Source organism: Bdellovibrio sp., assembly GCF_047637665.1.
Taxonomy (GTDB): domain Bacteria; phylum Bdellovibrionota; class Bdellovibrionia; order Bdellovibrionales; family Bdellovibrionaceae; genus Bdellovibrio.
Genome location: NZ_JBLJBT010000019.1, coordinates 1 through 226,964, shown reverse-complemented (window position 1 = coordinate 226,964; position 226,964 = coordinate 1). Strand labels below are relative to the sequence as shown.

222 protein-coding genes (1 of these 222 running past the window's edge) are annotated in these 226,964 nt (G+C 46.8%); 131 read left to right on the top strand and 91 right to left on the bottom strand.

The annotated features are described in order from the left end of the window. The 6 genes from ACM64D_RS06540 to ACM64D_RS06515 all read right to left on the bottom strand — a co-directional run. On the bottom strand, window positions 1-481 hold the start of the coding sequence (locus tag ACM64D_RS06540) for a hypothetical protein (RefSeq protein ID WP_415062391.1). Its footprint begins 713 nt before the window's first position; only the first 481 of its 1,194 coding nucleotides appear in the window; its start codon is at window positions 479-481; the stop codon falls past the left edge of the window. Between the two features lie 94 nt (window positions 482-575). Beyond that, window positions 576-1,400: a PilZ domain-containing protein gene (locus ACM64D_RS06535; RefSeq protein ID WP_415062390.1), complete on the bottom strand. Its 825-nt coding sequence runs from the start codon at window positions 1,398-1,400 to the stop codon at window positions 576-578. Between the two features lie 49 nt (window positions 1,401-1,449). Further along, window positions 1,450-2,418: an ABC transporter ATP-binding protein gene (locus ACM64D_RS06530; protein ID WP_415062389.1), complete on the bottom strand. Its 969-nt coding sequence runs from the start codon at window positions 2,416-2,418 to the stop codon at window positions 1,450-1,452. A 2-nt stretch (window positions 2,419-2,420) separates the two neighbouring features. Further along, window positions 2,421-3,410 (bottom strand): ABC transporter ATP-binding protein, encoded by a 990-nt coding sequence (locus ACM64D_RS06525; RefSeq protein WP_415062388.1) that lies wholly within the window; start codon window positions 3,408-3,410, stop codon window positions 2,421-2,423. 102 nt (window positions 3,411-3,512) lie between these two features. After that, on the bottom strand, window positions 3,513-4,175 hold the full coding sequence (locus tag ACM64D_RS06520; protein WP_415062387.1) for an HAD family hydrolase: 663 nt from the start codon (window positions 4,173-4,175) through the stop codon (window positions 3,513-3,515). A 27-nt stretch (window positions 4,176-4,202) separates the two neighbouring features. Beyond that, complete coding sequence (locus ACM64D_RS06515) at window positions 4,203-4,706, bottom strand: OmpA family protein (protein ID WP_415062386.1); 504 nt, start codon at window positions 4,704-4,706, stop codon at window positions 4,203-4,205. Between the two features lie 111 nt (window positions 4,707-4,817). Here ACM64D_RS06515 and ACM64D_RS06510 point away from each other — a divergent pair, with 111 nt between their 5' ends. Then, the gene (locus tag ACM64D_RS06510) at window positions 4,818-5,477 is read left to right on the top strand and encodes an O-methyltransferase (protein ID WP_415062385.1); all 660 of its coding nucleotides are present in this window, start codon (window positions 4,818-4,820) and stop codon (window positions 5,475-5,477) included. Here the strand turns inward: ACM64D_RS06510 and ACM64D_RS06505 are convergent, their stop codons facing one another. The 10 genes from ACM64D_RS06505 to ACM64D_RS06460 all read right to left on the bottom strand — a co-directional run bounded on the left by ACM64D_RS06505 (window position 5,478) and on the right by ACM64D_RS06460 (window position 18,452). After that, a complete protein-coding gene (locus ACM64D_RS06505) occupies window positions 5,478-6,272 on the bottom strand; it encodes a hypothetical protein (protein ID WP_415062384.1) in 795 nt (264 codons plus the stop codon). Window positions 6,273-6,326: 54 nt separating this feature from the next. Continuing rightward, window positions 6,327-9,506: a DNA polymerase III subunit alpha gene (locus ACM64D_RS06500; RefSeq protein ID WP_415062383.1), complete on the bottom strand. Its 3,180-nt coding sequence runs from the start codon at window positions 9,504-9,506 to the stop codon at window positions 6,327-6,329. Continuing rightward, entirely contained in the window at window positions 9,490-10,812 is a 1,323-nt protein-coding gene (locus ACM64D_RS06495; RefSeq protein ID WP_415062382.1) for a hypothetical protein, read from the bottom strand. The genes ACM64D_RS06500 and ACM64D_RS06495 overlap by 17 nt, the downstream gene beginning before the upstream one ends. Beyond that, on the bottom strand, window positions 10,760-11,416 hold the full coding sequence (locus ACM64D_RS06490) for a recA protein (RefSeq protein ID WP_415062381.1): 657 nt from the start codon (window positions 11,414-11,416) through the stop codon (window positions 10,760-10,762). Before ACM64D_RS06490 ends, ACM64D_RS06495 begins: the two co-directional genes overlap by 53 nt. A 104-nt stretch (window positions 11,417-11,520) precedes the next feature. Further along, on the bottom strand, window positions 11,521-12,018 hold the full coding sequence (locus ACM64D_RS06485) for a methylated-DNA--[protein]-cysteine S-methyltransferase (RefSeq protein ID WP_415062380.1): 498 nt from the start codon (window positions 12,016-12,018) through the stop codon (window positions 11,521-11,523). Window positions 12,019-12,061: 43 nt separating this feature from the next. After that, window positions 12,062-12,481: a hypothetical protein gene (locus tag ACM64D_RS06480; RefSeq protein ID WP_415062379.1), complete on the bottom strand. Its 420-nt coding sequence runs from the start codon at window positions 12,479-12,481 to the stop codon at window positions 12,062-12,064. A gap of 88 nt (window positions 12,482-12,569) precedes the next feature. Next, window positions 12,570-13,571: a hypothetical protein gene (locus ACM64D_RS06475; protein WP_415062378.1), complete on the bottom strand. Its 1,002-nt coding sequence runs from the start codon at window positions 13,569-13,571 to the stop codon at window positions 12,570-12,572. A 73-nt stretch (window positions 13,572-13,644) separates the two neighbouring features. Then, a complete protein-coding gene (locus ACM64D_RS06470) occupies window positions 13,645-14,424 on the bottom strand; it encodes a hypothetical protein (protein WP_415062377.1) in 780 nt (259 codons plus the stop codon). 14 nt (window positions 14,425-14,438) lie between these two features. Then, complete coding sequence (locus tag ACM64D_RS06465) at window positions 14,439-17,384, bottom strand: pyruvate dehydrogenase (protein WP_415062376.1); 2,946 nt, start codon at window positions 17,382-17,384, stop codon at window positions 14,439-14,441. Window positions 17,385-17,501: 117 nt separating this feature from the next. Next, the gene (locus ACM64D_RS06460) at window positions 17,502-18,452 is read right to left on the bottom strand and encodes a TonB family protein (protein ID WP_415062375.1); all 951 of its coding nucleotides are present in this window, start codon (window positions 18,450-18,452) and stop codon (window positions 17,502-17,504) included. A 134-nt stretch (window positions 18,453-18,586) separates the two neighbouring features. Between ACM64D_RS06460 and ACM64D_RS06455 the strand changes: the two genes are divergently transcribed. From ACM64D_RS06455 to ACM64D_RS06445, 3 genes are all read left to right on the top strand, one after another. Next, a complete protein-coding gene (locus ACM64D_RS06455; RefSeq protein ID WP_415062374.1) occupies window positions 18,587-19,312 on the top strand; it encodes a Stp1/IreP family PP2C-type Ser/Thr phosphatase in 726 nt (241 codons plus the stop codon). Between the two features lie 20 nt (window positions 19,313-19,332). Then, window positions 19,333-20,337 (top strand): M23 family metallopeptidase, encoded by a 1,005-nt coding sequence (locus tag ACM64D_RS06450; protein ID WP_415062373.1) that lies wholly within the window; start codon window positions 19,333-19,335, stop codon window positions 20,335-20,337. A 221-nt stretch (window positions 20,338-20,558) separates the two neighbouring features. After that, window positions 20,559-22,175: a methyl-accepting chemotaxis protein gene (locus ACM64D_RS06445; protein ID WP_415062372.1), complete on the top strand. Its 1,617-nt coding sequence runs from the start codon at window positions 20,559-20,561 to the stop codon at window positions 22,173-22,175. Between the two features lie 82 nt (window positions 22,176-22,257). Here ACM64D_RS06445 and ACM64D_RS06440 read toward each other — a convergent pair whose 3' ends face one another. Further along, window positions 22,258-24,426 carry a hypothetical protein gene (locus tag ACM64D_RS06440; RefSeq protein ID WP_415062371.1) on the bottom strand — a complete coding sequence of 723 codons (2,169 nt, stop codon included), beginning with the start codon at window positions 24,424-24,426 and terminating at the stop codon, window positions 22,258-22,260. A gap of 340 nt (window positions 24,427-24,766) precedes the next feature. Here ACM64D_RS06440 and ACM64D_RS06435 point away from each other — a divergent pair, with 340 nt between their 5' ends. The 3 genes from ACM64D_RS06435 to ACM64D_RS06425 are packed head-to-tail and all read left to right on the top strand — an operon-like array spanning window position 24,767 to window position 27,353. Beyond that, complete coding sequence (locus ACM64D_RS06435; protein WP_415062370.1) at window positions 24,767-25,312, top strand: hypothetical protein; 546 nt, start codon at window positions 24,767-24,769, stop codon at window positions 25,310-25,312. A gap of 55 nt (window positions 25,313-25,367) precedes the next feature. Beyond that, window positions 25,368-26,549 carry an acetyl-CoA C-acetyltransferase gene (locus tag ACM64D_RS06430; RefSeq protein WP_415062369.1) on the top strand — a complete coding sequence of 394 codons (1,182 nt, stop codon included), beginning with the start codon at window positions 25,368-25,370 and terminating at the stop codon, window positions 26,547-26,549. 45 nt (window positions 26,550-26,594) lie between these two features. Continuing rightward, window positions 26,595-27,353: an SDR family oxidoreductase gene (locus ACM64D_RS06425; RefSeq protein ID WP_415062368.1), complete on the top strand. Its 759-nt coding sequence runs from the start codon at window positions 26,595-26,597 to the stop codon at window positions 27,351-27,353. An 8-nt stretch (window positions 27,354-27,361) separates the two neighbouring features. Here ACM64D_RS06425 and ACM64D_RS06420 read toward each other — a convergent pair whose 3' ends face one another. After that, entirely contained in the window at window positions 27,362-28,681 is a 1,320-nt protein-coding gene (locus ACM64D_RS06420; RefSeq protein WP_415062367.1) for an HD domain-containing protein, read from the bottom strand. Window positions 28,682-28,870: 189 nt separating this feature from the next. On the opposite strand from ACM64D_RS06420, the gene ACM64D_RS06415 reads away from it, so the two are divergent. Next, a complete protein-coding gene (locus ACM64D_RS06415; RefSeq protein WP_415062366.1) occupies window positions 28,871-29,509 on the top strand; it encodes a transposase in 639 nt (212 codons plus the stop codon). 15 nt (window positions 29,510-29,524) lie between these two features. Here the strand turns inward: ACM64D_RS06415 and ACM64D_RS06410 are convergent, their stop codons facing one another. Beyond that, window positions 29,525-30,283, bottom strand: coding sequence for a substrate-binding periplasmic protein (locus tag ACM64D_RS06410; RefSeq protein ID WP_415062365.1), 759 nt, complete (start codon window positions 30,281-30,283; stop codon window positions 29,525-29,527). A gap of 298 nt (window positions 30,284-30,581) precedes the next feature. On the opposite strand from ACM64D_RS06410, the gene ACM64D_RS06405 reads away from it, so the two are divergent. The 3 genes from ACM64D_RS06405 (at window position 30,582) to ACM64D_RS06395 (ending at window position 34,117) form a co-directional block, all read left to right on the top strand. Then, window positions 30,582-31,427, top strand: coding sequence for a flagellin (locus ACM64D_RS06405; RefSeq protein ID WP_415062364.1), 846 nt, complete (start codon window positions 30,582-30,584; stop codon window positions 31,425-31,427). A gap of 544 nt (window positions 31,428-31,971) precedes the next feature. Then, a complete protein-coding gene (locus ACM64D_RS06400; RefSeq protein WP_415062363.1) occupies window positions 31,972-32,805 on the top strand; it encodes a flagellin in 834 nt (277 codons plus the stop codon). A 151-nt stretch (window positions 32,806-32,956) separates the two neighbouring features. Continuing rightward, on the top strand, window positions 32,957-34,117 hold the full coding sequence (locus ACM64D_RS06395) for a hypothetical protein (protein ID WP_415062362.1): 1,161 nt from the start codon (window positions 32,957-32,959) through the stop codon (window positions 34,115-34,117). On the opposite strand, the gene ACM64D_RS06390 is transcribed toward ACM64D_RS06395, so the two are convergent. The 4 genes from ACM64D_RS06390 to ACM64D_RS06375 form a co-directional block, all read right to left on the bottom strand. Next, complete coding sequence (locus ACM64D_RS06390; protein ID WP_415062361.1) at window positions 34,082-34,852, bottom strand: LysR family transcriptional regulator; 771 nt, start codon at window positions 34,850-34,852, stop codon at window positions 34,082-34,084. The two genes, ACM64D_RS06395 and ACM64D_RS06390, sit on opposite strands and share 36 nt — an antisense overlap. Window positions 34,853-34,864: 12 nt before the next feature. Then, entirely contained in the window at window positions 34,865-36,352 is a 1,488-nt protein-coding gene (locus ACM64D_RS06385) for an ABC1 kinase family protein (RefSeq protein WP_415062438.1), read from the bottom strand. A 61-nt stretch (window positions 36,353-36,413) separates the two neighbouring features. Further along, on the bottom strand, window positions 36,414-38,948 hold the full coding sequence (gene rnr / locus ACM64D_RS06380; RefSeq protein WP_415062360.1) for a ribonuclease R: 2,535 nt from the start codon (window positions 38,946-38,948) through the stop codon (window positions 36,414-36,416). Between the two features lie 123 nt (window positions 38,949-39,071). Beyond that, window positions 39,072-40,127, bottom strand: coding sequence for an outer membrane beta-barrel protein (locus tag ACM64D_RS06375; RefSeq protein ID WP_415062359.1), 1,056 nt, complete (start codon window positions 40,125-40,127; stop codon window positions 39,072-39,074). Window positions 40,128-40,340: 213 nt separating this feature from the next. Between ACM64D_RS06375 and ACM64D_RS06370 the strand changes: the two genes are divergently transcribed. The 4 genes from ACM64D_RS06370 to ACM64D_RS06355 all read left to right on the top strand — a co-directional run bounded on the left by ACM64D_RS06370 (window position 40,341) and on the right by ACM64D_RS06355 (window position 42,357). Continuing rightward, window positions 40,341-40,472 (top strand): hypothetical protein, encoded by a 132-nt coding sequence (locus ACM64D_RS06370; RefSeq protein ID WP_415062358.1) that lies wholly within the window; start codon window positions 40,341-40,343, stop codon window positions 40,470-40,472. 196 nt (window positions 40,473-40,668) lie between these two features. Next, window positions 40,669-41,709, top strand: a complete 1,041-nt coding sequence (locus tag ACM64D_RS06365) for a hypothetical protein (RefSeq protein WP_415062357.1) — start codon at window positions 40,669-40,671, stop codon at window positions 41,707-41,709. Window positions 41,710-41,878: 169 nt separating this feature from the next. After that, complete coding sequence (locus ACM64D_RS06360) at window positions 41,879-42,163, top strand: DUF4258 domain-containing protein (RefSeq protein ID WP_415062356.1); 285 nt, start codon at window positions 41,879-41,881, stop codon at window positions 42,161-42,163. Beyond that, window positions 42,160-42,357: a DUF2283 domain-containing protein gene (locus ACM64D_RS06355; protein ID WP_415062355.1), complete on the top strand. Its 198-nt coding sequence runs from the start codon at window positions 42,160-42,162 to the stop codon at window positions 42,355-42,357. Before ACM64D_RS06360 ends, ACM64D_RS06355 begins: the two co-directional genes overlap by 4 nt. 168 nt (window positions 42,358-42,525) lie before the next feature. Here ACM64D_RS06355 and ACM64D_RS06350 read toward each other — a convergent pair whose 3' ends face one another. Next, window positions 42,526-42,822 carry a hypothetical protein gene (locus tag ACM64D_RS06350; protein WP_415062354.1) on the bottom strand — a complete coding sequence of 99 codons (297 nt, stop codon included), beginning with the start codon at window positions 42,820-42,822 and terminating at the stop codon, window positions 42,526-42,528. Window positions 42,823-43,104: 282 nt separating this feature from the next. On the opposite strand from ACM64D_RS06350, the gene ACM64D_RS06345 reads away from it, so the two are divergent. Continuing rightward, window positions 43,105-44,094 carry a hypothetical protein gene (locus tag ACM64D_RS06345; protein WP_415062353.1) on the top strand — a complete coding sequence of 330 codons (990 nt, stop codon included), beginning with the start codon at window positions 43,105-43,107 and terminating at the stop codon, window positions 44,092-44,094. Between the two features lie 105 nt (window positions 44,095-44,199). On the opposite strand, the gene ACM64D_RS06340 is transcribed toward ACM64D_RS06345, so the two are convergent. Next, window positions 44,200-44,379 (bottom strand): hypothetical protein, encoded by a 180-nt coding sequence (locus ACM64D_RS06340; protein WP_415062352.1) that lies wholly within the window; start codon window positions 44,377-44,379, stop codon window positions 44,200-44,202. Window positions 44,380-44,615: 236 nt separating this feature from the next. Here ACM64D_RS06340 and ACM64D_RS06335 point away from each other — a divergent pair, with 236 nt between their 5' ends. Then, window positions 44,616-45,419, top strand: a complete 804-nt coding sequence (locus ACM64D_RS06335) for an EamA family transporter (protein ID WP_415062437.1) — start codon at window positions 44,616-44,618, stop codon at window positions 45,417-45,419. 77 nt (window positions 45,420-45,496) lie between these two features. Here ACM64D_RS06335 and ACM64D_RS06330 read toward each other — a convergent pair whose 3' ends face one another. From ACM64D_RS06330 to ACM64D_RS06300, 7 genes are all read right to left on the bottom strand, one after another. After that, window positions 45,497-45,988 (bottom strand): hypothetical protein, encoded by a 492-nt coding sequence (locus tag ACM64D_RS06330; protein WP_415062351.1) that lies wholly within the window; start codon window positions 45,986-45,988, stop codon window positions 45,497-45,499. A 142-nt stretch (window positions 45,989-46,130) separates the two neighbouring features. Further along, on the bottom strand, window positions 46,131-46,877 hold the full coding sequence (locus ACM64D_RS06325; protein WP_415062350.1) for a substrate-binding periplasmic protein: 747 nt from the start codon (window positions 46,875-46,877) through the stop codon (window positions 46,131-46,133). Between the two features lie 101 nt (window positions 46,878-46,978). Next, window positions 46,979-48,049 carry a hypothetical protein gene (locus tag ACM64D_RS06320; RefSeq protein ID WP_415062349.1) on the bottom strand — a complete coding sequence of 357 codons (1,071 nt, stop codon included), beginning with the start codon at window positions 48,047-48,049 and terminating at the stop codon, window positions 46,979-46,981. 19 nt (window positions 48,050-48,068) lie between these two features. Continuing rightward, a complete protein-coding gene (locus tag ACM64D_RS06315; RefSeq protein WP_415062348.1) occupies window positions 48,069-48,947 on the bottom strand; it encodes an ABC transporter permease in 879 nt (292 codons plus the stop codon). Beyond that, complete coding sequence (locus ACM64D_RS06310; RefSeq protein ID WP_415062347.1) at window positions 48,948-49,979, bottom strand: ABC transporter permease; 1,032 nt, start codon at window positions 49,977-49,979, stop codon at window positions 48,948-48,950. Continuing rightward, on the bottom strand, window positions 49,976-51,451 hold the full coding sequence (locus tag ACM64D_RS06305; RefSeq protein ID WP_415062436.1) for an ABC transporter ATP-binding protein: 1,476 nt from the start codon (window positions 51,449-51,451) through the stop codon (window positions 49,976-49,978). Before ACM64D_RS06305 ends, ACM64D_RS06310 begins: the two co-directional genes overlap by 4 nt. A gap of 2 nt (window positions 51,452-51,453) precedes the next feature. Further along, entirely contained in the window at window positions 51,454-52,434 is a 981-nt protein-coding gene (locus tag ACM64D_RS06300) for a BMP family lipoprotein (protein ID WP_415062346.1), read from the bottom strand. A 263-nt stretch (window positions 52,435-52,697) separates the two neighbouring features. On the opposite strand from ACM64D_RS06300, the gene ACM64D_RS06295 reads away from it, so the two are divergent. Further along, window positions 52,698-53,414 carry a Crp/Fnr family transcriptional regulator gene (locus ACM64D_RS06295; protein WP_415062345.1) on the top strand — a complete coding sequence of 239 codons (717 nt, stop codon included), beginning with the start codon at window positions 52,698-52,700 and terminating at the stop codon, window positions 53,412-53,414. Between the two features lie 226 nt (window positions 53,415-53,640). Beyond that, window positions 53,641-55,182 (top strand): hypothetical protein, encoded by a 1,542-nt coding sequence (locus ACM64D_RS06290; protein ID WP_415062344.1) that lies wholly within the window; start codon window positions 53,641-53,643, stop codon window positions 55,180-55,182. Between the two features lie 54 nt (window positions 55,183-55,236). On the opposite strand, the gene ACM64D_RS06285 is transcribed toward ACM64D_RS06290, so the two are convergent. Together ACM64D_RS06285 and ACM64D_RS06280 are read right to left on the bottom strand one after the other, a co-directional pair. After that, window positions 55,237-56,817, bottom strand: a complete 1,581-nt coding sequence (locus tag ACM64D_RS06285; protein WP_415062343.1) for a S8 family serine peptidase — start codon at window positions 56,815-56,817, stop codon at window positions 55,237-55,239. Between the two features lie 91 nt (window positions 56,818-56,908). Continuing rightward, the gene (locus ACM64D_RS06280) at window positions 56,909-57,313 is read right to left on the bottom strand and encodes a hypothetical protein (protein WP_415062342.1); all 405 of its coding nucleotides are present in this window, start codon (window positions 57,311-57,313) and stop codon (window positions 56,909-56,911) included. A 119-nt stretch (window positions 57,314-57,432) separates the two neighbouring features. Here ACM64D_RS06280 and tsaA point away from each other — a divergent pair, with 119 nt between their 5' ends. The 4 genes from tsaA (at window position 57,433) to ACM64D_RS06260 (ending at window position 60,545) form a co-directional block, all read left to right on the top strand. Continuing rightward, window positions 57,433-58,143 carry a tRNA (N6-threonylcarbamoyladenosine(37)-N6)-methyltransferase TrmO gene (tsaA, locus tag ACM64D_RS06275; protein ID WP_415062341.1) on the top strand — a complete coding sequence of 237 codons (711 nt, stop codon included), beginning with the start codon at window positions 57,433-57,435 and terminating at the stop codon, window positions 58,141-58,143. Between the two features lie 63 nt (window positions 58,144-58,206). Next, window positions 58,207-59,190: an isopenicillin N synthase family dioxygenase gene (locus ACM64D_RS06270; RefSeq protein WP_415062340.1), complete on the top strand. Its 984-nt coding sequence runs from the start codon at window positions 58,207-58,209 to the stop codon at window positions 59,188-59,190. Between the two features lie 107 nt (window positions 59,191-59,297). Next, a complete protein-coding gene (locus tag ACM64D_RS06265) occupies window positions 59,298-59,768 on the top strand; it encodes a hypothetical protein (RefSeq protein WP_415062339.1) in 471 nt (156 codons plus the stop codon). 9 nt (window positions 59,769-59,777) lie between these two features. Further along, window positions 59,778-60,545, top strand: coding sequence for a hypothetical protein (locus tag ACM64D_RS06260; RefSeq protein ID WP_415062338.1), 768 nt, complete (start codon window positions 59,778-59,780; stop codon window positions 60,543-60,545). 14 nt (window positions 60,546-60,559) lie between these two features. Here the strand turns inward: ACM64D_RS06260 and ACM64D_RS06255 are convergent, their stop codons facing one another. From ACM64D_RS06255 to ACM64D_RS06235, 5 genes are all read right to left on the bottom strand, one after another. Continuing rightward, window positions 60,560-62,368, bottom strand: coding sequence for a MutS family DNA mismatch repair protein (locus ACM64D_RS06255; RefSeq protein WP_415062337.1), 1,809 nt, complete (start codon window positions 62,366-62,368; stop codon window positions 60,560-60,562). 67 nt (window positions 62,369-62,435) lie between these two features. Continuing rightward, window positions 62,436-65,114 (bottom strand): valine--tRNA ligase, encoded by a 2,679-nt coding sequence (locus tag ACM64D_RS06250; protein WP_415062336.1) that lies wholly within the window; start codon window positions 65,112-65,114, stop codon window positions 62,436-62,438. 327 nt (window positions 65,115-65,441) lie between these two features. After that, entirely contained in the window at window positions 65,442-66,482 is a 1,041-nt protein-coding gene (locus tag ACM64D_RS06245) for a porin (RefSeq protein ID WP_415062335.1), read from the bottom strand. Window positions 66,483-66,571: 89 nt separating this feature from the next. Then, complete coding sequence (locus tag ACM64D_RS06240; RefSeq protein WP_415062334.1) at window positions 66,572-66,919, bottom strand: rhodanese-like domain-containing protein; 348 nt, start codon at window positions 66,917-66,919, stop codon at window positions 66,572-66,574. Window positions 66,920-66,921: 2 nt separating this feature from the next. Continuing rightward, complete coding sequence (locus tag ACM64D_RS06235) at window positions 66,922-68,139, bottom strand: MFS transporter (RefSeq protein ID WP_415062333.1); 1,218 nt, start codon at window positions 68,137-68,139, stop codon at window positions 66,922-66,924. A gap of 29 nt (window positions 68,140-68,168) precedes the next feature. Here ACM64D_RS06235 and ACM64D_RS06230 point away from each other — a divergent pair, with 29 nt between their 5' ends. Then, window positions 68,169-69,314: a hypothetical protein gene (locus ACM64D_RS06230; RefSeq protein ID WP_415062332.1), complete on the top strand. Its 1,146-nt coding sequence runs from the start codon at window positions 68,169-68,171 to the stop codon at window positions 69,312-69,314. Window positions 69,315-69,327: 13 nt separating this feature from the next. Here the strand turns inward: ACM64D_RS06230 and ACM64D_RS06225 are convergent, their stop codons facing one another. The 6 genes from ACM64D_RS06225 to ACM64D_RS06200 all read right to left on the bottom strand — a co-directional run bounded on the left by ACM64D_RS06225 (window position 69,328) and on the right by ACM64D_RS06200 (window position 73,359). After that, window positions 69,328-69,612, bottom strand: a complete 285-nt coding sequence (locus tag ACM64D_RS06225) for a DUF167 domain-containing protein (protein WP_415062331.1) — start codon at window positions 69,610-69,612, stop codon at window positions 69,328-69,330. A 20-nt stretch (window positions 69,613-69,632) separates the two neighbouring features. After that, window positions 69,633-70,175 carry a DivIVA domain-containing protein gene (locus ACM64D_RS06220; RefSeq protein ID WP_415062330.1) on the bottom strand — a complete coding sequence of 181 codons (543 nt, stop codon included), beginning with the start codon at window positions 70,173-70,175 and terminating at the stop codon, window positions 69,633-69,635. A gap of 84 nt (window positions 70,176-70,259) precedes the next feature. After that, entirely contained in the window at window positions 70,260-71,087 is an 828-nt protein-coding gene (locus ACM64D_RS06215) for a pyrroline-5-carboxylate reductase family protein (RefSeq protein ID WP_415062329.1), read from the bottom strand. Between the two features lie 54 nt (window positions 71,088-71,141). After that, a complete protein-coding gene (locus ACM64D_RS06210; protein WP_415062328.1) occupies window positions 71,142-71,801 on the bottom strand; it encodes a YggS family pyridoxal phosphate-dependent enzyme in 660 nt (219 codons plus the stop codon). A gap of 7 nt (window positions 71,802-71,808) precedes the next feature. Continuing rightward, on the bottom strand, window positions 71,809-72,672 hold the full coding sequence (locus ACM64D_RS06205; RefSeq protein WP_415062327.1) for a polysaccharide deacetylase family protein: 864 nt from the start codon (window positions 72,670-72,672) through the stop codon (window positions 71,809-71,811). Between the two features lie 108 nt (window positions 72,673-72,780). Beyond that, window positions 72,781-73,359, bottom strand: coding sequence for a Maf family protein (locus ACM64D_RS06200; RefSeq protein WP_415062326.1), 579 nt, complete (start codon window positions 73,357-73,359; stop codon window positions 72,781-72,783). Window positions 73,360-73,387: 28 nt separating this feature from the next. Between ACM64D_RS06200 and ACM64D_RS06195 the strand changes: the two genes are divergently transcribed. From ACM64D_RS06195 to ACM64D_RS06170, 6 genes are read left to right on the top strand one after another with little or no spacing between them, the layout of a single operon-like run. Further along, window positions 73,388-74,293 (top strand): type II secretion system F family protein, encoded by a 906-nt coding sequence (locus ACM64D_RS06195; RefSeq protein ID WP_415062325.1) that lies wholly within the window; start codon window positions 73,388-73,390, stop codon window positions 74,291-74,293. A 3-nt stretch (window positions 74,294-74,296) separates the two neighbouring features. Then, window positions 74,297-74,647: a DUF192 domain-containing protein gene (locus ACM64D_RS06190; RefSeq protein WP_415062324.1), complete on the top strand. Its 351-nt coding sequence runs from the start codon at window positions 74,297-74,299 to the stop codon at window positions 74,645-74,647. After that, window positions 74,634-76,292, top strand: a complete 1,659-nt coding sequence (locus ACM64D_RS06185) for an FHA domain-containing protein (protein WP_415062323.1) — start codon at window positions 74,634-74,636, stop codon at window positions 76,290-76,292. The genes ACM64D_RS06190 and ACM64D_RS06185 overlap by 14 nt, the downstream gene beginning before the upstream one ends. Further along, window positions 76,292-77,440, top strand: coding sequence for an FHA domain-containing protein (locus ACM64D_RS06180; protein WP_415062322.1), 1,149 nt, complete (start codon window positions 76,292-76,294; stop codon window positions 77,438-77,440). The genes ACM64D_RS06185 and ACM64D_RS06180 overlap by 1 nt, the downstream gene beginning before the upstream one ends. Continuing rightward, on the top strand, window positions 77,440-79,470 hold the full coding sequence (locus tag ACM64D_RS06175; protein WP_415062321.1) for an FHA domain-containing protein: 2,031 nt from the start codon (window positions 77,440-77,442) through the stop codon (window positions 79,468-79,470). The genes ACM64D_RS06180 and ACM64D_RS06175 overlap by 1 nt, the downstream gene beginning before the upstream one ends. Window position 79,471: 1 nt before the next feature. Further along, a complete protein-coding gene (locus ACM64D_RS06170; protein ID WP_415062320.1) occupies window positions 79,472-80,161 on the top strand; it encodes a hypothetical protein in 690 nt (229 codons plus the stop codon). Here ACM64D_RS06170 and ACM64D_RS06165 read toward each other — a convergent pair. After that, a complete protein-coding gene (locus ACM64D_RS06165) occupies window positions 80,158-81,969 on the bottom strand; it encodes a sulfatase-like hydrolase/transferase (protein ID WP_415062319.1) in 1,812 nt (603 codons plus the stop codon). The genes ACM64D_RS06170 and ACM64D_RS06165 overlap by 4 nt on opposite strands. 77 nt (window positions 81,970-82,046) lie before the next feature. On the opposite strand from ACM64D_RS06165, the gene ACM64D_RS06160 reads away from it, so the two are divergent. Together ACM64D_RS06160 and ACM64D_RS06155 are read left to right on the top strand one after the other, a co-directional pair. Next, on the top strand, window positions 82,047-82,676 hold the full coding sequence (locus ACM64D_RS06160) for a MotA/TolQ/ExbB proton channel family protein (protein WP_415062318.1): 630 nt from the start codon (window positions 82,047-82,049) through the stop codon (window positions 82,674-82,676). 3 nt (window positions 82,677-82,679) lie between these two features. Next, window positions 82,680-83,087, top strand: a complete 408-nt coding sequence (locus tag ACM64D_RS06155; RefSeq protein WP_415062317.1) for an ExbD/TolR family protein — start codon at window positions 82,680-82,682, stop codon at window positions 83,085-83,087. Between the two features lie 30 nt (window positions 83,088-83,117). On the opposite strand, the gene ACM64D_RS06150 is transcribed toward ACM64D_RS06155, so the two are convergent. Continuing rightward, window positions 83,118-84,233 carry a hypothetical protein gene (locus ACM64D_RS06150; protein ID WP_415062316.1) on the bottom strand — a complete coding sequence of 372 codons (1,116 nt, stop codon included), beginning with the start codon at window positions 84,231-84,233 and terminating at the stop codon, window positions 83,118-83,120. A 139-nt stretch (window positions 84,234-84,372) separates the two neighbouring features. Here ACM64D_RS06150 and ACM64D_RS06145 point away from each other — a divergent pair, with 139 nt between their 5' ends. From ACM64D_RS06145 to ACM64D_RS06120, 6 genes are all read left to right on the top strand, one after another. Further along, window positions 84,373-84,876: a hypothetical protein gene (locus tag ACM64D_RS06145; protein WP_415062315.1), complete on the top strand. Its 504-nt coding sequence runs from the start codon at window positions 84,373-84,375 to the stop codon at window positions 84,874-84,876. 110 nt (window positions 84,877-84,986) lie between these two features. Then, window positions 84,987-85,670 carry a diacylglycerol/polyprenol kinase family protein gene (locus ACM64D_RS06140; protein ID WP_415062314.1) on the top strand — a complete coding sequence of 228 codons (684 nt, stop codon included), beginning with the start codon at window positions 84,987-84,989 and terminating at the stop codon, window positions 85,668-85,670. 84 nt (window positions 85,671-85,754) lie between these two features. Next, window positions 85,755-86,618, top strand: coding sequence for a CDP-diacylglycerol--serine O-phosphatidyltransferase (gene pssA, locus ACM64D_RS06135; RefSeq protein ID WP_415062313.1), 864 nt, complete (start codon window positions 85,755-85,757; stop codon window positions 86,616-86,618). Further along, window positions 86,602-87,612: an aspartate-semialdehyde dehydrogenase gene (locus tag ACM64D_RS06130; RefSeq protein WP_415062312.1), complete on the top strand. Its 1,011-nt coding sequence runs from the start codon at window positions 86,602-86,604 to the stop codon at window positions 87,610-87,612. The genes pssA and ACM64D_RS06130 overlap by 17 nt, the downstream gene beginning before the upstream one ends. 75 nt (window positions 87,613-87,687) lie before the next feature. Continuing rightward, the gene (locus tag ACM64D_RS06125) at window positions 87,688-89,058 is read left to right on the top strand and encodes a CFI-box-CTERM domain-containing protein (RefSeq protein ID WP_415062311.1); all 1,371 of its coding nucleotides are present in this window, start codon (window positions 87,688-87,690) and stop codon (window positions 89,056-89,058) included. Further along, window positions 89,055-90,110, top strand: a complete 1,056-nt coding sequence (locus tag ACM64D_RS06120; RefSeq protein ID WP_415062310.1) for a hypothetical protein — start codon at window positions 89,055-89,057, stop codon at window positions 90,108-90,110. The genes ACM64D_RS06125 and ACM64D_RS06120 overlap by 4 nt, the downstream gene beginning before the upstream one ends. On the opposite strand, the gene ACM64D_RS06115 is transcribed toward ACM64D_RS06120, so the two are convergent. Further along, on the bottom strand, window positions 90,107-90,367 hold the full coding sequence (locus ACM64D_RS06115) for a hypothetical protein (protein ID WP_415062309.1): 261 nt from the start codon (window positions 90,365-90,367) through the stop codon (window positions 90,107-90,109). The genes ACM64D_RS06120 and ACM64D_RS06115 overlap by 4 nt on opposite strands. Before the next feature lie 80 nt (window positions 90,368-90,447). Here ACM64D_RS06115 and truA point away from each other — a divergent pair, with 80 nt between their 5' ends. From truA to rpsI, 3 genes are all read left to right on the top strand, one after another. Further along, window positions 90,448-91,335 carry a tRNA pseudouridine(38-40) synthase TruA gene (truA, locus tag ACM64D_RS06110; protein ID WP_415062308.1) on the top strand — a complete coding sequence of 296 codons (888 nt, stop codon included), beginning with the start codon at window positions 90,448-90,450 and terminating at the stop codon, window positions 91,333-91,335. A 111-nt stretch (window positions 91,336-91,446) separates the two neighbouring features. Then, window positions 91,447-91,890, top strand: a complete 444-nt coding sequence (gene rplM / locus ACM64D_RS06105) for a 50S ribosomal protein L13 (protein WP_415062307.1) — start codon at window positions 91,447-91,449, stop codon at window positions 91,888-91,890. 13 nt (window positions 91,891-91,903) lie between these two features. Then, window positions 91,904-92,302 carry a 30S ribosomal protein S9 gene (rpsI, locus tag ACM64D_RS06100; RefSeq protein ID WP_374077435.1) on the top strand — a complete coding sequence of 133 codons (399 nt, stop codon included), beginning with the start codon at window positions 91,904-91,906 and terminating at the stop codon, window positions 92,300-92,302. A gap of 154 nt (window positions 92,303-92,456) precedes the next feature. Here the strand turns inward: rpsI and ACM64D_RS06095 are convergent, their stop codons facing one another. Further along, window positions 92,457-92,843 carry a hypothetical protein gene (locus ACM64D_RS06095; protein ID WP_415062306.1) on the bottom strand — a complete coding sequence of 129 codons (387 nt, stop codon included), beginning with the start codon at window positions 92,841-92,843 and terminating at the stop codon, window positions 92,457-92,459. A 226-nt stretch (window positions 92,844-93,069) separates the two neighbouring features. Between ACM64D_RS06095 and ACM64D_RS06090 the strand changes: the two genes are divergently transcribed. From ACM64D_RS06090 to ACM64D_RS06080, 3 genes are all read left to right on the top strand, one after another. Further along, a complete protein-coding gene (locus tag ACM64D_RS06090) occupies window positions 93,070-94,890 on the top strand; it encodes a hypothetical protein (protein WP_415062305.1) in 1,821 nt (606 codons plus the stop codon). An 8-nt stretch (window positions 94,891-94,898) separates the two neighbouring features. After that, on the top strand, window positions 94,899-97,202 hold the full coding sequence (locus ACM64D_RS06085; RefSeq protein WP_415062304.1) for an ATP-binding protein: 2,304 nt from the start codon (window positions 94,899-94,901) through the stop codon (window positions 97,200-97,202). Between the two features lie 102 nt (window positions 97,203-97,304). Further along, window positions 97,305-97,898: a hypothetical protein gene (locus ACM64D_RS06080; protein ID WP_415062303.1), complete on the top strand. Its 594-nt coding sequence runs from the start codon at window positions 97,305-97,307 to the stop codon at window positions 97,896-97,898. Between the two features lie 29 nt (window positions 97,899-97,927). Here ACM64D_RS06080 and alaS read toward each other — a convergent pair whose 3' ends face one another. The 3 genes from alaS to ACM64D_RS06065 are packed head-to-tail and all read right to left on the bottom strand — an operon-like array spanning window position 97,928 to window position 102,268. Next, entirely contained in the window at window positions 97,928-100,651 is a 2,724-nt protein-coding gene (gene alaS, locus ACM64D_RS06075) for an alanine--tRNA ligase (protein WP_415062302.1), read from the bottom strand. After that, window positions 100,638-101,102: a regulatory protein RecX gene (locus tag ACM64D_RS06070; protein ID WP_415062301.1), complete on the bottom strand. Its 465-nt coding sequence runs from the start codon at window positions 101,100-101,102 to the stop codon at window positions 100,638-100,640. The genes alaS and ACM64D_RS06070 overlap by 14 nt, the downstream gene beginning before the upstream one ends. Window positions 101,103-101,113: 11 nt before the next feature. Continuing rightward, window positions 101,114-102,268 carry a metallophosphoesterase gene (locus ACM64D_RS06065; RefSeq protein ID WP_415062300.1) on the bottom strand — a complete coding sequence of 385 codons (1,155 nt, stop codon included), beginning with the start codon at window positions 102,266-102,268 and terminating at the stop codon, window positions 101,114-101,116. 106 nt (window positions 102,269-102,374) lie between these two features. Between ACM64D_RS06065 and ACM64D_RS06060 the strand changes: the two genes are divergently transcribed. Then, a complete protein-coding gene (locus ACM64D_RS06060) occupies window positions 102,375-104,063 on the top strand; it encodes an AMP-binding protein (RefSeq protein WP_415062299.1) in 1,689 nt (562 codons plus the stop codon). On the opposite strand, the gene trpS is transcribed toward ACM64D_RS06060, so the two are convergent. After that, window positions 104,060-105,058 carry a tryptophan--tRNA ligase gene (gene trpS, locus ACM64D_RS06055; protein ID WP_415062298.1) on the bottom strand — a complete coding sequence of 333 codons (999 nt, stop codon included), beginning with the start codon at window positions 105,056-105,058 and terminating at the stop codon, window positions 104,060-104,062. The genes ACM64D_RS06060 and trpS overlap by 4 nt on opposite strands. A gap of 115 nt (window positions 105,059-105,173) precedes the next feature. On the opposite strand from trpS, the gene ACM64D_RS06050 reads away from it, so the two are divergent. The 3 genes from ACM64D_RS06050 to recA all read left to right on the top strand — a co-directional run bounded on the left by ACM64D_RS06050 (window position 105,174) and on the right by recA (window position 107,335). Next, complete coding sequence (locus ACM64D_RS06050) at window positions 105,174-105,653, top strand: phosphatidylglycerophosphatase A (RefSeq protein ID WP_415062297.1); 480 nt, start codon at window positions 105,174-105,176, stop codon at window positions 105,651-105,653. After that, window positions 105,654-106,139 (top strand): CinA family protein, encoded by a 486-nt coding sequence (locus tag ACM64D_RS06045; RefSeq protein WP_415062296.1) that lies wholly within the window; start codon window positions 105,654-105,656, stop codon window positions 106,137-106,139. A gap of 65 nt (window positions 106,140-106,204) precedes the next feature. Next, window positions 106,205-107,335: a recombinase RecA gene (gene recA / locus ACM64D_RS06040; RefSeq protein WP_415062295.1), complete on the top strand. Its 1,131-nt coding sequence runs from the start codon at window positions 106,205-106,207 to the stop codon at window positions 107,333-107,335. Between the two features lie 221 nt (window positions 107,336-107,556). On the opposite strand, the gene ACM64D_RS06035 is transcribed toward recA, so the two are convergent. Beyond that, on the bottom strand, window positions 107,557-108,102 hold the full coding sequence (locus ACM64D_RS06035; protein ID WP_415062294.1) for a fasciclin domain-containing protein: 546 nt from the start codon (window positions 108,100-108,102) through the stop codon (window positions 107,557-107,559). A gap of 21 nt (window positions 108,103-108,123) precedes the next feature. Then, window positions 108,124-108,579, bottom strand: coding sequence for a c-type cytochrome (locus ACM64D_RS06030; RefSeq protein ID WP_415062293.1), 456 nt, complete (start codon window positions 108,577-108,579; stop codon window positions 108,124-108,126). Window positions 108,580-108,696: 117 nt separating this feature from the next. Here ACM64D_RS06030 and nosZ point away from each other — a divergent pair, with 117 nt between their 5' ends. From nosZ to ACM64D_RS06000, 6 genes are read left to right on the top strand one after another with little or no spacing between them, the layout of a single operon-like run. After that, the gene (gene nosZ, locus ACM64D_RS06025) at window positions 108,697-110,664 is read left to right on the top strand and encodes a Sec-dependent nitrous-oxide reductase (protein ID WP_415062292.1); all 1,968 of its coding nucleotides are present in this window, start codon (window positions 108,697-108,699) and stop codon (window positions 110,662-110,664) included. Window positions 110,665-110,719: 55 nt separating this feature from the next. Then, window positions 110,720-111,289, top strand: coding sequence for a hypothetical protein (locus ACM64D_RS06020; RefSeq protein WP_415062291.1), 570 nt, complete (start codon window positions 110,720-110,722; stop codon window positions 111,287-111,289). 7 nt (window positions 111,290-111,296) lie between these two features. After that, entirely contained in the window at window positions 111,297-111,698 is a 402-nt protein-coding gene (locus tag ACM64D_RS06015) for a hypothetical protein (RefSeq protein WP_415062290.1), read from the top strand. Continuing rightward, complete coding sequence (nosD, locus tag ACM64D_RS06010; RefSeq protein WP_415062289.1) at window positions 111,695-112,945, top strand: nitrous oxide reductase family maturation protein NosD; 1,251 nt, start codon at window positions 111,695-111,697, stop codon at window positions 112,943-112,945. Before ACM64D_RS06015 ends, nosD begins: the two co-directional genes overlap by 4 nt. Next, complete coding sequence (locus ACM64D_RS06005; RefSeq protein ID WP_415062288.1) at window positions 112,942-113,658, top strand: ABC transporter ATP-binding protein; 717 nt, start codon at window positions 112,942-112,944, stop codon at window positions 113,656-113,658. Before nosD ends, ACM64D_RS06005 begins: the two co-directional genes overlap by 4 nt. Continuing rightward, window positions 113,645-114,421: an ABC transporter permease subunit gene (locus ACM64D_RS06000; RefSeq protein WP_415062287.1), complete on the top strand. Its 777-nt coding sequence runs from the start codon at window positions 113,645-113,647 to the stop codon at window positions 114,419-114,421. Before ACM64D_RS06005 ends, ACM64D_RS06000 begins: the two co-directional genes overlap by 14 nt. 10 nt (window positions 114,422-114,431) lie before the next feature. On the opposite strand, the gene ACM64D_RS05995 is transcribed toward ACM64D_RS06000, so the two are convergent. The 3 genes from ACM64D_RS05995 to ACM64D_RS05985 all read right to left on the bottom strand — a co-directional run bounded on the left by ACM64D_RS05995 (window position 114,432) and on the right by ACM64D_RS05985 (window position 116,862). After that, window positions 114,432-115,391 (bottom strand): hypothetical protein, encoded by a 960-nt coding sequence (locus ACM64D_RS05995; RefSeq protein ID WP_415062286.1) that lies wholly within the window; start codon window positions 115,389-115,391, stop codon window positions 114,432-114,434. A 6-nt stretch (window positions 115,392-115,397) separates the two neighbouring features. Next, on the bottom strand, window positions 115,398-116,201 hold the full coding sequence (locus ACM64D_RS05990; protein WP_415062285.1) for a hypothetical protein: 804 nt from the start codon (window positions 116,199-116,201) through the stop codon (window positions 115,398-115,400). Between the two features lie 169 nt (window positions 116,202-116,370). Next, a complete protein-coding gene (locus ACM64D_RS05985; protein ID WP_415062284.1) occupies window positions 116,371-116,862 on the bottom strand; it encodes a glutathione peroxidase in 492 nt (163 codons plus the stop codon). A 370-nt stretch (window positions 116,863-117,232) separates the two neighbouring features. Between ACM64D_RS05985 and ACM64D_RS05980 the strand changes: the two genes are divergently transcribed. The 3 genes from ACM64D_RS05980 (at window position 117,233) to ACM64D_RS05970 (ending at window position 122,053) form a co-directional block, all read left to right on the top strand. Further along, window positions 117,233-118,696: a hypothetical protein gene (locus tag ACM64D_RS05980; protein ID WP_415062283.1), complete on the top strand. Its 1,464-nt coding sequence runs from the start codon at window positions 117,233-117,235 to the stop codon at window positions 118,694-118,696. A gap of 95 nt (window positions 118,697-118,791) precedes the next feature. Beyond that, window positions 118,792-120,375 carry a hypothetical protein gene (locus ACM64D_RS05975; RefSeq protein WP_415062282.1) on the top strand — a complete coding sequence of 528 codons (1,584 nt, stop codon included), beginning with the start codon at window positions 118,792-118,794 and terminating at the stop codon, window positions 120,373-120,375. 67 nt (window positions 120,376-120,442) lie between these two features. Then, window positions 120,443-122,053 carry a hypothetical protein gene (locus ACM64D_RS05970; protein ID WP_415062281.1) on the top strand — a complete coding sequence of 537 codons (1,611 nt, stop codon included), beginning with the start codon at window positions 120,443-120,445 and terminating at the stop codon, window positions 122,051-122,053. Between the two features lie 2 nt (window positions 122,054-122,055). On the opposite strand, the gene ACM64D_RS05965 is transcribed toward ACM64D_RS05970, so the two are convergent. Together ACM64D_RS05965 and ACM64D_RS05960 are read right to left on the bottom strand one after the other, a co-directional pair. After that, window positions 122,056-123,243 carry an aspartate kinase gene (locus tag ACM64D_RS05965; protein WP_415062280.1) on the bottom strand — a complete coding sequence of 396 codons (1,188 nt, stop codon included), beginning with the start codon at window positions 123,241-123,243 and terminating at the stop codon, window positions 122,056-122,058. Further along, window positions 123,240-124,193: a lytic transglycosylase domain-containing protein gene (locus ACM64D_RS05960; protein WP_415062279.1), complete on the bottom strand. Its 954-nt coding sequence runs from the start codon at window positions 124,191-124,193 to the stop codon at window positions 123,240-123,242. The genes ACM64D_RS05965 and ACM64D_RS05960 overlap by 4 nt, the downstream gene beginning before the upstream one ends. Before the next feature lie 222 nt (window positions 124,194-124,415). Here ACM64D_RS05960 and flgF point away from each other — a divergent pair, with 222 nt between their 5' ends. Genes flgF through ACM64D_RS05935 form a run of 5 tightly spaced genes read left to right on the top strand, consistent with a single transcriptional unit; the run spans window position 124,416 to window position 128,752 of the window. Beyond that, on the top strand, window positions 124,416-125,231 hold the full coding sequence (gene flgF / locus ACM64D_RS05955; protein WP_415062278.1) for a flagellar basal-body rod protein FlgF: 816 nt from the start codon (window positions 124,416-124,418) through the stop codon (window positions 125,229-125,231). Between the two features lie 50 nt (window positions 125,232-125,281). Further along, window positions 125,282-126,067: a flagellar basal-body rod protein FlgG gene (gene flgG / locus ACM64D_RS05950; protein ID WP_415062277.1), complete on the top strand. Its 786-nt coding sequence runs from the start codon at window positions 125,282-125,284 to the stop codon at window positions 126,065-126,067. A gap of 3 nt (window positions 126,068-126,070) precedes the next feature. After that, window positions 126,071-127,000, top strand: coding sequence for a flagellar basal body P-ring formation chaperone FlgA (flgA, locus tag ACM64D_RS05945; RefSeq protein ID WP_415062276.1), 930 nt, complete (start codon window positions 126,071-126,073; stop codon window positions 126,998-127,000). Next, window positions 126,997-127,752 (top strand): flagellar basal body L-ring protein FlgH, encoded by a 756-nt coding sequence (locus ACM64D_RS05940; protein WP_415062275.1) that lies wholly within the window; start codon window positions 126,997-126,999, stop codon window positions 127,750-127,752. Before flgA ends, ACM64D_RS05940 begins: the two co-directional genes overlap by 4 nt. Continuing rightward, a complete protein-coding gene (locus tag ACM64D_RS05935) occupies window positions 127,745-128,752 on the top strand; it encodes a flagellar basal body P-ring protein FlgI (protein ID WP_415062274.1) in 1,008 nt (335 codons plus the stop codon). Before ACM64D_RS05940 ends, ACM64D_RS05935 begins: the two co-directional genes overlap by 8 nt. A 357-nt stretch (window positions 128,753-129,109) precedes the next feature. Here the strand turns inward: ACM64D_RS05935 and ACM64D_RS05930 are convergent, their stop codons facing one another. Then, on the bottom strand, window positions 129,110-129,280 hold the full coding sequence (locus tag ACM64D_RS05930; RefSeq protein ID WP_415062273.1) for a hypothetical protein: 171 nt from the start codon (window positions 129,278-129,280) through the stop codon (window positions 129,110-129,112). On the opposite strand from ACM64D_RS05930, the gene ACM64D_RS05925 reads away from it, so the two are divergent. The 7 genes from ACM64D_RS05925 (at window position 129,270) to fliW (ending at window position 134,634) form a co-directional block, all read left to right on the top strand. Beyond that, window positions 129,270-130,016: a rod-binding protein gene (locus ACM64D_RS05925; RefSeq protein WP_415062272.1), complete on the top strand. Its 747-nt coding sequence runs from the start codon at window positions 129,270-129,272 to the stop codon at window positions 130,014-130,016. The genes ACM64D_RS05930 and ACM64D_RS05925 overlap by 11 nt on opposite strands. A 79-nt stretch (window positions 130,017-130,095) precedes the next feature. Beyond that, a complete protein-coding gene (gene flgM / locus ACM64D_RS05920) occupies window positions 130,096-130,422 on the top strand; it encodes a flagellar biosynthesis anti-sigma factor FlgM (protein WP_415062271.1) in 327 nt (108 codons plus the stop codon). Between the two features lie 87 nt (window positions 130,423-130,509). After that, window positions 130,510-131,028, top strand: a complete 519-nt coding sequence (locus ACM64D_RS05915) for a flagellar protein FlgN (protein WP_415062270.1) — start codon at window positions 130,510-130,512, stop codon at window positions 131,026-131,028. Between the two features lie 74 nt (window positions 131,029-131,102). Further along, window positions 131,103-132,512: a flagellar hook-associated protein FlgK gene (gene flgK / locus ACM64D_RS05910; protein WP_415062269.1), complete on the top strand. Its 1,410-nt coding sequence runs from the start codon at window positions 131,103-131,105 to the stop codon at window positions 132,510-132,512. A gap of 42 nt (window positions 132,513-132,554) precedes the next feature. Then, a complete protein-coding gene (gene flgL, locus ACM64D_RS05905) occupies window positions 132,555-133,637 on the top strand; it encodes a flagellar hook-associated protein FlgL (protein WP_415062268.1) in 1,083 nt (360 codons plus the stop codon). A 60-nt stretch (window positions 133,638-133,697) separates the two neighbouring features. Further along, a complete protein-coding gene (csrA, locus tag ACM64D_RS05900; protein ID WP_415062267.1) occupies window positions 133,698-133,925 on the top strand; it encodes a carbon storage regulator CsrA in 228 nt (75 codons plus the stop codon). A gap of 181 nt (window positions 133,926-134,106) precedes the next feature. After that, window positions 134,107-134,634 (top strand): flagellar assembly protein FliW, encoded by a 528-nt coding sequence (gene fliW / locus ACM64D_RS05895; RefSeq protein WP_415062266.1) that lies wholly within the window; start codon window positions 134,107-134,109, stop codon window positions 134,632-134,634. Window positions 134,635-134,647: 13 nt separating this feature from the next. On the opposite strand, the gene ACM64D_RS05890 is transcribed toward fliW, so the two are convergent. Both ACM64D_RS05890 and ACM64D_RS05885 read right to left on the bottom strand, forming a co-directional pair. After that, window positions 134,648-135,739 (bottom strand): DUF3943 domain-containing protein, encoded by a 1,092-nt coding sequence (locus ACM64D_RS05890; RefSeq protein WP_415062265.1) that lies wholly within the window; start codon window positions 135,737-135,739, stop codon window positions 134,648-134,650. Window positions 135,740-135,886: 147 nt separating this feature from the next. Next, entirely contained in the window at window positions 135,887-137,110 is a 1,224-nt protein-coding gene (locus ACM64D_RS05885; protein ID WP_415062264.1) for a DNA recombination protein RmuC, read from the bottom strand. Window positions 137,111-137,217: 107 nt separating this feature from the next. On the opposite strand from ACM64D_RS05885, the gene menA reads away from it, so the two are divergent. Genes menA through ACM64D_RS05865 form a run of 4 tightly spaced genes read left to right on the top strand, consistent with a single transcriptional unit; the run spans window position 137,218 to window position 140,547 of the window. Further along, entirely contained in the window at window positions 137,218-138,105 is an 888-nt protein-coding gene (menA, locus tag ACM64D_RS05880; protein WP_415062263.1) for a 1,4-dihydroxy-2-naphthoate octaprenyltransferase, read from the top strand. Next, window positions 138,105-139,094, top strand: coding sequence for an o-succinylbenzoate synthase MenC (gene menC, locus ACM64D_RS05875; RefSeq protein WP_415062262.1), 990 nt, complete (start codon window positions 138,105-138,107; stop codon window positions 139,092-139,094). The genes menA and menC overlap by 1 nt, the downstream gene beginning before the upstream one ends. After that, window positions 139,070-140,230, top strand: a complete 1,161-nt coding sequence (locus ACM64D_RS05870; RefSeq protein ID WP_415062261.1) for an AMP-binding protein — start codon at window positions 139,070-139,072, stop codon at window positions 140,228-140,230. The genes menC and ACM64D_RS05870 overlap by 25 nt, the downstream gene beginning before the upstream one ends. Further along, a complete protein-coding gene (locus ACM64D_RS05865; protein ID WP_415062260.1) occupies window positions 140,227-140,547 on the top strand; it encodes a (2Fe-2S) ferredoxin domain-containing protein in 321 nt (106 codons plus the stop codon). The genes ACM64D_RS05870 and ACM64D_RS05865 overlap by 4 nt, the downstream gene beginning before the upstream one ends. Window positions 140,548-140,551: 4 nt before the next feature. On the opposite strand, the gene ACM64D_RS05860 is transcribed toward ACM64D_RS05865, so the two are convergent. The 3 genes from ACM64D_RS05860 to ACM64D_RS05850 form a co-directional block, all read right to left on the bottom strand. After that, window positions 140,552-142,462, bottom strand: coding sequence for a hypothetical protein (locus ACM64D_RS05860; protein ID WP_415062259.1), 1,911 nt, complete (start codon window positions 142,460-142,462; stop codon window positions 140,552-140,554). A gap of 106 nt (window positions 142,463-142,568) precedes the next feature. Continuing rightward, window positions 142,569-143,024: a YkgJ family cysteine cluster protein gene (locus ACM64D_RS05855; protein WP_415062258.1), complete on the bottom strand. Its 456-nt coding sequence runs from the start codon at window positions 143,022-143,024 to the stop codon at window positions 142,569-142,571. 8 nt (window positions 143,025-143,032) lie between these two features. Continuing rightward, window positions 143,033-143,461, bottom strand: coding sequence for an acyl-CoA thioesterase (locus tag ACM64D_RS05850; protein ID WP_415062257.1), 429 nt, complete (start codon window positions 143,459-143,461; stop codon window positions 143,033-143,035). A gap of 81 nt (window positions 143,462-143,542) precedes the next feature. Here ACM64D_RS05850 and ACM64D_RS05845 point away from each other — a divergent pair, with 81 nt between their 5' ends. From ACM64D_RS05845 to ACM64D_RS05820, 6 genes are all read left to right on the top strand, one after another. Further along, a complete protein-coding gene (locus ACM64D_RS05845) occupies window positions 143,543-144,499 on the top strand; it encodes a polyprenyl synthetase family protein (RefSeq protein WP_415062256.1) in 957 nt (318 codons plus the stop codon). After that, window positions 144,496-145,563, top strand: coding sequence for a prenyltransferase (locus tag ACM64D_RS05840; RefSeq protein ID WP_415062255.1), 1,068 nt, complete (start codon window positions 144,496-144,498; stop codon window positions 145,561-145,563). The genes ACM64D_RS05845 and ACM64D_RS05840 overlap by 4 nt, the downstream gene beginning before the upstream one ends. Further along, on the top strand, window positions 145,539-146,297 hold the full coding sequence (locus ACM64D_RS05835) for a class I SAM-dependent methyltransferase (RefSeq protein WP_415062254.1): 759 nt from the start codon (window positions 145,539-145,541) through the stop codon (window positions 146,295-146,297). Before ACM64D_RS05840 ends, ACM64D_RS05835 begins: the two co-directional genes overlap by 25 nt. Further along, entirely contained in the window at window positions 146,275-147,459 is a 1,185-nt protein-coding gene (locus ACM64D_RS05830) for a hypothetical protein (protein WP_415062253.1), read from the top strand. The genes ACM64D_RS05835 and ACM64D_RS05830 overlap by 23 nt, the downstream gene beginning before the upstream one ends. A gap of 57 nt (window positions 147,460-147,516) precedes the next feature. Continuing rightward, a complete protein-coding gene (locus ACM64D_RS05825; protein WP_415062252.1) occupies window positions 147,517-148,407 on the top strand; it encodes a PP2C family protein-serine/threonine phosphatase in 891 nt (296 codons plus the stop codon). Between the two features lie 77 nt (window positions 148,408-148,484). After that, a complete protein-coding gene (locus tag ACM64D_RS05820; RefSeq protein WP_415062251.1) occupies window positions 148,485-149,624 on the top strand; it encodes a citrate synthase in 1,140 nt (379 codons plus the stop codon). Window positions 149,625-149,686: 62 nt separating this feature from the next. Here ACM64D_RS05820 and ACM64D_RS05815 read toward each other — a convergent pair whose 3' ends face one another. Continuing rightward, window positions 149,687-149,998, bottom strand: a complete 312-nt coding sequence (locus ACM64D_RS05815) for a hypothetical protein (protein ID WP_415062250.1) — start codon at window positions 149,996-149,998, stop codon at window positions 149,687-149,689. A 232-nt stretch (window positions 149,999-150,230) separates the two neighbouring features. Here ACM64D_RS05815 and ACM64D_RS05810 point away from each other — a divergent pair, with 232 nt between their 5' ends. Next, window positions 150,231-151,754, top strand: a complete 1,524-nt coding sequence (locus ACM64D_RS05810) for a L,D-transpeptidase family protein (protein WP_415062249.1) — start codon at window positions 150,231-150,233, stop codon at window positions 151,752-151,754. Window positions 151,755-151,761: 7 nt separating this feature from the next. On the opposite strand, the gene ACM64D_RS05805 is transcribed toward ACM64D_RS05810, so the two are convergent. The 3 genes from ACM64D_RS05805 to ACM64D_RS05795 are packed head-to-tail and all read right to left on the bottom strand — an operon-like array spanning window position 151,762 to window position 155,598. Next, on the bottom strand, window positions 151,762-153,378 hold the full coding sequence (locus tag ACM64D_RS05805) for a hypothetical protein (RefSeq protein WP_415062248.1): 1,617 nt from the start codon (window positions 153,376-153,378) through the stop codon (window positions 151,762-151,764). 58 nt (window positions 153,379-153,436) lie between these two features. Continuing rightward, window positions 153,437-154,924, bottom strand: coding sequence for a histidine kinase dimerization/phospho-acceptor domain-containing protein (locus ACM64D_RS05800; protein WP_415062247.1), 1,488 nt, complete (start codon window positions 154,922-154,924; stop codon window positions 153,437-153,439). After that, on the bottom strand, window positions 154,921-155,598 hold the full coding sequence (locus ACM64D_RS05795) for a response regulator transcription factor (RefSeq protein ID WP_415062246.1): 678 nt from the start codon (window positions 155,596-155,598) through the stop codon (window positions 154,921-154,923). Before ACM64D_RS05795 ends, ACM64D_RS05800 begins: the two co-directional genes overlap by 4 nt. Window positions 155,599-155,735: 137 nt before the next feature. On the opposite strand from ACM64D_RS05795, the gene ACM64D_RS05790 reads away from it, so the two are divergent. From ACM64D_RS05790 to ACM64D_RS05765, 6 genes are all read left to right on the top strand, one after another. Beyond that, complete coding sequence (locus ACM64D_RS05790) at window positions 155,736-156,137, top strand: HIT family protein (protein WP_415062245.1); 402 nt, start codon at window positions 155,736-155,738, stop codon at window positions 156,135-156,137. A gap of 9 nt (window positions 156,138-156,146) precedes the next feature. Next, the gene (locus tag ACM64D_RS05785; RefSeq protein ID WP_415062244.1) at window positions 156,147-156,389 is read left to right on the top strand and encodes a DUF1653 domain-containing protein; all 243 of its coding nucleotides are present in this window, start codon (window positions 156,147-156,149) and stop codon (window positions 156,387-156,389) included. Between the two features lie 448 nt (window positions 156,390-156,837). Further along, window positions 156,838-158,574, top strand: a complete 1,737-nt coding sequence (locus ACM64D_RS05780) for a chemotaxis protein CheA (protein WP_415062243.1) — start codon at window positions 156,838-156,840, stop codon at window positions 158,572-158,574. After that, on the top strand, window positions 158,571-159,335 hold the full coding sequence (locus tag ACM64D_RS05775) for a chemotaxis protein CheW (protein ID WP_415062242.1): 765 nt from the start codon (window positions 158,571-158,573) through the stop codon (window positions 159,333-159,335). The genes ACM64D_RS05780 and ACM64D_RS05775 overlap by 4 nt, the downstream gene beginning before the upstream one ends. Beyond that, entirely contained in the window at window positions 159,332-160,891 is a 1,560-nt protein-coding gene (locus ACM64D_RS05770; RefSeq protein WP_415062241.1) for a chemotaxis protein CheB, read from the top strand. Before ACM64D_RS05775 ends, ACM64D_RS05770 begins: the two co-directional genes overlap by 4 nt. Before the next feature lie 9 nt (window positions 160,892-160,900). Further along, the gene (locus tag ACM64D_RS05765; protein ID WP_415062240.1) at window positions 160,901-162,289 is read left to right on the top strand and encodes an aldehyde dehydrogenase family protein; all 1,389 of its coding nucleotides are present in this window, start codon (window positions 160,901-160,903) and stop codon (window positions 162,287-162,289) included. A gap of 44 nt (window positions 162,290-162,333) precedes the next feature. Here the strand turns inward: ACM64D_RS05765 and ACM64D_RS05760 are convergent, their stop codons facing one another. Then, window positions 162,334-162,567: a hypothetical protein gene (locus ACM64D_RS05760; protein WP_415062239.1), complete on the bottom strand. Its 234-nt coding sequence runs from the start codon at window positions 162,565-162,567 to the stop codon at window positions 162,334-162,336. Window positions 162,568-162,723: 156 nt separating this feature from the next. Here ACM64D_RS05760 and ACM64D_RS05755 point away from each other — a divergent pair, with 156 nt between their 5' ends. Then, window positions 162,724-163,644: a hypothetical protein gene (locus tag ACM64D_RS05755; protein WP_415062238.1), complete on the top strand. Its 921-nt coding sequence runs from the start codon at window positions 162,724-162,726 to the stop codon at window positions 163,642-163,644. Here the strand turns inward: ACM64D_RS05755 and ACM64D_RS05750 are convergent. The 5 genes from ACM64D_RS05750 to ACM64D_RS05730 form a co-directional block, all read right to left on the bottom strand. After that, window positions 163,638-165,644: a response regulator gene (locus tag ACM64D_RS05750; protein ID WP_415062237.1), complete on the bottom strand. Its 2,007-nt coding sequence runs from the start codon at window positions 165,642-165,644 to the stop codon at window positions 163,638-163,640. The genes ACM64D_RS05755 and ACM64D_RS05750 overlap by 7 nt on opposite strands. Window positions 165,645-165,772: 128 nt before the next feature. Beyond that, entirely contained in the window at window positions 165,773-166,864 is a 1,092-nt protein-coding gene (locus ACM64D_RS05745; RefSeq protein WP_415062236.1) for a D-alanine--D-alanine ligase family protein, read from the bottom strand. A 28-nt stretch (window positions 166,865-166,892) separates the two neighbouring features. Further along, window positions 166,893-167,546, bottom strand: a complete 654-nt coding sequence (gene elbB, locus ACM64D_RS05740; RefSeq protein WP_415062235.1) for an isoprenoid biosynthesis glyoxalase ElbB — start codon at window positions 167,544-167,546, stop codon at window positions 166,893-166,895. A 56-nt stretch (window positions 167,547-167,602) separates the two neighbouring features. After that, window positions 167,603-168,463, bottom strand: coding sequence for a hypothetical protein (locus ACM64D_RS05735; RefSeq protein WP_415062234.1), 861 nt, complete (start codon window positions 168,461-168,463; stop codon window positions 167,603-167,605). Further along, the gene (locus ACM64D_RS05730; protein ID WP_415062233.1) at window positions 168,460-169,551 is read right to left on the bottom strand and encodes a GNAT family N-acetyltransferase; all 1,092 of its coding nucleotides are present in this window, start codon (window positions 169,549-169,551) and stop codon (window positions 168,460-168,462) included. Before ACM64D_RS05730 ends, ACM64D_RS05735 begins: the two co-directional genes overlap by 4 nt. A gap of 175 nt (window positions 169,552-169,726) precedes the next feature. On the opposite strand from ACM64D_RS05730, the gene ACM64D_RS05725 reads away from it, so the two are divergent. From ACM64D_RS05725 to ACM64D_RS05700, 6 genes are read left to right on the top strand one after another with little or no spacing between them, the layout of a single operon-like run. Continuing rightward, window positions 169,727-169,960 carry a ferredoxin gene (locus tag ACM64D_RS05725; protein WP_415062232.1) on the top strand — a complete coding sequence of 78 codons (234 nt, stop codon included), beginning with the start codon at window positions 169,727-169,729 and terminating at the stop codon, window positions 169,958-169,960. Then, window positions 169,950-170,636: an endonuclease III gene (gene nth / locus ACM64D_RS05720; protein WP_415062231.1), complete on the top strand. Its 687-nt coding sequence runs from the start codon at window positions 169,950-169,952 to the stop codon at window positions 170,634-170,636. Before ACM64D_RS05725 ends, nth begins: the two co-directional genes overlap by 11 nt. 14 nt (window positions 170,637-170,650) lie before the next feature. Beyond that, entirely contained in the window at window positions 170,651-171,133 is a 483-nt protein-coding gene (locus ACM64D_RS05715; protein WP_415062230.1) for a DoxX family membrane protein, read from the top strand. A 3-nt stretch (window positions 171,134-171,136) separates the two neighbouring features. Next, window positions 171,137-172,180 (top strand): thiamine ABC transporter substrate-binding protein, encoded by a 1,044-nt coding sequence (locus ACM64D_RS05710; protein WP_415062229.1) that lies wholly within the window; start codon window positions 171,137-171,139, stop codon window positions 172,178-172,180. Continuing rightward, window positions 172,177-173,640: an ABC transporter permease gene (locus tag ACM64D_RS05705; RefSeq protein WP_415062228.1), complete on the top strand. Its 1,464-nt coding sequence runs from the start codon at window positions 172,177-172,179 to the stop codon at window positions 173,638-173,640. The genes ACM64D_RS05710 and ACM64D_RS05705 overlap by 4 nt, the downstream gene beginning before the upstream one ends. Further along, window positions 173,612-174,247, top strand: a complete 636-nt coding sequence (locus ACM64D_RS05700; protein WP_415062227.1) for an ABC transporter ATP-binding protein — start codon at window positions 173,612-173,614, stop codon at window positions 174,245-174,247. Before ACM64D_RS05705 ends, ACM64D_RS05700 begins: the two co-directional genes overlap by 29 nt. Here the strand turns inward: ACM64D_RS05700 and ACM64D_RS05695 are convergent. Continuing rightward, a complete protein-coding gene (locus tag ACM64D_RS05695) occupies window positions 174,244-176,964 on the bottom strand; it encodes an ATP-binding protein (RefSeq protein WP_415062226.1) in 2,721 nt (906 codons plus the stop codon). The two genes, ACM64D_RS05700 and ACM64D_RS05695, sit on opposite strands and share 4 nt — an antisense overlap. Window positions 176,965-177,244: 280 nt before the next feature. Here ACM64D_RS05695 and ACM64D_RS05690 point away from each other — a divergent pair, with 280 nt between their 5' ends. From ACM64D_RS05690 to ACM64D_RS05680, 3 genes are all read left to right on the top strand, one after another. Continuing rightward, complete coding sequence (locus ACM64D_RS05690) at window positions 177,245-177,556, top strand: hypothetical protein (protein ID WP_415062225.1); 312 nt, start codon at window positions 177,245-177,247, stop codon at window positions 177,554-177,556. A 135-nt stretch (window positions 177,557-177,691) separates the two neighbouring features. Then, entirely contained in the window at window positions 177,692-178,399 is a 708-nt protein-coding gene (locus ACM64D_RS05685) for a murein transglycosylase (RefSeq protein WP_415062224.1), read from the top strand. Window positions 178,400-178,492: 93 nt separating this feature from the next. Beyond that, the gene (locus tag ACM64D_RS05680; protein ID WP_415062223.1) at window positions 178,493-179,533 is read left to right on the top strand and encodes an alpha/beta hydrolase; all 1,041 of its coding nucleotides are present in this window, start codon (window positions 178,493-178,495) and stop codon (window positions 179,531-179,533) included. Here ACM64D_RS05680 and ACM64D_RS05675 read toward each other — a convergent pair. Further along, window positions 179,514-180,767 (bottom strand): hypothetical protein, encoded by a 1,254-nt coding sequence (locus ACM64D_RS05675; RefSeq protein ID WP_415062222.1) that lies wholly within the window; start codon window positions 180,765-180,767, stop codon window positions 179,514-179,516. The two genes, ACM64D_RS05680 and ACM64D_RS05675, sit on opposite strands and share 20 nt — an antisense overlap. A 95-nt stretch (window positions 180,768-180,862) precedes the next feature. Beyond that, on the bottom strand, window positions 180,863-181,852 hold the full coding sequence (locus tag ACM64D_RS05670) for a hypothetical protein (RefSeq protein ID WP_415062221.1): 990 nt from the start codon (window positions 181,850-181,852) through the stop codon (window positions 180,863-180,865). A 198-nt stretch (window positions 181,853-182,050) separates the two neighbouring features. Here ACM64D_RS05670 and ACM64D_RS05665 point away from each other — a divergent pair, with 198 nt between their 5' ends. The 20 genes from ACM64D_RS05665 (at window position 182,051) to ACM64D_RS05570 (ending at window position 202,816) form a co-directional block, all read left to right on the top strand. Continuing rightward, the gene (locus ACM64D_RS05665) at window positions 182,051-182,428 is read left to right on the top strand and encodes a DUF488 domain-containing protein (protein WP_415062220.1); all 378 of its coding nucleotides are present in this window, start codon (window positions 182,051-182,053) and stop codon (window positions 182,426-182,428) included. A 12-nt stretch (window positions 182,429-182,440) separates the two neighbouring features. Beyond that, a complete protein-coding gene (locus ACM64D_RS05660) occupies window positions 182,441-183,076 on the top strand; it encodes a hypothetical protein (protein WP_415062219.1) in 636 nt (211 codons plus the stop codon). A 38-nt stretch (window positions 183,077-183,114) separates the two neighbouring features. Then, on the top strand, window positions 183,115-184,053 hold the full coding sequence (locus ACM64D_RS05655; protein ID WP_415062218.1) for an N-acetylmuramoyl-L-alanine amidase-like domain-containing protein: 939 nt from the start codon (window positions 183,115-183,117) through the stop codon (window positions 184,051-184,053). Between the two features lie 499 nt (window positions 184,054-184,552). Further along, the gene (locus tag ACM64D_RS05650; protein ID WP_415062217.1) at window positions 184,553-185,377 is read left to right on the top strand and encodes a flagellin; all 825 of its coding nucleotides are present in this window, start codon (window positions 184,553-184,555) and stop codon (window positions 185,375-185,377) included. Window positions 185,378-186,630: 1,253 nt separating this feature from the next. Next, the gene (locus ACM64D_RS05645; RefSeq protein WP_415062216.1) at window positions 186,631-187,464 is read left to right on the top strand and encodes a flagellin; all 834 of its coding nucleotides are present in this window, start codon (window positions 186,631-186,633) and stop codon (window positions 187,462-187,464) included. A gap of 211 nt (window positions 187,465-187,675) precedes the next feature. Then, window positions 187,676-188,050, top strand: a complete 375-nt coding sequence (locus ACM64D_RS05640; protein WP_415062215.1) for a hypothetical protein — start codon at window positions 187,676-187,678, stop codon at window positions 188,048-188,050. A 172-nt stretch (window positions 188,051-188,222) separates the two neighbouring features. Beyond that, on the top strand, window positions 188,223-189,590 hold the full coding sequence (fliD, locus tag ACM64D_RS05635; protein WP_415062214.1) for a flagellar filament capping protein FliD: 1,368 nt from the start codon (window positions 188,223-188,225) through the stop codon (window positions 189,588-189,590). 34 nt (window positions 189,591-189,624) lie between these two features. Then, window positions 189,625-190,026, top strand: coding sequence for a flagellar export chaperone FliS (fliS, locus tag ACM64D_RS05630; protein WP_415062213.1), 402 nt, complete (start codon window positions 189,625-189,627; stop codon window positions 190,024-190,026). A 17-nt stretch (window positions 190,027-190,043) separates the two neighbouring features. Continuing rightward, the gene (locus ACM64D_RS05625) at window positions 190,044-190,469 is read left to right on the top strand and encodes a hypothetical protein (RefSeq protein WP_415062212.1); all 426 of its coding nucleotides are present in this window, start codon (window positions 190,044-190,046) and stop codon (window positions 190,467-190,469) included. A 145-nt stretch (window positions 190,470-190,614) separates the two neighbouring features. Next, window positions 190,615-191,664 (top strand): tetratricopeptide repeat protein, encoded by a 1,050-nt coding sequence (locus ACM64D_RS05620; protein WP_415062211.1) that lies wholly within the window; start codon window positions 190,615-190,617, stop codon window positions 191,662-191,664. 7 nt (window positions 191,665-191,671) lie between these two features. Then, window positions 191,672-192,277 (top strand): hypothetical protein, encoded by a 606-nt coding sequence (locus tag ACM64D_RS05615; protein WP_415062210.1) that lies wholly within the window; start codon window positions 191,672-191,674, stop codon window positions 192,275-192,277. Next, the gene (locus tag ACM64D_RS05610; protein WP_415062209.1) at window positions 192,277-193,851 is read left to right on the top strand and encodes a glycosyltransferase family 9 protein; all 1,575 of its coding nucleotides are present in this window, start codon (window positions 192,277-192,279) and stop codon (window positions 193,849-193,851) included. Before ACM64D_RS05615 ends, ACM64D_RS05610 begins: the two co-directional genes overlap by 1 nt. 56 nt (window positions 193,852-193,907) lie before the next feature. After that, window positions 193,908-195,365, top strand: coding sequence for a glycosyltransferase family 9 protein (locus tag ACM64D_RS05605; protein ID WP_415062208.1), 1,458 nt, complete (start codon window positions 193,908-193,910; stop codon window positions 195,363-195,365). Then, window positions 195,352-196,035 (top strand): hypothetical protein, encoded by a 684-nt coding sequence (locus ACM64D_RS05600; RefSeq protein ID WP_415062207.1) that lies wholly within the window; start codon window positions 195,352-195,354, stop codon window positions 196,033-196,035. Before ACM64D_RS05605 ends, ACM64D_RS05600 begins: the two co-directional genes overlap by 14 nt. A 34-nt stretch (window positions 196,036-196,069) precedes the next feature. Further along, on the top strand, window positions 196,070-197,992 hold the full coding sequence (locus ACM64D_RS05595; RefSeq protein ID WP_415062206.1) for an ATP-binding protein: 1,923 nt from the start codon (window positions 196,070-196,072) through the stop codon (window positions 197,990-197,992). A 3-nt stretch (window positions 197,993-197,995) separates the two neighbouring features. Beyond that, complete coding sequence (locus ACM64D_RS05590) at window positions 197,996-198,349, top strand: response regulator (RefSeq protein ID WP_415062205.1); 354 nt, start codon at window positions 197,996-197,998, stop codon at window positions 198,347-198,349. Beyond that, entirely contained in the window at window positions 198,346-198,924 is a 579-nt protein-coding gene (gene rsmD, locus ACM64D_RS05585; RefSeq protein WP_415062204.1) for a 16S rRNA (guanine(966)-N(2))-methyltransferase RsmD, read from the top strand. Before ACM64D_RS05590 ends, rsmD begins: the two co-directional genes overlap by 4 nt. Continuing rightward, window positions 198,917-199,399 (top strand): pantetheine-phosphate adenylyltransferase, encoded by a 483-nt coding sequence (gene coaD, locus ACM64D_RS05580; RefSeq protein ID WP_415062203.1) that lies wholly within the window; start codon window positions 198,917-198,919, stop codon window positions 199,397-199,399. Before rsmD ends, coaD begins: the two co-directional genes overlap by 8 nt. Before the next feature lie 12 nt (window positions 199,400-199,411). Next, window positions 199,412-200,611 (top strand): pyridoxal phosphate-dependent aminotransferase, encoded by a 1,200-nt coding sequence (locus tag ACM64D_RS05575; RefSeq protein ID WP_415062202.1) that lies wholly within the window; start codon window positions 199,412-199,414, stop codon window positions 200,609-200,611. Window positions 200,612-200,803: 192 nt separating this feature from the next. After that, the gene (locus ACM64D_RS05570; RefSeq protein ID WP_415062201.1) at window positions 200,804-202,816 is read left to right on the top strand and encodes a hypothetical protein; all 2,013 of its coding nucleotides are present in this window, start codon (window positions 200,804-200,806) and stop codon (window positions 202,814-202,816) included. A gap of 247 nt (window positions 202,817-203,063) precedes the next feature. Here ACM64D_RS05570 and ACM64D_RS05565 read toward each other — a convergent pair whose 3' ends face one another. Next, window positions 203,064-203,336, bottom strand: coding sequence for a hypothetical protein (locus tag ACM64D_RS05565; RefSeq protein ID WP_415062200.1), 273 nt, complete (start codon window positions 203,334-203,336; stop codon window positions 203,064-203,066). Here ACM64D_RS05565 and ACM64D_RS05560 point away from each other — a divergent pair. After that, window positions 203,323-205,458, top strand: a complete 2,136-nt coding sequence (locus ACM64D_RS05560) for a heparinase II/III family protein (protein ID WP_415062199.1) — start codon at window positions 203,323-203,325, stop codon at window positions 205,456-205,458. The genes ACM64D_RS05565 and ACM64D_RS05560 overlap by 14 nt on opposite strands. A gap of 67 nt (window positions 205,459-205,525) precedes the next feature. On the opposite strand, the gene ACM64D_RS05555 is transcribed toward ACM64D_RS05560, so the two are convergent. After that, window positions 205,526-206,743, bottom strand: a complete 1,218-nt coding sequence (locus ACM64D_RS05555; protein ID WP_415062198.1) for a hypothetical protein — start codon at window positions 206,741-206,743, stop codon at window positions 205,526-205,528. A 164-nt stretch (window positions 206,744-206,907) separates the two neighbouring features. On the opposite strand from ACM64D_RS05555, the gene ACM64D_RS05550 reads away from it, so the two are divergent. Genes ACM64D_RS05550 through ACM64D_RS05535 form a run of 4 tightly spaced genes read left to right on the top strand, consistent with a single transcriptional unit; the run spans window position 206,908 to window position 209,366 of the window. Continuing rightward, complete coding sequence (locus tag ACM64D_RS05550; protein ID WP_415062197.1) at window positions 206,908-207,819, top strand: DUF2802 domain-containing protein; 912 nt, start codon at window positions 206,908-206,910, stop codon at window positions 207,817-207,819. 4 nt (window positions 207,820-207,823) lie between these two features. Beyond that, window positions 207,824-208,066, top strand: coding sequence for a hypothetical protein (locus tag ACM64D_RS05545; protein WP_415062196.1), 243 nt, complete (start codon window positions 207,824-207,826; stop codon window positions 208,064-208,066). After that, window positions 208,063-209,031 carry a TonB-dependent receptor gene (locus tag ACM64D_RS05540; protein ID WP_415062195.1) on the top strand — a complete coding sequence of 323 codons (969 nt, stop codon included), beginning with the start codon at window positions 208,063-208,065 and terminating at the stop codon, window positions 209,029-209,031. Before ACM64D_RS05545 ends, ACM64D_RS05540 begins: the two co-directional genes overlap by 4 nt. Continuing rightward, complete coding sequence (locus ACM64D_RS05535) at window positions 209,031-209,366, top strand: hypothetical protein (RefSeq protein WP_415062194.1); 336 nt, start codon at window positions 209,031-209,033, stop codon at window positions 209,364-209,366. The genes ACM64D_RS05540 and ACM64D_RS05535 overlap by 1 nt, the downstream gene beginning before the upstream one ends. Before the next feature lie 11 nt (window positions 209,367-209,377). Here ACM64D_RS05535 and ACM64D_RS05530 read toward each other — a convergent pair whose 3' ends face one another. Both ACM64D_RS05530 and ACM64D_RS05525 read right to left on the bottom strand, forming a co-directional pair. Next, window positions 209,378-209,890, bottom strand: a complete 513-nt coding sequence (locus ACM64D_RS05530) for a hypothetical protein (RefSeq protein ID WP_415062193.1) — start codon at window positions 209,888-209,890, stop codon at window positions 209,378-209,380. A gap of 212 nt (window positions 209,891-210,102) precedes the next feature. Beyond that, window positions 210,103-213,045: a hypothetical protein gene (locus ACM64D_RS05525; protein ID WP_415062192.1), complete on the bottom strand. Its 2,943-nt coding sequence runs from the start codon at window positions 213,043-213,045 to the stop codon at window positions 210,103-210,105. 124 nt (window positions 213,046-213,169) lie between these two features. On the opposite strand from ACM64D_RS05525, the gene pal reads away from it, so the two are divergent. Genes pal through smpB form a run of 6 tightly spaced genes read left to right on the top strand, consistent with a single transcriptional unit; the run spans window position 213,170 to window position 216,981 of the window. Continuing rightward, window positions 213,170-213,670 carry a peptidoglycan-associated lipoprotein Pal gene (gene pal / locus ACM64D_RS05520; protein ID WP_415062191.1) on the top strand — a complete coding sequence of 167 codons (501 nt, stop codon included), beginning with the start codon at window positions 213,170-213,172 and terminating at the stop codon, window positions 213,668-213,670. A gap of 16 nt (window positions 213,671-213,686) precedes the next feature. Further along, window positions 213,687-213,998, top strand: a complete 312-nt coding sequence (locus tag ACM64D_RS05515) for a DUF4398 domain-containing protein (protein ID WP_415062190.1) — start codon at window positions 213,687-213,689, stop codon at window positions 213,996-213,998. After that, on the top strand, window positions 213,995-214,666 hold the full coding sequence (locus tag ACM64D_RS05510; RefSeq protein ID WP_415062189.1) for a tetratricopeptide repeat protein: 672 nt from the start codon (window positions 213,995-213,997) through the stop codon (window positions 214,664-214,666). The genes ACM64D_RS05515 and ACM64D_RS05510 overlap by 4 nt, the downstream gene beginning before the upstream one ends. 7 nt (window positions 214,667-214,673) lie before the next feature. Then, window positions 214,674-215,708: a tRNA (adenosine(37)-N6)-threonylcarbamoyltransferase complex transferase subunit TsaD gene (gene tsaD, locus ACM64D_RS05505; protein WP_415062435.1), complete on the top strand. Its 1,035-nt coding sequence runs from the start codon at window positions 214,674-214,676 to the stop codon at window positions 215,706-215,708. Further along, on the top strand, window positions 215,705-216,532 hold the full coding sequence (gene rsmA, locus ACM64D_RS05500; RefSeq protein ID WP_415062188.1) for a 16S rRNA (adenine(1518)-N(6)/adenine(1519)-N(6))-dimethyltransferase RsmA: 828 nt from the start codon (window positions 215,705-215,707) through the stop codon (window positions 216,530-216,532). The genes tsaD and rsmA overlap by 4 nt, the downstream gene beginning before the upstream one ends. Continuing rightward, window positions 216,529-216,981 carry an SsrA-binding protein SmpB gene (smpB, locus tag ACM64D_RS05495; protein WP_415062187.1) on the top strand — a complete coding sequence of 151 codons (453 nt, stop codon included), beginning with the start codon at window positions 216,529-216,531 and terminating at the stop codon, window positions 216,979-216,981. Before rsmA ends, smpB begins: the two co-directional genes overlap by 4 nt. Here smpB and ACM64D_RS05490 read toward each other — a convergent pair. Further along, window positions 216,926-217,585, bottom strand: a complete 660-nt coding sequence (locus ACM64D_RS05490; protein ID WP_415062186.1) for a hypothetical protein — start codon at window positions 217,583-217,585, stop codon at window positions 216,926-216,928. The genes smpB and ACM64D_RS05490 overlap by 56 nt on opposite strands. Before the next feature lie 86 nt (window positions 217,586-217,671). Between ACM64D_RS05490 and ACM64D_RS05485 the strand changes: the two genes are divergently transcribed. Continuing rightward, on the top strand, window positions 217,672-218,469 hold the full coding sequence (locus ACM64D_RS05485; protein ID WP_415062185.1) for a hypothetical protein: 798 nt from the start codon (window positions 217,672-217,674) through the stop codon (window positions 218,467-218,469). A gap of 37 nt (window positions 218,470-218,506) precedes the next feature. Here ACM64D_RS05485 and ACM64D_RS05480 read toward each other — a convergent pair whose 3' ends face one another. From ACM64D_RS05480 to ACM64D_RS05470, 3 genes are read right to left on the bottom strand one after another with little or no spacing between them, the layout of a single operon-like run. Next, a complete protein-coding gene (locus ACM64D_RS05480) occupies window positions 218,507-219,190 on the bottom strand; it encodes a flagellar brake protein (protein WP_415062184.1) in 684 nt (227 codons plus the stop codon). Further along, on the bottom strand, window positions 219,166-220,065 hold the full coding sequence (locus ACM64D_RS05475; RefSeq protein ID WP_415062183.1) for an SAM-dependent methyltransferase: 900 nt from the start codon (window positions 220,063-220,065) through the stop codon (window positions 219,166-219,168). The genes ACM64D_RS05480 and ACM64D_RS05475 overlap by 25 nt, the downstream gene beginning before the upstream one ends. Beyond that, window positions 220,062-220,364, bottom strand: a complete 303-nt coding sequence (locus ACM64D_RS05470) for a hypothetical protein (protein WP_415062182.1) — start codon at window positions 220,362-220,364, stop codon at window positions 220,062-220,064. The genes ACM64D_RS05475 and ACM64D_RS05470 overlap by 4 nt, the downstream gene beginning before the upstream one ends. A gap of 199 nt (window positions 220,365-220,563) precedes the next feature. Between ACM64D_RS05470 and ACM64D_RS05465 the strand changes: the two genes are divergently transcribed. Beyond that, window positions 220,564-221,778, top strand: coding sequence for a hypothetical protein (locus tag ACM64D_RS05465; protein ID WP_415062181.1), 1,215 nt, complete (start codon window positions 220,564-220,566; stop codon window positions 221,776-221,778). Between the two features lie 30 nt (window positions 221,779-221,808). On the opposite strand, the gene ACM64D_RS05460 is transcribed toward ACM64D_RS05465, so the two are convergent. The 4 genes from ACM64D_RS05460 to map form a co-directional block, all read right to left on the bottom strand. After that, window positions 221,809-222,324, bottom strand: a complete 516-nt coding sequence (locus tag ACM64D_RS05460; RefSeq protein WP_415062180.1) for a MarR family winged helix-turn-helix transcriptional regulator — start codon at window positions 222,322-222,324, stop codon at window positions 221,809-221,811. 204 nt (window positions 222,325-222,528) lie between these two features. Next, complete coding sequence (locus tag ACM64D_RS05455) at window positions 222,529-223,611, bottom strand: glycoside hydrolase family 26 protein (RefSeq protein ID WP_415062179.1); 1,083 nt, start codon at window positions 223,609-223,611, stop codon at window positions 222,529-222,531. 87 nt (window positions 223,612-223,698) lie between these two features. After that, the gene (locus ACM64D_RS05450) at window positions 223,699-224,094 is read right to left on the bottom strand and encodes a hypothetical protein (RefSeq protein WP_415062178.1); all 396 of its coding nucleotides are present in this window, start codon (window positions 224,092-224,094) and stop codon (window positions 223,699-223,701) included. A 102-nt stretch (window positions 224,095-224,196) separates the two neighbouring features. Beyond that, window positions 224,197-224,955, bottom strand: a complete 759-nt coding sequence (gene map, locus ACM64D_RS05445; protein ID WP_415062177.1) for a type I methionyl aminopeptidase — start codon at window positions 224,953-224,955, stop codon at window positions 224,197-224,199. Between the two features lie 25 nt (window positions 224,956-224,980). Between map and ACM64D_RS05440 the strand changes: the two genes are divergently transcribed. Then, entirely contained in the window at window positions 224,981-225,829 is an 849-nt protein-coding gene (locus tag ACM64D_RS05440; RefSeq protein ID WP_415062176.1) for an NAD(P)H-hydrate dehydratase, read from the top strand. A 90-nt stretch (window positions 225,830-225,919) separates the two neighbouring features. Next, entirely contained in the window at window positions 225,920-226,876 is a 957-nt protein-coding gene (locus tag ACM64D_RS05435) for a hypothetical protein (RefSeq protein WP_415062175.1), read from the top strand. The last annotated feature ends 88 nt before the right edge of the window (window positions 226,877-226,964 follow it).

The window sequence follows — 226,964 nt, the reverse complement described above, 5'->3', positions numbered from 1 at the left end:
TTTGCATAGCTTGAGGAGTTGTCGCCAGAATTGTGGAGATGGCCGGATTGGTCCCAAAAACATTTCTGGTTCCGCCTTGCTTCGGAAGAACTTCAAGTCCTCCTTTGGTTCCATTACGTACGAAAACCAAGAGGTTGTGAGCATCCCATTCGACAAGAGACAGGGGTGAGTCCCCGGCTGCGGCTGGCGCCGCATAATAGTCTGCAATGATTCCTTCGCGACTGCCCGTTGTGGTGTTCACCTTGAATATCAGATTGGAAGCCGTGGTGGCATTGAAAGTTGTTATGCCTGATCCAGAGTAACACTGTCCACTAGCGACATAGAGTCGACGAGTGGGAGCCTCGGGCGTGGAAGGCGCCTCGGCTGGAGGATTACTTGAACTTCCTTCGCCGTCTTTCCCGGTCTCTTGAACGGGTGGCTGACAAGAAGTGAGAAATGCCATCATGGATATTAAGAAAACAAAGTACTTCACTGTACTCATAAGTTTATCTCCTCACGCGCTTCATAATAAGATATCGGCGAGGTGTTAAGGATTCTTAACTTAAATCTTGGAAATCTGGAGGGTGGAAAAACGTCTAGCCCGCACTTCGGCGAATTTGATCTTGATAGGCAACGTAAGCTTTTAACAAAGCATCCAGACGCAACGTCATCGCGACGTCTTGTTCGATAAACATCAAACGTCGAGGATCCGTCAGATCACCGACGATTTTAGCTCGGAACAGCAGACGAGATTTTGCAGGATCCGGCTCGAAAGGATTTACGATAATCAAGTCAAAGGGCTTGTTTAAAAAATCTTTCGGAATCTCATCTTCAAGCATGGTTCCGCTTAAGGAGATATTTCTAGAGTAGGTTCGGAACGAACGAATTTTTGAAACGAGAACCACTTCGATTTTGAAGTTGTGACGGGGATCGCGACGGCGATCGGCTCCGCTGGGCTCTTCCTTTTTCGTAAGAGGTTCACTTTTTTTCTTAAAGGCATCGGGTTTTACTTTTGAGATCTTTTTGAGATCCAATTCGTCGCCATTAAAGTCTTGAGAGTGATAGCCACCGATTTCTTCACGTCGACTGGGGATATCCCCTACGACCACTTGAGTGTAAGCGCTATCGACATTGTTGGTGGCGGGTGCGTTGTGAGTCGCTGTCAGCGTCTCAGTCGGAACTTCTTTTGAAACTTCTTTGGGTTTTGGAGGCTGAATGATCGCAAAATAGTTTTGATCTGAATCGAGAAATTCGCGAACGCAGATCCACTCTTCCCAGCCGGGTGTCCAAATAAAGTATTTTCCAGGGTTTTCTGCAGCCACAGAAAGCAGGGTGACTTGAGCTTGAACTACAGACATCGGTTTTGTCTGTGTCTTTGTCTCAGCATCATAAATTATCCAAACTTTACCCTGTGTTTTCATAGACTCCCCGGTACACTAGGGAGTCTATCGGACTAAACTGCCAACTTCTTTACACTCGGATACAAGCTGCGATGTGATCCTTTGATTTTTCTTCCAAAGGCGGGACGATGGTCTTGCAATCTTCGATAGCCATGGGGCATCGAGGATGGAAGTGACAACCTGAGGGAGGATTGATCGGAGACGGAACGTCGCCAGTCAAGATGATGCGCTCATCACGACGGCGAGGATCTGGAACCGGAATCGCTGACATCAGGGCTTTGGTATAGGGGTGTTTGGGATTGCGGTAAAGCTCTTCAGCTTCGGCCATTTCCACGATTTTACCCAAATACATCACCGCCACTTTTGTAGAAACGTGTTCGACCACCTTCAAGTCATGAGCGATGAAGATGTAGGTGAGTCCCAACTTCTGCTGTAGCTCCATCAAAAGATTGATGACCTGGGCTTGGATGGAAACGTCCAAGGCAGAGACGGGCTCATCACAGACGATCAACTCGGGATTCACGGCCAAAGAGCGGGCAATACCCACACGTTGACGTTGTCCCCCGGAGAACTCATGAGGATAACGATTCAGGTGTTCACGGCGCAGACCCACCAGATCCAACAATTCATGGATACGATCTTGGCGATCTTTGGCAGAGGCATAAAGATTATGAATGATCAGCGGTTCTTCCAGAATCGCGCCGATGGTCATACGCGGATTCAAAGAAGCAAAGGGATCTTGGAAGATGATTTGCATCTTTTTGCGCATTTCACGAAGCTCTTCACCCGCAATGTGGGTGATGTCTTTGCCGTTGTAGCTGATCTTTCCAGAGGTGGAATCATGAAGACGGATCAAGCAGCGACCCAAAGTGGATTTACCGCAACCGGATTCGCCCACAAGGCCCAGGGTCTCACCCTTGTTCAGTTCAAAAGAAATTCCTTGAACCGCTTTGACGCTGGCCACTTCACGACTGAAAAGGCCGCCGTAGATAGGGAAACTTTTTGTGAGATTTTCAACTTTCAAAAGAGGAGTGCTCATTCTTATTTTACCTCTTCAGACAAGGGGTGGTAACAAGCCACCTTATGGAGGCCACGAAGATTTTCAAGAGTCGGATAAGCCGCACGGCAATCATCTTGAGCGTAAGGACAACGATCGGCAAAGCGGCAACCTTTGGGAAGATTGTAAAGACTTGGTACCATGCCTTTGATTGTTCTTAAGTGTTCAAGCTTGTGACCTGTTTCGAAGTGAGGAATCGAATCCAGCAAACCTTTTGTGTAAGGATGCTTGGGGCGATAGAAAATGTCTTCGACTGTTCCAAACTCGACAATACGGCCGGCGTACATCACGGCGACTTCCTGGCACATCTCTGCCACAACACCGAGATCATGAGTGATCAGAATCATTCCAGCGTTGAAGTCTTTTTGTAACTTACGCATCAAATCCAAGATTTGAGCTTGAATGGTAACATCCAAAGCGGTGGTGGGCTCGTCGGCAATAAGCAGTTCGGGATTACAACTGATCGCCATCGCGATCATCACACGCTGTCTCATTCCACCAGAGAGTTGGTGAGGATATTCGTGAAAACGTTTTTCGGGGGCAGGAATACCCACGATACGAAGCATGTCGATAGCGCGTTCGCGAGCTTGTTGTTTATTCAGCTCTTTTTGGTGAAGCAAGATGGCTTCTTCGATTTGGTCCCCGATCGTGTAAACGGGGTTCAAAGAGGTCATGGGCTCTTGGAAGATCATCGCGATTTCGTTTCCGCGAATTTCTCTCATTTTATCATCGGAAAGTTCGAGAAGATTTTGCCCTTTGAAGAGGACTTTTCCGGATTCGATATTCCCCGGCTTTTGGATCAGGCGCATGACAGAAAGGGAGGTGACCGACTTTCCGCAGCCAGATTCACCAACGATTCCAAGTGTTTGCCCTTTTTTTACAGAAAAGCTGACGTCGTCAACGGCGAAAAAAGATCCGTCGTCGGTTTTAAAACGCGTCTTAAGATTTTGTACCTCTAAAAGAATATCACTCACCGGAGATGACCCCCATTTTGAAAGCTCTCATCTTATATAGTCCACGCCGCTCTGAGGCAAGCCCACAAAAGGTGCCTGGTGACTTTTTCTGGCGACCATGCGTCATGCCTTTTGCGAGAGCTTTTTGATCATAGCAGGAAGCTCCCGATAGTGTCCTAAAATTCCTTGAGGTTCATACTTTTGCAGGAGGTGGAGGGACGTGTAGCCGAACTCGATGGCGATGGAGGGGACTCCGGCACGCAAAGCTGAGAGAACATCTGGAATGCCATCGCCAATCATAAACGTATTGGTGGGGTTGTGGCCCGCGAGTTCCATCATGGTTTTTAGGGGGAGGGGGCTCGGCTTACGCTCTTCCAGGGTGTCGGCTCCAAAAACATTCACCCAGGGAAAACGATCCAGCTTCAGGTGTTTTAAGATGGCTTTGGCGGGGAGTTCATTTTTATTGGTAATAATAGCCATGGGACCTGAGTATTGGCCTAGAAAATCTTCAACGCCCGGAAAGATGCGAGTTTTGTTGAACATCTCTTCTTCGTAGATTTTTAGGAATTCCATTTCAAGTTCAATGATTTCTGCCGGGTCCAGATCATCTTCCATAAAAATGTCGGCGATGAGCTTTTTGAGGCCCTCGCCGATATGAGAAATAATGACGTCATCACTGAGAACTTTTTTTCCGTGATTTTGCAGGGTGCGGTTGACGGCCACAATAATATCCGGAGCAGAGTCAATCAGCGTGCCATCAAGATCAAAAACAAGAAGTGGATTCATAGATTCACTATCTTGCCGTCTTTCAAATTATTCGACAATCTCAAAATCAACACGACGATCACGGGCATGTTGAGACGCGGAGGCCGTCGTTTCAGAGGTAGCGGGTCCTTTGCCGATCGCCTCGATTTTCTCTTCGGGGACTCCCTTAGAAATTAAATAGTTTCGCACTCTTTCCGCGCGAGCGAGGGACAGGCGTTGGTTTCGTTCGCTGTCGCCGGTGGCGTCGGTCAGTCCTGCGATACGCACTTTTTCAAAAGAGTTCACTGATTTTCTCATTTCGAGTGCGATTTCATCTAAAGCCCGACGGGAGGAGGGGGAAAGATTGGAGCTCGCGGTGCTGAAGCGAATGTTTTGTGAAAGTGTTGAGAACTTCGTGCTTTTGCGAAGATCTTCTGAAGTGCCCGCCAACGCTGAAGAGGGCGCGCGAGTGCTTGAAGATCTCATGTATTCTCGGTCTTCTTTTTTTTGATCGGAAGCACAGGCTCCCAAGGTGAGGGTGAGGGCTAAGGCAGTTAGGAATTGGCACTTCATGGGACCTCCAAAATGATCTAAAGTTGTGTTCAAAATTATTCTTGGAATAAGGAGGGGCCGCAAATTAACTTCCTGTTAACTTCGCGATCTGTTTATGGGATGATGGAACCCATGCGTGAAACGGTGTTAACTAACAAAGACAATTATCTGGCGTCTCTTCTCAAAGACGAGACGGAGCTCAAACAGCAATCGCGAAAATACGCTGAAGAGTTGGGCTTGGCCCGCATCAGTATTTCGGCGGCGGAAGCCCAATTAATAAAAACTTTGGTGCGCACTCATGGAGCCAAAAGATTTGTTGAGATTGGAACTTTGACGGGGCTCTCTGCCCAGTACCTTTGGGAAGCCTTGCCAGAGGGAGGAGAACTGTGGACTTTGGAAAAGGATCCAAAACACGGTGAAATGGCGGCAAGAATCTTTGCGCAGTTAGATCAAAGCAAAAAGAAAATTCACCTTGTCATGGGGGATGCCCGAGAAGAGTTGGAAAAAATTTCTGCGGCGGGTCCCTTTGATGGTGTCTTTATCGACGGAAATAAAGCGGCCTATTTTGATTATCTGACCTGGGCTGAAAAAAATCTGCGCTCGGGTGGGCTGATTTTGGCGGACAATGTTTTTTTAAGTGGGGCGGTGTGGGGTGAAACCACACAACAGCGTTTTTCTGAAAAACAAATCAGAGTCATGCAAGATTTTAACAAACGTTTGGCGGACCCGGATCTTTTTGAAGGGGCGATAGTGCCGACTTTTGAAGGCCTTTATATCGCCATCAAAAAATAGTCAGTCTTTATAAGCTTCGATTTTCATTTCAATGGAATAGTCTTTAGAAGCTTCCTTGAGCGGAGCGAGCAGCCAGTTCCACTCTTTGATTTTTTGGAAGCCCTCAAAAGACACGGGGTACTGGCCTTGATAGATAACTTCGTTTTGTGGATTTCGATAGGTCACCTGACGATCGGCATAGACCAGCTTTCGACCTTGGCAATTCTTAAGATTTTTCAGGTGAATCTCGGCGAAAGTGGTGCAGATTTGATCTTTTTCCTCTAAAGACAGTTTGCGCTGAATTTTACGTTCAATGGACTCCATGGGAAGAAGAGCCAATTGCGACAAAAGATTTCCGGACACAACAAGGTCCGCTTCAAAGTGAAAGAGTTCTTGGGTTGAAAGGTCTTCAATAAGACGGTGCAAGTCCTCAAGTGATTGCAAGGAATCAAGTCTTTCCAGGCTTTGTGAAAGATCTTGAGTGATCAATTTCAGGCGGGAATTTTTTTTCGCCAACCAGTGATGTTTTAAAGGATGAATCACATCGACCAGGGTGATGTTTTCAAAATTATTCACTAACAGATGCAAGGGGATTTCATGCAGATGAGAACTTCCTAGAATAATCACCGATTTCTTTTGAGGAAGATCCTGAAGGCTTTCAAGAAAAAGATCCTGACAGTTTTTAAGATGCGGGAGCCATTGTCTTTTGCATCGTTCATAGCGAGCGCTCAAAGCGATGGACTGGTAAAGAAAACCATACTTTTTGGCGAGGGGAGTTGTCGGGGTTAATAAAAAGATCAAAGCTTCGCGAATCATTTCCGAAAATATAGGAGTTTTGAGGAGACAGTGCAACTTATTGTGCAAACAGAGTTACTGCAATGGCAGAACTCTTTCGGCGCGAATGTTGATCAGGCTACCGACCTTTTCCACCTGGCCGTGAATTTCCAAAAGTGAGCGACCATAAATCGTCATGCGGTCTTTTTGGTAGATTTCGGGGTGAATGACAATGTTCATAATACCAAACTCATCTTCCAGCGTAATAAAGCACATGCCTTTGGCTGTGGGCGGGCGCTGGGTGATGGAAACAAGGCCGGCTAGACGAACCTTGGTTTTGTTCTTCATTCGGCCAAGATCGCTGGAGCAAAAGTAAGGCACATAGCGTTTGGAAACAAGCTCTGTGTTTTTGGCCTTCAAGTAAGATCGCAAAACCGAGAGGGGGTGCGAGTCGACAGAAAAGCCCTTGGTGTCATATTCACGGCGCAAACGATCCCAGTTGGACTCAAAAGGGAGGGGTTCGCTGGCGTCATCTTCGTCGTCAAAACTAAACTGTTCTTTCGGATGTCCCCATAAAAAACTTTGTTGATCCAGGCTGAGGCTTTCAAGATGCCAAATAAGTTCACGCACGTTGGTGTTGAAACATTCAAAAGCTCCGGCTGCGGCAAGTTTGGTTAAAGCACTGCGCGGAAGTTCTGTGCGATGAATAAAATCCGCAATGTCTTTGAAAGGCCCCATTGTTTTTCGTGAATCTTCGATTCTTTTTAAAATATGTTCGGGAAATCCATATAGTGAACGCAGTCCCACACGCAGAGCCGGCCCTTCCAGATGGGGTTCCAGTGTGTAATCGTAATCGGACTTTTGCACGGACAGAGGTCGCACGTTCACACCATGGCGTTGGGCTTCCGCAATCAGCATTCGTGGCGAGTAAAACCCCATGGGCTGACTGTTTAAAAGAGCACAGGCAAAAACATCAGGATGATGGTGTTTGATAAAACAACTGGCATAAGTCAAAAGGGCAAAGCTGGCGGCATGGCTTTCGGGAAAACCATAATTCGCAAACCCTTCGATGGTTTTGTAGATTTGTTCACCGTATTCCTGTTTGATGCCGTGTCGGACAAAACCTTCCAGGATTCTGTTGCGAATAGCCGCCATGGTAGAGCGTTTACGCCAAGCTGACGACATAATACGACGAAGTTCATCGGCCTCACCCGGGGAAAATCCCGCAGCGACAATCACGATCTTCATGACTTGTTCCTGAAAAATAGGAACGCCATGGGTTTTTGCTAAAATGGGTTTCAGATCCTCATGGGCATAAGTGACTTTTTCCAGTCCCTGGCGACGTCTCAAGTAAGGATGCACCATGCCTCCTTGTAAGGGGCCAGGACGAACCAGGGCGACCTCAATCACCAAATCGTAAAAGTGACGAGGCAACATGCGAGGCAAAGTGTTCATCTGCGCTCGCGATTCAATTTGAAAAACGCCGACGGTGTCGGCCTTGCAAATCATGTCATAAGTCGGACCGTCATCGGCAGGGAGATTGGCTAGATTAAAACTTAACCCCTTGTGCTCGCGTAGAAGCTCAAAACATTTTCGCAGACAGGTGAGCATTCCCAGACTGAGAACATCAATCTTCATCAACTTCAAAGTCGCCACATCATCTTTATTCCACTGGATGACATAGCGTCCCTCCATTGTCGCTTTCTCCACGGGGACCATTTCAGTGATGGGATCTTGAGTGATAAGAAATCCTCCCGTGTGGATTCCTAGGTGACGAGGGAAGCCGCGAAGCTGTTGAGCTAAATTTAAAAACATCTGCCACTGTTCTGTACCCAGTCCAAAGCGCACAGACACGGCGGGATCCAGCAGACGAGTCATTCCGTCTCGGCCCATGAATTTGATCATTTCATTGACCTTGGCTAAAGGAACGCCAAAGACTTTGGCCGCTTCGCGAATCGCCATGCGTGAGCGATAACGAATGACCGTGCAGACCATGGCGGCATGCCGTTCATTGTATTTTTCATAGATGTGCTGAATGACTTCTTCACGGCGACTGTGTTCAAAGTCGATATCAATATCGGGAGGCTCGCGGCGTTCTCGAGAAATAAACCGTTCAAAGAGCAGATCAATCTTGGTGGGGTCCACGGAGGTCAGTCCGATACAAAAACAAACCACCGAGTTGGCGGCGGATCCCCGTCCTTGGAAAAGAATATTTCTGCTGCTGGCGAAATCGCAGATTTCCTTCAGAGTAAGAAAGTAATCTTCGTATTCAAGATCTTTGATGAGCTCTAACTCATAGGAGATCATCTTTTGGATTTTTTCTGGAATTCCGGCAGGGAACCTTTTGTGAGCTCCCTCCCAAGTCAGATCCTTGAGATGTTCCGAGGAAGTCTTGCCAAGGGGAAGTTGCGAGTGAGGATAGCGATAGCGAATCTCGTCCAAGGAAAACGTCACACGTTGTGCGATCTCCACAGTTTTTTCCACAAGATCCAGACGATCCTGCCAAAGATAAGAAATCTCTTCGAGGCTTTTAAGGTGGCGCTCTCCGTTTTGAATCAGCTTATTTTTGGCTTCCTGCAAGGTGGTGTGATGTAAGATGCAAGTGAGCACATCAAAAAGAGGTTTTCTTTCCGGCGAGTGCATGAATGGTCTTTGTGTGACAAAAAGACGAGCTTGATATTTTTCCTCCAATGCAAAAGCCTGCTGACAAAATCCATGGGATTCCCAGGTGAAATCCCGCCAAACCGGAAGATAGAGGCGATCTTCGAAAATATTCTCCAACTCTTGATAGCGTTGCTCACTCCACGGCGGTAAAGCTAAGCAAAGAAGACCCTGACTGTATTTTTCAATCTGCTCAAGACTGAGTTTAGAAAAACCTTTGGCCGCCTGTCTTTTTCCCAAAGTCAGAAGTTCACATAGGTGTGAATAACCCTGTTTGTTCAGAGGGATGAGTGTGACAGAAGTTTCATCTGTCAATGTGAGCTCAGAGCCAATTAAATAATGAAAACCCTCTTTGGCTTTCAGGGCGGCGGTAAAAAGAGATGGCGACTGGGCCGTCTGAAATCCGCGCACCACGCCATAAAAACCATTCAGATCACAAAGTGCGAGACCGTCATAACCATGGCGAATCGCCTCTTGCACCATTTCTTCAGGGTGCGAGGCTCCTTGCAAGAAAGAAAAATTACTTCGTCCCAAGAGCTCGACAAAGCCCTGCGCACGCACTGTCGGCAGGGAGCTTTTTTTAATCGGAGTCAGTGTTTTAGTCGAAGAACCCATGTAAATACACCTGTGAATTTATGCGATCTTTAAAAACCCACAGAAGCTGACCTTGAGGAGAGAGCGCAAAGTAATAATCTCGATTTTTTAAATCTTGGACACTGATCTGCCACCAGGAAGATTCAATTCTTTCGCTGGGTAATGACGAGATAAAACGAAGTTTTTGAACTTCGGAAGCATTGAGCGCCTGAGGCTTATCCAATAACAACGAAGGACGAGGACTGGCGGCAAGTCCTTTGGCATAAACGGATTTGATTTGTAGGGCCTCCTCCTGACGTTCGATCAAATCCTGAGCTTTGAAGTCCTCAGGCCAATCCGTGACAAAACGAAAACTTTGTTCAGGGAAATGGCTGGCCTCCATCTGCAAAAAACCCATCTCACACTGAGCTTGTTTGGCAAAACTGATCAGACGGCGCCAGCGATCTTCGCTGTTGTCTCGGGGCTCGAAGAAATCCAACTGCTGAACTTTTTCAGGAACATCGAAAAGAGAAATCTCAAACTCACGAATGGGGTTTTCTAAGGTAAGTTGTGACATCTTTTTTTCTAAAAGATCTTCAAACAACTCATGATCCCGAGTGGGGCTGACAGGTTCAATACTGAGAGGATATTTTTTATCTGAATATTCGCAGTGCAAAACCACTTCCAGCTTCTGGGCATAGCGGGACAAACCCGCCAGACGAACAAAAAGAATATCCAAATGGGGTTTCATTCGTGCCATCAACAAGGGCACGGAACCTAAGGGGTCGTCCAGGTAACCATAGCCCACAAGAGGGTCGCGAGGAATAAGAGGTGAAATGACCTGAGCGTCCTGAGAATGCAAACGATTCCAAAGTAAAACACCGAAGTCCCCCCATCTTTCTCGCAGTGAATTGAGACGAAAATTTAAGACATCTTCCAGGCCATGCACGCCCAGCGTATGGAAAAAGGAAATCATGTGCTCGACCGGTCTTTTTTGAGGCCAGGGCTGGAGTCCCTCAAGATCCTTGAGTGCATCCAGACCCAGTCCGCGAAAGGCTTCCTGTTCTTTTCCTCGAGGGGCAATGAAAGACGGACGCCATCTGGCCAACATTTGAGCGGCCGAAGGCGTGTCCGCAATCGCAGCACAAGCATCAGAGGAAAATTTCGCAGCAATCTGCAAAGCTTTTTCCAGGCAAGGCGTCTCGCCTCCGAAAAGATGCTGAGTGGATTCGATTTCGACAAAAACAAATTGCGGAAAACGAAACTGCACTCGAGGACTGAGAATCAAAAAAGCCTCAGCTGAGGAGCTTTCTTGTGGTGTTTTTAAATTGATGCATAAAGTTCGCATGGATCATACTCCCAGCAATATTAAAAGGTGTCGGGCGGTGAAGGGCTCTTTGGATTGTGATGAAGTCCCTTTGAAAATGAATCATCAAACTAAAAAGAGGATTGATGAAACGAGTGGCTTTTTGATTTACGAAAACCAAGGCCACCTTGTGAAGACGGCACAGGCGTTTAAGTTTTTGCAGTTGATGGTTTTTTAAAAAAACTTCTTTCAGATTGCAGCCAATGACTTCAAATAACGAACTGGTGATCAGTTCTTGTAAAAGCCAAAAAAGTTGCTCTTGTTCTTGAGGCTCTTTGACAACGAGAAGCTTCTTTAAATTGATTTTCTGAGATGCCAGGTGGGCCGGGAATAGTTGGGAGTCTCCATTGATCCAAGCCGCCCATTTGTTTTGGGCATGAACATTTTGAATGATTTTAATCCACAGTGAAGTGGCCCCGGTTCCGGGGAGACCTTGAAACAGGCTCAAGTCCCCTTGAGGAACTCCTTTCCATAAAAGAAAGTCGTCCACCACTCGAACTCCAGTTGGGAGGCCCGCAGGAGGTTGCAGGTGTTCGGCAGAGACAAAGGGAATGTCGGCAAATTCGGGAAGGGTCAGGGTACTCATAAAGCTCTCCACTTACACATAAATTACTATGTAAATTATGTGTAAGTCAAAGAGCTCTCTGCAAATATGGACTAAGGTTTTAGTTCTTCTAAAACCTTTAAAAATTAGCTATTTAAGGCGCCCTCTGCTGTCAGAAGATGTTTTTTTGTTTCGGGGCCCCAGTGGTATTTGAGTTTATTCGTATTTTTACCCACAACCCGGTGGCAAGGAATCCAATAGCTGACAGGGTTTTGAGCGACCGCCGAAGCCACGGCTCGGACGGCACTTGGCTTACGCAGTTTTTTAGCCAGTTCTGAATAGGTCCATGTTTTTCCCATGGGGATTTTCAGAAGTTCCAACCACACGCGCACTTGGAATTCGGTTCCTTGCAGTTTGATATTGTGTTTGGTTTGCCAGAAGTTCCCTTTGGTCCACTTCACGGGAGTGAAAGAGCCAACGTGGAAATGGTAATTTTTATGGAAGAACTCCGCAAGATCTCCTTCAACCAACTTTTTACCTAAGTTGTAGTTTCCGAGGAAAATAAGATCTTTTCCTTCAAAAGCAGCCAACCAGTCGCCAAATTCAGAAGGGACTTTGTAGATACGAAACTCAAGCTCACCCATAATTCACCTCTATTATGGGACAGCTCTACATCACAATTATCGTTCACACAACCTCTTCGACATAAAGAGGGGTGAAATAGCGAAGATCATAGCCGCCAGTTCTTTTAAAAGTGGCGATGACCTCCTTTTTTTCTAAGTCGTTGGGAGTGGGCACGCAAAGCAGAATGTGACCGTTTTTGATCTCTTGGTCCGCTTCCCTGAGAAAGTTCCACTCGGCCGAATCAGAAAATTTAATAAACTTTCGCATAAAATTTTCTAAAACCGTATGATGGGTCCCCTCAAGATCCACGGCACTCACCCCGTGAGCCCCTTCAAAAAGACTAAATTCCTCATCGTCATAGCCGTGCTCTTCAAGCTCGCGAATGGCTTTTTCTGCGTCTTCGCGGTTGCGAAAGAAGGCCACTGTGTAGTGATTGGGGTAAGGTAAAAATTCAGGATGAGGAAGTGTTTCCAGATTAACCATAGAGACCTCCGCGTCTGATATTTCAAGTATAGGGGAGCCATCTTTATTGTGAAAGGCGGGGCAGCCCTACATCGAGACACTTGCGAGTTTATTCAAACATTCCATCCATGGTGATGAACTGTTGATTGTTAGAAGTCATACGCAGAGACTGATAAAAACTTTGTTGGCATTGCCCCCGTAAAATCGCATCCACCCCACCGATCATCGCCGTGTAAACCTCATCGACATTGAGAACATCGCGAGAGGTGATCACTCCCATCTGTGGCGCGACAGCACGTACTTTCCGTAAAAAATGTTCGCGAGAAGCGCAGGACATGAGCCCTAAGATGGGAGTTTTTGAGGGCGAAGCGCTTAAGGCGGCGATCATTTTTTTAAGTCCCGGTCTTTGCACTTCATAGTAGCCATCGTAGTCCACTTTGTTTCGACCGTTCACGAAAATAGGCGGCGCAAAATCCGGGCCGCCGCCATTTCTGGAGTGACCAAAATAGAAGATGGCATCGGCATTTTGCAAACCTCGCGCAAAGTAGTCTTCCATATATTGAGTTCGTTGTTTTTGTTCGTTGCGATAGTCGCCCAAGTTGGCACTCAGATACTCGGTTTGTGAGGAGAACTGCACCTCCACGCGCGCGACATACTTATTGCCGTGAATGTTCACCTCGCGAGAAAAGCGATACATGTTTTGAGGGTCTTGTCTAAAACCGCAAAATCGTGCTTTGCCGTGACAGGGGGTGAGGAGCAGCTCTTTCAGCGAGGAAAAAGCTCCTAAGTCCATGGACGGACTGAAGCCAAAGTTTATGCCTTCCGCCCGCACCTCTCGGCCGGTGGTCCAATCGAAATAGCCAAGGGCCAAACGAATATCTATCACACCATCACGAAGGATCCCTTGATAGCGTTGGAGGCAGAGCTTTCGTTTCTCTTCTGGTAAGTTGGATAAAACGTCGGTGTTTTTTTCATCCAGCAAATCGAGGTAAGCTTGCCCCATCTGAGTAAAAGCCGATTCGTAGAGATAGTTGCCCCGTCCAGCCGCGGTTGTTGAAAGAGGAGGCAGAGTGAGGATCAAGCTTAGCAAACACAATATCCGTGGTTTCATAAGTCGAATACTCCCTTGGTATTTAAGGGTAGTCGGCAAGAACGCAGAGTCTAGTTACAGGGAAACAATGAAGCTATGATTTCTCACAGACAGGAGTGGCGACACTTTTTAAGAAGCGCTCAACGGACGGAGCATAATCGGCTTTGAAATCACGAAGGCCCGTCAGATGTCCCGCCTCGGGAAGTGATAACTTGGTCCAATCAAGTTGAGGATGAGGTTCGAAGACTTCATCAATATGCTTGGGTGGAATCAGAAGATCTTTCCAGCCGCGGATAGAGAGAATTCGAAATCCTTGCGGGAAGGTTTTAAGGTCTTTGTGAAGATCCTTATGAAGAAATGGACTCCAGGCAAAACTCACAAGGGGAGCCAGAACAACTCGCAAAGCAAAGGGCTTAATTTTATATTCGTGTGTCGCCAACTGATAGGCTGAAGGCACAAAGCGAGCCGTCGGGCCACTGTCACAAATCAAGGCCACAGTGTCAGAGCACGATCGTCGGGCCATCGCCTCAATCGCCGAAGCACTGGGGTTTGAGAAAGAGAATACAATTTTTTTACCGGGAACTTGATTGAGGAGAGCTTCAATTTGATCAGCGTAAATGTGTTTGGTGCCGAAGTAACCTTTGGCGCTGACGGGGGGATGAAGGGAAAGAAGGTCTTGCATGGCGCCGTTGAGCTGAAAAGCAAAAGCATCAAAGCCCAATTCATTCACAAGCTTGATGTGACGAAGAAGCTTCTTTTTGCTGCCTTCATAGAAGTGCACAAAAAAGATCAGCTCTTCGTATTTTTTGTTTTTCGCTAAAAAGAACTCCCCTTCAAAGGGGAGTTCTTGGCTAGCGAGATCCTTAGAATCCATTCAAATCCAACTCTTTAGTGTTTGTGCACAGGAGTTTTTGCAGGCCAAAGCTCTGTCCAGTGTCCCGCGCGGCCCTCGACTTGATGAGCTTCACCCAGAGCACTTTCAGAGACAATGACTTTCTCAAGAGCCGTTTCAGCCAACACTTTGCCGCAGGCTTCGACAATAGATTCAGCATCGATGCCGTGATAAGCATAGATTTCAGAAGGACGACCGCATTTTGAATGTTTGCGAACAGCCAACGATTCTTGGCGAACACCAATGACGGAGCCGATGTTGTCTAACAAACCAGCTTCACCGTCGGCGACACTCACCACTGGAATACGTTTTCCAGCAACCGTGATAAGGTCTCCGGTTGTCACTTCATCTGCTTTTCTCAAATAAAGGTTTGAGTTCACACCCAATCCATTTTTCAGATACTCATAGTCATTTTCATGCGCTTGAATTCCGATCAAGAGATCCGAAGATGTGACAACAATCACGTTTCCATAGATGCCACGAGCCAACAAGGCTTCAGACGCTTTGATCGCTTCCGCGACAAGAGCGCCCATGGCAAAGATATTCACAACGTTATCACCAGGCTCGTAACCCGCGTAACCACGGTAGTCGATCAGGTAGTAAGCGCCTTTAAGAACCTCTTCACGGATGGTGGCCATGATTTGTGTTTCTTCTTGGGTGTTGATCTCTTCTTCATTGAGGGCTCCCGCAATCGGGAACTCCGCGCGAGACAAAGCCCCCTCAAGACCCACTTTGAAGCGAGCTTGTTTTTTCAGGTAGTGAACCATGTCTTTTTGTTCCGCACCGCGGGTCACCAGTCTCAAAAGAGTTCCAGTTCTGCCGGCGTTGTCATTCAAGACGTGACGTTTGATCGTGTCACACAAGATCCAATCAAGCTCTTGGCAGAAGTACGGTTCCCAAGTGATTTGGTTTGGAATTTGGATGTCGGACTTCCAGCCGTGCTGGGCTCCTTCTGGAGATAAGGTCACGCCCGAAGGAGTTCCCACGCAAATGAAAGAGCTCTTCCAGTATAGATTGTAGAAGTATTGGTCCAAAGCCCGTTTGATGAAGAAGTCATACACCGTCATCAATGGAATCAAAGGAATGCCCAAAACATCGCGCATCTTTCCAAATGCACCCACACAAGACATCACGTTTCCTTCAGCAATTTCAAAGCGCAAGAAACGATCTGTGACGTCTTCGCCAGGAACAAGATCAGGAAGTTTGTGGTCTTTTACGCCCAATTCAGTTTCAAGGTCTTGAACAACAGGCGCTCCGAAAATCTTTCCGTCCATCGCGGGGTTTAGATTTGTCGAAGTACCCACGTCAGGCGCCATGGAAATGAAGAGCTCGCCAGGAAGTTTGAAAGGTTTTTCAAGAGCCGTAAGAGCTTTTTGTTTTTCACCCAACTTCGATTCATCCAGCGGCGTATTTGAAATACGAGTGAGCTTCGCTGTCAACTGACCGAGCATCCACTGAGTGTGAGGATAGCTGGTCATCTTCGTGTTGATTTCCAAAGATTGAGGGATGTCGCCGAACTCTGTCAGTTTCTTTAAGAAGTAGTCTTGATTCTTGGCTTTCAAGGCGTGTTGCGCCTTGATTTCAGAATATAGTTTTTCAGAGCGAGCCGCGAGGAACTTCGCCTCTACAGTGCCAGTCGCAAAACGTTCATAAAGTTTGTCGCCTTTGATGCCTTGTTTTGCTTTGAGCTCCATCACTTCTTCTTCTTGAGGTAAAGAAGAGTGATTGCCTGGTTGAGCTGCGGCTTTAAGTCCCCAGCCTTTCAAAGTGTGCGCAATGATGATGGTCGGTTTACGTTTAGACTGTTTGGATTTCAGCATGGCTTCAGCCAAAGCCACCATGTCGTGACCACCGAAATCGCGAATAGCTTCGTAAAGCTCTTGATCAGAAACGCTTTCCAGGAATTTCTTCATTCCCGGATGTTCTTTGGCGATTCCTTTTTTAAGAGCTTTCATGTCTTGAACAAGCAAAAGAGCTTGCAGTTCGTAGTCAGCCAAATCCTTTTCAAGGAAGTTCTTAAACGTATCGCCGTCCTTCTTTTTGAACAGGGCCTGACGTTTGGATCCGTGGCGAACCTGAATCACTTCCCAGCCGTTCGCAGCCATGGTGCGTTCAACGCGATCCGCATCCGTTCCATTCATGATTTCTTTGTTGGTGATACGTTGTCCATCCAAAGATTGGCGGTTGTAGTCCAAGATCCATGTCAAAGAACCGATCTCACGTTCTGCAAAATCAGGAACAGCTTCATACATAGAACCTTCACGGAATTCAGAGTCACCGCAGACCGCCCAGAAATGAGCGTCGGGAACTTCATAACCGTGTTCACGGGCATAACGATAAGCCAAAGCCAAGTAGCCAGCCTCTACAGGTGGAATACCGACAGTTCCTGACGGGAAGAAGTTGTAGCTATCAGGATCATAAGCAGAGTGATAGGATTGGAAAGTGTATTCGCTTCCATCCGTGAACTTACGCAGACCATGCATCGCTTGGTCCGCTTGCTCTTGTGTCAGCTTGGAAAGATCATTCTTCAAAAGCAGATCCAGCAGGTAGTTGTAAGAGTGATCCGTTGGAGAGGCGTGAGGTTTGTTGGCGATATGGTCGAAACCCGATTTCACCAAAAGATGCAAAGCTCCCATAATGTGAAGGGAACTGGCTGAGGCCGCAGGATGTCCTCCGATTTTAGGATCGCCCTTTTCTTTATCAGGGCGGTGGTTGGCTTGCCAGATCATCTGGGTGGCCAAGTAATGAGCACGTCTAGCGATAGAGTCTAGAACCTCAGGTTTTACGTTTTTTAGAGTAGAGTTATCCAACGGTTTCTCCTTGAGAATTTGTACTTTTCTAGCGTCTGGCAAACTAGCACTGTAGAGAGGAGGAGTCCATGGATTTAAGCCCCGCGGCAAGAGTTCTGGCTCTATTTCTAGCGGTGGGGTGATCTTGGTCATTCTCCTAAAACCTATGAAAATTGACAGGTTACCCCATCTCAATTCATTCGCAGACCGGTAGGGCGCGTTCTCGAGGAACTTTCATTTAAAGGAAGGACTGGGCTCGCGGAGGAACCCTTAGACTTCGAGGACAAAATCCCAGCGAATTTTAACGGTCCCATCTCCCTCGATGATCCCCTTGGGAGGGTTGGGGAAGGGAGCTGCGGCTCTAAAAGCCTCGATCGCGGCATCGTCTAAATCTCTCACGCCCGAGTCGCTGAGTACTTGCACACGAACCAGGGTGCCTCGATCGTTAAGAACGATCATCAGTTTGGTGATACGGTCTTGATTGGTGGCAGCGGGAGAACGACCTTCTTTAAAAAGCTTCGAAAGCTTTTCACGAACACGTCCTTCCCAGTGTTGAGACAACTGTTTACGAATACGGTTATAGTAAGAGTAGTATTTAAATTCGCGTGTATTTAGAACCGTCTCTAAACCCACTTCCACGTCTTTGATATAATCATTCGTTTGGCTTGTTTCGGCCCCCGTGCCGGTGTTTTGTTCGCCGTTACCTCGACCTTCGCCAAGACCGGATTTTTGCTCAGCCAACTTCTGTCTTTCAAGGGCTTCGCTGGCGTCGAAACTTTTAAAAAGATCTTTAGCGATCTGTTTTTTGGATTCTTCAGCAAGGGAGGCGGACTTCAGTTTTCCGTCTCCTTTCGGGCCCGTCTTCTGCGGAGCTGCTTTTTTTAGATTCTGAAAGTCTCCGCGTTGAGCGGCGACGGTCTGCTTTGTGACTTTTTGATTTTTTGCGCTCAAAAAGCGGGCATTGTCAGGGGCTTCTTCGTTTGCAGAAACTTCATTCTGTTCAACTACTTGATTGTTAGGAGCAAGAGCTTTCCTGCGCAAAGCCTCTTCGACTTTCGCCATCTTTTGAAAATCTTCCGGAGTCAGAAAGTTGATGCTTACGGTTTCAGTCTTCGGCGCAGAGGGTGTGAGACTCTCCACCAAGACCAGCGCACCAACCACAAAAAAGTGGACGGCTAGCGAAAGCAGCACATACATTCTGAAAGACGGTGACTTCATCATAAGACCTCACCCCTTTCTATCGGTAGTATGACACTTTAAATGAAGGCGATGGTGAGTCTGGTCCTCAGAATGCGACTCTAGTCTAGGACCGGACTTTGACTCTTTTGTCAGCTTTGGGTGAAAATGAAACATCTATGAAATTTGACTCGTGGTATTTAACAGACAGAGGGCTTCGACGTGATTCAAACCAGGACTCGTGCCTTATCAATAGAGAGCTCGGGCTCTTTATTGTGGCCGATGGGATGGGCGGACATTCTGGTGGCGAAGTGGCCTCTAGTATGGCTGTGGAGACGGTGGAAGAAATTATGCTTCAACCTGAGGCTCATCGCAAATCACCGCGAGAGTTGATCCTTGAGTGTTATGAGGAAGCCTCTCAACGTATTTTTGATAAAGCGGCAAATGAGCGTCCCGAATTAGCTGGAATGGGCACCACGATGGTGATGGCTTATGTTCGTGGCAAACATCTTTATGTAGGCAATGTCGGCGACTCTCGCTGTTATCTTTTCAAACGTCCTTATCTGTGGCAGATCACCGAAGATCATTCGTTGATCAATGAACAGTTGCGAGCCGGAGTGATGAGCGAAGAGCAGGTGCGCCAATTTGTGGGACGAAATGTCATCACACGCAGTGTGGGTTATGAACGAGATGTCTACCCTGACATCATAGAGAGAGAGATTTTCCCAGGGGAGATCTTTTTGATGTGCTCAGACGGTCTTTCGGGATTAGTCGAGGATTCAAGAATTTCTGAGATTTTGAACCAAAATACACCTGACAAAGCAGTGAAAGCTTGTGTAGAACAAGCCTTGGCGAATGGCGGAGACGACAACGTCACGGTCATGCTGCTGCATTTTCATGAATAGATCCCGAAGGAGTCTGAGAGTTGGATAAAAAGAAAGTCACGCTGTTTATGGTGAGCAATCAGACGGGGAAAACCCGTAAGATTGTGCTCTCGGCTGCTTGGCTTAAAGCCATCTCTTTTATTTCTGCGATTGTGATCATCATTTTTGCGGCTGGGCTTGTGGATTATTTTGGTTTGCTTTTGCAAGCGATGGAAAACAAGCGCCTTAAAGCTGAAAATGCCCAACTCATCAAGCAGTTCCAAGTGGTCGAAAGTAAAGTGAGTGCGCTTGAGAACTCTTTGGAGCGCGTAAAGACCTTCACGACTAAATTGAAGTTGATCACCAACGTGGATGCTGAAGACCGTATCACCAAGTTGACGATGGGGCCGAAGCCCGCGGCAGGCCAACAGGTAGAAGAGTATGAACCGATGGAGCAGCGTCAAGAGGGATCTGAACTGGCGGCTCAAGACCAGGTTTTTGCCAATACAAAACCTCTGAATGATCAGGTCGGCGAGTTGGCCAACGAAAATGCGGATAAAGATTACGCCTCTTTGGTCGTACGTATTGATAAGGCCGTGAAGGAAACCCAGTTAAAAGAGCAAAGTGTTATTGATTTGTGGGAGAGTCTGTCGGAAAGACAGAGTTTGCTGAACTCCACACCCAATATGAAACCCGCAAAAGGTTGGATCACCTCACGCTTTGGCTATCGTATTTCTCCGTTTACCGGGAAAACAACCTTGCACGCGGGTTTGGATATCGCGGCGGCGCCGGGATCTCCAGTTTATGCGCCCGCCGATGGGGTGATTGTTTTTGCCAGCTATGATGAGTCATACGGAAAGTTGATCACGATCGACTATGGTTACGGAGTGACCACTCGTTTTGGACATTTGTCTCAAGTCTATGTGCAGGCGGGACAACGCGTGAATAAGTGGGATGTTGTCGGAGCTGTTGGAAACACCGGGCGATCCACCGGGCCTCACTTGCACTATGAAGTGCGCATCAACGGTACGGCTGTTGATCCTATCAACTATATTCTTGATGAATAGGCTCCCATAAAACACAATGCGGTTTTCCGCCTTGAAACGGGAGAGAAAATCTTCTCGTGTTTGCAGACGACATAAGTATTTAATCACATTGTTGTTGAGATTTGTAAATTCCTTGATGGCGTCCAATAAACACAGCTTATAAAAATGAGTTTTATTAGATCTCCGTGAATTTATTTTGACGGATATTTAGATTTCTAAAACCACCTCCGATACAAACCGCCATGTCGAAGGCGCCAATCGTCTTTGATTTTAACTATACCGTTTTGGGATGTCGGGGGCGATTCATGTTTAGTAAGTTCAGTTTGAAAACAAAAATGGTTTCAGCGTTTGTGGGTATCTCGCTGCTGCTACTGGTGGTCGGGGGAATTGGTTGGTATTCAAATCGACAGGTGGTGCAGATCTATGATGTCATTGCCAATCAGAATTTGCCGAACGTGCAGGCTCTGGGACGTATTAGATATCGTGCCCAAGAGGTCAATCGCACAATGTTGCGAAGTGTGATGGCAAGAAACCCCCAAGAGTTGGAAAAATACTCCAATGATTTCAAAGAATCTTTGGTCGTTTACGATGATCTTACAAAAAAATACCTTGAGGTCCCATTCCTTCCCGGGGAAGAAGCCTTGTTTAGTAAAGTGGAAGACGCTTGGGTTAAATTTACGGACAAAACCAAAGAGGTCGTGGCGCTGTCAGGAAATGCAAGCCGCCAAAAAGATCTTGATAAGCTGATGGACGAGGTTATTCCGGCCGTTCGTAAAGATCATGCGGATCGTCTTAATGAACTGTTAGTCTTTCATGAAGAAGAAGTTAAAAAATCAAAAGCCACTGCTGCCGAAATTTCAAGTCGAGGTGAGGTCATGGTTGTGTCAGTCATCTCTATTGGTTTCTTAGTTGCGACCTGTATTGGATTCTTCTTCGCGAGCTCTTTGGCCAAATCATTAGGCCGAATCAGCGAAGATATTTCTGGAGCTGCTGAGCAGACATCCTCTTCGGGGACTCAACTTTCTGCCGCCAGCCAACAGCTTTCTGCGGGATCTTCTGAAGCGGCGGCTTCATTGGAAGAAACTGTGGCGTCGCTGGAAGAACTGTCCAGCATGGTGAAACTGAATGCAGATCATGCCAATGAGGCCAATGTTCTTTCTCAAAAATCCAGAGACTCGGCCCAGTTGGGTGAATCTGAAATTACAAAGCTTATCGGAGCTATGGAAGACATTGCCAACGGATCTAAAAAGATCGAAGAGATTATCACCGTCATCGATGATATCGCCTTCCAGACAAATCTATTAGCTCTCAATGCTGCGGTCGAAGCGGCGCGAGCTGGCGAGCAAGGGAAGGGTTTTGCCGTGGTTGCGGAGGCGGTAAGGACTTTGGCGCAACGAAGTGCAGAAGCTGCGAAAGATATTACCTCGTTGATTCATGATAACGTTTCTAAGAGCGAAAACGGGGCCCGAATTGCGAGTCAAAGCGGTGCGGTTCTTAAAGATATCGTGGGCTCTGTGAAGAAAGTGGCGGATCTGAATAATGAAATTTCCGTTGCCAGTCAGGAACAAGCCAGCGGCCTAGAGCAGATTTCAAAAGCCATGAATCAATTGGATCAGGCGACCCAGGGCAATGCGGCGTCTTCTGAAGAAGTGGCAGCTTCGTCCGAGGAAATGTCTTCTCAGGCGGTGTTGTTGGCCGATCTGGTTACGGATCTACGTGGGATTGTCCAGGGCCAGAATGAGTCTCATCCGAAGACCGTGGCAACAAAGAAGACGTCAGCACCTTCTGCCAAAGTCTATACCCCCGCGTTTGCGAAAGAGTCCAGTTCGCGAAAGGTGGGAGATGCTTCGGGATTTTAAAGGTTGAAGATATTTGAGGAAATAAAAAAGCACGAGGTTTGAACCTCGTGCTTTTTGGCGTTTGGAGACTGAGAAAAATCTTTTACTGATTCATTACTGATACTGCAGGCATTGGACATTGCAATGCTTTGAGTTTTTGACTCACAAGATTTGCGTCTGCTTGAAAACCCTTTTGTACCAAAGTGGCTTTAGCGGAATCAACAACTGATTTGATGTAAGTTCTGCCGTTAAGTTGAGTATTGCCACGACAAGCTGTGACAACGGAAGAATCCATCTTCACATCTAAAACCGGATCAATCATATCACAGAAGAATTGCACGGCACCCAAGTGATCGATCGCTGCGGACCAATCCAACCATGCAGATTCAAGTTGCTGACAGACCAACTCATGCTCACGAGATCCCATAGGGAGTTGATTCAGGTTGAGGTTGCCAAGGGCCTGAGCGACTTTGATGCTTTCTGTTTGAACCTTTGCATCGCGATAAGGCATTCCAGTGATACCGATTTTAACATCGAGGCCACGGCCAGCGTCAGTCAGACTGAAAGAGCCGTTACGAAGAGCTCTCATATCAACAACCAAAGCCGAGATCGCTTGATCATGCATTTTCTTGGTGTGTTCGATCCAAGCAAGAACAGGAGGATTTCCGAATCCCCAAGCACTGCGGGAACCGAAAAGACCTGACTTGAGATCAACCATACGTTGAGCAAGCTCTGAGCGATCAATGATAGAGTTGTCTTTTGAAAGCTCTTGCATTGCCTTTTCAACACGCTTGATAGTGATCTTTTCTGTTTCGATACGAGTGAATTGAACTTTCCATTGGCGGTACTCCGCATTTCTAGAAAGTTCTGTTTCAAGGGCTACTTTACCTTGGTTTACCGCTGCCGCCGTCAAGATGATAGATTGACGAACGCCTGATAACCACGAGCGTCCCGCTTGCGCGCAATACTTCAAAGAAGTTTCATCTTCATGGGCTTTCAAAGCATAGTCAGAGATTCTTTTCATTGAGTTTACATGAAGTGACTTCATTGTAACTGCTTGAAGCTTCTGGGCGCGATCACCTTGAGCCGTTACGGATTCAAGATTTACAAACGCAGAAGACGGGAATGTTTTTCCGTCTTGAGCCCAATTTACAAGCTCGTTCGCCAAAGTACACACCATCAGGTCATCGCCATTTTGAGCAAGTTGACTTTCGACAACATTCAAGTCGGCGCGGTCGTTGGCCAACTGAGCCTCAATAGCCGCGTTGGTTTTTGTGATCGTGTCTTTGTATTTGAGAAGGGCTGAAAGTTCACGAGTGGGATTTGCAAACTTGGCGTTGTAAAGATCCACGCTTTGCTCAAGCTCTTGAGTGATCTTGTCGATCTTACCGCTTTGAGCCAGTTGCATGAAACGCACTTTTTTCGCAACCTTGGTGAATTGACAAGTGTTTTGCAAAACCGCCTTACGGTGTTCTGGGTTTGTCATATCCAAGGTATTTCTATCGATCATCTTGCTGATAGCAGAGATCCCGCTCGTTGCAATGGCGCCACCGATAACGAATGGAAGGGCTGGAGCCAAAGCGGCATTCATGGAAACAGCAAAAAGAGCGTAGGGAGCTAAACCGTTGATAACGTCATTCAAAGCTAGAAGAACTTTACCGGTCGACATTGTTTGGCGACCACACTTTGAGTTCAGGAAGTTATTGTTGTTAACAATGTCTCCCAGATTCCCAACGGCCGTTAGAGCTGCTGTCATGGTCTGATCAATTTGCGCGGTATTCACAGTGGTTGTATCTTGAGCCTGCATCAATTTCTGTAGGGCGGAGATACTGTCTTTGATTGTATTTCCGTTGTCTTCCAAAGATTTCGCAGAAGGAGTTCCGGCACATTCAGGAGACGCTTTCACTTCTTTATTGAGTGAATCAATGGCGGCGATAAGTTCGGCGTGAGGGCGGTTGTCGAAAAGAGGACAAGTATAAGCCTCAGGAACACGAGCGGCATTCATGCTGGCTTTGCTGGTTCCTGCTTGAGGGCGAGTCGTTACGGCGCCAACATTTGTTTTTGGCGCACTTCCATTGGATTTTCCTGGAGTGGGCGTGGGAGTGGTTGGGAAAAGTCCGGTGTCGCTGCCGCTATCTTCGGGAAATAAATCCAGAGGAAATGAGGGTGTTCCTTCTTTTGCCGCCCAGACCGTTTGAGGGGCGTGAGGAAGAATGAAGCTTGCGGAAAGGGCAAAGACCATTGCACTTCGCTTAACGTTCTTCAGTTTCATAGTGTCTCCATTGTTTAACTTTTCGCCAAGTAACCTTTTTTGCGTGTCATTTTGAGGCACTTCTCAACCCAGTGGTGATTCTAAGTTCTTGGAATCACACTGGTCTAAGTAGAGACCTTTCTTTTCACGCTCGTTCAGGGAAGTCATGGTGCAAGGGTGGTGCTAGGTTGCTCCGATTTGAAACAAGCCCATGGTCGTGTTGGCAAAATATCGTCAACCGCTAGATGGGTAGACGCATTTTGACTCTTTTCTAAGGATTTCTTTGTTAAATGCTTATTATCTTAAATTTAAGAGGACTTGAGGCCTCAATAGTGGAACGCTATTTGAAGGAGAGCATTGTATGAGATTAATCATGACAGTTCTCTTTTTAGTAACCTGCTCGGGAGTTTGTTGGGGCAAAGTGGATTTAAAGTCCACAAAACGCCTTATCATCCCTGTGGATCAGGTGACTCCTAAGATCACTCAAGCGGATGTGGCGCAGGTGGTTCCGATGGATTTCAAGGAAGGTGACAGTCAGAACACAGTCTTCTCACGCATCGCGGACCGTGGATTTTCATTGTGGTTTAATTCTTCTTTCATGAAAGAATCAGCTCTGGGCCGCTTCGCTGAAGAAGCGCAAGAAAAGCTTAAAACAGATGTTGTTGTCCCCGCTAGCACCACCAAGGGTGTAAGTCATAAGTTCTCTTTTAGAATTGAAGCCTTTCAGGCACTAGCAAAAATGGAATACACGGGATGGTTGAGAGCGGCTATTAACTATGACGCCAAAGCGTCCGCAACTGATATTCTGTTTAAAGAAAAAGTCTTTGCGAATAAAGATCTTATCGTCAGTCATCGCGCCAACAAAGACCAGGACCTTTCCATGATTGGTCTTGCGTGGTCTTGGTAATTCGGCTTCCGAGTTTCGATTTGACCCCTGTCATGATCGGGCTTACCCTTGTTTCATGGAAAATATTGTTTTTATCTCTGGAAAAAGAACTCCCTTTGGAGCGTTTGGTGGGTCTCTAAAGGATGTGTCTGCAACGGATCTTGGAGTGGTTGCCGCCAAAGCCACACTTGAGCAGGCGGGACTTTCGCCTGAAAAAATTGATCATGTCATCTTCGGAAATGTCGTGCAGTCGGGTGCCGATGCCGCTTATCTTCCTCGACATATTGGTCTAAAAACGGGAGTCCCTGTCAGTACGGGTGCTTTTGTTGTGAACAGACTTTGTGGAAGTGGTTTTCAGTCTTGGGTGAGTGCCGCACAAATGATTCAGTGTGGGGAGGCCACGGCGGTTCTTGCCGGTGGTGTTGAGCAGATGTCTTTGGTGCCGTATGTGGCGCGCAAAGTTCGTTTTGATGGAATGCGCATGGGGAATTTTGAGTTGGAAGACTTAATGACCTCCGCATTGACAGACGCTTATGCCAAGATGCCCATGGCGATCACAGCCGAAAACTTGGGTGAAAAGTATGGCATCACTCGCGAGCAGTGTGACAAGTACTCGATTCAAAGTCAGCAGCGTTACAAAGCAGCTTTTGATAAAGGTCACTTTGCGCAAGAAATCACGCCAGTGACTGTTGAGGGGCGCAAGGGCGCGGTGGTGGTTGATAAGGACGAACATCCCAAGCCGGATTCTACGCTAGAGAAAATTGCGACTTTGAAGTCTTTGTTTAAAAAAGAGGGACTGGTAACGGCGGCCTCTGCGTCGGGGATCGTGGATGGAGCTGCCTGCTCATTATTGATGAGTGAATCAAAAGCGAAAGAATTGGGATTAAAACCCCTGGCTCGTATCGTGAGTTATGCATCGGTGGGTTGTGATCCGACGATCATGGGCATTGGTCCTGTGGGCGCCGCGCGCTTGGCTTTAAAAAAAGCGAACATGACCTTGGAGCAAATGGATCTTATCGAAGTCAATGAAGCTTTCGCCGCTCAATATCTGGCGGTCGAAAAAGAATTGAAATTAGATCCCGCAAAAACCAACGTCAATGGGGGAGCCATCGCTGTCGGCCATCCTTTGGGTGCCTCTGGAACTCGTATCATGAATCACCTTGTTTACGAGCTTCATCGCCGAAACGCAAAGTACGCGCTCGGCTCAGCCTGCATAGGCGGCGGCCAAGGCATAGCCATCATCATCGAAAAACTTTAGGGTACGCCGTACCTTTTTGAAGTGCATTGCGGCAATTGAGGTTTCATGGAAAATGGATTTAATCTTCGAGAACGCACGGCCCTTATCGTAGGGCCCTTTTCAACAACGGTGCAAAGTTTGATGATGGGTCTGACTCAAATGGGTTCAGACTGCGTTCTTCTCGATTTTGACAATGCCGCCAGCCAACGTTTTTGCAATCAAATCAACGATGGGCGAGAAATCAATCCGAAATTTGGTCGAGCTCTCAGTCTTAAATCACCCATGAAAACGCCGGAGGATATCAAGGAAGCAGTCGGGTCTGCGGCACAAGCCTTCGGAAGCGTGGATTTGTTTATCGATGCCCAAACATACAATAAACCCAATCGCTATAAAATTGGTGAGGCTTTAAGTTATTTGGACGATGAAGTTCAGCACAACTTCAAGAGTTCGGTGCTTTTGACTCATGCGGTTTTGAACTTTCTTAAGAACCGTAAACGCGGTCGTATTTTATATCTTCTGAATGAGTCTTACCCGGACCCTATTCTGGCGGGTGCGCGGGGGGCTTTGGTGCCATTTGCGCAAGCGTTGGCAAAGCAAGTCTCTGAATTTAATATCACAGTGAATGTGCTTAAGCTGGGACTAACGGAAGAGTTTATTCTAGCGCAACATCCTGAAGCAAAATCCATTAAAGAGGCCGTCGAAAAACTTCGTGAAAAAGAGCCTCATCTAAAAATCACGGAACCGGACAAGGTGACCAACACGATCACCTATCTGGTCAGCCAGTATGGTGCTGCCGTGAACGGACAAGTGATCTCTTTAAGTTAAGAACTCTTTTAAGAGAGCTTCAATCCTTTTAAAATTTGGTCAGCCTTGTCGATGTTCTCTGGAGAGACATAGACGCGGTCAATGATACGAGCGCCTTCATAGCGTTGGAAGATCTCCGTCGTTTGATTGATGGGCGCAGGTTGAGCCCAGCGATCGTACTGATCCACCACGTAGATTTGCAAAGCACGCTCTTCCGGGGAAGCCGTGTGGTATTTTGAAAGACGCGCCTTAGAGCTGGTGCGAATGACCTCAAGGCCTTCATTTTCAAGGGCTTTCTTAATTAACTCGGGACGATCTGATTCGGAAGTATTGTGTTGTTCGATGAGAACTTTGAACGGCTTTCGTTCGGCAATTCTTTGTGCCCATGGATTTGTGACGCTGATGAGATGCTCGTGAAGACGATAGTCGTTGTATCGCGTGTACTCGTTGATATCTCCTGGAAGCACGAAGGTGCAATCGGGGGAGGTTAAATAGCGATTGAGCATCTCTTCATAGATGATGCTTTTGTGATGACAGTAAACCATCAAGTGCATGTGATGGCGAGACAGCAAAAAATCATCGAAGGAATAGAGGGCGCGACGATTCAGGGCGAGGAACATTTTGTTCTCGCGACGATGAAAGGTCATGTTTTGAATTAGCCAAGACAGATCAATCTTTCCGTAATTGGTGCCGCAGAAATAGCTGTCTCTCTCTAGATAATCCATGCGATCCACGTCGAGCTCGCTGGAAACAAGCTGACTGAGGATGGGTCTGAAATCGACTCCGCCATCGATGAAGAAGTCATCGGGACAGTGCAAGGCTTTGTCGATTAGACAAGCGACATGGATGGGTTGAATATCGGGAAATTGCTGAAGAATGGTGTCGGCAATCTGAGAGTCGGTAACATACTTAATGGTGTAGTCTTCATGATTCGCGCGACGATTGTGATTCATCACCGTATGGGCCTCATCGCCATACTGTTCTTGCTCTTTATATAGTTTGATATTGAGTTCAGAAAGATGAGGCATCACTTGCTCGGTGGTGTGACTTAGAGGCCCGTGCCCAACATCATGAAGAAGAGCTCCAAGACGAAGAACCTGGCGGAAGCGTGTTTTTACAGAGGGTTTAGAGAAGGGATAAACGCGAAAGATAGCGTCGAAAGTTTCTCCGGCTAAGTGTCCGACTCCGATCGAGTGAATATATCGATTGTGAGTGGCTCCAGGAAAGCTGAATTCCGCATAGCCAAGTTGTTTGATTGCGCGAAGGCGTTGGTATTCGGCGGTGTCAAGAACGGCCACTTCCTGATTAGAATAATAAATCGAACCATGTACCGGATCGCGAATCTCCATCCAATCCCCTCCCGAGGGTACGCCGTACCTTTTTGAATTGCGCTGCGTTGTGCGGCTGAGGCTCTATGTATTCATTTTTGAACGGGGGATGTCAACTATTGTGAAGAGGCGATTTTCGGAAGGGGGAGGAGTGCTGGGTTTAGTAGGTTTCTTTAAAACGTGGTCCATATATTGGAAGGTTGACCCCATATGCCAAGGAAAAAATTTTACCCTACCTCAGAACATCCCTATCACGTAACAGCCCGAACCTCGAATAGCGAGTGGTTTGGAGCTCCGCTTGACGTTGTTTGGGGGCACTTCACCAACTACCTGCACTTCATTTGGAGAGCTTATGATGTCAGGATTCACTCCTTTGTATTAATGAATAATCATTTTCATATGCTGATTTCAACCCCAGAAGCGAATTTGGATGTGGCGATGAACTATCTTCTCCGTGAAGTGAGTAAGCGATTGGGAGAGGAAACAGATCGAGAAAATCAAATATTCGGTGGGCCCTACCATTGGTCTCTCATTAAGAATTCCATCTACTACAGACACGCATATAAATACATTTACCGGAATCCCGTTCGGGCGGGACTTTGCAAGAAGGTGGAAGACTATCCCTATAGCTCTTTGCGTGGACTTCTGGGGCTCGACTATTTGTACATTCCCGCCTACGACACTCTTGACCTCATTCAAAATCCTGCGACTCAGCTGCGTTGGCTTAATGAAGAGTTCGATGATGAATCCAGAGAGGCCATTCGATTGGCCTTAAAGAGAAAAGAATTTGGATTCTCGCGAGACCCAGGATCGGCCAATAGTCATTATTTGGAAAACCACATCGTTTGATTGGCGCACTGCACTTCAAAAAGGTACGGCGTACCTTCGGAAGTAGGTTTGGATGAGGTTATTGAACTCTTCTTCTTGGGCGATTTGATTGAAGGTCTCTAGGTATTTTAAATACTGGGGAGACTTTTTAAAAGCCAATCCGTATCGATCCATCTGCACAATCTTTTTATTTACTTGTAGGGCTTCTCGGTATTCCTTCAGCTTGGGGCTGGTTTTGGTTAGGAACTGAAACATTCCTGCTTCGATGAAAATAAGATCAACTCGTTTGGTTGCCAATTTAAGAAGGTTCAGTTCATCGCTGGAGGTGAACTCCAGTTTGAGTTTGTTAGATTTGTAGAGATCTTTAAAGGAAGGTGCAATGTCATATCCTGTGACGGTGCCTATTTTAAAAGGAACAAGATCTTTGGGGTTTTGCCAGTTTATGACCTTGTCCTTTCTTTCAGCCAACACCCAGGGAGTTTGATAGATGATCTTGGACATCTTAAGCTCCGAAGGGATGTGGTTAAATAGAGAGACAGGGAAAAAGCCAGCATAACGGTCCTCTTGTAAAACCAGGCGCTTGGCTCTGAGATAGGGAGCAAAAGTGACTTTGAGTTCGTAGTTGGCTTTGCGAAAAATCTCTCGAAAGGCGTAGACGCCAGCTCCTTGCTCTGGAAGATCTTCACTCATAAAGGGGGGCGCACTGAAGGTGACCATATGAATGACCTTCTTGGCTCCTTGGGCCGAGGAGACTCCTATTAATAGGCTCCAAAAAATAAGAAATGCTTTAAGCATGCGTAACCTCTTTTGGGGACTAACTCCTCTATGACAATAAACTTTGCGACATTTACTCGTCACTAAGAAAAATGAAAAATATATGCAAATTCAGATGGTTAGATTAACTTTGTCTGTCGCCTTTGTTGGGCCCCCTTGCTGGACTGAAGCCTAGATTTGTAAAAAAATGAGACGTATCACTTTAGGAATTTCTCAAGACACCGATCAGTTAGGTAAGAAATGAACCACCATTCGCACCATGACGGGGCGACTGAGTTTCAAGGATAGAAACTCTGCAAATCTTCAAGGAGGAGGAATTATGGGGTTAAGAATTAACACGAACACAGCTTCGTTAAATGCTCAGAGAGTTCTCTGGGGAACGAAGATCGGTCTTGATAAGAGCATGGAAAAGCTCGCTTCAGGATTCCGAATCAACCGCGCTGGTGATGATGCTGCCGGCCTCGCGATCTCTGAGAACTTAAAAGCTCAGGTACGCGGTCTAAAACAAGCGTCACGAAATGCTCAAGACGGTATCTCTCTCGTGCAAGTAGCCGAGGGTTCGATGAACGAGATCTCTTCGATCTTGATTCGTCTCAGAGAATTGTCTGTACAAGCCGCTTCTGACACCGTAGGTCCTGTTGAAAGACAGTTCCTTAATGTGGAGTACGATCAGCTTGTTTCAGAGATCGACCGTATCGCCGAAGGTACAGAGTTCAACGGAACTCAGTTGCTGGCAGGTGTGGGCTCCATCTTGGACTTCCAAGTTGGTACTAGAAACAACCCTGAAATCGACCGTATCTCTTTCGATGCTTCTAAGGCTGATGCGAATTCCGCCGCTTTGGGAGTCAACTTGACGTCTGTTGCCGATAAAGCTTCCGCACAAAATGCGTTGGCGGCGATTGACCAAGCGATCGTGAGTGTCTCTGCGATGAGAGCAGACTTCGGTGCGATCCAAAACCGTCTCCAATCAACTGTCTCTAATATTCAAGTGTCAGTTGAGAACATGTCAGCCGCGAACTCTCGTATCAGAGATGTGGATGTAGCTGAAGAGACATCTGAAATGACCAGAAATAATATCTTGTTGCAAGCAGGTACTAGCGTACTAGCACAAGCGAACCAACAAGCTAACGTAGCACTTGGACTCTTGAACAAGTCGTTCTCTTAAGCCTAATAAAGACTCCAGCTTTGCTGGAGTCGGCTAAGTAAATGACTTTGGTTCCCGGTCTTATCTTCAATGATCAAGATCACCCTCAAGAGAACCGTCTTTAAACGGCGGTTCCGAGTGTACAAGCCCCGAAGCTCTGTTTAGAGCTGACAATTTGATCTGTTTCCTGCGACCGAGGCCGTCGGATGACGACGGCCTCATTTAAGAAAATAGAACTAAGAGATTGGAAGAGCGATTTCTGAAATCTATGACCGCAGACAGAGTGTGATAGGAAGCTTGAGCTTCCATTGAGTGTTCTTAAAAAAGGTTTTTCCTTTTTCTTTTCTTGTGCGCGCAACGCGCTGAATGCAGAAATAAAAAATCTCCGCAAAATAAAATCAAAAACAAAAAATCTGGACTCGAGCAGATGCTATTTTTTTCCGAAAAGTAAGCAGGAACTGTGTATCGCAAGTTCCGAAAATTAATTTAATAGGTGCACGGATCGCGCCTTTAGCCAATGGATGGCAACTTTCACGGAGGAAGAATATGATGCAAGGAGGATAGAATGGGATTAAGAATCGGTACCAATGTGGCAGCGTTGAATGCTCAGAAGAATCTGTACATGACGCAAATAAATGCAAATAGATCAATGGCGCGATTGGCCTCTGGATTCAGAATCAATCAAGCTGCTGATGATGCCGCAGGACTTGCGATCAGTGAAAACCTCAAAGGACAAATCCGAGGTCTTCGACAAGCCAACAGAAATGCCAATGACGGTATTTCGTTAGTGCAAGTCGCAGAGGGCAGTTTGAACGAAGTTTCAAATATGCTCATTCGTCTGAGAGAGTTGGGCGTACAAGCCTCCTCTGACACGATTGGTGAAACAGAAAGAAAATTTTTGGATGTTGAGTATCAACAACTAAAGTCTGAGATTCAGCGTATTACTGAGGCGACGACTTATAACGGTTACGAACTACTCAACGGCACAGGCGGGATGATTGATATTCAGGTCGGAACAAATAACGACCCTTTCCGTGACAGAATCAGTTTTAACTCTGGTGCTGCCAACGCCTCTGTAGACGCCTTGGGATTGACGGCGGAATCAGTGGGGACGAAAGAAGGAGCTCAATTGAGCTTGGATACTATCGATCAGGCCATGACATCGGTGAATGCGATTCGCGCAAACTTCGGTGCCCTACAAAATCGTCTCGTATCAACATCGAATAACTTGTTGATCGCGGATGAAAACTTGTCGGCAGCGAACTCTCGAATCAGAGACACGGATGTGGCTTCTGAGACCTCTGAAATGACAAGAAATAATATCTTGTTGCAGGCAGGAATCTCGGTTCTGGGTCAAGCCAACCAGTCTCAACAATTGGCTTTGAAGCTTCTAGGCTAATAGGACTTAGGGTGGAGGCCGTCTCGAAAGAGACGGCCTTTTTTCGTTTTAAAATGAGTCTCTTGTCATCCGACTTTCATTTACGCCTCTTGCCGCTCAGAGTAATGCGAATCTTATTGAAATATTGAGTTCCTAAGGGCACCAACAGACTATGAAATTTGTTGTAAGCCTTCTTTTTTTTGTGTCTCTGCAAGCTCAGGCCGCATGGGATTTAAATGACGTGTCTTATTTGTTACCTCTGCCAACGGTGGTCGGCGGCGATGCGCTTTTAGGTTTGGAAGCTCCGGGGAAGGGAGGGCCTCTTTTGGAGCCGATCCTCTTGGGGCGAGTTCCGATCTTGGCGATTGATATGGATCGCGAAGAGACCTATCAAGCCCTTCGCGTGATTGCGGTTCGTATTGATCCTTGTTTTCCGTTGCCCACGCCCCAATCTTGTCAAAAGCAGATTCGTTTGGTGTGGCAACCTCTCCAAGAGGGACGACGAAGACAGACACACGCCGTGGATGCAGCCCTGCATAGTTTTTACGTTCTGTCTGATTCAGAGTTTGCCAATCTGCTGACAGATCTTGAGGCCTGGAAAACAAAATACCCAGTTCAGACGAACTTTATTCCTTTGCAGGTACATCCAGCGTGGGCACAACAAGGAGATCGCAGTCCGGCCCTTCGAGATTTTCAAGAAATTATTAAGAAGTACGCTGGACGGGCCAATCTCACGCGTGTCACGGCCATGGTGCTTCGTGGGGCGGCGGATATGTGGGCTTTTGCAGGGTTCGAGTTGCGCGATGGCCAACTTGAGCTTTTTGGGGTGCCCCGATTGAAGGGACGATTGGCTCAATCATTTGTGAACGTCGCGGTGCCTTCGGATCACTTCGCTGGCGGAGGCATGTCTCCACCTCCGAAAGGAAGCGACACGTTTGATAATATCGTGGCAGAGTCAGTTCGCCTTGGGGCGGGATCCGAAGAACTTATCCGTCAAGAAGTGAAGGCAGCTTATCGTATTGAAAACCCCAAAAACTTTTCGCCTGAGAATATGGACTGTGTCAGTTGTCATGTTGCTCAGCCCGCCATTCAATGGGTTTTAAGAAAGCGTCCCGAGCTTCAGGTGGATCAGCTTTGGAGCTCCGAGATTTATAAAAATGCCAAATATAATCTAACGAATAGAAGTCCCGAGGTTTGGAACACGCAAATGATCCGAGGTTTGGGGTATTTCGGTAAGAATATGGCGATCAGCCAGCGCGTGATTAATGAATCTGCCGAAGTGGCTGATAGTATTAATCTACTCTTCAATCGCCAGCGTAAGATTATTCCATAGGGTCGGATTCAGAAGCTCTGAGCCGATCATCAAAACGGGTTCGGCATCTTTGGCGCGCCCCCTTTTGGCTTCGGTGGGAAGGTTTCCGGTTCCGCCGTTTTTTTCAAACCAAGAACGGCGAATTGACAGGGAGTTTGAGACAAAAAGATGTGGAAAGGTTTCCAATTCTTTTTTGTTGGAACGACCATATTCAAACGAGCTCAGCACTGCAAATTTTTTAGAAGATTCAATTCGATCCAGTCTTTGGAAACCGAGTTCGCTCAAATATTTAAACTTTTGGCGGCCGGGGGTTTTGGAAGTAAAGATAAGGTCCAAATTACCGGAAAGAAAATTGGCTTCGAGCTCGTTAAGGTCAAAGATGTCCAAGGTGATTTTTTTAACTCCGACTTCTTCAAAACACAGGCGAGACGTGTGAAGGGCGAAGTCAGACAGCCCCTCAAGGGTTCCAATATGAAGCTCAGCGACCATTTGGTTGTTGCTGATTCCCTGCAGCTCCGTCTCTAAGCGACGGCTGGATTTTTCAAAGATATCTGAAAGTTGGAAGGCGATGGTGGTCCACCCTGATTTTCTTTTGGCGGAACGATCCAGAAGGACAATCTTCAGCTCGTCTTCGATCTTGGCGATAATGCGAGAAAGTTGAGGTTGACTGAGGCCGACATGAAGAGCGGCCGCAGAGAGATTCTTAAAATGAATGGCCTTGGTTAGAACACTCAATTCATAATACAGGTGCTGCATGATCTCTCCGCTTTAGGGTTTCCGAATATAGTTTAGAAACGCAATCATACCTAAGACAATGGCCAGCAAATAGCCGATAAAACTCATGGTCGGCATACCGGCGATGTGATTCTCGGTGTTGTGAACAAAAATAAATGAAGAACTTAAAATCAAAGCCGCAATGATCACTCCCAAGAATAGCAGATTGGAAGAACTTTCGACCGATCTTTTAAGCTCTTTGATTTCGCCCACTTTAAGTCGGAAGGCGTGATCAGGGCTGTTAATTTTACGCAGAAAGAAGTTCAGCTGTCGGGGAAGAGCATTCAAGAAAAGTTTTGATTCCCGCGCCATCTGAGTCATGTCGTTCATAACTCGCTGAGGACCGTATTGGGTTTTTGCCAGTTCCCCGGCAAATTCTAAGGAATAATGGAGGAAGTCGAAGTCCTTGTGAATTTTTCGTCCCATGCCTTCAATCGAGACAATGGATTTAAAGAACAACATAAGGTCCGTGGGAACTTGCAGGTGGTGACGAGCCGCAATTCCCGATGACTTCATTAGGATCTTTCCTAGGTTGACGTTTTTCAGGGTCAACCCAAAGTAAGGAGCAATGAGTTCGCGCAGATCTTTAGCAAAAAGATCGACATTCACGCGATCTGTGAAGGGTGCCAAGTCCACGTATTCGTAGGCCAGGCGCTCATAATCTTCCTTGGAAAGCGCCAAAAGCATATTTGCAATAGAGGCCTGAGTTCGTGCGTTCAGACGTCCTACCACACCAAAATCAATCAAGCCGATGTGATTTTGAGGTAAAACAAAAAAGTTTCCGGCGTGAAGATCGCCATGGAAAAGACCGTCTTCGAAAACCATTTTTAGATAAGCGCGAAGACCCAAACGAATCACTTCATTGGGGTCGCAGCCTTCTTGAGTCAGGGCGCCTTCTTGACTGAGGGGGATTCCAGGAAGGGCTTCCATAACAAGAACTCGCTCAGTCGTATAGTCAAAATAGACTTTTGGTATTTTGATGTTCTCGTGACCAGCGAAGTTCTGTTGGAAGCGCCGGATGTTATTAGCCTCGACAACAAAATTGGTTTCAAACTCGAGAGTTCTGAAATACTCATCAACGATCCCCACGGGATTGTAGGGGCGTGTTTCGGGCATATAGGTAATCAGAAGGTCAGCAAGCAGATAAAGTACATTCAGATCATCATTGATCGTTTGGATAATGCCAGGACGTTGAACCTTCACCACAACGTTTTCGCCGGTGCTGAGACGCGCTTTGTGGACCTGGGCAATGCTGGCAGAGCCCAAAGGCTCTGGATCTATGCTTTCAAATTTTTGATAAAGCGTATTGCCGAATTCTTCTTTAAGAACAGTTTCAACAGTCGAAAAAGGCAGGGGCTGAACTCGATCGTGCAGTTTTTCGAATTCATTAACGTATTCTTCGGGAACCAAGTCGGGACGGGTGGCTAAAAGCTGTCCCAGCTTTACAAAGGTGGGACCCAGTTCTTCAAAGCTGATCCGCATGCGCTCTGGCATCGAAAGTTTTTCGATGTCAGAGGTGGTATTGAGTCTTTCAATAATGAATTTACCGAGCTTTACCTTTTCCGCGACCTGATGAAAGCCGTGCTTTGCGAAGACCCCGACGATCGTTCTCAGTCTTGCCGCGTTTTTTAGAGTCTTTCCGATCTGGCTTCCGGTCTTTAAGGCTGTCACTATTCTTCTCCGAATAGTCGTCATTATCTCGGAGTTTAGACTGTTCGGCAAACATCAATTTTTTACTGAGTTTGGGCTTGTCTTTAGCAGAGGTCTCGCCGTTGGCTTTGCGATACTCTGCTGGACCAAGGATCATCTCGAGTAAAGTCTTGTCGGGACCTGAGCGTTCATCATCGCGTGGTTGGGGACGGAGGTTGGCTTGCTTTTCGATCTTTTGGATCTTTTGCGCCTGACCTTCTTTGTCCTGTCTTGAGTCTCTAAAAAACTTCGACTTTTGATTTTTATCTTTCTTAAAGTCTTTGTTTTTTTCTGACGGAGGACCTTTTTTAAACTCTTTACGGGACTCTTCTTTGCCACCCTTTTCGAAACGACGAGAACCTTTGTCGAATTTTTCTTCCCGTGGGGGTTTGCCTTTGCTGTGCAATTTTTTGAGGAACCGTTCGGCTGAAACTTCAGCAGAGGTCTTTTCTTCTGCCTCCTCGGTCGCCTCAACGCCGGCCACGATAAAATTGATCTGTCCAAGTTCTGGGTCTGCGGCCGCGACTTGAATACGAATGTTGTCGCCGATGCTGTAGGCAAATCCCGATCGCTTCGCGACCAGGCGCAGATGTTCTTCATCAAACTCAAAGCGGTCGCCACCCAAATCATCCAGGCGGACCAATCCGTCGATGTCATATTCTCTTAAAAGAACAAAGACACCGAATTTCGCCACAGAGCTGATCATGCCGTCAAACTCTTGGCCGACGAATTTCTCCATGAAACGCGCTTTTTTGATGGATTGCACTTGGCGTTCGGCTTTGACGGATCGCTGTTCGGCGGCAGACAAAATAGTTCCTGCGGAAGCAAGATCGTCTTCACTCATCAAACGGTATTGAGAGTTCGGCATAACCTGGTTTTTTAACAAACGATGCACGATAAGATCGGGATAACGACGAATGGGGGAGGTGAAGTGAGTATAAAACTCAAAACCCAAACCAAAGTGGCCGACATTATTCATGCTGTATTTCGCCTGGCTCATGGATCGCAAAGTCAGAATATTTAGAATCTGAGCTTCGGGGCGATTTTCAAACTCTTCCAAAGCTTTGGTAAGTCGCTTTTGCAGCTTCCCTTGGTTGAGCTTGGTTTTGCCGCCAAAGTTTTCCAGATATTTTTCAAGAAGTCGGATGGCTTGTTCATTGGGGGGCTCATGAATACGGTAAAGAGCCGGGATATTTCGACTGGAAAGAAATTTTGCTACACCCACGTTGGCCGCCAACATCATTTCCTCAATCAAGCGGTGTGAGAACAAACGTTCGGACCGCTGGATATCAATAGGAACTCCGGCGCCATCAATGACAAGTTCTGTTTCGGGAATTTCTAGATCTAAAGAGCCTTCTTTGAATCTCTTCGCCATCAGGATTTTAGCTAGATCAGAAAGTCTTAGAATGTGTTCTTTGACGTGATTTAACTTTTCAACCTCGTTGCCGTCGATGATTTCCTGGGCCTCACCGTAAGTGACACGGGCTTTGCTTTCCATCACCGCCTCATAAAAGTCAGAGCTCTTCATCTCGCCGGTGAAATCAAAAAGCATTTCGGCAACTAGACAAAGACGAGGAACGTGAGGGTTCAAAGAACAAAGGCCGTTACTGAGAACCTCGGGAAGCATCGGGACGACATAATTTGGGAAGTAAACGGAAGTTCCTCTTTCGTAGGCGTCCTTATTGATGGCACTTCCGATACGGACGTAATGACTGACATCCGCAATGGCGACATACAATAAGAAACCTTCATTGGTGGTTTCCACGTAGACGGCGTCATCGAAGTCTTTGGCAGTGGCGCCGTCAATCGTGATTAGGCTCTTGTCGCGAAGATCTCGGCGACCTTTGAAGTCCTTTTCATCAGGTACTTCATTAAAGTGTTTCGCTTCTTCGAGGGTTTCTTTTGAAAACTCTAAGGGAATATTGTTAGAGCGAATGACTCTTTTAATGTCCGTCAAAGGATCGAGGGCATTGCCGATGATTTCGGTGACTTTTCCGGTGAACGACTTTCCTTCTTCGGGATAAGTCAAAATCTCGGCTGCCACCAACTCTTTGTCTTTTGCATTCAAAGAGTCTTCCATTTTGATTTTTAAGTCTTGGCCCCAGCCCTTGCCTTCGTCGCGAATGGCTCCGGTGCGTTCATTCATTTTATAGAAGCGTCCCACGACAGTTTTGGTTCCGCGAGAAAGAACGCGAAGGATTTCACCGCGAAAGCGTTCACCACCTTTTTCTGGAAAGACTTCTATGGCCACCTTGTCATTAGTCATAATTCCTTCCATCGAGTGGCGAGGAATATAAACGTCAGCGTGGTCGATATCGTCGGGGATAAAAAAACCGAATCCGTCGGGGTGTCTTTTGATGGTGCCGTTGAGGACTTTTTTCTTTTGCATTTTCAGGCTGTGCTTCCTTTTATTTGAGATTAGCACAACTTAGGAAGTGTAAAAGAATATTCTTTCGTTCTGAGGATCTTGGTGCGCGGCAGGCTTCATGGCCATGAAGCCTGCAAGATAGTGCTAGAAGCTGGCAAGAGCTCCCAGGGTAAAGAGACCGGCCTCTTTTTTGGTGACTAGACCGTCGGTATCAAAGAACACCTCTTTGTCGGCCTGATCCATACGATATTCGAGGTAAATTTTGAAATTGTCGTTCAAGGCAAGCTTATCTGAAATAGTTGTGGAGTTGACAGTTTCAGCAGCTCCGTAACCAATCTCATTGGCTCCTCGAACCATTTCATATCGGACTGCAAAGTTGTGCATGCCGATACCATAAGTGATAATGGTGCTCGCGGAATCCGCCCACTGCGTATGAGATGTTTCATTTTTGCGCGTGTAAGAGTCATAAGTGACGGCTACCATTAGATTATCCAAGATCTTATAGCAGGCCCACACGCTCGAAGAAGATTTGTCCACAGTTCCTGTTGTTGGGGCCACGGCGGCATCGGTGCCAAGAAGGTAGCCGGCAAACCAGGTGAAGTTGCCCAAAACGCCTGTTAGAGAAAGTTCTGTGGTCTTTGTTGGTGTGTAGTCTTCTCCAAAAACACTGTAAGTCGTTTGGTTATAAGTGGATAGGGTTACGATCAGCCAGTCAGTTGCCACATATTTCGCGCGTAAACCTTCGCCATAGCCGGGAACGATGCTTTGATAAGCGATGGTATTGTTATAGGTGGCGTTTTCAGATTTTAGCAAAGATTCATAGCCCATCGTAGTGAGGAATCTTCCGAAGCCAATTTGAAGTTTTGGAGTTGCCTTATAAAAGACTTCCACTTGATCAAGAGTTCCAAGGTTGGCCTTATTATTAGTAGTTCCATCTTTTGAATATTGAGTGGGGACATAAACCAAGCGTCCCAAGAAGGAAATCTGATCAGTCTCTTTCTTTAAAAGAGCTTGGGCTTGATTGAGGCGATAGGTTTCATTGGTGGCATCACCAGTGTAGGGAATGGCTTTGCTTTTGGTGGACAAGAAGTTGTAGTCAAAGCCAACTTCTCCGTTGACTGTAATTCCGGCAATATCGGCCGCATATGCGATGCTGGACCCCATCAGTAGATTAACTATGAGGATTTTCAAAATATTCACGCGATCTCCTTTTATATAAGACTTGAAGTCTTTAATTTGGATAAGAGTATGGCTCTTGCTTTTGTTCTGTAACGTAAAAAAGGAGTAAAACTAGACCATGATCTAGTGCGCCAACTCTATTATGAAGTTTTGCGTCAATGGTCAGAAGAGGTCCACAAAATGGACCAAGAGATGGTCGCTAATTCGCCTCACTCAAGATAAATCGCAGGTAAAGTGGGTGTTGGTGTTGTTGTCTTAAAATTCGCTGTGGGAGCGGATTTCAAGGCGATGAGTGGTGAGAAAAAATTAGCGAAAGAACAAACGGGTGTCGGCAGTGGAGACTGTGCTCTGGAAGCAACAGAGTGAAAAAGATCTGATGAAATTTTAGGCGATGTAAAGGGGGCCAAAAATTTTTGTTGTTGATCTTGGCCTAGGTCCTCATTAGCATTTTTTATGTACAGAATTAGAAAAATTTAAAAGTTAAGGATTTTAGACTTTTAAACAAATACGCAAACGAAAGGATGCAACAATGAAAAAACTTTTAGTAGTAGCAGCTTTGACTATGGCAGCAGCTCCTGCAATGGCGTCTAAGGCACGTGTAAGTGCTTTGGCGAACTCACGTCAATTGGTAGACGTACAATACACATTCGAGAGACCATACCTTCTTCACTCTGTTGGTGAGTTGGTAACTGTTGAGTGGGGTCAATCCGGTGATGGCGCGGCTAAAGAGCCTCACGCTGAAGGTGGTTTGATTAAGAAGCACGGTGAGTCTGTTTACGGTATCTACTTCGGTCGTAAATCTGCTGACTTCAACACGGCAGTTAGAACTGCTTCTGGTGCGCCTTTGAACTTCACTGTTCTTGAAGAGCAAAACCCAATGAATCTTTTCTACGGCATGAAGTCTGGTGACCTTTCTTGGGGCGCGACTTTGAAGTACAGCAACGGTAAAGACGATTCTAAAAAACAAAAAGCGACTTCTATGGGAATCGCGGCTGGTGTGACTAACGGAACTTGGGAAGCTGAGTTGGTGTTGGGTCTTGCTGGTAAAACTGAAGAAGAAATCGCTGGTGTAACTCACACTGTTGAAAGCAAAGGGAACACTAAGCTTGGTTTTGGTTACAACTTGTCTGATTCTATGCACGCTTATGCAGACTACAAGATGTCTAAAATCGAAGGTGACACTTCTGCAGTCGCTGGCGTTGAAGCAACTGTTGAAAAAACTAACTTGAATGTTGGTTTCATCAACACAGTAGCTAAAAACGACGATGCAAACGTATTCTACGGTGTTGCATACAGCATGGAAACAATCAAAGATGATTCTGAGACTACAGCTCTTCCAGTTTGGGTTGGTATCGAAGCTAACGCAACTTCTTGGATGGTTATGCGCGGATCTATCAAACAAAATGTTCTTTTGAACACAACTAAAGACAAAACTCCTGGCGGAGCTGGCGACGCAACAGATCTTGATTCTGTAGTTGCTGCTGCAGGTGTTGGTATCAAGTTGAACAAAGGTATGCTTGATGCTACTTTCACTCAAGCGGGTGCAGGTACTATCAACTCTGACCAATTGTTGTCTAACGTATCTTACACTTACAACTTCTAATTTGAAGGCGTAATGTAGAACGCTAAAAGCCCAGGTAACCCCTGGGCTTTTTTATTTGTACGGCGGTCCACTTCTTGTTGGATCCTTCCGAATCTCGTATTGGATTATTCTCCAGTCTTAATTGTTCAAGTTTATTCTATTCACACTCTTTGCATGGCGCCTCAATGTAATGGCAAATTTCAGAGGAGAGGCTGTGTTTTACATTTTTTCGAAACATGCTGAGGAAGAGTTAAGGCGCCGGGAAATACCCGAAGATTTGGCAATCTCAGTCCTTCTTCATCCAGAACAGATTGTTGATGGTTATAACGGGACAAAAGTCTTTCAATCTTGTGTTGTTTTTCCCAATAGGCGGTTATACTTGCTTCGGATTGTGGTGAATGTAAAAGCATCGCCAATACTCATAATTACGGCCTATAAAACAACTCAATTAAAAAAGTACTGGGGGCTAAGATGAAAATTACATATGATGCTCAGGTCGATATTTTGAGAATTATTCTATGTGAAGTTCCAATCGCAGAAAGTAGTGAAGAAAAACCGGGAGTCATTCTAGACTATGATGAGAACGGCAATGTTGTTGCTTTCGAGATTATGAACGCCTCACAACGAGTCGATAATCCACGTGATATCAAACTAGCCGTGAATGAATAGTACCGTTGTAAACAACTCAGTCCTCGCCTTATATTAAGCTCAAAGTTTTGGCTGTGTGTTCGGCGATGACTTCTTTAGTTTGTTCTTCGGGCGACGGAACACCCATCATTCTATAGGTGGAGCGAAAAACCCAGTGGAGCGATCTCTACCTGGGTTTTTTCGATGGACTTAAGCTACGTGATGTTTCTCTTTGGGCGTAAGAAGACCTAACAATACCAGCTTTTGATGGTCCACATCGCTTGCTGGAATAAATCCCTTCTCCATCAATTGTGATGCATATGTCTTATTAATTTTGAACATGTAATATAGATTCGCTAACCCAAATGTAAATAAGCTTACAAAAAAAGGCGTCCACATTCCTCTAATCATGCCAACTATGGGGCCAAAAAAGAAGTAGGTCCAAGAGAAACCCTCAGGACATTCTTTAATTAATCCAGTTTGTGTGTGCTTAAAATTAATAGACATTTTACCTCCAAGTTCAAACCTCTTCGGATGTAAATAAATTAAACTTTAGTTTGAGTCGGAAAAAGGTAAACTAGGTTCTCGGGGAAAGAAAGCCTGGTTTTTGGCAGCTGTTAAGTTCTGATATTAGCGTGTACCAGTTTGAGAAGACGCAGTACCAGCTTTAGCAACTTGAGCTTTTAGAAAACGGATCTCGACTAGACCTAAACGTCATTCATTTCGTCTCTTTCTTGGATTAATTTTGATTTTGATCAATAGCAGACTTCACAGAGAAGGGATGTATGAATGACAAAATCAGTTGTTAAGGCATTTGCTGCATGTTCAGCGATGATTTCTTTGGTGGCCTGTTCCTCAGGCGGCAGCGGCGGTAGCACAGGTGGCGGAACCTCCGCGAATACATTGACTCCGGCTGTAACGGGACCTGTTTCAGGTGCAGGATTTCTTTCGTTGGGTGTGAACCCGATGAGTGCAGGGATTTCCATTAAAGGAGGAACTTGGCCGACAGGAGGCTCCGCCAGCAGCTACGGGGAGCAATTTTTTTCTGCCGTCACGGGCTTTTATATCGCAGGAGCAGCGGCTGATTTATTCTCATGCTATGCAAAGGCTTTAAGTAATAATGCGACGACGGTTTCAGGTTTTGATGATGGATCTGACCACTATGCTTTAGGTTTCGATGATATTTCTCGCTATAAATTCAAAGTAACCAAAGGGGCCGATGGCAGCGTCAGCACCTTGACTGCGACTGTCTGTGAAAATAGCACTACGCCGACTCTGACCTTGTCTTATGATGGTGCGACAAACACCACGAAAGTGCGCCTCGGTTCGTATGTGGACGCGATCATTACTGGAACTTATTCAGGTGGTGCTTGGCTTAATAAGACCGTGAACTTTACGGTGGGAAGCTCAACCATTAGAATGACTCAAGCCAGTTCGGCAATAGACATCTTGGGTTTCAGTGGGATAGGCATGTTGCCGACAGCCGATTTCTACGGAAAGACAACAATTTCAGGAACAAGCTACTCAACTTATAAGATGGGTGAAGGGTCTATGACAAATGGGACAGCGACCGCATCATGGGGGGCTGATGGGCTTAATGCTTCTAGCAGTGCCCATCAAGCTGCCGTTGATGCCTACGATCTGAACTACACTCCTTCGGCAGATACGGGTTTGACTCATTGGAATTGCACTGACGGTTGGGATCCTGTTTACCTAGCGAATGCAAGCAACGCTTTCAAAATGGAAGCCCTGGCTTGCGAAACATCTTTTGCTAAATAAAGATAAGACATCAAAAAAGAAGAGCCCAGGTACGATAAGGAAAACCCAGGTCCTTGGGGGAAGGGTGCCTGGGTTTAGGGGGCTTAGTTAATTTCTTTTCGCGAATTAGCGTGTGCCAGTCTGAGAAGAAGCAGTGCCAGCTTTAGCTACCTGAGTTTTAACAACTGAAGGGTTTGTGTTTGCGAAAAGACCGCTATTACCTTTGTGATCACATTTTGTGGCTGCCAAAGAAGTTGTTGCAGAGATTGTGATGATAGCTGCTGTGATGATTTTCGTGATTGTCATTTTGAACTCCTTTGCAACAAGCGGTATACCTACACTCATTGCGAGGAGCGTGCCACGGCGCCTGATCGAATTTGAGAATTCATCAACGAAGTATCAAGTACTTAGAACGGTTGAATCTCATGATGAGATTAAGATGACCTTGAGTGACCGACAGCGCGCGCACCTGTTAGATTTCTAACAGCCTCTAAGGAGATTTTTTGCGGCGACCCCTGTTATCCTCCATTCTTTTAATTCTTATGGCGATGTTTTCGATTCAATATGGAGCATCCGTCGCCAAGCAACTTTTCCCATTGGCGGGAGCGGCTGGGACGACAGCATTGAGAGTTTCGCTCTCGGCTTTGATTCTGCTGGTTGTTGCGAAAGTGTGGAAACATAAGATTTCTTGGCGAAGTGTTCCTATGATTGCAGCCTACGGTGCCTCATTGGGGTGTATGAATCTGCTTTTCTATTTTGCCTTAGAAAAAATTCCTCTGGGCATTGCCGTGGCGTTAGAGTTCACAGGTCCTCTCGCCGTGGCTCTGCTTTCTTCAAAAAAAATAGTAGATCTGATTTGGGCCTTACTGGCGGCAATGGGCATCTATCTGATCTTGCCCTTGACCCCAAACAACTCAAACTTGGATGTGATGGGGGTGATTTTCGCTTTGGGGGCGGGGCTGTTCTGGGGCCTCTATATTGTCTTTGGAAAGTCGGCGGCAAAGTCTGGGAACAGCCTTCAGGTGACGGCCTGGGGGATGGCTTTTGCTGCGATGGTCACCGTACCTTTTGGGGTTCTTCTCAATGGATCACAGATCGCAGATGTTTCCTTGCTTCCGATGGGAATTTTGGTGGCGATACTCTCAAGTGCTTTGCCTTATTCATTAGAAATGAAAGCCCTGCGAAACCTGCCGATGAAGTCCTTCGGAATTCTCATGAGTTTAGAACCGGTTGTGGCGACTCTTATGGGCTTTTTATTTCTTCAGGAATCTTTAAGTTTTCATCAGTGGATTGCAATTGTCTGCGTGATGCTGGCCTCTGCGGGAAGTACGATCTCACATCGTTAGGATCGTCAGAGGGTGTTTAAAAAAAGAAAGAGCCTCGAGGGGATCGAGGCTCCGCAAGCATTTAAGTTTAGCTTCAATTATCGACCCGCAAGAATCTTATCAACCGTCATCTGAGTTTCTTCATTTAAAGAACGAATTTCAGAAGCAAGTTTGATCATTCTTGAGTGAGCGTTAAAAAGATTTTCTCCTGACAAAGACTCACTGACCTTTTCAATGCGTTTCATTTCGTTAAGAGCAAGTTCTGCAAAATGTTCTTTTTCTCCAATAAACTTGATAAGCCCTTGCGAGTCCTCCATAGAGGTGCCGATGAGATTCCCGATTTTTTTGATTTCAGAGACCTTCTTTTGAGCGTCTTGCACGATGAATTTCATGTTCATTGCCGCCGCCGCCTCAATCTTACCTTCCATGAAATCAAATCTTTCGCAGGTCGAGCAGCCTTCTTCGCCCATGGCGGCCTCAATTTTTCCCTCGGTGTTCATGATCATGATGTCTTCCTCAGTCATTGCGAAGGCTTTCACAGAGCCTAGGACCATAATTACGGCCAATGCCAGTTTAAACTGCTTTTTCATTTCTCTCTCCTTGTGGGGTCAATCCATCAAGGAAAGATGCGATCTCTGTGCCTACCTAAAAGGGAATAAAGGGCGCTTGAGGTGTCTAGAGAAGAGACAGCAGCCCAGGAAGGGCTTGTTCTTCTCAAAGTGAGACGTCATTTTATAGCAGCTGATGGAGTATTTTAAGGTATTGATCACCGTGATTTTTTAGCGCGGTATTTACGGCTTTGATCAACTGGGGATCTGTTTTTTTGCCAAAAATGATATACAGCTTTAAAGGTCTGGCGGGTATTTCCAAGATCGAAAATTCAGACAAGAGATGGTCTTTTTTAAGCTTATAAAGCCCATGTGAAAAGGTCGGTACAAAAAAGCCGTCAATGCGCCCCGATCTAAGAAGACGCAGATTTCTTTTGAAGTAATCCTGCCCCGAGACAAAATGAAATTTGACCCCGGTCTCCTTGAAATAGTCCGGCACGATCGAACCCAGATCGTGCCCCAAGGAAAGCCCCTGCAGATCATGGAGTGATTGGATCTTTTGAATCTTGAAGTCCTTCTTTACGACAATTCCTGATTGAGTTTGATAAAGCGGGGACTCTGAGAAGATATATTTATTTTCTCGCTCGGAAGTTTTCGCAACAAGAAGAACCATGTCTAAACGCCCATTTTCTAAATCGATCATAGTTCGCGCGAAATGGGCCGCGACCCAATGGATCTTGAGGGAGCTTTTTTGAAAGACGTATTTCTTTAGAAACTGAGGGGCCGCACCTTGAGGCGTCCCTTGCGCAGGAATAATAATGTGAGGTGGTAAATCGTAGACACCCACGAGAACTTCAGAGGTTGAAGCCCGAGCCCCCAAGGAGCAGATAAGAGTGGTAGCCATCCAGGCTAGGTATTTAAAGAACTTCATCGTTGTTCATCAGAGTTCTATTTTAACACTCTTCCTATTTGTGAAAGTGAGATGTGTAAAATTTAATGTCTCGACCATAAAGTCGAGACTTGAAAATCTCTCTATTTTGTTTCCTTGGGTTCTGTATTTTCAAAATAATCAGGGGCGACAAAATCCACTGTGAAGGGATATTTATAAGACTTATAAGCACCAATTTTTGGTTTTCCAGCGCTGCGATAGGCTTCATCCCATAGGTGGGCAAGCAAAACAGAGCCTCGTGCCATTTCTGTGACGATGAGGGGTTTCATCTTCTTAAAGGCGACAGAAGCAGGTTCCCTTTCTGCGGCCGTTTTAAGTTCCATGCCCTTTTCTTTTACTAAGGTCGACTTTTTCTTAATAGGATCCAGCTTCAAAAGGCGTGGGATCTCTTTATTGGAAATCACGCTCAGAACTTTCATCTTCTCGATCGAAGTTTTCGGCTTTAGAAACTCTGGATTTTTCATTTGGCGAGCTTCTTTAAGAACTAAATAATCAAGGTCTCCGTCGAATTGTCCTACGACTTGATCTTCGAAATAAGCATGAATGCCACCGTGCCCGCTCGCATAGCCATCATAGTCGGCCGTCGTGTGAAACGGCTGAGCGTTGTCTGCGACGAAGTGACCCATGAGTCCCATGGAAACCACCATCTGGTAAGCAAGTTTGTTGTAAGGAAGATCATTGTTTTGCTCTTCTTTGAAGTTCGCAGGCGGAGGCGCCAAAGAAAACTCTTTTGCCAGGCCTTCGATTAGACGCATGAACTGATCTACGCGCCACCATGAAGAGCCAAACTCTTGAGGAATAGATTTGATCGTCGAACCGTCATTTTTAAATTTATTGGGTTTGCCCGTGAAATCGGCGACCAATTTCTTATAGTCGACAGGGATGTCTTTCACGTCCAAGCCAATGACTTCGATATCAATAAAGTGAGCGGGGTTACCTAACTTATTCGCGTCTCCGCCCAGACTCTTCCAATAAAAATCCGGCATGTTGCACAAGTGCCCCATCATTTGTGGTTTGTTTTGAAGATAGTCTTTAAGGCCGGGCTCTTTCACTAAGAAGCTGGCGACGCGACAAATGGTGTCGTGTCCACGACCTCCCCAGGCCAAAGCTTGTGAAGAAGTGAGAAAAAGAAGACAGAGGATAAGATGTTTCATAAGAACCTCGATTTAAAAACTAAAATCCTTCTTGCCCCAGGGCTTTGGGGGAACGGCTTTTTCCAATGAAGCCTGCCAAAGCGATGATAGTCACAAGATAAGGAAGAATTTGTACAAACTGGACAGGGATTTCTACCTCGCCGATACGAACCCCTTGCAGGCGAATTTGCATGGCGTCGGCAAAAGCAAACAAAAGACAGGCAAGAAATGCAGGAACTGGTTTCCACTTACCAAAGATCAGAGCCGCCAGCGCCATAAAGCCTCTTCCACCTGTCATCAAAGGAGAATAAGAGGATGCGAGGAAAAGCGACAGACTTGCGCCTCCCCATGCGGCGAAGGCTCCGCTGGCGCACACAGCCGCCCAGTGAACTTTGCGAACACTGACTCCACTGGCAAGAAGGGCTTGGGGGTGTTCGCCTGCAAACAGCAACCAAAGTCCCGAACGTGTTTTATACAGCCAAAAAGTTAAAACGCCGACAAGAAGCAATGCCATTACCAACGGTTCAACACGAAAGCGGTCTTCAACAAGTAAAGCGGGTGTTGATCCGGTGGAGTTATAAAGAATTTTTGTGATGAAGGGAATGAGTCCCATCACAAGAAGATTGAGAGCCATCCCCGAGATAATTTGATCGGCTTTAAGCTCAATCACAAAAAGAGCATACAATGCACCCACACAAAGACCGATGAGTAAGGCGGCGACCCAGCCCATCCATGCGGACGCAAACTGATGACCGACCACGGCTCCCACAAAAGCACCGGAAAGCATAAAACCCTCAAGCGCGACATTCACAACACCAGAGCGTTCACTCATAAAGCCACCCATGGCTGCAAAAATCAAAGGTGTCGCCAAACGCAGTGTCGCAAAAAGAAGAGCGAGAAATAAGGCGGTGAGTTCCATTTAGTTCTTCCTCCTCTTTTTCTTCTTCATCCATTCCCAATAGCCTTGAGCGGCCACACCCAAAATAATGAGGGCTTGAATGATTCGAGAAAAATCTCGGGTGATCGTGCTGGTTTCAAGATCCAGGTCAGAGGCTCCTTTGTGAAGAGCTCCCATTAAGAAGGCCGCTGCGATAATTCCCAAAGGATTGTTGTTGGCAAGCAAGGCGACAGCAATTCCGATAAATCCATAATCGGGAGAAAAACCCATGCGGTATTGACCCGCACTTCCTAAAACTTCTGAAAGCGCCACGCAGCCGGCAAGGGCTCCGGCCAAAGCCATGGCCAGCATTTGCATTTTCTTTTCAGAGATTCCCGCGCGATGAGCCGCCTCGGGATTCGAGCCAACGGCTCTCAACTCAAAGCCCCAGGTGGTTTTCCAGAGGAATATCCACATCAAAAGAGCAAAAACAATCGCGAATCCCAAAGAGGCATTGGCTGGAGTGTCCGGGAAAAGGCGAGCGATCAAATCGTAGTCCTTAAACATGTAGTTTGCAGACACCAGGGCGGTTTCAGGGTTTTGTGAATGGGGATTGGGAATCACTTTCAGCGTGAACCAACTGGCCAAACCTGCCGCGATAAAATTCAGCATGATCGTGATAATCACCTCATGGCTGCCGCGATACGCCCGCAACCATCCCGCAATCCATCCCCAAAAGGCACCGACCAGAAGGGCGGCGCTGAAGGCCACCAGAGGCGCTAAGGGAAACGGAACTTCCGGGAATAAAACTCCCACAGCGGCAGCGGTGACTACGGCCATCGTCAGTTGCCCCTCAGCTCCGATATTGAAAAGACCCGCATGAAAAGCAATCGCAACCGAAAGTCCACAGAAGATAAGCGGAGTCGTATAGGACAGAGTCAAACCTAGATCGTACATGGAGCCGAAGGCACTCTTGGTCAGAATCAAAAAAATATGCCAAGGATTCTCGCCGGCAAACAAGGTCAAAAGAAGAGCGACAACAAGTCCGATCACAAAACCAAGTAGACGTCTCATTTTCCACATCCCATGGCTTTTCCAAGGGCCACTTCATCAAATTGAGAGCGTGTGAATTCCGCGACCAGGCGCCCTTTGTAAATAACAACGATGCGATCTGAAAGCGCCATTAATTCGTCCAGCTCCGAAGAAATCAAAAGAATCCCAGCCCCTTCGTCGCGAGCTGTGCGCAGTTGATTGTGAATAAATTCAATGGCGCCAATGTCAACACCGCGAGTGGGTTGCGCAGCAATGACCACTTGTGGTTTTTGAGAAAGGGCGCGAGCGACGACCAACTTTTGTTGATTTCCACCCGAAAGCTTTTCAAAACTCAAAAGAGGATTGTGTGGGCGAATATCATAGGTGTTCATGATTTCTTGAGTTTTGGAAATGACTTCTTTCCCTTTGAGGAAGAGGCCGCGTGAAAATAGAGGGCTTTTATGTTGTCCCAGGATGAAGTTTTCATAGACTGGGCGCGCAGGAAGGACGCCGAGTCTAAGGCGATCTTCAGGAAAAGCTCCCAAAGTGCCTTCGTGGGACACGTGGCCTGTTAAAGAGTTTCTATCAAGAGACGTGGCATCCAGAAGACTGCGAATAATGAGATCTTGGCCGTTGCCTTCGACCCCGGCGATACCGACGATTTCTTTAGAATGAACATGCAATTGAATTTCATGAATCGCGTGATTTCCCATTTTTGCTGACACATTGTCGAATCGTAGAAGGACCTGGTTCGGATCGACTTTGGTTTCACGTTCTTGTGCTTTTTGCAAACGACGTCCCACCATCATCTCGGCTAAGTCATCGGCACTTGTTTCAGCCGTTTTCTTCTGTCCAACAACGCGCCCTGCGCGAAAAACCGTGACGGAGTCGGTTAAGCTCATCACCTCTTTGAGTTTGTGAGTGATGATTAGAATGGTCTTTCCCTCATCACGAAGGCGACGAAGATTTTTAAAAAGATCTTGAACCTCTTGAGGTGTAAGTACGGCCGTCGGCTCGTCCAGAATAAGAATTTCTGAATCTTGAGAGAGGATCTTTAAGATCTCAACTCGCTGCTGTTCACCGACAGAAAGGTCTTCGACTTTGGCTTCTAAGTCCAAAACGAATCCGTAGTGTTCGGCAATCTCGGTGAGTCTTTTCTTTTGTTCTTTGCGAGGCAACAATGAAAAAGCAGAACCCTTTTGTTGCAATAGAATATTATCTAATGCGGAAAAAGGTTCTGCCAACATGAAGTGCTGATGAACCATACCGATTCGGGAAGTCATCGCCTCGATCGGAGAACGAAAAGACACCGGTTTGCCATGAACAAGAATGTCTCCGCTGTCAGCGCGATACATTCCGAAAAGAATTTTCATGGCTGTGGATTTACCCGCGCCGTTTTCGCCGACGATGGCGTGAATGGTTCCAGGCAAAACAGAAAAAGAAATATCCGAGTTGGCGCGGACTTCGCCGAAATACTTGGAGACTCCTTGAAATTGAACCGCTGGAACTGTCATCACTATTTCTTTTTATAGTAGTCAGGAACTTGAATTTGGCCGGCGATGATTTTCTTTTTGATCTCTTCGACCTTTTTCTTCATGTCGGGAGTGATTAACTTCTCGTTGTATTTATCAACGGTGTAATTCACGCCTTCATTTTTCAAACCAAAGTGAACAATGCCTCCGGTAAACTTTCCGGCCTGAGCTTCTTTGATCGTATCGTAAACCGCTACATCCACGGCTTTCATCATGCTCGTCAAGATGACGCCGGGTTTGATCCAGTTTTGATTGGAATCGACGCCAATGGCGAATTTTTTCTTTTCTTCAGCAGCGTCGAAGACACCGGTGTTAGAAGCTCCCGCAGCCACAAAAATGACATCAGCCCCTTTGGAGTATTGAGCCAGCGCCAGTTCTTTGGCTTTGGCAGGATTGTTCCAGGCCTCGCCAGTGACTCCCACATAGTTTTCGCTGACATTGATTTTTGGATTTACGTATTTGGCCCCTGCTGCGTATCCCATCGCAAAACGACGAATGAGGGGAATGTCCATTCCGCCGACAAATCCTACGGAGTTGGATTTTGAGTTCATCGCCGCCAAGGCTCCAACCAAGAAGGAGCCCTCATGTTCTTCAAAAAGAAGAGACCGAACATTCGGAGCGGTGACTTCACCATCGACAATGGCAAATTTAACTTGAGGAAACTGAGCCGCCACTTTTTTTACAGCGTCTTTCTGTGCGAAGCCGATGCCGATGATTAGATCAAAATTTTTACGAGCAAAAGAGCGGTGAAGATTCTCAATGGCGTTTGTGTCCGTCGCTTCGACGTATTTCAAATCAATTTTAAGATCTTTCTCGGCTTTCGAAGCTCCCTGGTAGGCTGCGGAGTTAAAAGATTTATCGTCTTTGCCGCCTTTATCGAGAACCAAACCCACTTTTAGGGGGTTTGCGTAAGAAGAAATGTTGAATGACACAATTAACAGGGCGGTAAGAATACTTTTTACCATCTTTGCAACCCTTCATTGACGCTTAACTGAGGTGCCTTTTAGCAGGCATTAAGCGGTTGATATTACAAAAAAATTCCTAAATTTATGTGGTGCTGAAGGTAGGGGACTCGTCGTTGTGAGTCAAGTCAAAACCATGTCGGACGTTCAAAGGGGAGGCCGTTACAAGTCAGTTATGTCTAAATTTCAATTAGGAGGGTGTATAATACCAGTTTAGGATGGCTTCAACATTTAACCCAACGAAGAAAGCTCGGAGGTAAAAGAGTATGGAATCTCAAACAATACTCAACGGCGGAGTAAACTCCCTCGGTTTTATGGGCAATCAAAACCTAAGCATTCCGAACACTTCAAACGTTCCTTATGAAGTCATTCATCTCAAGGAAGAAGAAATGATCTTCAAAGAAGGGGAGCCGGCGAAGGGTCTGTATTACGTGCAATCTGGCTGTGTTAAGGTTGTAGTGAATCGTTCTCATGCCCGCGGACGCACTACGACCAATGAATATGTGACGAAGTTAGTCTCCCCGGGGGAGTACTTCGGCTACAAGGCTCTGGTGAAAGGCGGAGTGACTCAAAGTCACGCCAAAGCGGTGAAGTCGACAGTTTTATGGCTTTACCCGCGGGAGTTGATTCAAGTGGCCATGGCTCAGGCCAGTCCCTTGGTGAAACTTTTGTTGAATCAGGCGGTCACTGATTTGGAATCTTTCGAGATGATCAGTCAGTTGCACTATTTGGCCTCCGTCCAAGAGCGCATCGCCTATCAGTTGGTTTTGTTGGCGGACAGATTTGGGGTGCAAACTCCAAATGGAATTTCATTGAACTTGAAGCTGACCCGCAACGAGTTTGCACAGTTGGCAAGTACCATCAATGAGTCTTTGTCTCGTCATTTAACTGAGTTTAAAAATGAGGGTCTGATCGACCTTAATGGGAAAGAGATTATCATCAAAAATAAAGATGGTTTGATGAGAAGATCTGGCAATTTTTAAGTTAGTGGAGTTGTTTTGAATCAAAACAAAGAATAGGGCTCCGAGATAAAATCTCGGAGCTTTTTTTATGGTCTAAGGTCTGGCTTTTCATTATATAAATATAAAGAACCTCCTTGAAATTCCGATATTTCAAATGATGAGGATTCATCTGCTTTTCATAGTTATTACGATAATTTCGCATCAAACTTTTGCTGTTTGTGGCATGGATGATGCGAAGGTACAGGGCATGCTCGAGCGTTTACAAATCGAGGTCGCATGTGGTGCAAATGAATCCCTATATGTGTGTAAAAGAGCTCTTCAGAATTGGGCTCCGATTGAAGCTCACTCCTACGCGGGGCTGCCCGAACCAAAATCTTGCTTTTCAACGGATGTTCGCAGCGGCGGCATTTCGCCCTTAGCGGGGCCGGCCGTGACCTCCGCGTGGAGGTTGCTGAAGACTATCGACACAAGAACGCAAAGCGATAGGCTTGTGGGCTCTGTGGAAGAGTTTTACGAACATACGCAAAAACATCGAGCTCGAGTTAAAGCCCTGGGCATGGAATTATTTAAATCTCACCCTGAACTTTTCGAGGGGCTTGATCGTGCTCAAGTTGAACATGTTCTTGATGCTCACGATCAGGCCAAGGTACGCCCCTCCGTCAAAGCTCCCGATGGGAGGCCTTTTTATCAGGTTCTTTATAAAGAGGGGTTTGGTAAGGGCTTGGATCGATCGATTGTTGATTCGTTGAATGCCAGTGACAAGGAAATCTTAGAGAGAGCCGAAGAGAGACTTGGCGTAAAGGGGAATCCCGATCTTAAAGCCAAAGTGGAACGCATCGAGAAAATTGCGGATCTGGTGGATCGAGGGATGTCGCCGGTTTCTTCCGAGGAATTTGGCAGAAAAATGGAGAAAGCCAGCCGCTTTCTTACCTCGGCGGAAGATCGGGAACTGGCGAAGTTTTTAGAGAAAAGATATTCTACAATCACCAAGGGTCTTCAGTATAAAGGCCTTTCGCCATTGCGGTTGGGCTCCTTGGCAAATCGACTTTATATCCAGGAACACTTCTCCGCCGCCGTTTCTAAATATGGAGTAAAAAATCTGAGCGCCCGCTCTCTCGCTCATGCGACTTTTAGTGGTGGAAGAAAACTTGGGGCTGGGTTGGTGCATGTTCTTTCCACCGGCGGAGTTGCAGCGGCACTTTCCATTTTGGAAGGACCTATGTTGTATTTTAGCGAGATTAAAAACACCGGTTGTAGTGAACGGGGATATCACGATTGGGTGCAAGATCCCTATTGCCGACCGGCGATTGGCCTGACTCCGAAGGTGATTGAGTTTCTTGGGGAAGACTGGGAAACACAGAAGTTTCATCTTAAGAGTGATCGAACCACCTGCGAGGTGATTAGAAAAACTTATGAACAGTCTATTCAGGCGCCGGAAGTGACGAAGTGCCAGAAGGATCTTGTTGAGTTTAAAACTCCGAATGGTGATAGAATTCGGACCAAGCTGGATGCGGATCAGAGTATTCGATCGGTCGAGTTTGAAAAAAACAGTCTCTTTAATACCGTGTATCCCTTTGGGCAGCTAAGATCAGTTGCATATTCGAGCAGCGGTCTGGTCGAGAAGGTCTGTAGGACCGTCGGCAGGGAAGGCAAAAAGAATTGTGTCGATAGTGACTCAAAAGCGGCCGAAGATCCGGCGGCCTTTGTTCGTACGATGAACTATCAAATGCAGAAGGCGATTCATTGTTGTCAATTCGGGAACGGTTTTCTCGAAACGCGTTGTCAGTGAAGAAGATCACTCACCACTTCTTTTTTTTAAAGTGAGTGACCTCATCAAAACTATTTAAAGGTGGAAGTTCTTTCCGTTCACCGGCGTTGGGCGACACAGGCCCGCTTCTAGGGGGCGTTGGAAGATTTCAACAGCTCCTGCGGGAATCATCGCACGACGAGGATAAATCGCGTAACCGCCTTGTGGCAAAGCGACGATCATATCGTTTAAGAGATTGCGACGAAGGTGAGGCGCTATCACGAGAGGATCAAACGGCACCATCACGCGAACAGCGGCGGTTGTCTCGACCAGAACTCCGCCTTTGCTCAAGACGTCTCGGATATATCCCGGAGCGGGATTATAAATCACATCAATGAAGCACCCCGGTCCCGTCGGTCCAAAACCGAGAAGATTCAAGGAAAGACCTCGTTGCTCCCAAGAGTATTTGGAGCTCACAGCGTCCAAAAGATCTTTACGGGTCATGCGCGGTTCTTGTGATTTCAAAAGGCCGAGGCCCGCGGCCACCATCGCCGCAGAATTGGAGCTGCCACGGTATTCACCACCATTAGCAACACGGATCGACGAGGGAGCCAAAAGATCAGGCTTGTCTTTCGAGAACGAAACAGAAGATCTTTCAGAGTCTGAAGCACCGACGGTGATCACGGTGGTGTTGTCGGCGGGATTTAGAATAGACTCGCCTTGCGAATGAGAAGGCATGACAATGAATTCACCATCGACGGTGATGCGCAGTTGATCGCGGTTGCTAAAGTTCTGCGAACGGTTTTTTACACGTAAAAAATAAAGACCTTGAGAGAGCTCCGCCGAGATGATCTCGCGAGGATATTTGGAATACCCAGGGCGATTTTCTTGGGGATCTTTGGATTGTTTTAAAGAGCTGACTTGCACGATATTTAAAAGATCGTCGGTCAAAGCCAAATCCAAATCCTTGTCAGTTCCTAACTCAACGTCATTTTTGAAGTCGTTCCAGGAAAGAACCACTTTGATAGGGCATTTTACGTTGCGGTTCTCGCAGCGAATCGCCAAGGCATTGTTTTGATCAGGGAGCTGTACCCATTCGTCTTTCACAGTGTGGATGGGAGCATTGTAAGTTGTTAAAGCAAAGTTTCCGGCAGCATTCACCCAGATGACGCCATTGCGGGTGGCGCGATTGACTTCATTGTTGATAAAGCCTGTGCCGTCAAAGTTTCCGCCGTACTCCCAAACTTCGGAATACAGGACCAGATCGACTTTTTGAGTGAGGATATCGTCAATGGCGGCTTTAAAATTAGAATAACCAAAAACGTTGTAAAGGGTCAGTTCTGGCATCCATTGAGTGGCGCGCATATCATCCGTCATCAACGAGATCAGGATTTGCGCCATCTTAAGTCCGTGCTCAACATTTTGATTTTCGGGGGTCGCCACAGGACCTGGAACATAGCGTGTTCCCGCGGGAAGAGTGCGCCCAATTTCACGTTGGTATCCGTGGAAGCCCTTGTCTAAGACGGCCACCTTCAGGCGACGCCCGGGGTTTTGTTGGGAATAAAATTTGGAAAACCCCAGTGAGTTTTTATATCCTTCCATATTTTCAAAGGGCGAATTGGCCCAAGAAAAATGAAATGAGAACAAGACGCTCATCAAGCCGATAAGAAATTTCATCAGAACCCCTTCATGAAGGCCTCTTATGGGCAGAGGCTCGCCCTTTTATTTAAAGAAGAGCAGCCTCGTTGAAGGACTGCTCCCTCGCTTCTTACCACCAATAATTTGAGTAGTAATAGTAACGATAGTAGCTGTAGCTGTATGAGTAACAAGGTGTGTACCAAGAACCATACCAGTACATGTAACTGTAGTAGTTATATCCGCTGTAGAAGTACCAGCTCGAAGCGCCGCCATCTTGATCCAACTCATTTTTTACGTGAGCAGCAGGAACAGATTGGAAAGATCCTGTTTGTGCCAAAACTTGCGCTTGAGCATCGCTAGCAACGGTCTTGTCTGTTGCGAGAACAGAAGTTTCGTTGTTGCGGGTATCGACGCGGATCACGACAGTCCCGTTCATAGATTGATTGGTTACAGACGACTCGTTATCAAGCTCGCCAGCAAAGCCAGTGCTGCCAACTCCCAATGCGAGAGCTGCTACCAAAATAAGGTGTTTCATAGACCCTCCCTGTGTTATTTGCCTTTGTTTTATGCATTCTCGAAACCTTGTCACCCGAAAAGAGCTTGTTATTCAAAAGTTCTTGACGCGAGGCAATTCAAAAAGGTACGGCGTACCCTATGATGGAGCCTATTGGGTATTTAGAGTCTTGTTTTCGAGATAAGTTCGGGACGCCGCGCCAGCCAGGGTTGGTGAAGAAGGCGTGGGCTCGTCTGAAAATTCGTGCGGATTTGCAGCCGGAAGAGTCCCTTCAGGGGCTGGAAGGCTTTAGCCACGTGTGGTTGATCTGGGTTTTTCATCAGAACAAAGTGGCTCGCTATCATTCCAAGGTTCATCCTCCGCGCCTTGAAGGGAAAACCATGGGACTTTTTGCGACTCGCAGTCCACATCGTCCGAACCCGATTGGTCTTTCGTTGGTTGAGCTTATCAGTGTTGAAAAAGATGGGATCATTGTTTCTGGCGCGGATCTTGTGGATGGGACACCGATCTTAGATATTAAGCCTTATCTTCCCGAAGTGGAGGCGTTACCGGAAGCTCGCACGGGGTGGCCAGCGGAGATTTCCAAGGATCCTATTTCTGTAGAATTTACTGAGAATGCAGAACGATTGATGACGGAATGGCAAGGTCGTCACCCTGACAGAGCCTTGCGAGAGATCGTCGAAGAGACTTTGAAACTCGATCCTCGCCCTGTGATTTATCGAGGGTACGAGGAGGGCGACTCTCCTTATCGCAGTGAACACGCCGTTCGTTTGTTTGATGGTGACATTCATTTCAAATTTGAAACGCCCACGCTGGTGCGGGTTTTAGATATTCTTTTTACACATAATTAGTTGCTGTTGCCTTTTAATTGCGCAACTTGCTAGAGTTCTCGGGAACCTAACAAGGGAGGAATCGTGAGAACAACGGAAACTGCTTCTCATTCAGAAAACAGCACTCTTCGTAAAGTTCCGACATTGAGTCTTGCAAGTTATACGCAAGGTTCCGATGCAGATCGTGCGAAGTTTATCGACAATCTTTTCATGGGTCTTAAAGAGTATGGCTTTATCATCCTTAAAGATCACAACGTAAAAGCCGAAGCTCTTCATAAGGCTTACGAGCTTCTGCAAAAGTTCTACGCTCTTCCTACCGAAGTAAAAAAATCTTATATTTCTCCCAAGGCGGGATTCCAACGCGGTTATACTCCCTTTGGACAAGAGCACGCCAAAGATTCTCCCGTGATGGATTTGAAAGAATTCTGGCATGTGGGGCGTGAGCTTCCCGAAGGTCACGCTTTGAAGGAGGTGTATCCCGAGAATGTATGGCCTTCAGAAATTCCAGAATTTAAACAGCACTTCATATCGCTGTTCAGCTCTTTGGAAGAAGCGGGAAAAGTGATGTTAGAAGCTTTGACGATGCCTTTGGAGGTCGACAAAGATTTCTTTGCCCGTATGACTCAAGACGGAAATTCGATTTTAAGACTGCTTCATTACCCTCCGATTCCTGAAGGGGTCGATCCACGCTGTGTTCGTGCCGCAGCTCATGAAGATATTAACTTTATCACGATCTTGCCTGCCGCGACGGCGTCAGGTCTGCAACTGAAAGATCGTGATGGGACTTGGCTCGATATTGAGTCTGAGCCCGACACACTGATCGTGGATGTGGGAGATATGTTGGCTCGTTTGACCAATGATGTATTGCCTTCGACAACTCACCGGGTGATCAATCCTCAGGATGGTAAGAATCAAAGTCGTTATTCGATGCCGTTTTTCATGCATCCTCATCCTCAGGCGATGTTGAGTTGCTTACCTTCTTGTAAAGGGACAGGGGCAAAGTATTCTGATATCACTGGACACGACTTCTTGATGCAACGTTTGCGCGAAATCGGCCTTATCAAGTAATTGACGATTCTTGTCACCAAACTGAAATCAATTCAAGAGAGGGATCTGCAAAGATCTCTTTCTTGCTTTTAGTCATTATGCTTGAATAAAAGGGGACGGGGGGACTTATGAAATATCTGGTATTTATCTTAATGGTATTAGTTGGTCTGTGGTCCTTTAACAGCCATGCTTCGTATAACTCTATGAGCTTTAAGATTCGCTCTTTGGGGCCTCATCAGTATGAGTACTCATCGGTTTGGAATCCCGTTACGGAAGAGGCCACCCTGCGCGTAGGGCTGGTGCTCGATAAGATTGATCCCTTTCTTCAGGACAAACCCCTTTCGTTCGCGACGGCTCAGAAGGCAGAGTTTGTGGCATTAGATCTGCCGGAAGTTGGAGAGGCTTGTGAGATGATCTCTCATTGGCAGTTCGAATACTCTCCAGGGTTGCCTCATTATTTGATGTATTTAACTTTAAAGGGCGCTGGCTGCAAAAAGGTCAGCGAGCTTTTTGATGTGCTGCAAATGCGTCTGCGTTTTACCGGAGTTTCCTTGCTGCAGATTGAACCCATTGACGTGGCGGTCGATATCAGCCGATAACTAAAGGGTATGAAAAAAACCACTTTAATCCTTCTTGTTATCGGTGCTGCGGCTTTATTAACTGTCTCTTATTGCCAATTTTGGAAGGGAGACAATGCGGCGACGGTGGTGAATCCGGAAACGATGGGCAGCCCTCCTCCAGAAGGTGAACAACCCAAATCAAAATCTAAGGCCGAGATTCCTTCTCATGAGGCGACCGGGGCCGCACCCTCGGCGTCAGGTTTTTTACCGACACAGATGGAAGATGCTGGCAAGTTTGAAGCTTTGCAAAAGCATCTGAAAGAGATGGGCCATTGTCTTAATATGGTGACCAGTCCGTTGGATGCACAATCTGAATTTAACTTTGAAAATTTGAATACAGCTATTTCTGCCGATCTGGGTGATGTGGTCACACAATCTGAAGAGTGGACTGCGACGGATATTCGCACCAAATCGGGAGAGCTTCGTCGGATCTATCTTGAAAATTCACCGGATACTGCAGCGGAGCCGCGAAGAACCTTGAAGTATTATTCACTGCAAGGAGGCTCTCAGAAAGAGATTCCTTTGTCCAAAGAGCAAATGACAAATCCTTCGGACGCCCTTGTGGCAAGTCTTGAAAGTGACGGAGACGTGGTTGGGCGCTCCCTCTCCCGCCGTATCTACTATCAGAACGGCGATGATCTTTTGCTAGTCGAACGTAATGGGAAAATCTATTCCCTGGAGTTGCCTCATGACGGAAAAACTTTCCGTTGTACGGGGTTGGATTCAACGAAGACGATGAAGTGTGAATGTAAGTAGGACGCGAAGAGGACTTATGCCTCTTCGACTTTAATGCCTTCGGCGGCCATAATTCTTAACGCATTTGTAGTGGGGCAAGGCCCCGGCTTAAGCTGATAAGAAAAGACCATTTTACCCTGGTCATCAATGCTTTCACGGAAATGCAAATTCAGAAGAGACGGGTTTTTCTCCTCGAGTGTTGTCAGCTCAAGATCATGAGTTGAAATGAATCCCATAGCCGTTGTTTCCTGGGCGAGAGTACGAATGACCGCCCGACTGCCAATTTGTCGTTCTTTGTTGTTGGTGCCCCTGAAAATTTCATCAATCAAAAAAAGAACAGGCGTTTTGCTGGCGGCAACCTGCAGAATGTCTTTCAGGCGACGAACTTCCGCGTAGAAATAAGAATAACCGTCGCGCAAAGAATCACTGACCTCGATGCAAGTTTCGATTTTTACCGGGAGTGTAACAAATCTATCGGCAAAGACAGGTGCCCCCATATTGGAGAGAACTTGATTGATGCCCAGAGTTCTTAAAAAAGTCGATTTCCCTGACATATTGGAGCCAGTCAAGAGACCCAAGGATTTCGATTCCGTGAATGCAAAATCATTGGCAACAGCGCGAGTTCTATCCAAGAGAGGATGAAAGATCTGCTGGCACTCAAGGGTGGCCTTATTGCCGAACTGGGGATAGGTTTGCGTTTGATACCGGTCAAAGATGAGTAAGGATCCAAGCACTTCAAATTCAGCGAGCTCTTCGAGGCACTGAGGAAACCCTTGTGCGATTTGACGGCGATGTCTTTCCAAGAAGTAAACCGAAGTTAAGGTCCAAGGCATCAAAAGGTTTAAGAGGAAATGAAGAAGAGGATTCGTTTGGGTTCCGAGAAAACCCAGGATGAATTCCAGCTTCTGTGCGGACGAAGAGGGTTTTTCAGCAAGGATGGTCGGACAAAGATCTTTGATCTCTTCATGGTAAGAGGCTCTATCCTCAAGGGCTTTAAAGATCGGCACCAGGGAGGTGAGATGATGAGCCAGGCCGATGCCTTGGTGAAATACGGTTCCCACAGACCCTAAGCTAAAAAGACTGAGCGCGGGAAAAAGAAAATAGAGAACCAGCGGGATCTTTATTCCGGTCAAGGCAGCGTAAAGTCCCATGGCCAAAGTTAAAATCCAAAGTGCGCTATTCGCCAAAAGAAGCTTTGAAAAATGACGACTGACGAAAGAGTTCTTTAGGAAGTCTTGAATCTGACTTGTTGAAAGATTGAGTTCATTGGAGTTGGAATCAATGCCGAGTTTTGTATAAAACCAGGTTTGTGAACGCAGCTTTTGAATATGCTCCTGGCGCTTTTGCAAAACTTCTTTATCCAGAGGTTCGATGCTCATCCACTGCAGAAGTTTCTTTTGTCCTCCTTCAGTCAAAGTTTCATCTAAGAGGGTCCAAAGAGAATGAGGGCCGATCAAACCCAAGTCGCTGATGAGGGGGAACTCTGCGGAGTTCTCTAAGGCGGCCTTCCAGGGACGCCCAGAGGCTTGACCAAGGCAGCGTCTTTTTTGACGGATCTGAAACTGCCAAAGTTGAGTCAGTCGCTGAACGTGGGTTTGAATTTTTTTTGTGCGAAAGACTAAAAAAATGAAGGTGGCCAACAGAACCAGAGCCAGCAGGGCTTCTGCACGAGCCTGCGCACTCACGGAAAGGGGCAAAAGACTCACAAAAAAAAGAAGGGCCACCAGCAAACGAGCTTGCTGATGTTTGCGAAGCTTCAGGGTCCAGCGAGCAACGTGGCCTTGGAGTTTGAGTTCTTTTTTATGAAGGGAATCGACCGTTTTAAGAGATTTCGTGATGCTCATGAGGTTCACGTCCAACGTCTTTAAAAAGAGAATCCGCCCGAGAATATTCGAGCGGATTCGGTATGAATTAAACGAAACGAGTCAAGGCGTCTCGCAAAGACTCTAATTGAATCTTCGATTGCGCCAGCAAAGCTTTATCAGCGGCGACAACGTCCTCATCCGCATTGGCAATAAACTTCTCGTTAGAGAGTTTGCTTGTCAGCATGGTGATGTCTTTTTGAAGTTTTTCAATCAGCTTATTGATACGCTTCACTTCCTCATCGAAGTCCACAAGACCTTCAAGAGGGATGATCACTTTCACGCTGGTCTCTTTCACCACGACGGGGGCGACAGCACACTTCATCAAGTTGCCCTCATCGCCGATCTCAAGATTCTCCACGCGTCCCATAGTTAGAATCGCGGTGCGGTTGTTGCCCAAGATCTTTTGAACCTGATCATTGGTCACGCCCAAGCGCACATTGATTTTGGTCGCGGGGCTAATGCGATTTTCACCACGAATATTTCGGATGGCGGTGATCACTTCTTTCACGATGTCGATTTCCAAAGCCGCTTGGGCTGAGCCCAGGCTTAAGAAGTCACGATCATTTCGTGTGTTCGGGAATTGATCTACGATACAAGCCGCTCCTCGAATAGGAAGCTTTTGATAGATTTCCTCAGAGATGAAGGGAGCAAAAGGATGTAGCAGGCGTGTGATGCGGTTAAGAACCTGGGCTATCACCAGCTGCGTGGCCTTTTTCTCTTCGGCGTTGGCGCCATTCATGATTGGTTTTGTAAACTCAATGTACCAGTCGCAGAATTGGTTCCAAATAAAGTGATAAAGAGCATTGGCGGCATCAGAGAACTTCTCTGCCTCCATCGCCTCTTCCACTTCTTTGGTCACTTCAGAAAGTTTGGTAATAATCCATTGGTCAAAAACGCTGATCTCAGACTTGTTTGGTAGGGCTTTAACACCTTCTGCGGGAGCCTGGAAGTCGGACAAGTTAGAAAGCGCAAAGCGCGCCGCATTCCAGATCTTATTCATGAAGTTGCGATAGCCCTCAAGACGTTGTTCACTGAATTTGAAGTCTTTTCCAGAGTACAAGTGAGCTGCGAAAGTGAAACGCAAGGCATCCGCACCATACTTTTCAATCATCTCAACGGGGTCTACGGAGTTTCCTAAAGACTTAGACATCTTGCGACCTTGAGAGTCGCGGACAAGTCCATGGATGTAAACCGTGCGGAACGGAACATCCCTCTTGAACTCAAGGCCCATCATGATCATACGAGCAACCCAGAAGAAGATGATGTCATGCCCTGTGACTAAGTAGTTGGTTGGATAGAATGTCTTGAGGGTCTCAGTTTCATTGGGCCAACCCATTGTTGAAAAAGGCCAAAGAGCAGAACTGAACCATGTGTCTAGAACGTCTTCATCTTGAGTCAGTTTGGAGCTGCCACACTTTTCACAAGCGGTTACATCGGTTTCGCTTACCGTGTGATGATGGCAGTCCGAGCAATACCATACCGGAATACGGTGTCCCCACCACAATTGGCGGGAAATACACCAGTCTTCGATGTTGTTAAGCCAATGCAAGTAAACTTTGGTCCACGACTCGGGCTCAAAGCGGATGGTTCCACTTTCGACCACGCGCTTGGCGGGAACGGCTAACTGTTCCATCTTCACAAACCACTGCTCAGACAAGAAAGGCTCTACCACGGCGCCGGAACGGGAGCAGTGTCCGACCGAGTGAACATGAGGCTCTTCTTTGACTAAAAGGTTTTCTGCCTTCAAATCTTCGAGGATTCTTTTGCGCGCTTCCTGAACTTTCAGTCCTTTGTAAGGCCCCGCATTTTCATTGAGCTCGGCCTTTTTTGTCAGAATATTGATGAATTCAAGATGATGACTTTTTCCGATTTTGTAATCGTTGAAATCATGGGCGGGAGTGATTTTCACAACGCCCGAGCCAAAGGCTTTATCGACGTAGGTGTCGGCGATAATTTTAATTTTTCTATTGATCAAGGGGATGATCGCATTTTTTCCGATCAAATGTTTGTAACGCTCGTCTTCGGGATGAACGCACAAAGCGGTGTCTCCCAGCATTGTCTCTGGGCGAGTGGTGGCCACTGTCAAAAATCCTGAACCATCTTCAAGGGGATAGTTGATGTGGTAAAGAGACCCTTTGATTTGTTTGTGCTCTACTTCTAAGTCAGAAATCGCGGTCTCAAGAGGACCGGACCAGTTCACCAGTCTTTGTCCACGATAGATCAGACCTTTTTTGTGAAGAGAAACGAAAACTTTACGAACCGCTTTGGAAACGCCGTCATCTAAAGTAAAGACCGCACGATCCCAATCGCAAGAATCACCCAGGCGGCGCATTTGAGAGTAAATACGATCTCCGTATTGATGTTTCCAATCCCACACTTTGGAAACAAACTTTTCCCGTCCTAAATCATGACGAGTGACACCCTCTTTTTTAAGTTCTCTTTCAACAACAGACTGAGTGGCGATACCCGCATGGTCCGTTCCCGGCAACCACATGGTGTTGAAGCCGTTCATTCTTTTCCAACGGATGAGCATATCTTGAATCGTGTGATCCAAGGCATGCCCCATGTGCAAAAAGCCAGTGACGTTCGGTGGTGGTAAAATGATTGAGAAAGGAGGTTTCGTCGATTGATCCTGAGCTTTGAAGTATCCTGAACTTTCCCACCACTGATAGGTGCGGGTTTCAACTTCCGCAGGATTGTAACGATCTGATAACTGTTCTGACATTGCAAAGACCTCGACAGGTTTTAAGGGCATAAAATCCCTAGGTTTTTAACCTTTAGAGGGTAACAAAAACAAGTGTTTTAAGGTAGGCCAAACCAAGAGATTTTCCTGGGGGAGCCAGACAGAGCGAAGGAGAGTCTTATTTTTTGGGATGCGACGAGTTGAAATGGTGTTTTGGTGCCTTGCCAGACTCGTCCCTGTGTCTCAGCCACTGGTCCTTGGGCGGGTTATTTGTTGGAGGCAGCGCCTAGAAACCTTAGAGCTTTGCGACAAACAAAAAAAGGGAGGCTGGTGCCTCCCTTTCGCAAAAGTTCTTCTTATGAACCTTTATTATTTCAAGAAATCAGCCATCAAACGAGCGCCAACAACGACTTCGTCTTTGATTGCTTTATCAGTCACACCATCAAGATCTGATGTGATGTTGTTGTAAGCAACGTGATAGCGGAAGTTCGTGTCTTTGATGGGTTTGTATTCAGCAACAACGCCGTAACCCATGTACTTGTTTGTAAGATCAGTAGTTCCACCGATCTTTTCTTCTGAAGAAACAACTTCAAGGCGTGGAGTCCATTGCTCAAAACCAGTGTAAGCAATTTTTCCTACGATGGAGTTCATAGAATCTTTGAAACCTGTGGCATCTGTTTTGTGTTCGCCCATCAAGTAATCAACAGAAACCATCATGGGGCTGGAATTCCACATTACACCCACTGCAGTGAACTGGTGTTTGTCGTCTTTCGTCGCACCCGCCAAAGTGTGGTAGCTCACGTTGAAGTTCAAAGCCTTCTCCATGAAAGCGCCTCTCCAAACAGCTCCGTACATAGACGAGTTTTGAGTCGCAACATCGCCGGCTTTAGTGTCAGGCTCGTTGGTTGCCAAAAGATGGAATTGTTGACCTTCGTAAGAGATAGTTCCTTTTACACCAGTCATGTAGAGAAGGTTTGCTGTTCCAAGAAGAGTCGCAGACTTTCCAGTTGTATTATAGAACTGAGAAGTCAGGTAAAGGTCTGCACCACTTGTTGCACCTTCAAAGCCGCCGAATTCAGTATTGAATTTACCAGCACTCAAAGAGAACATGTCAGACATTTTGTGAGTCAAGAAAGCGTACTCAACAGCAGTCTGAGTTTTGTCTGGATCTTTGGAAGCGCCATCTTTATTGAAGGCAAGGCGAGCACGGAAAGAAAGATCTTCAGTTGCTTTTCCTTGGTAATCAAGACGACCGGTTTTGAAATAAAACTTTGTAGAGTCTTTTCCAGTCGGAGTGTCTTTGTATGTTGTTGAATTGTAGTCCGCACGCATATCCAAGCTCAAAGAGCCTGCGTGTGCAGAAGCAGCCATGGCTGTCATAGCTAACGATGCGATCAAAAACTTCTTCATGGGTACATCCTTGTTTAAAGTTTAAGTTTTGAAAGTACCTTAGTATGTTCCAAACTTTAACCATAGCCAAGCATTTTGGAATTTTGTTGTTAGACGTTTTTTGAATTCTGTCGTTCTTCAGAAATCCCGATAAATCCATTTTTAACATAATAGACATTGAGATAACCGGCTTTCTCTAAGTCTTCGGTAACCTTCGGACTGTTTTGTCCATGCATGTCTAAGATGATAATCGCAAAATGGGGAGGGAGTTTTTTTTCATTCACCAACTCCACCGCACGAGTTGAATCACAAAAGATGCTGACGTTCTCAAGATGCATATGAATAAGACTGTTGTACCAGGGCTTGAGGTCGATTTCATCGAGAACCACTAACACTAGTGGAACACGACTTTGCAAAAGATTGTTGAACTGGAAGTAACCAATATTGTTGAAATTCATATTTATCCTACGCGCCCATGTTCAGGGATTAGTTTGTAAATAACGAGGATGATCGCAAGACCTAAGAAAGCTAAAATTCCTGATGCCCAAAAAGGAGCCGTGATGGCAACGGATCCATACAGGGCTCCACCGAGGGCGGGACCCAGAATTCTTCCCAGTGAGGCCATACTTTGCGTCACTCCCATGGCGACGCCTTGCTCTTTAGCATCTGTTAAAAGACTGATGCTGCCGAGGGTTGAGGGATTCGTGAGGCCATTTCCCAAAGATAGAAGTGTCATTGTAACGGCCATCGCGGGGATGTTGCCGGCGATGGCAATTCCCGTCAGTCCCAAGGCCAAAAGAATAAGTCCCAGGCGAAGAACTTTGCGCTCTCCCCACTTTGGCAAAAGGCGACGAACTAAGAATCCTTGAGTGAAGACAATGATAACTCCGATATACGCAAAACCAAAGCTGACCTGTTTAACATCCCACTGATACTTTTCACCCATAAAAAGAATCAAGGTGGCTTCCATTGAGGACATGGCCAGCGATGACAAGAGAAAGACGGTCATGAGTGGGCCGACGGTTTTTTGATTCAAATAGTGCCACATCACAGAAAATCTTTTTTTCTTTTCTGCGGATTCGCTTTTTTCTCCCAGAGACTCTGTGAGGAATTTGATTCCGAAAAGGAAGTTTGCAAAACACAGGGCTGAAACCCAATAAGCGGAAAAGGAGGTGTCGAAATGAGGAGCTGGATTGATCTTATGCCCCCACACGGCCAGGGCTCCGCCTAACGCAGGACCGACAACGAAACCCAGTCCAAATGCGGCCCCGATCAACGCCATTCCTTTGGAGCGTTCATGTTTAGGAGTAATGTCGGAGATGTAAGCGGAAGCCGTGGAAAGGCTGGCTCCGAAAAAGCCCGCCAACAACCGCGCGATAAAGAGCCACTCAAGGCTGCGCGCCCAAGCAAAGAGGATGTAAGACAGACCTTCTCCGAAGAGACAAAACAGCAGGATCGGTCGGCGTCCCAAACGATCACTGAGACGGCCCCAAAAAGGAGAAAACAGAAACTGCATCAGGGAGTACACCGAAAGCAGAAGCCCGGTTTCAAGAGCGGTGGCTCCGAAGTTGCGACTTAAGATGGGTATGACTGGGATGACCACACCAAAGCCTACTAAATAAAGGAAAACGGTGAAAAAGATGATGGCCAGTTGTGATTTATTTGATGTCGACGTCATAGGGTTGTTAATATTAGGAAGTTATGAAAATGGCAAATAATCTTCAGCGTTTGACGTTCACCATTGCGGGCCTTTTGCTCTTCTCGGTGCCTGTTTTGGCCTTAGACAACTATAAAGAGTTCCATCGAGATCGCTGGGACTTCGAAGCCGGGGCTCAGTTTTTCTACTCTGAGGCCAACTACACTTCTTCAGGCGGGGGGAGTCAAAATCTATCTAGTGGGAATCACTACCAACTTTTGGATATGAATTTTGGAACTCGGTATATGCCCCAAAAAAACTGGTCGGTCTTTGGCTGGGGAAATGTTGGAAGTGCTGAAAGTAAGAACTCACTGGCCACGCGTTCAAACAGTTCGTTCAATGAGGTGGCAGTGGGGTTTGACTTTTTGATGTACTCCGAAGGTTTTCAGCTCGTTCCTGAGATTGTGGCTTTGATGCCCTTTGAAAAAGTGGATCCAACTTCTGACACGGTTTTGAATTCGGAAGGGGTCTTTGAGGTTCGCTCGCGTTTGATTGCACAAAAGGACTTTGGAGTCTGGCGAGGGTACGGTTGGTTGGGCTTCAATTATCGCGGTGATGGGCGTTCTTTCCTGATGCCGTGGGGAGTGGGGGCTCAGTTTAAGATGAATCGCCACCGTTGGGGGGCCGAACTGTTTGGGTATCAGAGTATTTCTGACGATACGAACAACAAGGACTCTGTGATTCGCACGGCGTACATAAATAGTGTGAATGCCGGCTCTATGAAGTTTTATTCAGCCAATCCGTCTTTAGTGGATACCCAAGTCTATGCAACCTGGGCTTTGCATCCCAAGTGGAGTCTTCAGGCGAATGCCGGAATGACTTTGACTGGAACGAATGCGGCGGCAGGATATCATGTCGGTGGATTCATTCGCTACAGCTTTGACATGACCGAAGGGTATTCCGAAGAGCCTTATGTGGCGCCTGTGGATTCTCCCGTTCCGAACTATCGTTCGAATATGTACGACTCTGAGCTAAGTTCTGATAAGAAGGTGAAGCAGTTTAAAGAAAGTATTGATGATGGAGTCGATCAGGATCTCTTTAAGCCGCGTCCAACGGTGAAACCTCAAGTGAATGAAAAACAGCTTCAGCAGCAACTCGATGAAACAGAATTCCAGATTGAGCTTAAATCAGATAAGAAGAAAAAACGCCGCCGCTAAAAAGGTGGCGTTTTTATTTTAACTTAAGAAGTTCTTTCGCGCGCTCTTCATCAACGCCTAGAAGATCGACAGTTTTATGTCGTCCCGTATCTCCTTTGACCAGGATGACGTTTCTTTTGGGAATATCAAAATGATCTGAAAGAAATTCGATCAGGCCTTCATTGGCTCGGCCATCAATGGGAGGCGCGGTGATTTTAATTTTGAGTTCGCCGTTGTGAGGGCCGATCACTTCGTTTTTCGAGGACTTGGGCTGAATAAAAAGGTGGAGCCGAACTCCACCTTTTATTGATTCCATCATCGTGTAAGTCTCAACTTAGACTACTCAGCGGAAAGAGGAGAAACGTTGGCAGAGCGTGCCGCCGCGGGATTCGTTCCACCAACGATATTGTGAGCCGGAAGTTGCATTTGCGGCATGTATTTTTCACCTTGCTCTAGCAAAGACAAGTGAGCTTGAGCCAGGGCTTTGAGGTTCGCCTCAAACTGCATGCGTGCGCGTTTCAGATCACTGACTTCTTGATACATCTTTTTCAAAGAATCGCGAGAATCACGTGTGATAATCTCGGCTTTTTGTTGAGCATCGGCAATGATCAGCTTGGCTTCTCTTTCCGCATCTTGACGAAGGCGGTCTGCCATTTGGGTTGCTGTCGCGATGGTTTCTTTAAGAACCTGATCGCGTTCTTTGTATTCCATTAAAGACAATTCTTTTTCGCGAATGCCTTCTTTAAGTGCGTTTCTTTCTTGGATCAATGATTCCATTTGAGATGCAATCTGCTGGAGGAAATCCATAACCTCATCAGCATCGAGACCCATCATCTTTTTACCAAAAGACTTGTGAGCAATATCGATAGGAGTAATTCTCATTTGTTCCTCCTTGAACAATTTTGAATCAAACAATAAGACAACCGTCTTTATAAGGATAAAGGCCGAGTCTGTGTCAGCGCAAGCCTATTTGATTTCCCGGGCCATTTCTTTGTTTCTCATCGCCGCTTTTTCAAAGCTAATACGAAGCGCCCGCTCGATTTCCAGTTCTCTCATGGACTGAAGTCCAGCTGCGGTGACACCTTTTTTGGAGCTGACTCGCGCTTGAAGGTCCTCAACGCCCTCGCGAGCCTGGGCCGCCAGCAGGGAGGCGCCGACAAAGGTTTCAATGGTCATGAGGCGAGCCTCTTCAGAAGAAAAACCGTGTTCTTCGATCCAGTCTTGCCAGTACATCATCATTTCAAAAACAAAACCGGTGCCGCTAGAGCAAGAAACCATCAAAGCTTCGAACTGATCTTCATCGCTCACCTTGATAACTCGTCCAAGAGGGGCAAAAAGATCTTCCACGGTGCTTTCGAGGGCGCCATCATCGTCATCGTTCAGAAGGTAGCCTATGACTCCGCGACCAATCAACGAGGGGGTGTTGGGCATTACGCGAGCCAGGCGCGCGCCTTGGATAAAGCGCTCTAACTTTTCCATGCGAATTCCGGCGGCGACGCTGATGACGATTTTATTTTCGTCAAAAGCTCGGGTCACGGGCTCTAAGGCTGTGAGGAGGTCTTGAGGTTTGACTGCCAAAATAATGATGTCGCAGGTATCGATCAACTCTTCGTTACTGGAAAGGGGGCGGATCGAAAAGGTTTCGGCAAGCTTTTGTAGTTTTCCTTGGGAGCGATTGGTGGCGAAGATATTTTTTGAGGGAATGCCTCCTTCAAGAAGGCCTTTGATCATGGCTTGCGCCATATTCCCGGCACCCAAAAATCCGATTTTCTGCGTTTTCAACAATGGGTTCATGTTACTCCAGGACACAGTTCGGGTTTGTTGTCGTTTTCTGCGCCTAAGAATATCCTACCTTTTGACAGGGCGTTCGCCAAATAAAATAGTCCCAAGACGCACAATGGTTGCGCCTTCTTCGATCGCAACTTTGAAATCATGGCTCGTGCCCATTGACAGCTCAGTCAGTGGGTGAAGGGCCACGTCTACATCGGAGCGAAGTGTGTCGCGCAGTTCGCGGAGTTCCCTAAAGTACAGACGCACCTCGTGCCCTTCTTCGGTTAATGGCGGCATGGTCATTAATCCCAAAATATGAAGATGGGGGAGCTTCGTCAATTGAGGCCAAGCTTTGAGAAGGCCGTCTTTATCGAAACCGCCTTTGCTTTCTTCTGCTGCTAAGTTCACTTGAATAAGGATGTTCTGCTCAACACCCTTGAGACCACAATGGCGGCTGAGGGCTTCGGCCAAATCAATAGAGTCGACGGAGTGAATGAGCGCGAAACGGCCCACAACAAATTTCGCTTTATTTTTTTGAAGGTGACCGATGAGATGCCATTGGATATCCGAAAGGTCTTGGAGATGTTCTAACTTCTCAAGGGCTTCTTGGACGTAGTTTTCCCCAAAAAGTCGTTGGCCTTCTTGATAGAGCTCACGGATTTTGTGTTCAGGCTGCAATTTGGAAACAGCCAAAACCTGAGCGGGAGCACAATTTTGAACAATTGTTTTTAGGTCCATGAAAAACCTATTTTTTGTTAAGACGCGGGAAGATATTTAAATCATCAAGAGAGACGAAGCGGTAATTCGCGTCCTCCAACAAAGTCAAAAGGCGATCCAAGCTATCGGCCGTGTTTTGATGGATGTCATGCATAAGCAGAACACCTCCTTGGGTCTTTTGTACCTCGCGCAGGACATATCCCGCATAATCATTCCGCAAACTTTCAGGGGCCATGCAAGTCTGATTTTCTTTATCACTCACTTTACCGTCCGCGTAGGCCCAATCACAAGTGTCGATGTCCCAGCCGACAATGTGATATCCCAAAGAGCTGATCAGATCGTTGGCATTGCAAGTGGAATTGCCATAGGGATAGCGGAAGAAAGTAGGGACGTTGAACTGACGAAGTAATTTATCCGTGCTTTCGACTTCGCTTTCGGTTTTGGCAGAGCTGAGATCGTGAAAGTTGGGATGACTGTAAGAGTGATTTCCAAGATGGTGACCTTCATCCAAAATTCGTTGCAGCAGAGCTTCGTGGCCCTTTATTTTTCCACCTAAGACAAAGAACGTCGCCTTGGCATTATGCGCCTTGAGGACATCAAGAATCTTCGGTGTTGTTACAGCGTTCGGTCCGTCATCAAAAGTCAAAGCGATGGTGCCCCGAGTGACGGAATCGGGGACTTGAATGGCGTATTTGCACTGGTTGCGTGGTTTAAAGATATCAAAAAGGCCCCATTGGTTCATATTTTCACGCACACGACGGGCACCGAATTCTGTTTGTCTTTCGATGAGTTCTTGCTCGGTGGGAAGCTGAGATGCATCCTCATTCTGGGCATACGAGAGCGTTGAAATGAAACTAAAAATAGAAACGGCTGCGAGCAAAGAACTTTTCACTGGGAAACCTCCGGGGGTTCTTCAAACGAAGGCACTTTACCTGAGATTTGTCGCGAATACCTAAAGGTTCGCGAGTGACAACAAAATGGACAGTAGAATTTTCAAGAGCTAGGGCAGTTCCGCTAAGAGCTGGCGGACCACGGCGATGGGCAGACCCACGACATTGTCATAGGGACCCTCGAAGCGATCGACAAACTGGCGCCCTAAACCTTGGATGCCATAGGCTCCGGCCTTGTCCATGGGTTCACCCGTGTCTATGTAGGTCCAGATTTCCTCATCACTTAATTTTTTAAAGTGGATCTGGGTCGTCTCAACCTGAGACACCTCTTTGTGGGTGGTGCTGTCGATGATGCAGACAGCAGTCTTCACTTCATGAAAATTTCCAGACAAGAGTCGTAGAATTCGATAGGCATCCTCGCGATTTTGGGGTTTTCCCAGGGGGCCCCCACCAAAGATGACCTCCGTATCTGCGGAAAGAACACGAAAGGGGCCCTTTCTGCTAGACTTAAGTTGGTCAAAGGCGGCGCGGGCTTTGCGTTGGGCGATATCTAAAATCTGAGCGTTTACATTCAGGTTTTTGTTAGGAATTTCCGATACTTTAACTGGAACCACGTCAAAGTTAAAACCGGCTTCTTTGAGAAGCTCGCGACGGCGTGGGGACTCGGATGCCAGAACAAGTGGTGTCATGAGGATACTTGAACACAAAGAGGCAAAAATGGGAAGTGCAGAATTAATGCTCATTCTAGGTCTGCTGCTCGCGGGAGTGGCGGTGTTCCTTTTTGTCAGCTCCATCTTTGCTAGCAATACGGACAAACAACAACTTTCTTGGGCTAATAACGATGAGCCTGTGAAATCAAAAAATGCCGTTATCAATTTTTCGCGCCCGCTAGTGCATCAATTCACTTTGCAACACGCCATGAAGATACGTAGTGAGGGGTATCGCAAAAGAGTCAAAAAGTACATTCTCACCTCGGGCCTGTCGGCTGAGTTGAATGAAGATGAATTTATCGGATTACAACTTTTATGGGGAGTGATGTTCCCGATCTTTTTGTTGATCATGAACTTCTCATTGCAGTTGGGTCTTTCGCCTGTGATGGTTCTGGGAATGGGCCTGATCGGCTTTTATCTTCCGCAAATTCACGCTAAAGGAGAGAAAAAACGTCGCGAGCTGTCTGTGCGTTCGGACCTGCCGTTTTTTATCGATCTTTTGGCTTTATCCGTGGAAGCGGGGTTGGACTTTTTCTCGGCGATTCAAAAGATCGTGGATAAAGCCCAAGGCGGCGAAAGCGTTTTGGCGGACGAGTTCGGAACAGTTCTTAAAGATATTAAAATCGGTGCATCGAAGACGCAGGCTTTAAAGGACATGGCGGCTCGCCTGGATATGAATGAGATCACAAGTTTTGTGGCGGTCTTGGTCGACGCGGAAACAACCGGGGCGAGTATCGCGCAAGTGCTGAAGGATCAATCGGTGCAAATGCGTCTTGAGCGTTTTGTGCGCGCGGAAAAAGCCGGTGCGCGGGCCTCACAGGCGATCTTGATTCCTTTGATGATATTTATTTTACCTGCGGTGTTCCTCATAGTTTTTGGACCGGTCGCAGTTTCGTTTATGTACGGGAAGTAAAGAATGATGGCAGCGTTGATGAACAAAACGACAAACCAAATGTTGATTCCACAGTTAGAAGTGGCTCGAACTTTTTGGTCCCGAGGCAAGGGGCTTTTGGGCCGTTCATTTTTGCCAACGGAAGAGGCTTTGTGGATTCATCGTTGTAACAGTATTCATACTTTCTTTATGAAGTTTTCGATCGATTGCGTATTTGTAGATAAAAATTTGCAGGTCAAGGCCATCTATCAGGATGTGCGTCCTTGGCGTTTGATTCCGCCAGTGTGGGGGGCAAGCTCAGTGATTGAGATGGCCTCGGGTTCAGTGAATAAAATTAAAATCAATGTGGGAGATCAGCTTTATGTGGGCGCTTAGGGTTTTAACCGGCCCTCAGGCCGGACAAATGATAGAGCTGAAGATGGGGAAAAACCTGATTGGACGAGCTCCGCAATGTGATATCAAGCTGGTCAGTCCGGGAGTTTCCAAAGAACATACGGAGATTGCGGTTTATAAAGACAAAATTGTGATCACGGATTTGCGCTCCAGCAATGGGACGTATCTCAATGGAATTCGTATTCAGAACGGAATTATGCGCTTAGGCGACAAGCTGGGCGTCCATGATATTCTCGTGGATGTTATTCCCGCTCCCGACATGAGGGCGCAAGTGCCACGGCAGCATACCGGAACCGGAGTCCCTGCTCCGATGCCATATTACGGAGGAGCTGCTCCGCAAATGCCACCGCAACAGATGCCGATGGGGGGGATGCCTCATGGGATGCCTCAGCCCATGGCGGCGGGTATGCCAGGTGCTGCGCCGGCGCATGCGCCCGCGTTTCAGCAGGGTGGTCTTAAAGGTTTGCTAGATAAAGCTCACGATTATTTGGATCGTGTGGCTTTGCCGGGAGTTTATAAACTTCCTCAGTTCGTTGAACTGAAGATGGTGCTTTTGGGTTTTGTGGTTCTTTTCATTTTCTCAACAACCTTGCTGTCGATGATTCCGATGGTGGCCATTACCAGAGCCAGTATTATCAACGAAAGTAAACGACGAGCGGCTTCCATTGCGCGAACCGTGGCGACGATCAATCAAGCGGCCCTTTTGCAAAATAGCTATTCATCTTTAAGTACGAACGCCGCCGAAGCGGAAGACGGTGTGAAACAAGTTTTAATTGTTCAACAGTCCGACGGGATGATCTTAGCGCCGGCTTCGCGAGCGGGAACAACGCCGGATTTGCCGTTTGTGCATGGGGCTCGTCGGGAAATGCGTCCTCAGGCTGTTGAAGTGGACTCTTCCACGATCGGCGCAAGCTTTCCCATTGGTCTGTTTGACCCGAATACGGGGGAGCAATCCGTGAAAGCTCACGCGATTGTGCTTTATGATATTGGCAGTTTGGCATTTGATGATGGGCGCGCGATCAGTTTGTTTATGCAAACTTTGGTGATCGCGTCTTTGATTGGTTTGTTGATCTATTTCTTTATGTACAAGCTGATTGAATACCCTTTGGTGATTCTGAATAAGCAGCTCGACGCCGCGATGAGAGAAAAGAAAGACAACACGGAGGTGAACTTTATGTTCCCACCGCTGCAGGCTCTTATTGGCAATATCAATAGCTTGCTGAGCCGCTATATTCATGGTGACGGAGATAGTGGAGCACCGGGGGCTGCGGGCTTTGTGAATAAAGACGGTGAAGCTGAAAACTTGGTTCAGATCATTGGCTTTCCGTGTATTACGATTTCAGGCGAGGGACGTATTATCGCCTGCAATCCGGCATTTACTCAGGTGGCGCGAGCGGATGTGGGGCAGTTGCACGGGCAGCTCTTCAAGGCCATTCCAGACGTGGCTTTGCAGCAAAATATTGAAGGACTTTTGGTCAAAGCACGGGATAACTCGCGTATGATTCATACGGATCAGCTTGAGTTCAGTGGACATCTTTGTATCTTGAGCTGTCAGGCGATGTCGTCCGACGGACAGCATATCGACTATTTTGTCATAACAGTTTCACCTGCCGAGGGAGGATCTTAATGAGTGCTGCCCCGCAAGTGAAAGACTCTGCCAAATTTGCTATCGAGATCGTAAAAGGTCCTCATCAAGGACTTAAAATGAGTTTCTCGAAGTCCTCTGTTTCGATCGGGCGTGGTCCTGAGAACGACATTGTGTTGTCCAGTGATCCTCGTGTCAGCCGTCAACATGCTGAAATCAAACTGCGCGGCAGTGCGGAGTTTGTGATCGTCAATTTGAGTCAGAAGAATTATATTTTGGTCAATGGCCAAAGTGTTCAGTCCGAACTTCTTACGAATGAATCGGTGATTCAAATTGGTGACTCAGAAATTCGTTTCCACGTGGAGTTGCCTGCAGCGGTGACAGCGCCAACTCCGGCAGCAAATCCGCTGGGGGGATTTACTCCATCCATTCCGGTATCGACTCCAGCATCAGCGCCGACACCGGCGTTTACGCCACCCGCTCAGCCGCCTGCTTTCCAACAGCCTCGTCCGATGCCGACGATGCCTCCTCCATCAATGCCTCCGGCTCAGCCAATGGCGGGAGCTTATGGAGGATACCAGCCGCCACTTTCTCAGGGACCTTCTGCAACGATGGGAGGAGCAGTCGGGCCTTCCGGCGGCCTTTTGCAAAATCCGAAGGCGAGATTTTATGGAATCATTGGAATTCTTGTTTTGGGGGGATGGTTTTTATTTTCTCCTTCGAATAAGAAAAATGCGAAGGATCCAAATGCGATTCGAACTTCGGTTATTTCCATGCAAGACGTGGCGGATGCGGAAAAACGTTCACAGGAACTTTTGACCATCAAAAAAGAGAAATACGACTCAATTCAATATCGTCGGGCACAAGAAAACTTCATTAAAGGCTTCCGTGACTTCCAACAGGGACAGTATGCGCGAGCTCGTGAAGCTTTTCAGGTGGTTTTGAATTTAGATCCTGACAACGAGCTGGCAAAGAGGTACTTTCATTTATCAAAGATTAAATTTGATGAGCTTGTAAAATTCAACATGATTCAAGGCAACCGCTACAGAGAGAAAAAGAATTGGAGAATGTGTCAGTCGAACTACTCCAATGTGATGACCATGCTACAACACCGCAAAGACGATCCAAGTTATAAAGAAGCAAAACAGTTTTATGAAGAGTGTACTTTGAATTTGGAGGGTAGATTCTAATGGCCCGCCTCAGAGTTCGCTTAAGAGGAAAACCTGTTTACGATCTCACCTTGTCAGAGGATCGTACCTATATTGCGGGTCGCAAAGAGGATAGTGATATCGTCTTGCAGCCTGAAAAAGGGATTTCCCGCGAACATTTTAAAGTGTACTTTGCAAATGGGGCATGGAATGTGGAAGTGATCTCTCGCTATGGAGAGGTCGTTTATAATGGAGAACAGGTTCAGCAGTTCACCTTAGATCACGGCAGTCAGTTTGCCATTCCTCCCTATGAGTTTGACTTCCTGAATACTTCGGCAGAGGCTTCGATGCCACAAACCTCTGAAGAGTCACCTCATCTTCCGGCTGTTGCGGGAGCGGACTCGTCAGAGGGGTTTGATGGAAGCGAAGAGAAAACCGTTATCGGTGCGTCGCCCACCACGCCCTATATAAAAATTGTTGATACTCAGAATGAAACTCAAGAGATGCTTCGTCTGGATGCGGGCGATTCTTGGGTGGCGGGGAGAGACTCTTCTTGTCATATTCAAATTCGCGATCAAAGAGTCAGTCGACGTCAATTTGAAATTCGTCGTGCAGGTTCTCAATTTGTTATTATTGATTTGGGCAGTGTGAATGGAACTTTGCTGAACGGAACTCCGATTTCAGCCTCCGAACCGACCCCCATTAAAAGTGGTGACGCTATCAGTGTGCTCACCAATTATCTCTATTTTGAATTGCACGATTCAAGTTTTCAAAGTCGTTTGGAGTTGGTGAATGTCCAGCCTCCTAATCCTTTGGTGCCGATGGGCTCAGAGGCCTTGCCAATGGAGTACCAGCAACAACCCTCCCATGAGTTGATGCCTTATCAAGGCGGTATGGCGCCAATGCCCTATCAGCCACAGATGCAGTACCCGGCTGTAGGAACAGTCCCGATGCCGGGGGGCCCTCTTCCTACAGAAGCCAAAAAATTCGATTTTCAAAAGAATCGACCTAAAATTATTGTCGGGGCGGTGGTGCTTTTGGCGCTCGCTTACTTCTTTAGTGGCAGTAATAATGAGCTCCCTCCTCCGAATCCAGGAGCTCTCGTGGGTCCGGGTTCTCCGCAAGAGGCATTTTTAAAATTGAAACCTGAACAGCAGGCCCTGGTTCGACAACGCTACAAAGATGCTAAAAATCTTTATATGCAAGGCAAGTATCAGCTTGCCCAGGACGAGATTGTGAAGATTCAGGAAGTAGTTCCTGATTACGAAGACATTAAAGAGATCGAACGTCTTTCTAAAGAGGCCATTTTCATTCAAGAGCAGCAACGTCGTCAGGAAGAAATTGAAAAGGCAAAAATAGAGACGGAAGAAAAGATTCAAAAGCAGGCGACCGAATGCCAAAAGAAGATCAATCCCTCGATCACCGTGGCTGATTTGGAAGAGTGTTTGAGCCCGGTCCTTCAGTTCAATCCCGAACATCCGCGGATCTTGGAGTTGAAAGCCCAGGTCGAGCATATCAACGCCCAACGTGAAGCCAAGGATGCGGAAAGAGCTGTTTATCAATCACAGGTCGCAAAACTTCGTGCGCTGTATGATCGTGCCCAACAAGTGCATAAATCGGGAAAACCTCTGGATGCTATTGCCGCTTATGAAAAAGTGATGGAATCCAAGCTTCCGGATCCCAATGGTTTCAAAAGTCAGTCGCAAAGAAATATTGCATCGATTCGTCAGATGATGAACTCGAAGACAGCAACACTCCAAAGCGAAGCCGAAAAGTATTACCAGTCTCAGAATCTGAAGGGAGCGATCATGGCTCTTAGAAAAGCTCGCGCCATGGATCCGACCAACCCGGATCTTCCCGAGCGGATTGAGCGGTACACCGTTGAGTTACGTAAACAAATGATGTCTATCTATCAAGAGGGAATTCTTGAAGAAAGCTTTGGAAACGTCGACGGTGGGGAGTCCAAGTCCGGAGCCAAAGATAAATGGAGAAAAATTCTGGAGCTCGATGTTCCGGATGGGGAATATTACAAAAAGGCTTACATTAAGCTGAAAAAATACGGAGCCTTATAAAGTGAGACTTCAAGAGAGATCCTACAGCACGAAGATTTTACGTCCTAAGCCTTCGATCTACCGCGAGGAGGACGGATCCCTCATTGTTGTGGCAACTTCTTGGGGGCAACCCGAGCATGCCCAGAGGGCGATGGACGAAGTGATCAAGTATGTGAGTTCGGCAAAGTCCGATGTGGAGGTCACTTCTCCTTTTGAATTTCTGAGCTGTCTTTCTGACGAAGTGAACTATGTCAGAACGGGGACGCTGATCGCCAATGATATTCTTTATCGTGGTGAAAACAAGATGGAGTATTTTTCCGGGGTTGAGCTTTTGGCGCTATTTCGACGGGGTCCCCAAGTGGCTTGGGCCCAGGTCGGATGTCCCAGCCTTTTTATTCAGAGAAAAAATCAAAGTCTTCAGCCGCTTTCAATCGGCTTGGACCTATCTAGTGAATTGCGGGGAGCCGGTGAAATTCTTCCCCCCTTGCCAGCACAGCTTTTAGGGCTCGATCCGACCTGCTACGTTCAGTGTGGACATACCTATGTTAATGAAGGTGACCATTTGGTGCTTCTAGCGAGCACTTCTGTGGCGACGTCCCTGTGGTCGAAAGACTCTGAGGCCTTGGAGTTGGGATCTATCACGACACGCATGATCCAGGAAGATCCCGAATCTCCTTTTTGGTTGGGAATTGTGGATCTCGAAGCCGACTAGTAGTCTTCGTTTTGCAGGGATTTATAGACTTGCGAACGGAGCTTACTATTTTCTGGAAGACTCAATGCCAACTCGGTCCGAGAGGGCGCAAAAATATTGTCGCGTGACGTGTCCCAAATCAATCCCGCCGCGATGTTGGCTCTTTGGATTTGCTGATCCAACATATAGTTTCTAAACGAACGTTCAAAACGTTTTTTTTGAGTGTCTTTGCTGAGTCCTCGGTCCTCGGCGCGCACCCAGTCAGTGAATTCTAAGAAGAGTGGATCCGCGCAGCTCTTAAGAGATTCGGTTTCAAGTTCTTTGCTGGTCAGAAGGAAGAAGCAGGGATCTTGAACCTTGGCATTTTTGGAGCCAAGATTTTTTTCAGCAACAAATTGCCAGACAGAGATTTTATTTTTAGCCCCAAGCTGTTTCAGCGTCTCCCAATCTTTTTGATTTAATGCAATCTGCGCGGTCCAATTCAAAAGATCCAGGCTGCGCGGCTGGGAGGCTAAAAGACGCTTTAAGTCCTTTAAAAGAAGGGTTTCCTGATCCATTCTCATCCAACGAGAAAAAGGCAGACTCATCTTCGTCGTCCACTCTGAATCTACGGGGGGAAAGGGCGGGAAGAGGCCCTTGGTCAGCAGAGATTGCAGTTTTTGTGTTGTCGGCAAAATACTTTCTTGTAGCAATGGCAAAGGATTCACTTCGAAGCGATCCACCAGAGTGTTATAAAGTAAGGGCTTTTCATCGTTAACCAAAAGAACATGATTTGAAATTCCAGCGGTTCGCAGAGGACCGGCTTTGCGCCAAAGCGCCCATCCCGACTCAATCAGCAAAGGCGTGCTGTCGGACCAGGAGGCGGTGGGACTTTTTAAAACCTCAAGAAGCGAGTGCGTGGGGAAAGCGCCTGAAGTCGTATCAACCAGGCTTTCTCCTAAGAGTTCAAAAAGGGTTCGTCCCACGTCGACCAGGCTGACATTTTGATCGATCTTCCAGTTGATGGCTTCATCGCGTTTCTTTTTTTGTGAGGGCTTTATGAATAAGGCAACTTGAGTGTTTTCTCCGTGCAGATTCAAGGGGGACAGTTCTCGATAGCGATCGTTCGTGGTGTGACCATTGAGGCCCACCAGAAGAACTGTCGTGTTGTCCCAACGCTTGGCCGTTTTTAAGCTGTGGAAAAGTTCAAAGAGGCTTTCATCTAATTCATCCAGCTGACTTTCAAAACTGAGATTTCGAGTTTCGCCAAGGTCCGTCACTGTTTCGGTGGTGGTGAAGAGGAGATCGGGAACATAAATCACACTGAAAAAAGCATCATTGTCGACATCGTGTTTGAGCCATTGCAAAAAGGCATCTGCATTTTTCTTGAAGGGGCGAAACAAACCACTGAAGGACGGGATGATATTGTCTTCAAAGAGTTCGAACCCCTGATTGAGTCCGCTTCGTCTGAAAACCGGTGCTCCGCCAGAGAAAAAACTGGTACGATAGTCTTGCTTAATCGCAAGTTCAGAGGCCAATTCAAATTCAGCAGCTAGGCCTGGGGCTCCGTTATGGCGAATTTTATGTTGATAGGGATAAAGTCCAGTAAGAACAGAAGCCAGGGCGGGCACGGTGAGGGTCGAAGGCGTGAAAGCATGAGTAAAGCGAACGGACTCATTGCAAAGCAATTGAAAACCGGACCTTTCCCCTTCTTCCTGACTGCAGCTTATATCTGTGCTGGTCAATTCGTCCACAGCGATAACTAAGACTGATTTTCTATCGTTTGTCTTGCACGAAAGCTGGACCAAGCTCAGGAGTGTTATAAGAAGACTTAAAATGATTTTCCGCATACCTTGACCAGATGTAATGGTTTTAGAGATAATGAATCAATTACTTTGCTCAGTCAAAGATTTGGAGGAAATCACCCATGCTCACGGAAAAAATATTTGCAGTCGCGCACCTGGCAGATCAGGTTATCTTATGGATTCTACTTATTCTCAGCGTGATGAGCATCGGGATGATCTTAGAGCGTTATTTTTCTTTGAAAAAGATTTCTGCGGAATCACAAAGAGTGCGTTCTCGCATCAAGTTGGCTTTGCAAAGCAACAGCCTTGAGGATGTGGAAGATCTTGCTAAAGATCCAAACTCCATTGAAGGACGCGCAGCGGGTTATGCGTTGAAGCACATGAGAGAATCTGGAAGCAAAGGTTTGGAACAAATTTTTAATACGTTTGCTTTGACTGAACGTCCTGAGCTGGAAAGATTTTTGGGATTCTTGGCGACTGTAGGTTCCAACGCTCCTTATATAGGACTTTTTGGAACAGTATTGGGTATTATGAAAGCCTTCAACGATTTGGCGACAGCTCCAGAGGCGGGTCAACAGACGGTGATGGCGGGGATTTCAATGGCCCTTGTTGCTACGGCGGCGGGTCTTTTCGTGGCAATCCCAGCCGTTGCCGCCTACAACTACTACAGCAAACAAGTCAAAGGCATCTTCCAAAATCTTGAGAGCGTTAAAGAGCTCTGCCTTGCTTATGCGAAGAAAAAAGGTGTGTAAACCATGGCATTTAATAATGGTGGTAACGATAACGAAGCCATCGCGGATATCAACGTAGTTCCGCTGGTGGATATCATTCTGGTGGTGTTGATCATTTTCATGGTCACCGCTCCGATGTTCATGAAGCCCACGATTAACGTGAATCTTCCCAAAGCCGCAAGTGGAGACCAAACCGCACCAAGCAAACTCAATATTGCGTTAACGGCGGATGGTCGTATTAATCTCAACGGCTCTTTCGTCAACGAAGAAGATGTTAAGTTGAAAGCATCCGACGAAGTCACGAAGAATGCCGAGGTTCAAGCGATCATTTCGGCGGACAAGGATGTTCCTCACGGTAAAGTGGTGGGAGTCCTGGATATCGTGAAGGGTGCTGGGGTGAAAAAATTCGCGATCAGCATCGATAAGAAATAGAAATGAAAAAGGGCTCCCAAAGAGCCCTTTTTAGTATCCGCTGTTTTGTTGTTCCGGCGGCACATAGTTGGGGTCTTTTTCCCACGCGCACGTATTAGATACAAACTTTAACTTTTTATTGCGACATTCAAAGGTCAAAGTGCCTTTGTAGTTATAGCCATAGCCATCATTGTATTTTTGCGAGTTATTATAATACCAATAATCCGTAGGGAATCCGGGATTGGGCTGTGGGGTATGAATGCGCGGCACGGTCGTGCGGCAACTCATCCAAGTTTTTTGCAAATACTGAAGGGCTGATGGCACCGAATAAGTCGAGAGCCCCACCCAGCTGGCATTGGGATAAAGAAAATTGTAGATGTCGAAGGAAGAGTGCAAAAGAAACTTTCCTTTGGGGCCATCAAAGTACTCGCCAAAATATCCATAAGCCGTGTCGTAACTGGCAACAGTGTAGGTGAAATAAGACCCGGTAACACAGCCCACAGCGGGTTCCAAGATGCTGACTCGAGCCAGAGAACTTTGGATGCTTTGGCCTTTGCCGTCTTTCACGACCACATAGTAGGTCCCCTCTTTGCCGTAGGAACTCGCGTTGTCCATATAGGAAGAGTAGTTTCCGAAGCCACCATTAATGGCTTTGCTGTCTTTGTACCATTGGAAGGTGTAAGGGCCGTCTCCTCCCGCAATAGTGACATCCAACTGAAAGTCGGCTTTTTCTAGAACACTGACGCCTTGGGGCTGCTTCGTAATTCGGAAGGTGGTGTTTTTGGGGTCGTCGTTGCCACCTGTGCTCACTCCGCCGCCGCTGCCGCCTCCTGACGAAGAGCCGCCACCACCCACGGCGATGCCGCCGCCGGAGGATCCAGTGTTACCGCCAGAGCCTCCTGCAGAAACGGAACCTCCGCCAGAACTGCCGCCGATATTTACTCCGCTTGAGTTGCCGTTGCCAGGGCGAGAAGACCAGATAGAACCTTGGTCGGTACTGGTCGAGGGACTAGAAGTGGACCCTTCGTTAGAGCAGTTTGAATTATTGTCAGAGCAAGAGGCATTTTGGGGGGCGCAGTTTTGAAAACTCAAAATAGTCAGCGCCATGATCAAAAGACCAGAGAAAAGGCGGAAATTTCGAATCTTTTTGAGAATACGCCCGTTCATCAAGTAACTTTCCCCCTAATTACTAGACTTAGATACGGATGAAATGTGGAAAAACTTAAGCAAAAAGCTTCACCCGGGCAGATTATCTCAGATTGACACAGCTAAAGTCTGGCTCTGTTCCTCCGATGAAGCATGAAGTATGTTTAAACGGCAACCCACAGACACTCAGTTCATCTTTTTGACGTTGATGTTGGTTCTCTTAATGGGAATTCCAACCTTTCAAACGTTGACCCAAAAAGAAGAGGTCTCAGACGTGCAGGTCGCCGCAGAGTCTCCACCCCTTACAACAAAGCGCAGTCCTTCAAGTCTTCCGGCAAGCGTCGTGGATGTGAAGCCCGCACTTCAGCAATTCACCGCTTATGATTTAAGTTGCGCGAAGAAGAGTGCCTCTGAATTAACAGTGTCAGGTCCTTATGTGCAATTTCAGGGGCGTAACTGTCTTAAGAATTTTAAGTCAGGAGATGTGGAGATCGTGAACAAGAGCAACGGGTACACGGCCTCCATCTTCAGTAGCGGATCTGATAAATATCAAACAGACCTCATTCAATTGCAGCAGGGCGAGAACGAAATTGCGATTCGTTATCGCGAAAGCTCAGGAAAACCTGTTGAAGTCGTGGTTCGAGTTCATTCCTCTAAGATTTAACATAGATATATCAATGCCTTAATGCGACTCGCTAGAGTAGTATCAATTAAATTGATCTTCTTTTCTCCAGCCTTTAAGTTTAGCCGGCATAACGCATTTTGCGGACAGATGTGGCTGGATTTGAATTGATGATTATTGAAGGAATAGCTCAACCTGTGGACTTAAAGAAGCGCTCGGACATTCATTATGCTCGAAAGATTTGGCATATGTCAGGGGTCTTTACGATGTTCCTTGCTTATGTCTATCTTCCTCCGGCTGTGTCCATGACAATTCTTGTGGTCTCATGGTGTCTTTTTGTTCCTTTCGATTTTTTGCGTCAAAGAAATCCTGCGCTGAATGATTGGGCTGTGCATGCGTTTAAGCCCATCATGCGTCAGAGTGAAGTGAAGAGACTGGCGGGAACAACCTTCCTGCTTTCGGGTGTTTTGCTTGTTGATATTTTATTTCCTCGTCCGGTCGTTGCTTTGACTTTGTTGTTCTTGGCTTTTGCTGATCCCATTGCAAGTTATTTTGGGATCCTCTATGGCAAAGATAAGATCTTTGGGCACAAATCCATTCAAGGATTTATGGCGGCGTTCTTTGTTTGCGCGGCGGTCACGTTTTTCTTCTTGCTATATCATAATTATTTAATGGATCGCCTTATTGTGGTGAGTCTTTTTGCGGGTCTTGTTGGCGCTTTCGCAGAGCTTATTCCTATCGGAAAGCTGGATGACAATCTGACTCTTCCTGTGATGAGTGCTATTGGCCTCACCATCTTGTTTTATTTCTTTGGTTTTTTTGCCAATGTCGGCTAATGTTGCCTTGCCATATCATACATAAATGGCTGCCTCTGCGTGTGTCTCGGCCGAGCTGTTTATGAGATGGCAAGTGGAGACCAAATGGCAATAGAACACCATGATCATTTAGATAAAATTGATTCCGAAGATGCCAGAGCACAACGCTTGGCAATGTATATCTACATTCTTCCCAACCTGATGACGACCGGAAATCTATTTTCTGGATTCTTTGCGGTTATTCAAACCATCAAAGGCAATTACCTTTATGCGGCTTATGCGATTGTTGTCGCGGCGGTCTTTGACCAACTTGATGGTCGTTTGGCTCGCTTAACTCGCTCGACAAGTAAGTTCGGAGCTGAGTATGACTCTCTTTGTGACCTGGTCAGCTTCGGTATGGCTCCGGGAGTTTTATTGTTCCTTTGGGCTTTGCAGCCGTTTGGTCGTTTGGGCTGGGTGGCTTGTTTTCTTTTTGTAGCCTGTGGAGCTCTTCGTCTGGCGCGTTTCAACGTTCAAGCCAATGTCGTCGAGAAAAACTATTTCCAAGGTCTTCCCATTCCAATGGCTGCGGGTATTGTGGCGTCGTCTGTTTTGGCGTTCCAGGATCTTGAGCTTGAACCTATGGGGAACTATGGTCTTCTGATCATGACCATCTTGTTGGCGTTGGTGATGGTGAGTAACTTTCGATTCCGCAGCTTTAAAGATTTGGATTTAAAAGAACGTTTGCCATTCCGTTACCTTATTTTGGGGGTCGGCTTATTGGTGATCGTGGCTCTTCGTCCAGAAGTCATGCTCTTTGTTCTCTTTATGGGTTACGCCGCTTTGGGCGCTGTTTTTGGGGTCTTTAAACTTGGCAAAAATATTCGTAAGATTAAGCCCAGTGTATACGCTCCAGCACACACGCATGAGAGCGATCTAGTCCTCGAAGAAGAGGAAGAAGAGACAAAGAAAGATGAAAAGAAAACTTAAAGTCGGAGTTGTCGGAGCGACCGGCATGGTCGGTCAAACTTTCATGAACATTCTTGAAGAGCGCCGTTTTCCCATTGAGGAGCTGCGCCCTTTTGCTTCCGAGAACTCTTTAGGCAAAAAGATCGAGCTTCAAGGCCACGCTTGGCCTGTGCAAGTTTTAAAAGACGGATGCTTCGACGGACTTGATCTGGTGTTTTTTTCTTCCGGCGATGATATTTCGAAGGAATGGGCTCCCAAGGCGGTTCAAGCTGGGGCTTTTGCTGTGGATAATTCAGCGGCCTTCCGCATGGATCCTCAGACTGTTCTGGTGGTTCCCGAGGTGAATGGGGACCTTGTAAATAAAAATTCCAAACCACAGATTATTGCCAATCCCAACTGTTCAACGATTCAGTTGGTGGTGGCCTTAAAACCCTTGTTGGATAAATTCGGTTTGGAAGAGGTGCGTGTCAGCACCTATCAAGCTGTGAGTGGTGCTGGACAAGGGGGCTACGACGAGCTTATCGAGCAGACCTCTGATCATAAAAATGCTCAGCTTCAACCAAAGACATTCCCTCATACGATTCTATTTAACTGCATTCCTCAGATTGGCTCGTTCAATGATGACGGCTTCTGCAGTGAAGAGGTGAAGATCATGAACGAGACGCGAAAAATTTTGGCTCAGGACAAGCTGAAAGTTTCTGCGTTCACGGTGCGTATTCCGGCCCTCAATGCTCATAGTGAATCGGTGTGGGTGACTTTGAATAAGGAAGTCAGTCGCGAAGAAATGCTTGCTGCTTTGTCTGGCTTTGAAGGCATCGTTGTGCAAGATGAACCCAAGAAAGGTGTTTATCCTTTGGCTCGCGATGTTTCGGGAAAGGATCCCGTTTATGTGGGACGCATTCACCGAGATCCCGAAAATCCAAAAATGTGGCTGATGTGGGTTGTTTCCGATAATATCCGCAAGGGTGCCGCATTGAACGGCATTCAAATCGCCGAGAAAATCTTTTTTAACTAAAACAGAAAAGGGTTCTGTGTTCGCCGCTCCCTCTGACAAAGGTCCGGAGCAGTTCCATTTTTTGACATCCGGACCTTGGCATGGTTCGATGAGATGATGAGTCTTTGGAACCTTTTAGCCACGACTGTGTTGTTATTTTGTTCGCTTCAAGCTGAAGCAACGATGACTTTGATTTCCATCTCAGGGGATTCGGCTCAGGATCTTTCCACGGCGACAAAGCCGGTTATTTATGGAGGCTTCACCGCAGGGTGTGTAGGAGATGGCACCAGCACCTGTGATAGCTGTACCGGAGCAGATAATTCTGGCTCGAAGCTTTGGACCTGCAATAAACGAAATGCCTACCCCAGTTTGCCCGTGATCGTTCGGCTTCAGTCGACAAATACGGGGGCTAGTGCGGCGAACGCGTTTGTTAAAATCAATGACAATAAGATTTCTTTGAATACGGCTCAGACATTTGCAGATGGTATTCTAAATACTCAGATTACGTGGGGAGAAATCTGTAATGCTTTTGGTAAAAGCACCGACTGTTCAGGCGGAAGTTTTGCCGGAGACATGACGATCGGTCTTGATGTTTCTAGTGGAGGCTCCACCACCTCGGACTCCATGACTTTTAAAATTGCCGGTCGGGTCGCTGCCACAGACGGCAGTGATTGGTTCTATACTGATTGCAATACCGCAGATGCCACCGGGAATATTGGTTTTTGTCATTTTGAAGTTTTTCCGGGGGATGGGAAGATATATGCCGACAACCTTGTCGTAGCACCAGGCTATCCGGCTTCTCCTTCTTCGGGCATTGAATACACCAATGTGGCGTTTTTCTATGAAGAACAACTTTCAGGGGAAGACGATAATACAACTTTGGCAAGATTGAGTAATGCTTCGGGATATTTCTCTGTCGGTGTTAATAAAGCCGCAAGTCCCCCGGTTGCAGACAACCGAATCACAGGTCTTTCCAACAACGTCCGTTACTGCATGGTGATGGCAAATCAAGACGCGACGGGGATTATTTCTTATTTTACACCACTCCCTGGGGTTTCGGGTTCTCCGGTTACGGCGGCCGAACTTTGTACAACACCCACGGAAGTGATTGGCCTTCTTGATGACAAACACTGTTTTATTGCGACGGCGGCCTTTGGCAGCGACATGGCGCCTGAGGTGCAAAGCTTTCGTGAATTTCGTAATAAATTTTTGCTCAGTAATTCATTGGGGAAAGCGTTTGTTAAATTCTATTATAAGCACAGCCCCTATTATGCGCATTTGATTGCGGAAAGTGAAGTTGCCAAGACCGCGGTGCGAGTGACTTTGTGGCCGCTCCTGCTTTTTGCGCGCATGAGCATGGCTTTTGGCTTTTGGCTGACCCTGCTGATTCTTTCTTTAGGAACTTTGTCGACTTTCGAGATCTATCGTCGCTTGGTGATGGGAAAAAACTTTCGAGGTGAGTTGTGAGACCTTGGCATAAATACGTCGTCGTGTTGCTGGCCTCTTTGTCTTTTCATATTTCCTGGGCGCAAGATGTTGAATCCGCTCCTCAAGAGCCCCCGTTCGTCCAAGAGGAAAATGAATTCGAGGCTCCAGCGGAAGACAGTGATCTTCTCAGCATCGAAGATGAGATTCAAAATACGGAGCCTGAGCAGAAGAAGGCCACCGTGGATCTCAACCAACAACCAGCCGAGGACAGCAAGAAGTTGGAAGAAGAGTTATCCTTGGAAGAAGAGGCCACCCCCGTTGTGGAGGCTCCGCCGCCTCCTGCGCCAAAGCCGATGTCCTCTGAGGGCGGAGTGGCTCGCTCTGCGAAGGGTGGAGTGGAGTACATTCATCATCCGCAGGCGGCCCAAGGGTTGCTGGCGATCACTAAAGATGGCTCCTACATCTATAAGACAAAAGAAACCGGAGAGTTTAATAAAACGGGTTCTTTCCGAATGGGGATGATGGATCCTCCCAAGATTGTGGCGGCGGATGGAACGACCTTTGACATGATGTACTCTTCAGGGCAACAGCCTGTTTTTATGTTTGATTATGAATGGCAGCCCTTCACAGGCTACGGAAAGTTGGGCGTGCAGGCCGGTTTCGGCTTGTTGGTAGCTAATGGTAACGGCCGTTTTGCTTCCAGCGATCCCACGATCAACGGTCAACAAGCGAAAGAGAAGTACACTTTTTTAGCGGTCCCTTTAAGCGCGGGCGTTGTTTATCGCCTTGAGTGGTTGCGCCGCCAGTGGTTTGCGCCTTATGTGGCTGGTGGTGGAACTTATGTCGCTGTCGCTGAATTTCGCGATGACGGAAAAACTCCGTCAGGAGTAGGAACTCCGGGAGCATATGGTTCCGCGGGAATGCTTTTTAATGTTTCGGCAGTGGATCGCGAAACCGCATTCACTTTAAGTTCAGAATACGGAATCGCTAATTTATGGGTATCGGTGGATTATCGGTATCTCCAGACCTTCAACGAAGATCTGGATTTTAGCTCCAGCATCATTGGTGCTGGCATTGTCGTCGACTACTAATTTTTTTCTACGCAAGCTGCAGTATAAATTGTTTTATGCAGACGGTGCATTTGGAATGTCTTGCAAGACAAGCCCTGGTCTGAACAGTTGGCGCGCTCATAAACAGAGCCGTCAGAATTTTGCATCATGACGCTGTTGTTTTCACACCAGCTGATAAAGTCGACAGTGAAGTCTTCAGATTGTGAACTGAGTCCATTTTCTTGAGCCATGGCGGGGCCAGCAACAACAAACAATAAAGCGGCGATAAGAGTTTTCATTTTTACTCCTTAGATGTTTTAAAAGATGCCATGAAGTACGCCCATCGTGAGGTCTCGTCAAGACACCCTGAAAAGACGATATGTCGAGAAGTTCGACAGGCCTGCGTCCTATCTACCTTTTTTGCACGATAGGAAGCAGGTACCTTGTCGGTACAGTGGGAAGCTGGTACCTTCCTGGCATGATGACGAAAGTGCGATTTACGGTGGCTTATGATGGCACCGGCTTCTGTGGTTGGCAGAAACAAAAGCAAGAAGATCAGATTTCAGTGGCCCATGTGATTGAGCGCGCCTTGGAGAAGGTCTTTGCCGAAAAGATCACCTTGTTCGCCTCAGGTCGAACGGATGCCGGGGTTCATGCCTTAAACCAAGTCTGCCACTTTTCTACGCATCGCAAGATTGATCCCGCCAAGAAATGGGATCTTTGCTGGGCCCTTAATGCCCATTTGCCACCGTCGATTGTCGTGAAAAAGGCGTGGATCGCCCCTGAGGACTTTCACGCCACGTTGTCGGCCACCCATAAAACCTATCGATATCTGATTTTGAATCGGCCTCGTCCTAGCGCTCACTTGAATCGCTATGCTGAGTGGGTGCGGATGCCGATTGATATCACTCACCTGCAAGAGAGTTCAAAAATTCTCTCGGGAAATCATGACTTTAAGAGCTTTCAGTCAGTCGGAACGCCTGTGAAAGATACGGTCCGCGAGATCTACCAGGCCGACTGGGAGTGGCGGCGACCGGAGGTTTTGCAGTTCACCGTGACCGGCAACGGCTTTTTAAAGCAGATGGTTCGTAATATCGTAGGAACCTCTTTGATGCTTGAAAGAAAAGGGCAAAAACCTAGTAAAATTAAAGAGATAATTGAGGCCCAAGATCGTCGTCAGGCGGGGCCCCCAGCTCCGGCTCAAGGGCTTTATCTGATGCGAGTTTATTATCCTCAGGACCTTGACAATAGGTGTATAGAACTTTAAAACATCCCTTCCCGCAAAATAGTGTAAGAGCCCGTTGTTAAACTCAAACAAAATTTTGCCGAATGCACAGACGGTAAAACTGATGCGTTCAAATGAAACTGGAGACCTATAATGAAAACTTTCAATGCAAAAGCAGATGAAGTTGAAAGAAAATGGTGGATCGTAGACGCTGCTGACCAAAAGGTCGGTCGTGTTGCGACAACTGTTGCAAACATCCTTCGTGGAAAGACCAAAGCTATCTTCACTCCGAACGTAGATACCGGCGACTTCGTTGTTGTTATCAACACGGACAAGATGGAGCTTTCTGGAACTAAGTGGGAAGACAAGAAGTACTATCGTCACTCTCGCTTCTTCGGTTCTATGAAAGAGATGACTGCAGCTCAAGCAAAAGAGAAAGATTCTACTTTCATCATGCACGAAGCTGTGCGCGGAATGCTTCCTACAAACAAGCTTTCTCGCCAAGTTATCATGAAAATGAAATCTTACCCTGGTGCTGAGCATCCTCATGCTGCTCAAAAGCCAGCTCTTTACACTCTACCTTCTAAAAAGAAGTAATCGGAGATAGACAATGGCAGCAGCAGAAAAATTCTATTATGCAACTGGAAGAAGAAAAACGAGCTCTGCGCGCGTTTTCTTGAAGCCTGGTAAAGGCACTATCACAATCAACGGAAAGAAATCTGATGATTACTTGAGCCGTATGCAATCACGCATGGTGATCGTACAGCCTCTTGATCTATTGGGCCAACTTGGCAAGTTCGACGCTAAAATCACTGTTTCTGGTGGTGGTGAGTCTGGACAAGCTGGTGCAATCCGTTTGGGTATCACTCGTGCTTTGATCGCTTTCAATGCAGAGTTCAAAGGAACTTTGAAGAAAGCTGGATTCGTTACACGTGATCCTCGTATGGTTGAGCGTAAGAAATACGGTAAAGCGGGTGCGCGCCGTAGATTCCAATACTCTAAACGTTAAAATCGATTTATCGATCGTTTGGATCTGGAAGAAAAAAGGGAGCTGGTTCAGCTCCCTTTTTTTATTTCCGAAATCCCTCGTGTCTTTTTAGGCATAAAAAAACCCGCAGTCTTTCGAACTGCGGGTTTTTCTTTTTCGAATTGAATCGAAAGAACTATTTGGTTGTGCAAACCAAGGGGTAAACGTTGCCTTTAGCAGCCAAAAGGCCACCGAAAGAACCATCAGCTTCTTTACCCAAGATCAAGAAGCCTGTGTTTTTGATCACGCCGTCTTCTTGAGTGGTGTTGTCAGTCAAAGCCAAAAGGTTGAAGAAACCACCTTTGATTTGAGCAGCAACAGTTCCTTTATCCATTTGAGAGAAAAACACCGTTTGGCTGCTCTTCTCGTTCAAAGAAACGATCACAAAGTCTACAGATTGGTCGTCTGCGAGGTCCACATTGAGAGAAACAGAGCTCTCAGGAACAGCGCATTTCAAAACAGTGGTGTCCGCCATAGCAGAAGAACCCATAAGAACTAGTGCAGCTACGATAAGCTTTTTCATTAAAACCTCCTCTAAGGTATCTAAGCGGAGGGAGGCTATGCCAGACCGGACCCGCAGGCAATTTAAATGCATCGCAATATCTCGGAACTGTGGCGGCAAAGGTCTCTTGGAATGGCCGCAATCGCAGCCTAGCACTTGGTCTGAGTCTTTGTGTTTTAACGGACAGAGGGCCGCGTCTTGGGCTATCCTCTTGTTAAGAATAAATCAAATTAGAAGGAACATTCCTGTGAAGATCTTTTTGGCATCATTGATTTGCAGCGCGTTTTGGTCAGTCACTTATGCTCAAAATTCCTCGGTGGAGGAAAAAAAACCAGATTCACCAGCGTCGCAAGGGACATCACAAAATGAATCTGAGTATCAAAGACCCTTGTTATTTGCCGTGACGGATGATGCCCTTAAAATCAAAAGCCCTCAGCTTGTCTACGATCTTAAGAAATCGGAAGGGGCAAAATTGGAGCTTGGGGGGGTGTCTTTTGACGACAACTCCTTGGCGGCAAAAATTGAAAATGGTTCTCTCAATTTTTCTTGGGACACCAATCTTATTTCGGGTGGAGAAATTTCAATTATCAATGAGCAGGGAAAAGAGCTTTGGAAGCACAAGGCGGAAGGGCGCGGTGCTTGGTCGTTCAAAGATCTGAAAGGGTCCTCAGCACCAGAGTGGAAAAATGGAGAGCACTTTCGCTTCTGCCTGCGCTCTGACTATGAGAGAGGTTATACCAGTCTTTGCACGAGAAGATACGGTATTGAGGTCAGCAATTCTGAGATGAAATTGGGACCTGCGAAATCAGAAGCCACAGCACGAGTGATCTTGCAAGGTGAAGAGAGAAAACTTCAAGGCGCCATTGATGTCACAGTCGGGGACCCCGTTCAGTTTTTGGCGACCTTGAAATCGGATGCGACTTATGAATTTGTGTCAGAGCCGGTAACGCCTGCTATTCGCGATGTGATTGAATCAGAACGAGCGGGATATGTGACTCTGACAGGCGAAGGGCCTCTTCCGCTGGGGATTGAGTCGAAAACTATTCCTGGAGTTCAGTACGGCAAAATTACACAGTTCTTTGGATTTGAACAAACCATCGGCGCTCCTCCTGATATGTGGCAAAGTGATTTTTCCCGCAAAGGGAATCTTCTCTTGCCGGGAAGATCTGGAGGGGTCTTTGTATATGCCCTTGAGGTAGGTAATCCTCCTCGGCAAAAAGACCGTCGTTATATTTCTAATAGAGCTATTACCGGGACCTATCTCGAAAAAGATCAAATGATGGTTCGTGACAGCGAAGGCAATTTGTCTACCTGGGAGTTTGCAGCTCCAGAAAAGCTCAAGATGAACACAATCTCCTTGGAGGTTCCTGGTGAAAAAGGAACTTACAAATCTTACTTAGAGATCTATCGGGGAGGCGCTCGGGAGGCCAGTCTGCGACTGACAGGAGTTGTTACCAGCAGTGGTGATTACGTGTTCCTGGGAGAAGGGCACGTTTCATGGTGGTTCAATGATTTGTTTGGATGGCAGAACTACTACCTTTCAAAACAAAGATGGGGCGTCAGCGCGAAGTACTTTAGCTCATTGACCAAACTGCCCGCTTCGAACTCCAGCGGAATGAATGAAGATGTGAATTTGAACGTGGCGCAAGCGGATCTTCGCTATCGTTTTAATCCAGGGCTTTGGGAAAAGGACGAAACTGTCGGAGCTATCTTGGCTTATGAATCTATGAGTTTGGGAACTGTCAGCGTCCCTAAGCTTGGGGTCGGGGCGTTCTGGGCGCGCTCTATGCCAAGAGCGATTGACTATTGGTTCAGTAAACTTCCGTTTTTTGATTATCCGAAATTTGTGGATATGGAGTTTATTAGCTACGTTTCGTCTTTGGACAGTGGCATTTCGCTAGGCTCTGATTACGTCTTAAACTTTCACGGAAAAGTTTTATGGACTCAGCGTATTTTTGGCGAAGCGGGGTTCGGCTTAAAGAACTACTACTTTGAAAAAAAGTCAGATGGCAGCGGAGCTAAGTTGACCACTTTCTTCGGAACAGTCGGACTGGGAGTGAATTTCTAGATTACTAAATGAAAAAGAAGATAACCCTTGTACACCTTTTTTTAATAAATCAACTGGTGACGACCCTCATCTTGCTTTTGGTTATTGGGGTCTATGGGACGCATCTTTTTATTTCTGAACAGCGGGCAATCAAGGAAAGGATGGACCCTGCATTGGACCGCGAGGTCGAACGTCTTAATAATGATCTGACAATTTTAGAGGCCAACGTCTTAAGGCTTAAAGGTGTGGTGGATCTTTTTGAAGTGATGCCACCTCGTATGAGACTTGAGAAGTTTCGAAGTTTTGCTTCGACGGCCATCGCTCCTCACTCGACCCAGTACAATTCTTATTTTGCATTGGGGCCTCGTTTATCAGAAAAATTCTTTGGAAAAAAATCCTACGTTTTTGTGGTCTTCCGTGATCATTCCTTGCTAGGGACACCGAAATACAATGATCCAAGAAGCTTTGTGGCGGAAGTATTTCCTAGCTCCAGCTATATGGAAGACAAAGAGGCCAGTTGGTGGCACATGAATGAAGGACGTCCTGGAGTGAACTTTTCTGACTTTTATTTTGATAAAGGTTATATGGAGAAGGTCATGTTCAGTACGACCAGCGGGATCTATGATGGCGAAAGGCTCGAGGCCGTTGTCGGAATTGATACATTGGCCGGCGATATCGCTCAGCGTTTGGGGGCTTTTCGGTTAGGGCAAACGGGTGGGGTCATGATTGTGGATGCTCACGGTCGTCCGGTCCTGCCATTAATCTCTCGAGACCAGCCGTTAATTAATTATAAATATCAAAAAGCTCTTACCACCGACGAGTTCAGCCATATGCCAAAGATCTCTGAAAAGATCTTTAGTGTTCAAGGACAGAAGCTTCAGGATTTCAAAGGGGCTGACGGAAAAATCTATATTACTCTGGCAAAACCAATCAAAGGACGCCCCTGGAATATGGTGGTCTTTCAGGAAAAGACAGAGGCTTATTCTGGATTGTACTTTCGCCTTTTCTTTTTTGGTTTTATCGCCTTGCTAGTGTACTTTGCCCTGACATTGATGGTTTGGATGACGGGAAAGTACGCGGTTTTCCAGGATAAAGAAGTTTTAGAGGAGCTGCGACAGTCGCGCGATAAGGCCGAGGCTGCGACTCGGGCGAAGTCCTTTTTTCTCTCTACGATGAGTCACGAGATTCGAACACCCCTGAATGCCATGTTGGGTTCCTCAGAGCTACTATCTGAGACAGCTTTAAATAGTGAACAGAAGGAGTTGTTGGGATCCTTGCAGAGTGCTGGCGAAACTCTTTTAAGTATGCTCAACAACATTCTTGATTTTTCCAAGTTTGAGTCGGGACGAATGCAACTGGAAAGCCGAGAGTTCTTGCTCAGCGATCTCGTTCGTGAAGTTGAGGCGCTTATTGTGACGGGCGTTTTTAGAAAAGGACTGCATTTTTCCTTCAAGGGGCCCGAACAAGATCGCTGGGTGGTCGGAGACTCGTTAAGACTAAAACAAGTCCTTATGAATCTTTTGGGGAATGCCGTTAAATTTACGGATCGTGGCAGTATAGTTCTTTCCATTCAGCCTTTACCCAGCAAAGATCCTGGATATGAATGTTTTCTATTTGAGGTCAAAGACACTGGGATTGGGATTGCTCAAGAAAATTTGAAAAAGATATTTGATGAGTTCGGCCAAGAAGACTCCTCTGTGACTCGTCGTTTTGGGGGGACTGGTCTGGGGTTGAGCATATCCCAAAAGATCGTTTCTATGATGGGCGGGGATCTTCAGTGTGAGAGTCAGCAATTTTTGGGCTCGCGATTTTATTTTTCTATTCAGATGCCAAGTCGAAAGGCTGAGGACTGGGCTGTTCGCTGGAGTCCGCTCAGCCCCTTGCTCTCGACTGCATCTGGAGATGCAAAGGTGAATCGTACCGAGGGGCGACGACGGGTTCTGATTGTTGATGACATGGAAGAGAATCACACGCTGCTGCGGGCTTATATGAAGAATTTGGACTATGTCGAAGTTCATTCGGCATTCAACGGTTATGAGTGTCTGGAGAAATGGGACTCCTGCCAATATGATTTGATATTTATGGATGTGCAAATGCCGCGGATGTCGGGATTGGATACAATTCGTCGATTGCGTGAGATCGAGGCAATACAAGGACGGAAGCGAACGCCGGTCATCGTGGTTTCGGCCAATAGTTTTATGGAAGATATCGAAAAGAGCACTAAGGCGGGGGCTGATGAGCATTGTGGCAAGCCGATTCGCAAAAAGACGGTCATGGAACTCATTCAGAAATACTGTGTCCGCGAGGGTGAAAGTGTCTCTGCAAAATCCTAATACACAGTTAAGTTTCTAACATCTTATCCCGATATTACGAAGGTCTGAGGGCGGAATGCTTTTTGCCTCTAGTCAGTATGAGACGTGAAATTAGGGGGAAATGTGAATAGAGGTTTGGCAGTTGTCGGTGGTTTGTGTCTCGTTTTGGGATTTCAGAACTGCACACAGAGTTCTTTGAGCGGTGGTGACAGTGCTGTGGGTGATGTCGCCGTTTCATTGCCGTCTTCAGCAAATTCTCCCTCTGCGGAAAGTGCTGATTTATCTTCGATGACCGCCAAGGTCACTTATGTCGAGATTCCTAATATTGTCGATGACGTCGAGGGTTTACAAAAGACCTCATCGCGAAACAGTTATCGTCTGGTTGTTTCAATACAAACGGGAGTCATTCAGTTGATGGATGATGCCAATGAGAGTTTGCAAACGCGTTGTTTGGATGCCGCAAGTTTGCAGGAACTTAAAACTATTTTGAGCGGATCTAGTGTCTGCGCTAAATCAGTGCCCGATGATGTGATGTGCGCTATGAGATTTAAACCAAGCTATGCGGCTTTATATGCCAATGAAAATAGAATCAAATTAGGAGAAGAGCAGGATTCTTGTGGCCGAGGTCATAAAGACCTGTGCGGTGGTGTCGCCACGGTCTTTCAGTCTTACATAGATCATCTTCGCCAACACTGGACTGAAATGAACTGTGAATAAGGGGCACAGATCTGCGCCCCCTCTATTTTTTAAATTCCTAAAAGAGATTTCACTTTGCTAAAGGCTTCTGGAAGGCTCGCGCGATTGGGCGCAGCTCCCTGTGCGAAATCAGGGCGTCCACCGCCTTTACCTCCCATCAGACCTGCGACTTCCTTCAAAAGGTCTCCGGCTTTTGTTTCCCCAGAGATTTCTTTTGAAACGCTTACAATGATGGGATGAGAACCTTCGCCTTGACCGACGACGACGACGATACCGCTTTGAATTTTATTCTTCAAATGATCAGTGACTTCTGCCAAGACTTGTCGATCATCCAAAGCAAGATCCGCCAATACAAGTTTCGCAGATGAACCGGCTTTGGTTTTAAAGCTCAAAGCTTTTGCCGCAAGATCGTCGACATTGATCTGTCCCCCTTGCAACTTCTTCATCTCTTTTTCCATCAGTTTGATTTGCTCTTTAAGAGTCTCCACACGATGAGCCAGGGTCGCTGTTTCACCCGTGGTTTCGAGATGTTTAAGATAGTGAGGGCTCTTTTGGAATCCCGCTGTTGCCAGGGCCTCGTCAAGATGTTGAATGGAGTTCATCGCATAACGAACGGCTCCGTCCCCAGTGATGGCTTCGACCCGGCGAACGCCCGAGCTGACGCCAGCTTCAGAAATAATCTTGAAGAGACGGATCTGGGATGTGTTCTTCACATGAGTACCTCCGCAAAGTTCGCATGAGAAATCTCCCATGGTCAGAACACGTACCTGGTCACCGTATTTCTCTCCGAAAAGAGCCATCGCTCCTTTTGCGCTAGCCTCTTTCGGGCTCATGATCTCGACCTTCACGTCATGAGCCTCGGCAATTTGTTCATTCACAAGATCTTCGATTTGCTTAACTTCTTCCGAACTTAATGGCTTGTTATGAGTGAAGTCAAAACGGGTCTTTTGTGAATCCACCAAAGATCCGGCCTGAGTCACATGAGTTCCCAAAACCTTACGCAATGCCGAGTGCAATAGATGAGTGGCCGAGTGGTTGCTCATGGTGTTGCGGCGCTCGAAAGAACTCACTGTCGTTTCAACATGGGCACCGATAGTGAAGCTGTCATGCTCAACTTCAACGTGATGAAGAATAATATCATCAATCTTTGTCGTATTAATGACTTTCGCGCGACCCGTGCCGGCCATGATATATCCTACGTCACCAGCCTGTCCTCCGCCTTCGCCATAGAAGGATGTTTTATCCAAAATCATGACGCCGGTTTCACCGCTCTTAAGAGTGGTGACGGTCGTGTGACCATTTGAAAGCGCAGTCACCTTGCCTTTGCCCGCCGTGCCTTCGTAGCCGACAAAAGTGACAGTTTTTCCTGATGCAGAATAGTCTTTGGCAAACTTAATCAGATGCTGTTCGTCAGCATCCAACGCTTTCCCTTTCCAAGAGGCTTTGGACTTCGCGCGGTTGGCTTCCATTTCCTTTTCAAAGGCTGCCTCATTCACTTCAATGCCGTTTTCGTTGGCGATCACGCGAGTCAGATCCGCAGGGAAGCCATACGTGTCGTACATTTTGAAAACCACTTCGCCCGAAAGCTCTTTAAGGCCTTTCGCTTTCGTACGCTGGAGCTCATCCATCAAAATATTTGTTCCATTATCGAGTGTGCTGATAAAACGATCTTCTTCGTCACGAATCGTGTTCAAGATATGGTCGCGACGTTCCCTGAGCTCCGGATAGACCGCGCCCATGCTTTCAATCAACGCTTCCGCCATACCCGGCAAGAAAGACTGATCGGCAGAAAGTTTACGCCCATAACGAATGGCTCGTCTCATGATACGACGAAGAACATAACCACGCCCCTCATTCGAAGGTAAAGCCCCATCAGCGATTAAGAACGAAGAAGAACGGCAGTGGTCTGCCAGAACACGAAGAGCAGAGGTGCGCTCCATGATGTCTTTGTTCTTGGTAAGAACCTCTTTGTCGGTGATGTACTCAAGATTGCCGATTTTGCAGGCTCGCTCAATCATGGGCATGAATAAATCTGTATCGTAATTGTTGAACTTTCCCTGCATCGCCGCGACCACGCGCTCAAGGCCTGAACCGGTATCAACCGAAGGTTTGGGAAGTGGAGTCAGTGTTCCAGGAGGGTTTTCAAAGTATTGCATGAAAACCAGATTCCAGATTTCCACGAAACGATCTTCCCCTGCGGCAATCCCCTTGTAGGGATCTGCGATCGTACCGGCTTTAGGGCCGTGATCATAGAAGATCTCTGTACAAGGACCGCAAGGACCGGTGTCACCCATTTTCCAGAAGTTGTCTTGGTCAAAGCGGAAGATGCGATCTTTGGGGATGCCTTCTTGGGTGTGCCAGATCTCGGCAGCTTCATCGTCGGAGATATGAACAGTCACATAAAGTTTTTCTTTGGGAATCGCGAGTTCTTTTGTCAAAAACTCCCACGCAAAGTGAATGGCGTCCTTTTTGAAATAGTCGCCAAAAGAAAAATTTCCCAACATTTCAAAGAACGTGTGGTGACGAGCTGTGAATCCAACGTTTTCAAGGTCGTTGTGTTTACCACCTGCACGCACACACTTTTGAACGGTGACCGCGCGGGAGTAGTCTCTTTTCTCAAGACCCAAGAAGGTGTTTTTAAATTGATTCATTCCCGCATTGGCAAAAAGCAAGGTGGGATCATTTTCGGGAATCAAGGAAGAAGACGGCACATGGCGGTGTCCTTGTTTCTCAAAATATTTAACAAAGGCGTTTCTGATCTCAGAGCTTTTCATATAGAACCTTTCTTACGGTCTCAGAATCAAATCCCCGGGAGGCAAGAAAACGACCAACCTTGGCTTTTTCTTCCCGGGAGAACTTATAATCTTCATCATACTTATTTTTGACAATTGAAAGAGCCTTTTCAAGCTCCAAGTCTCGATCCGTTTCAACGGAGGGCAAACCCTTTTCGCGCAGGTAGTTGTTGATGTAATGGATGCCCTTGTTGCGTCGGTGAAGCATGTCAGCCATACGATGGGCGAGGTCTTGTGGATCCCCCAGCCAGTTGTTGTCTTTGGCAAAATCAATCGCTTCGTCAACAAGGTCCCCGAGGGAATCCTCGTCAGAGAACTTTTCGCGTAATTTCGTGCGCAATTCTTTCTCGGAATGATCTCGACGAGCCAGAAGGTCCATGACCTTTTTTTTAGCGGCTTGTCGGGTTTTAAGGGGATCTTTCTCTCGAGACATGAGAAAGATTATTACTCTGTTTTTGAGTCCTTGCGAAGAACAATTTCGGTCAGCTCACAATAAGTTCCTAAGCGCACTTGTGGCCCCCAGTAACCGGTCCCTTGATTGACATAGAGCCGCATATTTCCCAAACGATAAAGGCCTTTAGAGTATCTTTCAAAAAACACGATCAGCCAGTTCCAGGGGAAAAACTGCCCTCCATGTGTGTGCCCGGAAAGCTGGAGGTCGATTCCCAGCTTTTGAACCTTCGAGGCCAGCGAGGGTTGATGAGAAAGCAGAATCTTAAAACTTTTTTCATCCAAGGAGCGTTGAAGTCGGGGCAGGTCGGGACCTTCATGTTGAAAGTGGTGTCCTGCGGGATCGGGAATGCCCGCCACCTGCAAAAGGGAGGAATCCACGGTGACGTTGGCGACCTGATTGATCAAAACCTGAAATCCGATATCACGAAAGGCTTGCATGCTTTTCGCGGCATCCCAGTAGTACTCGTGGTTTCCGGGGACATAGTAGATTCCGTGAGGGGCGCGAAGATTTTTAAGCAGAGTCAGTTCGGTTTGATGTTTTTCCACGAAGTTATCCAGAATATCTCCAGTGAAGACAACCAAGTCTGGTTTGATTTCATGAATGCGATCGACAAGCTTTTTTACGAACGAGACAGGTAAAGTGGTGCCAATATGAAGATCGCTGACGTGGACGATCTTAAGTCCCTCCAGACCCTGCGGCAGATTTTCAAAGTGCAAAGGGACTTTTTTTAGACGAGGCCCGACTTGGACAACAAAATTTCCCAGCGCCATAAAAAGTACCGGCAGTCCCAGCAAGGCTGCGGTCGCCTGCGAGCTGTAAAGATTCTCGACGGAGGTTAAGGGTATGAAGCTTTCGACAAAGGCGACAATATCCCGGAGGATAACAAAGCTGACCAAAAAATTAATATAGGCCATTCCCAGCAAAGCGCCATTCAACAGACGGTCCCGCCAAGGTCTGTGATCGAGATGCTTTTCTTTCCAGAAAAACAAAAAGGACCCGATGACCATGGAAAAAAGCAGCGCCAAAAAGGCAATAACAAGGGTTTGTCCCCTCCAGGTGAAATCCGCAAAGCGCGTCAACTGATGAGAGACATAGACAAAAATAATCAGAATAAGAGTGCTGGCAATGGTCCGAAATAAACCCATCTTAAGGTTTTAACATGTCTGTCTGTCCTTGCACAGCCCATTGTAAAAACACAGATCGGTGTCGAGGTGATTCGGTGCTAGCCTTAAAGAGTTTTGGGAGGTTCGTATGAGTTTTCGCAGTGACTTTGAACAGGCGAGGGATTTTCTAATTCTGCACCGATCCGACTACAACTACACCTATAGTCACTTCCAATGGCCCCAATTTACGGAATTCAATTGGGCTCTTGATTATTTTGACCCCATGGCAGACGGAAACACGAGTACGGCTCTTTGGATTGTCAGTGAGTTGGGAGATGAAAAGAAATACTCATTTCAGGAACTCTCCAAGCGTTCAAACCAGGTTGCCAATTTTTTGAAAAACCAAGGGGTGCAGAAAGGGGACTCCGTCTTTCTGCTGATAGAAAATGATGTTGCTCTGTGGGAGTTGATGCTGGGAGCAATGAAAGTAGGGGCGGTTTTGATTCCGAACAGTCCCCTGTTGTCTCAACAGGAGTTCAAGGATCGTTTGGATCGCGAGAAGGTGAAACTTATTGCGACCACTAAGAAACACGCCGAAAAGTTTGATCTTGGCGCGTCCAGCGTGCTGGGTCTTTTGGTGGATGGCGAAGCGTCGGGATGGACTTCTTATGAAAGATGTTTTCAAGAAAGCACTTTTTTTGAGCCCACGATCAAAACCAAAGCAACAGATCCGTTGGTGCGTTACTTCACGTCGACCAGCTCGGTGAAACCACGAATTGTGGAGCACTCTTACGGGGGATTTCCCGTCGGTCATCTTTCAACAATGTATTGGATCGGACTTCGCCCTGGGGATGTACACTTAGGGATTAACTCAACCGGATGGGCGATGCATGACTGGAACAATTTTATTGCTCCTTGGAATGCAGAGGCGACGATATTTATTTATAAACAAGAACGCTTCAACGCCAAGATGATTCTGGATGTGCTGAGCGAGTACAAGATCACGACATTCTGTGCGCCTCCGACAGTATGGCGACTTCTTACGATGGAAGATCTTTCTTCTTTTCAGGTGCATTTGCGCGAAGCCGTGAGCACGGGAGAGGCACTCAGTGCCGAGATTATTTCAAAAGTTTATGGGGCTTGGAGAATCTTCGTGCGCGACGGTTATGGCCAGACCGAGACATCAACTTTGATCGGAATTCCTCCGGATGAAAAAGGCAGCTTTGGCACCATGGGAAAGGCGCTTCCCGGTTTTAAAATCACTCTGTTGGATAATGAAAATAAAGAGTCAGACGCTGGCGAGGTTTGCGTGAATCTCAAAGATCATCCTTGGGGAGTCATGTCGGGCCTGGATAGCTCCTTGGAATACTATCGAACCGGGGATTCCGCTTACCTTGATGATGCTGGCAATTATACTTTTGCAGAACGCCTGGATGGATTGTTTAAGTCTTCAGACTATCGGATCAGTCCTCATGAATTGGAGTTTGTTTTAAAGGAGTTTCCGTCCGTCAGGGAGGTGGTGGTTATTCCCAGTCCTGAGGCCATTCGAGAAGCTGTTCCTAAGGCTTTGATCGCTTTGGTCAAGGGCACCGAGCCGACCAAAGAGTTGGCTTTGGACATCATGCACTTTGCACGTCTGCGTTTGTCTCCATTTAAGCGCATTCGCCGCGTGGAATTTATGGAGATTCCCAAAAACACTGCGGGAGAAGTCTTGCGTTCAGAGCTGGTGAGTATGGAAAAGGCCAAACGCATGGCCGGCGAAAAATCGTCTTACGAGTTTTGGGAAGAGGACTCGAAGATCACTTTGAGTGAAACCTGGGCTCAGGAACTTCCTTAGAAGGTCCCGACGCCCATGATGCTTTTCATTTCCGTCACGGTGGTGGCGACCACTTGGCGCGCTTCTTCAGAGCCTTTGCGACACAAGCGTAGAACTTCTCCTTTGTCTTTGGCGAATTCACTGCGCCGCGCGCGAATAGGGGCTATGACCTCTTCAAGAACCTGAGTGAGTCGCTGTTTGAGGGCCCCATCTCCCAAGCCGCCTCGTTGGTAGTGGTCTTTGAGTCTTAGAACCTCTTTAGTGTCAGGATCAAATGCGTCGAGAAAAGTGAAGACGACATTTCCTTCAACCTGTCCCGGGTCGTCAATGTGTAGATGATGGGGATCTGTGTACATCTTTTGAACTTTCTTTTTTATTTGCTCATAGGACTCAGACAGTTGAATCGAGTTACCCAGGGATTTGCTCATCTTTGCTTTGCCGTCAATTCCGGGCAGTCGACCATAGTGGCCTCCGAGGGCTTTTACTTTTTTGAAAAACTCTTTTTGATAAAGATGATTGAATCTTTGGGCAATTTCATTGGTTTGTTCGATCATGGGGTTTTGATCGTCTCCGACGGGAACAAGGTCGGCGTGAAAACACAAAATATCGGCAGCTTGGCTGACGGGGTAAGTGAGGAATCCCGCTGGCAGATTTTTTTCAAAATTTTTCTGAGCGATTTCTGATTTGACGGTGGGGTTGCGTTCGAGGCGGGCGACTGTGACCAAATTTAGGAAATAGAACGTGGCCTCAAAGAGTTCTGGGATCATGGATTGAACGAAGATTGTGCTGAGAGTGGGATCAATGCCCACGGCGAGATAGTCGAGGGCAACCTCCAGAATATTTTCGCGAATCATCTGGGGATCCTTAAAGTTGTCCGTCATGGCCTGGGCATCGGCGATAATAAGATACTGTTTGTGAGTTTCTTGCAGGATCACGCGATTTTTGAGTGAGCCGATATAGTGGCCTAAGTGCAAGGGGCCGGTAGGACGGTCGCCGGTAAGAATGATGGGTTTCACATTGCAAGTATATCAAAATTTGAAACAAAGAACAGGGGTCTAGACTATGGACATATTGTCTGACGCTCATCATTCTGCGTTGCAATGCAAAAAGGTACGGCGTACCTCCTAGGGTATGCGGAAATTTTTGATTCAGTTGGCTACTCTTTTTGGTGTGGGGCGCTTTCCGAAAGGGCCGGGAACTGTTGCGACGATGGTGACAATTCCGTTGGTTGTTCTTTTGTGGGAGCTGGGGCCTTTGGTGTACATGGGGGCGATTGTTTTGCTGCTCCCGGTCGGAATTATAGCTTGCGAATTTTATGAGCAGGAAAAGGGTGGGCACGATCACAAAGAGATCGTAATTGATGAGGTTTTAGGTTTTCTCATTACCATGGTGTGGTTGCCTTTGACGTGGCAGGCCATTCTAATTGGCTTTGTCCTTTTTAGAGTACTGGACATTACAAAGCCTTTATTCATAGGATATTTAGATAAGAAGATCCAAGGAGGTCTTGGAGTGATGGTGGACGATGTGGCCGCGGGGATAATTGCGAGTCTCATCATGCAAGTTCTCTACACTCAAACCAATTGGTTGGGCTCTCAGGTGTTGGTACCGTAAATGGCACTGAACAACGAAAAGCTTCAAGAACTCATTCGATCCCTTCGCGACCAAAAACTCACTGTGAGTTTTGCGGAAAGTTGTACTGGAGGTGCACTTTCGGCTTTTATGACAGAGCAGCCTGGCGTTTCCGACATCTTTTTAGGCTCTGTGGTTTCTTACTCTAACGAGGCGAAGGTGGATCTTCTGGGGGTCCGTCGAGACACTCTCATGCAAGAGGGTGCGGTGAGCGAAGCGGTCGCTCGTCAAATGGCGCACGGAGTGCGTCGACAGCTTAAAACTGAATGGTCTGTGGCAATCACAGGTATTGCAGGTCCGAGTGGTGGAACACCCACGAAGCCTGTAGGCACTGTGTGCTTTGCCATCGCTGGACCAAACTTTGAAAGCTCGCGAAAAGAGTTCTTTTCGGGAGATCGCAAAGCCATCCAGCAGACATCCGTCGACTATGCAGTGGCTTGGCTGGTTCAGATTCTCGACAGGAAATAAAAGAGGCCCAGGCCTAAAATTAACATTCAAAGAATCGTGGCGGTGGCTACGAGAAGGGAACACAGATGGCAAATGCTACTGTAGACAGCAAAGCAAACAGCGAAAAATCCAAAGCCCTCGAGTTGGCGGTTTCTACTATTGAGAAACAATTCGGGAAAGGCTCTATCATGCGTTTGGGCGCCAACGACAGTCTTGTGAAAGACGTTGAAGCGATCAGCACCGGAGCTTTGAGCTTGGATATCGCTTTGGGTATTGGTGGACTTCCTAAAGGTCGTATCGTTGAAATTTACGGTCCTGAATCTTCTGGTAAAACGACCATCGCTCTTTCTGTTATCGCTCAAGCTCAGAAAAAAGGCGGCGTGGTTGCGTTCGTCGATGCGGAACACGCTTTGGATATTAACTATGCTCGTAAGTTGGGTGTAAACACAGAAGATCTTTTGATCTCTCAACCAGACACAGGCGAACAAGCTTTGGAAATCACCGAGACTCTGGTTCGCTCTGGCGCGATTGACGTTTTGGTTGTCGACTCTGTGGCGGCATTGGTTCCTCGTGCAGAGATTGAAGGCGATATGGGCGACTCTCACGTGGGTCTTCAAGCTCGTTTGATGTCTCAAGCTCTTCGTAAGTTGACGGCGGCCATCAACCGTTCCAACACATTGGTGATCTTTATCAACCAAATCCGTATGAAAATCGGTGTGATGTTTGGAAATCCTGAAACAACAACAGGTGGAAATGCTTTGAAGTTCTATTCTTCTGTTCGTTTGGATGTTCGTCGCGTGGGCGCAATTAAAAACGGAGAAGATGTGACTGGAAACCGTACTGCGGTGAAAGTTGTGAAAAACAAAATGGCTCCTCCTTTCACAAAGGTTGAGTTTGATTTGATGTACGGCGAAGGAATCTCTGAAGAGGGTGACCTTCTTGATTTGGCGGTGACTGCGAACATGGTTGAAAAATCAGGTGCGTGGTTCTCAATCAATGGCGAGCGCATGGGACAAGGTCGTGATCAGGCGAAGAATTTCTTGAAAGATCATCCTGAATACATGACTGAACTTCGTAAGAAGATCTTGGCGGCGAATGGGATCGGCAAACTTTTGTTGGACGCCAACAACCCTGAGAATGCGGAACACATGAACGATGAGCCACCGGTAGAGGCTGAAGAAGCAGCTCCGAAGAAGGCGAAAAAAGGAAAACACTAATCTTTTTTAGTTCGAGTTTAGTAAAACCCCGCTCTGGAAACAGGCGGGGTTTTTTGTTTTTTAGAAGTCGATCACCCGCAGCATTATATTGGAGCCAATGTAATGCCGAGGAGAGTTGAAAAAATAAAAGATTAAAAAAAACCCACAACGTTTCCGCTGTGGGTTTGGGGACAACAAAAGAGGATGAGTCGAGGCAGCCTCTTTTCTTAAAGCACGTTCAATTACTTCTTCTTAGGAAGAAGAATGCCATCAATGATATGGATCATGCCGTTTGCCGCAGGAACGGACGCAATGATCAAAGCATCATCAACGTAGACTTTTCCGTCTTTTCTGTGAATTGTGACATCGTTCAAATCAACTTGATTCAGAACTCGTCCGTCTGTTAGGTCAGCCTCTTTTAAGATTCCAACGAAGACGTGGTGTTGAAGGATATCGGCCAAAGCTTCTTTTTTCTCCGGTTTGAGAAGACCTTCCACTGTACCAGCGGGAAGTTTGTCAAAGGCTCCGTTGACAGGCGCGAACACAGTAAACGGACCAGGATTCGCTAAAACGTCAACCAACTCTGCGGCTTGAAGTGCTTTTACCAAAGTTGTGTGATCCTTAGAGCCCACTGCGATCTGAACGACATTCTTTTGAGAAACATCGTCAACCACGGCGGCTTGTCCAGGAACTGGAGCAGAGCCAGAACCACCAGAAGAAGCTTCCTCTTTCTTAGTACAACCATTCATCAAAGCTGCAATCACCAATAAGCCAACTATCTTTTTCATTTTATAATTCCTTCTTTCTATCTATTTTTTGTCAATGCTTCTGAAGTACTCAAGAATCGCTCTAGCTTCATCCTGAGTTACGTTTTGAAATGTCATTTGCGTCATGTATTCACCCAAAAGCTCCTGCGCGACAGGATCTTTTTGAGTCATTTCCTGAGGATTGAGAATCATATTCATGATCCACTCAGGTTTTCTTCTCTCAGTGACACCTTTAATTGCTGGGCCAACATAGCGTTCATCCACCTTGTGACAGGCTGCGCATTTCGCTGCGAATAGATCGTGACCATTCTTCACGAGATCTGCTTTAAGTTCAGCCTCCAGAGTAACTGAAGATACTGGACCAACGCCTATATCTCCACCGCCGGTTGTTGCTGTCGCTGCTGCTGGGGGCGTTGAGGTCGTCGCTGCCTCCTCTTTTTTTGTGCAACCTGCGACTGCAGACAGGATGATGAGAGCCGTAATAATAATTTTCTGCATAATTTTCTCCTTATGACGAAAACAGAATATATTAATGGGCACCCAAAATAAGTGATCCAAATCATGTTATGACACAAAGATTTATGGCAGCCTTGAAAAAAAACGAAAGGAAGGGCCATGAAAATTAACAACAACACTATGGTCACTATCGGAATCGGCATTGGCCTCGCAGCTTCTCTGTTTGCATGTACGCCAAAGAAATCCTCTAACTCAGGGGGAGCGGCAATCAGTAAGAACGCAGCGGAAAAGGTCTATGTTGCTCCAGGTAAGCACGACGAATTTTACGCATTTCTCTCTGGAGGATTCAGTGGACAGCTTGCTGTTTACGGACTTCCATCGGGTCGACTCCTCAGAGTCATCCCTGTTTACTCTGTGAATCCAGAAAACGGTTATGGATTTACGGAAGAAACTAAAAAAATGCTTAACACCAGCCATGGATTCGTCCCTTGGGATGACTCTCACCATCCTCAGTTGTCTTTGACTGATGGTAAAGTGGATGGCCGTTATGCCTATATCAATGCCAACAATACTCCTCGTATTGCGAAGATTGATTTGAAGACTTTCAAGACAACGGAAATCATCGAGGTTCCAAACTCTGGTGGTAACCACGGTTCTCCATATTTGACTGAGAACACAGAGTACCTCATTGCATCGACTCGTTTCTCTATCCCTCTTCCGAACAAGGATGTGGCGCTAGATAAAATGAAGGAAGAAGTAAAAGGGACAATCTCTTTCATTAAGTTCGGTAAAGACGAAAAAATGGAAGTGGCTTTCCAACTTTTGGTTCCAGGCATCGACTATGACTTGGCCTCTTGTGGTAAAGGCATGTCGCATGGCTATTGCTTCCTGACTTCTTACAACTCTGAAAAAGCTTCGACTCTTATTGAGATCAACGCTTCTAAGAACGATAAGGACTTGTTGGCTATCGTAAACTGGAAAAAAGCAGAAGAGTGTGTGGCAGCAGGCAAGGCGAAGACTGTTGACGGTCGTCACGTGCACAACGAGTTGAACGAAAGCACTCACACTGTCACTTCAGCGACAATCGACAAAGTAAAGATGTTGGATGTTAGAGATTGTGAAGGCGCATTGTACTATGCTCCAGTAGCAAAATCTCCTCACGGTGCTGACGTTGATCCTTCCGGTCAATACATCATCGCGGGTGGTAAACTTGCGGCTCAGATCACTGCTTATGACTTCAACAAAATCGTTAAAGCGATCCAAGACAAAAAGTTCACTGGTGACTACGATGGCGTGAAAGTCCTCGACTATGAATCTGTTTTGGCTGGTGAAGTGAAGAAGCCTTGTTTGGGGCCTTTGCACACAGAGTTTGACGGTAAGGGCAATGCCTATACTTCATGTTTCGTAAGTTCTGAAGTTGTTAAGTGGAAGCTTGGCACTTGGGAAGTCGTCGATCGTATGCCGACTTACTATTCTTTGGGTCATATCATGATTCCTGGAAGTGGATCTAAACAACCTTGGGGTAAATATCTTTTGGCGATGAACAAAATCACCAAAGACAGATATCTGCCTGTAGGACCTGAGTTGCCTCAGTCTGCTCAGTTGATCGATATTTCTGGCGAGAAGATGGAAATGCTTTTGGATTTCCCAACTGTGGGTGAACCGCACTACGCTGTTGCTTTGGAAGCAAATTTGATCAAAGACAAAGTTAAAAAGATTTATACTCTTGAAGAGAATAAACATCCATTTGTGGCTAAGTCTGAAAAAGAAGCTCGCGTTGTTAGAGAAGGAAACGTGGTTCACGTTTACGGTACTGCGATCCGTTCTCACTTCATGCCTGACAATATCGAAGGTATCAAAGTGGGTGACACTGTGTACTTCCACATCACCAATCTTGAGCAAGACTGGGATATCGCGCATGGATTCTCTATCATCGGTGCGAACACTTCAGAACTTCTGTTGATGCCAGGAGAGACAAATACATTTAAGTGGGAGCCTTCTAAACCAGGCGTTTACCCATTCTATTGTACTGACTTCTGCTCGGCACTCCACCAAGAGATGCAGGGATATATCCGCGTGTCAGCGGGTGGCTCATCAACTCCGCTAAAATTCAATCAAGGAAAATAAACGGAGAAGCAGAGGGGGTCGGTGAAAATCGGCCCCTTCGAATTTAGAGGTATATATGAGTAATAAAATAATTCGAATTATTCTTCTTGGCAGTATGATTTTGCTGGGCTTAACGATGGTGTTGCCTCTTTGGGATATCGCGATTTTTGCTCCTCAATACCCTGAAGGTTTGAGTTTGCAGATTTGGTTGAGCAAGATCTCCGGCGATCTCAACAACATTAATATTCTGAACCACTATGTGGGCATGAAGGTGATTTCTCCTTCGGATATTCCAGAGTTGGTTTACTTCCCGAAGCTGATTATGGGAATCTTAGCTATTGGTGCTTTGGCGGTCGCGTGGCCTCATATCATCAGCGTGGGCCTTTATTTCCTTAGTTTCTCGGCATTTTCATTATTTGCTCTGTATGACTTTTGGAAATGGGAATACGACTATGGGCACAACCTAAGTCCCGATGCCCCGATTAAAGTTCCAGGGATGTCGTATCAACCACCTCTCTTTGGCAGTGAGACATTGCTGAATATTTCGATTTACTCTTACCCGGCGGTAGGAGGATGGCTTATGATGGTATCTTTCCTTGCCGTGGCCTATATTCTATACGTCAAGGCTAGAGAATTGTGGAGATAAGATCGTTATGAAAACCTGGCTTCGAGCTCTCGGTGTTGTGCTCTTTTCCTTTATGTTTTTGTTTGGTTGTACTGAGCAAAAGGTTGAAGAAATTCACTATGGAAAAGATTACTGTGATCACTGCAAGATGCAGATTACGGATAAACGCTATGGGGGTGCGATTCTAACGACAGAGGGAAGAACTTTAAAGTTTGATTCCATTGAATGCTTGGCAGAGTCGAAACATTCATTGAAAGATCACGTTAAAGAAGTGTACTTCGTCGACTTTGAAAGCTCGCAGTTGCTTCCTCAAAGTAAGATCCAGCTCTATAAAAATGAGAGTATGCATGGTCCCATGGGAACCCGCATCCAAGGCTACTCAAAAGAAATGAGTTTGCCAAAAACGAATCTTGATGAGATCGGGCGATGATTAAAATCGCCCTTATCATCTCTATTCTGAGTTTTTTCAATACGGCCTTCGCTGACAATCGCACGATGGAAGTCTGCGATCAATGTCAGTTTAAGACGATCAAGGCGGCCCTTGAAAAGACGCAGAATGGAGATGTGGTTTTAGTAAAGTCCGGAGATTATAAAGAAGAAACTCTGGAGATCACCAAAAGCATCAGTCTTATTGGTGAACAGGGTGCAACCATTCATCATCTTGGGGATGGTGATACCATCGCGGTCCATGCGCCGAATACGACGATCAAAGGCTTAAAAATTATCGGTTCGGGAAAAAGCACTTATCATGATTTTTCATCGATAAAGATTTCGAACACCTCAGGGTGTATTATTGCTGAAAACGAGATTTTGGATTCTCAATACGGCGTTATGATCGCCAACTCAAATAATTGTATCGTGAGTGGCAATAAGATTTTGACGACGTCCATCCCCGTGGACTTATTGGGTGACGGTATTCATCTGTGGAAGACGTCTGATTCGAAAATCATGAAGAACACCGTCCATGGACATCGTGATGGAATCTATCTTGAGTTTGCGCAAATCGGAGAGATCTTCGATAACACAATCACGGGGAATCATCGCTACGGACTGCATTTCATGTTTTCCAATGATAACGCCTTTCGCAATAACACGTTTAGCAAGAATGACGCGGGCGTGGCTGTTATGTACTCAAAAAGAATCAAAATGCTAAATAATGAGTATGCGGACAACCGGGGGGCGGCTTCTTTTGGCCTTCTTCTTAAAGACATCACAGATTCTGAAATCGCAGAAAATGAGTTCTTAAGAAATACAGTGGCGATCTTTATGGAAGGTTCGAATAGAAACAATTTCTATTCCAATCGCTTTGATAAGAATGGTTGGGCGATCCGACTGCTCAGCTCTTGTGACAGTAATGTCTTTCAAGGGAATGCATTTTTGGATAACACTCTTGAGGTGGCGACGAACTCTCAATTGAATCTGAATACATTTAAACAAAACTATTGGGCTCAGCATAAAAATGTCGACTTAAATCAAGATGGCATTGCGGATTTGCCCTATCAGCCGACCAGCTTTTCTTCCTATCTTTTGGAAAAATACAATATAAGTATTCTCCTTATCGGCACACCTGTTTTGAAGTTATTGGACTGGGCAGAACAGATGTTTCCGGCTCTTTCTCCTGTGAGTCTTCGGGATCAAGAGCCGCTTATGAAACACTCATCTGGGAGCATGAAATGATAGAAATTATTGACCTCAGTAAATCCTACGGAGAAAAAACAGTCTTAAACAAGCTCAATGCGAAGTTTGAAGAAGGAATGATTCATGGCATTCTGGGCCCGAATGGATGTGGTAAGACGACTTTAATAAAATCAATGTTGGGGCTTGTGCATATTCAAAGTGGAGAGGTTCTACTGGATGGTGTTCCTCTGAAAAGCTGTCGTGAAAAGGTCTCTTGGTTGCCTCAGCACCCCGAAGCCCCACGCAATACCACGCCTCAAGAGCTTTTTGATTTTATCGAAGATCTGCGCGGGGACAAGGCCACTTTTAAGGACTCGTTGATCCGGGAATTTGAATTTACCAAGGAATTGGGGAAACCCCTTAAAGCTCTTTCTGGCGGAAACTTTCAAAAGTGTTTTTTGATTGCGACTTTGATGTTTGATGTTCCTCTGATTATTCTGGATGAGCCGACAGTGGGGTTAGATCCGGTGGCCGCCGCTCGTTTTAAGAAGATCTTAGCGGAGAGATCCAAAAAGACAACGATTCTTCTGATTTCCCATATCACCAGTGAGATTGAACAGCTTTCTGATAAGGTCCATTTCCTTTTAGAGGGGCAATGGGCTTACAGTGGTCACGTAAAAGATCTTGAGAATCAAACGGGTTTTGAAGATTTTGAAAGCTCTATTGTCCATGTCTTGTCTCAAAGAAAAGAGGCTTTCAATGAAAAAGTTTAATACTCTTTTTAAATATGAGTCGATGGCATTAGCAAAAAGTCGTTGGTTGTGGATCTATCTTATCGCGTTTAATCTGATCCTTTTCTCGCTTCGTTATTTCAGCAATGATCCTCAGCAGCTTTTCGTTAGCACCATGAACTCCGTTTTGTTCTTTCACTCTATTGGATTGCTTCTTTTTTCTACGTTGTCTTGGCAGAACAATTCAGAGTTTATTTCGTTGATTCTGACTCAGCCGATAGAACGAAAGACTGTTTTTTTGGCACGACTTTCTTCGTTTTGCTTATGCATAGGAATATCAACGGGCCTTTCTCTTATCTTACAGATGGGCGCCTCCTTGCACTTAAATGAAAGTATTCGTCTTCTTGCCAGTCAGACTGTCATTGAGATTATTTTTACAGGAATTGGTTTTCTGTTGGCCATTCAGATTCAGGATCGCTTAAAAGCCATGGCGATTGCTGCGGCGGTGATCTTGTTATTCTGTCTTGTTTTGGATGGTTTGAATCTTTGGATCATCATTAACTATTCGGCCTATCCCTTGGAAAAACTCATTTTGGGTTTGAGTTCTTTGAATCCATTGGCTCTTTTGAAATACCAGAATCTGGCGAATGATGAGAGTTCTCTTTGGATTGGCTATGCGGGGCTTTTATTAAGAAGAGCTTGGGAAACCGGTTTCATCAAAGCGGTTAGCAGTTTGGCGCTGTTGTTGTGGATTTTGACGCCGATTTCGGTAGCGTGGCTGAGATTTAAGCGCAAAGATTTCTAGGCACTGATCCTTAAGACGCCTCGAGAGCCTGTTGAATTTTGATTCTTATAATCTGACTTTCAGCCTCCGTGGGAGGCTCTCCCCATTTTTTAATGAAATCTTCAAGGGCGCTTTTGTAGGCAATTTCGATTTGCTCTTTTTTGATCTGCGCAGCGGACGACTCGACGGTCTTTTGGGTTTGTTGAAGTTGTTGAATAACCTCTTGCACCTGACGTTCGTGAATGGCTTGAATTTCATGGTATCCATGGTGGGCATTCACGATCAGCAGCACGCCAAAGATAACAGGGGCATAGATCTTTCGGAAGGTGTTGTAAGCATCAATCTTGGTTTGCGCTTTGAGGGTTAGGCGGACTTCCTCGGAATGGTTGGTAAATCCATCACGCATCACCTTGAACATCAAGTCGGGTGGGATCTCTTTGTCTTTAAGGCCGGGAAGATTCCAGGGGATGCGGGCCCATTGAACAATTTTACTGTTCTGGATGATCCAAATGCGATCGACCATTTTGCGGAAGAGGCTGACGGTGTGAGGATCATGACTTTGCCCCCAGGTTTGCAGAAGACCGTCTTTAAGAATCTTTTCTTTGATGATGAGAACTGCAGATTCCTCGAGGCGCGCGTCTTTACTTTCAAAGAGCCAACGATCGACGGTATTTTTTGAACCAAAAAGGACCGTACCAAGTTCGATAGCATATCTTTCGACGGCTTTTTCAGAGGGAAAGGTTTGAATCTCAATATCACTGACAAGTTTGCGCAATTTTCTTTTGCGCATCCAGGAGAAGTCTTTACTGAACTCTTCAAAAGAAGAGCCTTTTAAAAGAAACTTTTCGTGAGTTGCATCAAGCTGTTGAATGATGTCGTTGATTGTCGGTAAAAAGACGGACTCGCATCGCAAAGTCGAGGCCTCTGCAACCCAAGTGGTGCAGAGGATGACGGCCAACAGTAGTGAAGCGATACGAGTCATTAAATTCATGTTATTCTATTCCAACGCCACAGCGGCTGAAAGAAGAGAGCGACGTGTGTTTTCAATTTCCTTGAGAACAAGTTCCGCGTCTGCATCAGACAATCCGCCGACAATTTGACCGATGTTTCCGGCACTCATGATCAACGGTCCGATTAGGACGGCTTTAGATTGACGTTGTGTGACGCCGTAAACGGTGATCGCCGCACCCGCAGCTTGAGTGATCTGAGCGATCAACTTATTTTTAGATATAGAAGCGTCTTTTTCAGAATATGTCGTGAGTGTCTTTCTGACCTCTTTGAGAGAGCCATCCAGTTGCTTGAGAAGAGCCACGGTGGCCTTATCGGACGTCGCAGAAAGAGCCCCTTGGACTTCGGCTTCAGCGCCGTTCAGTTTTTCTGTGAGATCCTTAAGATCTGAATCGGGTTTTGCCTTTTCGCCCGCAGCACTGAGACCGCTTGATGAAGCGGACGTCAAAACAGCCGCCGCACCAGCAAAAAAGCCGAGGATCCCGGAGCTGCTTCCCCCTCTTGAACTGAAAGAAAATCCGGCAATTGCGGAAAGTCCTAAACCGACGGCGGCACCAGCGATGGCGGAGCCATTCAGGATGCGTCCACTGCTGTCTCTTTTCTCAATATTTTCTTTTGCCGCGATCAGTGCTTGATCCAGCGCTAAGAGATCTTTTTTTACGGCCATAATGTTTTGTTTGGCTGCACGAATTTGCTCGTCGCCAATTCCGGCGGTTCGATCCGTTTGTGCAATAGCCATACTTTGCATGCTTAGCGCGCCGGCAAGGGTCAGCGATAAAAATTTGAATGACATGAATTTCTCTCCTTTTTTGAAAGAAAAGGAGCAAGGCGGGTGCCAGTCTATGAACCGATGAGATGGAATAAGCGGTCTATTGAGGCGTTGGGATTCTTGGGATGCCGTACTTCGCGAGTGTCTGTCAACGATTTGTACGGGCATCACCGTGTTTCAATTTGAGACGGTCTTATGATTTCGCAAGAGCTTTTTGAATATCCTCAATCATACTTTTGGGTTCATCTTGAGGAGCATAACGTTTGATCACTTGACCATCGCGGCCGACTAGAAATTTTGTGAAGTTCCATTTGATCATCTCAGTTCCCAAGACTCCGGGGGCGGCTTCTTTGAGCCATTTATAGATGGGATCGGCTTGCTCTCCATTGACTTCGACTTTGGCCATGACAGGGAACTGCACACCATAGTTGAGTTCGCAAAACTGCTGGATCTCAGAGTCACTGCCTGGCTCTTGCGCTCCAAATTGGTTGCAGGGAAAGCCGATGATAGAGAATCCTTGATCTTTGAATTTTTCAAACAGCTCTTCGAGCCCTTTATATTGGGGCGTGAAACCGCATTTGCTGGCGACGTTTACAACTAAGACCACTTGTCCTCGGTATTTCTCAAGGGAGACGGGTGAGCCGCTCGCATTTTTTACAGAAAAGGAATAAAGGTTTTTATCCATAACAGCTCCTTGGTGGATGTCTTTGCTGTGCTTGTATGATCTAAAAGAAACGCCCCTTTGTCATGGGGCTAATTCTTTGGTCCTGCGCGGTGAATCTCAATTTGAGATTTATTAAAATATGAGAAGAATTTGTGAGTATCTCAAGGATTCTAGTCGAAGAGCCGATAATCTAGACATGGGGATGATAAGGAATTTTCGGTACATTCTCGGTTTACAGGGGCGCTCTTGGTTGTTCTGGAGCGTCTTCTGCTTTTCTCTCCCTGTTCATGCTGGACCTTGGGTTGGTACATCCTATTGTACTCCTCCCTTTCAGGAATGTTTAAAGTCAAATCCCGGCAGTCCTCTCTGCGGACAGGAATATGAAAAATGCATGAAGAGTTCTGGGGGCGTCATTGAGCGAAGTGATGGAACATTCACTCAGATGTATCATCCCGATAATTCACAATTTAAAAAATGCCAAGCTCAAGGACTGACCAGCGGAACTCGGGCTTTTGATAATTGTATGAAGGGGAGCTCCTCCAGTATAGCGAATACGACAGCAACGACAGCGACAAATACATCAGCGGGCACCTCAAGCGACAGTTCTCCCCCTGCGGCTCCCGCCTCTGAAGAACCAGCAACGGCGCGAACAAGTGAGGACTCTCAAGAAGCACTGGCTTGCCAAGGGCAATTTGGAAACCTCATTGAGAGATGTCAGCAGGAGTCTCAGGCGGCGATTTCCAACTGTGATGAAAAGAATGATGGCGGAATGAATTCTGTTGCGAGCACGGCCTCCCAGGTGGCCTTGTTGATGGGACAACAAACCTCTTCGAGTATTACGGCCGCCTGTTCTAAGATGGCGGATTTAAGCCAAGCGGCGAACGCCGCCTTAGCAGCCTATCGTTTGAATTGTCGGTCGGCGCAAGAATCTTGCTTGAGTTCTTGCGAGCAAGCCAAGACCTTTATTATTGAAAGGGCGGCGACGTGTTTTCCGGATCTGAGCGGAGGACAACTGACCGTGGCGATGTCTAGTTATCATTCTTCGATTGATGGAAACTTGAATTCTTGTCGTTCATTGGAATCTAAGATTAACGAAGCTCAACAAGCGATTCAGAACTACGGCTCTACGTTGGCAAATGCTTCTCAATGTGCGGCGCTGACTTCTGGAGATCCATCTCGCTCTGTTGCCGAACTATGCAAGGCCACGCCAAGCTATCCAGGCTGCAACCCCGCAGCTCCCGTGGATTGTTCTAAACCTGAATATGCAACAACTAACAAGATTTGTATCTGCTCTAAGAATCCTCATGATCCTTCATGCGCTGTTTTGCAAAAAGCAGGCGGCGATTCTTTGGGAGGAAGTATAGATTCCTCCTCAAGGCTTGCCAATTCTGGCGGAGAGTTTCAAGGGGATATCCCGGGCCTTCCTTCTGTGGCCCCCGGAATTCCGGGAGGGGGAAGTGGGAGTTCAATTGATGGTCATCAAGGCGGAGCTCCTCTGGGAGGAAGCGAGGGTGGGGGAGGCGGAGTGGCCCATCTTGCCAAAGCGAATGAAAGTGTTGGTGATAAATTCTCAGGAGATAATTCGGGATTTTATGGAGGCGGTGGAGGCCGTTACTATGGCAATGGATCCTCGGCCGGTGAGGCCAGCGGCAGCGAGGGTTCATATCGTGGGTCCCAAAGTGCCAAAGGTGAAGACGGACCAGACTTGAAAAAGTTTTTACCCGGAGGACAGTTTGATCCCAAACGAGGAGTGTCGGGTTTTGGTGGCCCTGATGGAATCACCGGACCCCATTCTAATATTTGGCAGAAGATTCAGAATCGATATAGGGCTGTGAGTCCGACTTTGATTCCTTAGTGTTTCAGATTGAGACGAAGATGTAAGAGAAGACGTATATATTTTAGTAGGAACGTATTTTTAAGTATTCTCGTATTTAGTCCGATACGCGGGCTATGGGGAATCTTTCTATTTTTGTAATTCTATTATTCTTTTCGGCGAGTTCTTGGGCGCAGATGTCCAATAATGAAATTATTTGTCGAAACAAGATTGCCAATAACGGGAAGTCTTATGATGACTTCAGTGATGCTCAAAGAAATGCGGACTTCAACGCTTGCATGAGAAGTCTTTCTAAGTCAGCAACTCCAAAGGTAAAAAGACCCGCTGCCCCGACGAGTTCGGCAACAAACTCCCCGAGTGCTTCTGCTAGCCCATCGTCGGCGCCCGCAGAACCAAATGAGTGCAATAATCAGTGCTTTGGCGAACAATGTGTTCGCCATCAAGATGGAGCCTACAGGTGTCTAGAGGAGACTCCCCCTTCACGGGAAGAGTCTCCAGCGAGTGAAGGATCAACACAAGGTTCTGAAAGTTGTTTGTCTGAGTTTACCTCGCTAATAAATAGATGCGAACAAGAGGCTGTGGAGGCAACCGCCAGTTGTGATGAGAAGAATGATGCGGGAATGAATAACGTTGCTGGGACTGCTTCTCAAATTGCCTTGATGATGGGACAGCAAACGGCTTCAAGTATTCAGGCCGCCTGTTCTAAGATGGCGGATCTTTCTCAAGCGGCGAATGCGGCCTTAGCGGCCTATCGAATGAATTGTAAAAATGCGCAAGAGGCCTGTTTGTCTGCCTGTGATCAGGCCAAAAAATTTACTTCAGAAAAGGCGTCGGCCTGTTATCCTCATTTGAGTAGTGAAGAACTAAGCAACGCCATGTCTCATTATCAGCAGGTCTTTGATAAGAACATCAACACGTGTCGTTCCTTAGAGACAAAAATCAATGAGGCTCAACAGGCGATTCAAAACTATGGTGTCACCACGGCCAATGCGTCTCAGTGTTCGGCATTGACCTCCGGGGATTCGGCAGTCACTGAACTTTGCAAAGCCAATCCAAAATATCCTGGATGTAGCCCGGCGGCCCCTGTGGATTGTTCAAAACCTGAGGTTGCAACAACCAACAAAGTTTGTATTTGTTCTAAGAACCCCCACGATCCCGCCTGTTCGGTTTCGCAAAAAGCAGGAGGCGATAATCTTATGGGGAGTATTGATTCCTCATCTCGATTGGGTAATAAGGCCGATGGCTCTGATATGAGCGGAGATCTTTTTGGAACTCCTTCGATCAGCCATGGCACACCAAGCTCTGGCGGCGGAGACTCGATTGACGGAAGTCAAGGTGGAGGCTCTGTCGGTGGCGGCGGTGGCGGCTCTGGCGGAGGTCCTGCCGCAGCAGGAGGAGGGATTGCCAGTGAAGATTCTGCCGGTGTGAATGGTGGATTTTATGGTGGTGGTGGCGGTCGACTTTTTGGTGGTGGCTCTGGTGGTGAAGGCGGTGCGGCTGGTGGCTACGGGGGGCGCTTGGCAAAAGGCACAATCCCCGGCGGGCTGGATCTGAAAAAGTTTTTACCCGGAGGACAGTTTGATCCCAAACGAGGAGTGTCGGGTTTTGGTGGCCCTGATGGAATCACCGGACCCCATTCTAATATTTGGCAGAAGATTCAGAATCGTTATCAAGTTATGAGTCCAACTTTGCTTCCTTAGTGTCTCAAAGTGACTCAAAATTGTAATTTCATAAAGTAGTCTCGCCAAAGGGCCGATACGTTCCCCAATGGGAATGAGATATTGGTATTATCTGAAAATTTTCTTCCTTGCGGCGGCAGTGAATCTTCTGCCGAGTTCCTTTGCCTTTGGTGGTGTCATTTGTGGTCAACAAACTTGTGGTGCTGGGGCTTATTGTAAAACCAGAGTCGACATTATTACCAAGAACACGATTTATGAATGTGTTGGCAGCAGCAGCACGGATTTTCTGTTGCAAGGAATTCCTTGTGGGGCCGAAAGATGTGGTCCCGGATATCATTGCAGCTCCGACGACAGCGGCAGTGATGAGTCTGCGGCTTTAACGTGCGTGCCGAATGCCTCAGTGGCTAATTGCAAAGTGACGGGATGCCCAGATGGACAGGTTTGTTATGCCGACAATAATGAAAGAACCTCCTACTCTTGTCGTTCTCGGGAAACGTCTGCAAACCCCAACCCCGCGGAAAACTGTTTTGCGACCTATGATCGTCTTTTGCAAGAGTGTCGTACCTCTGTGGAAGAGACTTCGCATACCTGTGACGAAAAAAATGATTCGGGTATGAACAGTGTGGCAAGTACCGCCTCACAAATCGCTTTGATGATGGGACAACAGACGGCGTCGAGTATTCAGGCCGCTTGTTCTAAGATGGCGAACCTTTCCCAGGCGGCCAATGCGGCTTTGGCGGCGTACCGCCTTAATTGCAGCAATTCGATTTCAAGTTGTCGTTCAGCATGTTCTGAAGTTAAGTCCTTTGTTGAAAAGAATACTGCTTGTCTCTCGATGGCCAGTGCAGACAGTACGGGAGCCGTGATCGCTCAGATGCAAGCCCCCGCAGATACTGAACTCGCGAAGTGTAATAACTATCAATCCAACGTGAATCAGGCCGCTCAGGCGATTCAAAACTATGGAGCCACGTCAGCGAACGCCTCTCAATGTGCTTCCTTAACTGCCGGTGATTCTTCGGTAAGCGATCTCTGCAAGGCAAATCCGAACTATCCAGGTTGCAATCCTGCCGCTCCCGTGGATTGTTCAAAACCAGAGTTCGCATCCACGAATAAAGTCTGTATCTGTATTAAAAATCCTCACGATCCCGCATGTGTTTCTGCGCAAAAACCGGGTGGCGACACGGTTGTTGGCAGCATAGACTCGTCATCTCGATTGGGTAACAAGTCCGATGGCTCTGATATGGGCGGAGATCTTTTTGGAACACCCGCGATCAGTCATGGCAAGCCGAGTTCCGGCGGCGGGGACTCGATTGATGGCAGCCAGGGGGGAGGAACTGTTGGTGGCGGAGAAGGCTCTGGCGGCGGGTCTCCGGCCAGAGGCGCTGCGGGCGCGGTTGGCGCTGGAGAAAGTTCCCCCGGTGTGAATGGTGGATTTTACGGCGGTGGCAGCGGTCGACTTTTTGGAGGGGGATCAGGTTCTGGCGGTGGTGCCGTCGGAGGTGGATATGGCGGAAGAGCTGGCACTGGTATTGCGCCCACAAATCCGGATTTAAAAAAGTTTTTACCGGGTGGCCAATTTGATCCCAAACGAGGGGTGTCTGGTTTAGCTGGGCCCGATGGGATTACCGGACCTCATTCCAATATCTGGCAGAAGATTCAGAATCGGTATCAGGTGATGATGCCGACCTTGCTTCCTTAGTTTTAAATCAACTGATGTAAACTTTCGATCACTTGCTTTCTGAGCGGGGCCTCGACTAAAACGGTGAGGCTCATCGCGCTGAGCATGATTTTGCGGGTAGTGAGTTGTCGCTCTGAAAGAATATTGAGGACCTTTTGGGTCATTTCGGGCGAAGTCGCCCCCGTGCAGGTCAGGGTCACCGTTGAAAGCTCAGGACCTTGCAGAGAAAAATCGTGATGATTCTGAACTTCCTTTTTTGCCGCCGACATAATTTCTTGAGGGCCGGTTAACAGAATTTCAGTCATGTCCTGGTTTGCTTCACACTGAAGTAGCTGAGGGAAGGCAATTTGTTTTTGATCAAACAGATGTTGCAGGTTTTGAAGAGCTTTCGCAGGATTTTTTTCTTTGCAGGAAATGCCAAGGACAATTTCGTGAGAATTTAAGGAAAGGGCCTTACAGGATTCAAACATATTTAATCCTTTTTTTACGAGAGTTCCGTCTGAAGTTTTGTTGGAAGCGGGGCCGATGTACAAAGTAACGTCGCGAACTTTTGCGAGCTCGACCGAACGATAGTGAAGAACTTTGGCTCCCCAAAAGGTCATCTCCATCATTTGATCGTAGTTGAGTTCTCGAAGTGGGCGCGCCGTTTTGACAATATGAGGGTCTGCTGTAAATACGGCCGGAACGTCTTTAAGGATTTCGCAGCGTTCAGCTTTAAAAGAGGCGGCCATGGCGACAGCCGATGTGTCGGATCCCCCGCGCCCCAGTGTCGTGATCTCTTTAGTTATGGGAGAAACTCCTTGGAAGCCGGCAAGGATAACGACTTTCTCTTGGCGTAAAGATTCTTCCACTCGTATCGGCTTCACATCTTTAATGAAAGCGTTGACGTGAGAATCATCCGTAAATATTCCCGCTTGGCTTCCGGTAAAGCTGATGGCGGGGCAGCCTAAATCATTCAAAGCCATACTCATTAATGACATGCTGATGCGTTCTCCTACAGTGAGGAGCATGTCCATTTCCCGACGTTGAGGATGTTCAGAAACTTGGTTGGCTAGATCAATCAAAGAATTGGTGGTTTTTCCCATGGCGCTGACGACAACCAGCAAAGAATTCTCTTTTGATTGCGCGGCAATTCTGGCGGCCACAGCCTTGATCTTTTCGGGATCTGCGAGAGTAGCGCCACCATATTTTTGAACGATCAGAGGTTTCATTCCAATGCAACTTTCCGATTCTGCTGATGTATGAATGAAGAAACAATCTGTCCAGCCCCTTTGGGAACTCGGATAAAATGTTTATCCACTTGGCGAGGAATGTATCCTAAATAGAGCTCGGCGTTCAAATCTTTTAATGACTTTCTTGTGACCCCGAGATGATCTGCCAAGGGGGAAAGATCAGTTCCTCCGGGGACAAGAACGATATCGTAATCCAAGGGGTCCATCTTTTCTAGGTCTCGAAAACCATAAAGATTTGGTGCTTTTGCGATCAGCATTGCGGCCAAGATCTTTGGAACATACTCTTGAGTTTCGGCGGGAAGGGCATCAAGTTTTATGAGAGACCAGTAATCTTTGGTCCCATATTTCTTAATCTGGCGACGAAGTCCGTTTTCACCCATGTTGTAGCTGGCGGCGACCAAATACCAAGATCCGAATTCGGCATGAAGATCTTTGAGGTAGCGGATGGCGGCCAAGGTGCTTTTTTTAAGGTCACGGCGTTCATCCAACCACCAGGTTTTATTCAGTCCGTAACGAGTTCCCGTGGCTTCGATAAACTGCCAAGGTCCCACGGCACTGGCGTGACTGATAGCATTTGGAGCAAAACCACTTTCGATCATCACCATGTAAGCGAGATCCATGGGAAGGCCGGCCCTCTTCAATTCAGTTTGAATGAAGGGCATGTATTTGTAGGACCGCTGCAACCACTCGCGAAACCACTTATTGCTTCGTGACCCCTGAAAGTAGGCAATCCATTTACTGACCTTTTTGTTGTAGGTGACAGGCAAATCAAAGATGAGATTATCAGATTGCACATGTCTTGATTGCGACGTGAGAGTTTTCAGTTTTTCTTTAAGAGTGAAGGCGGGAACAGGGGCCTCTTTCGGCGTCTCGGCGTGCGCGAAGAGGGAAATAGAAATAGAAAAAATCAAGACAGCCCACGTTCTCATAAAGACAATTATGAAGCCGATTCTTTGACACTGTCGACAAAGAACTGACAATACCCTGGCACCATCGACGAAGGTCAATGTTCGGTCAGATCTAAAAAAACTTGAGTCCAAGATTTTTTTTCCATACGGAGGTCCAGGAAGGAACTCTTTTCCTAGACCAAGATCCGTCCTGTCAAAAGATGGCACACGCCTTGCTGCTCAACAAAGTGTGGAGGAGTGTTCATGGGAGTAAAAGGTGTATATACAGCCCTAAGTGGTGCGATCGCGCAAAGTACAAAGTTGGATACGATCGCCAATAATCTGGCCAACGTGAACACACCCGCGTTCAAACGCGACCAGCAACTTTTTCAAGAATATCTAACGGCCAATGAGAAACAGCCGGAAACTATTCAGATTCCTCGCGACGTGGCCTCCATCGAAAGCTTCTACAATATGCAGGGCGGAGACAAAAGTTATGTCGATGCCAAAGGCACTTTCACTGACTTTTCGCAAGGAGGCTTGAAGCCCACGGGGAATGCATTGGATGTGGCCATCGATGGAAAAGGTTTTTTTGAAGTGGCGACTCCCGGGGGCGTACGACTGACGCGAGCCGGGAATTTTACGTTGGATGGCAATGGGCAGTTGGTTACCAAAGAAGGTCATCCTGTTCTTCGTTCGGCAGAGCCGGGAGCTGATCCCGCATCGCGAGTTATCCGCTTGCAAGGAACGGGAGCAGTGAGCGTTGCTGATAACGGGGATGTCTTTGAGGGAACTGAAAATATTGGAAAGTTGTCGTTGGTCAACGTAAACAATCCAGACTCTTTGCAAAAGATGGGCGGCTCTCTCTACGGTTTTAAGGCCAATAGCACTCCTGACATGACCAATGTGAATAACCCCAGTGTCAAACAAGGTTTTTTAGAAACATCCAATGTCAATATCGTACAAGAGATGACAGACATGATATCCACCAATCGTGTCTTCGAGAGCACTCAAAAAGCCATCAGTGCCTATGATCAGATGGCTGATAAGATGGTCAACGTGGTGGGAAAAACAAATTAGGCCATGATGGCCCTTGAAGAATATTAAATAAGCGACGGAAGGATTCCTAGATGCTTAAGAGTTTGAATACAGCAGCAACCGGCATGGCGGCTCAACAGACGAACATGGATGTGATCGCCAATAACATCGCCAACGTTTCTACAAACGGATTCAAAAGATCTCGTGCTGAGTTTGAAGATCTCATGTATCAAACCCAGAAAGAGCCAGGCACGGCTTCCGGGTTGAATGCTTATTCTCCGAACGGAGTTCAAACGGGTCTTGGTGTTCGTACGGCGGCGATTCAAAAAGATTTCGCTGGTGGGAATGCTCAGGTGACGAAAAATCCTCTGGATTTGCAAATTGAAGGTTCGGGCTTCTTTCAAGTTCTCACTCCAGACGGTCAGATGGCCTACACGCGCGATGGCGCTTTCAAAAAAGATCCTAACGGACGTCTGGTGGATAAAAATGGAAATGTTTTGCAGCCGGAAATCACAGTTCCACCAGATGTTTCAGGAATTGAAGTGGCTCCCAGTGGGGAAGTGCGTGTGATTCAGGGGCTGAGTGATGCCCCACAAACGATTGGACAGATTGACTTGATTAACTTCGTAAACCCCGCAGGTCTGAAGGCTTTGGGTAAAAATCTATTTTCACAAACTCCTTCCAGTGGCCAAGCTATAGCGGCTCGGCCTGGTTTGAATGGTACGGGTTATCTGGCGCAAGGACAGCTAGAGGCCAGCAATGTGAACATTGTTGACGAGATGGTGAATATGATCACCTCCCAACGGGCGTATGAAACAAATTCGAAAGTGATTCAGGCGTCAGACCAGATGCTCCAGTCTATTAATAACTTGAGATAATTGATGAAGAAGTTTTTTGTAGCCCTTTTCTTTTTAACTCCTCCCGCCTTCGCAAGGCCCGAGGTCTCTATTCCCGGAAGCATTGAGATTTCCCAGCGCGAACTTTTGCGTTTGGGGGACGTTGCGGTGGTTTCGGGAGGAAATGAAGAGCTTCTTTCTTTCTTGGACAGCATTGTGATTCGTCAGGACGCTCGGGAATTATTGTTGTCTCAACATCTGAACTCTCCAGAGATTCTGGCGAAGGTGCGTGAGTCGATGAAGTCCCAAGAAGGCCTTAGAAATTTGAATCCTGCGTTTAAGATTCCTTCTCAAGTAAAGGTGAGCTTTTCTTCGACGCCGATTTCACGGCAAGAAGTTGAAAGAAAAATTCATAATACACTGAAAGCCCGTTGTAATGATTGTGAGTACAAAGTCACCGTTCAAAGCACGCCGGTGCCTTCTCAAAAGCAATGGGAGCTCGATCTTACGCAGCTATCGGCCAAGGGTGGGTTCCTTTTGCCGGTGCGCGACGGGGATCAGCGTCAGCTAAAATGGATTTCTGGAACAATTCGTGTGTCCCAATTAACCCCTGTAACGACACGATTGATCCTACAAGGAGAGAGGGTGCAACCCGCAGATGTGCGCATGGTCATGACCGATGTGACGTATTCCAAGGACGGAGTGCTGCGAGTGGAAGACATTCAAGGTCAATTGGCCGCCCGCTCTCTTCCCGTCGGAAGCCCTATTTGGACTTCTGATCTCAAACGTGAACCGGCAGCTAAGAGGGGACAGATCGTTAAAGCCATGCTTGGTGATGAGGATTTTGAAATCTCCATCAACATGCAAGCTGAGGACAATGGTTTTGTCGGAGATTTGATTAAAGTTAAAAATTTAGAAACTCAAAAGGTTCTCTCAGGCCTCGTGATTGAAAAAGGTGTGGTGAAGTTGCAATGAAGAATATCAGCGTGAAAACCTTTGCAGGATGTATGACGGTTTTGTTCTTGTTCACGGGCTGCGCTACGATGAACAATCTTTTTGATTCTTTGACGGAGCCGCCTGCAAAAACGTCCTTAGAGAATATTAAGTCGGCACCCCGCTATTCAGACGGTCAAAACTTGGGAGTCCCTACAGATCGTCAGTATAAACGCATGACTCGCAATCGCATGGAGGAAGAGTCGGATGTGGGCAGCAATGCCGGTTCGACATGGGTGATGGAAGGCCAAGGGGCTTACCTTTTTGCACAAAATAAGATGCGCAAAGAAGGCGATCTTTTGAGTGTCAAATTAGATGGCCCTGCGATGAAGCAAGTTGAAACCAAGGTGTCCGTGATTAAGAAGCTGCTCAAACAACTTGAAGAACAGCAGCAACAGCAAGAGTTGAACAACTCTTTGGCACAAAATGGAGAGGCGTCTCGAGCACCAGCTTCGGAGCCGAAGAAGCCAGAGCCAGCCAAGAGCGAAGAAAAAGATTCAGAAGGATTGGCGGAAGTGCAGAATATCCCGACCCGTTTGGTGGAAAAGTTGGCGGACGGAAACTATCGTGTCAAAGGTCAGCAACCCTTTATGATTGGAAAACGCGAATACAAAGTTATTGTCACGGGCCTTATTCGTCCCGAAGATTTCAACGATCAAGGAATTTCCTCAGATAAACTTTTGGATCCTCAGTACGATGTTGTCAGCATCAGAAGGAATACACGCAATGAATAGATTTTTTCAGATTCTCGTTATAGTTGCGCTTTTCATTTTAGGTTACTACGAAGGGGCCAATGCCGCTCGCTTGAAGGACATTGCCAGCATTCGCGGAGTTCGCGAAAATCAATTGATCGGCTATGGGATCGTCGTGGGTCTTAAGGGGACCGGGGACGGAAAAAATGAATTCATGAGTAAAAGTGTCGTGCGTATGTTCGACAAGTTGGGCATGAAGTTAGATTCTCCTGAGTTCTCAAGTAAAAATGTGGCGGCTGTTATTATCACGGGTACAATGCCCGCCTTCGGGAAGGCTGGAAACCCTATTGACATTACAGTCAGCGCGATCGGAGACGCCTCTTCACTGGCCGGGGGAACTTTGTTGCAAGCCCCTCTTCGCGCTGCGAATGAACAAGTGTATGCGGTGGCGCAAGGAAGTATCGTCATTGGTGGCGATGGGAAAGATCAACACGGAACTTCGGGCCGTATTCCTAATGGCGCGATCATTGAACGTGATATGACAGCCGATTTTGCGACTCGTAAGATGTACCGTCTGACACTGATCAATCCTGATTTCACGACGGCAGCACGCACAGTTCTTACGATTAACAAAGAACTGGGTGGGCACTATGCCTCGGCGAAAGATGCGGGTACTATTGATATCATTACTCCGTTTGCGTACGAAAACAGAGGCGTTGAACTTTTGGCAACGATTGAATCCATCGATATCAATCCGGATATGAAGGCTCGTGTGGTTGTGAATGAAAAAACGGGCACGATTGTAATTGGCGATAAAGTGAAAATTTCAAGAGTGGCGATCTCGCACGGTGCACTTTCTGTGAAAGTGGGAGATGGCAAAAAAGGTGGCGAAGAAAAAGTCGCTGTGCTCGAAAGTGGTGTCAGTGTTGGGGAACTCGTGCAAGCACTAAACAAGCTGGGCGTCTCGCCTAAGGACCTGATAACTATACTTCAGTCCATTAAATCAGCTGGAGCTTTGCACGGGGAACTCGAAGTATTATGAAATTTGTGTTTCAAAATGACACAGCATTTAATAGAATTGTAAATATAGTTTCAGACACATGGATGTGTTTGGAACGCGGGGAGGGTGAGGAAGAGATCGCGAACCATGGAAGGTCAAGAGTCAAAAGTTTCTCGCAGGAAACAGGAGCAATAGGTCAGCAGGCACCAAGGATTGGTGAACACGAGCCGAAGCTACACTCTAAGAGTCAAGTGCAGGATGCACATGATTCTCCGACTCAACTCCCCTTTTTTTCTCTTCCACTAAAATTTGCTGCTTGTGAGGAAGGTGGGACTCTGCAAAGAGTGGCCGCTTCGGACAGTCCTCGCGCGGCGAAGTTCTTTTTGGCATCGGTGGGTGCTAGTCTTTTTTCTTCTGAGTTCTATTGCCGATCTTTCCTGGTGCTGTGGAACTTGCGGCAACTCTTTGCAGAGTCCCACCTTCCTCACAAGACAAAGTTTGTGAGAGAAGCAAAGGGTAATTTTGCAGCGAACGCCCAATTTTCTTTCGGAGGCTGTTCATGAGTGACATGAGTGGAGCCTCTGGAAATTCAGGAAACTTTAAAGCCTTTGATTCGAAGTTTATGTCGCGGCCGGTTCAGAAGTCTCCGGAGCAGAAGTTGCGGGATGTTTCTGATATGTATGAGAAACATTTTTTGCGCGAGATGATGAAGGCGATGCGCTCCACTGTGCATGAGGGTGGTTTCGTTCAGTCGAATCAGGCTGAGAAAATTTTTAAAGAGCAGTTAGATGATCACTACGTCGAGAAGTGGGGAGAGCGTGGAGGGATCGGTTTGTCCGATATGATCTACAAACAACTCATGGATAAGTTTGGCGTGATGATGGGAATCAAAGCGCCGGTTGCCAAGCCTCAAGGGCCGTTGCCCTTTGATGCAAAAAGTGAGTACCGGGCGCAACCCTTTCAGCACCCTGGAAAAAAACAAGCCGTGTCTTATCGCATTGACGTAAATCGTGCGGAAACACCGGGAGAGTCGCCGGCAAATAAAGAGCCGGAAGCCGTGAAAGCCCCATGGGATGGGGTTTTGCTGGGGAAAAGAGCTTTGGTGGATAATCAGACAATGCTGGAGATAGAGCACGACAATGGTCTTAAAAGCCAGATGGTTTTTAAGGGGGGAGTGTCTAAAGTTTCGACAGGGCAAAAACTGCAAGCTGGCGACACCCTTGGGTTTTTAAGTCCAGAGGCAAAATCACTCTATTGGACTGTCGAGCCAGAGGCGGAACCTGGACCAGAAACTGTCTCAGAATGATTTGGTGGAACTGTCTCATTGTGGTATTATGAAAAGAATAAGAGAGTGTGTTTTAACACTCTGAAGATGGAGGCTCTCAATGAAGATCACTCACAACAAAGTCGGACAAAATTTGAATCTTACTGATTCTGCGAAATCCGATAGAGCCGATGGCATTAAGAATAAAGCGGCGGGTTTGACAGACAAAGCCGATGCTCTGACTTCGTCGACGCTTGGTGAATCTTCTCGTGTGGAACTTTCTCCACGAGCGCAAGAAGCAAAGCGCATCAAAGAACTTGCGATGTCAGCTCCTGATGTGGATGAAGCGAAAGTCGCAAAGTTTAGAAAGCTAATCGATGAAGGCAAATACAACATCGATGCAAAAGCCATCGCGGACAAGATGGTTGACGAGCACCTCGAATTCTAGAGTGCGAAGTTATAGGGTGGCATGATGCCGCATTAACTCGGAGCCCTCCGCCGCAGTCTTGGCGAAGGCGGATCAAGGATGATGAAGATGGACGCAACAGTAGAAAGAGCGTTTCAAAAGTTAGAAGCAAATCTCGAAGAGCTGACTAAAATCTATCGTTCTCTTCTCGACATCGTACGCAAAGAAAAAGACATTCTTCTGAAGGCAGATCGCGATGCTTTGGATGAAAGCAATAAACTCAAAGAGGAATTGCTTTTCAAGCTGCGCGCTCAAGATGCTTTGCGCTCACGTTATGCGATGGATTTGGCTACCTTGGTGGGAGGGGATGTTGAAAACCCTCGACTGCTGGAGTTGGCGCAAAAGCTTGCAGGAACGCCGGCGGCGGATCGTCTGCGCACACAGCACGCTGCTTTGGATATGTTGATCCGAAGAATCACTGAAATTAATAAAGAAAATGAAGAATACACGAAGTCGGCATTGCACACGTTGAATGGTGCTTTGGATGACATCAAAGACACTCTCTCCGGAAAGAAAACCTACGGAGGTAAGGGCCAATATAAAACGGGCCCACAGGTGTCAGGTAACTTTGTAAGTAAAGAAGCTTAAGGGCGTAAGCCCGCAGTGCGGAAGGGGCGGAGCCCTGGAAGCCGAAGCAGTAACCCACCAGAGATGAGGATAGGATGTCTAAAATCTCGGCCATGATGGACACGGGTAAGCGCTCGCTGATGAACTCTCAAACAGCGTTGCAAACCGTCGGTCATAACATCGCCAATAAATCGACTGAGGGCTTCTCTCGCCAGAGAGTCGAACTCATGACGAACACGCCTATCTCTGAAGGAAATCTTCAAATCGGAATGGGTGCTCGCGCAGGTGTGGTCACTCGTGTTAACAATCCCTGGTTAGAAAAGCAGATTCAAAGAGAAGGCATGAACATGGGGTTTCAAGATTCCCGTGCAGACGCCTTAGGTCGTGTAGAACAAATTTACAATGAACAGACCAATAAGGGTTTGAATCAGTACATGACAGATTTCTTCAACTCTTTCCGTGAACTTTCAAACAACCCTGAAAGTTTGGCATCACGAACGATGGTTCGTGAATCGGCTTCGGCATTGACCAAAGATTTCGGTCGAGTGGTTGGTCAGCTCAAAGCCGTGCAGGAAGACTTGGATGGTCAAATCAAAACAACTGTCGAAGAGGTCAATCAGTTGACCAAAGAGCTGGCGTCTCTGAATGAAAAAATTCAGATGATCGAAGTGCAAAAGACGCCCGCCAATGACGAACGAGATCGTCGTGATGTGGTTTTGAAGAAGTTAGGTGAAAAAGTTGATATCTCTTGGGCCGAGGGTAAAGACGGCATGGTCACGGTGACAGCTGGTCGGACCGCCATCTTGGTTTCGGGAGTGAGTTCCTCAGAGCTGAAAGCTCAAGAGGTGGATGGTCGCAACCGCGTGGAAGTTTTCTTCATGGGAAGTGCGGGCTCTCCTGCCAATATCACGAGTCAGATTACGGGCGGTCGAATTGGTGGCGCCTTGGATGTTCGTGATCACGTGATTGAAGATCTTTTAGGTCATGTGGATAATATGGCCTATACGATGGCGAAAGAAGTCAATGCGGCCCATATCGAGGGGTATGACAAAAACGGACGCCAAGGTGTTTTGTTTTTTGATATGCCTGAAACGACAAAGGGAGCTGCCTCGGTTATCGGCATAAATAAAACAATCTTTAACGATGTCGGTCGAATCGCGGCAGGGGCTCAACCCGGAGCTTCTGGAGATAACACTGTTGCGAACGTGATTTCGTCTTTGCAGTACCGTCAGGTGATGGCCGACGGGACATCGACTTTGGATGACTACTACAACACACAGGTCGGACAGATCGGTGCGGTGGTGCAAAGAGCGGTGAAATCCCAAGAGTCCCAAAAGAACGTCATGAGTCAGTTGACGAATATCCGTGAAAGTATCAGTGGCGTCTCTTTGGATGAAGAGACAACCAAGATGATCGAATTTCAAAAGACTTACGATGCTTCAGCTCGGTTGATCAAAACGGCCGATGAAATGTTAGATACAGTATTGAATTTGAAACGAATGTAACCCAGTAGATAACTGGTAAAGGTGTTTTAGGAAAAGGGTTGAATGAGAATCGCAGATAAAATGGCTTTTAATCAGGTGAATCAGAATCTGACGAAGAATCGTTCGGATATGGCTGACTTGCAAAATCAAGCTGCGACTCAGAAGCGTATTAATAAACCCTCTGATGATCCATTGGCTTCGGCACGGGTTTTAGCGGCTCGGACTGAAGAAAAAGGAAACGGTCAGTTCATTAAAAATATTAACAATGCTCGATCCTTTTTAGAATTTTCGGATCAATCCTTGGGTGAGTTGTCCGAGATTTTAGTGCGCGCAAAAGAGCTTGCGATCAGCCAGTCGAATGATGCCAGCGGAAATTCAGAAACCCGCATGGTCACGGCTTCAGAGATCGAACAGATCTACAATCAAGCCGTACAGATCGGAAACCGTAAGTTGGGTGAGCGCTTTATCTTTGGCGGCTACAAAACGCAAACCACTCCGTTCGGTCAGGCCGGTGAATATTTCGGTGATGATGGCGATATGAAGATTCAAACTCAGAAAGATTCTTTCGTGGCGATGAACATCGCCGGAAGTAAGGTCTTTTTGGGGCGTGGGCTGGGTGGAGACGGCATCGTGCGGGCTAGTTATGATGCCCCCAAGGACGTGGAGCAATTAAAACAGCACCAGCAGGAAGAAAACGAAAGAAGCGAGCTCAATCGCGAGATCGAAAATAACTACATTGAAACTCGCGGCCCTGCGTCGCAGCGCCGTCAAAGTCGCTCGGACAAACAAGACCCTGTCACGGGGGGCGCAGGCATTAATATCTTTAGCGCCCTTAGGAATTTAGAAGTTTCCTTGAGAACCAACGACAAAGAGGGCGTTCAGGAGAATCTGGACACCCTGGATCAGGCTATTTCTCAGGTGGTTTTGGCCCGCTCTGAGGTTGGGTCCAGAATTATGGCCGTAAATAATACCATGGACTCCCTCCAAAAGGCTGTGGTGGATAATCGAGTCACGGCTTCGCAACTGGAAGATGCTGATGCTTTCCAGGTCATTTCTGATATCAATAAGACGGATAGCACCCTGAAAGCGACCCTCGAAACCTCGGGGAAGCTTATTCAACCAAGCCTTCTTGACTTTCTAAGATAAAAATAATACCTACAGTTCCGCTTAAAACTACCGATAACGACTGCAGCAAAAGGAGTTGTCATGCTGGTTCTCACACGGAAGTTGGGTGAAAGCATCGCTATCGATGACCACATCAAAATCAGAGTAGTTCAAATTAAAGGTAAACAGGTCCGTCTCGGTATCGAAGCGCCCAAAGACACCAAAATCCATCGGGAAGAGGTGTATGTTGCCATTCAAGACCAAAACCAGCAGTCTGCTAACGTTCCTGCCGATAAAACTCGCAGTGTAGCTAAATTGCTAAAGCCATAATGGATTTTCAGGGGCTTTGAGTCGGGAAACCCACTCCTAGAGCCCTGAAGCGCCCAGTCAAAGCCCCTACGATTTTAATTGAGTCTCCCTAGATTTAGGTCCAGATTTATAGATGTATTCACCATTATACCGGCTTAGTGTGTCTAAAATATGGGTGAATCCTGAGTTTTTGGGAGGATGAATGATCATTTCGACATCACGCTTCGGCCAAGTTGAGCTGAAACAAGAAGATGTTCTGACTTTCCCTGAAGGTCTTTTGGGCTTTGCGGATTTACGTAAGTTTGCTCTTCTCGATGATCCAAATGATGAGATCTTTGCTTGGTTGCAAAGCTGCGAAGCCCCTCAGATTGCCTTCCCCGTTCTTGAGCCAGAGCTTTTTGCTCCTCAGTACAAAGCGACTTTAACTAAAGGTGACCTAGAAGCCTTGAAGCTGACAGCGCAAGACAAAGCTCGCTATTTCTCTATCGTGACTATTCCTGATGATCCAACTCAAATGACGGCGAACCTAAAGGCTCCTGTTGTTGTGAATGTGGCAGAGAAAATGGCACGTCAGTGTGTTCTTCAGGACAATAACTTGGCTATTCGTGAGCCTATCTTCGCGAAGCTTCAGCAGCGTGTGGTTCAGAACCCATCTGTGGCGATTAAAAATCAATCTTCAGGGATTGATGTTGCTACGAAGCTGACTGTCGTTAAGGATGCTGAGCTATAAAGCTCAGCCCCTCTTAATAAAAGACAAATCTTAATTGCACACCCACATAGGTAGAACTGATACCTTGCTGGTGTTCGTGTTGCTCGTTTCTTACGACCCAGTCCGCTTTAGCACTCTGAATGACTTGAGAGCCCAAGGCTTTATTGATGGACGAAGAAAGAGCCCCCATAGGATTTAAAATCACCAAAGCCAACTTACCCAGGGCTTTACTTCCCATAAGTTTTCCTTGATTTGCGACGATTGAAAGCTCGGCTCGGTACATAAGTTCACCCAATAAAGAGCCAATGATGGGCGTGATGAAAAGATCTTGAATTGAAGGAACTTCCGCGAAGGCCTCAAAACCATATTCCCAGAAGAATGTCGACATCACGACCGAGTAGCCAAAGGACTGCATCATCGTCATGTTGTTATGGCGAGCCAAAGTATAATAAGCCGCTCCGGATACGGGATGTCCAATCCAGTTGAAGTACCAGTTGTCGCCATCCATCACGGGTCCCTTCTTCACGTTATTGAAGTATTCCGTGAAGATGCCATGTTTTGATTCGGAAATGGCCTTCTTATCCCATTGGGTTGTGGATTCAGGAAGCATCCAGAAAAGCCCCATTGCGCCGACCATTGTAAGAGCCATGTTGCGAGTGTCTGTTGCTAAGTTTTGATCGGTGGTTTTTAGGCCAGAAATATCGAGTTCTCGGCGAAACTCCGTGGCGTTGATGTCTTGAAGAACCAACACGGATAGCATCGGTTGAGAGGGGTCGTATTGACAGAATTCGCGAAGGCTTTTTTGGCCGTCGTTGGATTTGAGACTGCGAATGCTTTCATAGACCTCCGCGCAGGCCTTTTGATCGCGGGTGTCTACGTTGATCCAATATCCTTGAGCGACACGGCCTTCCGCCTTGCGCATCTGACTGCCTTGCTCAGAATAGGGAGCTTCGCCATCCAAGGGACCCATCATTTTACGAAGGGACTTATGGTAAGAGTCGATCGCCTTTTGGGCTTGGGCGACGTCTTGTTCTTGAGTTGTCGAAGAGGGTTGCTGCTCAAAATAAGCTGAGGAGTTGAAGCCCCAAAGTAAGATAGCGGCGGAGACAACGAATGTGCGCATCATAGCGAACCCTTCCTGATACTAATGAATAATTTGGTTGTTTATATCAGAAGTGGAGGGGTTCTTACAGGTGGAGGCCGGGGGAGTGAAAATTCCGGAGAGTTGTCTAAAGGTTTGACAGGGAGGGGGGTCCTCCCTCGGATTTAAATTCTACGCATTTTCCAGTTGGGGCAAAGACTTCTCCGTTTTTGCTCCCAAACGCTTCAGGTCTTCCACCTGATCGATGAGGTTGCCTCGCCCTTCAGAGACCTTTTTCAGGACTTCCTCATGAGCTTTCTGGGCGGCTCCCAGCTTTTCCCCCAAGTTTTGTAGATCCTTCAGCAGGCCGGCAAATTTCTCATAAAGCAAACCACCACGCTTGGCGATTTCCAGAGCGTTTTTTTCTTGGCGATCTTGCTTCCACAAGGCAGCCACGGTCCGCAGGGTCGCAAGCAGGGTGGTGGGGCTCACGATGGCGACATTGCGTTCCCAAGCATATTGGAAGAGCTCTGGTTTCAGCTTGAAAGCCAAAGCAAAGGCGGGTTCCAGAGGCATAAACAGAATGACAAAATCCGGTGAGATCAGCTTATCTGCTGCATGGTATTTTTTCTCTGAAAGACCATCGATATGTTTTTTCAAGGACTCCACATGAAGCTTCCCCGTGCGCTCAAGCTCTTCGGGGGTTTCGGCAGAGGAGTATTGTTCATAAGCGACCAGGGTCATCTTAGAGTCAACGATAAGATGTTTTTCATCGGGAAGATTGACGATCACGTCGGGGCGAAGAATTTGTCCATCTTCTCCACGGAGATCCATGTCAGTGCCCTGAATGATATACTCTTCACCTTTGCGCAGGCCCGAGCGTTCAAGGATGTTTTCCAGAATAAGTTCTCCCCAGTTTCCTTGGGTTTTGGATTCACCTTTGAGAGCCTTGGTAAGGTTTTGGGCTTCGGCCGACATCACTTTATTCAGCTCCATCAACTTAGAGAGCTCACCACGCAACATGCCGCGTTCGGATCGTTCGGTCGAATAGGTTTCTTCAACCTTCTTTTCGAAATCTTTGATGCGCTCTTTGAGAGGCTCTAAAATAGAAGAAATATTTTTTTGATTCTGGTCGGTGAATTTGGCCGATTTTTCTTCGAAGATTTTTTGTGCCATCACTTCAAACTGAGTGTTCATGCGATCGCTCAAGTCCTCTTGCTGTTTACGCGCTTCCGACATCAAGATTTTTTGTTCTTGAAGGCTTTGTGAGAGCAGATCGTTTTTTAACTGCAATGATTGAACGTCGGCCAGAAGTTGAGCCTTTTCCGCAGTCGCTTGAGCCTTCAATTTGAAGTAGAGGACAAGACCTGAAATGAGCGCTCCGGCTAGGAAAGAAAAAACAGAGATTAAATTCATAAAAGGCCTCCCAGGCATGGTTTTGCCTTTAGAATTTCTTTTGGTCACGCGAAAAGAATCTGATACAACCACAGCTGGAATTTAACCCTACACAATGCGATGCAAAAATGAATTCTACGACTCAAATTAAAAGTATTCTTCTCGCTTTTCGTCCTAAAACTCTCACGGCAGCCTTGGTTCCCTGTGTGGCTGGAACCGCTTTGGTTCGCGCGGTGGGGCTTTCTTGGGATGGATGGGTTCTCTTTTACGCTTTGATGGCATCTTTCCTTATTCAGATCGGGACCAACTTGGTCAACGATGCCGTTGATTTTAAAAAGGGCGCCGACACAGAAAAGCGCATTGGCCCGCAGAGAATTACTCAAGCAGGGATCTTGTCGGCAGGGCAAGTGATGGCCTTGGGAACTCTGTGTTTTGCTTTGGCGGTTTTGTGCGGGATTCCTTTGGTGATCAAAGGTGGATGGGTGATCGTCGGTATTGGTATCGCCTCTGTTTTGATGGGATATGCTTACACGGCGGGCCCCTTCCCTTTGGCGTATTTGGGTCTGGGGGATGTGTTTGTCATTTTATTTTTTGGTCTTCTGGCGGTCATGGGGATCGTTTTTTTGAATACAGGCAAGTGGCTTTCAGAAGCCTTTGTCCTGGGCCTGCAAATTGGTCTTCATGCCACGGTTTTAATTGCCGTGAACAATTTGCGGGATCGCAGTGGGGATCTATTGGTCCATAAGAAAACCTTGGCGGTTCGTTTTGGAGTGCAGTTTTCAAGATGGGAAATTGCGATCCTGTGTTTTATGCCCTTTGTACTCAATGTCTATTGGTGGACGGAGGGATATAGAATCCCGGCTTTAATTTCATTGTTGGCTTTGCCTCTGGCTGTGAAAATCACAAAAAATGTTTTCTCCACAGAGCCCAGTCCTGCCTATAATCAATTCCTAGGGCAGGCGGCCGGGCTGCATTTGCTCTTTGGTCTTTTAATGGCATTGGGATTGGCGTATTGATGAAGATATTTTATAGCCCCTACAAACTTAAACCTCTTCAGTCTTTGAACTCAGTCGCGATGGCGGCAGAGCGAGACGGGGCTCTTCTGAAGGTGGAGTGGCCCGATGGTTGTGTGGGTTATAGCGATCTTCATCCTTGGCCCGAGTTGGGGGATGCCTCTTTGGAAACCCAACTGTCAGATTTACGCCGTGGCCGAATGAGCAATCAGGTGGAACAAAGTATCTGGTTTTCTCGCCGAGATGCTCAAGCGCGCAAAAACAAGATCCACTTGTTTGATTCCGGTGAAAAAATAAAGAACAACTTTTTACTTTCCGATTTCAGACAAATTAAGCCAGGTTTTTTAGATGAGCTCAAAAAGGAAGGCTTTAGCACTTTAAAAATGAAGGTCGGAAGAAATCTGCGAGAAGAGGCCGAGATGCTGACTCATATCGCGGCGGTAGGTCTGAAGATTCGTTTGGATTTTAATGCTGTGGGGAGCTGGTCGATCTTTGAAAGATTCATGAATGCTCTTCCTTTGACTGTTCGTCCTCTGATTGAGTATGTGGAAGATCCTTTCCCGTATGATCCCAAAGCCTGGGTGGAAGCAAGAAAGTTGGCGAAAGTCGCCTTGGATAATCAGTATCACAAAGTACAATGGGATCAGTTGAACGTGGCTCCCTTCGATGTGTTGGTGATTAAGCCCGCAAAAATGGATGTCGATAAGGCGATCGCTCATTGTGAAAAGTGGAAGTTAAAAGCCGCCGTCACCAGTTATATGGATCATCCGGTCGGGGTGACTCACGCTCTTGCCGTGGCCATGGAGCTTAAAAAGAAACATGGAGATATGATTCTAGAGGCCGGCTGTCTCACGCATCGTCTGTATCAGATGGACTCTTTCGCGGCAGAGCTTTCCACACAAGGTCCTTTCTTGTTGAAGGTGAAGGGCTTAGGCATTGGTTTTGATAAGCTTCTAGAGGCGTTGCCATGGCATCAACTCAAAACACAATAGATTTGGATTCTCAGAGTAATGAGATTCTTTTAAATCCACGTTGGCCTCAGGCCGATTATCAAAAACTTTTTTCGCTCGCGACATGGGCCCAAGAGCAACAAAATCTTCAGGGACACGTGTGGGTTGCGACCTCAGGCTCTACGGCGGATTCTGTCAGCAATACAAAGCTTGTGGCTTTGTCGAAGCACGCCCTTATTTGCTCGGCAAAATCAGTGAATTCTCATTTGCAAAGTGAGGCGTCAGACGTTTGGACTCAAGTGTTGCCCTCCTTTCATGTCGGTGGTTTAGGCATTGAAGTGCGTGCCTCTTTGGTTGGTGCGAAGGTGGTTCCCGCTTTGAAAGAGCAGAAGTGGGATGTTCATTTTTTTTATGATGTTTTGAAGTCTCAGCGGTGTACGTTGTCGTCCTTGGTGCCAACTCAAGTTTATGATCTTGTTTCGAACTCCTATCAAGCGCCCTCGTCTTTGCGGGCGGTGGTGGTCGGAGGTGGCGTTTTTGAAGTTGAACTTTATAAAAAAGCTCGCTCTTTAGGGTGGCCGGTCTTGCCAAGTTATGGAATGACCGAAACAGCTTCACAGATTGCCACGGCCTCCTTATCTTCTTTGCAGCAGGAAGAGTTTCCCGAGGTGAGGTTATTATCTCACGCCGAGGTTCGAAACAATGCAGAAGGTTTTTTGCAGGTTCAGGGCGGTTCCTTATTCACCTGTTATGCCCAGAATACCGAAAATGGCAGAAAGGTTTGGGACCCCAAAGTGGACGGCTGGTTCACCACGGAGGACCGAGGTGAGATCCTTGAAGGATGTTTGCATATTCAAGGGCGCAGTAAAGACTATGTGAAAATCGGCGGCGAGGGCACGAATGTCGCAAGACTGCGCTCTCTTCTGGAGGGCTGCGCTTTTGAGTTGGACTCAGGTTGGCCTCTGCGGTTGGCGCTGTTGGATATGCCGTCTGACAGGTTAGGGGCTGAGATTCATCTTGTCAGCGGTCTCTCGGAGGCAGCGACCTTGCAAGTAGCCCAGCGCTATTCAGAAAGAGTGCTTCCCTTTGAAAAAATTCGTAAGATTCATTATGTGAAAGAGATTCCTCGCAGTGATTTAGGTAAAATTTTGTGGGGGGAATTGAGGAGACGGCTATGAAAAAAGAAGAAACTCCCTGGTCCAAAGGTGTCTTAATGATTTGCACCAAATGCCATAAAGCGATCAGTTCCAAGTCTTTGCATGAAGAGGGCAATGCAGCTGACAATCTCAAAGTGTTTTTGAAAAAATCCTTTAAAGAAACCGGGGACCTTTCCAAAATTCGTGTGGTGACGTCGAGCTGTTTGGATGTCTGTGTGGATGAATTTCAGGCTGTGACTTTTGCCCCCATCGAGGGAGAAACGGAAACCTATATTCTTCATCCAGAAGAGGACCGGGAAAAGCTACTCAAGCTTTTACGTCAGAAAATCAAAGACTAAGATCTTAATGGAAAGTGCCATAGAAGTAGTCTCCAGCAAGCCCTCCAACAGAGGTGACGGACATATTCAGATTAATTCCCACTAAATCTGCCGTTTGGATATAAACCACGGCAGTCCCCATGCCGCTTCCTATTGTTACATTGTTGGACGTGTTAAGAATAGAGCAGTTGCTGTCCATAAACACACGATCTGTAAGGGGTGAAGAGAAGCTAACGTTGAAATTGACATTCAGGTTATAGGTGGAAACATAGGAGTTCCCCGCATCATCACTCAGTCCAATTGTGAAAGCTTTGCAGGCTCCTGCGAACATATCCGGCGCATAAATTTTCAATTTCGTTGGCGCCAAGATCACATTGAAATCATGAGACTTGAAGTTAAGTCCCGCGGCCGAGTGTAGGAAGTGATAGGTGCCTGCGGTGTTCACCGTCGCTTTAAAAAAGACAGTGAAAGAGCTTTGTTGAGCCGGTATCGCGATAGAAGAAATGCTGGTGTAAGAGCAAGTTGAATCCGTATAGAAGCTGCCGACGCTGGATTCTTGAGTTCCCAAATAGACTTGAGTAGCGGCACTCACAGGGATCGGAGTTCCATTGTCATTCAAAGTGGTGAGTTGAAAACTTTGACACTGTGATCGGGTGAGGACTTGAGGTCCCCAGAATTCAAGTCGGGTAGCCAAAGATTTATTCGATAGATCAATGCGGAGATCAAAGGGCGCAAAGTCATAGGTGTAAGAGCCTGCCGAGGCCGCACCTTTATTCAAGGTCACGCTTGTAAATGTTTCGGTCTCGCTTCCAGAAGAAGTGTACTTGATGAAGGCATTGATTGATGAAGAGTAAGCGGAAAAGGTATAGCTCGTCGTTTCGGTGGCGCAGTCGGACCCGGTATAGAATTTCATCTGAGATGAGGAGGACGTCAGGTTGATCGTTCCCCCTGAAGGATCAGAGGGACTGCTGTGGTTGTAGTTGTAAGAACGAATGGTCACCGGGTAGCACGTATTCTTGTAGATCTGATGAATGTACGGCTCAATGGTCAACCATCGATAATTAGACCCCGCGCTGGAATCTCTCATCACCACAGGTGTGTAGTTCGAATCCGCACTCAGGGAAGAAGGGGCGACAATTCGGAACTCAAAAGTTTCATTTAAAGGAGTTGAAGGGAATTTATAGATGAGTTCGATTCCATCACTGCCTGCGGGTATTGTGAAGGTGGTTTGTCCTGTGGTTCCGTTTTGGCAGTCTTGCCAAGAAGAGTAGGTGGCTACATCGCTTGAAACAAGGCCCTTCACGCGTTTCTCTAACTTGAAAGTGATGGCGACAGCCGTGGTGGCTCTATAGCCTGAACTGTTTTGCACTTGAGCGCGAAAAGATTCACACTGACCCGAGCCCGCATACCCTTTGGGCCAATTTTTTTCTAGAATCAGCTTGGTAGCAACGGAGTTACCGCCTCCACTATTTGGTCCCTTTGACAGGACCAATGTTTCCGTATCCCCAATAAGGCTTTCTCCTTTTAAGTAGATATGGTCCACGCTGGGCGCTGAAGAGCCGGTTGGAAGCCCCCAGATATTTGTAAGGTCATTTTTAGTGAGATAAAGATTGAAGGCGCCGTCCGTGCAATCGCGGTCGTTGATCGTTGCGGCGGGCAGAGTGGTGCCTGCAAGGTCCGGTGTTGTGGGAGGTTGGTGCCAAATCGACTTATCAAAACTGATAAGAATATCGCCCACTCGTGAGTCACAGGCACCTTGAATTTGAACGTAGTTTTGGGCCTCGAAATCCTGAGAAAAGGGGTCAGCACCTTTTAGAAATGGAGAAGGCAGCTTTTTCCCTAAAGAAGCAACTTCCAAAGAAGGCTCTTTACAGCCGGCCAGAAAAGTCAGAAAGACGATCAAAACATAAAGATATTTAGAGCTTACGTTCTTCATGTGGAACTCATCGACAGAGGTCCGGGAGGTCTAAAGCTTCAAAATGAGATTCTTTGGTGAACTAATGGAAATTTAAGAAAGATGACTCAAAAAGAAACGGGGAAAATTATTTTCCCCATCCTTTCTCACTTTTTATTTGTTCGCGCAGTTGTGCTTCAATTTTTTCTGCGGGAATGACGGGGCCACGTCCCACGCCAGGACAGAATGCTTTCACGTCCTTGGCCCACGATTTAGCATTCATAACTTCAGGCCAAAACGGCCATGTTCGGCACTGAGTGGGGCGTGCTTCATAAACCCCACAACTTTTTCCTTTTAAAAACATGCAGTCAGGATTTTTGGGATCTTCTTTAAGATGCCAGATGCCGCCGGTTTTTTCGCAATACTTACGAGTAAACGCGGACGTCGGAATTTTTAGATATTTGGCAAAACGTTGGCGATCTTCCAGACTCAGATAAACAAAACCAAATTCGCCGTGGGAGGTGCAGCACTTGCCAGAGCCTGTGCATTCAAAGCGAACACCGTCTCGCCACCACTCTTTTCCTGTAAATTTAAATTCTTCCATAAATTTTCCTAACAACCTTGTCCTGTGGATTCGAGGAAGGGCTCAAGACGCGACTTCAAAGTAAACGGCAAAGATGATTTTTGCATGGTTTTACTATCGACCACGGCATGAACCATGGTGACTATCGCGTGGGTTTTGTCTTTCTGCGAAAAAACGTATTTCATTTTGAATGAAGTTTCTCCAAAGCTGGCGATGGTGACGGCGACGTCATACGTCTGCCCCGGATAGAAGGGAGAAAGAAAGTTGGACTCAGTTTGGCGAATGGGGATGATAACGTCCTTTTGACCGAACCACTCTTCATAGGTGTATCCCGTGGTGACGATAAACTCTTCAAAGGCATCGTGGGCAAATGCGAAAATATTCCCGAAAAACATGATCCCGGCCGGGTCGGCCTCCCTGAATTTCAGGGTCTTTTGGGTGCGGAAGACTTGATTCATAATGTCTCGAACTTTAAGGCCGGAGAGCCCTTGACAGCAAGCAGATAAATCGACAAGTTAGGGCCTCTCCAGGAGTTCAAATTGCAACGAAGCGTCATTGATCTTAAAGTCTATGATCCAAAGGATTTTCCGGCCTATTTGCCGAAGCTGAATAAGCTGTACGATGATCTTTTTGCAGGCGGAAAAGGCTTCCGTGCGAAGTTGATTCGCATGATGGGAGCAAACCTCTCTTTAGACCCGAAAACAGAACTTCTTCTAGGTCAAACAATTGAGTTTATTCACAACGCCTCTTTGCTTCACGATGATTTGATTGATCGTTCACATTTACGTCGAGGAAAAACAGCGGCCTGGTTGAAGTACACACCCGAGTACGCCGTTTTAGCGGGCGACTATCTTTTGGCCCGAGTCATGGTGAACCTCTCTGGTCATGGCAACATCAAGCTGGTTCAATACACAGCCGAAGTGATTTCAGATCTTTTAGAAGGAGAGTGGTTGCAGGATTCTGTGATCGGCGACTTCTTTGTGACCCTGGAACAGCTGGATCGGATTCATAATTTGAAAACCGCCAGTCTTTTTAAGTGGTGTATTCGCGCTCCGTTTATCGCCCAAGAAAGATACGATGAAGAACTTCATCGCATCCTTTCAGAGATGGGGACTTTGTTAGGTCAATTGTTTCAACGCAGTGACGATCTTCTGGATTATGATGTTCGTAACGATGAAGGCAAAGCCATTTTAGGTGATTTGAAATCTGGTTATCTGAATTCTTTCGGGGCTTTTGTGTGCAAGGGCTGCACTCGCCATGAGATCGACAACATTGTCAAAAGCAAAACCCTTGAAGATTATTACGCAAATCTTGGCGGTAAGGTGAAGTTCGATCAAAAGCTTTTAGAGTTTGATGAAATGAATAAAGGACTTATTCAGATGTACAATCATCACCTCGAGCGTTTGAAGAGCTTCATGAGGCCTGGGGAAGAGAATCTAATCGAACAACTTCGCCCTTTGACTGAGATTCTTTACTGGAGAAGGAAGCCGTCGTGAGCGAATTGGTCACGCTTTCAAAAACGGCTCCCGAGTTCGAGTCTTATCTTTTGGGAACTTTTTCCAAAGAGAAGCGGGCTTTGCCTTTGCAGACGTTGAATGTGAATTCAGCATCTGAAACCGTGACCTTTCGAGTTTTACCTTTAAAAGACATCCTTTGCCCGAATCCTCTGACGGTCTGTTTTATGACGTTCAAGGTGCGCAGTTTTCTCTTAGTGTTGACGCCTCTTTTGCTGATGTTGACCAAAAATATTGCGGATGGAACGTTGTTGGACCCTCTGACCTCCGTGATCGCCACGGTCGGTGTTCTTTTGGCATTTATTGCAGTCAACTTGCGCAATGATTATATGGATCACATGAAAGGCGTGGATCGTGTTCTTGAGCGAAGTGGCAGTCGCGCTATTCAAAACGGTTGGGTGACGGCGGCTCAAGTGAAGTCTTATTCGAGTTTGTTTTTGGCTTTGGCGTTGCTTTGTTCTGTGCCGATTGTTTTCGCTTTTCCCAGTGTGGCCGTGGTGATTGCTTTAAGCCTTGTCGTGGGACTGTGGGCGCAGTTTAAAAAACAGAATTCATTTAAATATCAAATTGGCGGCGAGTTGGCGTTGTTCCTGATGTTAGGGCCTTTGCTGACCGTGGGTTATCAGTTGGCGATGGGAGCCCACTTTGACCAGGAAAGTTTCTGGATTGGATGTGTGTGGGGTTGGTTGGTTCTTTTCGTAGTCCATCTTCGCAACTTCATGAACATTCTGCCCAGTGCTCAGGCGGGCTTTGCCAACACTGTGAACTGGTTGGGATTTGATAAGTCACGGCGTCTGATTGCACTTTGGTGGGTGGCGTTTCTGGCTTTTAACCTGTGTTACCATCTTTTGTTTGCGGGATCCTATTGGGGGATTTATTTAACGGGAGTATTGGCTTTCGTTTCCGTGAATTTTATCTATAAACTTAAAAACCTCTCCAGTTCTGTGGGCAGTGAATTGCGCGCAGTTTTTCGTTCGGGTTTTGCTCTTTTCCTTATTACCATAGGCCTTTGGGTGTTTGAATGTCTGTGGTATCTGCTCGATTAGAACCTTTAAGTCTTTGTGTCATAGCTGCGCCAGAGCTTCTTGAAAAAGGACAGCTGTGGGCGGATTTTTTTAAGTGTCCTTTAAATCCCTCTGAGCCGCAAAATTTTTTCTTTCATTTCTATATCGAGGCCGATCGTGTGCATGTCCGAGATCGAGAGAATCGTCGCTTAGAGATCGACTTTGATAAAAATCATCTTGATTATGAGCGCAGAGGACACCGCGGAAAAAGCGAACTGGTGGCGAAAGCTTTGGGAGTTGCCAAAGGCTATCGAAAAATTTTGGATCTGTCCGTGGGGCTTGCCGTGGACAGCGTTTTTTTGACTCAACTGGGTTTTCAGGTGACGGGGGTTGAGAGATCTCCTGTGCTGTATGCTCTTCTGAAAGAGGCTTTCGCTCACACCCACAAAGACTATTTGAAATCTTATCAACTGCATTTTGCCGACAGCTTGAGTTTTCTTAAGGAGCACAAAGGGCAGCTTGAGATCGACTGCATTTATTTTGATCCGATGTATCCGCACAAGAAAAAGTCAGCCCTGCCCAAACAAGAGATGGTCGTCTTCAGGGACCTGGTCGGGCATGATGAAGACGCGGCAGAGGTTTTAAAGGAAGCTTTGACCTGGCCTGTGCAGCGAGTGGTGGTAAAACGTCCGATCCATGCTGAAGAGCTTTTGCCGGGAGTACGACACTCCTATGAAGGAAAGGTAGTCCGTTATGATACTTATGTGGTTGGGTAGTTTTGTTCTGATGATGTTCGGGCTGACCGAGTCACAGAAGCAACTGGCGCATTTGTTTGCAAAACTGCAAAGGGCTTTTTTGGAGAAGGGTCTGGAAACGACCACGGGAAAGATGTTCTCACGCACTTTGGTGATCACGGCTTTAGAGGCATCACCACAAAAGTCTTTGTACTCCGGCATGGCTCTTTACAATCTGAGAGTTCTCAGTCTTAAGGCAAGCAACTTATTGATGTGTCTCAGCACTCTGGGAGCTTGGTGGGTTGTGATCTTGGGTCTTCTCTTTTTAAGTTTTAACGGCTTCTTTCTTTTGGGTGTGTGTGTGCTGGGGCTGACCGGCTTTGGGCTGACACCGAAAACGCGACAACTTTTGAAGTGGATTTTCGCCACGGGCGTGTTCTTGGTGGGGGGCGAGATGATGTTGCGAAATGCCAGCGTTATCTCGACACTTCTCGGGCAAGGCGAGGCGGCCTTTGTCTTGGCGGATGGACGCTTTGGGGCTGTTTTCATGATTCTTCTGGCCAGCCTCTTTATTAGTTTTGTTGTGCGGGTTGAGTTTTGGTCCCTGGTGATGGGACTGGGGTTATTGGTGACCAACACCTTGTCCTTCAATGGGGCCTTGGGCCTTGTTGCGGGCGAAAGAATCGCGAGGATGATTCTTTTTTGGTGGCAGACTCGAAACTTAAATCAAGAGTGTCGTCGTATCGGTTTGCAGTTCTCCTTGGTCTCAATCGTGGGCGTGATTGTCGGATTCTTGGTGGCCGGCGAAATTCGAAGTTTGTTTTACCTGGGCTTTTCTTCGGATCTTTCGTCTTTTCAGGAACGAAGTCTGCAGTTTGTATTGCTGTTTGCGGTGATGTTGGGTTTTCAATTTGCGGCGCAAATGATTTGGGGACATTTTGGCAGTCAGGTCAAAGTGGACGAGATCCAAGAGGGGAAGTATATTCCCTCTTCATGGGTCGAGATGGAGCTCACCTCCAACGGCATTATGGCTTGGGCCAAGCAAAAGGTGCATAAACGTCTCAGCGAAATTCGCTATCACTTGGCGGGATTGAGCTCTCTCAAGGAAGGTCAGGTGCCGGAAAACATTCAGGCCCGTCTGCAAGAGGAAGAGAAGCAATTAAGCGGTCTTTTTTTGCTGAAGAATCCTGAAAGCCTCGACTAAAGACCAAGGGGTCGAAAAAGGTGACACCGTATTGTGACGTCTCTACAATATGAGGTCATGACAGACGAGAACGATTTCAAAGAACGTATTTCAGAACTAGAACATGAATTGGCGGTGAAGGACGCGGAACTGCATCGCTATCGGTTGGAGCTTTCCAAAGCCAACACAGCTCTGGAAAAATTGATCACGCAAATCAGCCAGGAATTGAAGCTTGCGCAGACTTTGCAAAAGTTTTTGTCTCCGACGGAGCTTCCCAATGTGCAGGGTTTTGAGTTCAGCACAAAATTTCTTCCTGGAACTCGTTCGGGTGGCGACTATTTCGATATCTTTGAACACGAAGATAAACTTAAATTTGGAATTTTGATTTCAAGTGCCAGTGGCTACTCCTTATCATCCTTGCTGTTGTCAGTGATTATTAAGATTTCATCGCAGATGGAAGCGCGCCGTGGGCTTGAGGCTCATAAGGTGGTCGCTCTTTTGGCCAAGGAAGTTGTGCCTCATATTCTTAACGAAGACAAAGCCAGCGTTTTTTATGGAGTGGTGGATCGTCGTAGTTATGAAATGCAGTACTGTTCTGTGGGCGTGATTGATGGCTTCTTGCAGGTTTATGGCCAGGACGCTCTGGTCGAGCTGTTGCCCACAGGCCCCAGTCTGGGGAAAGACTTTAACACGGAGCCTCAAAGTCGCACCCTTCAGCTGAATCCGAGGGATCGATTGGTTTTAGCGACGGAGGGTTTGAAGGTTTCTCAAAATTCTTTGGGTGTAGGATGGGGAGGACATGGACTTTCTGAGGCCATCCTGCGGGCTCCGAAACAAGGTGTTCATGAGCTGCGTAATGAAATCCTCTTTGCCAATGAAAAATACACCGGGAAGTCGGAGCCCGTTCGTGATCAGACGCTGATCGTGACTGAAGTTAAAGATAGAGTTATTAAACTAGCTAAGAACTAGAGTGTTTCCGGGTGACTTCTTATTGAAGTTTTTGTTATGAGTAGAATGTTAAATTGAAAGTCAGAAAGGATACTGCAATGGCTGAAGTAAATATTTACGAAGGCGCCTTGGATAAGGGTTTGGAAGGCGTCGTAGCGTGTACAACGAAAGTTTCTTTTATTGTTGGTGATCATCTTAATTTCCGTGGTTATACAATCGATGACTTGGCGGAAAATTCAACTTTTGAAGAAGTGACCTATCTTCTTTGGAACGACAAGCTTCCATCAGCTTCAGAGTTGCAAACTTTCTCTGCGGAACTTCATAAAGAAATGGCTTTGAGCCCTGATTTCATTAAAGTTCTTAAAGGTATTCCAACCAACGTTCATCCTATGGGCTGGTTGCGTACGGCGGTTTCCTTGATGGCTCACTGGGATGCTGATGCGAACGATAACTCTGCGGAAGCAAATCTTCGCAAGTCGGTTCGTTTGACTGCAAAGATGGGAACTCTTCTTTGTGCATTCGATGCAATCCGCAAAGGTCAAGAGCCCGTAACTCCTAAAGCTGATAAGTCTATTGCTTGGAATATGATGTATATGTTGGGCGGCGGAAAAGAGCCGAACGCTGAACACGTTAAGGTGATGGACACTTGTTTGATCCTTCATGCCGATCACGAATTGAATTGCTCGGCGTTCGCAACTCGCGTAACGGCGTCTTCGTTGTCAGATCTTCACTCTGCGATTGTTTCTGCGATTGGTGCCTTGAAGGGGCCTCTTCACGGCGGAGCGAACGAACAAGTGATCTTGATGTTGCAAAAAATCGGCAACATGGAAAATGCACAGCAGTTCGTGAAAGATGCGTTGGCGGCGAAAGAAAAAGTGATGGGTATCGGTCACCGCGTTTACAAAAACGGCGACCCTCGCGCACGCATCCTTCGTGGTATGTCTGACAAGTTGACTCAACAAGCGGGCATTCACCATATGTACGAAATGTCGACTTTGATTGACGATACTATGTACAAAGAAAAAGGTTTGATGCCGAACGTGGATTTCTATTCTGCGACAGTTTATTTCTCTATGGGAATTGCAACAGACTTGTTCACTCCAATTTTTGCAGCGTCTCGTATTTCAGGATGGTGCGCTCATGCGTTTGAACAATACGCTAACAACCGTATCTATCGTCCTCGTGGAAAATGGGCGGGCAAAGAGGGACTGAAGTGGGTTCCTGCAAGCCAAAGATAATTTTTTGAAAACAATATTTTCAAAATGAAAAGGAGACCGATGAGGTCTCCTTTTTTTTACAACTATTCCAAAATCAAACGAGCGCCTTGTTTGACCGCAACGCCTGAAACGTCATCGCCGATATCATAGGCACACTCGTGTCCATTGAGGGTGCCCACCAGCAAACCGGATGTGTTGATTTCCTCCAGACTCAAAGGACAAAAGGGATTCGAAGAGAAATATCGAACCTCTGCCAGAGTCACTTTGCATCCTTGAGAAAGACTGAAATTTCGAGATCCTACTTTGGCAATGAACTGAGCCTCTCCTTCGCAGGCCAGAGCGGGGGAGAGTGCTACAAGAAGTCCTCCTATAATAAGGAAGGAAAGGTTTTTCATTTTGAGCTCCTATGAGGTTGGATTTATGAGGGCTCAAAGTAGCAGAAGATCCGTGTTTCATATGTCACTGTTGTGTTTTGAATTTGTTTGGATCGTCAAAAAATGAGGATATTTTATGCAACTTTGCAGAGTCTTTGTTTTCTTTTCGATAGGAACACGTCGGGGGACTAGGGGCCTCTGTTCCTCGTATTAAAAGAGGACCAAGATATTTATAGAGACTTGAGGGGGAACTATGAAACGGCTTCGACTCATTGTTCTTGGAATTTTCTTGAGTGTCAGTGGCCTTGGTCAGGCGCAGTCTAAACTGTCTGAATACCTCGCCGTGATAGATGCACTGGATCTTGAAGACTTGCGGGCCACGATGTTGCAAACTTCAGATCAAGGGCTCAATCCAAAAAGCTATTGGACAGATGAGATGGAATGGACCTATCTCCGAGGAGGAGCTTGGAGTCCCACACTGAAAACCCAGGCCAATCAAAACTATCTTCGTCTTCTGCAGGACGTCTCTTTGGGGATGGTGAACCCCGAACTAATGGGGACCGACGTGAAACTTCCGCGAAAAACGTTTGTGACCGCCAAGCAGTTGAATGTTCTCTTACTGACTCACGGGACACGCGCAGGACCTCTGTTTGAAAGTTTCACACCTCAGTCGCCACCGTACTTGGCTCTCAAAGAATCCCTAAAAAGAATCTCTAGCTATTGCAATCAAAATGAGTGGGGGGCCATTCCTGCAGTTAAAAAAGTTTTGAAGTTGGGCACAAAGAACAGTGCTCTTCCTGCGATAAAAAATCGATTGCGACAGCTGGGATACAAAGTTCCTTCTGTCGATGACCTCTTTGATGGACAAACCTTGGCAGCCATCAATGACGTTCAATGGATGTTGCGATTTAAGCCTGACGGGGTCATTTCTCCTAATGGGAAGACGTGGAAGTATCTGAATGTCTCTTGTCAGGATCGGATGAGACAAGTGCGTCTGGACATGGAAAAGATGCGGTGGTTCCCTCAAATTTTTGAAGATCGTTATATTTTTATCAATTTGGCGATGTCCTACTTCAGCCTTGTGGATAAATCGAAGGGCTCTCTTTATACGATGAGCTTTAGAACGATCAATGGTCGTCCAACACGAAAATCCCCCACGATGAAGGACAAGATCGTTTACATTATCATCAACCCATTTTGGGTGGTGCCTCCGACCATTTTCCGCGAGGACAAATTGGAGGACATTCGCAATCTGATGCCATGGGAGATTTCATATTATTTTGACTCTCACAACTATGAGGTGTGGAACAAATCCTTCACGCGTCGGATTGATCCATCGACCATTGATTGGTGGAGAATGGATCCTAACGCAGACACGCAGATCTTTATTCGCCAAAGACCTCATTATATGAATGCTCTGGGTGTTCTCAAATTCATGATGACGAACTCTTATGCGATCTACTTGCATGATACAAATCAGCGGGAGCTTTTTGCGGAACCCCAAAGACTGCTTAGCTCGGGCTGCGTGAGAGTCGAGCGCCCGTTGGATTTAGCAGAATACCTTTTGCAAGGTACACCCTGGACCCGAGATGTTATCGAAAAGAACACCGCCAAGCCCGGCGAGGTTTTGGACCGCGAAACCAGAGTCTCACTGAAGCAGCCAATTCCGGTCTATATGGCGTTTTTGACGTCGCAACTAAGTTCAGATGGAGTGATTCGTTTTGCGGAAGATTCATACAATCAAGGCCACAGGCTCCTGCAAAGAGGAGCCTGGTAGAAAGCGTTTACCGACTGCTAGGAATTGTATAGATGGTGGAGGTCGAACTTCCAGGAAGGGGAGTGATCACCGAGCTGTTGTAGTTGTTGTAGTAAGTGGTTCCCAGAGTTCCCGTCGTACTTCCAAGATATCCACTGGTGCCATATCCATATTGAATTTGCTGGATACGCGACATCAAGTTGTACATCTCCTGCTGTAAGGAAGAGACAGCTTGATATTTTTGCATGTACTGCTGTTGATATTGTTGCTGGTACTGCATATAGCTTTGATACTGTTGCATCTGCATTTGCATCATTTGCTGCTGATACTGAGATTGCATCTGTAACATCGTGGGGTCGTAACCGCTCATGCTTCCTAGGCCGCCCATGGTCCCCATGCCCGTCATTCCGTTCATCCCCATCATGCCTCCCATGCCCATCATGGGATTTGAACCATAACCTCCGTAACCATTCATCCCCCAGGGTCCCATGCCGCCGTTATAGATTCCGCCGCCCATCATATTTCCCATCATTCCTGAAGGATATCCGAAGGCACCTCCCATAGATCCATAAAGTCCACCGTTTCCATATCCTCCCATCATTCCCATGGGGCCATTCATATTTCCGGTGACTCCGCCCATGGCGCCGCCCATTCCGCTGCCGCAACCAAAAGAGCCTTGTCCCGTTCCTCCACCAAGTGCTCCGTAAATTCCCGCGGCGATGTACGGAAAACCATAACCCCAACTGGGATAAGATTGTGTGGGCCAACCAATGTTTGAGTTGTATTCAGCAACCATTTTGTTTTGTTGATAACCCATGTAGGTGGCCAGCGCCCCCGTTCCAAGGTTGGCCATGACACTCGACCAATCAGTTTGTGGTTTTTGATAGGTGTATCCATTTCCTTGCTGCATACATTCGATACAAACGCCCCCTTCAGTTTGAGACGTCATGTTGTCGCGTTGAGCTTGCAAGGCTTCTTGTCGGGCGTCTTTGAGATCCTCTTGGCTGCGCGCGATGCTTTCTTCCAAACGCTCGATTTCGCGTTGAAGTTTTTGAGATTGAGCATAACTTTTTCGATAGTCGGTGAGCCCTTTTTTGCACGACTGCGCATCGGCTCGTCCGCCTTCACTTTGTTTAAAGCGCGGGTTGGTGCAAAGTCCTGCGCTGACGGAACCGGCTTTGGTGGGGTCGCAGTACTGACTCCATTCTGTGATCGTGAAGGATTGAATGGGGATCATGTTGCCGTTGGAAATGTCTTGAGTCCCTTCTTGCCCCTGGGCCGCGAATTCTTGAGACGAGGATTGATATCCCTTGTACTCTTGGCAACGTCGAGAGTTCTCTACGTGTTCAAAAATAAATTCGGCATAGTCGTCAGAGATGGATTTAACGATTTCGTTTCGAGCCTTCTCGGTCGTTCTATCGATCTTCTTTTTTTCAGACTTTTTTTCGCGAAGTTGTTTTTGCGCCTCGCTGATGGCCGCTTGAATCTCTTTAGTGCCATCGTCAACGCTGGTGGCTCCATTGCCTGCGCGAGTCGGATAAGGACAGCTTTGCATCCCGCCATACATTCCTGTGCCCCACATGTTTTGAGTCCACGCGGAGATCGGTGTGAGAAGGGTTAATACGATTAAAGTTCTTCGCAGCATAAAACCACCTTGCTTGGTTGGTCTTAGAATAGCGAAGAACTATGGAGCGAATATGGAACTAAGACGTCGGGAACCAAACTGAGATTTTGGCGCCTTCCACCTGGGAGTGGGTAAAGAGGTTTTCAGCCGTCAGTTGGCCGGAGTGGAGCTGAGCAATTTCTTTCATGATCACAGAGCCAATGCCCACGGAGATGCGTTTATTATCGGCGTCTCCAGAAAGAACCCGACTGGCCTTTTTATGGCCGAACTCGGACAAGGCTTTGGCTGAGAATCCTGGGCCATCGTCACATAACGAGATCTGGATGCGATCGGCTGTGTTTTCCAGATTCACTGTGATCGTTGATTTTGCAAATGAGGAAGAGTTCTCAAAGGCATTGCGCAGAAGGCGATCAATCAACTTAGATGAGCCCATGATTTGAAAGTTTTCTCCCGTAAGGACAAGATTGTATTTAAGATGAGGATAGCGGGCCTTGAAGACATTTATTTGGTCTGAAACACGTTCTTGCAAATCAATTCTTTCATTGCCGAGGGAGTACTTGGGTTCAGTGATTTGCGCCAGGAACAAAAGGTCTTCAACAAGTTTTCCGAAATACTCCACTTCAGAGAAGCACAAGGAGAGAACCTCTTGGCGCTTTTCTTCCGTCAGCTTTTGACTCGAAGTCTGAAGAGTTTCCAGGAAGGTTCTGAGCGAGGTCAGTGGTGTGCGTAGGTCATGAGCAAGATCTTGCAGAAGTTGACGACGAGTTTGATCAGCTTTTCGAAGTTGTTCGACCATGTGCTCAACATCGCCGGCCATTTGGTTAAAGGCATCGATCAAAGGGGAAAGTTCATCGAACTTTTTCGTTGGCATACGTGCCGAAAGATCCCCTTGGCGAAGAGCGGTAAGAATCTCAAGCGCTTGCTCCGAACGCTCTCGATATTTTGAGAACTGATAAAATAAAGCCACACCAATGGAAATAAAGATGCAAGCGACTAAAGAAATCGTGGTCACCAAGGGGCCGACAGGGGGTTTGTCGAATTGCGGGTGGATTCGACTATAAAGAAAGATCCCCTCCTTGTTGGTGGTCGAAATGACTGAAGGAGGACCTCCCGGAGCATCCGGTGGCGGGGGGCCTGGCGGTGGCTGAAAAGCTCCTTCCGGTGGACGAGGGGGGCGCGGAGGAGGAGGGCCCATGAAAGGTCCCGGAGGGCCGGGGGGCCCCAATTGCAGGACGGCATTCTCTTTCAACTTAGACAGTTGTTCTTGGGAAAGCGGGTGTCGCAAAAGTTTTTTTCCTGTGGTCAGGCTTAAACCTTCCGCATTGATCAAGTCATGTCGATCCGCGCCGCTGTTTCTGGCCACCTCATTAAGTTTTTCCAGAGCTTTAAAGGGGTCTTCATCGAAGGCCAGTAAAAGAGCTCTGTTCATCGTGGCAGGTCGCAAAAACATTCGATCCCGTTCGTAGCTCATAAAAATCCACGAGGAGGCGATGGAGACGACCAGAAAGAACAAAACGATGGATGCGAAGATGACGTAATTTTTTCTGAAAAGAGTTTTAGTGATCATACGGCTTTTTCAAGACGATACCCTTGGCCGTAGACCGAGTTTATCTTGATTCCTTTCACGCCGTTTTTCTGTAACTTCGAACGCAAATGACTGATATGTGAGTCCACAGTTCTGTCGTATATTTCTTCTCCTGAGGCCAAACGATCAATAAGTTGTTCGCGAGTGACAATTGTTTCGGGACGTTCAAAGAAAGCGGTCAAAATCTCGAACTCGCGACGATTCAAAGAAATTAAGGAATCGCCATTCTTTAAGACTTGCTGATTTTTGATAAGGACAAGACCCGCAAAGCGAATAAGATCCAGCGTCGGTTTTTTTTCAGAAAGCTGATTTTTGATTCGAGCGATCATCTCTTTTTGGCTGAAGGGTTTGCGAATATAGTCATTCGCACCTTCCTCGAATCCGCGCACAACACTTTCCTCATCGGTTCTGGCGGTCAGAAAGATGATGGGGTTCTTGAGCTCTTGTTGGCGTAACCATTGGCAAAACTCATAGCCATCACCGTCTGGCAGATTGACATCCAAGATATATAGATCCGAGCTCGAACCCGCAGAGACCTTCTTTCGAGCATCCGCCAGGGATTGGGCCCATTCCACTTTGTAAGATTCAAGCTCCAGCTGAAGTTGAATTGCTTTGCCAATTACGGGATCGTCCTCAAGAAGAAATATACTGCTCATTTCATTAGCCTACCATGTCAAGAGTTCGGGCTCATGTCTTAATTCTTGATGGGAAGTGTTGAGGAATTGTGGAAGTCTGGTCTAATGTCTCAGAGTGGGATATATCAGGAAGGTAGTCCCTTTGAAGGAGAGTTGAAATGGCTTCGATTTTTACAAAGATCATTAACGGTGAACTTCCCTGTTATAAGGTTTATGAAGACGATCTTATTATTTCTTTTCTGGCGTTAGATCAGGTGAATCTGGGGCATACCTTGGTGGTCTGCAAAGAAGAGATCAATCATTGGACCGAAGTTCCTGCAGAGACTTATTCTCACTTGCATAAAATCTCTCAGAAAATAGGCAAAGCTATTTTGAAAGCCTCTGGCTCTCCACGAGTGGGGCAAATTGTGGCGGGTTTTGAAGTGCCTCACTATCATCTGCATTTAATTCCCGCATGGTCGATTCCGGACTTGGATTTTAAGCGAGCTCAGCGTCGTTCTGATGCGGAAATGAAGCAAATTCAAAGCGAGATCATCAAACATCTCGAGGCTCTGAAGTAGGAGGTTCAAATGACAAACGAACGATTGGAAACCTCTATTGTTCCTGGCGCCATCTATCAGCACTACAAAGGGAAACACTATAGAGTCATTGGCGTAGGGAAACACAGTGAAAGTCTTGAGGACGTAGTTTTATACGAAGCCCTCTACGACAATCCCCTTGGACGTCTTTGGTGCCGTCCTGCTTCTATGTGGTCCGAAATCGTGGAAGTTGATGGACAGAAAGTTCCTCGCTTCAAATTTCTTTTTAAATAAAGAGACCGCAAGGCTTTGAGACAGTTTATTAAATCACTTTGATAAAATAGAATTTTCTTCGAATTATTTTCCTCCGTCCTTGGAGAAAATCTCAAATTGATTGGCCTATATTAATAAGCTAGACCTCGACGCTGTGGCGCTTTTTGTTAGGACTATTGTACCATCAAATAAAGCTTCTATTGGGGCTGGGAAGGAGGTGGTGCTTATGGTTAATGACTGTAAAATAACCAAGGCGGAGGTGACGGCTTCTTAGCCGCAGGACCTTCGCCGAGGATTCGATAAGAATCTTATATCCGAGCGGCCGATAAGCACCGTAACTACGGATCCAATCGAGCCGCTCATCTTTTTTGAGACGCATTTTTTCAAGCCAATCTTTTAACTTAAATCCTTGAAAAGCCGATAAAATCTTGGAACCTCTCAGTTTAGGAAAGCGGGATCTCCAAGAGTTATGTCAGACGAAAATAATGATTCAAAGAATCTGCAGCTGGATGAAGCCGCCTTTATCGACTTTGCACAAGTGGAAGAGGTGTCCCGTGTCTTTTTCGAAGAATCCAAAGAAATTTTAGAAGGCCTCGACACCCTCATCTTGCGACTGGAGGAGAACCCTTCCGATCAAGATCAAATCAATATTCTTTTTCGTAAGGTCCATACCATCAAAGGCAGTGTGGGAGCCGTCCCTGGGGGACAGCTTTTGGGATCTCTGGCCCATGAGTTTGAAGCTCTTTTAACACGCATAAAACGAGAGAATCGAACCGTTAACAAAGAGTGCATTGATCTTTTCCTGACAAGTTCAAGAATTTTAAAGGTTCTTGCGCAGAGTTTACGAGATAAACGAGAGCTCTATCCTGAAGAGCTCAGTGAAGCCATTGAGCTTATTTCTAGCTACGGAGGCTTTGACTTCTCGGGGACGGAGGCTTCCCCGGCTCGAAAGATGGTGAAGACCACTGCGACTACCGGAAGTTCTGATGATGAGGGTGTTTGGCTTTCCGTAAAACAGCTCAACGAGTTTTTGCGACTCTCCGGAGAGCTTTTAGTTCTTAAGAACTTCTTTCAGATGATGAACCAGACAGTGAACTTCCGATTGGAGCCAGAGCTCTTTCAGCGTCGGCAGACAGATTTTTCACAGAACTTAACGAAGATCTGTGATCAATTCCAAGGGCAAGTTCAGTCGGTGCGCAAAGAAAAAGTGTCTGAGTGTTTTCAAGGTTTACAAGTCTTGGTTCGACAGGCCTCCACTGAACTGAATAAAAGCGTTCAGCTTGAGATCTTGGGCGAAGAGCTCTTGATTGATAAGGGTCTTGGAAAAGATCTTTATGAAGCTTTGGTTCACGTGGCCAGAAACTCGATTGATCACGGTATTGAAGATCAATTTGAACGTGCTCTTCAAGGCAAGTCGTCCATTGGCTCTCTTTCCTTAGAGGTTGTCGAAAAAAACAACACGGTTTTTGCGACCTATAAAGATGACGGAAAGGGTTTAGATAAAGAGCGTATTCTGCAAAAAGCGATCAAGTCGGCCTTGGTTACTGAACAAGAAGCGTCAAGCCTGAGTGATGATGAAATCTATCGTTTTATCTTTCAAGCGGGCTTTTCGACCAAAGATAAGGTTACTACGATTTCAGGCCGTGGAGTCGGCATGGATATCGTTTTGGCGACGGTTGAAAAATATCACGGCAAGATCGTCATTGAGAACAATCCAGGGCAGGGCTTGTGCTTGCGCATGGAAATTCCTATTCCTCAACATATTATGGTGGAAAGCGCACTTTTGTGTACTTGGAATCAGCATCAGTTTGCTGTTCCTTTGACTTCAGTGGCCCACATCAGTTCCTGCCAAGAGTTGCAGATCACTTCTGTGAATCATTTGCGTTATTGTCAGTTTGCCGGCGGAACGATTTCACTTTTGAATTATGCTGAGATGTTGAATCTTTCAACACAGGAAGCTGAAGAGAAAGTCAAAAAATCATCAGCGGTCTTTATCAGAGTGAAGGACATCATGTACGCTCTTTTAGTGGATAAGATCGAGGCTCAAACCGATCTGGTCGTGAAATCTTTTGGAAAGATTATTCAAGAGCAAAAAGGCTTTAAAGGAATCTCTATTTTGGCAGACGAAAAGGTCACTTATATAGTCGATCCAGAAAAGATGCTGGAGCTTTTAATGGTGAGTGATGTGCAGAAGGAGGCCGCATGAGTGATTTTTTTGGTGATGATTTTACGGCCGAACTGAAAGCCTATTTCCTTGATAGTGTGATCAAGGAGGTCGACAAGTTTATTGATCTGGTCGATGAGTCTTTGTGGAAAAGAATTCGCTCTGAAGTGGTGGAACAAACTCAAGCTTGGTCCGTGGACGCGAAGACCAATGAATTCCAGCACCTTTCGGAATGGCTTGAGACTTATGAAAAGCGGTCGGAGAATATTGAGAGTGCACAGGACTTTATCCGATCATTAAAAGCACTGAAATCTTACGCCGAAGCGTTGATCGCGGAAAAACAAGATTCTGCGGATTTGGCGGCGAAATACACACTGGTGGCGGAACGTCGTCATGAGGTGCTTTTTTTACACTGTAAATCCGGCGCTCAAGAGTTTGCCCTTCCTTTATTGAGTGTGGTCGAAATCAGCAGCAGTATTCCGTTGTACGCGCTGCCAGAAAAGAGGCAAGGTCTTCTCGGCGTCATCCCGTTCCGGGGTGAAGCGATTCCTGTCATCAGTCTGCAGGACCATGGTTTTCAGTTGCTGGAAAACAAAAATATTTACTACGTCATATGCGAACATCAGGGTGTTCGTTTTTCATTGCAGGTGACCGAGACCGAAGATCTGGTCAGTTTGCGTGAGTCGGAACTGCAGAACGTGGAAAGTCATTCCGCGATGATTCAGGCTTCTTTTGTAAAACAATTTTTTATTAAAAACAGTAAAGGCATCATGATCTTGGATCTTGAGCAACTGGTGGCATGATGAATACTCATTATCTTTTTCCTGGAAAAATCGCGGCATTCAAAGAAGAGACTGTGATTTCAACTCTTCTTGGTTCTTGTGTCGCGGTGGCGCTTCACGATCCGACGAGCAAAGTGGGAGGACTGAATCACTATCTTCTTCCCGAAGGAATGCCGGGCGAACGTGAGAATATGCGCTACGGGGTCCACGCTATCCCCGCTCTTATTGAAGAGTGTGTGCGTCTGGGGGCCAATCGCCAAAAACTTCAGGCCAAGATCTATGGCGGCGGAAACGTTATTAGTGTGTCTCATTTAGGTGACTCGATCGGTAAAAGAAATATCGAAACAGCAGAGCAGATGCTGCGCGATTTGGGAATTCCCATTCTTGAAAAGAATGTCGCCGGGGAGGCTGCTCGCACTATTAAGCTCAACACGGCGACCTTTGACGTATTACATAACTCGTCTAAAGAAAACAGCGTGGAAAAACCTGTGGATGTCTCGGGCTTCAAACCCTTGACTGTGGCGAAGGGCGTGAAGGTTCTGGTCGTGGATGATTCGGCAACGGTGCGAACACTCTTTACGAATATCTTTACCAAGAGTGGCTTAGAAGTGGTCGGGGCTGCCGCGGATGCCTATCAGGCACGAGAGCTTATTGCCAGTAAAAAGCCCGATGTTCTGACCTTGGATATCGAGATGCCCAAGATGTCCGGAGTGATGTTCTTGGAAAAACTCATGAAACATCATCCAATTCCAGTCGTGATGGTGTCCTCGTTGGCAAGCTCAGGAGAGGCCGCTTTAAAATCTCTCGAATTGGGCGCCGTGGAATTTGTACACAAGCCCTCACAGTTTGATCCATCTGTTCTGAAAGATCTTGCGTCCATGCTGGTCGACAAAGTTCGAGCGGCAGCCTCGGTGAATGTGTTAAAGAAGCTGAAGGAGGCCCCTCCCGTTATTGAGACCAAAACAGTCACTACCACCTCCTCTTTACGCCGAGCTGCTGAGTTAAAAGTGGTGGTCGTCGGAGGAAATGCCGGAAGTGCGGAAGCCCTTGAGAAGTTTGTAAAGGGTTTAGCCGCAGACACTCCACCGGTTGTGATTTCATGCAGTACCGTTGCAAACTTTGTAACCGCCTTTATTAGCAAATTGAAGGTGGGCTCCAAAGTGACTCCCGTCGTCGCCAAAGATGGTGATTTTTTACGAATGGGACACGTTTATTTTATCCCCTCAGAGCATCATGGAAAGATTCAAACCGGTGCTCATGGCCCGATGCTTAATATCGCAAAAGGGGCTCCCGTGTGTTCTCAGCTGCCCTCAAGCAATGTGCTTTTCCAATCTGCGGCACAAGCTTATTCTAAAGGAGTCTACGCGGTTCTTTTGGGAGGTTTCGGCAGCGACGGGGTCGAAGGACTCTTGGAAGTACAAAAAAAGGGCGGCGCCAGCGTGGTGCAGCACCCGGAGGAAGCTCAATTTCCCTATGGCCCTCAGAAAGCCATTGAATTGGGAATAGCGGATGAGGTACTTAAATCAGATATGCTGGCACAGCATCTGATGCAGTATCGAAACCAAAACTTGTACTAGGAATTTCTTTTGGAGCTTTTGAACTTTATCGGTGGGGCTTTCGTTCCCGCCGAAAACAAAATAACTTTTTCAAAGCGGTCCCCATTTGACGATCAAGTCATAGCCGAAGTGACGGCCTCCGACGCTATGGATGTTGTTAAAGCCGTGCAGTCCGCAAAAAAAGCAGCCCCTGCTTTTCGTGATTTTTCTCTGGAAAATAGAGCGACTCTTTTGCAAAAGATGGCGGATTATCTTGAGCTACATGCCGACACGGTGGCTTACGAGGAGGCTCTTCATCAAGGCTTGCCTCATCACTTTGTTCTTGAAAACAGTGTTAAGGTTTCCATTGATATACTCAGACGAACAGTTCAAAGCCTTTCTCAACAGACGCCGTCAGATATTCTTCTTCAACCAACGGGGATTGTGGGAATTATCACCTCTTGGAATTTGTCACTGCGACTTGTGATCGAGCGCTTGGCCCCGACTTTGGCGGGAGGAAACGTAGCTTTGATCAAGGTGTCGGAACTTTCACCGATCACCGGAAAGATTTTGGCAGAGATGCTGAAAGCCGCCCAACTTCCTGAGGGCGTCGTCAATATCATTCAAGGCCATGCGGACGTGGCACAGATCATCGCGGGTCATCCCAGCGTGCGTGCGATCTCTGCGGTGGGAAGAAGTTCGACTTTGGAAAGTATCGCGAAGGCGGGACTGCCACTATTTAAAAAACTACAATTAAGTGGAGGAGTGAAGAACCCTCTGTTGATTTTGAGCGAAACAAATTTAAGGGAGTATTTACCTGAAATTTTACGTTCTTTTGTGATGGGCCAGGGGCAGCTTTGCTGGAACACCTCGCGGATTTTTGTCGTCGAGTCTTTGGCGCCGGAATTGCTGTCTCTGCTAAAAGAGTATTTTGCAAGTCTTCAGCCCTTGTCAGATCCCTGCGGAAGTGAAATTTGGAGTCCTCTGATTTCTCGGGAGGCAGTCACTTTGATTCATAATAAAATCCAAAGTGGCGTTTCTGAGCATGGAAAGATCTATGTTGGCGGAGCTCCGGAAGGTAGCAGAGCAGGATTTTTCTATAAACCCACGGTGATGTTAGATCTACCCAACTGCAGTGTCCTTCAGCAGGATGAATTGCAAGGACCTCTTTTATTAGTAACTCCTGTTAAATATCAGCATGAGGCCTTGAAGTGGGCGAATACTTCTTATCTCGCTCATTCCGCAGTGGTCTGGGGTTCTCAAGACAAAGCGGCAAAAGTCGCCTCTCAACTTGAGTGTGCCCAAGTCTGGATGAACTCTTGGATGACGGGAAGTCAGGGAGCCATCTTCGGCCATAAGCAATCCAGTTTTGGAAATTTCGATATGTCGTGGTCCGGGAGTTTCTATTCGGATGTAAAAAAATTGGCGGGGACTCTTTAACGTCAAACAAATGACGAAGATCCCCGTCGATTTATTGACAAAGCCTAGTTCAGAATGTGTGTTCTTGCGCGGGTTTTGACTTCACAATGAGGGCAGAACGCCTCTTCTTTAATTTCGTCGATGCCTCGATCGGCAATATGCTTTAGCTCCAACACCGTGCCGCAAAGTATGCAATTGTTTTGGGAAATAATAAACTCGCGGTGCTGAGGTGTATCCGCTTTTTCAAAGTAGTTAATCTTGCTGTATTCCATTTTTATCTCATCCTTCGAGTTCTTCATTTTTTGAAATGAAGGCTCCTTCCTGGAGCATTCAAGTGCCTATGCAAAAGCTGTTCACAGGCCTTCGTCCGGCTTTCGGAAGGAAGAGGGGCTTCTTTCTGTCCAAAAAAGGCCTCGGTCTTGAAAAGGCGAAGGGCTCACTAATAAGGAGCTTTTATGATGTCAAAATTGATCAGGTATGTAGTTCTCTCTTTTTTTGTAGCTGGACTCTCCGCTTGCGTGGAGGTCAAAGACTCAGAGGAGGGAGGTGAGACAACGACGCCGCTGGATGCTCCTCGGTCCATGGTTGAAGATCTTCAGACACAAAAAAATCTTGTCGTGGATCGTCCTTTGTTCATCTACAAGGGACGAATTCTGGATGCCGAAGAATTTGCTGAAGAAAAAACGAAGCCCGGGTTTTCTGAGGTCGCGACGGAATCAGAATTCCATTTTGAAAGTATTGATATGATGCCCGAAGGAGCTCTTTACACAATGGGAGGGAACGTTCGAATTCATGTCCAGAAGCTGACTTCAGAAAAAAGTTTGATCTCGACTTTTCCTCAAGGAAGCCAGGCTCAACCTCAAGAAGACGGACGAGACGGCGGACATCTTTTTTTAAATGTGAATCAAGCAGAGGGCTCATTGCAAATTGAAATGCGTGGTGAGGCAGGAGGCGTTGGTAAAGAGGGCAAGGCGCCTGACTTGTCGCTCAAGGGGCCAAGGGGGAAGGTGTTAATGGGGGCTCAATATTGTGACAATCCCGCGATTGTAAAGGGCGAAGAAGTCAAAGGGCAAAGAGGACTGAAAGGGTATCCGGGGGGCGCGGGGTCCTCTGGCGGAAACTCTGGAACGCTGGAAGTGCGGTTTCAAAACTCTGAGAATTTATCTATTCAGGTTCATCGTTATCCAGGTCAGGGAGGTGCGGGAGGTAAAGGGGGTCGCGGTGGAAAGGGTGGAGACCCCGGCCGATATCCCTGTCAGATGGGTCGACTCCCTCAAGGCCCTGAAGGTGAACCGGGAGATCCTGGAGCGGATGGAAAAAATGGTGTTGCGCAAACCGTCTGTCGTGGTGAAAAGCAAAGCATCACCTGTTATTGAGTTGCCTCTTTTGAAGAGTGACTCAGGATCGTTTGCACCAAAGCATCCACCTGCACAGGCTTTGTCAAATAGTCTGTGCAGCCCACCTCTAAGCATCGTTCGCGGTCATCTTTCATCGCATGAGCCGTCAAAGCAATAATCGGTTTTTTATATCCGGCCTCTCGCAACTTCCGAGTCGCCGTGTAACCATCCATGATGGGCATCTGAATATCCATAAGAATAATATCGTAATCACCGTCGAGGGCCTTTGAAAGGCCTTCTTCTCCGTTGGTGGCGACAGAAAGTCGAGCACCTCGTTTGCTGAGCATCCGCTGGATAAGAAGGCGATTGTCTTCGACATCGTCAACCAACAATATGGAGGTGCGCTCAAGTTGTTGTTCCGGGCGAAGTTCGCGATTGAGAAGCGAGGGCGTTTTTCCTTCTTTGGATTCTGCGGTCATCAATTTGATTCTGACAGAAAAAGTACATCCCTTGCCCTTCTCACTGTCTTCAAGTTGAACGTCCCCCCCCATGAGTTGGGCAAGCTTCCGTGATAAGACCAAACCTAAACCCGTTCCCTCGTACTTCCGAGAGACCGAATTATCAACCTGACTGAAGGCTTGAAACAGGAGGTCTCTTTTTTCAGGGGCAATTCCGACTCCGGTATCTTTGACGGTAAAGAGAAGGTTTGCACCTGAAACTTCGTAAGTCATTCGCACGTAGCCTTTTTCCGTGAACTTCACTGAATTGCTTAGAATATTTATCAGGATCTGCCGGAGTCGGAGGGGATCCGCAAAAATAAGATCGGGGACAATTCCTCGGCGGTTGAATTCGATATGAACGGGCTTGTTATGGCATTTGGCTACCATCATCACGTGAATATCGTCCAACAACGCGGCCAAGGAAAAATGAGTTCGTTCGATTTCAAGGTGACCCGCCTCAACTTTTGAGAGGTCCAGGATGTCATTAATTATACGAGTTAAGTTTTCTCCGGTTCGGTGAATGACATCTAGATATTGCAGTCGTTCCGGTTCAGACAAAAGAGGATCTTTAAGAAGATCTGAAAAGCCAATGATCGCGGCGAGGGGCGTGCGTATTTCATGACTCATGTTTGCTAAAAAAAGACTTTTCAGATGACTGGCTTGTTCGGCCTGCCTGCGTTCGCCGATGTTGCTGCGAAGATCAAAGGCCATGCGATTTAATGAGTCTGCCAGTTGTCCCAACTCATCTCCTGAGCGAATCGGAACCTGAATATCGAAATTGCCCTGTCCCACCTTGTGGGCGGCTGCATTAAGTTCTTTGAGGCCTTTTGAGAGAGTGCGACTGAATGAGATCGTTAAGAAGAGTCCGATCCCCTCAACGAAGAGGACCGCCAAGATCAGAGTGATCATCAAGAAGTTTTCTAGCCACCGCGATCCGGCTCCCAAAGTATAAGAAAAATTTTCTTCGATCACGGTCAGCCGATCATTGATCTCATCAATTTTGGCAAGAGTTTGTGTGATCTCTTCTTGCGAGGCCGATGTCTTGACTAACTGGTGAAGAGATTTTCCATAGGAAATAAGTTCCAAGGTCAGTGTATCGCCATCTTTCCAGATGGCAACGGCCTCTTCCAGGTAACTGAATCCTTGAAATCTCATAAGCAATTTAATGAGGCCGGGAACATCTTCGGGATAAATACGTCCCTGAATAAAACCATCTTTGGCTTTGGTGAGGTTGGGCGGATTTTCTTCAAGAGCCTCGCGGGCTTCGCGGTCCCCCAGAGGGATTTGCATATTCGTCAGAAACGAGTCGTAATATTCCGGCGATCGTGTCAAGGCATAGCGATGAAGATTGATGACCGCATCTTTCTGCGCCTTTGACCAAAGGCTTTCGCCGGTCACGAAGCTGCGAACCGAAGACAAGGTGTTCATCGCGAAGAATAAAGAGAAGAGTTCCAGAGCCACCAAGGAGGCCATGACCCCGATGACGGCATAGAGTTTATTGGAGACGGAGAGAAATTTCCAAAACTGTCTGATTCCCATATGAACTCTTTATCGGAGGAACGTCAGATAATTATATGAAAAAATGCAATTATCTAAAGTTTTTGAGGACAGACAGGCAATAGGGCCCTCAGGGGAGAAGGCCTTTTAGATAGTTTGATTGCGAAGTATTAATCTAGATAGCTTGTTTTAAGTTTTTGTTCATCCCGGTACTTTTCCAGGCCAAAGTGGATCAGCTTGGTGATCAGTTCTTTATAAGAGACTCCGGTGGCTTCCCACATTTTCGGATACATAGAGATCTTTGTGAATCCCGGAATCGTATTGATTTCGTTCACAAAAAGATCGCCATTGGGCTTCAGGAAAAAGTCGACTCGGGTAAGTCCATCACAGCCCATAACTTGGTAAGTTTTCTTTGCCAGGGTTTGCAGCTTGTGCAGAGATTCTGGCGAAATTTCAGCAGGAATCCTTAACAAAGCCCCATTGTCGTCGAGATACTTTGCCTCATAAGAGTAAAATTCGTGCTGGGGAATAACTTCTCCAGGCAATGAAGCCTCCGGGGAATGGTTGTGTCCCATGACGGAACACTCGATCTCACGTCCTTGAACGAACTCTTCAGCCAAAACCTTGGTGTCAAACTGAAAGGCATCCTTAAGATGAACTTCATAATCTTCAGCCGACTTAATTTTGTGAACTCCGACGGAGGACCCCGCATTGGCCGGTTTAATAAAGAATGGGGAACCTAACTGCGCCACCACTTCTGAATAAGAGGTATCTTTAAAAGGTGTCAGTAATAGATAACGAGCATTTGGAATCTGAGCTTCGGTGAAAAGACGCTTCATGATTTCTTTGTCCATACCCGCTGCCGAAGACCATACCCCGCAGCCAACAAAAGGCAACTGCACCATTTTAAAGAGGCCTTGAATCGTGCCGTCTTCTCCCATGGTTCCATGAAGAATAGGGAATGCCACATCGATTTTCGTTTTTGAATGGTCTTTTAGGGAATACAGAACAGGGGTTCCTTGAAATGAAATCAACGCCACGGGTTCCGCTTGATTTGGCAGAGACTGATCCTCCAGCTTTGTCACCTGTGAGAAAACAGCAGTGTCGGGAAAACGGTACCAGCTTCCTTCTTTGCTGATGCCAATAAGAAGAGGAGAGAAGCTATCTTTATCAAGGGCGTCAGCGACATTTTTTGCAGAGCGAAGAGAAACCTCATGTTCTGCGGATTTTCCACCAAAAATAAGTGCTACAACTTTTTTCATTCTTGCGTATTCCATTTTCCTTAAAGAATTAGGCCCACTCAACCAGTTCGTGAGCTAAACCAAAGATGCCTTTAAAAACTTCGTTCGGTTTGGCGTTGCCATACATATAAGCGGGTGTGGTGACAATTTTACTTTCTCGATCCGTGATGTAATCATCCACAGGACATTCTTCGTGAAGAGCGCCGGTTTTTTGAATTTCCGCAATGGTCTCTTTGTCGTCGCCGATCGTGAGGGTGATTTTCTTATCACCTAAAACGCGAGCGAGTAAAACGGGAGCAATACATAGAGCCGCGATAGGTTTGCTGGCACTATGAAAATCCAATATGACCCGCTTGATGTCGGGGATGACGTCGCACTTGGCTCCTTTTTCTGCCCAGTTACAAAGATTTTTGGCAGCGCCGTAGCCTCCTGGGAAGGCCAGAGCATCAAAGTCTTTGACGTTCAGTTTGTCCAGGCTTTGGATTTTCCCTCGGGCGATACGACCCGCTTCCACCAACAGATGACGTTTTTCATTTTGGGGCTGACCGTTTATATGATTGGTCACGGGGATTTCGATATCTGGAGCAAAGCAAGAGACTTCGGCCCCTGCTTGATGAAGAGCGATAAGTAGACTTACGGATTCTGTGATTTCGCTTCCGTCACGATGTCCGCATCCTGAAAGCACAACGGCGATCTTTTTCATGAAAACCTCCCGAAAGAGGTTCTAGATTACTGTGATTTGCAAGCGATGGCAATGAATCAGCCACCGCGTTTGAAGTTCTTCAGCTTCGTGCAGGTCGTAACAAGGACCTTTTGATTTTGTACGGGGTACAGTTGACGGAAACAGTACTCTGTCATGCGGGAAAGGAATGGAAGATCCGGACTGAATGAAACGGAATAGTTCACTTTTTGTTTTTCAACGGATTCCCCTGATTTTAATGCTAAGGTCCAATCGAAATTGACAGTCTTCGTGCGTAAAGAGCAGTCAGCGAGTCCACCACAGTCGGGTTGAGTTTTCATCAGGTCTGGGGCGGGGCGTATCACGTCAGAGACTTTTAAGTTGGAGCATTGGATTTCACAACTATCAACTTTGAGTTGTTCTTTGCAATACTTGTCCAGGGCATCTGACTTTAAACAAGCATAGGCAAGTCCATAAAGACGCTCATAACCCAAAGTCATTTGATAATCATCGGCCAGAGTTTTCAGTTCATTTGCACGAAGATTTTTGGCCATGGCAACGGCGGGATCGGCTTTAGTCACAGAGCGATGGTCTTCGCGAGTCGACTCTTTTCCCTCTTCGCCTTGTTTATAGATTTTGCTCTGATAGAGGAAGGAATAGAGATACTCTGTTGCAGTTTCTTCCTTTTTGGAAACGGTAATTCCTTCTTGAAGAACAAAGAAGGGGCTGGGATTGTTTTCTAAAGTTTGTTCCGTTTCTTGAAAAAGAAAGTCATTCGGGGTCATGCTTAACGGATCAGCACTGCCCCAGCCTTCAGAAAGGGCGGATTGCACCTCTGCGACCGTCGCGGGATTTTCTTCTTCTTGCAGAGGCTCCTTAATACAGGACGCCAAGCTGCTGACGGTGAGGGCCAGCAGGGTGAGTTTTAAGCAAGTTGTCATATAGAATCCCATCCCCAAATCCAGAGATTCAGTGGTAATACTTTTTCAAGTTTTTGAATGGTCTCTTCTTTAAAAAGACCGAGAGTTCGATAGTCCACGGGGCCAAATAAAAGGCGAACCATATCGGTTTCATTGTTAATAGTGAAAAGATTTTGTCCCACTCCAAACACGAAGTGATCAGGATGTTTTTCCAGAACGACATCGGGCATTCCTTCAGCTCGGAAGGCGCGTTTAATTTTTGCAGAAAGCTGGTCGAAGTTAATGAGCTTGATCATTCCCAGGAAGCCCTGATTCATTGTGACAGGCTTTTGTTGAAGCTGTTGGATTAAGTTCTGAGCATGGCGAGGGCAGATGATCGTGTAAGGTTGATTTTTTTGTGCTCGGATAAAGCTAAAAAGGGCCATCAACTTAGAGACGGAGCCACCCCATTCATGGATGTATCCTCCAAGATCGACACCTTTTCCTTCAATGGCGTAGGCCGCCAACTGTCCATTGGACTCCCAAGCCGTGTACACTTTTGTTTGAGGTATTGAGAGGAACTTTCGTGTTTCTTCGATGGTGCGCACCGAGTTGACTGAGTGAGCTGAGTACAGACGGTAGATGGCGTCTGGAGACACTTTGGAGTCTGTTGAGAAACGCAAGTTTGTCGGGGGGATGTCAAAGTTCTCTTCAATAACGAAGCTGATCTCGCTTCCGGCAAGTTCAAATCCCATGCGGCGGTAGAAATCAAAAAGATCTGTCCAAAGAATCGCGATGTCACAGGATTGTTCTGAAGCCAGGCGAAGACAGTCTCCAATGACTTGGGTGCTGAGTCCTTGGCCGCGATGGCGATCATCGGTGACGACGGAACCAATCGCTCCCACTTTAAAAATAACATGAGGTGATTTGATGATGAGAGGTTTCAAGACGGCGTGAGAAAGAACATGACCCTCATCAGCAATGATGCGCATGTTATGTAAATTATTCGAAGAAAAGGCCGTGGGATATTCAGCGGCAATAGACCAAGAGGCCTCGCTGCGAAGCTTTTTATTCAAAAAATCAAGTACCTGAGGAAATTCCGTCTCTTGCGGAGAACGAGGTCCTTCCATGAACCCTCCTTGCTAAATGGGAAGCTCGCTTCTTCCCATCATCTAGTCTAGCGTTAAAAGGCATAGGGCCCCAGTGTTCTAGGGGAGAGGCCTGAAAAATGCGACCCAAGTCTGGAACTCAGTTTGACATCAAGGTCAAAAGTTTTATATTAAGGTCGCATATTTAGGAGACCTCATGGCCGATAAAAGTCAGAAATGGAAAGAGAATAAACCGGGCAAAGTGTTTGTAGACCAATCCTGTATTGCTTGTGATGCTTGCGTTCTGACGGCCCCGAAGAACTTCGCCATGCATGAAGAAGACGGCCACGCCTTCGTTTCAAAACAGCCCGAAACCCCAGAGGAAGAGGCATTGTGCAAAGAGGCAATGGAAGGTTGCCCTGTTGAAGCCATTGGGAACGATGGCGAGTAAGAAAAAGTCTTCGGTCAAAAAAAAGACCACTCCATCGGCCGCCAAGAAAAAAGCGGCCCCTATTCTAGAGACAATAGAGCTTTTTAAACGCTATTATCCTGACGCTCATTGTGCCCTTAACTATACGAATCCTTTTGAGCTTTTAGTGGCTACAGTTCTTTCGGCTCAATGCACGGATGAGCGGGTCAATATGGTGACGCCGCTTCTTTTTAAAAAATACGGAACCCCTCAAAAAATGGCAAAGGCTCCTGTTGAGTCCATCGAAGAGATCATTCGCTCTACAGGTTTTTTCAAAAATAAAGCCAAGAATTTAAAGTCCTGCGCTACTTCTTTGGTCGAGAAATATGACGGGAAGGTGCCCAAGGATCTTGAGTCTTTAGTCCAGCTTGCCGGAGTGGGGCGTAAGACGGCGAATGTGGTTCTGGGGAATGCTTATGGTATCGCCAGTGGGATTGTGGTCGACACCCATGTGTCGCGACTTTCCAATCGCTTAGGATGGGTCAAAAGCGAAAATGCGGTCATCATTGAAAGGGAACTCTGTGCTGAAGTTCCCCAAGAGGATTGGGTGATGCTTTCCCATTACCTGATCTCCCATGGTCGAGCTATCTGTAAGGCGAGAAAACCCGCTTGCAGTCATTGCTTTCTCGAGGAGACTTGCCCTAAGAAGGGTGTCTAGGTCACAATGTTTCCATGTTGGTAGCATTCTTTGAGAGCGTTAAATACGTCGGTCATCTTTTACCCATTTCTTTCTTAAGAATTTTCCTGGGTTATTACTATTTAGAGCATGCTTTATTGAAATACCGAGGGGACTTTCTGACTCGTCCTCGTATCGCCGATCAGATTGCCGAGTGGTTGCCAGCCAGCCATGCGCCGAACTGGTTTAAAATTTTTGCCAGCAGTCAGATGATCCCTCATTGGCAAACGGTGGCTTTTATAATTCTTGGTTTGGAGTTCGCTGTCGCCATCTCCTATATCGTCGGCTATGTCGTTCGGCCTGTGGCCCTCTTGGGAGTTCTTCTTTGTGTGACGATGTTGTTTATTTCGGGACCGGCCTCGGAAGATCTCTATAAAACTTTCTTGGCGATTCATTTGATTCTAGCATGGGTGGGGGCTGGTCGTTGCTTGGGTTTTGATTATTACTTCTTCAAGCGTCGTCGCGGTCTTTGGTGGTAAAGCGTGAAACATTTTGTTCTATTTATTGCGGTTATCTTCTTGGGTCTTTTTTTAGCGGTTCTCAATAAGACGGAGCCAGGAACGGCTGCCTCAAGCTCTCTTCCGACATTACGGGTTTTTGGATATGCTTCATTTACAGGACGCTGGGGACCAGGGCCTCTTTTAAAAGAGCAGTTTGAAAAAAACTGCAAATGCAAAGTGGAATTCATTGAAGGAAGTGATTCGGGAATTCTGTTGCAACGACTTAAGATCGAAGGGGAAAGTCTGGGAGCCGATCTGGTGATCGGTTTGGATCAGTTTGATTTGTCAAAAGCGACTTCCGAGCAGCCTTGGCGTAAACTCAGTCTGGGTCAACTGAACGTTTACGACTCTGTCAAACCCGCTTTGGCAAACAGCTTTTTTATTCCCTACGATTGGGGAGCGTTGACGTTTGTGACCCGAAAAGATGATTTGAGCCGTTTACCTGGCTCCTTGGATGATCTTCTTGATCCTGAGTTGGCAAAGAAAATCGCCTTGGAGGATCCTCGCACCAGTTCCCCCGGCATGCAGTTTTTGTACTGGGTGATACGCTCTAAGGGGGAAGAAGAAGGCTTCAAATATCTTCAAAAGATCATGGCGCAAGCACACAGTTTTTCGCCGACGTGGTCTACGGCTTATGGCCTTTTCACCAATAAACAAACCAAGCTTGTGTACTCCTATGTGACGTCGCCTCTTTATCATGAGATCGAAGAGAAAAGAAAAGACTATTTGGCGCTGACTTTTACGGAGCCACTTCCAGTGCAATTTGAATTCGTGGGAATTCCCGAGTTCTGTCGCCACTGTGATTTGGCCGAGCAGTTCATTAATTTGATGCTTTCCCAGGAAGGGCAAAAGGTCATCATGGAAAAGAACTACATGTTCCCCGTGATGAAAGGCGTGATGGAAAACACACCGTTTGAGCCTCTTATGAAGGTGAAGACGATAGAGACTTTTGAGGCCCTGTCCTCAGGGGAAGTCGATCGCCTTTTAAAGCGTTGGACTGAAATTCGTCGAGGCGATCTCAATTGAACCTGAGAAATATTCTTCGTCTTAGTCTTGTTCTTTTTTTGCTATTTCCGTTTCTGTTTTTACTAACACAGTTTCGTATTTCGACGCTGCCCGAAGGGGCAGAACTTTTGTGGGCGTTTAAGAATAGCTTCACGCAAGCGTTCTTTTCGGCACTGTGTTCATTGCTGGTTGGATTTTGGGTTGCTTTGGGACTGTTAGCTTTGAATGAGAGAACCCAGCGGCCGGGACGATTTGTCTTAGAAATTCTTTGTTTGCTGCCAAATTTTCTTCCTCCTATTTTTATTCTTCTATCCACTCTGAATCTTATTGAGCCGTTTCCCATGGGGATTTCCGGCATCGTGATCGTTCATACGTTGATGAACTTCGGCCTTGTGGCTGTTCTTTTGGCCGGAATCATTGAAAACAAATTAGGCGGGGTCGCAGAGCTTGCTTACGTTGAAGGTGTTTCGCGTTGGCAATTCGTGTGGCGAGGACTAGTGCCCATGCTAAAAAAAGATTTTTGGCTGTTGGGACTTTTTATTTTTATAGTCTGTTTTGGCAGCTTCTCGGTGCCATTGATTGTTGGCGGAGGAAAGGGCACGACAGTGGAGGTCTTGATCTATGAAAAGATTCGACTTTCAAGTGACTGGGGTCATGCGGTTCTGTTGGCCTTTTTGCAGTCAACATTTATCTTTGCCCTTTCTTTTGTGGCCAGCCGAGGAAAAGGTGTTAATAACACGCGGATTGCGAACTTAAGTCTTCTGAAAAGTTTTTCGGGCATTGTTGTGTTGTTGGGGGTTTCGGCTTTCTATCTTCTTGGATATGTGCAGGGATTCGTATCGGGCCTGTCCATGCTTTCTACTTTTTACGATTTACAGTCCGCGATTCTTTGGAATTTCTTGGGAAGCCTCGTATTGGGATTGAGTGTCGGCGTTCTGTGTTACTTGGGGCTGATGTTGATCGCATTTTGTTGGCCCAAAGCGTGGTTTGAAAAATTTTTGAATGGTTATGTGGCGCCGTCGACGTCTTTGGCTTGTTTCAGTCTTTTGATTGTTTCTCCGAATGAAGGGTTTTATCCATTTGTGAAGATTCCCATTGCCTTAACTCTTTTAAGTTTAAACAGTCTCTTTCGTATGGGGTGGGATGGAGAGCTGCAGGCCTTACAATCGCAAGTGACCGTCGCCTATGCGATGGGGGCATCCCCGCAACAAATTTTTAAAGAAGTTCTTTTTCCTCAGCTTTCGGATCGGGCGGGTTTGTTGGCAGGGATTGCCGCGATTTGGGCCAGCGGGGACTTTGCCGTTTCGCGAATTCTTGCCCATCGCGATTTAAGCATTGCGATGATGACTGAAACTCTCATGTCAGGCTATCGCTTGAACCAGGCCATTGTTCTTAGCAGTCTGATTATTTTATCCGGGATAGTGTGTTTTGTGATTTGTGTGGGGGGAAGTCGTGTCCTACGTCGAAAATTTGCATCGTGATTATGGAGATTTTAAATTGGATATCGACTCCTGGGAGATTCTTGACGAAGGAGTCACCGTGCTCTGGGGCCCTTCAGGTTCCGGGAAGACCTCAGTCTTTCGTATTCTTTTGGGCCTTGAACCTTGTCCAGGAATGAAATGGATCTTTCAAGGCGTCGATTTGGCCAAGTTAAAAACACCCCAGCGACGTCTTGGAGTGGTCTTTCAAACTTTGGATCTTTTTCCGCATATGACCGCCGAAGAAAATATTCTCTTTGCGGCTCGAGCTCGTGATGTGAATCCCCAGAAGGCAGCCGCTCGGATGAAAGAGTTGACCGAAGTCATGCAGATGCAAGGATTTTTGCAGCGAAAAGCGGCGGTCTTGTCGGGGGGAGAAAAGCAGCGAGTGGCCATTGCTAGAGCTCTCGTCGGTGAACCGCGCCTCTTGCTTTTGGATGAACCTTTTTCTTCGCTCGATCAAGAACTGCGCGAAGAAAGTCGTAAGATTGTGAAAAGAGTCATTGAGATCGAAAAGATTCCAACTCTTTTGGTGACTCATGATCAAAAGGATGTTGAAGTTCTTGGCAATAAAGTCACAACCATTCGTCAGGGAAAACTAGTCAGTTAAACGGTGTAGCGTTGGATCATTTCCAGTAAAGCAGACTTTTTAATTGGTTTTGTGACATGTTCTGTGCAACCCGCATCTAAAGATTTTTGAACATCTTCGGACATGGCGTTGGCGCTGACGGCAATAATGGGTATCGGCTTGCGATTTTGTTCCCGCTCCCATTGGCGAATTTTTTGGGTGGCCACATATCCGTCCATCACAGGCATTTGAATGTCCATGAGAATGAGATCGAAATGTTCATGGAGAACTCTGTCGACCGCCTCCTTCCCATTTTCAGCCTGAACCACGTCGAACGGGAGTTTCTTTAGGTAAGTCAGCAGAAGGAAACGATTGTCTTCGGTGTCATCGACAATCAAGATACGAGCATTTCGAGAAACCATGGTTGCATTGATGGGAGCGGATTCTTGAGGTTTTTCAGGGACCTTGCTGACTTCGCTAGATGATTCAGTAGGCAGGTAGGGAACCGTAAAGAAGAAGGTGCTGCCAATCCCGTCCTTACTTTGGAACCAGATCCGGCCCCCCATCAGCTCGACAAGATTTTTAGAGATCGTGAGACCCAATCCGCTGCCGCCGTATTTGCGGGTGATGGAGCTATCGGCCTGAACAAAGTTCTGAAAAAGAAGGTGTTGTTTGTCGTCAGGGATTCCTGTTCCGGTATCCTGAATGGCGTAACGGATAAATTTCTTATCGGGACCGTCGAACTCCAAGGCGACCGCGATTTCCCCTTTTTGAGTGAATTTAATGGCGTTGCCGATGAGGTTGAATAGAATCTGGCGAAGCCGAGTGGGGTCGCCAATAATCAAGCGGGAAGGGGCTTGCTCAAGATTGATGCGAAGATGAAATTGAAGATTTTTTTCTGCGGCTTTTTGCTTCAGGATATCGCAGATATTTGTGGTTGTTGATTCCAGATCAAATGCAATTCTTTCCAGGCGAACTTCCCGCGCCTCGATTTTTGAAATGTCCAGAATGTCATTGATCAATGCCAAAAGATTTTCACCAGCATTGGCGCAGACTTTGACCAGTTGGGCTTGCTCTGGTTTCAGATCTGATTCTGCGAGGATATCGGTGATACCGATGATCGCATTGAGCGGGGTGCGAATTTCGTGACTCATGCGCGCAAGGAATTCGGACTTTGCTTGAGAGGCTTTAACGGCCTGTTCCCGGGCTTCAATCAGGGCTTGTTCGGCGGTGATACGATCTGTGATATCTGTGCAAACAAAAACAAAGGTTAAATCTCTACTGGCAGTTCTATTGGGAAGAGCCGCCCAGTTCATCAGAATGGGGACTCGACGTCCCTCATTATTCATGATCTCCGCTTCAATGCTGTGACGAGTTTGCAGGAGCCAGGTGTAGTTTCCGAATTCCTCTTGAGCGTGAATTAAAGTCTTGAGATCAATCTGAGCAAGTTGCTGGAAGGAAAGGCCCAAAAGTTTAAGAGCCGCTTCGTTGGCCTGGGAGATCAAATATGAGCACTGCCGCCAATCTTCATGATGAGAAACCTTGACGATAAAGAGGAAGGCTTTGATGGATTGAATCACGCTGTCCAGGAACTCTTTTGAAACCGTCGTGGTTTCAAGGCGATCCGCGAGCTGGTTGTATTTGCTCACCAGAAGACCGATTTCGTCTTTGGAGCTATAATTGATTTTTTGTGTAAGATTGCTGGTGCCAAGTTTTTCCAGGCGGTCGGTCAAAAGTTGAATCGGCTCAACGACTTTTCCGGTAGCCGCAAATGTGGCGAAGAAGAATAAAATAAAAATTAAAACGGCAGCAGCACTAGAGGCGATGGCGATGCGATCCAAGACAGCGAACGCCTCACTTTCGTCAATTTTGGTTTGGATGTACCACAGTTCTCCGTTGGGCAGATAGATTTTTCCGATGGATCGGATGACCTTTTGCCCGCGATAGTCCATGCCGAGTTCACGAACCTCACTAAGATTCTCAATTTTCTTTATGTCTTCATCACCGCGATTGGAAGAGAGAACTTCGGCATCTGGAGCGGACGTGCCGGACTGTTGCTTTTCGACACGAAAACGACCCGTGTTGCGTAAGCTCCAGTCTTCTCCATAAATCAGAGTTTCTCCCGTTTGTCCCATGCCGTGAGTGGCCCAGGCAAAGTTGTCGCTGGTAATGCGATCAATTTCTGAAATTGAAATCTTAAGGATGAGCACTCCCAGCACACGATTTCCGCGATAAATAGGGGAGGCGACATAACCTGTGGCAGAATGGGGACTGATGGGGTCCTTGTCGAAATCCAAGAACAAAGTAGCACCCTCTTGGGCCTTGATTCCCCAAGTGAACAGATCGTGCAGCTTATTGCTGGAGGGCAGATCCTTTAAAATGGAACTTCCGTCTTCGATGTCCTTGCGAGTGGTGTAGACGACGACTCCCTTGGGGTTCAGCAGGGCCATATCGTAGATATTAAAGTCCAGAACATAGTTATCTAACAGACGTCTAAATTCAGGGTGGGTATCAAGCCGAGGCGTTGTCAGAAGATCATCCGTTTGTTCATGTGTGGAGATCAGGTTGATGGCCGTCTGTAAGTCCCGAAAGTAGTTTTCGATGGCCGTTGTTTTGCTGATTCGAATCTGAGTCAAACGCTCATAAGTGCTATCAATAACGGTGGACTCAACAATCTTGAGGCCAATAAGAGCGACTACGAATGTCGCAAGAAAGACGGAGATAAGGTTGAATAAGAAAATTCTTAATCTTAAAGTCATGTCCTCGAAAAGCCTGTGTAATAAAGTGATATCCCATAGACGACAAGGGGGCAATGAGTACTTAAAAAAGCGTCACGAATCCGGTCTTTTTCGCGCTGGAACTGGCTCTGGTCAGTGTCGAATGACTCGGCTGGCTGAGTGACGCCCTTCTCATGTACGAAAGTGTGGTTATTTTTGAGCCTCCAAGAGGTCGACATCAGTATCGTGAAGGGCGAGGCTCTGGTTCTTGACAGTCCGTGGCCTCCCGCCTAAGTCTGGAGGTCGAAAAGAGGAGGTCTTTATGTTTCGTAGAGTTTTGGTTCCGGCCCTTTTTCTGATGGTGCAGTCCTTTTCGGCAGTCACATTTGCCGAGGAGATCTGTGATGAAAAAAATCAACAGACAGCCTTGGAGGCTGTGGTATCTCTTTTTGGTGACGTTAAAGGTCTTCAGTCTATTGATTATTATCCGATCGCTCAGGGCGGAACTATTCAGCTGAGCTTTTGTGATAAAAAAACCTATAAGATGCTGCAGGCCGTGTTTACACAGAAAGACTATTACTTGTTCTCCTGTCCTGTAAAAATGGGACTTATTCTAAACTGCCCTGCGAATTAATCACGGGGTGAGCGTAAGTCCCTGTCCATTGCTTTGACATCTATGAAGTCTTTGCAATGAGAGCTTGTATTTATCCTACCTCCCCGGATTTAGAGGGCAAAGTTTGCTATAAAGGGGGGAAAGGAGGAATAAAAAGTGACTTGGTTTGCCCGCGCAATTCTTTTGCTTCCCTTCTTCCTTTCATCTTGTGCGGTATCTAAAGATGCTGAGGGGCTTTCTATGAGCCCCACCATATACTACAAGCCCACTATTCATCAGAAGCAGGCTCATTGTTCCGCAAATACATTGCGAGATCTTCTTTCGCCGGAGGGGCACACCTTGGTGACCTTGTGTGAAAGTGACTATAAAAAGTGTCTCATGCAGGGGTCCTGCTTTGTGGATGATGGAGAGAACATCACTTCCTACAATTACCATTCAACAAAAGAGGGTCTGCCTCGATTTGTTGAGGTGGACCTGAATGTGTGCCCCTATGGATATGGGGTTCGCAATAGCTGCTTGGACCCCTATTTTTCAGCCGCCGCCGATTTGAAGTTTTATAAAGCGGGTGATGTCATTTTTATTCCTCGCCTTGTCGGGGCCGTGATGCCTAACGGAGAGGAGCATGATGGTTTTGTCATCATTCGAGACTCAGGGGGCGGAGTCGTAGGGGCGGATCGTTTTGATTTTTTCACTGGCTTTTATGATCATCTTTCGAAGCAAAACACCCTGGCTCGTTTGGGCTTTGGCGACCCTAAGAATCGTTTTGAATTCCGTCTGGCAACTGAGGAAGAAGCCCGGGCCGCACGGGAGCGCCGCAATTATCCTGGCCTTAAAAAGTCGGTATTGGCTGACGGGGCCCTTTAGAGTTTTCATTCTACATAATTTTTTTGCGTTCTTGGAGTGGCTCTGTTAACTCTCGGGCGACGTAGAAATTCTATTTCGTGGCAGGGTAAAGTTATGATGAAAAAATGGGTTCTTTTATTCTCACTTCTTTTTGTTTCTTCCCTCTCTTTGGCCGAGATCCGACATCTTCGTTTGGGGCCTGGGAAGGTGATTGCCTACGAAACTATTTTTCAAAAAATGGATGCTCCTACCTTGATCCTTCTTCCCGGTGTGAATCGTTCTTTGAACTCCTCCGACCGTTCCGTGCGCATGTTAGCTGATTTGGGTTGGAATTTAGTTATGCCATCTTTAAGTGCGCATCCCTTATCGATTCAGGGGCTGAAGAGCTCTGAAACGCCGTATTTTGTTTTGGATAATCGAACTCGTGCTAAAGAGTTTGCAAAGGACATTGAAGAGCTGGTCGCTTATTTGGGTGTTAAGAAAAGCATTCCAGTCACTTTGTCTTACAGTTCCTCAGTGGGTGCTTTTTTAGATCCCGAATTGTTTCCTCACGTCATTGAAACAGTTCCTTTGGGAACGGCCACAGAGGCCAATCCGGAGGCTGCGAAAAATGCGGAGTTATGGGAGAACTGGTTGCGCCTCAATCCTTTTATGGCTCCGATTTGGATTCGTCAGTTCCGCGATCAGGCTTACACCACTCATTGGAGCAAAACGGTTGATGAGAACTTAAAAGCGGACCCCGAGTTTTACGGTGAGAATCCTCGTGTTTCCGATATCAAGGCGGGGTATGTGACGATCGCCCGCGCGGTAGAAGATTTTGATCTGACACAATGGAAATTTGACTCAGAAAAACGCACTCGTGATTTTGTCTTTGCCGGCAAAGAAAATGAAGAGCGTTTAAAAAATCAAATTGAGGCCGTGAAAAGCTATTTGGCCAGCGGAAAGCCGGTTCGTGTTCTGGTCGTGGAAAATGCGGGGCATATCTTGCCGTCGGATCAGCCGCGAATTTACGCAAGTGCCATCAGTTTGTTGGCGTCTCAACCTCGCCAAGGCTCTGTCCAGTTTGCGGTGGTTCGCTCCGCGGAAAGCATCGCGACCCTTCGTTGGCAGGGCCGCGCAGAACTTGAATCGTGGCTTAAAGAGAACCAACGTTAAGCATGAAAGTCATGCCTCGGAGGGGCTTCTCCATGTCGGTGAGGATCTCGTTCCAGGTTGGATTGTCGTTCACCTTAAAAAGCTGTCTATAGAAGGCCTTGTGAATCGGGGCCTCATACGAGAAGTAGCTGGCCAGACCGTTGGTCAAAATATCGATCTTTCCCTTGGTCTTTTGTTCTTCGAACATTGAAAGATAATACGAATAGCTTGAACATCCATCAAAGAAGAAGATCTGGCGTTTACTTGCGTTGAACTCCAAGGGGCCGGTTTTTTCTTCCAAAGACCCGATATCAAGATTTCCGCCAAGACCTGAGTGACCTGCATAGATAATGACGTCGGCGTTCTTGACGGCGTTTTTAAAGAACTTTGCAAAGGTGACATTCTTGCTGGCTATGGCGGTTTCGGCAAGAAGACGAGTCACGCGGATATGAACAACAGAACCATCACTCTTACGAACACTCTTATCGAATTGGTGAACCGGGCGGTTGAGGTAGCGGGCGATGATGGTTTCTTCAAAACCCAGTCCTCTTAGCCAGTTGTTGATTTCGTCAAAGCTAAGCCGACCGTCATCCATTTTATCCCGAGCACTTTCAGAGAAGCCATTGATCGTCGTTATTTGAAAGAGCTCTCCGTTCCCGTTGTCCCCGCGAACTTCTTCGAGGGCGGAATCGGCATCTTCAATTTGTTTTTTCAACGGAGATATTGTGACAGTCACAGGTGATGCCAAAGGAGACTCGCGAAGAAACTCACAACCTTTGCGGAAGGGGTCATAGAAATACCAGAAGTCACCATAACCCGAGTAGTGTTCATCGGTGCATTTCTCATCATAGAAGCTGTCGAGATCTGCAGGAAGAGTGATTTGCCAAGAGCCCTTTTTAAGAAGCTCTGTTGCGGCCTTTTTATTTAAAAGGAGAACTCCAGAGACCTTATAAGCAATGGTGCGAATGCCTGAAGACTTTCTGTTTTTTAAAATCTCATAACTTAACGGGAGCCGAGGGGCTCCCACTCCCAGGGTGCGATTGTTGACTCCAAAGGAAGAAACAATCGAGGGGGATTGTAGATATCCAAAGAGATGTTGGGCGTGAGAGTCCGCCAAGGTTACGGGATCCAAAGAGTCACTGGTTTGAAATTCTGCTGAATAGGTGAAGCGCACTTCAAGAGAGCTTGGGGAAAGGACGGTCGCTTGTGCCGACAGGGCTCCGAAGAGCAGAAAAAAGGCGAGAGATTTCATCATAGGACCTCCTACTTTTGTTCAGAGGTCGTTCTAGGAGCCTCTGAAAGCCCTGTCAATCAGGGGCCTTCAGGGAGTGTCATTCTTTCACTGGGCTTTTAGAATACGGCGTTTAAGGAGGCCGCGAACCAGTATTGGATGTCCAGGCGGATGTCATCTTTGTTGATGGCACCTTGCCAGAAGGGGATTCCGGCCTCAAGGCTTGCGGAATATCGCGAATAGTTAGGGCTTTGTAACTTAGCTAAAATGCTGGCGTCCCATGAGATCTGAGGAGCGTGGTAGTACTGATGGCCATCTCCGCGGATCGAGGTGTCTACGGGAGAAACATAGTTATTGAAACGCTCATACTTATCGTCGTGACCATCAATCGCTCCGCGGGCTTTATAGCTTAATTGTGCGCCAAGATTGAAATAAGAAGTCAGTTGGTACTTGCTGTTGAGGTGAGCTTGAAGCTCATTGCCGAAGGCATAACCACGGGCGTTTTTACCTCCACGCACGGTGATTTGCCCACGAGCCGAAGACACCCACTGATCAACGCTGTAGTTGTAAGTGGAGCCAAGAATCAGATCTGGTGTGCCTGAACCCAATTGCATATTGTAAGCGGCTCTTTGTGTGGGAGCAGAGGTGAAGTACTCATCGGTGCTTCCCGTGGGGAGAGTGACACTGATGTCATACATCAGAAGGTGTCTTTCCTCAGCCCACAGAGGACTTAGACCCATCAAACGGATGTCGCCTAAACCTTCCGTATAGTCGCGTGTTTTGAAGTTAAGCCCGGCAGGAGTGGGCTCGTAAATAGTCTCCACCATGTTTTTGATGTACGGAGCAAATGCCAAGAAAGTCCATTGAGGGCTGTAGAGCCATGTGGCCGTCGCCAGGTGAAGATCTACGGTGGAGGCATCGAATTTATAGATGCGTGTGTTGGCGGTGTTTTCACCTTGCAAAGAGTATTTGTAATAGCTGTAAGTGAACACCCATGATGGTCCGGCCTGTGTGGAGGTCGTTGTAACCTCTTCAGCGAGGACATGCTGGGTGTTAAATAAACTAAGAAATGCAAAGGCACTGACGAGTGCGCAGATTGATTTTTTCAAGAGACCCCTCCTGTGTAGAGAATCGTGGCCCGATAGAACTGATTTTCTCTGTTTTTCGTCAAGATAATTCCGAATTATTTCATAGAGCATTTACTCTATAATACGAGGGGGCGGAGGCTTTCTTGTTCATTCACAATGTATTGGGATTCTGTGGCGGCCTTTCTATCCTCGTAATTTATAATTATTGGGGAGGTTTGTATGGTCAAAATCAAACGTGTCTACGAAGCCGAGAGCAGGGGAGATGGCTACCGAGTTTTAGTGGATCGCCTTTGGCCACGGGGTGTGAAAAAGTCTGAATTGAAATTTGATGAGTGGCCGAAGGAGATCTGTCCCAGCACAGAAATCCGCAAGGCCTTTGCTCACGACCCAGGCAAATTTTCGGAGTTCCGTACTAAGTATAAAAAGGAACTGAGGAGTGTCGAGGCTTCTCATAAACTTGTTGATCTTTCGAAGCGCGCTCGTCGGCACAATGTCACTTTGTTGTATGCGGCTCACGATGAAAAGATCAACCATGCGATCATTCTTAAAGAGGTTCTGGATTCCTTGATGGAAGACAAGGAGGCTTCGCTAGGGTGACAATTTGGGGCTATGCCTAAATGTTTAACGGAGCGTCTTGAGTCGCTCTGCGCTGTCGTTTCCATCATTGCGGCACCAAACTTGTATCAATCGGAGCGCGAGGAAACAGCAATGAAAAAGATATTCTTATCCATCCTAGTGTTATTGGTTGTGGCCTTTGAGGGCCACGCGGACCCTTCATTTTCTAGTCGATATGACTTTGTGGCCTTCCATGAAAAACTGAGTAAAAGAGACGTGATCAATTTCCAAGAACAACAAAGGTTGGCAGGACTGATTCAGGAGGCGTTTCAAAGGGATCTTTTGCCTGCGCTTTTGATCGAGGTTCCGGTTTCCTCTGCAGGGGTCTATACAAATCTTGATGGAGTGGCCCTGACGTCGGCGAGCAGCAAAACTTTGGAGATCCGTCATGCCGCGAATGAGTTTATTCAAAATCCGGAAGAGGTGTTTATAAAGGATTTCTGGAAGGTGATGCTCGACAACCCGAAGGTGAAAAGCGTTCGCTTGATTTTGAATGCTCCATTGCAGGTTCGACAATCCGGCCAGGAGGGGCTGGCAAAGGCGCGCCTGGATTTCTTAGCTCAATTAGAGCAGAAACTTTTTTTAGTGAATCAAAATGAGGTCAGACCTTTTTGTCACAATCAGTTTTAAGTGTTTGTGAGTCCGAATTTGCACGTGTGAGGTGTGGAATGAAAAAATCTCTTCTGGCGGCCGTGATAGTGGCCAGCCTGATGCCGATGGGATCTTTGGCTTTGGCGGTGGAAACCACTGTCCAAGAGCCTTCTCGCGCACAAACGGAAGAGGCTTTGTCTTTGCTGTATAGAAATTCTTTGGAAAGTCAGTGGACGGCGAAGTCCACATCGTCGAACGCATCTCGTATTGAATATTTCTCTAAATTGTTTTTGCAGAAAAAAAGTCCTTATCTTGTGGACCCTTTGGGTGAGGGGGAGAGTGGAGAACTCAGTCGCAAACCTCTTTATCGCTTTGACGGATTTGATTGCACGACATTTGTGGAGACGGTTTTAGCATTGGCTTTGTCACAAAGCCCTGAGGAGTTTCGTCGCACGATAGATCAGATTCGCTATAAAGATGGTCGAGTGTCCTATGAAACTCGCAATCATTTTTCTAGCATCGACTGGATTCCGAATAACACCCACGCGGGATTCGTGAAAGATATCACGGGGGCCATTGCGGGAGCTCAGACGAAATGGTCACAAACCTGGATCGAGAAGGATCAGTGGTTCCGTTTTAAGGGAGAAGGGTACCAACACTTGAGCCGTCACTTTGGCAAGGTGCTGGCGGAGATTCCTTATGTCGCCAAAGAAGATCTCTTGGCAAATCCGGATCTGGTAAAGCGCATTCCCTCGGGAGCGATTTTTCATGTGGTGAGACCGAGTTGGGATCTCAAAAAAGCCATTGGAACAAAACTGGATGTTTCTCATCAGGGATTTTTGATTCGTGAGAAGGGTGTGCTTTACATGATTCACGCAAGCAATGGGGCTTCTCGAGATGGTAGCGACAATGAGAAGCGTGTGAAGAAAGAGCCTCTGACTGAGTATGTGCAAAGAGTGATGATGGCATCGCCCTCAACAGCGGGGATGAATCTTCTCTCGGTTCAGAGTCGTTAGGGATCCAATAAGTGTAACATAAGTCTTTGATAAAACATCGCTTTCACGGCCTTGGTCGAGGCCTTCCTGGACCTTAGTCGTAAAAATTTTTAGACCTTAATATCCAGTAAAATCAATAATTAGACGCGTCAAGGTAAAAAATCCTAGACCTAAGCCCTAAAGTTTTCTGGACCATGGTCCGAATAGTTTGCTGTTACTTGTTGGGAAGAAAAGTTGCGGCTTAGGACCTCCTCCAAAAAAGCTCTCCCCAGAGAGCTCCTCAAAGGAAATACCTCCGTCGGCAATGGGCCCTCGAAGATCGGGACAGTCACCCTGATCCCGAGGGACCTTTCCAACCTAAATTTAAAAAATTGAATTTTAAGAGTTAGTAAAAACAAACAATCGATCACGGGACGTTGACGGGATTCTGGATGTTCTAAAGGTAAGTGGTGCTACCTTGGTCCAATCTAAATTCCACACAAATCAGCGGCAGTGATCTTAAATCCCTTAGGAGGTTCTTATGGGCTTAAGAATTGCTACCAACACCGCATCTATCGCAGCACAACGTGTGCTATCTAAACAACAAAAACGAGCGGAACATTCGGCGCAAGCTTTGGCGTCAGGGTCTCGCATCGTAAACGCCGCCGACGACGCCGCCGGTTTGGCGATTTCAGAAAACTTTAAAGGACAATTAAAAGGTATCGCAGCCGCCCGAAACAACGCCAACAACGCGATTTCATTCTCGCAAGTGGGTGAGGGCGGACTCAGTGAGATGTCGAATATCTTGATTCGTCTGCGCGAATTGGGAGTGCAAGCTGCATCAGATACTGTGAGTGATACCGAGCGGGGATTCCTCAATAACGAAGCTCAGCAGTTGATCCAAGAGGCGGACCGTATTGCGAAGACGACCACATTTGGTAACACGAAACTTCTGGATGGAAGTGGCGGAAAACTTGAGTTCCATGTGGGAGCGTATGGTGGTGAGGAAAATATTATTTCTTTTGATTTTGATGCCGATGCGACGACCAGTGCGCTAGGTATTTCAGGAATCGCCGTCGGAGATAAGAGTGACGCGCGGGACACCTTGGAGGCCGTGGATGAAGCGATCTTGAAGGTGGGTTCATTGCGAGCGAACTTCGGTGCAATGCAATCGCGCCTGGAATCGACGGTCAGTAACTTAGATGTTTCTTATGAAAACTTGTCAGCGGCGAACTCTCGCATTCGCGATACAGATATCGCGAAAGAAACAGCAGAGATGGCTTCAGCGAGTATCTTACAGAACACGGCAGTGTCAGTCCTCGCACAGGCGAACCAACTGCCAAACGTGGCTCTGAAACTAGTATAATTTTTTAAGACTTTACATTCACTTTATATACGAATGTCGGAAGGGACCTGTTCTGGGATACGGTCTCTTTCGAGAAGAGGGGTCGCCCACATATACTCCTCGTCTTAAGCCCACCCCGGGAGCCCCTGCTCCCGGGGATTTTCGAAGGTGCCTGGTGACTTATTCTGTCTACAGTGCATTACCTTCAAGCCAAGATGGGCGAGAGTTGTGTCTGGGCAATTTAAACACTCCCTTTCTTAAAGCATTCTGAACCTCCCCCCAACATTCTTTATCTGGTCGGGTATTTAACCATTTTAGTGTTTCTAGTTTTGACTCCGCAGTCGTCCAATTCAAATCATCCAATATGGGCACCGTGATCGGCGCACATCCAATCAGACCTTTCAAGGTTGAAAAGGGATAGTCTTCAACTCGCTGGCAAAGTCCTGCTTCGACAGGGTTTCGATACACATACTTATATGCGTGTAGATAGTAGAGCGGGTCGGTAAGTAGACTTCGATGGAATCGACTTCCGTAGGTGACATTGAGCCGATCACTTAGCAAACGGAGATCCCTTCCGGATTCGGCCATAAAAAAACGCATTGCTGAACTTAAATTTCCTTCCGGCGCTCTGACGATGAGATGGAAGTGATTACTCATAAGTGTGAATGCGTGAATACGTAATCCGTAGGCGAGATGCACAAAGTGGAGATGCATGGTCATGATCGACCAAACTTCCTCAAGGTCTTGTGAAAACCAATCGCGATTAATACATCGAGCAGTGATGTGATACGGAAATTCTGAATTACAAACAAATATCTTTCGGCCCATGCCCGTTGTGAATGCAACACGAAGACCACCATCATTCCCAAATATTGAAAAGAGAGCTGTTCGTAATCCGATGATCGGCGCTTTTGTGTCGCACCCCGGTTAGAAAAAGTCACCAGGCACCTTCGGAGGTCGGGATGGACGGTGGTCGGGGCTGGACCTTGGTATTGGAATTTGCTGGTTTATGGTCTGTTTTTCACTACGTAAGTCTAGTTTAGGCTGGATGATGGTCTAGTTCTGCAGGACCCGACTAAAGCCTTCCAAGACCTCGCCGAAAGGTATGTCACAAGCAACGACGAAACCAAGTCGAAAGCTCTTGAGAACCTCAAATGGAGTGACTGCCAAATGAGAATTCGCTTGCAGGGAGCCCAGACAAAAGTGGAGTCACCAACAAGTAACAACAGGCTTGCCTAAGTAGGTATAAGGCGGCCGCATAATGGAGGTCCCAAATGGGAATGAGAATTTCTACTAACGTATCTGCGATCAACGCTCAGAGAACTATGGTTAACTCTCAGCGCGATATCAGTAAATCAATGTCACAATTGGCATCTGGTTCACGCATCAATAAAGCAGCTGATGATGCTGCGGGATTGGCGATCAGTGAAAACTTGAAATCGCAAATCAGATCATTGGGTCAAGCTGGCCGTAACGCCAACGATGGTATCTCAATGGTGCAAACTGCTGAAGGTGGTTTGAGTGAAATTTCTAACATCCTGACTCGTATGAGAGAATTGGGTGTTCAAGCATCTTCTGATACAGTAGGTGAGTCGGAGCGCGGCTTCCTCGATAAAGAGGTTCAACAATTAAAAGCAGAAGCGCAACGTATCACGCAAACAACTCGCTTTGGTACTACTAAACTTCTTGATGGTTCTGGCGACAAATTTGATTTCCAAGTAGGTATCAATAATGACGCTGAATCTGACAGAATTTCCTTCAACGCTGGTGAAACTGACGCAACGATCGACTCTTTGGGAATTGCAAGTTTTGACTTCTCTTCTAAAGAGGGTGCTCAAGATGCTCTGGAGCAAGTCGATAAAGCTCAGTCTCAAGTGAATGGTTACCGTGCAAGTCTCGGTGCCCTTCAAAACAGATTGCAATCTACAGTCGACAACTTGGGTGTTCAACATGAGAACATCTCTGCCGCGAACTCTCGTATCCGCGATACTGACGTAGCAGCAGCTTCTGCAGAAGCAACACGTAACCAAGTTCTTTTGCAAGCCAACACCAGTGTCTTGGCGCAAGCGAACTCAATGCCAAACGCAGCATTGAAATTGATTGGTTAATTTGATTAAGAAATAAAGAGTTTTACCTGAGAGGGCACCTCCGTTCCCTCTCGGTACCAACCTACCCAGGAAGATTATGTCTTCCTGGGGTACTACGTTTTCTCCTCTAGAGAAATCTTCAGAAGTGGTTTCGCGGGGGAAGAGTCTATCAAAGGCTTTACTTTAGTCCGGCATTTAAGTTTCATAACGAGAAATCCGATAAGAACCTCGTATGAATATCAAAGGATTTATCCCTAACATTCTTCCCAACACTGAGGTTCGCTCCGTCGAAACCATTGGAAAGACCATTAAGTCCGATGAGACCCATGATCGCGATGCCAACGGGCAAGAAACTTACAGTGGACAACAGCAGCAGCGAGAACCGATGACAGAGGAGCAGCTCGAAAGAGCCATGGAGCACCTGCGCAGTCTTCCCGCTATGAAAGAACACAAGTGGACCGTCCATCTTGAGAATGAAGATGGAGTGCGCTTTGTGATCGTCAAAGATAATTTGGGAGCGGTGATTCGACGAATTCCCGAGTTGGAACTGTGGAGTTTACCTACAGATAACTCTCCCAGAGGACAGTTGCTGAAGCGTTCTGCTTAATTATTTTTAAGTTCCCAGCATTTGCTTCCTAGATTCACGTCCAGTGAAATGACCTCCTGTCAAAATCCCTGCGGGGTTAATTGCATCTGAGAGCGAAAAACCGCTCTGCTAGCCCTTTCGAGAGACATTTAATTGACTCACGGTCAGTGAATCATTTTGACACAATGGATTCATGGCAGGAATTCGTATCACAGGCATGGCCTCTGGCTTACCACCAAATATCGTCGATCAGCTCATGGATGCTGAACGGATTCCTGTGAAACAAATGGAAGTTCAGAAAACTAAGCAAGAGGACAAACTCAAGCTGGTGACTGACTTAGAGAGCAAAGTGAGTGATATCACCAAGAATCTAGGCGAGCTGACTTCCACCAGCGGATTCATGGATAAGAAGTTTGTTAGTGGTGATCCTAACGTCGTCGAAGGACAGGTGGATCCGCAGACTGCAATCCCTGGAGAATACTCCATCGAAGTGGTGCAGTTGGCGCAAAAGCCTGCGGCGATTTCCAATGGATTTCCCGATAAGGATGAATCTCAGATTGGCGTAGGCTACATCAAGTTCAATACGCCAGAGGGAGAAAAAGAAGTTTATATTAATGGTAACAACTCCACTTTGGAGGGCGTGATGAAACAAATCAACGCGGCCAACGTGGGATTGAAGGCTCAAGTCTTGGAAGATCGAAAAGACAGTGAGAACCCATTTAAACTTTTGATTTCAGGATTAGCGACAGGAAATGACAAGCAGGTGACCTTTCCCAAGATTTATCTTTTGGATGGTGACCAGGATATGTATTTCGATCAATCTCGGGCCGCTCAGAATGCGAAAGTTAAGGTGGATGGGTTTGAGATCGAGTTACCCGACAATAAGTCGACGGATCTAATTCCGGGAGTGACGTTGGATCTAAAGTCTGCGGCTCCAGGGCGTGAGATCCGCATGAGCGTGAAGGAGAACTTAGAGGTCATCAGCGGAAAGATTAAAAGTTTCGTTGATTCCTACAATGCGGCCCTCGAGTTCATCCAGAAGCAAAGTAAGCTACAGGCCGGTGAGGGCAAAAGTCCTCGTCTGGGTCCGTTGGGTGGCGACGGCATGTTGCGCACGATTGAGAACTCTTTGCGCCGAGTGATCCTTAATCCTCAGGTGGGCGTAGAGACCCCCATTCGTCGTATTGGAGAGTTGGGGATCGAATTCAATAGAAACGGAACTTTGAATTTCAGCCAGGATAAGTTCAATAAAGTATTGAATGCCAATCCTCAGGGAGTGGCGGCATTTTTTCGCGGTGATGGTTTTAATACCGGTTTTGTTTCGGGATTGAAAAGAGAGATCGGCAACTTGATGAACGGACAGTTCGGCGTGTTGTCGAATCGAAAAAAAGGTCTGCAAGATCGTATCAATCAAGTGAATGGCCGGATTGAGACTAAAGAGCGTCAACTGGAAAGAAAAGAAGACAGTTTGCGCCGAAAGTTTGCTGATTTGGAACAAAAGATGTCGGACATGCAGGCTCAACAGGCCCGCTTTGCGGCGATGGCTCCAAAAGGGCAATAAAATAGTTATTTTTGAAGTGTGTAGGTGAGGGACTATGAACAAGAATGCTTATCAGAAATATAAAACGACGTCAGTGCAGAGTGCGAGCCGAGAGAAAATTCTTTTGATGCTCTATGAAGGAGCCATCAAATTTACCAAGCTTGCAATTAAGGCTATCGAAGAAAAGAAGATCGCCGACCGCGGAATGAACATTGGTCGTGCGTTCGATATCATTATGGAGCTGAACAACACCTTGGATCACAAGGTTGGCGGTGATGTTGCGGTTCAGTTGGAGCAACTCTATATGTTCATGATGGAGCAGTACACGAAGGCCAATATCTCTGGCGCCGTGGAGCCGCTTCAGGCCAACCTAAAGCTTTTGAATACGCTTTATGACGGCTGGGTTCAAGCAGTTGAAAAATTAAAAACAGAAAACACAGATAAAAAAGTGGGCTAAATTCCTACGGAGGGAACATGACAAGAATTATCACCTTGCTTAACGAAAAAAATCATTACCTCGAAAAGTTCTACTCTTTAAATGAGGTAGAACTTGCGAATTTTGCTCAAGGGCAGTTCGACAATCTAGAGCACTTCTATCAAACGCGCGAAAGAATTTTGGATGTTCTTAAGTACGTCGACGCACAAATTGAAAGAGCCCACGCGGAAGTGGCTCAGGCGGGGACTATTTCTGAGACAGACCGTCGCGATGTTAAGGAAGCCCTCGATATTAAGGATGAATACGTTGCTCGTATCATTGAACAAGACATCCAGGTCTTGGCTTGCATCGAGATGGCGAAAAATTCGATCATCAAAGAATTGCAGGAAGTTCGTCGCAACCGTAAAGCAGTTGGCGGATATAAAACCAAGACCTTTCAAAATCGTTTGAACGAAGAGGTCTAGGAAAAATATTCCTGACAAAATCATGACAGCAAGTTCGGCGAAAGAGTCAAACTCCTGGCTTAACTTGCTTCAGATCCAATAAAACACAAAACGAACCCTTGGCATCTGTGTTGCTCCTAAGAATTCTTCGAGGAGACATATTCAGATGTTGGAAAATCAGATCGTTCAAAGGTCCAGTGAAATTTCTGGAATAAATTCTAGGCCCGAATCTCAAAACGAAGGTTCTGGCAAAATCTATTTTGACCCGCAACAGGCGATCGCCGATTTTGAGGCGGAGTCGCAATCCGAAAAAGAAGTAGCTGCCGTTGATCCTCGCGTAACATCCTATCTTCGTAATGCGCAAGTGTTGATGAAACACAGAGAGTATCCTTTGGCCATGAACTTACTTCGTCAGGCAAGTAACATGGACTCTAAGAATCCGGTCACCTTGAGTCTTTTAGCGACGTGCTTAGAAAAAGCATCTCGTATCCAGGAGGCTTTGATTGTGTGCAAAGCTTTGGCGCAAGTGGATTATGGTTTCGAATCTCTTGGTAGATATGCGACGACTCTTTATAAGTTAGGCCGGGACCAAGAAGCCTTGGATAAATACTACGAGGCCTTGGCAGTTCTGACGGAAGAGAATGAGCATCTCTTTGAAGTTTATAAAAACATGGGCAATATTTTTGTTCGCCAGGGCGATTTTGACGGCGCTGAGGAATATTACAATAAAGCCTATACGCTAAACTCTCAGTCGGATGTTTTGTTGGTGAACTTCGGAACACTGGAAGTACAAAGAAATGATTTCGATAAGTCTCTTTATTGCTTCCGCAAAGCAGTTGAGATTAATCCCGAGAACGACAAAGCTTGGGTGGGACTTGCGATGGTTCACAATCAATTCGGCGATAGCGATTTGGCTTGGGCCAATATTGAAACGGCGATGGATATCAATCCTCAGAATAGAACGGCCGTTCACCTTGCAGCAAGTTGGGGGCTTCGCGACGGAAAGCTTCAGAAGGCTATCGAAGCTCTTCAAACCTATATTTCTTCCGTAGAAGAGGATGAGGATATGTCCTTAGTTTTAATAAATCTTTTCTGCACGTCAGGGCAAGTGGACAAAGCTCTTATCGAGATGGAGCGAGTTTTGTTGTGGAATCCTTCTCATCAGGAAGTTCGTGAGCTCAAAAAGAAAATCTTATCTGCACAGACGGTTGCTTAATATGTCGATGATTACTTTTTCTGAAAACCATGAGTCCTCATTGATTCCCTTTGAAGAAGGAGAGGCTTTGGCCTCGTTGAGAGATCCTCGAGCGGAAGGCTTAAAGTGGGTTTACTCCTTGGGTGCTATTCCCACACCTCATGTTGTCGTGGTTGGTCTGGGCTCCGGATTTCATGTCGCCGCGTTGGCTGATATAGATCCCGAGCTTCAAATCACCGTGGTGGAGTCCCGAGAAGCATTGATTCCTGTATTTCGCTCGCAGTTTCCAGAGTTGGCAGATCGCGTGAATATCGCTGTGGTGCAAGAAGATCAGGATCTTTTTAAAGCAGATTTTTTTCAAGATGTCCTCAATCAACGGTCTTATGTTTTGTCTTTCCGTGAATGTTGGGGTCAGCAGACTTCATTCTTTTCCCAGGTTTTTGCTCATCTCACGGGACGAACTTTGGAATCGGTGAAATATCACTTTGAGGAGTTTGGAATCAACATTAAGGCTTTGTACCTTGAGCCTAATAAGTTGTTGTCGATCAAAGATATTATTCCAGTGGTTGAAGCTTCTGCAATGGTTGAAGAAAAGAAACAAATTTTTCGTATCTTGGGTGAGTTGGTGAAATAATGAAAATTCTGGTGCTTTCCCTTCTTCGTTTGGGCGATATTATCCAGCAGGCTCCATTACTTAAAGGTCTCCGTGAAAAACATCCGGAGGCGGAGATTCATCTTCTTTTGAATAGACAGTTCGCCAGTGTTGAAAAGATTCTTGAGGGCGCTGTTGATCGATATATCTATTTTGATCGTGAGGCTTTGCAGAAGGGCTTAGGGGAGTCGTCTTACAATATTCTTTGGTCTTATACCCAAGTCGAAAAGCTTGTGGGTGAGCTTAATCAAGAATCTTACGATGTGGCGATCAACCTGACGCACAATAAACTGAGCGCTTATTTGATGGGTGTTATTCAGGCTTCTCAGAAGCGAGGTTTGTACCAAGAAGAAGGACGGTTTAAAGGGCTTTCCAACCGTTGGCTTCGCTATTTCAATGATCGTTTTTCGGGAAGTCAAAAATCACTATTTCACTATGTTGAACTTTTGGGAAAAGCATTTGATATTCCTGCGCAAACACCTCTAGCCGCTTCTCGAAAAAAGAACAAACTGGTGTTGCTGCAATGTCTGACCAGTGATTCAAAAAAGAATTGGGGCCTGGAGCGCTATTTTGACTTAAAACGCACCATTGAAGTGTCCTTAGTTGATTATGAAGTTTGTGTATTGGGTGCCTCATTTGAAAGAGAAACACTTCTTAAAGTTTTTTCCGAAAAAGACCTTCTTATCTGCGATTTGCCTGAAGCGCGAAAACATTTGCAAAACGCCGACCTCTTGGTGACTGGCGACACCAGTATTAAACACATGGCGGCCCAAGTGGGAACCCCTATTGTGGAAATTGCCGTTGGCAGCAGCGATCCCTTGAAGACGGGAGCGTATTCGTCTCAGGCTGTGATCATACAGGGCGAGGTGGCCTGTGCACCGTGTTCTCATTCGCAGGCTTGTTCGCAGAATAGTCATCTGTGTGCTGAGGATGTTACGGTAGAGAAAGTATTTGCCGCCGTTTGGGATCAGTTGAGCGGGGAAAAAATTCTTGAGCGCAATTTGTTTCAGACTTTGGAGCGAGCCGTTTGGAGCCTCTATCTGGATAAAGCCCGAAGTGACGTGGAGCCCTTCTATCGTGAGGCCATTGGGGAACTCTTAAGTAAGGTGTCGCTGACAGCTTTAAACGCAGTATTGCCTTCATGGGAGCAACAGTCTTTGGGCTATCGCTCTTGGTTGGAAAAAGCCAAGAGTGTGTTGCCGGCTCGCGAGGTCTTGGCTGCGAAAAGATCCTTTCAGTCTTCCGATGTTTCGGAGTTAATTCTATGCGCCCAAGATATTCTGAAATCAAAAAAAGATGAAGCAGGATACTTCCAAACATTTGTGGAAGCCTTGTTGTCGCGCTTCAGTCAGCCTGTACAAATTTATGACCGAGTGCACGCGGCTTTAATGGAAGTCGAAGAACTGCTCACGATTCGAGAAACTTTTATTCGTCACTTGCAATCTCTCTCCACGGAAGGAGTGTATTATGCAAAAGGAATTGGACAACTATCTATCGGTGGCTTTGAAGAGGCTGGAAAAGGCCTACAGCGAGATCTTGAAGACGCAGAGCTATAATCGCGAAGCAGAACGAGTGCAGCTTCTTAAGGAACTGGTAAAGGAACAAGTTAAAAATGAAAATTCTAGTAATACAGCTCGCTAGACTGGGCGATATTTATATGACTTGGCCTGCTTTGCGGGCTTTGCGTCGGACTTATCCCACAGCAGAGATTCATTTTCTAACGCGACCTCGCTTCGAGGGCGCGGTGGAAGGATTAGATGCCATCAACAAACATTGGACAATGTCGACCAGTACGATTTTGTCCCCGCTCGTGCAGGAAGACGCAGACATTGAAACGTCACTGGCGAGACTAGATCACTTCGTAGACGGCCTGCGGGCTGAAGAATTTGATTGGATTATTAATTTTACATTTTCTCCTGCCTCAAGTTATTTGACTCATGCGCTGACAACTGAAAATACCCGGGTCTCTGGATACACTCGCTTTGCCGACGGGTCGTTGTGTCTTTCTGATGAAATCAGCGCTTACTTTTATGCTCAGGTCGGCTTGGGAAAACCAAATCGTGTGCATGTGGCTGACGTACTGGCCTCAATGATTGACGTTCAGTATGTCGAGTCGGATTGGGCGGCTCCAGTGTTGCCGTGTGCAATTCAAAAATTGCCAGAGCGCTATTTGGTTTTGCATGTGGGCGCAAGTGAGCGGCAGAAGTCCTTGTCTCCATCATCGTGGATCAGGGTCCTTCAGCAGCTTCAAAAAAAATATGCAGACTTGCCGATCGTTTTGATCGGGGCCAATGCCGAAGCCTCTTGGGCCCTTGAGATTCAAAATGGTGTCAAAGGGATGTCGTTTGTAAACCTCGTCGGCCAAACCAAAATCGGTGATTTGTTTGCCGTTATAAAAGGGGCCGATGTTCTTATTGGCTGCGACAGTGCTCCCATTCACATGGCATCTTTGACGGACACCCCGACATTCAACGTGAGTGTGGGTGATGTGAATTATTGGGAGACAGGTCCCAAGGCAACCTTGGGTTTTATCTATCGCGTGGAAACTGAAATGGACCTTGTGCCTGAAAGACTGGGAGAAGTCTTAACACTTCTTTTGGATGGCGAGGTCGCGCCCGAGTTGATTATTCGAGCTGGCGGTCTGGTAAGCTTTGACAAGGTGGAGTCTTCTTCAGAGCGCTTTCAGTGGGAATTGGTTCAAGCATTGTATTTGGGTGGAAAATATCCCGTTGCCGATAAAATGGAGATTCTGCAAGGGGCGATGAAGCTTAATGAAATTAATACCTTTGCAATGGAGCAAATTGCTTTGATTCCTAGCAAAGGTTTGGAATTTATCGGTCCCTTATTGGACCGAGCCGAAGAAGTTATTCAAAATATTAGCCAGTGGGTTCCCGAGCTGAGTCCTCTTATTAGCTGGTATCAGGCGGAAAAGACCCGCATTGGTCCTGGCACTCTCGAGGATATTTGTACTGCAGCTTTGAATGTGCATGAGCGTCTTGCGCGCCATCTTCATGTCTACATTCCTCATGAGGCTCTCAAGGATGAGGAGGTGGGCGATGGAACGCTTTAAGGTGACGGGACAGGAGCTGCGAAATTTCTATAACGGGAATATCGCTTTAGGACGTGTATTCAGTGACATTGAGCAAGATCTTCGTTCCACGAATCAAGTCGTGTGTCGTTATATTATTAACGGCTTAGAGATCGCAGAGGAAGATGAAGCTCGATTTTCAAAAGTAACATTGGAGCAAATCGAAACTTTGGAGTACCTGACGGAAAATAGCCGGGATCTAACAGGCATTGTTTTGCGCGGCTGGATTGAGGCTTTGCCGGAGTTGATTCAAAAGACGGAAAGTCTAGCGCAAAGAATGCGTGTGCAAGGTTTGAGCGGGCTTCTTAAGCCCATTCACGATTTAGTGCAAAACTGTGAGGTCCTTATTGATAGCACCCTCACGATCAAGACCACGATGGGGGATCAATTTTTGGGCTCCAGTCCAGGGGATTGGTACAAGACCGAAGAGTTTAGCAAAAAAACGGTGCTAGAGGCTTTGCGCGCATTGGAAAATAAGGATTTTGTTCTTTTAGCGGATGTCCTAGAGTATGATTTGAACAATATGCTGCAAATGTGGTTGGATCATTTGCGGGTCTTGGAGAAGTCACTTAATGGGGAATACACCGGATCTCATTTCCATTCCGAACAAGCTGGATCCCATTCTATGGGTCGGAAACGTATCGCCAATTAGACTTCCTCATTTCTTTCCTTTTCAAAAAAGGGAAGTGGAGATTGTTTTTAGGGCCTCTTGTGCAGAGGCCCTTCTTCTTTTAAAAACCCAGAAATTTTCCTCGATCTTAGTCCAGGATTTGGGAGCCGGCGAGGCTTTGGAGTTCCTGGTTCAGGCCCGTCTTTATCAGCCCATGGCCCCACGTCTGATGATTGCAGAGGATCTCACCGAGCAAGAGGTGCGCGAGGGCATCAACAAGGCTCAAGTGTTTCGTTTTATGCGGTGGCCCTTAAGTGAAAGAGAAGTGTGGGCGCAGCTTGAGAGCGCCCTGCAAAGACATTCGATGTTTTTGTCTCGATCTTTGTTGCTGAGGGAGTCGTCCTCACAAAATAAACAGCTGGAAGCTTTGACTCACTCTTTGGAGGAAATGGTTGAGGAGCGAACTCAGTACATTGAGATGTCTCACCATGAGGAAAGTGAAAAGCTGAATCGCGAAAGGCAATTGCTTCGTTTTATCAAGGATCTGGCTACGCAGACGTCTTTTGAAGATATTTTGGGGATCTTACGTAAGGAGCTGCGTAAATTTCATAAGATGGGAGATCCCGTTTTAGCTTACCGTCTGGGTGGAGATAAAACATTCTTCATGAGCTTCCATTTAGGTCACTTCACGCAAACGGAATCGCGACAGTATTATGAATTTCCGAAGACGGCCCAAGTACCCACGGCTGAGTTGATTCGCTATTTTGCCAATCATTTTGGGCGTCCTTTTATCAAAGCGTACATGGTGCCTTTAGAGCTTCGCTTGACCAGTCACTTCGTCGGTGGCGAAGCGGAAGCGATTTTGTGTATTGAAAATTCTTTGTCAGATAAAGAGATGGGTCCTTTTGTTGATTTCATCGGCGACCGGATGCGGCCTTTGAGCATGGCTTTGGATCGTGTTCTTTTGGAAAATCAACTTTCCAGCTTTTCGTATCGATGGGAAAAGACTTTCGATGGAATGCGAGATCCCATTGCCATTGTCGATGTGGACTACAATGTGGTTCGAGCCAATCGAAAGTTTTCGGACAAATTTTTACAGCATAAATGTTATGAAAGCTTTTCGCATAGAAAAGCGACCTGCGACGGCTGTCCTGTTCCTCATGCGATGAAGCAGGGTGAACCTCAGGCGGGACAGATTCAGGTGGAGGGACGTGTGTATCAAGTGCATAGCTATCCCGTATTGTTGGATCGGGGAAGTCGGCCCACCAATGTTGTGAATCAATATGTGGATATCACACAGTCTCGTGAGCTTTATCTGCGAATGTTGCAAAGTGAAAAGATGGGTGCCATTGGAATGTTGGCCGGTAATATTGCCCATGAATTGAATAATCCGCTGACTGGTTTGCGGGCGCTGACTCAGGTTTTGTTGCAAGAGGCTCCGGAGGATGGAAACTTGCGGGCAGATCTCATTGAGATTGAAAAGGCGACGGCCCGGTCCCAGAGAATTATTAAAAACCTCTTGGATTTTTCTAAGGGTGAAGATCAACCATCGGAGTATGTCAGTGTTGACGAGATCGTTGAGAGGACACTTCCAATGCTTAAGTCGGCCATGCGCACCCATCGTTTGGACGTGGATCTTGAGACGCTGGGATTGAGTGTTTACGTAGAGCCGCATCTTCTGCAGCAGGTGGTTTTCAATTTGATTAACAATGCCTGTCAGGCCATGAAGGACCCGGGAAGTTTGCAGATTTCCACGAGAGCAGAGAAGGGGAATATCTTCTTGGAGATTCAAGACACGGGACCTGGTATTCCATTGGAAATTCAACGGCGCATCTTTGAGCCTTTTTTTACGACAAAAAAAGAAGGACATGGAACCGGTCTTGGGTTAAGTATGTCTAAGTCTATTATTGAAAAATTTGGGGGCACCATCCAGTTTCATAACGTGGAACCTCATGGAAGCTGTTTCACTATTGTGCTCCCGCAAAGAAGTCCGGAGTAAGATTTGAAGATTCTGATCGTGGATGATGAAGCTTTGGTTCGCCGCTCTCTCAGTCGCGCTTTAAAAAGCAAAGGCTATGAGGTTCTGGAAGCTTTAAATGGCACGGAAGGACTGCAGTCATGGCGGGATTGGAAACCCGACTTGGTGTTCTTGGATGTCTTGATGCCGGGAATGACCGGTCCCGAAGTTTTAAAAGAGATCGGTTCCGAAAATCAGGCCAAAGTTATTTTGATATCGGCCTTTTCAGGAGAGCACAATATGCAGACGGCCCAAGAGATGGGGGCCAATCTATTTGTGCCTAAGCCGTTCGAAGATATATTCGCCGTCGTGAAGATGGCGGAGGATTTGTTGGTATGAGAATTATTGCGGGAAAATATCGTGGACATCAGTTGGTGGCTTTTAAGGCGGACCATATTCGCCCGACCACGGATCGCGTGAAAGAGACCTTGTTTAATAAGCTGCAGTTTCAAATTGAAGGTGCCAAGGTTGTCGATCTTTTCTGTGGCACTGGAAATCTGGGGATTGAAGCGTTGTCTCGAGAGGCGAGTTTCTGCACCTTTGTAGAGAAGAACCCGAAGTCACTGACAATCACACGACAGAACCTTGAGAAGCTCAAGGTTCCGGCTTCACAATATAAAATTATCAACATGGACGTGTTAGGATTTTTGAAAGCGTATCAAGGAGAACCCTTTGATATCGTTTTTGCCGATCCTCCTTTTACAGAGAAAATGGCTCACTTCGTGATGGAAGCCGCAGGACAAAGTGGGGCGTTGGCCGAACACACACTGATGGCCATTGAATCAGAAAAAAAAGAGCGCATGGAAGAGTGTTATGGATCTTTGGTGCTCTATGATCGTAAAGACTATGGCGATAAGTATCTCAATATGTTTTGCCATGAGAGCGCCTTAAAAAGAGAGGAAGCAGATGAGTAAAATTGCAGTATACCCCGGCAGCTTTGATCCTATCACGATGGGGCATGTGGATATCATCAACAGAATTGCTCCTCTTTATGATCAGGTCGTTGTTTTAGTGGCACAGTCTTCTCAGAAACAATCCATGTTTTCGGCTGAAGAAAGAAAGCTTTTGATCGAAAGATCTTTATCCCATTTAAAGAATGTCAAAGTGGATATTTTCGGAGGTTTGACCGTCGACTACATGAAGAGGGTCAGTGCTCAAGTGATTGTGCGTGGTTTGCGTGCGGTTGTGGACTTTGAATATGAAATGACCATGGCGAACATGAATAAAAAATTGGCGCCGGAAATCGAAACGCTCTTGGTTTTCGCAAGTCCTGAGTATTACTACATCTCATCTCGGGGAGTGAAAGAGGTGGCAGTGAATGGCGGCGCCTTAAAGGGGCTGGTTCCTGATATCGTTATCGAAGCCCTAGAGAAGAAGAATAAAAAGTAAGGGAGTGAGTTTATGCAACTTTCAAAGAGAGCTCAGAATCTGAAAACGTCACCAACCTTGTTCCTAGTTGCAAAAGCCAAGGAGCTTGCGGCGCAAGGGCACGATGTTATCTCTTTGACGGTGGGGGAGCCGGACTGGGCCACATTTAAGGCTCCCTCTGAAGCTGGTATTGAGGCAATTCAAAAAGGAATTACCAAGTACACTCCCGCCAGTGGAACGATTGAACTCCGTAAGGCGATCTGTGAAAAAATTAAAGAAGAGTTGAGTTTTCAGTATTCTCCCAAAGAGATCTCGGTCGCCTCCGGGGCAAAGTACATTATCTTTGCGGCGTTGCAGATGCTGTGCTCACCTGGCGATGAAGTGATTGTCGCGACTCCTTACTGGGTCAGCTATCCCACGATGATTGAACTTGCCGATGGCGTTCCTCATATCGTTGAGTGTGGAGAGACTGAGCATTTCAAGATCACCGCTGAAAAACTTGAAAAAGCTATCAATGCCAAGACCAGAGCTTTTTTGTTTTGTTCTCCCAGTAATCCGACAGGATTGCAATATTCCGCGGAAGAGCTTAAAGCCCTGGCGGAAGTGTTAAGAAAGCACCCCCAGGTCGCGATTATTTCTGATGATATCTATAATCGACTGGTGTTTGATGGTTCAAAAGTAGCGCCGCATATTTTGCAGGTAGCCCCTGATCTGCGCGATCGCACGGTTCTTGTGAACGGAGGCTCCAAGGCCTATTCCATGACCGGTTGGCGCATTGGGTGGGCCGCGGGACCTGAGAAGTTGATCACGGCGATGGCGGACTATCAAAGTCAATCGACCGGATCTCCGTCGAGTATCGCGCAATATGCTTTGATGGCAGCCCTAAAAAATAGCGAAGGGGATATTCAAGGTGTCGTGGCAAAATTGATCGCACGAAAAAACTCGGGGCTGAAAGAGTTGGCAACGATTCCACAGTTTAAGGTGGCTGAACCCCAAGGGGCCTTCTATTTCTGGGTTGATATCAAAGCGTGTCTTGGCAAAACCTATCAGGGGCGGGTGATTCGAACTTCGAAGGATTTTTGCGATATTCTCTTAGACAAGTTCTTTGTCGCCACAGTCCCGGGGGTGGAGTGTGGAACGGAAGGCTTTATGCGCCTTAGTTTCGCAGTCTCCGAGGAGACCATGAAGCGCGCCATCGAACGAATGAGGGATTTCGTCGGTCAGTTGGTTTAAAATTTAATTTTAGATATTGCTCAAAATGGGCCGATCTAAGTGCTGTGGCTTTTTCATCTTTCTCGGGGCTACAGATAATCGTTACAGTTACTGAATAATACTCCAGTCTAAAAATATCTCCACCGAAGAAGGGGATGTCTCACATTTAATGTGTTAAGTGCGAGGTCATCTACCATTTCTAAGGAGTATGCTATGGGTGGCACGTTTTCCTTCATGCTTATTTCAATAATTGCCATGTTGTCTTTGAGAGCCAACGCTAAGAACTTCGACTCTCTGACTTATCAAGGACGCATAGTGACTCAGAGTGGAGCTCCGTTGGAGTATAATAACGTCAGTTTCTTTTTTGAAATCGCTGATCCTGCCGGCACCTGTGTAATTTATCAAGAGCAGGTCGATAACATCGACATGACCGGTTCCAAAGGTGTTTTTGAAGTCGCCATTGGCTCGGGAGTGAAGCAGTTTCCTGCAGACCCACTATTTAAGTTAATGGATGCTTTCGATAATGGCGATGTAAATTTCTCGTGTGTTTCTGGGGGGCCCTACACCTCGAAGTCGGGTGATCACCGTATTTTAAAAGTTCAGTTCCACGACGGAAGCAGTTGGCATCAGATTACGCCAGCTTCGGAGATTCGCACGGTGCCCTTTGCGGCCTTCTCGTTTTCAGCGGAAAAGCTAGGAACGCATCCTGTAACTGACTTTGTGATGAAGTCGAATATTCCGACGTGCTCGGTTGGACAAGTTCTGTTTTCTAATGGAACGACAATATCTTGTGTGACCGATGCGGGAGGAAGTGGAATGGTTTCGTCGGTTCTTGCCAGTGGACCGATCACTGTTTCAGGGACCACGACGGTGACCGTAGGGGTCAGCGTGGGAACGACGGCGGGAACTGTGGCTGCCGGAAATGATGGTCGCTTCAGTGATGCTCGTACTCCCACGGGAAGTGCGGGAGGGGATTTATCAGGAACCTATCCAAATCCTACAATTGGCGCAGGGAAAGTAACAACTGATAAACTTTTTGCGAACCCAGGCATCAATCGCCTGGTGGCTACCGATGGTTTAAGTGGCGCCGGACTGACCCATCTTGATTGTAGTTTGAATCAGATCTTACATTGGACCTCCAATGGTTGGGATTGTGCCAACACGTCAGCATTAACTCCTCTGACAAGTTTGGGGGACTTATTGGTGAGCAACGGAACTTCAAATCAGCGTTTGCCCGTGGGAACTGATGGTTATGTTTTAACCGCAGACTCAGCGCAGCCCAATGGTTTAAAGTGGGCCGCAGCCAGTGGCTCTAGTCTTCCCGCCAGTGCCGGGACTGCGGCAGCACCGGGTTATGCCTTTAGCGGAAACACGAACACCGGTATGTTTGGTGCCGCCGCCAATCAGATCGGATTTGCAACGAATGGTTCAGAGCGAGTGCGAATTGATGCCTCTGGGAATGTCGGGGTTGGAACAGCTTCTCCAACGGCTCTGGTTCATGTCAGTGGGGGAACCTGGAACACGGGCTTGCGTGCTGAGGCCGCTGATGGAGCGGGGGCGGGACTTAGTTTAAAAAATAACGTCGTCAACGGCGCGGAGTGGGGCATTGTTAGTACTGGTAACACTAACTTCGGTGGGGCCGGCTCTCTTTTGTTCTACAATCAATCAACGGCAAAGATGGCGATGATCATTTTACGCAATGGTCGAGTTGGCATCGGAACCGATAGCGCCAATGGCCCTTTGCATGTACAAAGCACCACCTCCTCACAGGCGGGAGAGTTTGATATAGCCAGCGCTGCATCATCCGGGGCTCAGAATATCGTGCTTTATAACACGAACAGTACAGTCGGAAATACCAGCGGAATCATCGGAAGAAATAGTACTGGTGCGGTGTCTGCCGGCTTTGAGTTTGTCAATGAAGACCAGAACGCAACGGGAACTCAAAACGGTGCCTTTTCCGTATCCACTGTCTATAACGGAACCGGCGGAAGAAAGTTCTATATTTCTCCTGCTGGAAATGTCGGTGTTGGAACCTCCACGCCGCAAGATAAACTTGATGTTAACGGAAATATTCGCGTTGCGAAAAATACGGCTCAACCCTATGCATGTGATGCTGCTCACGATGCCGTCTTGGCGATCACTTCCGGCTATCGGCAATGTATTTGTAAGGGTCTCTCAGCGACCTGGGTATTTACATCCGATGGAACAACGACCTGCACATGGTAATAATGAGATCGGTTTAAGAATTGGATCTGCATCTGCGACTTAGGGAGTTTTCGATGAGATTTATCGAAATGGAATTTGAACGATTTTTGCTGACTTTGTTTTGCACATTATTTTTGTGTTCGTGTAACTCGTCTTCAGGGACTCAAGTTGAAAGTTCAAAAACTCGTCCAGGAAGTGGGACTCGACCAGCGCCTCCTAACAGTAGTGTTGCTAATCCTCCAGGAACACCATCGTCTGGTAATGGCAATCATCCAGCACCCCCGTCACCGACGCCTACACCTACACCTACACCTACACCTACGCCTACGCCAACGCCTACGCCAACGCCTACGCCAACGCCAACGCCTACGCCAACGCCAACGCCAACGCCTACGCCAACGCCGACGCCTACGCCTACGCCTACGCCTACGCCGACGCCTACACCTACACCTACACCTACACCAACACCAACACCTACGCCAACACCAACACCCGTGGCATGTGTTCCTAACTCAGTTACGGATTGGATGGTCTCTAACAATCAGTTGGCTCAGGCGGTTCGCCCAACCGATTGTTTGGTGGTGGAGCAAAGTCCACCAGATTTTCGATGGCCAGATGTTGCAAGCGGCAGCTATCAGGTGACGTTAACTTATCCAGATGGGCATACAAAATCCATGACGGCTTCTCAGAATTGGTTGAACTGGGATGAAGTGCTGACAGAGGGGGAATACTCTTGGGTGGTCAGAAATCCCGGCGGCGTCACCAGCAGCCCACGTAAGTTCCGAGTGGATCAAAACTCAAAACCATTCCTGGTTCCAAATATTGGGACTCTTTATAGTACAGTCTCTGCCAAAACTCATCCGCGCTCTTTGCCGGATGCGACGACGTTGGCGACAATGAAAAGTCAAAGACTGTCTGCAGTGAACTCTCTTCTGACGGAGGTCAGTGGGCACTTTGGACAAACTCTGCCGAATCCTGGTACCACTGCTGATGACTGTTACACATACAGTAAGTTGGCTTTGGCGTCTCTTCAGGCTTGTGCCTTTAGTGCTCAGACAAATTACTGTAATGATGCGATCACACGCGTGGTCAATCTTGCCTCGTGGGATCCGAATGGTCCGACAAAATATAACATGTCTAACGGTATGGATATGGCATCTCGATATTTAGTCTGGACTGTGGCACTGGGATACGACTGGCTTTATGACAGACTGTCTTCCGCGCAAAGAACCCAGCTTCTGAATACCATCAGCGCTCGGAATGGATTGATGTATACCGATATCATCGGGACACGCTCAAGAATCGCAATGTATCCCAGAGATTCACATGGCAATCAAACACTGACTGTTGTCGCGGTTATTTCGGCCTTGGTCGCTGGAGATCTGACGGAGGCAAATACCTGGTTTACCAGCGCGATACCTCAAGTCGCCAACGCCGTGAACCCTTGGGGTGATGAAGAGGGCGGATTTGCAAACGCCAGCACTCAAGGAAATTGGGACGTGGGTGAGACTCTTCCCACTTTGTATCAGTTAAGATATGCGACCGGAATTGATATGGCTCAAAAACCCTGGATGCGGAATTGGGGCCGTTATTTTGCTTACTTTACTCCGCCAGGTATGCCTGGAGGTACGACGGTCTTCGGCGATGGTGCCGAGTACAATGAGTCAGAACATCAAGCTCGATATGGGAAAGGATACACATATTTTTCACCGTCTCCCTTGGGGCGATGGCATATGTCTTTGTTAAGTGGAGAGGATCCAACACGTATTGAATATTTGATGGCTCCTCCAGCTGATTTTTCAGGCGCTCAGACTTTCCCTGCCAACACGCCTAACTCTCTATATCTGAAGGCGATCGGACAGGTGGCTATGCATAGTGACTTGTCGAATCTCAACAGAACCTCTGTGTATTTTAAGTCCAGTCCCGCTCCTTATGGAGCCTTTAACCACAGTCACGCGGATCAAAATAGCTTCGTGATAAACTCAGCGGGCAAGAGGTTGGCGATTGAGTCCGGCTATTACGATGATTACAAAACAACTCACTGGTTTAACTGGTATCATACAACCAAAGCAAAAAATGCGATCACCTTTGATAGTGGCATCGGGCAGATCTTCTACGAAGTTGGCGATAAAATGGGGTATGGCAATGTCAGCAATTTTGTGACGACTCCGGCCTATGATGTTGTCAGTGGAGACGCGACACCATCTTATAACGGCGCCTTAAGCAAGGCCAAGCGTTCCATGGTTTATCTCAGACCGAATCTAGTGTTGGTGTATGATGACCTGGCCTCGTCGACAAGTCGGCAATGGGAGTGGAATATTCACTCATTGAATCAAATGACTGACACGTCAGACACTCAAGCGAAGATCACAAATGGGACAGAAACTCTTTGCGTGAAGGTGCTTTCCGCTCCGGCGACGACGACATTCACGCAAAACAACACTTTCACGGCGAATCCCAGTGGCAGCAAACCAAGTCAGTGGCACGGCAAGTTCTATAATCCGACGAAGACGACGTCCGCAGAGTTTGTAACATTACTCAATGTGGGTTGTACGGCGGTCAGCTCATCAGCCACGAAATCGGCGGGTGTTTGGACGGTAGATGTGGGAACTCAACGAATCACAATCAAACCGGACGAAGTCACAGTGGGAGCGGTACCATAAAAGGGACATCGTGAATCTGTGCTACCGCTCTTAGATTTGGCGGTAGCATCTGATTTATGATTTTAAATTAGAAGAGATTTCTAAAGAACGAAACGATGCGAGCAAAGAATCCTTGCTCCTGTACAGCCGGAGTTGCTTTGCCAAAGGAGCTAGGGCTGCGACCATCCGCACATTGATAGGCCAGATCAATCGTGTGTCCTGCGGGAACGGGAGTGCTGAAGATCAGGTTAAGACCTTCAATTCGAGATTGAACTTCGCCAATGGATGGAGTGATGGTGACAGTGAGGTTGCCGTTGTAAGGGCTGCACTCGAGGGGCACAGAACTTAGAGACTCCTGAATGCGATCAAAGAACAAATTCAGATTTGCAGAGTAATCAGAAGCACAAATGCTGCCAATACCCCCGCTGGTCAAACCAGAGAGGTCGGCATACTTAAATCCATAGTGGCTTTTGGCCCCGCCCGCATCTTGCGATGCCTTACAGTCTGAATCGCCGGGCTTTACGATAATCGAGTTTACAGTGAAACGTCGGCTGGCTCCGAAGGTGTCTCGAACATACGCAACAAAAACCTCAGGACGGTCTTCATCTTCCAGGGCTTTTAGCTCACCAGTATAAACTTGTTGAGAAGCATCGCCACCGACACTTCTTTCGTCTTCGTCGGAAATAACAATATATGCAATGGCCGAGTCTGATCGATAACATCCGTTATTGGGTTGAAAACGATAGTCACCATTATAAACGTGGTGGTAAGCGGCCTTGACTCCTCGCTCGTCATCAGAGCCCACCCAACCTGCGTTGATGTAGTTGATTGTTTTGGTGAAAATCGTGGAAAGATTCGAGGTGCCTTTTTTTAAGACCATTCCCAGAGAGGAGGAAGGTGTGTCAGAATCCTGCCAATAAATTGAAGCCCCCCACGCTGTCTGTGTGGAGCTGACCGGAAGAGCTCGAGTGACCGTTGCACACATCTGCCAGTCGATATTTGAGTTTTGAAGTTTCGTCACAAATCCAGAAAGATTCTCTGCTAGCTTCTGATTGTCTGGAAGCATGGAGTTCGAATCGTCCACGATCAAGATGATATCAAGCTTATTGTCGGTCGGTGTGACGGAGTTGCTATAGCGAACATCTCGAAGATTGGTGGGAGATGCCGTGGGACTAGGATCTGGCGTTGTATTTGAATCGACATTCGAAGTCGATGGAGCTGAAAATTTTACGGGGCCACAGGCCGATAAAGACAGCACTACCAGCAAAGAGGTCCAAGACACCCCTTTATATTTCTTTAGAAACATAATCCACACTCCCCTTTGTTGCAGAATAACACATTGAATTTTGTGTTCCAAAGTGAACAGGGGTCTAGTCTGGTTTCGAGACAGAGACAATCAAGACCTAGGTCTCATTGTGAGACAGACCAAAGGCAGTTTAGAATTAAATCATATTGTGGCGAGGAGGCCCGGTGAGCTTTTGGTTCTTACTGCAAGTGCTTATGAATTTAATCTTATTAGCTGGAGTTGTAGGGCTTTGGGTCCGCTTGAATCGCCCTCCTAAAGATGATCCTCGCTTAAGCAAAGGTCTTCAGCTTTTACAAAGCAAAATCGCCGTTCTGGAAGATTTGTCAGATCGCACAGAAACTCAAGTCAATCAGCTCACTGCTTTGCTTGAGCAAAAAGTTAAAGATATTCAGACAAAAATCCAATCTGCAGATAAGCAGTTAGTAAAGATCGAACAAAGCATGCAAAAGAGCTTGGAAGTCGCCAAGATTTTTCAAGATCGTATTCCTCACACTGAGATCGTGGAACGCCAGAATACCATTAAGTATGTGAAGGCCGCGCGTTTGGCTCATCAAGGCTTGAGTGTCGATGAGATTGCAGAACAAGTTGGCGACCTGTCACGCGGAGAGATCGAGTTCATTGCGAAGGTAAATCGGGACCAACTGATGTTCTGTGAAGACAGTCTTCCTGAATGGGCGCAGCAAGAGGCAGAAGTCACGTCCTCTGCTTCGGATCTGAGCGATGTCGATAACATTAGCTTTATGACCCCACTGCAACGCGAAGCTGCTCCCGATCTTAGTACGGTGTTTGAAGTGCCGAAAGCCGACCAAGAGGCTTTGAAAAAATTGGGAGACGCCTTTAAGGCGGCTTGCCAAGAGGTGAAAGAACAAGAAGAAGCTGCGCAGACGACCGCCAATAATGTATCGGCCCTTTTTAATGTCACGCAGAATATCGCTCAAAATTTCTTAAGTGAAAAACCCACTCCCGCGACTCCGACGGCCGCCGTGTCGACCGCGAAACCCATCAATACAAATAAGGAAGCCGTGATTCGTCCGGTGGAATTCCGTCGTATTGATATGGCGAAAGATTTAGGTTAATCCGTTGGCCTCCGGCGCCTTTTTAAAATCTCTGCAAAAAGGCCAAATCCTTCACGCGGTGGTGGAGGAGGTCACATCATCGACGGAAGCTCTTTGTAACTTTCACGGAGAGCTGCTTTTGATTTCCAATCACACCGGGCAGACTCTTAAGAGGAACGATCCCATCCGACTGCAGGTGAAACAAGTGGATCCTTTGCAGTTTCAAGTTTTTGATCCTCGCAATCTGAAGTTTGAACGAGTCGTATGAAGACAACCCATCTAATGGTGTTTTTTCTTTTTTTGCTCACGGGACTGATTGCCGCGGCCAAGGAAGTGGACAATCTGACAGATCGTTATAGACCCCTGCAAGACAGCACCGAGATTTTCGATCGAGAAATGAATCGTCGCTTGCAAGAGCTACAAAAAGAAACCGCCAGTGAAGGAATTGTCTGCGGTGATGCTCGAAAGTTACGAATCCTTTTTCATGACTTGAATGACTCCCGTTTTTTCATTGGCTCTTTGGAGTCTTGGGCGGAAGACAATCAAAAGGTGGCGAAAAGAACCTTGGATGCGCAAAATTCGATTTATGAAGGCGTCCTGGAAAATGGCTGGATTTTTAATCGTTTAAAATTAGCGTCGACCGTTAAAGTGAATGGTCAACTGATCGGAACGGATAAGTTTGGTCATTTTATTGATCAGGGTTTTGAGTTTTACACTCCCTATCGTCGTAGCGGTTACCAGATGGCAACAGCATTGAGCTCAAGTCTGGGTTCTGAGAAAAGCTATTCAGGAGGGGATTCGACGGGAACCATTTCTTATGCCGACTCTATGGCCAACTATCAGGGCGTTCTTTTCTATCATGCGTTGGCAGAGGGGCCGAATCCTTACTTTCGATGTGCCAACGGTAAGTGGACTCAAGTGCGTGAATTTAGGTGGGCCGACTATGTCGATGCGGGCTGGGATGAGGGGATTAATTGCAATGAGCTGGCTTCCCCAGAAGCACAACGTGGTTTTCAGAAAAATATTTCTAAGTTAGAAGCTCAAGCGCAAAAATCTAAAAAATCTGAAACTTATACCTGCCCGGTGTCTCAAGAGGCCTGTTCGCAGTTAAGAGAACGCTATTTATCTGTGGAAAAGTATGTGCTTTCTCCGGAGTGCCGTAAGGTGGCTCGGGCGGGGCGCTCTGGAAGTTCTCCGCAGCAAAAGGCGGGTTCTGGGAAAGGTGTTCGCTGATGGAGATCTTGTCGGTCGTGGAGGCACAAAAATCCATTGAGCATTTGCAAAATTGTCCCGGCCTTCGCTGTGTTTTGGATTCTTTTTCCTCGGACCTGAGTAAAAACCTGCGCGAAGACATCTATATTTTTTTAAAAGACAGTGGGAAAGCCCAGGTTCTTAGGGCTTGTGAAAAGGGAGAGCGGCCCAAAAGAAGTTCAGGCAATGAAGTTTGCTATCAAGTTCAGTTTCAAAAGGCAGGGGAAATCCAAGTTCTTTGGAAAAATGAAAAAGGCGAATGGAAGCTGAGCAATTCATCAAAGCGCCCCCTGCGGGACGCTGATAAAAATCCATGATGTAAGAAGGCTTACTTAGAACTCTCTTTGATGAACAAAGTAAGATAGTGACGAACCATGTATTCCAACTTTACGGGAAGTCCTTGGTAGGTCCAGATCAGCTCACCAAAAGCACCCCATTTAGCTTCGACGATATGTTCGTCCATTACGTTGGTGGCGGTTTGTTGCGCTTCTGTGGATCCCGGAGTTGGGATGTAGTTCGTGCCAATAAAATTAAAACGCACGCTGATTTGTCCCGGAGCTTTCAAAGAGAAAATCATTTTAAAGCCATTACGGAACAGCATAAAGTCAGCATGGGTTTTAGCGATACCGTAGATTTTAATACGGCCCAAGGCGGAAGGTTTCAGTTCATTGAACGAAGTGGAGGCATCGACAAACTCGGTTTTCAGTTCTAATAAAAACTGAATGGTTTCGTTGATCAGAATTTTTTCTGAATCAAAACCAAAACTCATATCCACGAGTCCGGACTCTTCCATCTGTTGTTCAGCCTTCACAAGTTCTTTAATCCAGCTGATCTTTTCCATGAACCCCTCCAGGTATGACCGCGCAGCATCCTCGCCGCTAGTTGTCGATAACTTCAATAATTTCGAGGGCCTCGCTCTTTGTCAAGACTGCTCGGTTTGGCTCGCTGCAAAATAAGAAAGGGGGAATCCCATCGCCCACAGGAGGGGGATCCTGGGGGAGGGCGATGGGCCATCAACACTCATCAATAAGACTCAAGACCCCAGAGAGAGGGTTAAAATCCCGAAATTTGTAAAGTGCTGGCCACGACACCGCTGGCACCGGTGGGGGCGTTGAACGGAATGTAGTATCCAATGACGAGGCTGACGGGCAAAACGTATCCGAGGGTGGTCTCTAGCTTCAGCTCCATGCCGCCACTCCAGAAAGATTGTTTCATGTTGATGGGTTCGTAGATCAGATCCTTGTCGTTCACAAGGGCGCCGTCTGCGGCCGCGCCGTCGGCGATGAGGGCCCCTGATAAGCGACGTAAGAATAAGGGGTCTGTTCCTGAACCACGATAGATGTTTGCAATCGGTAAGCGATATTCCGCATTGAAGGTCACGAGATTGCGCCCGAAGACTTGTCCGCGTTTGTATCCTCGCAGGATGTATTGAGGCAGAGGACTGTCAGGAGCAAAAACCAAGGATTCGGTGGAGGCGCCGTAAAAAGAAGAAATCCTTTCAGGAGTGTAGAGTCCATTGGCTCGCAACATGAGGGCGTGGTGTTTGGGAAGATATTTGGAAAGATAGATTTCTCCGCCGGTCACAAACTGGGAGTGATTCAGATAACCATCTTGAGGAATGTAATGATAAGCGCCGAGGTAAGCCCCGCCGCCAGACTCTGGGGAAATTTGCGCTCCGGACTGAAAGTAATTGTTGTGACTGAGCATCACATAAGGACCGGTTCGTTTTGTCGTGTTTGAGGTGGTTTCTCGTTCAAGATACTGCCAACCCACTTGCAGGTTGGTGTATTTTGAGACCCAGAACATATCGGGCAAAACGGCCAGGGCCGCGCCGAAATCTTTGATCTCGTTTGCGACGGTCCCTAGGTAAGAGCTGCGCCGAAATACCTGAGCGGCCGTCGGCAAAGATGTGACTTGATTTAGATAGCTGCCTTCAATGCTGCCGCGATTGAGCCCCGTGTCCCAAGATCCCAGAAGCGAATAGGCGTGCTTTTTTAGTGGATCAAAACCTGAAGTTTGGGCGGTCAGCACAACCCCCGTTTCGCTCGACGAACCCGACATGAAGGGAAGCCAGTATTGTGGCCACAAGTATCCATAAGGGGAGTAGTCTTCAAGTTGTGCTTGGCCGACGGCTTGTTGGGCCTCGCTGGCGGCGGCGGTGTTGGTTGAAATGTTCTGATAGCGATCTGCCATCAACGGAGAGATCTGAGGTAAAGAGGCAGGGGTGTTTTGCCAACTTTCGGGCGCGATGGCGGCAACACGCAAACCTTGGGAGGTCATATGAGTCGCGAAGATTTCTTTGCGAAGAGGGTCGATGTCGCCAGTGAAGAACGCCGTGAGAGTGTTTGAGATGGGGCGCGCTTTGTGGAGATCTTTGTCGGCAAGATAAAGATTCAAGACGCCGTTTTGTCCCGAGGTGAACAGTAAACCTTCAGAGGTCTTTTTCGCAAAGCGGATGTTTTTGTATTCAGGAAAAAGCACGTCACTTTTTTTGCTGGAGAGGGAGTAACGATAAAGCTGTTCGCTGCCGTCAATCTTGCGCAAAGAAAACAGCACCGTGTCTTGATCCCAAAACAGCGGATAGGAAATGCGCTCTTGCAACTCGGGAGAAAAAAGAATCTCTTCCAGGGGTTGGGAGCTTTTCAGGCGAAGAAGGCCTAAACGAGTGCGCCCGCCCTCAAGTTTGACGAAAACCACCGCGGCCCCATCCGGGGAAACTGCGGGTTCTCGTCCGCGCAGGCCTTTGGTGAGAGGGACTGTTTTTTTGGTATTCAAATTGTAAACATAGAGGTCTGAATAGCGCTCAATGCGGTTTGTATAATCAATTTTGTCATAGACGATCTGGTCTGAGTTAGGGAACCAACTGATGCGTTGAATGCTTCCGGTGGGGGGGCCATCTTTGGGTGTCGACGGTTCAAAGGCCTCATTGAATTTTTCAACAGTGTCGGCGCTTTTGGCATCAAGGAAGCTTTGTTCGTCTTTTTCGCGAGTGACAATGCGAATGGCCCGAGAGTTGGCGTCATCTTCTGTGATAACGGCAAGATGTTTGCCGTCAGGGGAGATCGCCGGTGCACTCACGGAGGTAAAAGAATTTTTAGGTAAAATGACGGTGGTGAGGGGGGCTTCGCGCAGGGTTTTCATTTGATCTTGCGCCCGAACAACGGTCTCTTGCATCATGAGGCGGTATTCGTTCGGGTAGCTTTGGCCGAGATGTTTTTTGGCTGGGGCTTCGATAAAGTAGGGGACGCGCCCCCCTTGCTCTTCATTCAGGGTTCCCGCGATCTCGGTCCCTTTGTCGGCCATCATCTGACTCCACATTAAAGAGCCAAACAAATAAGGTCTCATACCTTCGGGCCATGTCGGGAGGACCTCGTTGGCTTCGGCGATATCAAAATCATAGATGCTTTGGTCTTCGACCATGGCGCGAATGGCGGCGTCTTGGTAGTAAGAGCGAAGGCGTCCATGGTTTCCAAGGCGAGTTTCCATTTCGACCGCCAGTCCTTCTTTCCACCACTGGGGCAGTAGAATATTGGGGGCGATAATATTTCCGAAAACAGCTCGCAAGGGCTTCATCACTCCATTGGCCGGTTCAAAGTTGAGAATGTGAGTGTATTCATGGGCCAAGAGTTCAAAGGCCCAGTCGCCCGTGTCAGCCAATCCCTCTGTGGGGCCGGGAAGGACGGGGTAAGCCATAATGTGAGGGTAGGGAATGCGAGTGGCATATCCATTGGTCACATCTGTTTTGTCGTTTATAATAACCACTGTTGTTTCGGGAAGAGAGCGAAAGTAGGACCGCAGTTGAGAGTAGGCTTTTTCGAGTTTCTCGGCATAGAGAAGACCAAGGTCCTGCTGCTTGGCATTAAAAATGATTTGAAAGTGGGGCGTGGTTAAAGTTTTCCACTGAATTTCAGAGGGGACTTCCAATTGTGCATAAGAGTGAAGAGAGAAAAAGAAGCAGACGGAAGTGAACAGAAGATAAACAAGTCGTTTTTGCATAGTTACTCTATTAGCCGTATAGCAACGCAACATCAATTAGGAAATCTAAGGTTTGACAATGAGATGCTATAAATTAAAGTTTCTAATTGTAATGATAACTTTTGGAACTTCATAGGAGGACATCATGCTTCGTAAATTAGCTCTTGGTCTTGTTGCCTGCGCAATGGTTGCTGGTTGTAAGGGAAAACAAACTCAATCTGATCAATCAATTGAAACTTTGCCTACAGGTGGCGCGGCGATCGATTCATCACCACTTAGTTTTGACCCAATGGGCTCTGACTCTGGTAAAATCGACGGTCTAGTAACTGTTCATTTCGGTTATGACAAATCCAACTTGGATGCGGCTGCGAAAAAAGACATCGCGAGCAACGTGGAGTGGATGAAGAAAAACTCGAGCGTGAAAGTTCAAATCGAAGGTCACTGTGATGCTCGTGGTACGATTGAGTACAACGTGGCTTTGGGTGAAAGACGTGCGAATGCCGTTAAAGCTTACATGGTTAGTTTGGGTATCCCAACAGATCGTTTGAACGTTATCAGCTACGGTAAAGAAAAGCCACTTGAGATGGGTGATAATGAAGCGGCATGGGCGAAAAATCGTCGTGCGAACTTTGTCCCTGCTCAGTAATTAAGAAAGGTGCAGAGTGAAACTACAGAGACTTTTCATCGGAGTGTTACTTTTCACGGTGATCGTCGGCTGTCAGACAGTTCCTGCACCTATTGAGGATTATTCCCTCGCGCGAGCCGCTCTAGATGCGGCTCGTTCCGTTCAAGCGGCCCGCCACTCTCCCGGATACTGGCATCAGGCGGAAGAGGCCTATCGTAAGGGCCGCATTTACTTTGAAGATCGTGATTTTTCTAAAGCCAAAGAACAGTTTGTGCGTGCTCGGGTGTCGGCAGAAAAGGCTGAAAATTCGGCGCGTTTGATCCGCCAAAGAACTGGAGATGTTCTATGAAATTCGTAATAGCCCTGGCTGCGACGACCCTCTTTTTGACTGGATGTCTAAAAACTCGTAACGAAGTTCGCGACAACGAACAACGTCAGGTCATGCAACAACAAGTCGTGACTTTGCAAAGAACCAACGCCGATGTGGGCAACCGTTTTGCGGATCTCGAAGAGCAGATGAGAAGTCTTAACGGTCGTGTGGATGTCGTTGAAAACCGTTTAGGACAGAATAACTCTGGGGTTGAGAGTGCGTTGAAAAGCTCTCAGCAGCAAAATATGGATCTCAATCAGAAGGTGACTCTTCTTCAGGAGGCGCTGACGAAGATGGAAAGAGACATCTTTGCACTTAACGCGGAATTGCAGGCAGTGAAGGCCGACAAAGCTGCCGTCCATGCAGAAAAAAGCGCTAAGCAGACGAAAAAAGATGTCTATGAATCAGGACAAGACTTCTTCTCTAAAAAAGACTGGAAGCAAGCCATTCTCAATTATCAAAAGTATCGCGACGACAACCCTAAGGGCGGAAAGTTCGCGGATGCCACCTACAAAATCGGAGTTTCTTTCCAGGAACTAGGCATGAATGAGGAAGCCAAGACCTTTTATGATGAAGTGGTCAGTAAATTTCCTAAGTCTGAAGAGGCTCGTCGTGCTAAAATCCGTTTGAAGGGTTTAAAAAAATAATCAAGTGATTGAAAGAGTTTTAGCTATTGAAACCAGTTGTGATGACACCTCCGTGGCGATTGTAGATCGTAGCGGATGGGTTCATTCTGTGGTTTCAGCTTCTCAAGACCTTGAGCATGAAATGTACGGCGGAATCGTTCCCGAGATCGCCGCTCGCAACCACTCGATTGCTTTAATTCCTTTAATTGAAGAAGCTTTTAAGAAGGCTTCGATGTCGTGGTCTGATATTCAAGGCATTGCCGTAACAAATCGGCCCGGCCTTGTGGGGGCCTTGATTGTCGGATTGGTGACGGCGAAATCTCTTTCTCAGGCAAAAAAAATTCCCTTTTTGGGGGTCAATCATTTGGAGGGGCACCTCTTAGCGCCTTTCCTGAAGGACGCGCACTACGCTCCTCCCGAAGATTTTGGCTATCCGTATGTGGGTCTTGCCATCAGCGGAGGACACACCAGTCTTTATCAGATTAAAGGCCTTGGCGATTACCGTGTCTTGGGAGCGACCAAAGACGATGCCGCCGGCGAGTGTTTTGATAAGTTTGCAAAAATGGCAGGGTTGGGGTTTCCCGGGGGAGTGCGCATTGATCAGATGGCCAAGTCTGGAAACCCTGAAGCCTTTGAATTCCCTCGCAGTATGATTCACGACGACACTTTTGATATGAGTTTTTCAGGCTTGAAGTCTGCAGGTCAGCGAATGATTGAGCAGTTGGGGCCTGAGCTTGTGCAAGAACAGCTTCCCGATCTGTGTGCCTCTTTCCAGGAGGCGATTGTCGATGTTCTTATTGCCAAGCTGGATCGTGCCGCCAAAGTATTTCGTTCAAAAAGAGTGATTTTAACCGGGGGAGTGAGTGCGAACTCGCGCTTGCGAGCTCGGGCCGAAGAGTGGGCCGAGAAGAAGGGTCTGACATTGGTAGTTCCTCCGATTCGCTATTGCACAGATAATGCCGCGATGATTGGTTATGCAGGAGTTTTACGTATGGCCCAAGGAGAGTTTTCGACCTTGGATTTAGGCCCCTCTCCGCAAGTTTTGACGACGGACTTCCGATGAGCCAATCAAGAGAACGTTTAGAACAAACTCTTCAAGAATTAGGAATTCTTGCCAAAAAATCTTTGGGACAGAATTTTCTAGTTAGTGATCTGGTCATTGAACGTATTATCAATCAAGTAAAAGATTTTCAGCCGGAAGTTTTGATCGAAGTCGGGCCTGGCCCTGGGGCTTTGACGTATTTCCTTCGTCAAATGAACGTGCCGTTAACTTTGATCGAACTGGATCGAGTGATCGCAGCTTATTGGCGGGAACAAGGTCTTCCGGTGATTGAAGAAGATGCATTGCGATTGGATTGGTCGCAATTTTACTCTGACAAGAAGGTCGTTTTTGTCAGTAATCTTCCGTATCAAATCTCCTCCAGCATCGTGATCGACAGATCTTTGGAAGCTAAAGGTGTGGAACACATGGTGTTGATGTTCCAAAAGGAAGTCGCACAAAGAATTCGAGCTCCCGCAAAATCAGAGCATTACGGTCTTTTAAGTGTGATAGCGCAGACTTTTTGGAAGACAGAGATGGTGACTGAGGCCGGACCGCGGGATTTTTCGCCGCCTCCTCGTGTGGCCAGTCGGGTATTGTGTTTTACGCGTCTGCAAAGCGATGTGAAGAACCGAGAGGCGTTCCTTAAGTTTGTGAAAGCCGGTTTTGCTCAACGCCGTAAGCTTCTAAAGTCAAATTTGTCTGGTCTTTTAAACCAAAAGAAGCTAACTGAAGTGCAGCTGGTTGGTTGGTTGGCCGAGATGGGTTTTAAAGAGACCGCTCGAGCTGAAGAGTTAAGCCCGGCCCAGTTTGTCCGTCTTTATAAGAATTTTGGATTTGAGACATGAGCATTTTAATTGTCCAAGAGAACAAAAAAGCCCGATTCGATTATACGATCGTAGAAACCTACGAAGCGGGTCTTGTTCTTACGGGCAGTGAGGTGAAGTCCTTACGCAATAAGGATGTGCAGTTAAAGGATTCTTATATTTCTTTCCGTGGGGATGAGGCGTTTTTGCAAAATGCTCACATTGCGGAATACAAAGCTTCAAGTTACAACAATCACGTTCCCGAACGATTGCGTAAATTACTTCTCAATCGTAAAGAGTTGGAAGAAATTTACGGCGCCCTTCGTGAAAAAGGGTATTCCTGCGTACCTTTGAAAATCTATTTCAAAAACGGTCGAGCGAAGTTAGAGATTGCGCTGGTGAAGGGGAAGAAGACCCATGATAAGCGTGAGGCCATTAAGAAACGCGACGTTTCTGATCAAATTCGCTCAAGCTTACGACGTTCTCGTTAGTAATAAACTCTTCTTTGATTCCCAAACGAGCCCGCTTTTCGGCCACAAGATGTTTCCAAGCGGCGTAGGCTTCACGATTTTGCGGATCAATACTTAGTTTTTCCAGAAGTTTAAGTTCTGTTTCGGTGTTGGCTTTCAGAGCACGATAGAAATAGTCGTAAGTCATTCCTAGTTCGCGGAAGTCATCATCATCCGGCAAATGATAGTCGGGAATATGCCATTGACCCAACATCAACTGATGCATGTGTTTTTCCATGGTCACTAAAGGTGACAATAAGTTTTTGGTCATACGGATACTTAAAAATAAAGTGACACCCGTTAAGAAGACGAAACTGGCAGCCAGGAAGATCTGAAGCCATGTCACTTCGCGCTCCAGATGAGCCACGAAGCTGGGGTGTGTATCGTAAGCTAGACTTTTGAAGAGTTCATAATTTTGATTTACGAAGAAATAGGCAGGAAGAAGAAAGAGGATCGCTCCTCCGGCAACGGCCGTGATCATGTACCAGCAATACTTATATTGAAAGCTCTTGTTCAATATAAAGCGACGGGGACCTTGTCCCTGGGGTACGCGCTGTGGTTCGATCACTCTTCGTCCGTATAGCATAGATCACTTATCGGTGAGTTGTGTTTTCGTAAGAGTCCAATTATTCTCAAAAATAGATTTCTTAGGACTTATTTCAGGAGAACTTCATGAGTTTACCATGGTCAAAGCACGTTGAAGCGTCCAACTTCCAAGATACAAACAGACGAAAGTCTTTAGGACTGCTGGCCTTAGGGATTCTCATCGTGCAAGGAATGTGGTCTGCGACTTCATTTGCTGAGGAGGCCAAGCCCGCAGGTACGACCTTGGTCGATGAGAAATACTCGTTGAAGGCCGATCGGGAAGCTCTAGAGGCGCTTCGTAAGCAGATTCCCCCTGAGGTCAAAAAAGAAAATGATGAAAAGGCCTTTATGGATCAGATGATGTCAGATCTTTCGCGCAGTCCCTCTGAGGTGCGTGGCAAGTTTTCAAGCATCTTGAATAAAAAAAGGGACCTCTTCAATAAGGACATGACCAAATCCCGGGAGCAATTCAGTAAAGCTCAGAAAGAAGATCGGGAAGCTTTCAGCAAAGAACAAGCTGAGCAGCGTAAGAGCTTTTCCAAACGAAAAGCGAGCTCTGAGGATCGCAAAGAGTTTTTTGATGAATTAGAAGCCAAACGCAAAGACTTCTACAGCAATCAAAAAGAAAAGCGGGACGAGTTTGAGGCGGAGACCCGCGATAAACGCAAAAACTTTGATGACTATGTCCGAGCTAAAACGGATGAGTTCAATCAGCTTCACAGGGACTATACAAAAAGATTTGAGGAGAATAAAAAATCTCAGGCAGATATCAAGAAGCAGGCTGAGCTGAAGCGCCAACAAATGCAAAAAGATTTGGATCATGAATACGAGCCCATTCGCAAAAAAGATCCCACGGTGTTAGAGCCCAACTCCACAGAGCAATAGCCAACGCGGCGCACTTCAAAAAGGTACGGCGTACCTTCTAGGAAGGGCGTTTGAAGACTTCTTTGTGGATTTCCATGGTGATGGCAAAGAGTTTGTTTTCGATGATCGGGGGGAGTGGGGTGAACTCGATCCCGAAGGTTTGGATGACCTTGTTGCCCTCGTCGACTTTGATGTGACGGACGATACCGTTAATTTCAATCGGGGGGCGTTTGCCGATCACAAGGTGGCCGGTGACGTTGTCGTTGAGTTTCATTAAGGGGGCGTCTAAACGATAGATCACACGACAGCCTTGGCTGCTTAAATCGGCCAGTTGTCCTATGATGCGCTGAGGAACTTCATTGACCAAGATGATGTTGTAGAAAGCCTGATAACCATCGGGAATTCTCACGCGATAGTTCTGACGGCGTTGCAGGTGATAAAGTTCTTCGGGAAGAGCGACGACCACTTTTCCTTGGTGAACATTGGCAACGGCCTGAAAATAATATTTTTCTCCGCCTAAAAAGAAATGCCCCAAGTACTCTTCTTCGTTCTTCAGGGTAGTCGAGGATTCAAAAGCACATTCCAGGGATTTTGTTTTGGCATTGAAAAAAAGGATGCGAAGTTTTGCCACCGCATCTTCTTTGCCTTTACAAAGAATTTCGCCTTTAGCATGGGCCAGATCTTGCCAAAGCTTGATCTTTTCCTCTTCACGACCAATCAGGGTGAAGATGTCTTTATCCATACGGTGACCTCATGCTTATTGTGAAACAAATGTTGAACCTGCGCATTCTCAAGAGCTTGAAACTTTTTAAGAGTCGCAAAGTCTGTTTTACCTTGGAATTTTATCGTACAAACAAAGTTCTGGCAAAGTCCTGAACTTTGCCAGGCTTGCACCATCTCCAACAGCTTTTCCGGATAACAAATAATATCCGAATAGAACCAGTCAATGGCCCCGATGTCCTCAGGTTTCACGGTGAAGGCATTGGTTTTCATGAAGTGGATGCGCGGAAGTTTGGCAATGTGAGGTTCTAACGGGGCCCGATCAATACTGATCACTTCACAGCCCATTTTCTGTAAAACCCAAGTCCATCCTCCAGGACAACTTCCGAAGTCGACCACTCGCTGCCCGGCTTGAGGGCGAATGTTATAAACTGTAAAGAGCTCCCATAACTTTAAATAGGCGCGCGAAGGAGGGTTCTTTTTATCTTCATTAAAACGAACTTCCCCCAAAGGAAAACGTGAATTCGTTTTGCTGGAGGCTAAAAGAGTGTTTTTGTCCAATAAAGTCCAAGCTCCTAAATTGTCTTCAGGAAGAGGAGCTAAAAAATCAATGATCCGAGGTTTTAGCTTCGGCAGTTGTTCTAGGATGAGTTGAGCCCTGCGATGATGTTCAAACGTGTAGGGGGCCCAGAGCTTTCCCAGTCCCTTTAAAGACTTGGCCGCTTGGCTGATGGACTCAAAAGGAATGATTTCAGGGTTCAGCCAAATATTTTGGGCCCATACAGAGGTCTGCAGGGGCCCATCAGTGAGAACCAGGCTTCCATGAACTGAGCGAACGTTTTTTAGTTCTTCAAGAAGCTCTGGTAGAAATTGTTCTGAGGTAAAATAAGCAATCACGCTGCCTTAGTTGCCACAGCTGGCGTGAGAAGTCCACGATTGTTCCAGGTCGTCATCGCCTCGGCCCAGAACTTTTCTTTCAACTTGATCTCGGCGGGACCCATTTTGATTTTGGGATAGTCTTGTTTTTCGAAGTGCTCAGTAAACTGAGACTCGCTACAAGCGCGCACAATCTTCAACATCAAGTTGAAGTGAGCTTCAGTGAAAGGCTTATTATCTACGAGCATTTTTCTGAGCCCGCCCTCTGGAGTGTGAAGCAAGAAGTTATAGAGGTTCGGTACATCATATTGTTGACTCATTTTGATACTCCCTTTTTTGGTTGCATTCATAGTATCGGTCAACGATCGGCAGATCTTAAACTCGACCTCAAGACCATGGTCTAAAGGTGACTGAACAATAATTTTTCAGTTTTTTATGACTTTACCTTTTTCCAGGAAAAGTCGGGAAAAATGGTCCAGGTATTCTTAAGTCCTAAGACCTATCTCCGATCTAGGAGGTATGAAAACACAAAAGAGCACGATCAACATCTTGATGTCCTTCCTTGTCGCAACAACCTTCTCTACTGCAGCCTTTGCGATGGCAAAAAAACCTATTAATACCGGCGACGGTGGTTCCAACGCAGGAACAACACCTCCGCCCCCAACGTCAACTCCTCCCCCTGTGGTGCGAGAGCCGGCGGCTATTTCAGATTCAATCACTCCTGAAGGGTTTGATGTCTTTCGTGAAGTGTCTTACCCCGTTGGGGGTATCGTCGATACAACTTACAAAACTTACCGGGAACTTTTGCCGGTAAGAAATGCGCAAGAGGCTTACCGTACAGACAGTTGTGATACCACTTTGGATAGAAACGATCGATTCGCAGATCGCATCGCCTATGCCGTGGAGCTCAAGATGCAGCCGTCTAAAGCTCAACTGGGTTACGTCGCTTCCTATTTTGGTCTTAACAAGGACGTGAATACCTACTTGCCGAACAGTTTGATTTCTCATCCTCTTTGCACCGTGACTTCAGGAACTCTCGAGACCACTTTGAACGGCAAGAATCTTCCTTCAGAGTCCACTGTGAAGAAGATCAACGAATTTGCCAATCGCATGAACTCCTATCGTCGTGACGCTTTGACTGGCAATCGTGAAGGTTATGTGAAGGCCTCAAAGCTTTGGTCTAAGTTCATGATGTGTTTGTCGTATATGGAGTCTTTAACGACGGCGGATTCTGCGAAAGCTCAGAAAGTGGCGGAAAAGTATGCCCCCACTGGATATCGTCGCCCGGCGGGAGTGAATTTTTACGAAGATCCAAATCAACCCGCAGAGTCTCGTTTGAATATCGGTCTTTTCCAATTTACTCCGGACTCGGGTGGCAATATCCAATCCTGCATCCGTGAGTGGAATGTTCTCTATCCAAAATGCGGAATCTCAACTTCGGCAAGTCAGGCTGAGATGATTCGCGTCTTGGGAAGCTCTTTGCAGACCTTCAATGCTTTCTGTGCAGCGGCCAAGGTCACTGGGATGTTCGGGGTTCAGGTGAACTCGGTGAAGGCCTACAACACTCATCCTTATAATGTGAAGTCCGATGGAAGTTTGAAGGCTCCCACAGAGCGTTGTGTAAGTCCGCACATGGCGGTTGGTCGCTCTTACAACCACTTCGGTCCATTTCAAAATACTTCGGGATTTACTTTAGAAAATATCATGTCCTGCACGATGACTGGCGAATACTAGAACTTCAAAGGGGCCTTGAGCCCCTTTTTTTTATTTGTCTCCAAGTTTATTGATAGTGCCGATCATTCGCACCATCAGGGAATTCAGCTGTTCTTTTTCTCCGTTATTAAATTCGGCCCAGAACAAACTAATGCGCTCGTGATACAGAGGAAGCACCTCGTTGCAGATGCTATGTCCTTTATCAGTCAAGAGAATGACAAATGAGCGACCATCCTTTTCGTGAGTAGTTCTTTTGACGACATCGGCTTTTTCCAAGCTGTTAATCAGGCCCGAGATGGTGGCTTGAGTTACGCCCACCTTCTGCGCCAGCTCAGAGGGCATAAGACCCTGAGGGGTTCTTTGCAGTAGAAGCATCAATGCAAATCGCCCTGAAGAAAGATTGTATCTAGAAAAGAAGCTATCCAAGTTGATATCTAAATCCGTGGCAACCCGTCTCAACAGAATGTGCGAGTACAAGGTGAGATGATCTAAGTTCGGATGCAAGAGGGAGGCATCTCTTTCAAGTTCTTCGCGGGTGGGAAGCTCTGTAAAGAAGAGTTTGGCCATTTATTCTCCTCTGAAATAGTGATGATTAAACTATGGCAGATTTGTATTTTAAGGAGAGGATTTCTGAAGGGCAAGAAAAAGGAGGCGATTCATTTAGAAATTAACTCATGTTTAGTCTATTAGTAAGAATCAATCTCAAAAAGTGGACTATGGAAAGAATGTGACACTCTTTCCATAGTGAAAAATCAAGGTTTACCCAAGAAACTATTGAGTGAGCTGGACCTCCGAGATCCAGCGTGAGTCTGAAACGGCGTCCTGATAGGCTTTCAGCGAGGCGGCGGAAGAATCAATTTTAAAATTATTTTTTCCGTTGGGCAGCCAGCCTCCGGCGTGCCAGTAAGTGGCGGCGCGGATGCGAGGGATTTTTGCACTCATCACAAAGTTGAGCGCATCAGAAATCCATTTCGCTTTTCTTTTAGAGTTGTTGGGATCTTCGATCACTGCGTATTCCGAGATCATCAATGGTTTTGTTTTGGAGATGGCATCGATTTTAGGCATATAACGAGTGAGCTTAGGCACAAACTCCTCCCAGTCTTCATCGTTGGGGACTTGTTGGCCATAGACGGTAATTCCGATCCAGTCGATATAGTCGTCTCCAGGATAGTAGTACTTCGGGTCGTTCCATTCTGCGGCGGGATATTGAGAAGTGTCGATATGAAGGATCCAGGTTATATTGTTCGCTCCCTGAGCGCGAAACAAATCCACGACATGGCGGTAAGCATCTCGAAAACGTTCAGGTCCATCGGGCCAGTTGGGGTCTCCATAATCTGTTTTTTTTGAGCCTCCATTCCAAACACCATTCCAAGGAAACCAACTGCCGTTGGCTTCAGGGCCAAATTCAATCATCAAGGCCACGCCTGAATCGCGAGCCTGGCGAGCCCACTCTTTAAGATCAGAATCGAATTTTCCATCAATTATTTTTTGCATGTTGATGAGGGGGTCGGCGACCTCTTCTTGTTGTCGAGACCAGGGACTCATGCGGATGTAGGGGACCGCACCACTTTTTTTGATCGTTTCAATGGCATCGGTTGGAAATGTCACTCGACCGTTGAACCAGTGATTTGAAAAGTAAACCCAGGCGACCTTCTTCGTCGCCAGTTGTTCGAATTTACGGATATTTTCAAGAACCACGTGATTTTCTTCTTCGCTATTGTCTGTGAAGGCCCCGTGATAAAGTTGCCCCTCTTGAGCTGGTGGTAGAACCTTCAAGGGTTTGTCGGCGTGAGGGTGTATGGCTTGGGAATTCAGGGCAAATAACAGGAGAGAAGAAAAAAGAAGGAGTTTCATGATGGACCTCTTTTCTGAATGAGAATTCAGTATGAAAAAGAGGTCCCGCGGAAGCCACTTACAAAGCGGCCATTCTAATATACAAAATTATTCTAGAGTGTAGACAATCACTTTTACATAGTCCTTGGTGGACAAGGCACGCTCAAGGCAAGAACGGGAAGCCTCATAAGTTGAGGGGCTTTTTGCCGCAGCGAAAGTGATAAGAAGAGTGCCGTTTGCAGTTTCACCAACGACAGAACATTTGTCATCAACCAGCTTAATTACGCGACCTTTGCTGACTGGAAGCTCTCCGTCTGTTGTGTATTTAATTGCGCAAGAAAAGAAACTCTGTGGTTTTGTCGTATCTTCGGGGCCATTTTTCAAGCACGTGGAATAAATACCTGAGACTTCTCTTTCAACAGCAATGACATTGCCAACCTTGCGGTCGCTGGCGTGAGCAGAAGCAACAAATAGCAGTGATACGAGAATAAAATATAGTTTCATAGACCCTCCGTCTTTAGACCTGAGTAGCCTTTCATCTTTCCAGAGAAGCTCAAGTATTTAGGCGCTGTGTCTACGTTAAAAAGTATCAGTAAGGTGTCCTAATCAAACGGGATCTGGGATTGTGACAATCAAGGCTCGGTCTTTAAGTACCACCATTGTGTGTTCAAATTGAGCTGTGCGGTATTCTTTGCCAGTCACCAGAGTCCAATTATCAGGCTCTTCATCTACAAAGCGGGCCCCTGTAGAGATAAAAGGCTCGATCGTGATGACTTGCCCTTCCTTTAGCTTTCGTTTGTCTGATTTGTCGTAATAGCCAGCAATAAACTTCGGTTCTTCGTGCAGTCCTTTGCCAACACCATGACTGCCGAGGTTCTCAATCACCGTGTAACCATTTTCTGTGGCCACACGTTGAATGTGATAGCCGATGACGTTGAGAAGCTCACGCGCTTTTACAGCTTGAATCGCGGCATCCAAAGCCTGTCGAGTCACAGAGAGCAGGCGTTGCTCCTCCTTTTTTCCGGGAGGAACTAGAAAAGAGCCACCATTATCCGCGTAATAGCCGCCCAGCTCGGCCGAGACATCAATGTTGATAAGATCTCCTTTTTGGATCTTTTTTTTGTCAGAGGGCACCCCGTGAGCCGCCTCGTGATTCAGGCTGATGCAGTTGTATCCTGGGAAATTATAGGTGAGCATCGGCCCGGAGCGTGCCCCGTGGAGTTCTAAATATCGCCCCCCCAACTCATCGAGCTCTCGAGTGGTCATTCCGGGCTCGATTTGACGAGACATATGCTGAAGGCAGTTGGCGACAATCTTTCCAATTTTTTTTAGACCTTCCAGGTCCGCTTCGGTCTTTACGATCATAAGGCCTGGTTATACACTCAACTTGATGGAAAAATCCACTGCTCCGAGACATATTTTGAAGAAACAAGGCGCGAGAAAGCTTTTACCTGCGGTTTCAGAGTCCGACAACAAGGCGACGCGAGGTCGAAGCCTTCTGATGGCAGGGAGCTCTGAGTATCCCGGCGCGGGAGTTCTTGCCGCCAAAGCCGCGTTGCGAATGGGGAGCGGGTATGTGACTTTGGCGCAAAAAAACATCTCTGTTTCATCTTTACAGAATCCAGATTTTCTACTGTGTAATCTGGCGAAAAAACCCTGGAGTTCATTAAAATTTGATGCCGTCTTGGTCGGGCCGGGCTTTGGCGTGAATGACTACACGGCTTCGGTGATTCGCGAGCTCAAAAGACAGAAAGTAGAAAAAGTTATTCTGGATGCAGACGCCTTAACGGTGTGTGCGGAAAAAAACTTATTTCCTCTGTTGCCAACTTGGATCGCCACCCCTCATGTGGGAGAGCTGGCCCGTTGTTTAAAAATCTCAGCCGACCAGATCAATCTTGATCGCATGGCTGCAGTGAAACGGGCCCAAGAGTTGTTTCAATGTGTGGTTCTGCTTAAAGGGCATGGGACCTTGGTGGCAAATTCTCAGAAGGTTTATACCATCGCGACAGGCAATTCGGCCTTGGCAAAGGCAGGGACGGGAGATGTCCTTGCTGGGATGGTCACGGCTTTGAGGGCCCAGGGGCTCTCGGCCACAAAAGCGGCTCTTTTAGGGGCATATATTCATGGAGCGACGGCCAACCTGTGGAAAGCCCGTAAAAACGATCTTTTATCGATGGTGGCTTCAGATGTAATCGAATACATCCCCCAGGTTGTCTATAAGCTGCGGCAAGGGGACTGAAAAAACTACCAACTCAGTGCTCCCAGCAAAACCATGACTTTCCTTTTGAGTCCCGCCCGGTTACAAACTCCCGAAAACAGGGAGATATTCATGAGTAAAGGGCTTTTGGTAGTGGCTCTGGTGGGTTTGACTTTGACAGCAAACGCACAGACGTCTTCAACAACACTTTCGGCATCCACGATTTCCACCACCTCTTCCACAGAGTCTATGACTCAGGAATCGACCTTGAAAGTGGGCGATGTTCTTAAAAATAAAAAATTTGAAGACGACAAAGAGATCACGGATACCAAGTTGAAGGCGGACTCCGGTTCTTTATCTCGTTACTCTTTGAAATTCTCTCTGGCTTATTCGGGTCCTCCGATTGGGGATCTTTCTAATAAATATCAACCGAATCCAGACGGTTCTATCGGCGTGTTTGCGACGTCTTTGGGAGGTTCGATCAGTGGTCGTTACCGTATGGATAGCAAAAGCGCGCTGAGTGTGGGGACGGGGATCACGGCTTTGACTCCATTGCATGGGGTTGAGCGTACAGACGTGAAAACTCCCTTCATCAGCTATGATCGCAACGCGCGTTTGGGCGAAGTGCAGATGAGAAACTCTTACGGTGCTTCCATTACGACGGTTCCGAATTTCCGCGACGTCGGGCAGTACAGTTCTTTATCTTATGATAACTCTTTGGTTTACAACTTTGGAGCTTCTGGATTTGCGGTGGGTTTGGATACCGGTCTTAATATTTTCTTGTATGAAAGAGGCTACGAAAAGAAAGACGGCAAAGCCAGTCGCTACCACATGGGTTTTTATCCGCAAGTGAAATACAATTTCTCTGATCGAGTGAATGTTTACACTTCTGTGGCGATGAACTTTTGGAATCCACGATTCAGAGACAGTGAGGCGGATCTTTTGAACAAAACCTTAAGTGGTCGCTTGGGAATGGGTGTGGCCTTCACTCGTGACATCTACTTTGCCCCATTCTTAAATTTCTATCCGGAAAATCTGAGAACTGAGACCACGACTTTGAGTTTTGCGACCATTTTCTCGATTTTGTAGTTTTGCGAAACGGAACTCACGCAAATAAAAAAGGTTGTAGGAACCCAGCGACCCTGACCTAATAATTACCCAGCGATTCTGTCCGTAT

Coding starts and splice junctions, on each gene's coding strand:
- ACM64D_RS06535 (WP_415062390.1), bottom strand. CDS start 1,400: ATGAAAACACAGGGTAAAGTTTGGATAATTTATGATGCTGAGACAAAG.
- ACM64D_RS06530 (WP_415062389.1), bottom strand. CDS start 2,418: ATGAGCACTCCTCTTTTGAAAGTTGAAAATCTCACAAAAAGTTTCCCT.
- ACM64D_RS06520 (WP_415062387.1), bottom strand. CDS start 4,175: ATGAATCCACTTCTTGTTTTTGATCTTGATGGCACGCTGATTGACTCT.
- ACM64D_RS06515 (WP_415062386.1), bottom strand. CDS start 4,706: ATGAAGTGCCAATTCCTAACTGCCTTAGCCCTCACCCTCACCTTGGGA.
- ACM64D_RS06510 (WP_415062385.1), top strand. CDS start 4,818: ATGCGTGAAACGGTGTTAACTAACAAAGACAATTATCTGGCGTCTCTT.
- ACM64D_RS06505 (WP_415062384.1), bottom strand. CDS start 6,272: ATGATTCGCGAAGCTTTGATCTTTTTATTAACCCCGACAACTCCCCTC.
- ACM64D_RS06500 (WP_415062383.1), bottom strand. CDS start 9,506: ATGGGTTCTTCGACTAAAACACTGACTCCGATTAAAAAAAGCTCCCTG.
- ACM64D_RS06495 (WP_415062382.1), bottom strand. CDS start 10,812: ATGCGAACTTTATGCATCAATTTAAAAACACCACAAGAAAGCTCCTCA.
- ACM64D_RS06490 (WP_415062381.1), bottom strand. CDS start 11,416: ATGAGTACCCTGACCCTTCCCGAATTTGCCGACATTCCCTTTGTCTCT.
- ACM64D_RS06485 (WP_415062380.1), bottom strand. CDS start 12,018: ATGGGTGAGCTTGAGTTTCGTATCTACAAAGTCCCTTCTGAATTTGGC.
- ACM64D_RS06480 (WP_415062379.1), bottom strand. CDS start 12,481: ATGGTTAATCTGGAAACACTTCCTCATCCTGAATTTTTACCTTACCCC.
- ACM64D_RS06475 (WP_415062378.1), bottom strand. CDS start 13,571: ATGAAACCACGGATATTGTGTTTGCTAAGCTTGATCCTCACTCTGCCT.
- ACM64D_RS06470 (WP_415062377.1), bottom strand. CDS start 14,424: ATGGATTCTAAGGATCTCGCTAGCCAAGAACTCCCCTTTGAAGGGGAG.
- ACM64D_RS06465 (WP_415062376.1), bottom strand. CDS start 17,384: ATGACCAAGATCACCCCACCGCTAGAAATAGAGCCAGAACTCTTGCCG.
- ACM64D_RS06460 (WP_415062375.1), bottom strand. CDS start 18,452: ATGATGAAGTCACCGTCTTTCAGAATGTATGTGCTGCTTTCGCTAGCC.
- ACM64D_RS06455 (WP_415062374.1), top strand. CDS start 18,587: ATGAAATTTGACTCGTGGTATTTAACAGACAGAGGGCTTCGACGTGAT.
- ACM64D_RS06445 (WP_415062372.1), top strand. CDS start 20,559: ATGTCGAAGGCGCCAATCGTCTTTGATTTTAACTATACCGTTTTGGGA.
- ACM64D_RS06440 (WP_415062371.1), bottom strand. CDS start 24,426: ATGAAACTGAAGAACGTTAAGCGAAGTGCAATGGTCTTTGCCCTTTCC.
- ACM64D_RS06435 (WP_415062370.1), top strand. CDS start 24,767: ATGAGATTAATCATGACAGTTCTCTTTTTAGTAACCTGCTCGGGAGTT.
- ACM64D_RS06430 (WP_415062369.1), top strand. CDS start 25,368: ATGGAAAATATTGTTTTTATCTCTGGAAAAAGAACTCCCTTTGGAGCG.
- ACM64D_RS06425 (WP_415062368.1), top strand. CDS start 26,595: ATGGAAAATGGATTTAATCTTCGAGAACGCACGGCCCTTATCGTAGGG.
- ACM64D_RS06420 (WP_415062367.1), bottom strand. CDS start 28,681: ATGGAGATTCGCGATCCGGTACATGGTTCGATTTATTATTCTAATCAG.
- ACM64D_RS06415 (WP_415062366.1), top strand. CDS start 28,871: ATGCCAAGGAAAAAATTTTACCCTACCTCAGAACATCCCTATCACGTA.
- ACM64D_RS06410 (WP_415062365.1), bottom strand. CDS start 30,283: ATGCTTAAAGCATTTCTTATTTTTTGGAGCCTATTAATAGGAGTCTCC.
- ACM64D_RS06405 (WP_415062364.1), top strand. CDS start 30,582: ATGGGGTTAAGAATTAACACGAACACAGCTTCGTTAAATGCTCAGAGA.
- ACM64D_RS06400 (WP_415062363.1), top strand. CDS start 31,972: ATGGGATTAAGAATCGGTACCAATGTGGCAGCGTTGAATGCTCAGAAG.
- ACM64D_RS06395 (WP_415062362.1), top strand. CDS start 32,957: ATGAAATTTGTTGTAAGCCTTCTTTTTTTTGTGTCTCTGCAAGCTCAG.
- ACM64D_RS06390 (WP_415062361.1), bottom strand. CDS start 34,852: ATGCAGCACCTGTATTATGAATTGAGTGTTCTAACCAAGGCCATTCAT.
- ACM64D_RS06385 (WP_415062438.1), bottom strand. CDS start 36,352: ATGCGGATCAGCTTTGAAGAACTGGGTCCCACCTTTGTAAAGCTGGGA.
- rnr (WP_415062360.1), bottom strand. CDS start 38,948: ATGCAAAAGAAAAAAGTCCTCAACGGCACCATCAAAAGACACCCCGAC.
- ACM64D_RS06365 (WP_415062357.1), top strand. CDS start 40,669: ATGGCAGCAGCTCCTGCAATGGCGTCTAAGGCACGTGTAAGTGCTTTG.
- ACM64D_RS06360 (WP_415062356.1), top strand. CDS start 41,879: ATGGCAAATTTCAGAGGAGAGGCTGTGTTTTACATTTTTTCGAAACAT.
- ACM64D_RS06355 (WP_415062355.1), top strand. CDS start 42,160: ATGAAAATTACATATGATGCTCAGGTCGATATTTTGAGAATTATTCTA.
- ACM64D_RS06350 (WP_415062354.1), bottom strand. CDS start 42,822: ATGTCTATTAATTTTAAGCACACACAAACTGGATTAATTAAAGAATGT.
- ACM64D_RS06345 (WP_415062353.1), top strand. CDS start 43,105: ATGACAAAATCAGTTGTTAAGGCATTTGCTGCATGTTCAGCGATGATT.
- ACM64D_RS06340 (WP_415062352.1), bottom strand. CDS start 44,379: ATGACAATCACGAAAATCATCACAGCAGCTATCATCACAATCTCTGCA.
- ACM64D_RS06335 (WP_415062437.1), top strand. CDS start 44,616: ATGGCGATGTTTTCGATTCAATATGGAGCATCCGTCGCCAAGCAACTT.
- ACM64D_RS06330 (WP_415062351.1), bottom strand. CDS start 45,988: ATGAAAAAGCAGTTTAAACTGGCATTGGCCGTAATTATGGTCCTAGGC.
- ACM64D_RS06325 (WP_415062350.1), bottom strand. CDS start 46,877: ATGAAGTTCTTTAAATACCTAGCCTGGATGGCTACCACTCTTATCTGC.
- ACM64D_RS06320 (WP_415062349.1), bottom strand. CDS start 48,049: ATGAAACATCTTATCCTCTGTCTTCTTTTTCTCACTTCTTCACAAGCT.
- ACM64D_RS06315 (WP_415062348.1), bottom strand. CDS start 48,947: ATGGAACTCACCGCCTTATTTCTCGCTCTTCTTTTTGCGACACTGCGT.
- ACM64D_RS06310 (WP_415062347.1), bottom strand. CDS start 49,979: ATGAGACGTCTACTTGGTTTTGTGATCGGACTTGTTGTCGCTCTTCTT.
- ACM64D_RS06305 (WP_415062436.1), bottom strand. CDS start 51,451: ATGACAGTTCCAGCGGTTCAATTTCAAGGAGTCTCCAAGTATTTCGGC.
- ACM64D_RS06300 (WP_415062346.1), bottom strand. CDS start 52,434: ATGGTAAAAAGTATTCTTACCGCCCTGTTAATTGTGTCATTCAACATT.
- ACM64D_RS06295 (WP_415062345.1), top strand. CDS start 52,698: ATGGAATCTCAAACAATACTCAACGGCGGAGTAAACTCCCTCGGTTTT.
- ACM64D_RS06290 (WP_415062344.1), top strand. CDS start 53,641: ATGCTCGAGCGTTTACAAATCGAGGTCGCATGTGGTGCAAATGAATCC.
- ACM64D_RS06285 (WP_415062343.1), bottom strand. CDS start 56,817: ATGAAATTTCTTATCGGCTTGATGAGCGTCTTGTTCTCATTTCATTTT.
- ACM64D_RS06280 (WP_415062342.1), bottom strand. CDS start 57,313: ATGAAACACCTTATTTTGGTAGCAGCTCTCGCATTGGGAGTTGGCAGC.
- tsaA (WP_415062341.1), top strand. CDS start 57,433: ATGATGGAGCCTATTGGGTATTTAGAGTCTTGTTTTCGAGATAAGTTC.
- ACM64D_RS06265 (WP_415062339.1), top strand. CDS start 59,298: ATGAAATATCTGGTATTTATCTTAATGGTATTAGTTGGTCTGTGGTCC.
- ACM64D_RS06260 (WP_415062338.1), top strand. CDS start 59,778: ATGAAAAAAACCACTTTAATCCTTCTTGTTATCGGTGCTGCGGCTTTA.
- ACM64D_RS06255 (WP_415062337.1), bottom strand. CDS start 62,368: ATGAGCATCACGAAATCTCTTAAAACGGTCGATTCCCTTCATAAAAAA.
- ACM64D_RS06250 (WP_415062336.1), bottom strand. CDS start 65,114: ATGTCAGAACAGTTATCAGATCGTTACAATCCTGCGGAAGTTGAAACC.
- ACM64D_RS06245 (WP_415062335.1), bottom strand. CDS start 66,482: ATGAAGAAGTTTTTGATCGCATCGTTAGCTATGACAGCCATGGCTGCT.
- ACM64D_RS06240 (WP_415062334.1), bottom strand. CDS start 66,919: ATGAATTTCAACAATATTGGTTACTTCCAGTTCAACAATCTTTTGCAA.
- ACM64D_RS06235 (WP_415062333.1), bottom strand. CDS start 68,139: ATGACGTCGACATCAAATAAATCACAACTGGCCATCATCTTTTTCACC.
- ACM64D_RS06230 (WP_415062332.1), top strand. CDS start 68,169: ATGGCAAATAATCTTCAGCGTTTGACGTTCACCATTGCGGGCCTTTTG.
- ACM64D_RS06225 (WP_415062331.1), bottom strand. CDS start 69,612: ATGATGGAATCAATAAAAGGTGGAGTTCGGCTCCACCTTTTTATTCAG.
- ACM64D_RS06220 (WP_415062330.1), bottom strand. CDS start 70,175: ATGAGAATTACTCCTATCGATATTGCTCACAAGTCTTTTGGTAAAAAG.
- ACM64D_RS06215 (WP_415062329.1), bottom strand. CDS start 71,087: ATGAACCCATTGTTGAAAACGCAGAAAATCGGATTTTTGGGTGCCGGG.
- ACM64D_RS06210 (WP_415062328.1), bottom strand. CDS start 71,801: ATGGACCTAAAAACAATTGTTCAAAATTGTGCTCCCGCTCAGGTTTTG.
- ACM64D_RS06200 (WP_415062326.1), bottom strand. CDS start 73,359: ATGACACCACTTGTTCTGGCATCCGAGTCCCCACGCCGTCGCGAGCTT.
- ACM64D_RS06195 (WP_415062325.1), top strand. CDS start 73,388: ATGGGAAGTGCAGAATTAATGCTCATTCTAGGTCTGCTGCTCGCGGGA.
- ACM64D_RS06190 (WP_415062324.1), top strand. CDS start 74,297: ATGATGGCAGCGTTGATGAACAAAACGACAAACCAAATGTTGATTCCA.
- ACM64D_RS06185 (WP_415062323.1), top strand. CDS start 74,634: ATGTGGGCGCTTAGGGTTTTAACCGGCCCTCAGGCCGGACAAATGATA.
- ACM64D_RS06180 (WP_415062322.1), top strand. CDS start 76,292: ATGAGTGCTGCCCCGCAAGTGAAAGACTCTGCCAAATTTGCTATCGAG.
- ACM64D_RS06175 (WP_415062321.1), top strand. CDS start 77,440: ATGGCCCGCCTCAGAGTTCGCTTAAGAGGAAAACCTGTTTACGATCTC.
- ACM64D_RS06165 (WP_415062319.1), bottom strand. CDS start 81,969: ATGCGGAAAATCATTTTAAGTCTTCTTATAACACTCCTGAGCTTGGTC.
- ACM64D_RS06160 (WP_415062318.1), top strand. CDS start 82,047: ATGCTCACGGAAAAAATATTTGCAGTCGCGCACCTGGCAGATCAGGTT.
- ACM64D_RS06155 (WP_415062317.1), top strand. CDS start 82,680: ATGGCATTTAATAATGGTGGTAACGATAACGAAGCCATCGCGGATATC.
- ACM64D_RS06150 (WP_415062316.1), bottom strand. CDS start 84,233: ATGAACGGGCGTATTCTCAAAAAGATTCGAAATTTCCGCCTTTTCTCT.
- ACM64D_RS06145 (WP_415062315.1), top strand. CDS start 84,373: ATGTTTAAACGGCAACCCACAGACACTCAGTTCATCTTTTTGACGTTG.
- pssA (WP_415062313.1), top strand. CDS start 85,755: ATGGCAATAGAACACCATGATCATTTAGATAAAATTGATTCCGAAGAT.
- ACM64D_RS06130 (WP_415062312.1), top strand. CDS start 86,602: ATGAAAAGAAAACTTAAAGTCGGAGTTGTCGGAGCGACCGGCATGGTC.
- ACM64D_RS06115 (WP_415062309.1), bottom strand. CDS start 90,367: ATGAAAACTCTTATCGCCGCTTTATTGTTTGTTGTTGCTGGCCCCGCC.
- truA (WP_415062308.1), top strand. CDS start 90,448: ATGTCGAGAAGTTCGACAGGCCTGCGTCCTATCTACCTTTTTTGCACG.
- rplM (WP_415062307.1), top strand. CDS start 91,447: ATGAAAACTTTCAATGCAAAAGCAGATGAAGTTGAAAGAAAATGGTGG.
- rpsI (WP_374077435.1), top strand. CDS start 91,904: ATGGCAGCAGCAGAAAAATTCTATTATGCAACTGGAAGAAGAAAAACG.
- ACM64D_RS06095 (WP_415062306.1), bottom strand. CDS start 92,843: ATGAAAAAGCTTATCGTAGCTGCACTAGTTCTTATGGGTTCTTCTGCT.
- ACM64D_RS06085 (WP_415062304.1), top strand. CDS start 94,899: ATGAAAAAGAAGATAACCCTTGTACACCTTTTTTTAATAAATCAACTG.
- alaS (WP_415062302.1), bottom strand. CDS start 100,651: ATGAAAAGCTCTGAGATCAGAAACGCCTTTGTTAAATATTTTGAGAAA.
- ACM64D_RS06070 (WP_415062301.1), bottom strand. CDS start 101,102: ATGTCTCGAGAGAAAGATCCCCTTAAAACCCGACAAGCCGCTAAAAAA.
- ACM64D_RS06065 (WP_415062300.1), bottom strand. CDS start 102,268: ATGGGTTTATTTCGGACCATTGCCAGCACTCTTATTCTGATTATTTTT.
- ACM64D_RS06060 (WP_415062299.1), top strand. CDS start 102,375: ATGAGTTTTCGCAGTGACTTTGAACAGGCGAGGGATTTTCTAATTCTG.
- ACM64D_RS06050 (WP_415062297.1), top strand. CDS start 105,174: ATGCGGAAATTTTTGATTCAGTTGGCTACTCTTTTTGGTGTGGGGCGC.
- ACM64D_RS06045 (WP_415062296.1), top strand. CDS start 105,654: ATGGCACTGAACAACGAAAAGCTTCAAGAACTCATTCGATCCCTTCGC.
- recA (WP_415062295.1), top strand. CDS start 106,205: ATGGCAAATGCTACTGTAGACAGCAAAGCAAACAGCGAAAAATCCAAA.
- ACM64D_RS06035 (WP_415062294.1), bottom strand. CDS start 108,102: ATGAAAAAGATAGTTGGCTTATTGGTGATTGCAGCTTTGATGAATGGT.
- ACM64D_RS06030 (WP_415062293.1), bottom strand. CDS start 108,579: ATGCAGAAAATTATTATTACGGCTCTCATCATCCTGTCTGCAGTCGCA.
- nosZ (WP_415062292.1), top strand. CDS start 108,697: ATGAAAATTAACAACAACACTATGGTCACTATCGGAATCGGCATTGGC.
- ACM64D_RS06020 (WP_415062291.1), top strand. CDS start 110,720: ATGAGTAATAAAATAATTCGAATTATTCTTCTTGGCAGTATGATTTTG.
- ACM64D_RS06015 (WP_415062290.1), top strand. CDS start 111,297: ATGAAAACCTGGCTTCGAGCTCTCGGTGTTGTGCTCTTTTCCTTTATG.
- nosD (WP_415062289.1), top strand. CDS start 111,695: ATGATTAAAATCGCCCTTATCATCTCTATTCTGAGTTTTTTCAATACG.
- ACM64D_RS06005 (WP_415062288.1), top strand. CDS start 112,942: ATGATAGAAATTATTGACCTCAGTAAATCCTACGGAGAAAAAACAGTC.
- ACM64D_RS06000 (WP_415062287.1), top strand. CDS start 113,645: ATGAAAAAGTTTAATACTCTTTTTAAATATGAGTCGATGGCATTAGCA.
- ACM64D_RS05995 (WP_415062286.1), bottom strand. CDS start 115,391: ATGAATTTAATGACTCGTATCGCTTCACTACTGTTGGCCGTCATCCTC.
- ACM64D_RS05990 (WP_415062285.1), bottom strand. CDS start 116,201: ATGTCATTCAAATTTTTATCGCTGACCCTTGCCGGCGCGCTAAGCATG.
- ACM64D_RS05985 (WP_415062284.1), bottom strand. CDS start 116,862: ATGGATAAAAACCTTTATTCCTTTTCTGTAAAAAATGCGAGCGGCTCA.
- ACM64D_RS05980 (WP_415062283.1), top strand. CDS start 117,233: ATGAAGAGTTCTGGGGGCGTCATTGAGCGAAGTGATGGAACATTCACT.
- ACM64D_RS05975 (WP_415062282.1), top strand. CDS start 118,792: ATGGGGAATCTTTCTATTTTTGTAATTCTATTATTCTTTTCGGCGAGT.
- ACM64D_RS05970 (WP_415062281.1), top strand. CDS start 120,443: ATGGGAATGAGATATTGGTATTATCTGAAAATTTTCTTCCTTGCGGCG.
- ACM64D_RS05965 (WP_415062280.1), bottom strand. CDS start 123,243: ATGAAACCTCTGATCGTTCAAAAATATGGTGGCGCTACTCTCGCAGAT.
- ACM64D_RS05960 (WP_415062279.1), bottom strand. CDS start 124,193: ATGAGAACGTGGGCTGTCTTGATTTTTTCTATTTCTATTTCCCTCTTC.
- flgF (WP_415062278.1), top strand. CDS start 124,416: ATGGGAGTAAAAGGTGTATATACAGCCCTAAGTGGTGCGATCGCGCAA.
- flgG (WP_415062277.1), top strand. CDS start 125,282: ATGCTTAAGAGTTTGAATACAGCAGCAACCGGCATGGCGGCTCAACAG.
- flgA (WP_415062276.1), top strand. CDS start 126,071: ATGAAGAAGTTTTTTGTAGCCCTTTTCTTTTTAACTCCTCCCGCCTTC.
- ACM64D_RS05940 (WP_415062275.1), top strand. CDS start 126,997: ATGAAGAATATCAGCGTGAAAACCTTTGCAGGATGTATGACGGTTTTG.
- ACM64D_RS05935 (WP_415062274.1), top strand. CDS start 127,745: ATGAATAGATTTTTTCAGATTCTCGTTATAGTTGCGCTTTTCATTTTA.
- ACM64D_RS05925 (WP_415062272.1), top strand. CDS start 129,270: ATGAGTGACATGAGTGGAGCCTCTGGAAATTCAGGAAACTTTAAAGCC.
- ACM64D_RS05930 (WP_415062273.1), bottom strand. CDS start 129,280: ATGTCACTCATGAACAGCCTCCGAAAGAAAATTGGGCGTTCGCTGCAA.
- flgM (WP_415062271.1), top strand. CDS start 130,096: ATGAAGATCACTCACAACAAAGTCGGACAAAATTTGAATCTTACTGAT.
- ACM64D_RS05915 (WP_415062270.1), top strand. CDS start 130,510: ATGGACGCAACAGTAGAAAGAGCGTTTCAAAAGTTAGAAGCAAATCTC.
- flgK (WP_415062269.1), top strand. CDS start 131,103: ATGTCTAAAATCTCGGCCATGATGGACACGGGTAAGCGCTCGCTGATG.
- flgL (WP_415062268.1), top strand. CDS start 132,555: ATGAGAATCGCAGATAAAATGGCTTTTAATCAGGTGAATCAGAATCTG.
- csrA (WP_415062267.1), top strand. CDS start 133,698: ATGCTGGTTCTCACACGGAAGTTGGGTGAAAGCATCGCTATCGATGAC.
- fliW (WP_415062266.1), top strand. CDS start 134,107: ATGATCATTTCGACATCACGCTTCGGCCAAGTTGAGCTGAAACAAGAA.
- ACM64D_RS05890 (WP_415062265.1), bottom strand. CDS start 135,739: ATGATGCGCACATTCGTTGTCTCCGCCGCTATCTTACTTTGGGGCTTC.
- ACM64D_RS05885 (WP_415062264.1), bottom strand. CDS start 137,110: ATGAATTTAATCTCTGTTTTTTCTTTCCTAGCCGGAGCGCTCATTTCA.
- menA (WP_415062263.1), top strand. CDS start 137,218: ATGAATTCTACGACTCAAATTAAAAGTATTCTTCTCGCTTTTCGTCCT.
- menC (WP_415062262.1), top strand. CDS start 138,105: ATGAAGATATTTTATAGCCCCTACAAACTTAAACCTCTTCAGTCTTTG.
- ACM64D_RS05870 (WP_415062261.1), top strand. CDS start 139,070: ATGGCATCAACTCAAAACACAATAGATTTGGATTCTCAGAGTAATGAG.
- ACM64D_RS05865 (WP_415062260.1), top strand. CDS start 140,227: ATGAAAAAAGAAGAAACTCCCTGGTCCAAAGGTGTCTTAATGATTTGC.
- ACM64D_RS05860 (WP_415062259.1), bottom strand. CDS start 142,462: ATGAAGAACGTAAGCTCTAAATATCTTTATGTTTTGATCGTCTTTCTG.
- ACM64D_RS05855 (WP_415062258.1), bottom strand. CDS start 143,024: ATGGAAGAATTTAAATTTACAGGAAAAGAGTGGTGGCGAGACGGTGTT.
- ACM64D_RS05850 (WP_415062257.1), bottom strand. CDS start 143,461: ATGAATCAAGTCTTCCGCACCCAAAAGACCCTGAAATTCAGGGAGGCC.
- ACM64D_RS05835 (WP_415062254.1), top strand. CDS start 145,539: ATGTCTGTGGTATCTGCTCGATTAGAACCTTTAAGTCTTTGTGTCATA.
- ACM64D_RS05830 (WP_415062253.1), top strand. CDS start 146,275: ATGATACTTATGTGGTTGGGTAGTTTTGTTCTGATGATGTTCGGGCTG.
- ACM64D_RS05825 (WP_415062252.1), top strand. CDS start 147,517: ATGACAGACGAGAACGATTTCAAAGAACGTATTTCAGAACTAGAACAT.
- ACM64D_RS05820 (WP_415062251.1), top strand. CDS start 148,485: ATGGCTGAAGTAAATATTTACGAAGGCGCCTTGGATAAGGGTTTGGAA.
- ACM64D_RS05815 (WP_415062250.1), bottom strand. CDS start 149,998: ATGAAAAACCTTTCCTTCCTTATTATAGGAGGACTTCTTGTAGCACTC.
- ACM64D_RS05810 (WP_415062249.1), top strand. CDS start 150,231: ATGAAACGGCTTCGACTCATTGTTCTTGGAATTTTCTTGAGTGTCAGT.
- ACM64D_RS05805 (WP_415062248.1), bottom strand. CDS start 153,378: ATGCTGCGAAGAACTTTAATCGTATTAACCCTTCTCACACCGATCTCC.
- ACM64D_RS05800 (WP_415062247.1), bottom strand. CDS start 154,924: ATGATCACTAAAACTCTTTTCAGAAAAAATTACGTCATCTTCGCATCC.
- ACM64D_RS05795 (WP_415062246.1), bottom strand. CDS start 155,598: ATGAGCAGTATATTTCTTCTTGAGGACGATCCCGTAATTGGCAAAGCA.
- ACM64D_RS05790 (WP_415062245.1), top strand. CDS start 155,736: ATGGCTTCGATTTTTACAAAGATCATTAACGGTGAACTTCCCTGTTAT.
- ACM64D_RS05785 (WP_415062244.1), top strand. CDS start 156,147: ATGACAAACGAACGATTGGAAACCTCTATTGTTCCTGGCGCCATCTAT.
- ACM64D_RS05780 (WP_415062243.1), top strand. CDS start 156,838: ATGTCAGACGAAAATAATGATTCAAAGAATCTGCAGCTGGATGAAGCC.
- ACM64D_RS05775 (WP_415062242.1), top strand. CDS start 158,571: ATGAGTGATTTTTTTGGTGATGATTTTACGGCCGAACTGAAAGCCTAT.
- ACM64D_RS05770 (WP_415062241.1), top strand. CDS start 159,332: ATGATGAATACTCATTATCTTTTTCCTGGAAAAATCGCGGCATTCAAA.
- ACM64D_RS05760 (WP_415062239.1), bottom strand. CDS start 162,567: ATGAAGAACTCGAAGGATGAGATAAAAATGGAATACAGCAAGATTAAC.
- ACM64D_RS05755 (WP_415062238.1), top strand. CDS start 162,724: ATGATGTCAAAATTGATCAGGTATGTAGTTCTCTCTTTTTTTGTAGCT.
- ACM64D_RS05750 (WP_415062237.1), bottom strand. CDS start 165,644: ATGGGAATCAGACAGTTTTGGAAATTTCTCTCCGTCTCCAATAAACTC.
- ACM64D_RS05745 (WP_415062236.1), bottom strand. CDS start 166,864: ATGAAAAAAGTTGTAGCACTTATTTTTGGTGGAAAATCCGCAGAACAT.
- elbB (WP_415062235.1), bottom strand. CDS start 167,546: ATGAAAAAGATCGCCGTTGTGCTTTCAGGATGCGGACATCGTGACGGA.
- ACM64D_RS05735 (WP_415062234.1), bottom strand. CDS start 168,463: ATGACAACTTGCTTAAAACTCACCCTGCTGGCCCTCACCGTCAGCAGC.
- ACM64D_RS05730 (WP_415062233.1), bottom strand. CDS start 169,551: ATGGAAGGACCTCGTTCTCCGCAAGAGACGGAATTTCCTCAGGTACTT.
- ACM64D_RS05725 (WP_415062232.1), top strand. CDS start 169,727: ATGGCCGATAAAAGTCAGAAATGGAAAGAGAATAAACCGGGCAAAGTG.
- nth (WP_415062231.1), top strand. CDS start 169,950: ATGGCGAGTAAGAAAAAGTCTTCGGTCAAAAAAAAGACCACTCCATCG.
- ACM64D_RS05715 (WP_415062230.1), top strand. CDS start 170,651: ATGTTGGTAGCATTCTTTGAGAGCGTTAAATACGTCGGTCATCTTTTA.
- ACM64D_RS05695 (WP_415062226.1), bottom strand. CDS start 176,964: ATGACTTTAAGATTAAGAATTTTCTTATTCAACCTTATCTCCGTCTTT.
- ACM64D_RS05690 (WP_415062225.1), top strand. CDS start 177,245: ATGTTTCGTAGAGTTTTGGTTCCGGCCCTTTTTCTGATGGTGCAGTCC.
- ACM64D_RS05680 (WP_415062223.1), top strand. CDS start 178,493: ATGATGAAAAAATGGGTTCTTTTATTCTCACTTCTTTTTGTTTCTTCC.
- ACM64D_RS05675 (WP_415062222.1), bottom strand. CDS start 180,767: ATGATGAAATCTCTCGCCTTTTTTCTGCTCTTCGGAGCCCTGTCGGCA.
- ACM64D_RS05665 (WP_415062220.1), top strand. CDS start 182,051: ATGGTCAAAATCAAACGTGTCTACGAAGCCGAGAGCAGGGGAGATGGC.
- ACM64D_RS05660 (WP_415062219.1), top strand. CDS start 182,441: ATGCCTAAATGTTTAACGGAGCGTCTTGAGTCGCTCTGCGCTGTCGTT.
- ACM64D_RS05655 (WP_415062218.1), top strand. CDS start 183,115: ATGAAAAAATCTCTTCTGGCGGCCGTGATAGTGGCCAGCCTGATGCCG.
- ACM64D_RS05650 (WP_415062217.1), top strand. CDS start 184,553: ATGGGCTTAAGAATTGCTACCAACACCGCATCTATCGCAGCACAACGT.
- ACM64D_RS05645 (WP_415062216.1), top strand. CDS start 186,631: ATGGGAATGAGAATTTCTACTAACGTATCTGCGATCAACGCTCAGAGA.
- ACM64D_RS05640 (WP_415062215.1), top strand. CDS start 187,676: ATGAATATCAAAGGATTTATCCCTAACATTCTTCCCAACACTGAGGTT.
- fliD (WP_415062214.1), top strand. CDS start 188,223: ATGGCAGGAATTCGTATCACAGGCATGGCCTCTGGCTTACCACCAAAT.
- fliS (WP_415062213.1), top strand. CDS start 189,625: ATGAACAAGAATGCTTATCAGAAATATAAAACGACGTCAGTGCAGAGT.
- ACM64D_RS05625 (WP_415062212.1), top strand. CDS start 190,044: ATGACAAGAATTATCACCTTGCTTAACGAAAAAAATCATTACCTCGAA.
- ACM64D_RS05620 (WP_415062211.1), top strand. CDS start 190,615: ATGTTGGAAAATCAGATCGTTCAAAGGTCCAGTGAAATTTCTGGAATA.
- ACM64D_RS05615 (WP_415062210.1), top strand. CDS start 191,672: ATGATTACTTTTTCTGAAAACCATGAGTCCTCATTGATTCCCTTTGAA.
- ACM64D_RS05610 (WP_415062209.1), top strand. CDS start 192,277: ATGAAAATTCTGGTGCTTTCCCTTCTTCGTTTGGGCGATATTATCCAG.
- ACM64D_RS05605 (WP_415062208.1), top strand. CDS start 193,908: ATGAAAATTCTAGTAATACAGCTCGCTAGACTGGGCGATATTTATATG.
- ACM64D_RS05600 (WP_415062207.1), top strand. CDS start 195,352: ATGGAACGCTTTAAGGTGACGGGACAGGAGCTGCGAAATTTCTATAAC.
- rsmD (WP_415062204.1), top strand. CDS start 198,346: ATGAGAATTATTGCGGGAAAATATCGTGGACATCAGTTGGTGGCTTTT.
- coaD (WP_415062203.1), top strand. CDS start 198,917: ATGAGTAAAATTGCAGTATACCCCGGCAGCTTTGATCCTATCACGATG.
- ACM64D_RS05575 (WP_415062202.1), top strand. CDS start 199,412: ATGCAACTTTCAAAGAGAGCTCAGAATCTGAAAACGTCACCAACCTTG.
- ACM64D_RS05570 (WP_415062201.1), top strand. CDS start 200,804: ATGGGTGGCACGTTTTCCTTCATGCTTATTTCAATAATTGCCATGTTG.
- ACM64D_RS05560 (WP_415062199.1), top strand. CDS start 203,323: ATGGTCTCTAACAATCAGTTGGCTCAGGCGGTTCGCCCAACCGATTGT.
- ACM64D_RS05555 (WP_415062198.1), bottom strand. CDS start 206,743: ATGTTTCTAAAGAAATATAAAGGGGTGTCTTGGACCTCTTTGCTGGTA.
- ACM64D_RS05540 (WP_415062195.1), top strand. CDS start 208,063: ATGAAGACAACCCATCTAATGGTGTTTTTTCTTTTTTTGCTCACGGGA.
- ACM64D_RS05535 (WP_415062194.1), top strand. CDS start 209,031: ATGGAGATCTTGTCGGTCGTGGAGGCACAAAAATCCATTGAGCATTTG.
- ACM64D_RS05530 (WP_415062193.1), bottom strand. CDS start 209,890: ATGGAAAAGATCAGCTGGATTAAAGAACTTGTGAAGGCTGAACAACAG.
- ACM64D_RS05525 (WP_415062192.1), bottom strand. CDS start 213,045: ATGCAAAAACGACTTGTTTATCTTCTGTTCACTTCCGTCTGCTTCTTT.
- pal (WP_415062191.1), top strand. CDS start 213,170: ATGCTTCGTAAATTAGCTCTTGGTCTTGTTGCCTGCGCAATGGTTGCT.
- ACM64D_RS05510 (WP_415062189.1), top strand. CDS start 213,995: ATGAAATTCGTAATAGCCCTGGCTGCGACGACCCTCTTTTTGACTGGA.
- rsmA (WP_415062188.1), top strand. CDS start 215,705: ATGAGCCAATCAAGAGAACGTTTAGAACAAACTCTTCAAGAATTAGGA.
- smpB (WP_415062187.1), top strand. CDS start 216,529: ATGAGCATTTTAATTGTCCAAGAGAACAAAAAAGCCCGATTCGATTAT.
- ACM64D_RS05490 (WP_415062186.1), bottom strand. CDS start 217,585: ATGCTATACGGACGAAGAGTGATCGAACCACAGCGCGTACCCCAGGGA.
- ACM64D_RS05485 (WP_415062185.1), top strand. CDS start 217,672: ATGAGTTTACCATGGTCAAAGCACGTTGAAGCGTCCAACTTCCAAGAT.
- ACM64D_RS05480 (WP_415062184.1), bottom strand. CDS start 219,190: ATGGATAAAGACATCTTCACCCTGATTGGTCGTGAAGAGGAAAAGATC.
- ACM64D_RS05470 (WP_415062182.1), bottom strand. CDS start 220,364: ATGAGTCAACAATATGATGTACCGAACCTCTATAACTTCTTGCTTCAC.
- ACM64D_RS05465 (WP_415062181.1), top strand. CDS start 220,564: ATGAAAACACAAAAGAGCACGATCAACATCTTGATGTCCTTCCTTGTC.
- ACM64D_RS05460 (WP_415062180.1), bottom strand. CDS start 222,324: ATGGCCAAACTCTTCTTTACAGAGCTTCCCACCCGCGAAGAACTTGAA.
- ACM64D_RS05455 (WP_415062179.1), bottom strand. CDS start 223,611: ATGAAACTCCTTCTTTTTTCTTCTCTCCTGTTATTTGCCCTGAATTCC.
- ACM64D_RS05450 (WP_415062178.1), bottom strand. CDS start 224,094: ATGAAACTATATTTTATTCTCGTATCACTGCTATTTGTTGCTTCTGCT.
- map (WP_415062177.1), bottom strand. CDS start 224,955: ATGATCGTAAAGACCGAAGCGGACCTGGAAGGTCTAAAAAAAATTGGA.
- ACM64D_RS05440 (WP_415062176.1), top strand. CDS start 224,981: ATGGAAAAATCCACTGCTCCGAGACATATTTTGAAGAAACAAGGCGCG.
- ACM64D_RS05435 (WP_415062175.1), top strand. CDS start 225,920: ATGAGTAAAGGGCTTTTGGTAGTGGCTCTGGTGGGTTTGACTTTGACA.